The sequence below is a fragment of the Streptomyces sp. RK62 genome (genome assembly GCF_018070255.1).
Classification (GTDB): domain Bacteria; phylum Actinomycetota; class Actinomycetes; order Streptomycetales; family Streptomycetaceae; genus Streptomyces; species Streptomyces nigra.
On sequence record NZ_JAGPYD010000015.1, the window covers coordinates 57,672 to 238,142 of the forward strand.

The 180,471-nt window shown below is 71.8% G+C and carries 168 protein-coding genes, 7 tRNA genes, 5 pseudogenes and 1 riboswitch (1 of these 181 cut by a window edge); of the genes and pseudogenes, 47 read left to right on the top strand and 133 right to left on the bottom strand.

Annotated features, from left to right (window positions below):
• Nucleotides 1-845, bottom strand: partial view of a hypothetical protein gene (locus KBY32_RS27010; RefSeq protein WP_210981969.1) — the 5' portion only. The gene continues 109 nt to the left of window position 1, outside the view; the window shows 845 of its 954 coding nt (coding positions 1-845); its start codon is at nucleotides 843-845; its stop codon lies off the left edge, out of view.
• A 195-nt stretch (nucleotides 846-1,040) separates the two neighbouring features.
• Between KBY32_RS27010 and KBY32_RS27015 the strand changes: the two genes are divergently transcribed.
• A complete protein-coding gene (locus KBY32_RS27015) occupies nucleotides 1,041-1,697 on the top strand; it encodes a uridine kinase (RefSeq protein ID WP_079033783.1) in 657 nt (218 codons plus the stop codon).
• 478 nt (nucleotides 1,698-2,175) lie between these two features.
• Nucleotides 2,176-4,023, top strand: coding sequence for an AAA family ATPase (locus KBY32_RS27020; RefSeq protein WP_210981970.1), 1,848 nt, complete (start codon nucleotides 2,176-2,178; stop codon nucleotides 4,021-4,023).
• A 49-nt stretch (nucleotides 4,024-4,072) separates the two neighbouring features.
• On the opposite strand, the gene KBY32_RS27025 is transcribed toward KBY32_RS27020, so the two are convergent.
• From KBY32_RS27025 to KBY32_RS27065, 9 genes are all read right to left on the bottom strand, one after another.
• Nucleotides 4,073-5,167, bottom strand: a complete 1,095-nt coding sequence (locus KBY32_RS27025; RefSeq protein ID WP_210981971.1) for a hemolysin family protein — start codon at nucleotides 5,165-5,167, stop codon at nucleotides 4,073-4,075.
• Complete coding sequence (locus KBY32_RS27030; protein ID WP_210981972.1) at nucleotides 5,164-6,489, bottom strand: hemolysin family protein; 1,326 nt, start codon at nucleotides 6,487-6,489, stop codon at nucleotides 5,164-5,166. Before KBY32_RS27030 ends, KBY32_RS27025 begins: the two co-directional genes overlap by 4 nt.
• Nucleotides 6,490-6,713: 224 nt before the next feature.
• Nucleotides 6,714-7,160 carry a PH domain-containing protein gene (locus KBY32_RS27035; RefSeq protein WP_055623825.1) on the bottom strand — a complete coding sequence of 149 codons (447 nt, stop codon included), beginning with the start codon at nucleotides 7,158-7,160 and terminating at the stop codon, nucleotides 6,714-6,716.
• A gap of 29 nt (nucleotides 7,161-7,189) precedes the next feature.
• A complete protein-coding gene (gene hisG / locus KBY32_RS27040) occupies nucleotides 7,190-8,041 on the bottom strand; it encodes an ATP phosphoribosyltransferase (protein WP_055623740.1) in 852 nt (283 codons plus the stop codon).
• Nucleotides 8,042-8,092: 51 nt separating this feature from the next.
• Nucleotides 8,093-8,365: a phosphoribosyl-ATP diphosphatase gene (locus KBY32_RS27045; RefSeq protein WP_003988914.1), complete on the bottom strand. Its 273-nt coding sequence runs from the start codon at nucleotides 8,363-8,365 to the stop codon at nucleotides 8,093-8,095.
• Nucleotides 8,366-8,399: 34 nt separating this feature from the next.
• Complete coding sequence (ribH, locus tag KBY32_RS27050) at nucleotides 8,400-8,885, bottom strand: 6,7-dimethyl-8-ribityllumazine synthase (protein ID WP_004002733.1); 486 nt, start codon at nucleotides 8,883-8,885, stop codon at nucleotides 8,400-8,402.
• Between the two features lie 79 nt (nucleotides 8,886-8,964).
• Nucleotides 8,965-10,329 (bottom strand): bifunctional 3,4-dihydroxy-2-butanone-4-phosphate synthase/GTP cyclohydrolase II, encoded by a 1,365-nt coding sequence (locus KBY32_RS27055; protein WP_210981973.1) that lies wholly within the window; start codon nucleotides 10,327-10,329, stop codon nucleotides 8,965-8,967.
• Complete coding sequence (locus KBY32_RS27060; RefSeq protein ID WP_055623742.1) at nucleotides 10,326-10,967, bottom strand: nicotinamide mononucleotide transporter family protein; 642 nt, start codon at nucleotides 10,965-10,967, stop codon at nucleotides 10,326-10,328. The genes KBY32_RS27055 and KBY32_RS27060 overlap by 4 nt, the downstream gene beginning before the upstream one ends.
• Entirely contained in the window at nucleotides 10,964-11,581 is a 618-nt protein-coding gene (locus KBY32_RS27065) for a riboflavin synthase (RefSeq protein ID WP_210981974.1), read from the bottom strand. Before KBY32_RS27065 ends, KBY32_RS27060 begins: the two co-directional genes overlap by 4 nt.
• Before the next feature lie 145 nt (nucleotides 11,582-11,726).
• Nucleotides 11,727-11,857, bottom strand: a riboswitch (FMN riboswitch).
• 389 nt (nucleotides 11,858-12,246) lie between these two features.
• Here KBY32_RS27065 and KBY32_RS27070 point away from each other — a divergent pair.
• Nucleotides 12,247-12,996: an SDR family oxidoreductase gene (locus tag KBY32_RS27070; RefSeq protein ID WP_210981975.1), complete on the top strand. Its 750-nt coding sequence runs from the start codon at nucleotides 12,247-12,249 to the stop codon at nucleotides 12,994-12,996.
• Here the strand turns inward: KBY32_RS27070 and KBY32_RS27075 are convergent.
• Entirely contained in the window at nucleotides 12,993-14,195 is a 1,203-nt protein-coding gene (locus tag KBY32_RS27075) for an ROK family transcriptional regulator (protein ID WP_210981976.1), read from the bottom strand. The two genes, KBY32_RS27070 and KBY32_RS27075, sit on opposite strands and share 4 nt — an antisense overlap.
• Nucleotides 14,196-14,325: 130 nt before the next feature.
• On the opposite strand from KBY32_RS27075, the gene KBY32_RS27080 reads away from it, so the two are divergent.
• Nucleotides 14,326-15,546 (top strand): MFS transporter, encoded by a 1,221-nt coding sequence (locus KBY32_RS27080; protein ID WP_055623745.1) that lies wholly within the window; start codon nucleotides 14,326-14,328, stop codon nucleotides 15,544-15,546.
• Here KBY32_RS27080 and KBY32_RS27085 read toward each other — a convergent pair.
• On the bottom strand, nucleotides 15,506-15,964 hold the full coding sequence (locus KBY32_RS27085) for a thioesterase family protein (RefSeq protein WP_055623746.1): 459 nt from the start codon (nucleotides 15,962-15,964) through the stop codon (nucleotides 15,506-15,508). The two genes, KBY32_RS27080 and KBY32_RS27085, sit on opposite strands and share 41 nt — an antisense overlap.
• Before the next feature lie 145 nt (nucleotides 15,965-16,109).
• On the opposite strand from KBY32_RS27085, the gene KBY32_RS27090 reads away from it, so the two are divergent.
• Nucleotides 16,110-17,519: a uracil-xanthine permease family protein gene (locus tag KBY32_RS27090; protein WP_210981977.1), complete on the top strand. Its 1,410-nt coding sequence runs from the start codon at nucleotides 16,110-16,112 to the stop codon at nucleotides 17,517-17,519.
• Here the strand turns inward: KBY32_RS27090 and KBY32_RS27095 are convergent.
• Nucleotides 17,501-18,622, bottom strand: coding sequence for a glycoside hydrolase family 6 protein (locus KBY32_RS27095; RefSeq protein ID WP_055623747.1), 1,122 nt, complete (start codon nucleotides 18,620-18,622; stop codon nucleotides 17,501-17,503). The two genes, KBY32_RS27090 and KBY32_RS27095, sit on opposite strands and share 19 nt — an antisense overlap.
• 174 nt (nucleotides 18,623-18,796) lie before the next feature.
• On the opposite strand from KBY32_RS27095, the gene KBY32_RS27100 reads away from it, so the two are divergent.
• Together KBY32_RS27100 and KBY32_RS27105 are read left to right on the top strand one after the other, a co-directional pair.
• The gene (locus tag KBY32_RS27100; protein ID WP_055623748.1) at nucleotides 18,797-19,483 is read left to right on the top strand and encodes a DUF5995 family protein; all 687 of its coding nucleotides are present in this window, start codon (nucleotides 18,797-18,799) and stop codon (nucleotides 19,481-19,483) included.
• A gap of 82 nt (nucleotides 19,484-19,565) precedes the next feature.
• Nucleotides 19,566-20,495 carry an LLM class F420-dependent oxidoreductase gene (locus tag KBY32_RS27105; RefSeq protein WP_210981978.1) on the top strand — a complete coding sequence of 310 codons (930 nt, stop codon included), beginning with the start codon at nucleotides 19,566-19,568 and terminating at the stop codon, nucleotides 20,493-20,495.
• 7 nt (nucleotides 20,496-20,502) lie between these two features.
• Here the strand turns inward: KBY32_RS27105 and KBY32_RS27110 are convergent, their stop codons facing one another.
• The 9 genes from KBY32_RS27110 to rpe all read right to left on the bottom strand — a co-directional run bounded on the left by KBY32_RS27110 (nucleotide 20,503) and on the right by rpe (nucleotide 30,655).
• Nucleotides 20,503-22,203: an NAD(P)/FAD-dependent oxidoreductase gene (locus KBY32_RS27110; RefSeq protein ID WP_055623750.1), complete on the bottom strand. Its 1,701-nt coding sequence runs from the start codon at nucleotides 22,201-22,203 to the stop codon at nucleotides 20,503-20,505.
• A gap of 43 nt (nucleotides 22,204-22,246) precedes the next feature.
• A complete protein-coding gene (locus KBY32_RS27115) occupies nucleotides 22,247-23,035 on the bottom strand; it encodes a carbon-nitrogen hydrolase family protein (protein ID WP_210981979.1) in 789 nt (262 codons plus the stop codon).
• Nucleotides 23,036-23,215: 180 nt separating this feature from the next.
• Entirely contained in the window at nucleotides 23,216-24,406 is a 1,191-nt protein-coding gene (locus KBY32_RS27120; RefSeq protein WP_210981980.1) for an MFS transporter, read from the bottom strand.
• 124 nt (nucleotides 24,407-24,530) lie between these two features.
• Nucleotides 24,531-24,983, bottom strand: coding sequence for an Lrp/AsnC family transcriptional regulator (locus tag KBY32_RS27125; RefSeq protein ID WP_055623753.1), 453 nt, complete (start codon nucleotides 24,981-24,983; stop codon nucleotides 24,531-24,533).
• Nucleotides 24,984-24,993: 10 nt separating this feature from the next.
• Nucleotides 24,994-26,466 (bottom strand): amino acid permease, encoded by a 1,473-nt coding sequence (locus KBY32_RS27130; RefSeq protein ID WP_079033784.1) that lies wholly within the window; start codon nucleotides 26,464-26,466, stop codon nucleotides 24,994-24,996.
• Between the two features lie 405 nt (nucleotides 26,467-26,871).
• A complete protein-coding gene (locus KBY32_RS27135) occupies nucleotides 26,872-28,323 on the bottom strand; it encodes a GuaB1 family IMP dehydrogenase-related protein (RefSeq protein ID WP_079033785.1) in 1,452 nt (483 codons plus the stop codon).
• A gap of 119 nt (nucleotides 28,324-28,442) precedes the next feature.
• On the bottom strand, nucleotides 28,443-28,760 hold the full coding sequence (locus KBY32_RS27140; RefSeq protein ID WP_055623754.1) for a barstar family protein: 318 nt from the start codon (nucleotides 28,758-28,760) through the stop codon (nucleotides 28,443-28,445).
• Between the two features lie 85 nt (nucleotides 28,761-28,845).
• The gene (locus KBY32_RS27145) at nucleotides 28,846-29,889 is read right to left on the bottom strand and encodes a sugar-binding transcriptional regulator (RefSeq protein WP_055623755.1); all 1,044 of its coding nucleotides are present in this window, start codon (nucleotides 29,887-29,889) and stop codon (nucleotides 28,846-28,848) included.
• Nucleotides 29,890-29,968: 79 nt separating this feature from the next.
• Complete coding sequence (gene rpe / locus KBY32_RS27150; RefSeq protein WP_055623756.1) at nucleotides 29,969-30,655, bottom strand: ribulose-phosphate 3-epimerase; 687 nt, start codon at nucleotides 30,653-30,655, stop codon at nucleotides 29,969-29,971.
• 134 nt (nucleotides 30,656-30,789) lie between these two features.
• Here rpe and KBY32_RS27155 point away from each other — a divergent pair, with 134 nt between their 5' ends.
• Complete coding sequence (locus KBY32_RS27155; protein WP_115506434.1) at nucleotides 30,790-32,901, top strand: MMPL family transporter; 2,112 nt, start codon at nucleotides 30,790-30,792, stop codon at nucleotides 32,899-32,901.
• A gap of 67 nt (nucleotides 32,902-32,968) precedes the next feature.
• Here KBY32_RS27155 and KBY32_RS27160 read toward each other — a convergent pair whose 3' ends face one another.
• Both KBY32_RS27160 and fmt read right to left on the bottom strand, forming a co-directional pair.
• The gene (locus KBY32_RS27160; protein WP_210981981.1) at nucleotides 32,969-34,387 is read right to left on the bottom strand and encodes an RsmB/NOP family class I SAM-dependent RNA methyltransferase; all 1,419 of its coding nucleotides are present in this window, start codon (nucleotides 34,385-34,387) and stop codon (nucleotides 32,969-32,971) included.
• A gap of 75 nt (nucleotides 34,388-34,462) precedes the next feature.
• Complete coding sequence (gene fmt, locus KBY32_RS27165) at nucleotides 34,463-35,395, bottom strand: methionyl-tRNA formyltransferase (protein ID WP_210981982.1); 933 nt, start codon at nucleotides 35,393-35,395, stop codon at nucleotides 34,463-34,465.
• A 284-nt stretch (nucleotides 35,396-35,679) separates the two neighbouring features.
• Between fmt and KBY32_RS27170 the strand changes: the two genes are divergently transcribed.
• Entirely contained in the window at nucleotides 35,680-36,222 is a 543-nt protein-coding gene (locus KBY32_RS27170; protein ID WP_055623759.1) for a hypothetical protein, read from the top strand.
• Nucleotides 36,223-36,320: 98 nt separating this feature from the next.
• Here KBY32_RS27170 and KBY32_RS27175 read toward each other — a convergent pair whose 3' ends face one another.
• The 14 genes from KBY32_RS27175 to pyrR all read right to left on the bottom strand — a co-directional run bounded on the left by KBY32_RS27175 (nucleotide 36,321) and on the right by pyrR (nucleotide 52,904).
• Nucleotides 36,321-38,471 carry a primosomal protein N' gene (locus KBY32_RS27175; protein WP_210981983.1) on the bottom strand — a complete coding sequence of 717 codons (2,151 nt, stop codon included), beginning with the start codon at nucleotides 38,469-38,471 and terminating at the stop codon, nucleotides 36,321-36,323.
• Between the two features lie 132 nt (nucleotides 38,472-38,603).
• Nucleotides 38,604-39,812 (bottom strand): methionine adenosyltransferase, encoded by a 1,209-nt coding sequence (gene metK, locus KBY32_RS27180; RefSeq protein WP_055623761.1) that lies wholly within the window; start codon nucleotides 39,810-39,812, stop codon nucleotides 38,604-38,606.
• Between the two features lie 231 nt (nucleotides 39,813-40,043).
• Nucleotides 40,044-41,255, bottom strand: coding sequence for a bifunctional phosphopantothenoylcysteine decarboxylase/phosphopantothenate--cysteine ligase CoaBC (coaBC, locus tag KBY32_RS27185; protein ID WP_210981984.1), 1,212 nt, complete (start codon nucleotides 41,253-41,255; stop codon nucleotides 40,044-40,046).
• 105 nt (nucleotides 41,256-41,360) lie between these two features.
• Entirely contained in the window at nucleotides 41,361-41,633 is a 273-nt protein-coding gene (gene rpoZ / locus KBY32_RS27190; protein ID WP_003988945.1) for a DNA-directed RNA polymerase subunit omega, read from the bottom strand.
• Between the two features lie 50 nt (nucleotides 41,634-41,683).
• Nucleotides 41,684-42,277 carry a guanylate kinase gene (gene gmk / locus KBY32_RS27195; RefSeq protein WP_115506429.1) on the bottom strand — a complete coding sequence of 198 codons (594 nt, stop codon included), beginning with the start codon at nucleotides 42,275-42,277 and terminating at the stop codon, nucleotides 41,684-41,686.
• 60 nt (nucleotides 42,278-42,337) lie between these two features.
• Nucleotides 42,338-42,661 (bottom strand): integration host factor, encoded by a 324-nt coding sequence (locus KBY32_RS27200; protein WP_003977346.1) that lies wholly within the window; start codon nucleotides 42,659-42,661, stop codon nucleotides 42,338-42,340.
• A 287-nt stretch (nucleotides 42,662-42,948) separates the two neighbouring features.
• Complete coding sequence (gene pyrF, locus KBY32_RS27205; RefSeq protein WP_210981985.1) at nucleotides 42,949-43,788, bottom strand: orotidine-5'-phosphate decarboxylase; 840 nt, start codon at nucleotides 43,786-43,788, stop codon at nucleotides 42,949-42,951.
• Nucleotides 43,785-44,891 (bottom strand): quinone-dependent dihydroorotate dehydrogenase, encoded by a 1,107-nt coding sequence (locus KBY32_RS27210; RefSeq protein ID WP_210981986.1) that lies wholly within the window; start codon nucleotides 44,889-44,891, stop codon nucleotides 43,785-43,787. The genes pyrF and KBY32_RS27210 overlap by 4 nt, the downstream gene beginning before the upstream one ends.
• A 51-nt stretch (nucleotides 44,892-44,942) precedes the next feature.
• On the bottom strand, nucleotides 44,943-48,251 hold the full coding sequence (carB, locus tag KBY32_RS27215; protein ID WP_115506427.1) for a carbamoyl-phosphate synthase large subunit: 3,309 nt from the start codon (nucleotides 48,249-48,251) through the stop codon (nucleotides 44,943-44,945).
• Nucleotides 48,244-49,386, bottom strand: a complete 1,143-nt coding sequence (carA, locus tag KBY32_RS27220; RefSeq protein WP_115506426.1) for a glutamine-hydrolyzing carbamoyl-phosphate synthase small subunit — start codon at nucleotides 49,384-49,386, stop codon at nucleotides 48,244-48,246. Before carA ends, carB begins: the two co-directional genes overlap by 8 nt.
• Nucleotides 49,383-49,964, bottom strand: coding sequence for a hypothetical protein (locus KBY32_RS27225; protein WP_210981987.1), 582 nt, complete (start codon nucleotides 49,962-49,964; stop codon nucleotides 49,383-49,385). The genes carA and KBY32_RS27225 overlap by 4 nt, the downstream gene beginning before the upstream one ends.
• On the bottom strand, nucleotides 49,961-51,247 hold the full coding sequence (locus KBY32_RS27230; protein ID WP_210981988.1) for a dihydroorotase: 1,287 nt from the start codon (nucleotides 51,245-51,247) through the stop codon (nucleotides 49,961-49,963). The genes KBY32_RS27225 and KBY32_RS27230 overlap by 4 nt, the downstream gene beginning before the upstream one ends.
• A 5-nt stretch (nucleotides 51,248-51,252) precedes the next feature.
• Nucleotides 51,253-52,230 carry an aspartate carbamoyltransferase catalytic subunit gene (locus KBY32_RS27235; RefSeq protein WP_055623769.1) on the bottom strand — a complete coding sequence of 326 codons (978 nt, stop codon included), beginning with the start codon at nucleotides 52,228-52,230 and terminating at the stop codon, nucleotides 51,253-51,255.
• 101 nt (nucleotides 52,231-52,331) lie between these two features.
• The gene (gene pyrR / locus KBY32_RS27240; protein WP_055623770.1) at nucleotides 52,332-52,904 is read right to left on the bottom strand and encodes a bifunctional pyr operon transcriptional regulator/uracil phosphoribosyltransferase PyrR; all 573 of its coding nucleotides are present in this window, start codon (nucleotides 52,902-52,904) and stop codon (nucleotides 52,332-52,334) included.
• A 253-nt stretch (nucleotides 52,905-53,157) separates the two neighbouring features.
• Between pyrR and bldD the strand changes: the two genes are divergently transcribed.
• On the top strand, nucleotides 53,158-53,661 hold the full coding sequence (bldD, locus tag KBY32_RS27245) for a transcriptional regulator BldD (RefSeq protein WP_004002691.1): 504 nt from the start codon (nucleotides 53,158-53,160) through the stop codon (nucleotides 53,659-53,661).
• 268 nt (nucleotides 53,662-53,929) lie between these two features.
• Here the strand turns inward: bldD and nusB are convergent, their stop codons facing one another.
• From nusB to KBY32_RS27340, 19 genes are all read right to left on the bottom strand, one after another.
• Entirely contained in the window at nucleotides 53,930-54,364 is a 435-nt protein-coding gene (nusB, locus tag KBY32_RS27250) for a transcription antitermination factor NusB (protein ID WP_210981989.1), read from the bottom strand.
• Between the two features lie 2 nt (nucleotides 54,365-54,366).
• On the bottom strand, nucleotides 54,367-54,933 hold the full coding sequence (gene efp, locus KBY32_RS27255) for an elongation factor P (protein ID WP_015661807.1): 567 nt from the start codon (nucleotides 54,931-54,933) through the stop codon (nucleotides 54,367-54,369).
• 51 nt (nucleotides 54,934-54,984) lie between these two features.
• The gene (locus KBY32_RS27260) at nucleotides 54,985-56,091 is read right to left on the bottom strand and encodes an aminopeptidase P family protein (protein ID WP_210981990.1); all 1,107 of its coding nucleotides are present in this window, start codon (nucleotides 56,089-56,091) and stop codon (nucleotides 54,985-54,987) included.
• Between the two features lie 339 nt (nucleotides 56,092-56,430).
• Nucleotides 56,431-57,276 carry a Pro-rich N-terminal domain-containing protein gene (locus KBY32_RS27265; protein ID WP_115506505.1) on the bottom strand — a complete coding sequence of 282 codons (846 nt, stop codon included), beginning with the start codon at nucleotides 57,274-57,276 and terminating at the stop codon, nucleotides 56,431-56,433.
• A 168-nt stretch (nucleotides 57,277-57,444) separates the two neighbouring features.
• Nucleotides 57,445-58,536 (bottom strand): 3-dehydroquinate synthase, encoded by a 1,092-nt coding sequence (gene aroB / locus KBY32_RS27270; protein WP_055623773.1) that lies wholly within the window; start codon nucleotides 58,534-58,536, stop codon nucleotides 57,445-57,447.
• Nucleotides 58,533-59,051, bottom strand: a complete 519-nt coding sequence (locus KBY32_RS27275; protein ID WP_210981991.1) for a shikimate kinase — start codon at nucleotides 59,049-59,051, stop codon at nucleotides 58,533-58,535. Before KBY32_RS27275 ends, aroB begins: the two co-directional genes overlap by 4 nt.
• A complete protein-coding gene (aroC, locus tag KBY32_RS27280; protein WP_055623775.1) occupies nucleotides 59,048-60,232 on the bottom strand; it encodes a chorismate synthase in 1,185 nt (394 codons plus the stop codon). Before aroC ends, KBY32_RS27275 begins: the two co-directional genes overlap by 4 nt.
• A 182-nt stretch (nucleotides 60,233-60,414) precedes the next feature.
• Nucleotides 60,415-60,765, bottom strand: coding sequence for a hypothetical protein (locus KBY32_RS27285; protein WP_210981992.1), 351 nt, complete (start codon nucleotides 60,763-60,765; stop codon nucleotides 60,415-60,417).
• Nucleotides 60,766-60,820: 55 nt separating this feature from the next.
• Complete coding sequence (locus KBY32_RS27290) at nucleotides 60,821-61,672, bottom strand: shikimate dehydrogenase (protein ID WP_308293801.1); 852 nt, start codon at nucleotides 61,670-61,672, stop codon at nucleotides 60,821-60,823.
• Nucleotides 61,673-61,686: 14 nt separating this feature from the next.
• Entirely contained in the window at nucleotides 61,687-63,420 is a 1,734-nt protein-coding gene (mltG, locus tag KBY32_RS27295; RefSeq protein WP_210981993.1) for an endolytic transglycosylase MltG, read from the bottom strand.
• A 528-nt stretch (nucleotides 63,421-63,948) separates the two neighbouring features.
• Nucleotides 63,949-64,413, bottom strand: coding sequence for a Holliday junction resolvase RuvX (ruvX, locus tag KBY32_RS27300; RefSeq protein ID WP_055623832.1), 465 nt, complete (start codon nucleotides 64,411-64,413; stop codon nucleotides 63,949-63,951).
• A gap of 35 nt (nucleotides 64,414-64,448) precedes the next feature.
• Nucleotides 64,449-67,121 carry an alanine--tRNA ligase gene (gene alaS / locus KBY32_RS27305; protein WP_210981994.1) on the bottom strand — a complete coding sequence of 891 codons (2,673 nt, stop codon included), beginning with the start codon at nucleotides 67,119-67,121 and terminating at the stop codon, nucleotides 64,449-64,451.
• Complete coding sequence (locus KBY32_RS27310; protein ID WP_055623780.1) at nucleotides 67,121-67,471, bottom strand: hypothetical protein; 351 nt, start codon at nucleotides 67,469-67,471, stop codon at nucleotides 67,121-67,123. The genes alaS and KBY32_RS27310 overlap by 1 nt, the downstream gene beginning before the upstream one ends.
• 8 nt (nucleotides 67,472-67,479) lie before the next feature.
• Nucleotides 67,480-67,935, bottom strand: a complete 456-nt coding sequence (locus KBY32_RS27315; RefSeq protein WP_107096827.1) for a DUF948 domain-containing protein — start codon at nucleotides 67,933-67,935, stop codon at nucleotides 67,480-67,482.
• 203 nt (nucleotides 67,936-68,138) lie between these two features.
• Nucleotides 68,139-68,753: a 30S ribosomal protein S4 gene (gene rpsD, locus KBY32_RS27320; RefSeq protein ID WP_062674288.1), complete on the bottom strand. Its 615-nt coding sequence runs from the start codon at nucleotides 68,751-68,753 to the stop codon at nucleotides 68,139-68,141.
• A gap of 294 nt (nucleotides 68,754-69,047) precedes the next feature.
• Entirely contained in the window at nucleotides 69,048-70,403 is a 1,356-nt protein-coding gene (locus KBY32_RS27325) for a replication-associated recombination protein A (protein ID WP_115506418.1), read from the bottom strand.
• A 44-nt stretch (nucleotides 70,404-70,447) separates the two neighbouring features.
• Nucleotides 70,448-71,104 carry a vitamin K epoxide reductase family protein gene (locus KBY32_RS27330; RefSeq protein WP_210981995.1) on the bottom strand — a complete coding sequence of 219 codons (657 nt, stop codon included), beginning with the start codon at nucleotides 71,102-71,104 and terminating at the stop codon, nucleotides 70,448-70,450.
• Between the two features lie 198 nt (nucleotides 71,105-71,302).
• Complete coding sequence (hisS, locus tag KBY32_RS27335) at nucleotides 71,303-72,565, bottom strand: histidine--tRNA ligase (protein WP_210981996.1); 1,263 nt, start codon at nucleotides 72,563-72,565, stop codon at nucleotides 71,303-71,305.
• A gap of 10 nt (nucleotides 72,566-72,575) precedes the next feature.
• A complete protein-coding gene (locus tag KBY32_RS27340) occupies nucleotides 72,576-73,292 on the bottom strand; it encodes an MBL fold metallo-hydrolase (protein WP_210981997.1) in 717 nt (238 codons plus the stop codon).
• Nucleotides 73,293-73,472: 180 nt separating this feature from the next.
• On the opposite strand from KBY32_RS27340, the gene KBY32_RS27345 reads away from it, so the two are divergent.
• Nucleotides 73,473-74,297: a peptidylprolyl isomerase gene (locus KBY32_RS27345; protein ID WP_210981998.1), complete on the top strand. Its 825-nt coding sequence runs from the start codon at nucleotides 73,473-73,475 to the stop codon at nucleotides 74,295-74,297.
• A 135-nt stretch (nucleotides 74,298-74,432) separates the two neighbouring features.
• Nucleotides 74,433-75,662, top strand: a complete 1,230-nt coding sequence (locus KBY32_RS27350) for a DUF349 domain-containing protein (RefSeq protein ID WP_055623788.1) — start codon at nucleotides 74,433-74,435, stop codon at nucleotides 75,660-75,662.
• 76 nt (nucleotides 75,663-75,738) lie between these two features.
• Here KBY32_RS27350 and relA read toward each other — a convergent pair whose 3' ends face one another.
• The 15 genes from relA to pgsA all read right to left on the bottom strand — a co-directional run bounded on the left by relA (nucleotide 75,739) and on the right by pgsA (nucleotide 91,180).
• Complete coding sequence (gene relA, locus KBY32_RS27355; protein WP_055623789.1) at nucleotides 75,739-78,270, bottom strand: GTP pyrophosphokinase; 2,532 nt, start codon at nucleotides 78,268-78,270, stop codon at nucleotides 75,739-75,741.
• A gap of 235 nt (nucleotides 78,271-78,505) precedes the next feature.
• Nucleotides 78,506-79,045, bottom strand: a complete 540-nt coding sequence (locus tag KBY32_RS27360) for an adenine phosphoribosyltransferase (RefSeq protein ID WP_055623790.1) — start codon at nucleotides 79,043-79,045, stop codon at nucleotides 78,506-78,508.
• Nucleotides 79,042-80,166 (bottom strand): protein translocase subunit SecF, encoded by a 1,125-nt coding sequence (gene secF, locus KBY32_RS27365; protein ID WP_055623791.1) that lies wholly within the window; start codon nucleotides 80,164-80,166, stop codon nucleotides 79,042-79,044. The genes KBY32_RS27360 and secF overlap by 4 nt, the downstream gene beginning before the upstream one ends.
• Before the next feature lies 1 nt (nucleotide 80,167).
• Nucleotides 80,168-81,907 (bottom strand): protein translocase subunit SecD, encoded by a 1,740-nt coding sequence (secD, locus tag KBY32_RS27370; protein ID WP_210981999.1) that lies wholly within the window; start codon nucleotides 81,905-81,907, stop codon nucleotides 80,168-80,170.
• A gap of 132 nt (nucleotides 81,908-82,039) precedes the next feature.
• Nucleotides 82,040-82,534 (bottom strand): preprotein translocase subunit YajC, encoded by a 495-nt coding sequence (yajC, locus tag KBY32_RS27375; protein WP_055623793.1) that lies wholly within the window; start codon nucleotides 82,532-82,534, stop codon nucleotides 82,040-82,042.
• Between the two features lie 175 nt (nucleotides 82,535-82,709).
• Nucleotides 82,710-83,783: a Holliday junction branch migration DNA helicase RuvB gene (gene ruvB, locus KBY32_RS27380; protein ID WP_115506412.1), complete on the bottom strand. Its 1,074-nt coding sequence runs from the start codon at nucleotides 83,781-83,783 to the stop codon at nucleotides 82,710-82,712.
• A 73-nt stretch (nucleotides 83,784-83,856) separates the two neighbouring features.
• The gene (gene ruvA / locus KBY32_RS27385) at nucleotides 83,857-84,462 is read right to left on the bottom strand and encodes a Holliday junction branch migration protein RuvA (protein WP_055623795.1); all 606 of its coding nucleotides are present in this window, start codon (nucleotides 84,460-84,462) and stop codon (nucleotides 83,857-83,859) included.
• The gene (gene ruvC, locus KBY32_RS27390) at nucleotides 84,459-84,998 is read right to left on the bottom strand and encodes a crossover junction endodeoxyribonuclease RuvC (protein ID WP_210982000.1); all 540 of its coding nucleotides are present in this window, start codon (nucleotides 84,996-84,998) and stop codon (nucleotides 84,459-84,461) included. Before ruvC ends, ruvA begins: the two co-directional genes overlap by 4 nt.
• Before the next feature lie 114 nt (nucleotides 84,999-85,112).
• Complete coding sequence (locus tag KBY32_RS27395) at nucleotides 85,113-85,865, bottom strand: YebC/PmpR family DNA-binding transcriptional regulator (RefSeq protein ID WP_055623797.1); 753 nt, start codon at nucleotides 85,863-85,865, stop codon at nucleotides 85,113-85,115.
• Between the two features lie 48 nt (nucleotides 85,866-85,913).
• Nucleotides 85,914-86,519: a pyridoxal 5'-phosphate synthase glutaminase subunit PdxT gene (gene pdxT, locus KBY32_RS27400; RefSeq protein WP_210982001.1), complete on the bottom strand. Its 606-nt coding sequence runs from the start codon at nucleotides 86,517-86,519 to the stop codon at nucleotides 85,914-85,916.
• Entirely contained in the window at nucleotides 86,519-87,424 is a 906-nt protein-coding gene (pdxS, locus tag KBY32_RS27405; protein ID WP_210982002.1) for a pyridoxal 5'-phosphate synthase lyase subunit PdxS, read from the bottom strand. The genes pdxT and pdxS overlap by 1 nt, the downstream gene beginning before the upstream one ends.
• Before the next feature lie 139 nt (nucleotides 87,425-87,563).
• The gene (locus tag KBY32_RS27410) at nucleotides 87,564-88,106 is read right to left on the bottom strand and encodes a hypothetical protein (RefSeq protein WP_055623800.1); all 543 of its coding nucleotides are present in this window, start codon (nucleotides 88,104-88,106) and stop codon (nucleotides 87,564-87,566) included.
• Between the two features lie 307 nt (nucleotides 88,107-88,413).
• Entirely contained in the window at nucleotides 88,414-89,592 is a 1,179-nt protein-coding gene (locus tag KBY32_RS27415; protein WP_210982003.1) for a glycosyltransferase family 4 protein, read from the bottom strand.
• Entirely contained in the window at nucleotides 89,589-90,497 is a 909-nt protein-coding gene (locus tag KBY32_RS27420; protein ID WP_210982004.1) for a phosphatidylinositol mannoside acyltransferase, read from the bottom strand. The genes KBY32_RS27415 and KBY32_RS27420 overlap by 4 nt, the downstream gene beginning before the upstream one ends.
• Nucleotides 90,494-91,180 (bottom strand): phosphatidylinositol phosphate synthase, encoded by a 687-nt coding sequence (pgsA, locus tag KBY32_RS27425; RefSeq protein WP_210982005.1) that lies wholly within the window; start codon nucleotides 91,178-91,180, stop codon nucleotides 90,494-90,496. The genes KBY32_RS27420 and pgsA overlap by 4 nt, the downstream gene beginning before the upstream one ends.
• Before the next feature lie 304 nt (nucleotides 91,181-91,484).
• Between pgsA and KBY32_RS27430 the strand changes: the two genes are divergently transcribed.
• Complete coding sequence (locus KBY32_RS27430; protein WP_210982006.1) at nucleotides 91,485-93,683, top strand: elongation factor G-like protein EF-G2; 2,199 nt, start codon at nucleotides 91,485-91,487, stop codon at nucleotides 93,681-93,683.
• Nucleotides 93,684-93,935: 252 nt separating this feature from the next.
• A complete protein-coding gene (locus tag KBY32_RS27435; protein WP_055623805.1) occupies nucleotides 93,936-95,597 on the top strand; it encodes a hypothetical protein in 1,662 nt (553 codons plus the stop codon).
• Between the two features lie 45 nt (nucleotides 95,598-95,642).
• Here KBY32_RS27435 and KBY32_RS27440 read toward each other — a convergent pair whose 3' ends face one another.
• A complete protein-coding gene (locus KBY32_RS27440) occupies nucleotides 95,643-96,203 on the bottom strand; it encodes an HIT domain-containing protein (RefSeq protein ID WP_055623806.1) in 561 nt (186 codons plus the stop codon).
• 67 nt (nucleotides 96,204-96,270) lie between these two features.
• On the opposite strand from KBY32_RS27440, the gene KBY32_RS27445 reads away from it, so the two are divergent.
• A complete protein-coding gene (locus KBY32_RS27445; protein WP_055623807.1) occupies nucleotides 96,271-96,930 on the top strand; it encodes a potassium channel family protein in 660 nt (219 codons plus the stop codon).
• A 29-nt stretch (nucleotides 96,931-96,959) separates the two neighbouring features.
• Here the strand turns inward: KBY32_RS27445 and thrS are convergent, their stop codons facing one another.
• The 3 genes from thrS to KBY32_RS27460 all read right to left on the bottom strand — a co-directional run bounded on the left by thrS (nucleotide 96,960) and on the right by KBY32_RS27460 (nucleotide 100,855).
• Nucleotides 96,960-98,936 carry a threonine--tRNA ligase gene (gene thrS, locus KBY32_RS27450; protein WP_210982007.1) on the bottom strand — a complete coding sequence of 659 codons (1,977 nt, stop codon included), beginning with the start codon at nucleotides 98,934-98,936 and terminating at the stop codon, nucleotides 96,960-96,962.
• A 126-nt stretch (nucleotides 98,937-99,062) separates the two neighbouring features.
• On the bottom strand, nucleotides 99,063-100,292 hold the full coding sequence (locus KBY32_RS27455) for a hypothetical protein (protein ID WP_210982008.1): 1,230 nt from the start codon (nucleotides 100,290-100,292) through the stop codon (nucleotides 99,063-99,065).
• A complete protein-coding gene (locus KBY32_RS27460) occupies nucleotides 100,289-100,855 on the bottom strand; it encodes a DUF4365 domain-containing protein (RefSeq protein ID WP_055623809.1) in 567 nt (188 codons plus the stop codon). Before KBY32_RS27460 ends, KBY32_RS27455 begins: the two co-directional genes overlap by 4 nt.
• Nucleotides 100,856-101,021: 166 nt before the next feature.
• On the opposite strand from KBY32_RS27460, the gene KBY32_RS27465 reads away from it, so the two are divergent.
• Nucleotides 101,022-101,747, top strand: coding sequence for a 3'-5' exonuclease (locus KBY32_RS27465; protein ID WP_210982056.1), 726 nt, complete (start codon nucleotides 101,022-101,024; stop codon nucleotides 101,745-101,747).
• Nucleotides 101,748-101,823: 76 nt separating this feature from the next.
• Here KBY32_RS27465 and KBY32_RS27470 read toward each other — a convergent pair.
• A tRNA-Val gene (locus KBY32_RS27470) sits at nucleotides 101,824-101,895 on the bottom strand.
• Nucleotides 101,896-101,934: 39 nt separating this feature from the next.
• Nucleotides 101,935-102,393 (bottom strand): SRPBCC family protein, encoded by a 459-nt coding sequence (locus tag KBY32_RS27475; protein WP_055623811.1) that lies wholly within the window; start codon nucleotides 102,391-102,393, stop codon nucleotides 101,935-101,937.
• A gap of 104 nt (nucleotides 102,394-102,497) precedes the next feature.
• Between KBY32_RS27475 and KBY32_RS27480 the strand changes: the two genes are divergently transcribed.
• Nucleotides 102,498-104,882, top strand: coding sequence for an SCO7613 C-terminal domain-containing membrane protein (locus tag KBY32_RS27480; RefSeq protein ID WP_210982009.1), 2,385 nt, complete (start codon nucleotides 102,498-102,500; stop codon nucleotides 104,880-104,882).
• 364 nt (nucleotides 104,883-105,246) lie between these two features.
• Here KBY32_RS27480 and KBY32_RS27485 read toward each other — a convergent pair.
• Together KBY32_RS27485 and KBY32_RS27490 are read right to left on the bottom strand one after the other, a co-directional pair.
• Nucleotides 105,247-105,318, bottom strand: a tRNA-Val gene (locus KBY32_RS27485).
• Nucleotides 105,319-105,405: 87 nt separating this feature from the next.
• Nucleotides 105,406-105,864: a TIGR02611 family protein gene (locus KBY32_RS27490; RefSeq protein WP_210982010.1), complete on the bottom strand. Its 459-nt coding sequence runs from the start codon at nucleotides 105,862-105,864 to the stop codon at nucleotides 105,406-105,408.
• A gap of 191 nt (nucleotides 105,865-106,055) precedes the next feature.
• Between KBY32_RS27490 and KBY32_RS27495 the strand changes: the two genes are divergently transcribed.
• The gene (locus tag KBY32_RS27495) at nucleotides 106,056-106,469 is read left to right on the top strand and encodes an SsgA family sporulation/cell division regulator (protein WP_004002642.1); all 414 of its coding nucleotides are present in this window, start codon (nucleotides 106,056-106,058) and stop codon (nucleotides 106,467-106,469) included.
• Nucleotides 106,470-106,794: 325 nt separating this feature from the next.
• Nucleotides 106,795-107,355: a CGNR zinc finger domain-containing protein gene (locus KBY32_RS27500; protein WP_210982057.1), complete on the top strand. Its 561-nt coding sequence runs from the start codon at nucleotides 106,795-106,797 to the stop codon at nucleotides 107,353-107,355.
• 82 nt (nucleotides 107,356-107,437) lie between these two features.
• Here the strand turns inward: KBY32_RS27500 and KBY32_RS27505 are convergent, their stop codons facing one another.
• A complete protein-coding gene (locus KBY32_RS27505; RefSeq protein WP_004002639.1) occupies nucleotides 107,438-107,590 on the bottom strand; it encodes a hypothetical protein in 153 nt (50 codons plus the stop codon).
• A gap of 155 nt (nucleotides 107,591-107,745) precedes the next feature.
• Nucleotides 107,746-108,189 (bottom strand): hypothetical protein, encoded by a 444-nt coding sequence (locus KBY32_RS27510; RefSeq protein ID WP_055623815.1) that lies wholly within the window; start codon nucleotides 108,187-108,189, stop codon nucleotides 107,746-107,748.
• Nucleotides 108,190-108,371: 182 nt separating this feature from the next.
• Between KBY32_RS27510 and KBY32_RS27515 the strand changes: the two genes are divergently transcribed.
• Nucleotides 108,372-108,893 carry a DsbA family protein gene (locus tag KBY32_RS27515; RefSeq protein ID WP_210982011.1) on the top strand — a complete coding sequence of 174 codons (522 nt, stop codon included), beginning with the start codon at nucleotides 108,372-108,374 and terminating at the stop codon, nucleotides 108,891-108,893.
• A gap of 6 nt (nucleotides 108,894-108,899) precedes the next feature.
• On the opposite strand, the gene KBY32_RS27520 is transcribed toward KBY32_RS27515, so the two are convergent.
• The 3 genes from KBY32_RS27520 to KBY32_RS27530 form a co-directional block, all read right to left on the bottom strand.
• Entirely contained in the window at nucleotides 108,900-109,724 is an 825-nt protein-coding gene (locus KBY32_RS27520; protein ID WP_210982012.1) for a GNAT family N-acetyltransferase, read from the bottom strand.
• Between the two features lie 65 nt (nucleotides 109,725-109,789).
• Nucleotides 109,790-110,611, bottom strand: coding sequence for an aminotransferase class IV (locus KBY32_RS27525; RefSeq protein ID WP_210982013.1), 822 nt, complete (start codon nucleotides 110,609-110,611; stop codon nucleotides 109,790-109,792).
• Nucleotides 110,608-111,654, bottom strand: coding sequence for a chorismate-binding protein (locus KBY32_RS27530; RefSeq protein ID WP_210982014.1), 1,047 nt, complete (start codon nucleotides 111,652-111,654; stop codon nucleotides 110,608-110,610). Before KBY32_RS27530 ends, KBY32_RS27525 begins: the two co-directional genes overlap by 4 nt.
• A gap of 180 nt (nucleotides 111,655-111,834) precedes the next feature.
• Between KBY32_RS27530 and KBY32_RS27535 the strand changes: the two genes are divergently transcribed.
• The 5 genes from KBY32_RS27535 to KBY32_RS27555 all read left to right on the top strand — a co-directional run bounded on the left by KBY32_RS27535 (nucleotide 111,835) and on the right by KBY32_RS27555 (nucleotide 112,303).
• Nucleotides 111,835-111,907, top strand: a tRNA-Gly gene (locus KBY32_RS27535).
• Nucleotides 111,908-111,944: 37 nt separating this feature from the next.
• Nucleotides 111,945-112,018, top strand: a tRNA-Cys gene (locus KBY32_RS27540).
• Between the two features lies 1 nt (nucleotide 112,019).
• Nucleotides 112,020-112,091 (top strand) — tRNA-Val (locus tag KBY32_RS27545).
• A 34-nt stretch (nucleotides 112,092-112,125) separates the two neighbouring features.
• A tRNA-Val gene (locus KBY32_RS27550) sits at nucleotides 112,126-112,197 on the top strand.
• 34 nt (nucleotides 112,198-112,231) lie between these two features.
• A tRNA-Val gene (locus KBY32_RS27555) sits at nucleotides 112,232-112,303 on the top strand.
• Between the two features lie 51 nt (nucleotides 112,304-112,354).
• Here KBY32_RS27555 and KBY32_RS27560 read toward each other — a convergent pair.
• The 3 genes from KBY32_RS27560 to KBY32_RS27570 form a co-directional block, all read right to left on the bottom strand.
• The gene (locus KBY32_RS27560; RefSeq protein ID WP_079033786.1) at nucleotides 112,355-112,645 is read right to left on the bottom strand and encodes a zf-TFIIB domain-containing protein; all 291 of its coding nucleotides are present in this window, start codon (nucleotides 112,643-112,645) and stop codon (nucleotides 112,355-112,357) included.
• A gap of 81 nt (nucleotides 112,646-112,726) precedes the next feature.
• Nucleotides 112,727-113,671, bottom strand: coding sequence for a phosphotransferase family protein (locus KBY32_RS27565; protein ID WP_210982015.1), 945 nt, complete (start codon nucleotides 113,669-113,671; stop codon nucleotides 112,727-112,729).
• A gap of 189 nt (nucleotides 113,672-113,860) precedes the next feature.
• On the bottom strand, nucleotides 113,861-114,052 hold the full coding sequence (locus KBY32_RS27570; RefSeq protein WP_055623822.1) for a hypothetical protein: 192 nt from the start codon (nucleotides 114,050-114,052) through the stop codon (nucleotides 113,861-113,863).
• A 652-nt stretch (nucleotides 114,053-114,704) separates the two neighbouring features.
• Between KBY32_RS27570 and KBY32_RS27575 the strand changes: the two genes are divergently transcribed.
• Nucleotides 114,705-116,141: a serine/threonine-protein kinase gene (locus KBY32_RS27575; protein ID WP_210982058.1), complete on the top strand. Its 1,437-nt coding sequence runs from the start codon at nucleotides 114,705-114,707 to the stop codon at nucleotides 116,139-116,141.
• Between the two features lie 3 nt (nucleotides 116,142-116,144).
• On the opposite strand, the gene KBY32_RS27580 is transcribed toward KBY32_RS27575, so the two are convergent.
• The 9 genes from KBY32_RS27580 to KBY32_RS27620 form a co-directional block, all read right to left on the bottom strand.
• Nucleotides 116,145-116,963 carry an RNA methyltransferase gene (locus tag KBY32_RS27580; RefSeq protein ID WP_055625355.1) on the bottom strand — a complete coding sequence of 273 codons (819 nt, stop codon included), beginning with the start codon at nucleotides 116,961-116,963 and terminating at the stop codon, nucleotides 116,145-116,147.
• 88 nt (nucleotides 116,964-117,051) lie between these two features.
• Nucleotides 117,052-118,284, bottom strand: coding sequence for a uroporphyrinogen-III C-methyltransferase (gene cobA, locus KBY32_RS27585; protein ID WP_210982016.1), 1,233 nt, complete (start codon nucleotides 118,282-118,284; stop codon nucleotides 117,052-117,054).
• Nucleotides 118,285-118,445: 161 nt separating this feature from the next.
• Nucleotides 118,446-122,240: a nicotinate-nucleotide--dimethylbenzimidazole phosphoribosyltransferase gene (cobT, locus tag KBY32_RS27590; RefSeq protein WP_210982017.1), complete on the bottom strand. Its 3,795-nt coding sequence runs from the start codon at nucleotides 122,238-122,240 to the stop codon at nucleotides 118,446-118,448.
• Between the two features lie 366 nt (nucleotides 122,241-122,606).
• Complete coding sequence (gene cbiE / locus KBY32_RS27595; protein ID WP_055625358.1) at nucleotides 122,607-123,818, bottom strand: precorrin-6y C5,15-methyltransferase (decarboxylating) subunit CbiE; 1,212 nt, start codon at nucleotides 123,816-123,818, stop codon at nucleotides 122,607-122,609.
• A gap of 114 nt (nucleotides 123,819-123,932) precedes the next feature.
• The gene (locus KBY32_RS27600; protein ID WP_210982018.1) at nucleotides 123,933-124,571 is read right to left on the bottom strand and encodes a GNAT family N-acetyltransferase; all 639 of its coding nucleotides are present in this window, start codon (nucleotides 124,569-124,571) and stop codon (nucleotides 123,933-123,935) included.
• 162 nt (nucleotides 124,572-124,733) lie between these two features.
• A complete protein-coding gene (locus tag KBY32_RS27605) occupies nucleotides 124,734-125,567 on the bottom strand; it encodes a MetQ/NlpA family ABC transporter substrate-binding protein (protein ID WP_210982019.1) in 834 nt (277 codons plus the stop codon).
• Between the two features lie 74 nt (nucleotides 125,568-125,641).
• Nucleotides 125,642-126,367 (bottom strand): methionine ABC transporter permease, encoded by a 726-nt coding sequence (locus KBY32_RS27610; protein WP_055625361.1) that lies wholly within the window; start codon nucleotides 126,365-126,367, stop codon nucleotides 125,642-125,644.
• Nucleotides 126,364-127,401 (bottom strand): methionine ABC transporter ATP-binding protein, encoded by a 1,038-nt coding sequence (locus tag KBY32_RS27615; RefSeq protein ID WP_210982020.1) that lies wholly within the window; start codon nucleotides 127,399-127,401, stop codon nucleotides 126,364-126,366. Before KBY32_RS27615 ends, KBY32_RS27610 begins: the two co-directional genes overlap by 4 nt.
• A 369-nt stretch (nucleotides 127,402-127,770) precedes the next feature.
• Complete coding sequence (locus KBY32_RS27620) at nucleotides 127,771-128,418, bottom strand: HAD-IA family hydrolase (protein WP_210982021.1); 648 nt, start codon at nucleotides 128,416-128,418, stop codon at nucleotides 127,771-127,773.
• 71 nt (nucleotides 128,419-128,489) lie between these two features.
• Here KBY32_RS27620 and KBY32_RS27625 point away from each other — a divergent pair, with 71 nt between their 5' ends.
• Both KBY32_RS27625 and KBY32_RS27630 read left to right on the top strand, forming a co-directional pair.
• Nucleotides 128,490-128,849, top strand: a complete 360-nt coding sequence (locus KBY32_RS27625) for a hypothetical protein (RefSeq protein ID WP_210982022.1) — start codon at nucleotides 128,490-128,492, stop codon at nucleotides 128,847-128,849.
• Nucleotides 128,830-129,270: a hypothetical protein gene (locus KBY32_RS27630; protein WP_210982023.1), complete on the top strand. Its 441-nt coding sequence runs from the start codon at nucleotides 128,830-128,832 to the stop codon at nucleotides 129,268-129,270. The genes KBY32_RS27625 and KBY32_RS27630 overlap by 20 nt, the downstream gene beginning before the upstream one ends.
• On the opposite strand, the gene KBY32_RS27635 is transcribed toward KBY32_RS27630, so the two are convergent.
• The 3 genes from KBY32_RS27635 to KBY32_RS27645 all read right to left on the bottom strand — a co-directional run bounded on the left by KBY32_RS27635 (nucleotide 129,257) and on the right by KBY32_RS27645 (nucleotide 131,583).
• Complete coding sequence (locus KBY32_RS27635; RefSeq protein ID WP_055625366.1) at nucleotides 129,257-129,754, bottom strand: GNAT family N-acetyltransferase; 498 nt, start codon at nucleotides 129,752-129,754, stop codon at nucleotides 129,257-129,259. The two genes, KBY32_RS27630 and KBY32_RS27635, sit on opposite strands and share 14 nt — an antisense overlap.
• A gap of 45 nt (nucleotides 129,755-129,799) precedes the next feature.
• Nucleotides 129,800-130,309 carry a sigma-70 family RNA polymerase sigma factor gene (locus KBY32_RS27640; protein ID WP_210982024.1) on the bottom strand — a complete coding sequence of 170 codons (510 nt, stop codon included), beginning with the start codon at nucleotides 130,307-130,309 and terminating at the stop codon, nucleotides 129,800-129,802.
• Between the two features lie 74 nt (nucleotides 130,310-130,383).
• Nucleotides 130,384-131,583, bottom strand: coding sequence for a glycerophosphodiester phosphodiesterase (locus tag KBY32_RS27645; protein WP_210982025.1), 1,200 nt, complete (start codon nucleotides 131,581-131,583; stop codon nucleotides 130,384-130,386).
• Between the two features lie 398 nt (nucleotides 131,584-131,981).
• Here KBY32_RS27645 and KBY32_RS27650 point away from each other — a divergent pair, with 398 nt between their 5' ends.
• Nucleotides 131,982-132,656: a 1-acyl-sn-glycerol-3-phosphate acyltransferase gene (locus KBY32_RS27650; protein ID WP_055625369.1), complete on the top strand. Its 675-nt coding sequence runs from the start codon at nucleotides 131,982-131,984 to the stop codon at nucleotides 132,654-132,656.
• A 25-nt stretch (nucleotides 132,657-132,681) separates the two neighbouring features.
• Here the strand turns inward: KBY32_RS27650 and KBY32_RS27655 are convergent, their stop codons facing one another.
• The 4 genes from KBY32_RS27655 to argH form a co-directional block, all read right to left on the bottom strand.
• Nucleotides 132,682-134,214 (bottom strand): MFS transporter, encoded by a 1,533-nt coding sequence (locus KBY32_RS27655; protein ID WP_210982026.1) that lies wholly within the window; start codon nucleotides 134,212-134,214, stop codon nucleotides 132,682-132,684.
• Nucleotides 134,211-134,762 (bottom strand): TetR/AcrR family transcriptional regulator, encoded by a 552-nt coding sequence (locus KBY32_RS27660; protein WP_210982027.1) that lies wholly within the window; start codon nucleotides 134,760-134,762, stop codon nucleotides 134,211-134,213. The genes KBY32_RS27655 and KBY32_RS27660 overlap by 4 nt, the downstream gene beginning before the upstream one ends.
• 84 nt (nucleotides 134,763-134,846) lie before the next feature.
• Nucleotides 134,847-135,818 carry an aldo/keto reductase gene (locus KBY32_RS27665; protein ID WP_055625372.1) on the bottom strand — a complete coding sequence of 324 codons (972 nt, stop codon included), beginning with the start codon at nucleotides 135,816-135,818 and terminating at the stop codon, nucleotides 134,847-134,849.
• Nucleotides 135,819-135,896: 78 nt separating this feature from the next.
• Nucleotides 135,897-137,327, bottom strand: coding sequence for an argininosuccinate lyase (argH, locus tag KBY32_RS27670; RefSeq protein WP_115506380.1), 1,431 nt, complete (start codon nucleotides 137,325-137,327; stop codon nucleotides 135,897-135,899).
• Between the two features lie 289 nt (nucleotides 137,328-137,616).
• On the opposite strand from argH, the gene KBY32_RS27675 reads away from it, so the two are divergent.
• The 5 genes from KBY32_RS27675 to KBY32_RS27695 all read left to right on the top strand — a co-directional run bounded on the left by KBY32_RS27675 (nucleotide 137,617) and on the right by KBY32_RS27695 (nucleotide 142,294).
• Nucleotides 137,617-138,492, top strand: a complete 876-nt coding sequence (locus tag KBY32_RS27675) for a hypothetical protein (protein ID WP_210982028.1) — start codon at nucleotides 137,617-137,619, stop codon at nucleotides 138,490-138,492.
• A gap of 118 nt (nucleotides 138,493-138,610) precedes the next feature.
• Nucleotides 138,611-139,198 carry a pyridoxamine 5'-phosphate oxidase family protein gene (locus KBY32_RS27680; protein ID WP_115506378.1) on the top strand — a complete coding sequence of 196 codons (588 nt, stop codon included), beginning with the start codon at nucleotides 138,611-138,613 and terminating at the stop codon, nucleotides 139,196-139,198.
• 97 nt (nucleotides 139,199-139,295) lie between these two features.
• On the top strand, nucleotides 139,296-140,678 hold the full coding sequence (locus KBY32_RS27685) for a ferric reductase-like transmembrane domain-containing protein (RefSeq protein ID WP_055622942.1): 1,383 nt from the start codon (nucleotides 139,296-139,298) through the stop codon (nucleotides 140,676-140,678).
• Between the two features lie 46 nt (nucleotides 140,679-140,724).
• Nucleotides 140,725-141,498: an FMN-binding protein gene (locus KBY32_RS27690; RefSeq protein WP_210982029.1), complete on the top strand. Its 774-nt coding sequence runs from the start codon at nucleotides 140,725-140,727 to the stop codon at nucleotides 141,496-141,498.
• A gap of 55 nt (nucleotides 141,499-141,553) precedes the next feature.
• Nucleotides 141,554-142,294 carry an FAD:protein FMN transferase gene (locus KBY32_RS27695; RefSeq protein ID WP_210982030.1) on the top strand — a complete coding sequence of 247 codons (741 nt, stop codon included), beginning with the start codon at nucleotides 141,554-141,556 and terminating at the stop codon, nucleotides 142,292-142,294.
• 17 nt (nucleotides 142,295-142,311) lie between these two features.
• Here the strand turns inward: KBY32_RS27695 and KBY32_RS27700 are convergent, their stop codons facing one another.
• From KBY32_RS27700 to KBY32_RS27725, 6 genes and pseudogenes are all read right to left on the bottom strand, one after another.
• A complete protein-coding gene (locus KBY32_RS27700) occupies nucleotides 142,312-142,857 on the bottom strand; it encodes an arginine repressor (protein ID WP_055622940.1) in 546 nt (181 codons plus the stop codon).
• Nucleotides 142,858-142,864: 7 nt separating this feature from the next.
• The gene (locus KBY32_RS27705) at nucleotides 142,865-144,061 is read right to left on the bottom strand and encodes an acetylornithine transaminase (protein ID WP_115506375.1); all 1,197 of its coding nucleotides are present in this window, start codon (nucleotides 144,059-144,061) and stop codon (nucleotides 142,865-142,867) included.
• Entirely contained in the window at nucleotides 144,058-144,969 is a 912-nt protein-coding gene (gene argB, locus KBY32_RS27710; protein WP_055622938.1) for an acetylglutamate kinase, read from the bottom strand. The genes KBY32_RS27705 and argB overlap by 4 nt, the downstream gene beginning before the upstream one ends.
• Nucleotides 144,966-146,141: a bifunctional glutamate N-acetyltransferase/amino-acid acetyltransferase ArgJ gene (gene argJ, locus KBY32_RS27715; RefSeq protein ID WP_210982031.1), complete on the bottom strand. Its 1,176-nt coding sequence runs from the start codon at nucleotides 146,139-146,141 to the stop codon at nucleotides 144,966-144,968. Before argJ ends, argB begins: the two co-directional genes overlap by 4 nt.
• Complete coding sequence (argC, locus tag KBY32_RS27720; RefSeq protein WP_210982032.1) at nucleotides 146,138-147,166, bottom strand: N-acetyl-gamma-glutamyl-phosphate reductase; 1,029 nt, start codon at nucleotides 147,164-147,166, stop codon at nucleotides 146,138-146,140. The genes argJ and argC overlap by 4 nt, the downstream gene beginning before the upstream one ends.
• Nucleotides 147,167-147,472: 306 nt before the next feature.
• A pseudogene (locus KBY32_RS27725) lies at nucleotides 147,473-147,632 on the bottom strand (IS1380 family transposase); the annotation flags it as partial.
• A gap of 307 nt (nucleotides 147,633-147,939) precedes the next feature.
• Between KBY32_RS27725 and KBY32_RS27730 the strand changes: the two are divergent.
• Nucleotides 147,940-148,122 carry a hypothetical protein gene (locus KBY32_RS27730; protein ID WP_210982033.1) on the top strand — a complete coding sequence of 61 codons (183 nt, stop codon included), beginning with the start codon at nucleotides 147,940-147,942 and terminating at the stop codon, nucleotides 148,120-148,122.
• A 13-nt stretch (nucleotides 148,123-148,135) separates the two neighbouring features.
• Nucleotides 148,136-148,633, top strand: a complete 498-nt coding sequence (locus KBY32_RS27735; protein WP_061334398.1) for a toll/interleukin-1 receptor domain-containing protein — start codon at nucleotides 148,136-148,138, stop codon at nucleotides 148,631-148,633.
• Between the two features lie 79 nt (nucleotides 148,634-148,712).
• Here KBY32_RS27735 and KBY32_RS27740 read toward each other — a convergent pair whose 3' ends face one another.
• Entirely contained in the window at nucleotides 148,713-149,006 is a 294-nt protein-coding gene (locus KBY32_RS27740) for a transposase (RefSeq protein ID WP_210982034.1), read from the bottom strand.
• A gap of 44 nt (nucleotides 149,007-149,050) precedes the next feature.
• Here KBY32_RS27740 and KBY32_RS27745 point away from each other — a divergent pair.
• Nucleotides 149,051-149,850, top strand: a pseudogene (locus tag KBY32_RS27745) (DNA helicase); the annotation flags it as partial.
• A 232-nt stretch (nucleotides 149,851-150,082) separates the two neighbouring features.
• On the opposite strand, the gene KBY32_RS27750 reads toward KBY32_RS27745, so the two are convergent.
• A complete protein-coding gene (locus KBY32_RS27750; RefSeq protein WP_210982035.1) occupies nucleotides 150,083-152,464 on the bottom strand; it encodes an ATP-binding protein in 2,382 nt (793 codons plus the stop codon).
• 218 nt (nucleotides 152,465-152,682) lie between these two features.
• On the opposite strand from KBY32_RS27750, the gene KBY32_RS27755 reads away from it, so the two are divergent.
• Nucleotides 152,683-154,269, top strand: a complete 1,587-nt coding sequence (locus KBY32_RS27755; protein WP_210982036.1) for a hypothetical protein — start codon at nucleotides 152,683-152,685, stop codon at nucleotides 154,267-154,269.
• 86 nt (nucleotides 154,270-154,355) lie between these two features.
• Here KBY32_RS27755 and KBY32_RS27760 read toward each other — a convergent pair whose 3' ends face one another.
• The 3 genes and pseudogenes from KBY32_RS27760 to KBY32_RS35530 all read right to left on the bottom strand — a co-directional run.
• Nucleotides 154,356-155,018, bottom strand: coding sequence for a hypothetical protein (locus KBY32_RS27760; RefSeq protein ID WP_210982037.1), 663 nt, complete (start codon nucleotides 155,016-155,018; stop codon nucleotides 154,356-154,358).
• A gap of 272 nt (nucleotides 155,019-155,290) precedes the next feature.
• The gene (locus tag KBY32_RS35525; protein WP_374224998.1) at nucleotides 155,291-155,713 is read right to left on the bottom strand and encodes an antibiotic biosynthesis monooxygenase; all 423 of its coding nucleotides are present in this window, start codon (nucleotides 155,711-155,713) and stop codon (nucleotides 155,291-155,293) included.
• Nucleotides 155,699-156,076: pseudogene (locus tag KBY32_RS35530) on the bottom strand (RidA family protein); the annotation flags it as partial. The pseudogene KBY32_RS35530 and the gene KBY32_RS35525, both read right to left, overlap by 15 nt.
• A 72-nt stretch (nucleotides 156,077-156,148) precedes the next feature.
• On the opposite strand from KBY32_RS35530, the gene KBY32_RS27770 reads away from it, so the two are divergent.
• Entirely contained in the window at nucleotides 156,149-157,063 is a 915-nt protein-coding gene (locus KBY32_RS27770) for a LysR family transcriptional regulator (RefSeq protein ID WP_210982039.1), read from the top strand.
• On the opposite strand, the pseudogene KBY32_RS35535 reads toward KBY32_RS27770, so the two are convergent.
• Nucleotides 157,029-157,175: pseudogene (locus tag KBY32_RS35535) on the bottom strand (TetR/AcrR family transcriptional regulator); the annotation flags it as partial. The gene KBY32_RS27770 and the pseudogene KBY32_RS35535 overlap by 35 nt on opposite strands.
• A 62-nt stretch (nucleotides 157,176-157,237) precedes the next feature.
• On the opposite strand from KBY32_RS35535, the gene KBY32_RS27775 reads away from it, so the two are divergent.
• A complete protein-coding gene (locus KBY32_RS27775; protein WP_210982040.1) occupies nucleotides 157,238-157,666 on the top strand; it encodes a hypothetical protein in 429 nt (142 codons plus the stop codon).
• Nucleotides 157,667-157,804: 138 nt separating this feature from the next.
• Nucleotides 157,805-158,248, top strand: coding sequence for a DUF6314 family protein (locus tag KBY32_RS27780; protein ID WP_210982041.1), 444 nt, complete (start codon nucleotides 157,805-157,807; stop codon nucleotides 158,246-158,248).
• On the opposite strand, the gene KBY32_RS27785 is transcribed toward KBY32_RS27780, so the two are convergent.
• The 3 genes from KBY32_RS27785 to KBY32_RS27795 all read right to left on the bottom strand — a co-directional run bounded on the left by KBY32_RS27785 (nucleotide 158,230) and on the right by KBY32_RS27795 (nucleotide 160,897).
• Nucleotides 158,230-158,823, bottom strand: a complete 594-nt coding sequence (locus KBY32_RS27785; protein ID WP_210982042.1) for a histidine phosphatase family protein — start codon at nucleotides 158,821-158,823, stop codon at nucleotides 158,230-158,232. The two genes, KBY32_RS27780 and KBY32_RS27785, sit on opposite strands and share 19 nt — an antisense overlap.
• Before the next feature lie 121 nt (nucleotides 158,824-158,944).
• On the bottom strand, nucleotides 158,945-159,379 hold the full coding sequence (locus tag KBY32_RS27790; RefSeq protein ID WP_210982043.1) for a GNAT family N-acetyltransferase: 435 nt from the start codon (nucleotides 159,377-159,379) through the stop codon (nucleotides 158,945-158,947).
• A 75-nt stretch (nucleotides 159,380-159,454) separates the two neighbouring features.
• Entirely contained in the window at nucleotides 159,455-160,897 is a 1,443-nt protein-coding gene (locus KBY32_RS27795) for a PLP-dependent aminotransferase family protein (protein ID WP_210982044.1), read from the bottom strand.
• On the opposite strand from KBY32_RS27795, the gene KBY32_RS27800 reads away from it, so the two are divergent.
• Both KBY32_RS27800 and KBY32_RS27805 read left to right on the top strand, forming a co-directional pair.
• Complete coding sequence (locus KBY32_RS27800; protein ID WP_210982045.1) at nucleotides 160,896-161,822, top strand: DMT family transporter; 927 nt, start codon at nucleotides 160,896-160,898, stop codon at nucleotides 161,820-161,822. The genes KBY32_RS27795 and KBY32_RS27800 overlap by 2 nt on opposite strands.
• A 95-nt stretch (nucleotides 161,823-161,917) precedes the next feature.
• Nucleotides 161,918-162,121, top strand: a complete 204-nt coding sequence (locus KBY32_RS27805; RefSeq protein WP_055622927.1) for a DUF1918 domain-containing protein — start codon at nucleotides 161,918-161,920, stop codon at nucleotides 162,119-162,121.
• A 37-nt stretch (nucleotides 162,122-162,158) separates the two neighbouring features.
• On the opposite strand, the gene KBY32_RS27810 is transcribed toward KBY32_RS27805, so the two are convergent.
• On the bottom strand, nucleotides 162,159-163,421 hold the full coding sequence (locus KBY32_RS27810; RefSeq protein ID WP_210982046.1) for a glycoside hydrolase family 10 protein: 1,263 nt from the start codon (nucleotides 163,419-163,421) through the stop codon (nucleotides 162,159-162,161).
• Nucleotides 163,422-163,621: 200 nt separating this feature from the next.
• Here KBY32_RS27810 and KBY32_RS27815 point away from each other — a divergent pair, with 200 nt between their 5' ends.
• Together KBY32_RS27815 and KBY32_RS27820 are read left to right on the top strand one after the other, a co-directional pair.
• Nucleotides 163,622-164,494: a 3-hydroxybutyryl-CoA dehydrogenase gene (locus tag KBY32_RS27815; protein ID WP_079033712.1), complete on the top strand. Its 873-nt coding sequence runs from the start codon at nucleotides 163,622-163,624 to the stop codon at nucleotides 164,492-164,494.
• Between the two features lie 192 nt (nucleotides 164,495-164,686).
• Nucleotides 164,687-164,944, top strand: a complete 258-nt coding sequence (locus tag KBY32_RS27820) for a hypothetical protein (RefSeq protein ID WP_055622924.1) — start codon at nucleotides 164,687-164,689, stop codon at nucleotides 164,942-164,944.
• A 7-nt stretch (nucleotides 164,945-164,951) separates the two neighbouring features.
• On the opposite strand, the gene KBY32_RS27825 is transcribed toward KBY32_RS27820, so the two are convergent.
• The 10 genes and pseudogenes from KBY32_RS27825 to infC form a co-directional block, all read right to left on the bottom strand.
• Nucleotides 164,952-165,515 carry an NUDIX hydrolase gene (locus KBY32_RS27825; protein WP_055622923.1) on the bottom strand — a complete coding sequence of 188 codons (564 nt, stop codon included), beginning with the start codon at nucleotides 165,513-165,515 and terminating at the stop codon, nucleotides 164,952-164,954.
• A 75-nt stretch (nucleotides 165,516-165,590) separates the two neighbouring features.
• The gene (locus KBY32_RS27830) at nucleotides 165,591-166,931 is read right to left on the bottom strand and encodes a transcriptional regulator (protein ID WP_210982047.1); all 1,341 of its coding nucleotides are present in this window, start codon (nucleotides 166,929-166,931) and stop codon (nucleotides 165,591-165,593) included.
• A 259-nt stretch (nucleotides 166,932-167,190) separates the two neighbouring features.
• Complete coding sequence (locus KBY32_RS27835) at nucleotides 167,191-168,234, bottom strand: PP2C family protein-serine/threonine phosphatase (RefSeq protein WP_210982048.1); 1,044 nt, start codon at nucleotides 168,232-168,234, stop codon at nucleotides 167,191-167,193.
• A 165-nt stretch (nucleotides 168,235-168,399) separates the two neighbouring features.
• Entirely contained in the window at nucleotides 168,400-170,913 is a 2,514-nt protein-coding gene (gene pheT / locus KBY32_RS27840) for a phenylalanine--tRNA ligase subunit beta (RefSeq protein ID WP_210982049.1), read from the bottom strand.
• Nucleotides 170,913-172,034, bottom strand: coding sequence for a phenylalanine--tRNA ligase subunit alpha (gene pheS / locus KBY32_RS27845; RefSeq protein WP_055622919.1), 1,122 nt, complete (start codon nucleotides 172,032-172,034; stop codon nucleotides 170,913-170,915). The genes pheT and pheS overlap by 1 nt, the downstream gene beginning before the upstream one ends.
• Nucleotides 172,035-172,179: 145 nt before the next feature.
• Nucleotides 172,180-173,304: an ATP-binding protein gene (locus KBY32_RS27850; RefSeq protein WP_210982050.1), complete on the bottom strand. Its 1,125-nt coding sequence runs from the start codon at nucleotides 173,302-173,304 to the stop codon at nucleotides 172,180-172,182.
• Between the two features lie 53 nt (nucleotides 173,305-173,357).
• Complete coding sequence (locus tag KBY32_RS27855; RefSeq protein ID WP_055622917.1) at nucleotides 173,358-174,206, bottom strand: RNA methyltransferase; 849 nt, start codon at nucleotides 174,204-174,206, stop codon at nucleotides 173,358-173,360.
• 124 nt (nucleotides 174,207-174,330) lie between these two features.
• Nucleotides 174,331-174,714: a 50S ribosomal protein L20 gene (rplT, locus tag KBY32_RS27860; protein WP_006141703.1), complete on the bottom strand. Its 384-nt coding sequence runs from the start codon at nucleotides 174,712-174,714 to the stop codon at nucleotides 174,331-174,333.
• A 103-nt stretch (nucleotides 174,715-174,817) separates the two neighbouring features.
• The gene (rpmI, locus tag KBY32_RS27865; RefSeq protein WP_004933563.1) at nucleotides 174,818-175,012 is read right to left on the bottom strand and encodes a 50S ribosomal protein L35; all 195 of its coding nucleotides are present in this window, start codon (nucleotides 175,010-175,012) and stop codon (nucleotides 174,818-174,820) included.
• A gap of 109 nt (nucleotides 175,013-175,121) precedes the next feature.
• Nucleotides 175,122-175,803: pseudogene (gene infC, locus KBY32_RS27870) on the bottom strand (translation initiation factor IF-3).
• A gap of 351 nt (nucleotides 175,804-176,154) precedes the next feature.
• On the opposite strand from infC, the gene KBY32_RS27875 reads away from it, so the two are divergent.
• Nucleotides 176,155-176,532 carry a DUF1844 domain-containing protein gene (locus KBY32_RS27875; protein ID WP_055622915.1) on the top strand — a complete coding sequence of 126 codons (378 nt, stop codon included), beginning with the start codon at nucleotides 176,155-176,157 and terminating at the stop codon, nucleotides 176,530-176,532.
• 20 nt (nucleotides 176,533-176,552) lie between these two features.
• Here KBY32_RS27875 and KBY32_RS27880 read toward each other — a convergent pair whose 3' ends face one another.
• Nucleotides 176,553-177,281 (bottom strand): SseB family protein, encoded by a 729-nt coding sequence (locus KBY32_RS27880; RefSeq protein WP_108710582.1) that lies wholly within the window; start codon nucleotides 177,279-177,281, stop codon nucleotides 176,553-176,555.
• Nucleotides 177,282-177,430: 149 nt separating this feature from the next.
• Between KBY32_RS27880 and KBY32_RS27885 the strand changes: the two genes are divergently transcribed.
• Nucleotides 177,431-178,369, top strand: coding sequence for a serine hydrolase (locus KBY32_RS27885; protein WP_210982051.1), 939 nt, complete (start codon nucleotides 177,431-177,433; stop codon nucleotides 178,367-178,369).
• A 3-nt stretch (nucleotides 178,370-178,372) separates the two neighbouring features.
• Here KBY32_RS27885 and mycP read toward each other — a convergent pair whose 3' ends face one another.
• Nucleotides 178,373-179,602 (bottom strand): type VII secretion-associated serine protease mycosin, encoded by a 1,230-nt coding sequence (gene mycP / locus KBY32_RS27890; protein WP_210982052.1) that lies wholly within the window; start codon nucleotides 179,600-179,602, stop codon nucleotides 178,373-178,375.
• The coding region (locus KBY32_RS27895; RefSeq protein ID WP_247690065.1) for a hypothetical protein at nucleotides 179,599-180,471 on the bottom strand (873 nt) is incomplete at its 5' end. The genes mycP and KBY32_RS27895, both read right to left, overlap by 4 nt.

The following is a 180,471-nucleotide window of genomic DNA, read 5'->3' on the forward strand; positions in this document are numbered from 1 at the left end:
GTGAACGCCGTCCGCGCCTGCTCCTCACGCCGGGCCATGACCAGGGCGTGCGCTAAGTACGCGAGGTCGAGGACCGGGGTGAAGGTGTAGTCGGCCACGGTGGGCAGCCAGTCGCGGTGCAGGGCGACCGCGGTGGCACGCCACTGCGGCTGCTCCCAGACGCGGTCGGCGAGCAGCCGGGTGGGGTCGTAGCACTCGACGAGGGCGACCAGGGGCAGCAGCCCCAGGGACGAGCCGGCCGGGGCGCGCTGGCCGAGGAACGCGGCCACGTCCCAGGCGGCGGTCACCGAGCCGCCGTGGCGGGGGAAGAAGCAGGCGAGGAAGCGGTGATGGGCCTCGCGGTGCCAGGGGTCGAGCGACAGGACGTGCGCGAAGAGGTTCCACGGCCCGGGCGGCGCGGTGAGCAGACCCCGCGGTGCCGCGTCCCGCAGCCGGTGCAGCCGGGCCATCGCCAGCTTGGCCACCCAGGGGGTCGGATCGGTGGGGTCGGTGTGCGCGGCCCGGTCGCAGGCGGCCAGCGCGATCCGCTCCAGGGCCTCGGCCCGCGGGTCGCGCGCGTCGGCCGCGCGAAGCGCCCGTACGACCGCGACCCGCGCCCACAGCAGGGCCGCCTCGGGGCCGGGCTCCTCCGCCAGCCAGCGTTCCACCAGGTCGGAGTCGGCGGCCTCGGAGGCGAGGACCAGCGAGCGGTGGGCCCGCAGCGCGAAGTCGCCGCGGGTTTCCGCCAATGCCTCGCGGGCGCCCAGATATCGCCCGGCCCGGACCTCGACGCAAACGCGTGCGAGCACCCGGTCGTCGGCCGCCGGATGCCACACGTACTGCCCCTCGAATAACCCCGCGGTCATCGGTCCCAGCCCATCCCCCGTTGTGACACGTCACCGTTGTGCACCAGGCACCCTACTCAGCGTCGCCCGCCTCCGGAACATCGATTTCACCGTGGTTGGCCGGAGTTTTTCGACGGCAATGGAGAAATCGCGGAGTAGTTCAAAGCGACACGTTTTCTCATCACGGTCCGGACTCGGTTCCGGCCGCCCACTAGAATGTTGCGGCACCTCGGTCCAGCACTCCCTCCGACTTCGGGAAGAACGATTCACGACCTCGCCTCCCGGCTCCGCCGGCTGCCCCCCTCCTGCGGCCCGGTCCGGCTGATCGCCGTCGACGGGCACGCCGGTTCCGGGAAGTCCACGTTCGCCGGGGAGTTGGCGCGCTCCCTCGGCGGTGCCCCGGTCCTCCATCTCGACGATCTCGCCTGTCACGACGAGCTGTTCGGCTGGACCGACCGGCTCATCGCCCAGGTGATCGAGCCGCTCGCCCGTGGCCGGACCGCGCACTACGCCCCCTACGACTGGCGGGCCCGCCGCTTCGGGGCCCCGGTCGCGCTGCCGCCCGAGCCGGTGGTCGTCGTCGAGGGGGTGGGCGCGGGCCGCCGCGCGCTGCGGCCGTATCTGGCCCGGCTGCTGTGGATGGAGCTGCCGGCCGAGGAGTCCTGGGCCCGCGGCCGCGCCCGCGACGGTCAGGAGCAGCGGGAGTTCTGGGACGGCTGGGTCGCGGCGGAGCGCGCGCACTTCGCCGCCGACCCCTCCCGGCCCTTCGCCGATCTCCTGGTCCGGCAGGGAGACCTGGGGGAAATGTGTGAGCCGGGAGTGCCGGGAAAGAAGGGGTACGAGGTCACTCCCGGGCCTGCCGTGACGCCCTGACCCGACCGTCCGGTCACCCACCGTGACGACCCAGCGGCAATGTGCTGAACTTGTGAAGGCACGCTCCCCGGCGACTTCCCGGAGTGCCTCAACTCGGCTTGACCCAAGGGCCGTACAGGTCTTACGTTCTCAATGAGCGGACAAGAGAAACCGCTCTCCAGACGCGAAGCCCCCGGTTGTTCCCCCGTGATCGGGGGCTTCGTTCTGCCCGGACGGCGTTTTCCGGCGCCGAGAGGGGCGATCCGATCACCCTCGGTCACCGCCGCGCGCTCCCCCGATGTGCTCCCACCTCCCCCGACGGCCTGTGCCGCACCCTGGGGCGCACCACGCCCTCGCAGGTACGATGCCCACGGTGCGACCTACGGACGGCTGCTCTGCGCACTGTCACAACTCCGGTACGCGGTACGGCGGTTCGATACCGGCGGCCGGGGGCGAGCGGTCGGCCAACCGACGGGGGGCACGGTTTGTGGGGGACGTGATGGACTTCGGCACGCAGGGCCCGGAGGCCCCGGCCGACCTCGCCTGGCTGCGAGGTGTGGACGCCTACACGATGGGCGCGTATCCGCAGGCGGAGGAGGAGTTCCGCACAGCGGTGCGGATCGATCCCGGGATGGCCGACGGCTGGCTGGGCCTGCACGCGCTGCGGGTGGACACGACGACCGCGCTGCTGCGGATGTTCCGGCACCGGGACCGCTTCGGGGAGCAGCGCGCCCGGCACCGCCGTACGCTCAACTCCTGGTACTGGCTGGGCTGGTGGGTCCAGCCGGTGCTGGAGAGCCCCCGCGATCTGCTGCTGGCCCACGCCTCGCACTGGCTGGACGGACGGCACGTCCCCGAGCTGGACCGCGCGCTCGCCGGGCTGCCGCCCGTGGACACCGACCACCAGGTCCGCTTTCTGCACGCCTGCCGGGCCTATCTGGTCAAGGACTGGGAGCAGCTCGTCCGGCACACCGATCCGCTGCTCGACGACCCGATGCTCGGCATCGAGGCGGGCCTGTTCGGCGGCATGGCACGGGTGCGCCTGGAGATGTACGGGCAGGCCGAACCGCTGCTCTCGGCCGCGCTGATGCGGTGCCGCAGCGAGCAGCCGCAGCGCAAGGAGCTGCGCTACTGGCTGGCCCGGGCGCACGAGGGCACCGGCCGCTCGGCGGCGGCGCTTCCCCTCTACCGGGCGGTGCACCGTGTCGACCCGGCCTTCATGGACACCTCGGCCCGGCTCGCCGCCATCGCCGAGGGCGACGGGTACGACGACTCCGCCGACCTCGCCGCGATCACGCTGGCCGGGTTCGGGCAGGACGTCGACGGCACCGACGGGCTCGACCCGCTGTTCGGCGTCGAGGGACGCGATCTGCGGCTGTCCGAGCCCGGGCCGCTGCCGTCGGTGGCGGATCCGGCGGTGCGGGAGAAGGCGGCCGTGCCCGCGCAGTCGCTGCCCGCCGGTCCGACCGACCCCGCGTTACTCGAGGAGGCGCTGGCCGAACTCGAGCGCATGGTGGGGCTGGAGCCGGTCAAGCGCCAGGTGAAAGCACTGTCGGCGCAGCTGAACATGGCGCGGCTGCGGGCCGGGCAGGGCCTGCCGGTGCAGCCGCCCAAGCGGCACTTCGTCTTCTCCGGCCCCTCCGGCACCGGCAAGACCACGGTCGCCCGGATCCTGGGCCGGGTCTTCTACGCGCTCGGGCTGCTCGGCGGCGACCATCTCGTGGAGGCCCAGCGCGCCGACCTGGTCGGCGAGTATCTGGGCCAGACCGCCGTGAAGGCCAACGAGCTCATCGACTCGGCGCTCGGCGGCGTGCTCTTCGTGGACGAGGCGTACTCGCTGTCCAACACGGGGTACGGCAAGGGCGACGCCTACGGCGACGAGGCCCTGCAGGTGCTGCTGAAGCGGGCCGAGGACAACCGCGACCATCTGGTCGTGATCCTGGCCGGCTATCCCGAGGGCATGGACCGGCTGCTGGCCGCCAACCCCGGGCTGTCCTCCCGGTTCACCACCCGCGTCGACTTCCCCTCGTACCGGCCGCTGGAGCTGACCGCGATCGGCGAGGTGCTGGCCGCCGAGAACGGCGACCTGTGGGACGAGGAGGCGCTGGACGAATTGCGGTCCATCGCCGGGCATGTGGTCGACCAGGGGTGGATCGACGAACTGGGCAACGGGCGGTTCCTACGGACGCTGTACGAGAAGAGCTGCGCCTACCGGGATCTGCGCCTTTCGACGTACCCGGGTGCGCTGACCCGCGCGGAGCTGGCGACCCTGCGGCTGCCCGATCTGATGCAGGCGTACGGCGAGGTGCTGTCGGGGCGGGGGCCGCAGGATCCGTCCGCCCGCTGACGGATCCTGCGGCCCTGCGGTCATCCGGCTGTCGGGCCTTGCGGCCGGCTCAGCCGGCCATGGCCTCCTCCGGCTCTCCCGTGCTCAGCCGGGGACTGGTGACCCGGACCTCCGGCAGCTCCCGGTGGGCCGGGTCGCGGACCTCGCCCACCAGCAGCTCCAGTACGTCCTCCAGCGCGACCAGGCCGAGCACCCGGCCGGACGCGTCGGCCACCTGGGCCAGATGGGTGGCGGCCCGGCGCATGACGGTCAGGGCGTCGTCCAGGGGCAGTTCGGAGCGCAGGGTCGTCATCGGGCGCCACACGTGCTGCGGCACCGCCCGCTCGGACTCCTCCAGATCCAGGACGTCCTTCACATGCAGATAGCCCATGAAGGCACCGGCGCCGTTCTCGGCCGCGACCGGGAACCGGGAGTAGCCGGTGCGGGCGGTGAGGGCGACGATCTGGCCGGGGGTGACCGAGGGGCTGACGGTGACCAGCGACTCGCGCCGTAGCAGGACGTCCGTCACCGGGCGCGAGCCCAGCTCCAGGGCGTCCTCCAGGCGCTCCTGCTCCTCGGGGTCGAGCAGTCCCGCCTGGCCGGAGTCCTCGACGAGCCGGTTGAGCTGCTCGCTGGTGAACACCGCCTCGACCTCGTCCTTCGGCTCCACGCGGAACAGCCGCAGGATGGAGTTGGCGACCGCGCCGAGGGCGACGGTGATCGGCCGGCAGAAGCGGGCGAAGTACACCAGGCCGGGGCTCAGCCAGAGCGCGACCTTCTCCGGTGCCGCCATGGCCAGGTTCTTCGGCACCATCTCGCCGATCACGAGGTGGAAGAAGACGACCGCGGCGAGCGCGATGACATAGGTCAGCGGATGGATCATGCCCTCCGGCAGACGCACCCACTCGAACACCGGCTCCAGCAGATGCGCCACGGTCGGCTCGGCGACCGCGCCGAGCGTCAGCGAGCAGACGGTGATGCCGAACTGGGCGGCGGCCATCATCTGCGGCAGATGCTCCAGGCCGTACAGCACCTGGCGGGCGCGGGTCGTGCCGAGCGGTTCGATCTGGCTGCGGCGGACCGAGACCAGGGCGAACTCGGCGCCCACGAAGAAGCCGTTGGCGAGCACGAGCAGGGCCGCGAAGAGAAGTTGGAGGACGCTCATCGGGCGACCTCCACGACGGCTCCGGTGCGCACCAGCCGGACCCGCTCGGCCCGGTAGTGCCCGACCCGGCGCACGGACAGCCGCCAGCCCGGCAGCTCCGCCTTGTCGCCGACGGCCGGGATCCGCCCGAGCAGATCGGCGACCAGTCCGGCCACCGTCTCGTACGGGCCCTCGGGCACGTCGAGCCCTATGCGCTGCAGGATGTCGACACGGCAGCTGCCGTCGGCCTCCCAGGCGGGGCGGCCGTCCTCGGCCGGGGCCGCGGCGAGTTCGGGCAGGTCCTGCCCGTCGTGCTCGTCGCGGACCTCGCCGACGATCTCCTCGACGATGTCCTCCAGGGTCACCACGCCGGCCGTGCCGCCGTACTCGTCGACGACGACGGCGATGGGCTGCTCGCTGCGCAGCCGGCCGAGGAGCGGCTGGACCGGCAGGGTCTCGGGGACCAGCAGGGCGGGGCGGGAGATCCGGCCGACGGGGGTGCGCAGCCGGTCACCCGAACGGACCGCCAGCGCGTCCTTCAGATGGACCATGCCGACGATCTCGTCGATCCGCTCCCGGTACACCGGGAAGCGGGACAGGCCGGTGGCGCGGGTCAGGTTCACCACGTCCTCGGCGGTGGCCGACGACTGGAGCGCGCTGACCTTCACCCGCGGGGTCATGACGTGCTGCGCGGTCAGCTCGCCGAGGGACAGGGTCCGCACGAACAGGTCGGCGGTGTCCTGCTCCAGGGCGCCGGCCTGCGCGGAGTGACGGGCCAGGGAGACCAGCTCGCCGGGGGTGCGGGCGGACGCCAGCTCCTCGGCGGGCTCGATGCCCATGGCCCGGACCAGCCGGTTGGCGACGGAGTTCAGCGCGGCGATCACCGGGCGGAACAGCCGGGCGAAGACGTGCTGGGGGCCGGCGACGAAGCGCGCGACCTGCAGGGGCCGCGACACCGCCCAGTTCTTGGGCACGAGCTCGCCGATCACCATCTGCACGGCCGAGGCCAGCAGCATGCCGACGACCACGGCGACACCGGACACCGCCCCTTCGGGGACGCCGATCGCGGTGAACGGGCCGCCCAGCAGCTGGGCCAGGGCCGGTTCGGCGAGCATGCCGACGACCAGGGAGGTGATGGTGATGCCGAGCTGGGTGCCGGAGAGCTGGAAGGACAGTTCCCGGAGGGAGGCGACGACCCGGTGGGCCCGTCGGTCGCCCTCGGCGGCGGCCTGCTCGGCGTCCGTGACCTCCACGGTGACCAGGCCGAACTCGGCGGCCACGAAGAAGCCGTTGGCGAGGATCAGGAGGAACGCGGCTGCCAGGAGCAGCAGGGGGGGACTCATGATGCCGCCGCCCCGGTATGTCGGGGGCGGGCGGCGCAGGTACTACAGGACGATCCGTCCATCGCTGGAGGGAATCACTCCTCGGGTAGCAGGGGCCTTCGAAGGACCGGTCGGACCCACGAGAGGCGGAGGCGTCGTGAGAACGCCTCCGCCACCAGATTAATCAAGACAGGGGCACTTGCGGCAGGGCGAGCGCTGCCGAGTACGCCCCTATGGGTATCGGGTCAGCCCTGAGGGCCCTCCGCGGAGCGGGCCTCGGCGAGGGCGCGCAGAGCGCGGGCGTCGGCGATGGCCTTGGCCTTGGCGATACCGGGCTGGATGCCGAGCGCGGGCAGGCTGGTGCCGTCGCTCAGGTTGAGGAACACCCACGGGTCGCCGGGGCGCAGATTGACCTGGACGATCTCGGCCCAGGCCAGGCGGCGCCGCGATGCGATGTTCACCACGGTGACACCGGCCTCGTCGGCGACCACCCGGACGCGCGCCAGCAGGGCGAGCACGCCGAACATCAGCGCGCCGGTGAGGATGAAGCTGAGCCGCTCGCCCGGTCCGAGCTTCTCCAGCAGCAGCGCGACCGCCGTGATGACGACGAAGATCGCGGCGCCCGCGGTGAGCAGGATGCCGCGGGTGCGGCCGGGCCGGAAGGTGACGGGAAGCGGGGGCAGCTCGGACATGTCGGGGCTCTCGTAGGACATCTCGTGCGTCAGAGGCGGCAGGCGTGGATCGCCGTGGTCAGGATGGCGCGGGCGCCGATGTCGTACAGGTCGTCCATGATCCGCTGGGCCTCGCGGGCCGGGACCATGGCGCGGACGGCGACCCAGCCCTCGTTGTGCAGCGGCGAGACGGTCGGCGACTCCAGGCCCGGGGTGAGGGCGACGGCCTTCTCCAGCTGCTCGACGCGGCAGTCGTAGTCCATCATCACGTAGGTCCGGGCGACCAGGACGCCCTGGAGGCGGCGCAGGAACTGCTGCACCTTGGGGTCGTCGGGCTCCGCGCCGGTACGGCGGATGACGGCGGCCTCGGACTTCATGATCGGCTCGCCGACGACCTCCAGGCCGGCGTTGCGCAGCGAGGTGCCGGTCTCGACGACGTCCGCGATGACCTGGGCGACACCGAGCTGGATGGCGGTCTCGACGGCGCCGTCGAGGTGCACGACGGAGGCGTCGATGCCGTGGTCGGCGAGGTACTTGGCGACGATGCCCTCGTAGGAGGTGGCGATCGTCTTGCCCTTGAGGTCCGCGAGGTCGCCGCCGACGGTGCCCGGCTTGGTGGCGAAGCGGAACGTGGAGCGGGCGAAGCCGAGCGGGAGGATCTCCTCGGCGTCGGCGCCGGAGTCGATCAGCAGATCGCGGCCGGTGATGCCGATGTCGAGCTGGCCGGAGGCGACGTAGATCGCGATGTCGCGGGGGCGGAGGTAGAAGAACTCGACCTCGTTGACCGGGTCGACGATCCGCAGTTCCTTGGACTCGCGGCGCTGCTGGTAGCCGGCCTCATGCAGCATGTCCGCCGCAGGGCCGGAGAGTGAACCCTTGTTGGGGACGGCGATGCGCAGCATGAGGTCGGCTTCCTTCGTTTCGCGGGTGCGTGGGGTGTGGGGTGGTGGTGCTCAGAGGTGGGCGTAGACGTCGTCCAGGGAGATCCCGCGGGCGACCATCATCACCTGGACGTGGTAGAGCAGCTGCGAGATCTCCTCGGCGGCGGCTTCCTTGCCCTCGTACTCGGCGGCCATCCAGACCTCGGCGGCCTCCTCGACGACCTTCTTGCCGATGGCGTGGACGCCCTTCTCGACGAGTTCGGCGGTACGGGAGGTGGCGGGATCGCCCTGGGCTGCCTTGTGCTGGAGCTCGGTGAAGAGCTCCTCGAACGTCTTCTTGGACATGGTGACGCTCAGCCTATGCCACATGTGCCGTTCGTCAGCGCCAGGGTTCGGATACTGAGCGCAGGGTCGCCGCCGTGGCCACGGCCGCGGTCACCGCCTCGTGCCCCTTGTCCTCGGAGGAGCCCTCGATCCCGGCCCGGTCCAGGGCCTGCTCCTCGGTGTCGCAGGTCAGCACGCCGAACCCGACGGGGACGCCGGTGTCGACCGAGACCTGGGTGAGGCCCTGGGTGACGCCCTGGCACACGTACTCGAAGTGGGGGGTGCCGCCACGGATGACGACACCAAGCGCCACGATCGCGTCGTAGCCGCGGCCCGCGAGGACCTTGGCGACCACCGGGAGCTCCCAGCTGCCGGGGACCCTGAGCAGCGTCGGCTCGTCGATCCCCAGGTCGTGCAGGGCGCGCAGCGCGCCGTCGACCAGTCCGTCCATCACCTTCTCGTGCCACTGCGCCGCGATGACGGCGACCCGCAGGTCACCCACATTGCGTACGGACAGCTCCGGTGCGCCCTTGCCGCTCACGTTCTCGTGTCTCCTCGGTGTGGTCTTACAGGTCTTACTGGTCCTGCTGGTCCTGCTGGTCTTACTGATCCTGCTGGTCCTACTGCGTGGTGCAGGTGGACAGGGTGGTGGGGGCCGGGACCACGGCCTCGGGGTCCAGCCAGGGCAGGTCGTGCCCCATCCGGTCGCGCTTGGTGCGCAGGTACCGCAGATTGTGCTCGCCCGCCTGGACGGGCATCGGCTCCCGCTCGGCGACCTGGATGCCATGGGCGAGCAGGGCGTCGGACTTGTCGGGGTTGTTGGTCAGCAGACGGACGCTGCGCACCCCGAGGTCAGCGAGGATCCGCGCGCCGGCGCCGTAGTCGCGGGCGTCGGCGGGCAGGCCGAGCTCCAGGTTGGCGTCGAGGGTGTCGCGGCCGCGCTCTTGAAGCTCGTAGGCGCGCAGCTTGGACATCAGGCCGATGCCCCGGCCCTCGTGGCCGCGCAGGTAGACGACGACACCGCGGCCCTCCTCCTGGATGCGGTCCAGGGCCGCCTCCAACTGGGGGCCGCAGTCGCAGCGCAGCGAGCCGAAGACGTCCCCGGTGAGGCATTCGGAGTGGACGCGGACCACGACGTCCTCGCCGTCGCCGATCTCGCCGTGGACAAGGGCGACATGCTCGACGCCGTCGACGGTGGAGCGGTAGCCGTAGGCGGTGAACGTGCCGTGGGCGGTGGGGAGATGGACCTCGGCCTCGCGCCGGACGGTGGAGTCGGCGGCGAGCCGCTCGTCGTCCGGGGCGGTCGGCTCGACGGCCTTCGGGTGCTCGGCCTCGCGGCGGTAGGCGACCAGGTCGGCGATGGAGACGATGGTCAGGCCGTGCTTGCGGGCGAACGGGATCAGCTCGGGCAGCCGCAGCATCTCGCCGTCCTCGCCGGCGATCTCCACGATGGCGCCGGCCGGGCGCAGTCCGGCGAGCCGGGCGAGGTCGACGGCGGCCTCGGTGTGTCCGTTGCGGACGAGGACGCCGCCGGGCCGGGCGCGCAGCGGGAAGATGTGGCCGGGGCGGACGAGGTCCGACGGCTGGGCCGTGCCGCTCGCGAGGAGCTGCAGCGTGGTGGAGCGGTCGGAGGCGGAGATGCCGGTGGTGACGCCGTGCTCGCCGGAGGCGTCGACGGAGACGGTGAACGCGGTCTTCATCGACTCGGTGTTGTCCGCCACCATCTGCGGCAGTTCGAGCCGGTCGAGCTCGTCGGGCTCCATGGGCGCGCAGATCAGTCCGCGGCACTCGCTCATCATGAAGGCGACGATCTCGGGGGTCGCGTGTTCGGCGGCGATGACGAGGTCGCCCTCGTTCTCGCGGTCCTCGTCGTCGACGACCACGACGGGCCGGCCGGCCGCGATGTCGGCGATGGCGCGCTCGATCGGGTCGAGCCGCAGGTCCTCGGCGCTCTCGGCGCTGTACAGAATCGGTGCCGTGGTCATGCCGGCGCTCCTTCCAGGACGGGCCGCGCGCCGTTGCGGGAGCGCAGCCACCAGTCGCGCATGCCCCACAGGACGAGTGCGCCGTAGATGACGTAGACGAAGCCGGAGAAGGCGTAGCCGTTGGCGAAGTTGAGGGGGACGCCGACCAGGTCGACGAGGAGCCAGGCGAACCAGAACTCGACCATGCCGCGCGCCTGGGCGTACATGGCGACGACGGTGCCGACGAAGATGTAGGCGTCGGGCCAGGGGTCCCAGGACAGGGTCGGGTACGCCTTGAAGAGCAGCGCGACGCCGACGGTGCCGGCGGCGGCCGCGCCGAGCATGACGGCGCGCTCGGTCCAGGTGGCGAACCGGACGGCGATGTGACCGTCCTCGCCGCGGCCCTTGCCGCGCTGCCACTGCCACCAGCCGTACAGGGCGACGACCATGACGACGGCCTGCTTGCCGGCGCTGCCGGTGAGGTGCCCGAAGAAGGCGCCGAAGAGGATCAGTCCGGCGAGGAACTGCACGGGCCAGGTCCACAGGGAGCGCCGCCAGCCGAGGGCGAGGGCGGCCAGGCCGAAGAGATTGCCGATCATGTCCGACCAGAGGATGTGCTGGCCGAAGAGCGTGAAGGCCTCTGAGTTCAGGGAGTTCACCGGGTGGCCGTCCCTTCGGAGGAGAGGCGGTCGCCCAGCATCCGCTCGACGTACTTGGCGATGACGTCGACCTCGAGGTTGACCGGGTCGCCGGGCTGCTTGTGGCCGAGCGTGGTCAGGTCGAGGGTGGTCGGGATGAGGCTGACGGTGAAGTAGTCGGGTCCGGCGTCGACGACGGTGAGGCTGATGCCGTCGACGGTGATGGAGCCCTTCTCCACGACGTAGCGGGAGAGGTCCGCGGGGAGGGAGATCTTCACGATTTCCCAGTGCTCGGAGGGGGTGCGCTGAAGGACCTGGCCGGTGCCGTCGACGTGTCCCTGGACGATGTGGCCGCCGAGCCGGTCGCCGACGGCGGTGGGCCGCTCCAGGTTGACGCGGGAGCCCACGGTGAGGGCGCCGAGGCTGGAGCGCTTGAGGGTCTCGGCCATGACGTCGGCGGTGAACTCGTCGCCCTCGTGGTCGACGACCGTGAGGCAGACGCCGTTGACCGCGATGGAGTCGCCGTGCTTCGCGCCGTCGGTGACGACGGGACCGCGCAGTCGGAAGCGACAGGCGTCGCCGAGGGTCTCGACGGCCGTGACGTGGCCCAGCTCTTCGACGATTCCGGTGAACACTTCCCGGGTCCTCCTGCCGCATAGGGGCACGGACTCCGGGGCTGCCGATGACGGCGGAATGGACGAGCGAGAACACCGGGGCGACGCCGGACGAGGGTCCGCCCCTTGGACGAACCGGTACGGCGGCGCGCACAAGGCTCGCCCGCCGCGCACTGCCTCCCATCCGGACTTTAACCGTCGGTCCAGGAATTTCACCTGGTCAACCGGTCGCTGGAGGCGACCGGGTCGCGGACTGTAACCGCCGGTTCGGACTTTCACCGACCCCGGAGTGCGCTGCTTGTGGTACATGGCCAGTGTGCCACGACCGGTGGGCGTCCATACGGGCGAAGGGTGTGGGGTGGCTCACAGCGCCCTTCGCTGGACTTTCCCGGCGGACGGCGGTGCCCTCAACTCCCGTGTGTGCGAGCACGCTTGGGATTGGTCCATACCTATTGACGCTCTGGTCTAGTCCTCTCTACTGTCAGCGGTGCGCGGCAGGGGCTCGGCGCCCTGCCGCCCCCACGAGAGCGCCCGGCGGCGGTGACGACGGCCCTTGCCCGCCGCCGGGTCTCCCCAAGCGCCCCTTTTTCGTCCGCGGGATGTCACATCTCCCCGGGATGCTCCGTCGAGGACTGCGAGGGATGCTCCGAACCGGGAGTGTCCGCGTCGCGAAGGGGCTGAACACGATGACCACGATGCTGGTGACCGGCGGGACCGGAACGCTCGGCCGGCTCGTCACCGAGCGGCTGCGGGCGGACGGGCACGAGGTGCGGGTGCTCAGCCGGCACGCCCAGCCGTACGCCGTCGATCTGCGCAAGGGCGGGCCCGGTCTGGACGCCGCGATGGCGGGCGTGGACACGGTGGTGCACTGCGCCAGCTCGCCGAACGGCGGGGACGAGGAGGCGGCGCGGCATCTGATCGCGGCCGCGCGCGGGGCCGGGGTGCGGCACCTCGTCTACATCTCGATCGTCGGCGTGGACCGGGTGCCGTTCGGCTACTACCGGAGCAAGCACGCCGTGGAGCGGCTGGTCGAGGAGTCGGGGCTGGGCTGGACCGTGCTGCGCGCGACCCAGTTCCACGATCTGCTCGCGCGGGTGCTGGGAGCGCTCGCCAGGCTGCCGGTCGTACTGCTGCCGGCCCGGGTGAAGGACCAGCCGATCGAGGTGGCCGAGGTCGCGGACCGGCTGGCCGAACTGGCCGAGGGCGAGCCCGCCGGGCGGGTGGCGGACATCGGCGGTCCCGAGGTGCGCACCTTCGACTCGCTGGCCCGTTCCTTTCTCAAGGCCACGGGCCGCAGGCGGCTCGTCGTGAGCGTCCCGCTGTGGGGCGCGGCGTACCGCGCCTTCCGCGCCGGCGGGCATCTCGCTCCGGAGCACGCGGTGGGCAAGGGGACGTTCGAGGAGTACCTGGACCGGCGATTTGGCCATCGGAGCTAGGCACTCCGCCCTGGTGGCGCGAACAGTTCGTCCTGGGCCTGGTCCCGGGCCGTGAGGAGCGCTCCGCGCAGGACCGCGGTGCCGCCGAGGTCGCTCGGGCGCACCGCGGCCGGCAGCGGGGACATCCGCCGCACCCGCTCCTCGACCAGCGCGGCGAGCGGGGCGCCGCCGGCCTGCCCGACCTCGCCGCCGAGCACCACACAGCCGGGGTCGAGGACGGCGACGACGGAGGCCACGCCCAGCGCGATCCGGTCCGCGAGGACGTCGAGGAACCGCCGGGCGGCGTCGTCCTCGCCCCCGCCGGTCCGCGCCACCGCCTCCCCCACCAGGCGGGCGGCGTCCGGGGCCTGGGCGCCCTCGGCGGTCAACCCGTGCTCCGCCGCCAGCCGCGTGATCGCGGCCGAGCCCGCGAGCGAGTGGAAGCCGCCCGCGCAGTCGGTCGCCGACGGCAGTCCCGTCGTACCGGGCACCGGCAGGAAGCCGATCTCGCCGGTTCCGCCGGAGGCGCCGCGGCGCAGCTTCCCGTCGAGGACGACGGCGGCGCCGGTGCCGTGTCCGAGCCAGAGCAGGACGAAGGTGTCGCGGTCGCGGGCGGCGCCGTCGCGCTGTTCGGCGAGGGCGGCGAGGTTGGTCTCGTTCTCGACGCTGACGCGTGCGTCGGGGAAGCGCTCCTGGAGGGTGGCGACGAGGGCGCGGTGCCACTGCGGCAGGCCCGAGGAGTCGCGCAGTTCGCCGCTGGCCGGGTCGATCAGGCCCGGGGCGCCGATGCCCACGGTGTGCGGCCGGTCCGCCCCGGCCTCCTTCACGGCCCGCTCGACGAGGGCGACCGCCCGCTCCACGGCGGGCCCGGTTCCGGTGTCGCCGCCGATGGGCACGGACGCCTCCGCGAGCACGGTGCCGACCAGGTCGGACACGGCCACCGCGACCCCCTCGGTACGGACGTCCAGCGCGGCGAGATGGGCGCGGCCGGCGACGATGCCGTACAGCTTGGCGTTGGGGCCGCGCCGCTGCTCGCCGGCCTCGCCGACGACGGTGATCAGCCCGGCGTCGGTCAGGCGCTCGACGAGGTCGGCGACGGTCGGCCGGGACAGCCCGGTCAGCTGCTTCAACTGTCCGGCCGTCAGCGGGCCTTCGCGTTGCAGCAGGCGCAGGGCGAGCCGGTCGTTGATGGCCCGGGCGGTGCTCGGGGATGCGGGCATGCCGGGATCCTTCCAGATCGGCGGGGCCGCGCGGCGGCGGGCGGCGCTCGGGCACCCTATCTATCAGGCAGGGTTCCTGATAGTTTACGGCCGGACCGCGCGGACGCGGAGGCCAGGAGGGGGTCACTTCATGGGTGGGACCGGTGGAAAGGTCTACGACCTGCGGGAGGTCAGGCGTGCCCGGTACGCCGTGGCCGCCGTCTTCGCCGCGCACGGCGCCGTCACGGGGTCGTTCGCGACCCGGGTGCCGTGGATCCAGGACCACGCGGGGGTCAGCGCCGGCCAGCTCGGTCTCGCGCTCGCGTTCCCGGCGCTCGGCGCCTCCCTGGCGATGCCGCTCGCGGGCAGGATCAGCCACCGCTTCGGCGCCCGCAACGCGCTGCGCGGGCTGATGGCCCTGTGGACGCTGGCCCTGACGCTGCCCTCACTGGCACCCGACCTGCTCACGCTCTGCGTGGCTCTGTTCCTGTTCGGCGCCACGGCGGGCATGGCGGACGTGGCGATGAACGCCCTCGGGGTCGAGGTGGAGGGCCGCCTGGGCCGCTCGATCATGTCCGGGCTGCACGGCATGTGGAGCGCGGGCGCCCTGATCGGCTCCGCGGCCGGCACCCTCGCCGCGCACCTGGGCTCGGACGCCCGGCTCCACCACGCCCTCGCGGCGGCCGTGCTGACGGTGCTCGGGGTGGCCGCCTGCCAGTGGGTGCTCGACCTCCAGGCCGCCGAGGACGAGGAGGCGCCGCCGCGGTTCGCGCTGCCTCCCCGGTCCGCGCTGCTGATCGGCGCGGTCGGGTTCTGCGCGGTCTTCGCGGAGGGCGCGAGCCTGGACTGGTCGGCGGTGTATCTGCGGGACCAGCTGGACACCTCCGCCGGTCTGGCGGCCGCGTGCACGACCGGCTTCACGCTCACGATGGCGATCGCCCGGATCGCCGGCGACCGGGTGGTGGACCGCTTCGGCTCGGTACGCACGGTCCGCTTCAGCGGCGTCCTCGCCACGCTCGGCGGGCTGCTGGTCGTGGTCGCGGACGCGCCGGCCCTGGCGATGACCGGGTTCGCGCTGCTGGGCCTCGGGATCGCGGTGGTCGTGCCGCTGTGCTTCGCGGCGGCGGGCCGCAGCGGCTCGAACCCGTCCCTGGCCATCGCGGGCGTCGCGACCATCACCTACACCTCGGGGCTGGTCGCCCCCAGCGCGATCGGCGGGCTCGCCCAGCTGACCAGTCTGATGGTGTCGTTCTGCCTGGTCACGCTGCTCGCCTCGGGCCTGGCGCTGTTCGCGGGCGTCCTGCGCACCGCCGACCGCGACCGCCCGAAGGTCAGCCGCCCGGACGCAGCAGTTCGCGACCCGCGGCCCTGAACTCCTCGCTCCACGGCGCCGGCCGCAGCGTCGTGGCGTCGAGCCGGACCAGCACCCGGCTGCCGTGCGCGTAGGTCACCGCGCCGTCGGCCGAGCAGAAGCGGAAGCCGTACGTCAGCCCGGTGGTGCCCAGCCGCTCCAGCCACAGGTGCACGGCGTAGGTGCCGGGCCTGGTCACCGGGGCCTCGTAGGTGATGCGCAGTTCCTTGACGGCGTTGCAGGCGTCGCCCGCGGCCACCCAGTCGCCCTCGAAGCGGAAGCCGTGCTCCTGCCACAGCTCGGTCCAGGCCCGCTCGACCATCAGCGGGTAGCGGGCGTTGTGCAGCAGCCCGAGCGCGTCGAGGTCGTCGAAGTGCACGGTGACGGGCACGAGCCGGCCGTGGGACGGGGCGGACAGGGGCAGGGCTTCGGCGGTCACGGCGGGACTCCCGGGGAGGTACTAGAAGATTCACCCATCCTAAGCGGACGCTCAGAAGCCGAGGTGGCCCCGGGTCGGCGGCCCGGTCGGTGTACCCGACAATGGTCCGGACCCCTCGTTCGCACGACGAAAGCGAAACCGCACCATGGATCTCGGCGTCCGCTGGAAACTGCACGGCGACGGACGCACTCCGGCGCCCGGCGCCGTGGTCCGCCCCGACGAACGGCTGTCCTGGCCGCGCACGGTCGGGCTCGGCGCCCAGCACGTGGTCGCGATGTTCGGGGCCAGTTTCGTCGCCCCGGTGCTCATGGGTCTCGACCCCAATCTGGCGATCATGATGTCGGGTGTCGCGACCGTGATCTTCCTGCTGGCCACACGCGGCCGGGTGCCCAGCTACCTCGGCTGCTCGCTGTCCTTCGTGGGCGTCGCGGCCGTCATCCGGGCGGACGGCGGGTCGAGCGCGGTTGTGACCGGCGCGGTCCTCGTGGTCGGCGCGGCGCTGTTCCTGGTCGGCCTGGCCGTGCAGCGGTTCGGGGCGCGGATCATCCACATCGCGATGCCGCCGATCGTGACCGGCGCGGTGGTGATGCTGATCGGCTTCAACCTCGCCCCCGTGACGGCCTCCACCTACTGGCCGCAGGACCAGTGGACGGCCCTGCTGGTGATGCTCTTCACCGGTCTGGCCGTGGTCTGCCTGCGCGGTTTCTGGTCCCGGATCGCGATCTTCCTGGGCCTGGTCCTCGGCTACGGACTGTCCTGGGTGTTCGACCGGGTCTTCGGCCGTATCCACTCGGTCGACGCGAGCGGCAAGCTCACCGACCACTGGCGGCTCGACCTGTCCGGCGTCTCCAGCGCCGACTGGATCGGCCTGCCCGATCTGCACGGCCCGTCCTTCCAGTGGTCCGCGATCCTCGTCGCGCTGCCCGTGGTCATCGCCCTGGTCGCCGAGAACGCCGGGCACGTCAAGGCCGTCGGCGAGATGACCGGCGACAACCTCGACGGCAAGCTGGGCACCGCGATCTCCGCGGACGGCGCCGCCTCGGTGCTGTCCACCGCCGTGGGCGGCCCGCCCAACACGACGTACTCCGAGAACATCGGCGTGATGGCCGCGACCCGCGTCTACTCGACCGCCGCCTACTGGGCCGCCGCCGGCTTCGCCCTCCTCTTCGGGCTCTGCCCCAAGTTCGGCGCGGTCGTGGCCGCCGTCCCCGGCGGTGTCCTCGGCGGCATCACCGTCATCCTGTACGGCATGATCGGCCTGCTCGGCGCGCAGATCTGGATCAACGCCGAGGTGGACCTGCGCAATCCGCTCAACCTGGTGCCGGCCGCCGCGGGCATCATCATCGGCGTCGGCAATGTGACGCTGAAGATCACCGACACCTTCGAGCTGAGCGGTATCGCGCTGGGCACGCTCGTCGTCATCACCGGCTATCACGCGCTGCGGGCGTTCGCCCCGGCCCATCTGCGGACGCAGCACCCGCTGCTCGACGAGGGCACGTCGTCGTACGACGAGGGCAACGCGGCCGGCGAGGGCCCTCAGCGCGCCAGCTCGTAGGCGTAGGAGGCGGTGAAGGTGCCGGGCTCCCCCTTGCAGCCGTCCGACTCCCCCGGCAGCTTCACCCACAGATAGCCGTCGATCCGGGCCTCACCGGTCGCCAGCGTGGGCGCCCGGCCCAGCTTGCGGCCCGACGGGTCGCACCACTCGCCGTCCGGCGGGGCCCCGGCGCCGTTGCGGCTGGTGTCGATGACGGCGCCCAGCCCCGGGCCGCCTCCGAGGGCGTCGAGGACCCGCCGGTCGTAGGCGATCTCGGCGGCCGTGGTGTGGAAGTTGGAGACGTTGCTGAAGACGCCGTCGGAGGACGCGGCCGACGCGGCGCCCGCCTGCCGCAGCCACGCCGCCTGCTTGGCCGGCGAGTGCCAGCCGGAGTGCCCGGCGTCGTAGTACACCCGGGCCCGGGGGTTGGCGGACTTGATGACCCGTCCGGCCCGGGCCAGGGACGCGAAGCGCGCGGCGCGCTCCCGCTCCGAGAGGCACTCGGACTGGGCGACGGAGTCCGGCTCCAGCACGACGACGACATCACCGGAGCCCAGCCCGGCGGCGAACCGGTCGATCCACGCGTCGTACGCGGCCAGGTCGGGCGCACCGCCCTCGGAGTACCCGCCGCAGTCCCGGTCCGGGATCACATACGGCACGACCACCGGGGTGCGGCCCTGCGCGGCGCCGCCCGAGGTGACCGCGCGGACCCGGGCGGTGATGGTGCCCGGGGTGAAGTCGGCGAACCAGACGGCGGCCGGCTGGGCGGCGATCCGGGACTGTATGACGGCGTGCCGGGGGTCGCCGGTGTGGTCGCGAACCCACTCGAGCACCTGGGAGTCGGGGTGGCGGTAGAGCCGGGTGGAGACCGGCGCGGCGCGCTGGGTCCGCTCAGGAGTCCTCGAGGGCGTCGCGGACGGCGTCCGCCGCGGGCTCGGGGAGGCCGACGGGGACGGGGACGCGCTCGGCGAGGCCGACGGGGACGGCGCGACGGGCAGCGCGTCCAGGCGCACCGACCGCGTCCCGGACGGCCCGGCCTGCGCGGGGTCGGGGCCGCCGTCCACGGCGGAGAGCAGCCCGGTCGTCGCTCCGGCGGCCACCACGACCGAGGCCGCCGCGACCATGGCGCTGCGCCGTGCGGACCTTCTGCGCGCGTCCCTGCGTGACGCCAGTCGCCGGGCGCGTGAGCCTGCCACCGTCCTGCTCCCCCTCCCCCACGGCGGGGCGCGTTCCCCCGTTCTGGGGAAGCGCCGGGCCCGCCGTCACTCCGGCCACCCTAAAGCTGGGAATCTGCCCCCATGGCGCAATGCGAACAATTCACCACCCCCGTGGACGCCGTCCTCTCCCGTATGCGCGCCCTCGACGCGAGGCTGCCGGAGCGCGACGGGGTCGCGGTCTTCAACCGCGTCTACCTCACCGTCACCGAGGCGGTCGACCGGCACATCGACACCGGCCGGTTCGCCGACGCGCGGGCCGCGATCACCCTGGACGTGCGGTTCGCGGAACGGTATCTCACGGCGGTGGAGACCGCCGAGGAGGCCGGGCGTCCGCCCGCCTGCTGGCGGCCCCTGTTCCAGATGCGCCGCCATCCGGGCGTACGCCCGCTGCAGTTCGCGCTCGCGGGCATCAACGCGCACATCGGGCACGATCTGGCGCTCGCCGTGGTGGACGCCTGCCGTAGCCTCGGCTGCGAACCGACCGATCTGGAGGACGAGTTCGACCGGGTGGGTGATCTGCTCGTCTCGCTGGAGGAGCACATCCGCGAGGAGCTGATGCCGGGTCCCGACCTGTTCCAGATCGCGGACCCGCTCACCCATCTGCTGGGCTCGTGGAGTCTGGAGCGGGCGCGGGACGCCACGTGGTCGGCGGCGCGTGCCCTGTGGGCGCTGCGCCGACTCCCCGAGCTGGCCGGGGAGTTCACCGAGCGGCTGGACGCCGCCGTGGGGCTGGCCGGGCGGATGCTGCTGACCCCGCTGCGGGACTGAGGGCCGGCGCCGAGTGGCGGTTCCCCGGGCCCGCAGTACGTTGGCCGATGGGGGTCCGCCGATCGCGAAGGAGCTCAGCGCCATGGCCATCCGCCTCGGACTCGGTCTTCCCCAACTGCGGCAGTACGACCTGGCCAAGGATGTGACGGACGTGGCCCGCGCCGCCGAGCGGACCGGGTACGACAGCGTCTGGGTCTACGAGCGGCTGCTGGTCCCCGAGTCGCCCACCCAGGGTCTGTACGGCGTGCCGGGGCTGCCCTGGCCGGACTGGTACCGGGGCATGGCCCACCCCCTGGTCACGCTGACCCTGGCAGCGGCGGTCACCGAGCGGGTCCGGCTGGGCACCGGAGTCGTGGTCGCCCCGCTGCACGGCCCGGTCCAGCTCGCCAAGGCCCTCGCCACCCTGGACGCCGCGAGCGGCGGGCGGGTCGTGGCGGGACTGGGCACGGGCTGGTCGACCGACGAGTTCGCCGCCGCGGGCATCGGGCCGCACGACCGGCGCGGCGGCCTCCTGGAGGAGGTCATCAAGGTCTGCCGGGCCGTGTGGGGCCCGGACCCGGTGTCCTTCGAGGGCCGTACGACGAAGATCGACGCGGCGGTGGTCGGCCCCAAGCCGGCGCGCCCGATCCCGGTCCTGGTGGCCGCGGGCGGCGACCGGGCCCTCGGGCGGGTCGTCGACCTCGGCGACGGCTGGATCCCGGTCGCCATGGACGTGCAGGGATACGCCGCCGGGTGGCGCAAGCTCCAGGACATCGCCGCCGAGCGGGGCCGTACGCGGCCGATCGAGCGGGTGCCCCGGGTGAACGCCCTGTACTCCGCCACGCCCTACGACGGCGACGACCGTCAGCCCTTCCAGGGCAGCGCCGACCAGATCGTGGCGGACCTCGCCGCGTACGCCGAGGTCGGCGTCGACGAGGTCCTGCTCGACCTCCAGACGAACCCGCGCGACGCCCAGGAGCTCAAGGACGCCGCCGCGGAGGTGTACGAGAAGGTGCGGGCCGCCGGGCTCTGAGCCGAGGTCAGTCCTCGGGCAGCTCGACCGGCGCGATCTCGTCGTAGACGTCGCCCGGACCCGGGTTGGTGGAGTCCGTGCCGCCGCCCAGGTGGTGCATGACGCCCCACACCGCGTTCAGCGCGGTCTGGACGGCGCCCTCGGCCCAGCCGGCGGTCCAGGAGATGTCGTCGCCGGCGAGGAAGATGCCCCGCTTGTCCTCGGGCAGCCGGTCCTGCATGAAGTGCGTGAACAGGCGCCGCTGGTAGCGGTAGTGACCGGGCAGGTTGGCCTTGAACGCGCCCATGAAGTAGGGCTCGTTCTCCCAGGAGACGGTCACCGGGTTGCCGATGATGTGCTTCCTGATGTCGACCTTCGGGTAGATCTCGCCGAGCGACTTCAGCATGACCTCCATCCGCTCGTTCGCGGACAGCGGCAGCCACTTCAGGCTGTCGTCGCACCAGGTGTAGGAGAGGCAGATGACGGCGGGCTTGTCCGGGCCGTCGTCCAGCAGATAGGTGCCGCGGGTCATACGGTCGGTGAGCGTCATCGACATGACGTCCCGCCCGGTCTCCTCGTCCTTGTCCAGCCAGAACGGCCGGTCCACGGGCACGAAGAGCTTGCTGGACTCCATGTAGTGGGTGCGCTCGATCGCGGTCCAGTGGTCGATCGGGAAGAGCGAGTCGTCGCAGGCGATCTTGGAGAGCAGCATCCAGGACTGGGCGGTGAAGATCGCCGCCCGGTAGGTGCGGATGTCACCGGTCGCGTCGGTCACGGTGATCCGGTTGCCGGCGGCCCGGTGCAGGCGGGTGACGGCCGGGCGGGGCGCGCCCTCGGCGTGCAGGGACTTCAGGGACGTCCCGTACGGCCAGTGGACGATCTTCTCCGGCTCGCGCTCCCACAGGCGCAGCGGCAGCTGCTGGGAGCCGCCGACGATGCCGCGGTGGTGGTCGTCGGCCTCGGTGTAGACGACGCGCAGGATCTCCAGGATGGAGTTCGGGAAGTCGGTGTCCCAGCCGCCGGTGCCGAAGCCGACCTGGCCGAAGATCTCGCGGTGCCGGAACGACTTGAAGGCCTCGGAGTCGCAGAGGAAGCCGTAGAAGGTCTGGTTGTCGAGCTTCTCGACGAGCTTGGCCCAGATCTCGCGGATGCGCGGCACGTCGCGCTCCCGCATGGCCTGGTTCATGTCGGAGAAGTCGGCGCCCTCCTCCAGGCACTTGTTCCAGGCGGCGGCGACGTCGCGGTAGACCTGCGGCAGGTCGTCGATCGTCTCGGCGTAGTGCGACTCGCCCTTGAGGTCCACGACCGTCGACGGGGTGGACTCGGCGAGGGGGTTGGGGAACGGCCGGGTCTCCAGGCCCACCAGGTCGATGTAGTGCTGGAGGGCCGTGGAGGACGGCGGGAAGCGCATCGCGCCCATCTCGGCGGTCAGGCCCTCGGTGCTGGGGCCGTCGAAGCCGACGGTGCGCAGCCGGCCGCCGATCTGGTCGGCCTCGTAGACGACGGGCTTGAGGCCCATCTTCATCAGCTCGTAGGCGGCGACGATGCCGGACAGGCCGCCGCCGATGACGGCGACCTCGGTGCCGTGCTCGGTGGCGGGTATCTGGCCGAGGCCGGCCGGGTGGTTCAGGAAGTCGTCGTACGCGTAGGGGAAGTCCGGGCCGAACATGGTGATCGGCGGCTGCTGCTCGTCGGCGTGCTGGACGGCGGTGGGCACCGTGGACGTCATGGGGTACGGACTCCTTGCGACTGCGGGGGAAGAGCGGGGAGGGTCAGACGAGGGACCCGTAGAGGCCGGGGCGGCGGTCCTGCAGATACGGGTTGGCCTCGCGGGAGGCGGCGACGAGGGCGGGGTCGACGTCGGCGAGGACGAGGTCCTCGGCGCGGCCCGCGCGGGTGCGGGCGATCCCGTCGGGCCCGGCGAGCGTGGAGAGCCCGACGAACTCGAACTCCCCCTCCCGGCCGACCCGGTTGACGTACGCGACGTACATCTGGTTCTCGAAGGCCCGCACCGGGATCATCGACTCGGCGACGAACTGGAACGGGTGCATCTGCGCGGTCGGGACGATCAGCAGCTCGGTGCCGGCCAGCGCATGGGCGCGGACGTTCTCCGGGAACTCGACGTCGTAGCAGATCAGGATGCCGACGCGGACGCCGTCTACCTCGGTCTGGACGACCTGCCGGTCGCCGGGGGTGAAGTGGTCGCGCTCGAAGCAGCCGAAGAGGTGCGTCTTGCGGTAGTTGGCGAGCCGGGTGCCGTCGGCGGAGATCAGCTGCGCGGAGTTGTGGACGGTGTCGCCGGCGCGCTCGGGGTAGCCGTAGGCGATCGCGAGGCCGTGCCGGGCCGCGGTCTCCGCGACCGCGTCGGCGGCGTCGCCGTCGGCGGGCTCGGCGAGCCGGGCGATGTCGTCGCCGATCGCGTACCCGGTGAGGAACATCTCCGGCGCCACCAGCAGCCCGGCGCCCGCGGCGGCGGCACGGCCCGCGGCCTCGTCGAGGACCTTGAGGTTCTCGACGGTGGAGCCGGGCCGGCCGGAGCTCTGGAGCAGGGCGGTGCGCATGTGTCCTCACCGGGGCGAAAGGGTGGTTGTGTGGGCCATGTAGAAGGTACGGTCGGGCGCCCGACAGGGACAAGAAGGAGCCGTTGCGCGCCGGTGAGCGGTTCGTTGCGTCCGTGGACGTCTTCGCGGCGATTCGTTGCGCGGCCCGGGTGCGGGGGCCGCCCCCCGCACCCTTCACCGTCACGCCGGGGCGGCCCTGGCCCTGGTCAGCGCCACCGCCGTCACGACGTACGGAATCGCCAGCACCGCGAACACGGTGCCGTGGGAGAGGTCCGTGCCGAGCAGCGCGTACGCGCCGAACGCGGCGACCGTGGCCAGCTCGGTGCCCAGGCTCGCCACCGAGGTGAGCGTGGCCCGGCGGGCCTCCTCGATCCGGTGCTGGAGGCGGACGTCGGCGAGCACCTCGGCCAGCTGGAATCCGGCGAAGGCGAGCCCGACCAGGGCGATCCCGGCCAGGGTGCGCGACGCGGCGCCGACGGCGAGGGCGAGGGCCGCGCCCATGAGCAGCGCCGCCAGGCCCCGGGTGCCGAGCCGCTCGGCGGGCCCGGCGAGGAGACCGCCCGCGGTGACGGCGGCCCAGACCAGCATCACCAGGTACGGCACGGCCGCCTCGGTCACCCCGAGGTCGCGGACCAGCAGCGGGACGTACTCGTCGAGCGCGCCCCACACCGCGGCGACGGCCGGGACCAGCAGCAGGGCGCCGCGTACGGCCCGGTCGCCGCGCGCCTCGGCGAGCCCGGTCCGCAGCGTCTCGGCCCAGCCTCCGTGGGCGGTGGCGGGACGCTCCCGCCGTTCGGGGAACCGGGTGGCGAGTGCGGCGGTCAGCAGGCACGCCAGGACGCTCGCGCCGCCGACGGCCGGGTAGCCGCCCCAGGCGAGCACGGGACCGGCGAGGCCGAGGGAGGCCACGGTGCCCAGCAGACGCGCGGCACGGGCCCGGCCCATGACGCGCGCGTACCGGCCGACGGCGTCACACCGGTCCAGTTCGTCGTAGACGAGGGCCTCCAGCGCCCCGGAGCCGAGCGCTCCGCCGGCGCCCCACAGCACGAAGCCGACGGCGAAGGCGGCGTACGACGGGACGGCCACCCACAGTGCGAAGCCGGTGGCGGTGAGCAGGGGGCCGATCCACAGCAGCCGGCGCCGGGACACCTGGTCGGCCCAGACGCCCGAGGGCACCTCGAGCAGCACACAGGTGAGCGACCACAGGGCGAAGAGCGAGGAGACCTCGTGGAGCGACAGGCCGGTGCCGGCGAAGAGCAGCGCGTACACCGGGTAGAGCAGGACGAAGTCGTCGAGGAACGCGTAGCCGTACAGCGTGGCCGTCAGGCGCCGTACGCCGGTCGTGGGCACACGCGTGGGTGAGAGTGACATGGGGCCTTCCCGCAGGGACGTCTCGGACACCGGGGGTACGGCGTCCGGGGCGGGCCTCGGGAGGCGCGGCGGGTGGATCAATGTCGCCAGGTCATGACACCGATGATAGGCGCCGGGGCGGGTCTCAGGTGGGCGAGCCGGAGGAGAAGCGGCGCAGCAGCGGGGAGAGCACCAGCACCGACTTGGTCCGCTCGACGAACGGCTCCCCCGCGATCCGCTCCAGGACCCGTTCGAAGTGCCGCATGTCCGAGGCGAACACCTGCACGACGGCGTCCGCGTCGCCGGTGACGGTCGACGCGGCGACGACCTCCTGGTACGGCTCAAGACCTCGCCGGATGGTCTCCGGCGAGGTGTTGTGCCGGCAGTAGATCTCGACGAACCCCTCGGTCTCCCAGCCGAGGGCCGACGGGTCCACGCGGACGGTGAAGCCGGTGATGGCCCCGGTGGCCCGCAGCCGGTCCACGCGCCGCTTCACGGCGGGCGCGGACAGGCCGACCAGTTGCCCGATGTCGGCGTAGGAGCGGCGGGCGTCCTCGGCGAGGGCGTGCACGATGCGTTCGTCGAGATCGTTCAGCACTGCGGGCGGTTCACTTCACTTCAGGCACGGCGAGACGGGACCGGCGATACCCGTACAGGAAGTAGAACACGAGTCCGGCGGCCATCCAGCACCCGAAGACCACCCAGGTGACGGTGTCGAGGCTGAACATGTTGTACGCGCAGAACAGGAAGCCGAGCACCGGCAGCACCGGCCCGAACGGCACCCGGAAGGTGCGCTCCAGCTCCGGCCGCTTCACCCGCAGCACGATCACCGCGATGTTGACCAGCGCGAAGGCGAAGAGCGTGCCGATGCTGGTGGCGTCGACGAGCTTGCCCAGCGGGATGAGCGCGGCCAGGGCGCCGCAGAACAGCGAGACGATCACCGTGTTGAGGCGGGGGGCGCCGGTCTTCGCGTGGACCTTGCCGAGCGCCTTGGGGACCAGGCCGTCGCGGGACATGGCGAACAGGACGCGGGTCTGGCCGTAGAGGACGGTGAGGACCACGCTGGCGATGGAGATGACCGCGCCGAGGGCGAGCAGCGTGCCCCAGAAGGACTGGCCGCTGACGTCGGTCATGATCGCGGCGAGGGAGGCCTGGGAGCCCTCGAACTTCGTCCAGTTCCAGGCGCCGACGGCGACCGCGGCGACGAGGACGTACAGCGCGGTCACGATGATCAGCGAGAGCATGATCGCCCGCGGCAGGTCCTTCTTGGGGTTCTTGGCCTCCTCGCCGGCGGTGGAGGCGGCGTCGAAGCCGATGTAGGAGAAGAACAGCGTGGCGCCCGCGGCGCTCACCCCGGCCATGCCGAGCGGCATGAAGTCCTCGTAGTTGCCGGACTTGAAGCCGGTGAAGCCGACCGCGCAGAACAGCACCAGCGCGGCGATCTTCACGGCGACCATGATCGTGTTGGCGCGGGCGGACTCACGGACCCCGCCGAGCAGGAAGACCATCGCCAGCAGGACGACGACCAGCGCCGGCAGGTTGATGATCCCGCCCTCGCCGGGCGCCGAGGACAGCAGCGCCGGGATGGTGACGCCTATGGTCCCGTCGAGCAGTTCGTTCAGGTACTCGCCCCAGCCGACGGCGACGGCGGCCACCGAGACGCCGTACTCCAGGACCAGACACCAGCCGCAGACCCAGGCGACGAGCTCGCCCATCGTTGCGTACGCATACGAGTACGACGAGCCGGCGACGGGGATGCTGCCCGCCAGCTCGGCGTACGACAGGGCCGAGAAGAGGGCCGTCAGACCGGCGATCACGAAGGCCAGGGTGACCGCGGGGCCGGCCTCCGGGACCGCGTCGCCGAGGACGACGAAGATGCCGGTGCCGAGGGTGGCACCGATGCTGATCATGGTGAGCTGCCACAGCCCGAGGGAGCGTCGCAGGGACCCTCCCTCGCCCTGGCCACCCTCCGCGACCAGGTGTTCCACGGGCTTGCGGCGCATCAGGCGCGCGCCGAGGCCAACGGGGGCGGGGGCGGCTGTCTGGCCTCTGTCCTGCGGGGGTGCGCCTTGGTCGAGCACGTGCTGGCTCCTTGTCGCTGCCGGTCAGGGCGGCAGGGACCGGTGGCACCCCTGAGGGCGGGGACCCACCGAGCGGGGTCCCTGCCACGCCACGTTCGAGGCGACAGCCTATGAGCTTCGACGTTGCGGGTGAAATGCAGCAACCTTGCGCATACCCGCAAGATCATTGCGTGTCCGGCGACTCGGTGGGGTTTCATTGCACCGGGGCTTTCGACCGTTGCACAGGGCGACCGATCAGCGGCGTTCACCACAGGCGCCGGAAGGGGCGCGCCCGCGCGCGAACACCCCCCACGCACCCGCGGCCGCCCGAGCACAGCGGGACCCGAGCTGTCCGGCGCACACCGGCACACGAAACGGCCCCCGCCCTCCCGAACCACGGGACGGCAGGGGCCGTTTGAAGAGACATCAGCTCCAGCTGGCGTGCAAGGGCTTGCCCTCCGCGTAGCCGGCGGCGCTCTGGATGCCCACGACGGCCTTCTCCGCGAACTCCTCGAGGGAGCCGGCGCCCGCGTAGGTGCAGGACGACCGCACGCCCGCGATGATCGAGTCGATCAGGTCCTCCACACCGGGCCGGGCCGGGTCGAGGAACATCCGCGACGTCGAGATGCCCTCCTCGAACAGCGCCTTGCGGGCGCGGTCGTACGCCGACTCCTCGGACGTGCGGTTGGCCACGGCCCGCGCGGACGCCATGCCGAACGACTCCTTGTAGAGCCGCCCGCTCGAGTCCTGCTGCAGATCGCCCGGCGACTCGTAGGTGCCGGCGAACCAGGAGCCGATCATCACGTTGGACGCGCCGGCGGCGAGCGCCATGGCGACGTCGCGCGGGTGCCGGACGCCACCGTCGGCCCACACGTGCTTGCCGTACTTCTTCGCCTCGGCCGCGCACTCCAGAACCGCCGAGAACTGCGGGCGCCCGACGCCGGTCATCATGCGGGTGGTGCACATCGCGCCGGGGCCGACCCCGACCTTGATGATGTCCGCGCCGGCCTCGATCAGATCGCGCACGCCCTCGGCGGCGACGATGTTGCCCGCGACGATCGGCACCTGGGGGTCGAGCGCCCGCACGGTCCGGATCGCGGCGATCATCGACTCCTGGTGCCCGTGGGCGGTGTCGATGACCAGGGTGTCCACGCCCGCGTCGAGCAGCTGCTTGGCCTTGCCGGCCACATCGCCGTTGATGCCCACGGCGGCCGCAATGCGCAGCTTGCCGGCGGCGTCGACGGCCGGGCTGTACAGGGTGGCGCGCAGGGCGCCCTTGCGGGTCAGGATGCCCGCGAGCCGGCCGTCGGCGTCGACGGCGGGCGCGTAGCGGCGGTTGTGGGAGTCGAGCTTGTTGAAGGCCTCGCGCGGGTCGATGTCGGCGTCCAGCAGGAGCAGGTCGCGGGACATGACGACCTCGAGCTGCGTGAAGCGGTCCACGCCGGACAGGTCGGCGTCGGTGACCACGCCGACGGGACGGTGGTCGTCGTCGACGACGACCCCGGCGTTGTGGGCGCGCTTGGGCAGCAGCGACAGCGCGTCGGCGACGGTCTGGTGCGGGGCCAGCACGATCGGGGTGTCCAGGACGTGGTGGCGGCTCTTCACCCAGGTGACGACCTCGGTGACGACCTCGTTGGGGATGTCCTGCGGGATGACGACCAGCCCACCGCGCCGGGCGACCGTCTCGGCCATCCGGCGGCCGGCGATGGCGGTCATGTTGGCGACGACCAGCGGGATGGTGGTACCCGTGCCGTCCGGGGAGCTGAGGTCCACGCCCTGCCGCGAACCGACCGCGCTGCGGCTCGGGACCATGAAGACGTCGTCGTACGTCAGGTCGTACGGGGGCTGGATGTCGTTGAGGAAACGCACGTGCTGCACATCCCAGTCGATCAGAGGTGGCCCCCGGACAGGACAGCCAGGGGGAAGAGCACGTACTTCATTGTCCCATGCTGACCGGAACGCCCTGAACGGTCACATCGTCCAAGCAGGTCGGACCCCTACTTGGAGGAACCTCCGAGGTCGAGCAGCACGGTGAGGTCCCGGGTGCGGTCCGCCGCCTCCGTGAACACGTCCCGGGCCACCCGCCACTCCTCGGGCCGCTCCTCCGCGTAGGACCGCCAGTTCCGTACGACGACCCACAGGCCCCGCTCCCGGGCGTCCTGCGGCCAGACGGTCCGGTCGGACAGGGAGTCCGCCAGCGCGTCCCAGTTGCGCCCGAACCAGTCGGGCAGCCGCAGGGCCTCGGCGCAGCGGTCCATCAGGGCCGCCTTGTCCGTGACCCCGTCGAGGTCCAGCGTGACCACGAGCTCCGTCATCCGTGCACCGCTCCGATGATCGTCGATGATGGATCGTCGATACGCGAAGGGGGCGGCACCGGGCCGCCCCCTCTCCGGCATACCGTCAGTTCCCGTCCGGGTCCGACCTGCTGAGCGCCGGCTTGGGCGTCGGGCCCGCCGCCATCAGCACGTCCGCCGCGGACGTGTCCGTCACCAGGCTGGTGACGAGCCCCGAGCGCAGCACCGCGTCGATCGCGGCCGCCTTGCGCGCACCGCCCGCGATCGCGACGACCTCGGGGATACGGCGGAGCTGGTCGGCCTTGACGGTGATGCACCGCTCGCCGAGGTCCCGGCCGACCCGGCGGCCCTGGGCGTCGAAGAGGTGCGCGGACATCTCGGCGGCGACGCCGAGCGAAGCGTAGTGCGCCCGCTCCTCGTCGCTGAGCATGTCGTGCACCGTCGAGATGCCCGGCTCCCAGGAGCCGATGGAGACACAGGCGACCGTGACCTTGTCGAAGTACTCGAAGGCCCGGGCGATGCCCGTCTGGTGCCGCAGCGCCTCCGCGGTGGCCGCGTCCGGCAGCAGCATCGGCGCGTAGATGGGGTGCGCGTCGCCGCCGGAGACCTGCGCGGCCCGCCGGACGGCCTCCACCGAGCCGCGCTCGGCGGTCCCGGCGTCGTACACGCCGGTCAGCTGGACCACGGTGCACGGTGGCAGCCGGTTGAGGGCCGCGGCCATGTGGATGGTGGACCGGCCCCAGGCCAGGCCGAGGACGTCCCCCTCGTCGACCAGCTCGCCGAGCAGGTCGGCGGCCACCTCTCCCAGGTTCTCCGGGTCGGGTGTCTCCTCGGCGTCGGCCGGGGACTCCACGACCACGGCGTGCCGCAGGCCGTACCGGGCGCGGAGCGCGTCCGAGCGCTCGGCGTCCAGTTCGGCCGGCACGCGGATCTCGATGCGCACCAGATCCCGTTCGAGAGCGGTCTCCAGGACCCGGGCCACCTTGAAGCGGCTGACGCCGAACTCCTCCGCGATCTGGATCTTGGATTTCCCCTCGAGGTAGAAGCGGCGGGCCATGGCCGCCGCCTGCACCAGCTCAGCGGGTCCCATCCGCATGGCTGACCGGCCCGCCGACATACCCGACACGGCGATCTCCTCACTGCTGTTCACACTCTGGATTCGCCGTTCATCCTTGCAGATCCGGCGCTGCTGATCCGCCCTGATGGGCGGGCGTTCACGTTCCCTTGGTTCAGTGGCCGCACGCCCAGGCGGCCGTCCTGGTGGCCTCGTCGGCTCGGGCCCGCAGCGCGCGGACCGCTTCCGCCGGGTCGTCGGCCCCGTAGACCGCCGAGCCGGCGACGAACACGTCGGCGCCCGCCTCGGCGCATCGCTCGATCGTGGAGGCCGAGACCCCGCCGTCCACCTGGAGCCAGAGCTGCAGACCGTGCTTGCTGATCAACTCGCGGGTGCGGCGAATCTTCGGAAGCATGATGTCGAGGAACGCCTGGCCGCCGAATCCGGGCTCGACCGTCATGATCAGCAGCATGTCGAGCTCGGGGAGCAGGTCCTCGTACGGCTCGATGGGGGTCGCGGGCTTGAGCGCCATGGAGGCACGGGCGCCCTTGGCCCTGATCTCCCGGGCCAGCCGGACGGGAGCCGCGGCGGCCTCGACATGGAAGGTGACGGAGGAGGCGCCCGCCTCGACGTACTGGGGCGCCCAGCGGTCCGGCGCCTCGATCATCAGATGGCAGTCCAGCGGGGTGTCCGTGGCACGGGCCAGCGACTCCACGACCGGCACGCCGAGGGTGAGGTTCGGGACGAAATGGTTGTCCATGACGTCGACGTGGAGGAAGTCGGCTCCCTCGACCGCCCTGGCCTCGTCCGCGAGGCGGGCGAAATCGGCGGACAGGATGCTGGGGTTGATCTGCGCGGCCATGACCCAAGCCTGCCATGCCCGGGCGAGATTGTTACCCCCGGTCCAGACCTGAGGCGATCGGCGTATGCCGCGGCGGGGCCGCGCGCGTCATACCGGGCGGCCGACCGGGTCGTCGGACGGCTGCGGGGGTGGCGATGACCGGAACGCGGGGCGTGGCGCACCTGGTGTGCGGACGGCGCTCGAAATGGGTCGTCCTGGTGCTGTGGCTGGTCGTCCTGTTCGGGACGGCACCGCTGGCCCAGAAGCTGACGGACGCGCAGGACAACGACGCGGCCTCGTGGCTGCCGGGCTCCGCCGAATCCACGCAGGTCCTCCACCTCTCCGAGAACTTCCGGCCGGAGCAGATCCCGGCGGTGGTGGTCTACGCCCGTGACGGCGGGCTGACGGCCCGGGACCGGGCGGAGATCGCCGAGGACGTGTCCGAGCTCAAGCGGCTGACCGACCACGGCATCCGGGGCGCCGAGACCCGCGGTCCCGTCTTCGACCGGGAGACCGATCCGCGCGCGGCGCAGGTGCTGGTGCCGATCACCATGGACGAGAAGGGCTGGGAGCGCATCTCGCCCGCCGTCGAGTCGATCCGGGACGTCGTCGGCACGGGCGGGGCCGGGCTCGCCGTGCACATCACGGGCCCCGGCGGCACCTCGGCGGACTTCGCCGAGGCGTTCGAGGGCATCGACTCCACGCTGCTGTTCGCGGCGATGACGGTCGTCATCGTGATGCTGCTGATCACGTACCGGAGTCCGTCGCTGCTGCTGGTCCCGCTGGTCTCCGTGATCGTCGCCCTGTTCACCGCGCAGGCCCTCATCTACCTGCTGGCGCGGCACGGGGGCCTGACCGTCAACGGCCAGAGCGCGGGCATCCTCACGGTGCTGGTGTTCGGCGCCGGGACCGACTACGCCCTGCTGCTCGTCGCCCGCTACCGGGAGGAGCTGCGCCGCCACGACGACCGGCACGAGGCGATGGCACGCGCCCTGCACCGGGCCGGCCCCGCGGTGATCGCCTCCGGCGCGACCGTCGTGGTGAGCATGCTGGTGCTGCTGGCGGCGGAGATGAACTCCACCAGCGGCCTCGGTCCGGTCGCGGCGATCGGCGTCGCGGTCGCGCTGATCGCGATGATGAGCCTGTTCCCGGCGCTGCTGGTGATCTTCGGCCGCTGGATCTTCTGGCCGGTGATCCCGCGCCTCGGCACCGAGAACCCCGACGAGCGGGGCGTCTGGGCCCGTCTCGGCCGGCGTATCGCGCACCGGCCACGGGTGACCTGGGTGGCCACGGCCGTCGCGCTGGCGATCTGCTCGCTCGGCCTCATCCAGCTGCGCGCGGAGGGCCTGAGCAACGCCGACGCGTTCACGGACAAGCCGGACTCGATCACCGGGCAGGAGGTGTCGGAACGGTACTTCCCGGCGGGCAGCGGCGACCCGCTGGTCATCGTCAGCAACCGGGCCCAGGCCGTGCAGGTGGGACGGGCCGTGGCGGAGACCGAGGGTGTCGTGCCCACGTCGCTGGGGCTGCCGCCGGGCACCCGGCCCGCGTGGGACGGCAAGGTGCTCTTCGAGGCGACGATGACCGCCCCCGCCGACAGCCAGGCCGCCAAGGAGACCGTCGAGCGGGTCAGGGACGCCGTGCACGCCGTCCCGGACGCCGACGCGAAGGTCGGCGGCGGCACGGCGGCCCTGCTGGACATGGACCGGGCGACCACCCACGACAACATCCTCATCATCCCGCTGGTGCTGCTCGTGGTCCTGCTGATCCTGTGCGTCCTGCTGCGCGCGCTGATCGCCCCGCTGCTGCTCGTCGGGACGGTGATCCTGTCGTTCACGGCGGCCCTCGGCATCAGCGCGCTGGCGTTCCGCCATGTCTTCGACTACGCGGGCGAGGCGACGGACTTCCCGCTGTTCGTCTTCGTGTTCCTGGTGGCCCTCGGCATCGACTACAACATCTTCCTCACCACACGCATCCGCGAGGAGGCCACGCACCAGGGCACCCGCCCCGGCGTGGTCACGGGCCTCGCCGCGACGGGCGCGGTCATCACCTCGGCCGGTCTCGTCCTGGCGGGCACCTTCGCCGCGCTCGGCACGCTGCCGATGGTCGCCTTCGCCGAGATCGGCTTCACGGTGGCCCTGGGCGTGCTCCTGGACACGTTCATCGTGCGCTCGGTCCTGGTGACGTCGCTGTTCCTGGACGTGGGCCCGTCCGTGTGGTGGCCCAACCGGCTGGAACCGGCGGCGGCCCCGCCCGCACGCGAGTGAGGCGGGGGCGCGTCAGGCGGGGGCGGCGCGCGTGAGACGGGGTGAGCGTGTCAGGCGGGGGCGCGTGTCAGGCCACGCGCCGCATGAGCGCCAGGTACATGGCGTCCGTGCCGTGGACATGGGGCCAGAGCTGGACGTCCGGTCCGTCGCCCAGCTCTGGCACACCCGGCAGCAGCTCGCGCGCGTCGATCATCTCGACGCCGGTCCGCTGCTTGAGCACGTCGTCCACGACCGCCCGGGTCTCGGCGAGGTGCGGCGAGCAGGTGGCGTAGCCGACGACGCCGCCCACCCGCACGGCCTCCAGCGCGCTGCGCAGCAGTCCCCGCTGCAGCGGCCCGAACCCGTCCAGGTCCTCGGGCCGGCGGCGCCACCGCGCCTCGGGCCGGCGCCGCAGGGCGCCCAGCCCGGTGCAGGGCACGTCCACCAGCACGCGGTCGAAACTGCCCGGCCGCCACGCCGGCCGCGTCCCGTCCGCGGCGATCACCTGGTACGGCCCCGGGTTGCCGGCCAGGGCGCGGGCCACGAGCCCCGCCCGGTGCGGCTGCTTCTCGGAGGCGACGAGCAGGGCGCCCCGCTGGGCGGCCACCGCGCCGAGCAGCGCCGCCTTGCCGCCGGGTCCGGCGCAGCCGTCGAGCCAGCGCCGGTCCGGGCCCTCCAGCGGCGCGTTCGCCAGGGCGAGCGCGACGAGCTGGCTGCCCTCGTCCTGCACGCCCGCACGCCCGTCGCGCACGGCCTCGATCGCGCCGGGCTCCCCGCCCTCGGCGAGCCGCACGGCGTACGGGGACCAGCGCCCCGGCACCGCGGCATCCTCGGCCAGCAGCTCCTCGGTCGTGGCCCTGCCCGGGCGGGCGACCAGCGTCACCTCGGGCCGTTCGTTGTCGGCCTCCAGCAGACGCTCGATGCCGGCGCGGCCGCCGCCGAGCGAGTCCCACAGCGCCGAGACGACCCAGCGCGGGTGCGAGTGGACGACCGAGAGATGGTCCTCGGGGTCGTCGTCGTAGGGCGGCGCGACCCGCTGGATCCAGCCGTCGAGGTCGTCCTGGGCGACCTTGCGCAGCACGGCGTTGACGAACTTGGCCCGTCCGTCGCCCAGCACGACCCGGGCCAGCTCCACCGACGCGGACACGGCGGCGTGGGTCGGGATGCGCGTCCCGAGCAGCTGGTGGGTGCCGAGGCTGAGCACGTCGAGCACCGGCGGGTCGACCTCACGCAGCGGCCGGTCCACGCAGGCCGCGATGACGGCGTCGTACGTGCCCTGCCGGCGCAGGGTGCCGTAGACCAGCTCGGTCGCGAGCGCGGCGTCCCGTCCGTCGAAGTCGCCCTTCTCGCGGGCCTTGCGCAGCAGCGGCGGCAGCACGAGGTTGGCGTACGCGTCCCGCTCGTCCACGGCGCGCAGCGCCTCGAAGGCGAGGATGCGGACGGGGTCCTTCTGGGGCCGACGGTACGGCTTGCCGGGCCTGCGGGGCCGACGGGAGGTGTCGCTCACGAAAAAGGTGCTCCGGATAGCTGGACGAGAGATACGACCAGCCTACGTCCCACCCCGGACCCCGCGTGCGCGCGGTCACGCCCCGAGGCGCTCGCCCTCGGCGATGCGCACGCCGCGCGCCCAGTCGGCGGCGCGCATGGGCTTCTTGCCCTGCGCCTGCACCCACAGCAGCTCGACGGCGTACGAACCGGTCCCGACGTACACGTTGTTCTTCCCGGCGGCGAGCTCGCCCGGCGCGAGGTCGTCGCGGCCCGGCACCGGCTGCACCTGGATGAGCTTGAGGCGCTCGCCGCGGAACGTGGTCCAGGCGCCCGGCGCGGGCGTGCACCCGCGCACGACCCGGTCGACGCGCAGGGAGGGGGCGCTCCAGTCGATGTGGGCGTCCTCGACGTTGACCTTGGGGGCGAGGGTGACGCCGTCGGCGGGCTGCGGCACCGCCTTCAGGGTGCCGTCCTCGATGCCGTCCATGGTGGCCGCCAGCAGCCCGGCACCGGCGAAGGCGAGACGGGTCAGCAGGTCGCCGCTGGTGTCGGTGGGCCGGATCTCCTCGGTCACCGTGCCGTAGACCGGTCCGGAGTCCAGGCCCTCCTCGATGAGGAAGGTGGAGGCGCCCGTGATCTCGTCACCGGCCATGATGGCGTGCTGCACGGGGGCGGCGCCGCGCCAGGCGGGCAACAGCGAGAAGTGCAGGTTGACCCAGCCGTGGGTGGGGATGTCGAGGGCGACGCGCGGCAGCAGGGCGCCGTAGGCGACGACGGGGCAGCAGTCGGGCGCGATCTCCCGCAGCCGCTCCAGGAACTCGGGGTCCTTCGGCTTGGCGGGCTTGAGCACCTCGATCCCGGCCTCGGCGGCCCGCTCGGCCACGGGGCTCGCGACCATCCGGCGTCCCCGCCCGGCCTGCGCGTCGGGCCGGGTGACGACGGCGGCCACCTCGTGCCGCCCGGAGGCGATCAGAGCGTCCAGAGCGGGAACGGCGACCTCGGGGGTGCCGGCGAAGACGAGCTTCATGGGTGGTCGGGGCCTCTCGGGGCGGGGGCGGCTGGGCGACGCACCAGTCTATGGGTGCGGGGGCCTGTGACTCACGCCGGAGCACCGGCCGTTCGGGAAGCCGGTCCCACCTGCGGGCGGTCGAGGCGCACACCCCTCCGCCGGGCGTAGGCATATGCCCACACGCCCCCACAGCGTGACCAGCGGAGCGCTTCCGCGTTGGTCAAGAAAGAGTTGACCCCTTCGGGCCGCAGACGCCGACATCGCGGCCCGCTCCTTTTCACGCCGGTTCGAGAGGCTTGTTCATGGCCGACCACGCAACCCACGACGCCCAGGCTCGGGCCAGCCTGCACTTGCTGGTGCGGGACATCGAGCGGGTCCGCCGGCAGGTGGACGCACTGCGTACCCTCACCGCCCAGCTGGGCAACGTCTACCGCCCGCGCCGCTCCGGCCCGTCCACGGGCTTCGTCGTCTACGGGCGCGCCCCCGCTCCGACGGTCCGCCTCGCCCAGGAGCTGCGGGACAGTGTCGAGACCCTGGTCACGGCGGCCGTGGACTTCGACCGTTCGCTCGGCTTCTCCTGGGACGCGGTCGGTTCCGCCCTCGGTGTCACCAAGCAGGCCGTCCACCGCCGCTACGGCGCACGCCGCGCCGCCGCCCAGGCCGCGGCCGAGGCGGAGCGCACGAGCGAGCCGACCGGCAGCCGCGCGGTCAACGTCTCCACCGCCCTGCCGACGGTGCCGACGGTCCCCGCCGCCCGCTCGATGCCGACCCAGCCGACGGCGGGCAGCCCCGCCCTGCGCGACGAGGCCAGGCCGACGGCCTTCCCCGGCCCCCGCAACGGCTGACACCCCCTCGACTCTGCCCTCCCGGAGCGCACCCGGGAGGGCAGACCCTTGTCGCCGCGGCGCACCGGATGCCCAACGGGCCCGGCCCCCGTCGCCGCTCAGCCGATGTCCAGCGGATCGATCCGTACCAGTACCGGCTCGCCCCCGCCCCGGGCCATTCGCGCCGCCCGGGCGGACTTCAACGCCGCCGCCAGTGCCGCGCCGGTGCCAGGGGGTACCCGGACCAGGGCGCGGTCCCACTGTTCGCCGGGGGGCGGGCCGCCGGGGCGGCGGGGGCGGCCTGCCGGGGTGACCGGGAGCGGCACCGGTCCCAACACCTCGGCGTCGCCCGGCAGTTCGACCCCCGCCAGGAACTCCGCGAGGGCGTCCGGCGGACCGGACACCGACGCCATCCGGGACACCGGCGGGAACCCCAGCTCGGCACGCTCGGCAAGCTCCCGTACGGCGAACCCCACCGGGTCCCACCTCACCAGCGCCTGGACCGGACGCAGCGTCGCCTCGGCGACGATCACCACGGTGCCGCCCGCCTCCTGCGGCCGGACCAGCGCGGAGGCGGTGATCCAGCGTCGCAGGGCCTCCTCGCCGGACCGCAGGTCCGCCCGTCCGAGCATCGCCCAGCCGTCCAGCAGCAGCGCCGCCGCGTACCCGCCCTCGGCCACCGGCTCCGCGCCCGGTGTGCTCACCACCAGGGCGGGAGCGTCCGGCACGGTGTCGAGCACATGCTCACGCCCCGAGGTGCGCACCGGGACCGCCGGGAACGCCCGCCCCAGCTCCTCGGCCGTCCGGCGCGCGCCGACGACCTGGGCGCGCAGCCGGAACCCGCCGCACTCGGGGCAGTGCCAGTCGGGGCTGTCCTGCCCGCACCAGGCGCAGCACAGGGCACCGCCACCGCCGCTGGCCTCCAGGGGGCCCGCGCAGTGCCGGCACCGGGCGGGCTCCCGGCACCGGTCGCAGGCGAGCCGGGGGACATAGCCGCGCCGGGGCACCTGGACGAGGACGGGGCCGTGCCGCAGCCCCTCCCGGGCGGCCTGCCAGGCCAGGGACGGCAGCCGGGCGGCGCGGGCGGCCTCGTCGCGGGCGAGGTCCCCGTCGCCGACGGTCCGCACGAGCGGGGTGAGGCGCCGCGCCCGCTCGCGCTCCGCGGTGAGCGGGACGGCCCACTCGCTGCGGACCAACTGGGCCGCCTCCACGGTGCAGGTCCAACTCCCCAGCAGGAATCCGCACTTGCCGCCCGCCGCACGCAGCTCCAGTACCTCCCGCACATGCGGGAACGGCGCGTTGTCGTCGCTGTGGCTGGAGTCCCCGTCGTCCCAGATCACCACGAGCCCGAGGTCGCGCACCGGGGCGAACATCGCGGCACGGGTGCCGACCACCGCCCGGACGGACCCCCGCCGCACGGCCAGCCACTCCAGATAACGGCGCTCCTGGCCCGCGTCGGCGGTCAGCAGCGCGTGCTGCCCCTCCCCCAGCGCCTCCGTGAGCGCGGCGTCCACCCGGGCGGCCGAGCGCCCGGACGGCACGACGACCAGGGCGCCCCGCCCGGACGCGAGGGTGGCGCGGACCGCCAGGGCGATCTCCTGGGCCCACTGCGGCCCGGGCAGCGCGGTCCACACCGCACGCGGCGACCGCCCGGACGCCAGCGCCTCCAGGAACCGCGGCCCGTGCTCGTACCGCTGCCAGGGGCCCGGGTCGGGCGTGGAGGGTGGTGGTGGGGGCGGTGGCAGCGTGCGGGACTCGGCGCGGGCGTGCCGGGGCGGGATGGCCAGCTGCAGGACGTCGGCGAGGCTCCCCGCGTACCGGTCGGCGACGGCGCGGGCGAGGGCGAGCAGGTCGGGGTCGAGGACGGGCTCGGGTGAGACCACCTGGGCGAGGGCGGCCAGCGGCCCCTGGTAGTCGCTCTCGGCGAGCCGCTCGACGATGTAGCCGTCCCGCAGCCCGCCGCCCTCGCGGCGCCCGTCGCGGACGTTGTGCGCACCCGCGCCGAACCGTACCCGGACCCGGACCCCGGGCTGCGCCTGTTCGTCCAGCTCCTCGGGCACGGCGTAGTCGAAGTAGCGGTCGAGGTGCAGTACACCCTTGTCGACCAGCACCCGCGCCACGGGCAGTTCCTTGGCGAGCGGGGCGCCGCGCCAGGTGCGGGGCTTGGCGCGGGGCACCTTGGCCTTGCGCACGCTCTCCCGGATGAGGGCAAGCTGCTCGGGCGGCGCCCCGTCGGTGCCGCCTGCCGGCTGCTCGTCCTCGCTGCTCACGCCTGCATTCCTACCAAACGCCACTGACATCCGGCGCCGCCCCGGTCTCCCTCAGGGCCGCCTCCGCACACGCCGAGGCCCGGTCCCCCAGAGAAGGGCACCGGGCCTCGGCGTGAAGAACTGCGGGCCTGCCTACAGACCGGCGGCCTTGCGCAGCGCGTCCACGCGGTCCGTGCGCTCCCAGGTGAACTCGGGAAGCTCACGGCCGAAGTGACCGTACGCCGCCGTCTTGGCGTAGATCGGGCGGAGCAGGTCGAGGTCGCGGATGATCGCGGCCGGACGCAGGTCGAAGACGTCGTCGATGGCCTTCTCGATCTTCTCGGCGTCGACCTTGGCGGTGCCGAAGGTCTCGACGAACAGGCCGACGGGCTCGGCCTTGCCGATCGCGTACGCGACCTGGACCTCGCAGCGGGAGGCCAGACCGGCCGCCACGACGTTCTTGGCGACCCAGCGCATCGCGTAGGCGGCCGAGCGGTCCACCTTGGACGGGTCCTTGCCGGAGAAGGCGCCGCCGCCGTGGCGGGCCATGCCGCCGTAGGTGTCGATGATGATCTTGCGGCCGGTGAGGCCGGCGTCGCCCATCGGGCCGCCGATCTCGAAGCGGCCGGTCGGGTTGACCAGCAGCCGGTAGTTCTCGGTGTCGAGCTTGATGCCGTCGTCGAGGAGGGCCTTCAGCTCGGGCTCGACCACGAACTCCTGGATGTCGGGCGCGAGCAGCGAGTCGAGGTCGATGTCCGAGGCGTGCTGCGAGGAGACGACCACGGTGTCGAGGCGGACGGCCTTGTCGCCGTCGTACTCGATGGTGACCTGCGTCTTGCCGTCGGGGCGCAGGTAGGGGATGGTGCCGTTCTTGCGGACCTCGGAGAGGCGCTTGGACAGCCGGTGCGCCAGGAAGATCGGCAGCGGCATCAGCGTCGGCGTCTCGTCGGTGGCGTAGCCGAACATCAGGCCCTGGTCACCGGCGCCCTGGCGGTCCAGCTCGTCCTCGTCGCCCTCGACCCGGGCCTCGTAGGCCGCGTCGACGCCCTGCGCGATGTCGGGCGACTGCGAGCCGATGGAGACCGAGACACCGCAGGAGGCGCCGTCGAAGCCCTTCTTCGAGGAGTCGTAGCCGATCTCGAGGATCTTGCTCCGGACCAGCGTCGCGATGTCCGCGTACGTCTTGGTCGTGACCTCTCCGGCCACGTGCACCAGGCCGGTCGTGATCAGCGTCTCGACGGCGACGCGGGACGAGGGGTCCTCGCGCAGCAGCGCGTCGAGAATGGTGTCGCTGATCTGGTCAGCGATCTTGTCGGGGTGACCCTCGGTCACAGACTCCGAGGTGAACAGGCGACGGGACACAACGCTCCCTGGGGTTGCAGCGGCTGCTGGCTGATCATTGGTGGACGGGACGGGGGCTGCGCCCGGCGTCGTCCGTGGACAGCTTATCTGTCGCGCCCGGTCACGGACCCCCCTGTCTCGCCTCTCGGGAGGGCTGTGACCTGCGGCACGGGCATTCTGCCAATCGCACACGGCGGTGGCCAGAGGCGCCACGCCCGAATCGGCCGGGCGCCGGACGTCCTGCCGGGTGTGTCAGACGACACCGTCCAGACGCCGCGCGACGAGGTCCCACACGATGTCGGCGAGGGCTTCCTTCGGGCCGTGCGGCACGGGGGTCTCGCTGCCGTCGGCGCCCAGGACGACCGCCTCGTTCTCCTCGGAGCCGAAGGTCTTGCGCTCCCCCACCTCGTTGACGACGAGGAGGTCGCAGCCCTTGCGCTCCAGCTTGCGGCGGCCGTTGGCCAGGACGTCGTCGGTCTCGGCGGCGAAGCCGACGACCACCTGGCCGTCCCGGGGCCGGTCGCCCGCGATCTCGGCCAGGATGTCGGGGTTGCGCACCAGGACGATCGGCTCGGGCTCCTGGCCGTCCTTCTTCTTGATCTTCCCGGCGGCGTACGAGGCCGGGCGGAAGTCGGCGACGGCGGCGGCCATCACCACGGCGTCCGCGTCGGCGGCGGCCTTGAGGACGGCCTCCCGCATCTGCACGGCGGTGCCGACCGGCACCACGTCGACGCCGGCCGGGTCGGGCATACCGGTGTTGGCGGCGACCAGCGTGACGCGGGCGCCCCGGGCGGCGGCGGTGCGGGCGAGGGCGTACCCCTGCTTGCCGGAGGAGCGGTTGCCGAGGAAGCGGACGGGGTCGAGGGGCTCGCGGGTGCCGCCGGCGCTCACCACGACATGGCGGCCCGTGAGGTCGGGCTCGGTGACGCCCCGGGCCAGCACCCGGCGGCAGACGTCGAAGATCTCCCCGGGGTCGGGCAGCCGGCCCTTGCCGGTGTCGACGCCGGTGAGACGGCCGACGGCGGGCTCGACGACGACGGCGCCGCGCCGGCGCAGGGTCGCCACGTTCTCCTGGGTGGCCGGGTGCTCCCACATCTCCGTGTGCATGGCGGGGGCGAACACGACCGGACACCGGGCGGTGAGCAGGGTGTTGGTCAGCAGGTCGTCGGCGAGGCCGTGGGCGGCCTTGGCGAGCATGTCGGCCGTGGCGGGGGCGACGACGACCAGGTCGGCGTGCTGGCCGATCCGGACGTGGGGCACCTCGTGGACGTCGTCCCAGACCTCCGTGGAGACCGGGTTGCCGGAGAGGGCGGACCAGGTGGCGGCGCCGACGAAGTGCAGGGCGGAGGCGGTGGGCACGACACGCACGTCATGGCCGGACTCCGTGAACCGGCGCAGCAGCTCACAGGCCTTGTAGGCGGCGATGCCGCCGCTGACCCCCAGAACGACCTTCGGCTTGTCCACCGTCTCTCCCCGGACTCGGCTGTGTACGACTCCACTACACACCACAGGCCCGGCGGACGCGCCGCCGGGCCTGTGGAAAAGTCAGCGTCAAGCTGAAGATCGTACTTACTGCGCCGGGCCCTCGACGGCCTCGGACGTGAGCAGACCCGCGTTGATCTCGCGCAGGGCGATCGAGAGCGGCTTCTCGTGGACGTGCGTGTCGACGAGCGGACCGACGTACTCGAGGAGGCCCTCGCCGAGCTGCGAGTAGTACGCGTTGATCTGGCGGGCCCGCTTGGCCGCGTAGATCACGAGGCTGTACTTCGAGTCGGTGGCCTCGAGGAGCTCGTCGATCGGCGGGTTGATGATGCCCTCGGGCGCGGAGATGGAAGAGGACACGCTCTACCTTCCGATGGATGGGAAAGATTCAGTCATGCGATCGGACACGATCACACAACGTCCATCAAGGCTAGCAGCTCGCGCGCCACGTCCTCGACGGAGGTGTTGACCAACGTCACATCGAACTCGGGCTCGGCCGCCAGTTCGATCTTCGCCGCCTCCAGGCGGCGCTCGATCACCTCGGGCGGCTCGGTGCCCCGTCCGGTGAGCCTGCGCACCAGCTCGTCCCAGGAGGGAGGCGCCAGGAACACGAGCTGGGCCTCGGCCATCGACTCGCGGACCTGCCGGGCGCCCTGGAGGTCGATCTCCAGGAGCACCGGCTCGCCGGCGTCGAGCCGCTCCAGCACCGCCGCACGCGGCGTGCCGTAGCGGTTGCCGGCGAACTCGGCCCACTCCAGCAGCTCGCCGTTGGCGATCAGCTTGTCCATCTCCTCGTCGGTGACGAAGAAGTAGTGGACTCCGTGCTGCTCGCCGGGGCGGGGCTTGCGGGTCGTCGCCGACACCGAGAGCCAGACCTCGGGGTGTTCTTTGCGCATATGGGCGACGACCGTGCTCTTGCCGACCCCGGAGGGGCCGGAGAGCACGGTCAGCCGCGGACGTGCGTCCGGGGGCTCGGGGGTCGTCCCCCGGGGTGTTACAGCCATGCGGCGATTATTCCAGCAATCGCGGACCGCCCGGGACCCGAGGTCCCGGGGAGCCGGGACTCAGGAGCCGGTGCTGCCGAACTCACGCTCAAGGGAGGCGATCTGGTTGGAACCGAGACCCCGCACGCGGCGGCTCTCGGAGATGCCGAGTCGCTCCATGATCTGCTTGGCGCGGACCTTGCCCACGCCCGGCAGGGACTCGAGCAGCGCGGAGACCTTCATCTTGCCGATGACGTCGTTCTCCTGGCCCTGCTTGATGACCTCGTGAAGGGAGGCGCCGGAGTGCTTGAGTCGATTCTTGACCTCGGCCCGCTCCCGGCGAGCCGCGGCGGCCTTTTCGAGCGCGGCTGCGCGCTGTTCAGGGGTAAGGGGCGGAAGAGCCACGCCTACGTCACCTCGGATGTCGAACTGTCGGATACGGACCGGTGAGGAACCTAGTCGCCCCACACCTGGGGAGCCACGAGCAACACGCTTGCCCACTGACTCTCGTCGGAGACTAGCGGGCAAGTCCGCAAGAGTCAGCGAGAACAGCGGAAAAGTCCTGGTCAGCCTCCGTCAGGCCGGACATTTAAGACATACTGCCCCGGATTTGAGGATGTATCCAGACTCAAGTCGGCCGCGGAGCACTCATCGGAGGACTCCGCGGCCGGCTTCGACGTCACCTGCGGCGCTCAGACGCCCGCCACGGCCGCCCGCACCTCGTCGGCGAAGCGTGACGCGGCGTCACGCAGAGCGACCACGTCGGGGCCGTGCCGCAGCACACCCCGGCTGACGTTCGGGACGACGTTGCGCACGGCGGCGCCAAACACCCTGGGCAGATCCGCGGGCGTCGCCCCCTGGGCGCCGATGCCGGGCGCGAGCAGCGGGCCGTTGATGGCGAGGTCGTAGGACGACAGGTCACCGAGCGTGGCCCCGACGACCGCACCGAAGGAGCCCAGCGGCTCCTCCCCCGCGTTCTCCGCGGCGAGGTGCGCGAGCATCGTCGCGCCGACGTCCCGGCCGTCCGCGCGGACCGCGTGCTGGACCTCGCCGCCCTCCGGGTTGGAGGTGAGGGCGAGCACGAACAGACCGGTGCCGCTCTCGCGGGCCAGCGCGACCGCCGGGGACAGCGAGCCGTAGCCGAGGTACGGCGACACCGTCAGCGCGTCGGAGAACAGCGGCGAGTCCTTGCGCAGGAAGGACTCGGCGTACGCGGCCATCGTCGAGCCGATGTCGCCGCGCTTGGCGTCCATGACGACCAGCGCGCCGGCCGCCCGCGCCTCCTCCACCGTCCTCTCCAGGACGGCGACACCGCGGGAGCCGAAGCGCTCGAAGAACGCGCTCTGCGGCTTGAGGACGGCGATCCGGTCGGCGGTCGCCTCCACGACCGTACGGCTGAACCGCTCCAGGCCTGCGACGTCGTCGCCCAGACCCCACTCGGCGAGCAGGGAGGCGTGCGGGTCGATTCCCACGCACAGGGGGCCGCGCTCGTCCATGGCACGGCGCAGTCGACTGCCGAAGGGCTCGGTCATACCGTCTTCCTCACGTCGGCGCCGACCGCGTCGGCGAGGGTGGCGTACGGGCTGGTGCGCAGGCGGGCCGCGAGCCCCTTGTGCAGGGCGCGGCACCAGAAGGGGCCCTCGTAGATGAAGGCGCTGTAGCCCTGGATCAGGGTGGCGCCCGCCAGGATGCGCTGCCAGGCGTCCTCGGCGTTCTCGATGCCGCCGACCCCCACAAGGGTGATCCGGTCGCCCACGCGCGCGTACAGGCGCCTCAGGACCTCCAGCGAGCGTGCCTTGAGGGGCGCTCCGGAGAGTCCGCCGGTCTCCTCGACCAGGGCGGGGTCGGACTTCAGGCCGAGCCCCTGGCGCGCGATGGTGGTGTTGGTGGCGATGATGCCGTCCAGGCCCAGCTCGACGGCGAGGTCGGCGACGGCGTCCACGTCCTCGTCGGCGAGGTCCGGCGCGATCTTCACGAGCAGCGGCACCCGGCGGGTGGTCACCACACGGTCGGCGGCCTCGCGCACGGCCGTCAGCAGGGGTCGCAGCGACTCGGTGGCCTGCAGGTTGCGCAGTCCGGGGGTGTTGGGCGACGAGACGTTGACGACGAGGTAGTCCGCGTACGGCGCCAGCCGCTCGGCGGACTTCACGTAGTCGGCGGCGGCCTCGGCCTCGGGCACGACCTTGGTCTTGCCGATGTTGACGCCCACGACGGTCCTGAAGACCGGCGTACGGGACGCCAGGCGGGCCGCCACGGCCAGCGAGCCGTCGTTGTTGAACCCCATGCGGTTGATCAGCGCCCGGTCCGGCACGAGCCGGAACAGCCGCTTCTTGGGGTTGCCCGGCTGGGCCTCCCCCGTGACCGTGCCGATCTCGACGTGGTCGAAGCCCAGCATCGACATGCCGTCGATCGCGACGGCGTTCTTGTCGAAGCCGGCGGCGAGCCCGAACGGCCCGTGCATGCGCAGCCCGAACGCCTCGGTGCGCAGCTCCTTGTAGCGGGGCGCGAGGGCAGCGGCGACGAAGGTGCGCAGCACGGGGATGCGGGCGACGAGACGGATCCAGCGGAAGGCGAGGTGGTGGGCCTGCTCCGGGTCCATCCGCTGGAAGAAGCAGGTGAAGAAGATCTTGTACATGATTCCCTCATGAAGAGGGGGACACCGTTCCGGTGTCCCCCTCGTCGACTGCTAGTCGCGGGCCGCGGTCAGGTGTTCGGCGTGTTCCTGGAGCGATCGGACGCCCACGTCGCCGTGGTTGAGGGCGTCGATGCCCTGGACGGCGGCGGCGAGCGCCTGGACCGTCGTCAGGCACGGCACCGAGCGCGCCACGGCGGCCGTACGGATCTCGTAGCCGTCGAGGCGGCCGCCGGTGCCGTACGGGGTGTTGACGATGAGGTCGACCTCGCCGTCGTGGATGAGCTGGACGATGGTCTTCTCGCCGTTCGGGCCGGTGCCCTCGGACTGCTTGCGCACGACGGTGGCGTTGATGCCGTTGCGCTTGAGGACCTCGGCGGTGCCGGAGGTGGCCATCAGCTCGAAGCCGTGGGCGACCAGCTCGCGCGCCGGGAAGATCATCGAGCGCTTGTCGCGGTTGGCGACCGAGATGAACGCGCGGCCCTTGGTGGGCAGCGGGCCGTACGCACCGGCCTGCGACTTGGCGTACGCCGTGCCGAAGACGCTGTCGATGCCCATGACCTCGCCGGTGGAGCGCATCTCCGGGCCGAGGACCGTGTCGACGCCGCGGCCGTGGATGTCGCGGAAGCGCGACCACGGCATGACGGCCTCCTTGACGGAGATCGGCGCGTCCAGCGGCAGCTCGCCGCCGTCGCCGGTCGCCGGGAGCAGGCCCTCGGCGCGCAGCTCGGCGATGGTCGCGCCCAGCGAGATCCGGGCGGCGGCCTTGGCGAGCGGCACCGCGGTCGCCTTCGAGGTGAAGGGGACCGTACGGGACGCGCGCGGGTTGGCCTCCAGGACGTAGAGGATGTCGCCGGCCATCGCGAACTGGATGTTGATCAGTCCGCGTACCCCGACGCCCTTGGCGATGGCCTCCGTGGAGGCGCGCAGCCGCTTGATGTCGAAGCCGCCCAGGGTGATCGGGGGCAGCGCGCACGCCGAGTCGCCGGAGTGGATGCCGGCCTCCTCGATGTGCTCCATGACGCCGCCGAGGTAGAGCTCGGTGCCGTCGTAGAGGGCGTCGACGTCGATCTCGATGGCGTCGTCCAGGAACCGATCGACGAGGACCGGCCGCGACGGGCTGATCTCGGTGGACTCGGCGATGTAGGACTCCAGCCGGGTCTCGTCGTAGACGATCTCCATGCCGCGTCCGCCGAGGACGTACGACGGGCGCACCAGGACCGGGTAGCCGATCTCGTCGGCGATGGCCTTGGCCTCGGCGAAGGTGGTGGCGGTGCCGTGCTTGGGGGCGGGCAGGCCCGCCTCGGCGAGGACGCGGCCGAACGCGCCGCGGTCCTCGGCGGCGTGGATGGCCTCGGGGGACGTGCCGACGATCGGCACGCCGTTGTCCTTGAGCGCCTGCGACAGACCCAGCGGGGTCTGGCCGCCCAGCTGGACGACGACACCGGCGACCGGTCCGGCCTGGCGCTCGGCGTGGACGATCTCCAGCACGTCCTCCAGCGTCAGCGGCTCGAAGTACAGCCGGTCGGAGGTGTCGTAGTCGGTGGAGACGGTCTCCGGGTTGCAGTTGACCATCACGGTCTCGTACCCGGCGTCGCTCAGCGCGAAGGAGGCGTGGACGCAGGAGTAGTCGAACTCGATGCCCTGGCCGATGCGGTTGGGGCCGGAGCCCAGGATGATGACGGCCGGCTTCTCGCGCGGCGCGACCTCGGTCTCCTCGTCGTAGGAGGAGTAGAAGTACGGCGTCCGGGCGGCGAACTCGGCGGCGCAGGTGTCGACCGTCTTGTAGACCGGGCGGATGCCGAGCGCGTGCCGCACCTCGCGGACGACGTCCTCGCGCAGCCCGCGGATCTCGGCGATCTGCTGGTCGGAGAAGCCGTGCCGCTTGGCCTCGGCCAGCAGGTCGGGGGTCAGCTCGGGGGACTCGCCGAGCTCGTCGGCGATCTCCTTGATGAGGAAGAGCTGGTCGACGAACCATGGGTCGATCTTCGTGGCGTCGAAGACCTCCTCGGGGGTGGCGCCCGCGCGGATGGCCCCCATCACCGCGTTGATACGGCCGTCGGTGGGCCGGACCGCCTCGCGCAGCAGCTCGTCCTTGTCGCCGGGGTCGCCGACGAAGGTGAACTGGCTGCCCTTCTTCTCCAGGGAGCGCAGCGCCTTCTGGAAGGCCTCGGTGAAGTTGCGGCCGATGGCCATGGCCTCGCCGACCGACTTCATGGTGGTGGTGAGGGTGGAGTCGGCGCTCGGGAACTTCTCGAAGGCGAACCGGGGGGCCTTGACGACCACGTAGTCGAGCGTCGGCTCGAAGGAGGCCGGGGTCTCCTGGGTGATGTCGTTCGGGATCTCGTCCAGCGTGTAGCCGACGGCCAGCTTTGCGGCGATCTTGGCGATGGGGAAGCCGGTCGCCTTGGAGGCGAGCGCCGAGGAGCGCGACACGCGCGGGTTCATCTCGATGACGATGACCCGGCCGTCCTCAGGGTTCACCGCGAACTGGATGTTGCAGCCGCCGGTGTCGACGCCGACCTCGCGGATCACGGCGATGCCGATGTCGCGCAGGGTCTGGTACTCGCGGTCGGTGAGCGTCATCGCCGGGGCGACGGTGATGGAGTCGCCGGTGTGCACGCCCATCGGGTCGAAGTTCTCGATGGAGCAGACGACCACGACGTTGTCGTGCTTGTCGCGCATCAGCTCCAGCTCGTACTCCTTCCAGCCGAGGATGGACTCCTCCAGGAGCACCTCGGTGGTCGGCGAGAGCGTGAGGCCCTGGCCCGCGATACGGCGCAGCTCCTCCTCGTCGTGCGCGAAGCCGGAGCCGGCGCCGCCCATGGTGAAGGAGGGGCGGACGACGACCGGGTAGCCGCCGAGCGTCTCGACGCCCTGGATCACGTCGTCCATGGAGTGGCAGATCACCGAGCGGGCGGACTCGCCGTGCCCGATCTTCTTGCGGACCTCCTCGACGACCTCCTTGAAGAGGTCGCGGTCCTCGCCCTTGTTGATGGCCTCGACGTTGGCGCCGATCAGCTCGACGCCGTACTTCTCCAGGGTGCCGGCCTCGTGCAGCGAGATCGCCGTGTTGAGGGCCGTCTGGCCGCCCAGGGTCGGCAGCAGCGCGTCGGGGCGCTCCTTGGCGATGATCTTCTCGACGAACTCCGGGGTGATCGGCTCGACGTAGGTGGCGTCGGCGATCTCCGGGTCGGTCATGATCGTCGCCGGGTTGGAGTTGACCAGGATGACGCGCAGGCCCTCGGCCTTGAGCACGCGGCACGCCTGGGTGCCGGAGTAGTCGAACTCGGCGGCCTGGCCGATGACGATCGGGCCGGAGCCGATGACCAGGACGGACTGGATATCGGTGCGCTTAGGCACGCTGGCCCTCCATCAGGGATACGAAGCGGTCGAACAGGTAGGCGGCGTCGTGCGGGCCCGCTGCCGCTTCGGGGTGGTACTGGACGCTGAATGCCGGGCGGTCGAGGAGCCGCAGGCCCTCCACCACGTTGTCGTTCAGGCAGACGTGGGAGACCTCGGCGCGGCCGTAGGGGGTCTCGGACGCCTGGTCGAGCGGGGCGTCCACGGCGAAGCCGTGGTTGTGCGCGGTGACCTCGACCTTGCCGGTGGTGCGGTCCTGCACCGGCTGGTTGATGCCGCGGTGGCCGTACTTCAGCTTGTAGGTGCCGAAGCCGAGGGCACGGCCGAGGATCTGGTTGCCGAAGCAGATGCCGAACAGCGGGGTCTTGCGCTCCAGCACTCCCTGCATCACGGAGACGGCGTGGTCGGCGGTGGCGGGGTCGCCGGGGCCGTTGGAGAAGAACACTCCGTCGGGGTTCACCGCGTACACGTCGTCGACGGTCGCCGTGGCGGGCAGCACGTGCACCTCGATGCCGCGCTCGGCCATCCGGTGCGGGGTCATGCCCTTGATGCCGAGGTCGACGGCGGCGACGGTGAACTTCTTCTCGCCGATCGCGGGGACGACGTACGCCTCCTTGGTGGCGACCTCGGCGGAGAGGTCGGCGCCCTCCATCTCGGGGGCCTGGCGGACCTCGGTGAGCATGGTGCCCTCGTCGGGCAGGGCGTTGCCGGAGAAGATGCCGACGCGCATGGCGCCGCGCTCGCGCAGGTGCCGGGTGAGGGCACGGGTGTCGACGCCGGAGATGCCGACGACGCCCTGGGCGCGCAGCTCGTCGTCCAGGGAGCGCCGCGAGCGCCAGTTGGAGGGGGTGCGCGCGGGGTCGCGGACGACGTATCCGGCGACCCAGATCCGCTTGCTCTCGGGGTCCTCGTCGTTGACGCCGGTGTTGCCCACGTGCGGGGCGGTCATCACGACGACCTGGCGGTGGTACGACGGGTCGGTCAGGGTCTCCTGGTAGCCGGTCATGCCGGTGGAGAACACGGCCTCGCCGAAGGTCACCCCCACGGCCCCGTAGGCTCGGCCGCGGAAGATCCGGCCGTCCTCCAGGACGAGTACCGCGGGAACCTTGCCGGCTCCCCTTGTGGAGGTGGTCATCGTTCGGCGCCTTCCGTGGTGCTGTCGTTGGTCATGGAGTTGAGGGCGTCGACCCAGGCGGTGTGCTCGGCCGCGTGGTCCGAGCGGAACCCGGAGTCGATCAGCCGGTCGCCGTGCGCCCAGGTCACCACGAGCAGGCCGCCCTCGGTGAGGACCTTGCCGGCGATGCCCTTGTCGAGCCGGGCGCCGCGCAGCCGGTCCGCGGGGACGAAGAAGTCGGCCGCGCCGGGGCGTACGACGTCCAGTCCCGCGTCCGTCAGGGTGAGCTCGGCCCGGCTGCGGGTGCCCAGGCCGTGCGCCACGATGCGGTCCAGCCACTGACCGGCGGTGGTGGAGCCGTGGTAGCGGCCGCTCATGCTCAGTCTCGCCGGGCCCGGGTCGTCCGGCGCGCTGGGCAGCGCGGGCAGGTCGCCCTGGAGCGTGCCGCGCCATTTCCAGCCCTCGCGCATCAGCCAGTAGACGAGCGCGACGAACAGGCCCAGTCCGACGACCCAGCCCACGCGGGCGGCCCAGTCGGTGACCTCGGCGGACTTCTGGTCCGTGGCGAGTCCGGCTGCGAGGAGTGTTGCAGGTGTCACGTGAGCTTCCCGTCGACGAGCGTGGCCTTGCCCCGGAGCCAGGTGTGGGTGACACGACCCGGCAGCTCACGCCCCTCGTACGGGGTGTTCCGGCTGCGCGAGGCGAAGCCCGCGGGGTCCACGGACCCACGGTATGCCGTGTCGACGAGCGTGAGGTTGGCGGGCTCACCAGCCGAGACGGGGCGGCCGTGGCCCTTGGCCTGCCCGATCTCGGCGGGCTTGGCGGACATGCGCTCGGCGACCCCGGCCCAGGTGAGGAGCCCGGTGTCCACCATGGTCTCCTGCACCACTGACAACGCGGTCTCCAGGCCGACCATGCCCATGGCTGCGGCGGCCCACTCGCAGTCCTTGTCCTCGTGGGGGTGCGGGGCGTGGTCGGTGGCGACGATGTCGATCGTGCCGTCGGCGAGCGCCTCGCGCAGCGCGAGGACGTCCCGCTCGGTGCGCAGCGGCGGGTTCACCTTGTAGACCGGGTTGTAGGTGCGCACCAGCTCGTCGGTGAGGAGCAGGTGGTGCGGGGTGACCTCGGCGGTGACGTCGATGCCGCGGGACTTGGCCCAGCGGACGATCTCCACGGACCCGGCGGTCGACAGATGGCAGATGTGGACGCGGGAGCCGACGTGCTCGGCGAGCAGGACGTCGCGGGCGATGATCGACTCCTCGGCCACCGCCGGCCAGCCGCCGAGGCCCAGCTCGGCGGAGACGACGCCCTCGTTCATCTGGGCGCCCTCGGTGAGGCGGGGCTCCTGCGCGTGCTGGGCGACGACGCCGCCGAAGGCCTTCACGTACTCCAGCGCGCGGCGCATGATCACGGCGTCGTCGACGCACTTGCCGTCGTCGGAGAAGACGGTGACACCGGCGGCCGACTCGTGCATGGCGCCGAGCTCGGCGAGCTTGCGGCCCTCCAGGCCGACGGTGACGGCGCCGATGGGCTGCACGTCGCAGTAGCCGTGCTCCTGGCCGAGCCGGTAGACCTGCTCGACCACGCCGGCGGTGTCGGCGACGGGGAAGGTGTTGGCCATGGCGAAGACGGCCGTGTAGCCGCCGGAGGCCGCCGCGCGGGTGCCGGTCAGGACGGTCTCGGAGTCCTCGCGGCCGGGCTCGCGCAGATGGGTGTGCAGGTCGACCAGGCCGGGGAGCAGCACCTTGCCGGCCGCCTCGACGACCTCGGCGCCTTCGGCGCTCAGCCCGGTGCCGACCTCGGCGATGATCCCGCCGTCGATCAGCACGTCCTGCGGCTCGCCGCCGAGCACCTTGGCACCTCGGATCAGGGTCTTGCTCATCTTCTTCACTTCTCCTCGGTGCGGGTGTGGGTGACGGCCGGTTCGTTGCCGCCGAGCAGCAGGTAGAGGACGGCCATGCGGATGGAGACTCCGTTTGCGACCTGCTCGACGACGGTGCAGCGGTCGGAGTCGGCGACCTCGGCGGTGATCTCCATGCCGCGGACCATCGGGCCGGGGTGCATCACGATGGCGTGCTCCGGCATCCGGGCCATGCGGTCGCCGTCGAGGCCGTAGCGCCGCGAGTACTCGCGCTCGGTCGGGAAGAAGGCGGCGTTCATTCGCTCGCGCTGGACGCGCAGCATCATCACGGCGTCGGACTTGGGCAGGACGGCGTCGAGGTCGTACGACACCTCGCAGGGCCAGGTCTCGACGCCGACCGGCACCAGGGTGGGCGGGGCGACCAGGGTGACCTCGGCGCCGAGCGTGTGCAGCAGGTCGACGTTGGAGCGGGCGACCCGGCTGTGCAGGACGTCGCCGACGATGGTGATGCGCCGCCCGTCGAGGTCGCGGCCGATCCCGGCGTCCCGGCCGACGAGCCGGCGCCGCATCGTGAAGGCGTCCAGCAGGGCCTGGGTGGGGTGCTGGTGGGTGCCGTCGCCGGCGTTGATGACGTGGGCGTCGATCCACCCGGAGGTGGCCAGTCGGTACGGCGCCCCGGAGGCCCCGTGCCGGATGACGACGGCGTCCACGCCCATGGCCTCCAGGGTCTGGGCGGTGTCCTTCAGGGACTCGCCCTTGGACACGCTGGAGCCCTTGGCGGTGAAGTTGATGACGTCCGCGGACAGGCGCTTCTCCGCGGCCTCGAACGAGATACGCGTGCGCGTGGAGTCCTCGAAGAAGAGGTTGACGACGGTGCGGCCGCGCAGGGTCGGCAGCTTCTTGATCGGCCGGTCGGCGACCCGGGCCATCTCCTCGGCGGTGTCGAGGATCAGGACGGCGTCGTCGCGGGTGAGGTCGGCGGCCGAGATGAGATGACGCTGCATCTGTCAGGCTCCGTAAGGCAGTTCATGAAGGAGATTTCGGGCAGACGGGTACGCCGGGGCGCACTGAGCGGGCGTACGACGGCGGCGTACGCCGTGCGGCGCTACTGGGGGGTCTGCTTGGCACCGAGCAGCACGGTGTCGCGACCGTCCTCCTCGGCGAGCTGGACCTTGACCGTCTCCCGCAACGACGTGGGGAGGTTCTTGCCGACGTAGTCGGCCCTGATGGGGAGTTCGCGGTGACCGCGGTCGACGAGGACGGCGAGCTGCACCGCGCGCGGGCGGCCGATGTCGTTCAGGGCGTCGAGGGCGGCGCGGATGGTGCGGCCGGAGAAGAGCACGTCGTCGACGAGGACGACGAGGCGGCCGTCGATGCCGTCACCGGGGATCTCGGTGCGGGCCAGCGCACGCGGCGGATGCATGCGCAGATCGTCCCGGTACATGGTGATGTCGAGCGAGCCGACCGGGATCTTGCGCTCGGTGATCTCCTCCAGCTTGGCAGCGAGCCGCCGGGCGAGGAAGACCCCTCGCGTGGGAATGCCGAGGAGCACCACGTCGTCGGCGCCCTTGGCGCGTTCGACGATCTCGTGGGCGATGCGGGTCAGAACCCGCGCGATGTCAGGGCCTTCGAGCACGGGCCGGGCGTCGGACGCTTGGGTGTCCTGCTGCCTGTCCATACGAAAGGGACCTCCTTCTCCGCCTCACGGGACGGACCTTAAAGGACGTCTGGTTTGCGCCATCCACGGTAGCAGGCCCCCGGTACACCCCCTGTCACCCCCCTGGCCCAATCGGCCGGCGGCGAAGCGGAAGCGTCGGTGTGGACCATTCGGCTTGACGCACGAGAGTAACGCTGCGTAACCTCACAGTGAGTTACCAACCGCGCGGCATGGAAGCCAAGCCAGTCGCGTCGACCCAGTGCCGGGGAGCTATATGTCCAGCGAATACGCCAAACAGCTCGGGGCCAAGCTCCGGGCCATCCGCACCCAGCAGGGCCTTTCCCTCCACGGTGTCGAGGAGAAGTCCCAGGGCCGCTGGAAGGCCGTCGTGGTCGGTTCGTACGAGCGCGGCGACCGCGCCGTGACCGTGCAGCGGCTCGCAGAGCTGGCGGATTTCTACGGCGTGCCGGTGCAGGAGCTCCTGCCGGGGACCACGCCGGGCGGGGCCGCCGAGCCGCCGCCGAAGCTGGTCCTGGACCTGGAGCGGCTGGCCCATGTGCCGGCCGAGAAGGCGGGTCCGCTCCAGCGGTACGCGGCGACGATCCAGTCGCAGCGCGGTGACTACAACGGCAAGGTGCTGTCGATCCGCCAGGACGACCTGCGCACACTCGCCGTCATCTACGACCAGTCCCCCTCGGTCCTCACCGAGCAGCTGATCAGCTGGGGTGTCCTCGACGCGGACGCGCGTCGCGCGGTCTCCCACGCCGAGGAGAGCTGAGCCGACCCCAGGCTTGGGCCCACTCAGCTGAAAGGTCGCGCGGGGGTGCCCGGCGCCGATTGGCTCCGGCCACCCCGGCGGCTTTCTGCGGCCCTGGGAGCCGCGTCCGGGAGCCGGGTGCCGGGAGATGCCGAAGGGCCCGCAGCGCGGATGCTGCGGGCCCTTCGGCATGTCACCTGATCGATCTCATCGATCTGATCGGGCTGATCGGGCTGATCGGGCTGATCGGGCTGATCGGGCTGATCGGGCTGATCGGGCTGATCGGAAGCTACGCGTCCTCGCGGCGCAGCGACGGCTTCAGATCCTTGAAGCGGCCGAGCAGGCCGTTCACGAACGACGGCGACTCGTCCGTGGAGAACTCCTTCGCCAGCTGGACCATCTCATCCAGCACGACCGCGTCCGGAGTCTCGTCGACCCAGATCAGTTCGTACGCGCCGAGGCGCAGGATGTTGCGGTCCACCACCGGCATCCGGTCCAGCGTCCAGCCGACCGAGTACTGCGCGATCAGCTCGTCGATCCGCCGGGCGCGCTCGGCGTAACCCTCGACCAGCAGCATCGTGTACTCGCTGACCGGCGGCTGCCGGGTGTCCTCGCGGGACAGCCGGACCCAGTCCGCGAGGACGGTGAGGACGCCGACACCGCGCTGGTCGCCCTCGAAGAGGATCTGGAAGGCGCGCTTACGGGCCGTGTTGCGGGCAGCCACGGTTAGCTGTTCACCCGGCCGAGGTAGTCGCTCGTGCGGGTGTCGACCTTGATCTTCTCACCGGTGGTGATGAAGAGCGGGACCTGGATCTGGTGGCCGGTCTCCAGGGTGGCGGGCTTGGTGCCACCGGTGGAGCGGTCGCCCTGGACGCCCGGCTCGGTCTCCTGGATGACGAGCTCGACGGCGGCCGGCAGCTCGACGAAGAGCACCTCGCCCTCGTGCTGCGCGACGGTGGCGGTGAAGCCCTCGATCAGGAAGTTGGCGGCGTCGCCGACGGCCTTGCGGTCGACCATGAGCTGGTCGTAGGTCTCCATGTCCATGAAGACGAAGTACTCGCCGTCCATGTAGGAGAACTGCATGTCGCGCTTGTCGACGGTGGCCGTCTCGACCTTCACGCCGGCGTTGAAGGTCTTGTCGACGACCTTCCCGGACAGCACGTTCTTGAGCTTGGTGCGCACGAAGGCCGGGCCCTTGCCGGGCTTGACGTGCTGGAACTCGACGACGGACCAGAGCTGGCCGCCTTCGAGCTTGAGCACCATGCCGTTCTTGAGGTCGTTCGTGGAAGCCACGGTTGCGGAATCTCCTGGACTGACGTGGACGACCCCGGCGCACGCACCTGCCTACAGGGCGAGCAGCTCCTTGGTCGTGATGGTGAGTAGCTCGGGTCCGCCGTCCGCCTCGGGGCGGACGACGAGCGTGTCATCGATCCGGACGCCGCCCCGGCCCGGGAGGTGGACCCCCGGTTCGACGGTGACCGGCACGCAAGCGTCCAGTTTACCCATGGCCGCGGGGGCCAACTGCGGGTCCTCGTCGATTTCGAGTCCGACACCGTGGCCCATGAGCGACGGCAGGCCCTCATGGTGCCCGGCGGAGTCCAGGACCTGGCGGGCGGCACGGTCCACGTCGCGGTAGGCGACGCCCGGCGTCAGGCTCTCCCGTCCGGCGCGCTGAGCGGCGAAGACGAGGTCGTACAGCTCGATCTGCCAGTCCGCGGGGGACGTGCCGATCACGAAGGTACGGCCGATCTCGCAGCGGTAGCCGCGGTAGGTGGCGCCGAGGCAGACGGAGAGGAAGTCGCCCTCCTCGACCCTGCGGTCGGTGGGCCGGTGCGCACGGCGTCCGGAGTGGGGGCCGGTGGCGACGGCCGTCGGGAAGGCGGGGCCGTCGGCGCCGTGGTCGACGAGGCGGCGCTCCAGCTCCAGGGCGAGGTGGCGTTCGGTGCGGCCCACGAGGATGGACTCGAGGAGTTCGCCGAGGGCCTGGTCGGCGATCTCCGCGCCGATCCGGAGGCAGGAGATCTCCTCCTCGTCCTTGACGACCCTGAGCTGTTCCACGGCGGTACCGAGGCCGGCCAGGCGCAGTTGCGGCGCGGTCTCATGGACGGCCCGGTGCCGGGAGACGGTGAGGTGGTGCTCCTCCACGGCGAGCGAGTCCGCGCCCTGTGACGCGGCGAGGCCGGCTGCGGCGACGGCGGCGTCCCCGCCGGGGCGGGGCAGGGTGTGGATGAGCAGCGCTTCGTCGGGGCGGCCCTCGTAAGGGCGCTCGTCGGGCGGCTCGGCGCAGACGAGCAGGTCTTCGGTCTTGCCGAGGAGCAGCACGGCGCCCCGTGGGGCGGCGCCCGCGAGGTAGCGGACGTTTGCGGGGCGGGAGATCAGCGCGGTGGCGCTGCCGCTGGCTTGGCAGCGGTCCCTCAGGCGGGAGCGGCGGGTGGCGTACACCTCTGACATGACCCGAGCGTATGAGCTCCGCGGGGTTGGCGCCGGTTGGGAGCGGCTGAGTGGGCGGTGCGGGTGTTGTTGTCGGCCTCGGCCGGTGGGGGGTGCTTGCGCAGTTCCCCGCGCCCCTGGGGGGGTGGTCGTGGTTGCTTTTCGACCTTGGGCCGGTGGGGGTTGATCGCGCAGTTCCCCGCGCCCCTGAGGGGGTGGGTGGTCCCGCTTGTTCGTCGGGCTCCGGCCCGTGGGGGCTCCCCGCGCCCCCAGGGGGGTGGGTGGTGGGCCTCGTTCGTCGGCCTTCAGCCTGTGGGGGTTGATCGCGCGGTTCCGCGCGTCCCTGAGAGGTGCTGGTGCTTACCAGGCTGGGGGGCTGGCGAGGGAGCGGGTGAGGACCTCGTCGAGGATCTGGGCTGTCTGGGGGACGTCCAGTTGGGAGTTGTCGATGATGGGGAGGCCCGAGCCGTACCAGCCGGCCATGCGGCCGTGGATGCGGGCGACCTCCTCGTCGGTGAGGCGGCGGTTGCCCGAGCGTTCGGCGTTGCGCTCCAGGACGATCTCCAGGCCCGGGAGGAGGACGACCGGCAGCAGGCCGGGGCCGACATGGCGCTTCCAGCCGCCGAGGCCGACGACCGGCCGGTCGGGGAAGACGGCGTCGTCGAGGATGCACGAGATCCCGTTGGCCAGGAAGTTGCGCGCGGCGAAGCCGCAGGTGCGGCGGGCCAGGCGGTACTGGGCCTCGGAGTGGTCGTTCCAGCCGGACTGGGGGTCGGCGAAGCCGGAGCGGACCCACTCACGGACGTCGTCGAGGCTGATGTGGGCGGTGGGCACCCGGCGGTGGTCCGCCCAGTACTTGGCGACGCTCGTCTTGCCCGCGCCGGCCGGGCCGATCAGCAGCACCGCGAGGGTCGTGGACGCCGGGTCGGGGGCCGTGGTGGCGGGTGGGGCGCTGGGCATGCCGACGGGGCCGCCGGGCGGCAGCGGGACATGGCCCGTGGTCTCGGGCGCCGGCGGGCCGTAGCCGTGCTGCGGGGCGGGCGCCGGGGGCCCTGGGGGTGCGAAGCCCGGCGGCACGGGCGCGGCCCCCTGCTGCGGCGCGGGCCCCTGCTGGGCTCCCTGCGCTCCGGGGTGGTGCGCGGCCGGCGACCAACCGTGCCCCGGCTGGTGGGGCGGCGGCAGCGGAGAACCCACTGCGTGCTGCATCCGGTGCCACTCCGTCTCGTCGTCCATGGCCATTGGCGCTGGCAGCGGGGCCCGGCCCCGCTCCCTACCGAACGGTACCGCCCCCGGCCGTCCTTTGGTGAACGGCCGGGGGCGGTCCGAAGTGCCCATCGCCACAGGCGAATCGGACACAATCGTGCGTCCGTGGACTTACTGGCCGACTTCGCCGTACGCGCCGAGCAGCACGGCGGGGTCCGGTCCCTCCAGGACGGTCGGCTTGGCCAGGCCGTCCAGGACGATGAAGCGCAGCAGGTCACCGCGGGACTTCTTGTCGACCTTCATGGTCTCCAGCAGCTTGGGCCACTGGTCGTAGCGGTAGTGCAGCGGCAGCCCGACGGACTCGAGGATCGTGCGGTGCCGGTCGGCGGTGGCGTCGTCCAACCGCCCGGCCAGGCGCCCGAGTTCGGCGGCGAAGTGCATGCCGACGGCGACGGCGGCACCATGCCGCCACTGGTAGCGCTCGTTCTTCTCGATGGCGTGACCCAGCGTGTGGCCGTAGTTGAGGATCTCCCGCAGGCCGGACTCCTTGAGGTCCGAGGAGACGACCTCGGCCTTGACCCGGATCGAGCGCTCGATCAGCTCGGCGGTGTGCGGGCCCTCGGGGGTGCGCGCGGCCTGCGGGTCCGCCTCGATGAGCTCCAGGATCGCCGGGTCGGCGATGAAGCCCGCCTTGATGATCTCGGCGAGCCCGGAGACGTAGTCGTGGACGGGCAGGGAGTCCAGCGCGGCCAGGTCGCACAGGACCCCGGCGGGCGGGTGGAAGGCGCCGACGAGGTTCTTGCCCTCGGCGGTGTTGATGCCGGTCTTGCCGCCGACCGCCGCGTCCACCATGGCCAGCACGGTGGTGGGGATGGCGATCCAGCGCACCCCGCGCAGCCAGGTGGCGGCCACGAAGCCGGCGAGGTCCGTCGTGGAGCCGCCGCCGACGCCGACGACGACGTCGGTGCGGGTGAAGCCGGACTGGCCGAGCGCCTTCCAGCAGTAGGCGGCCACCTCGGCGGTCTTGGCCTCCTCCGCGTTCGGGACCTGGATGGCGACCGCCTCGAAGCCCTGTGCGGCCAGGTCGGCCCGCAGCGCCTCACCGGTCTCGGCCAGCGCCTCCGGGTGGATGACCGCGACCCGCTTGGCCCGGTCCCCGATCAACCCGCCCAGCTCGCCCAGGAGCTGACGGCCCACCAGGACCTCGTACGGGTCGCTGCCCGCGCTGCCGCCGACCTGGATCCGCGTCACTGCCTCGGTCATGCGTCCTTCAACTCCAGTGCGTCCAGCGCGGCTTCGGTGACTTCTTCGGGGGTACGGCCGTCGGTGGCCACGACGACCGTCGCGACCTCCTCGTACAGCGGGCGGCGGGCCTCCATGAGCTCGCGCCACTGCTTGCGCGGATTGACCGCGAGCAGCGGGCGGGCGGCGTTGAGGCCGGTGCGCTTCACGGCCTCCTCGACGTCCATGGAGAGGTAGACGACCCGCTGTCCGGCGAGCAGGGCCCGGGTGCCGGCGTCGAGGACCGCCCCGCCGCCGAGCGCCAGGACGCCGTCGTGCTCCTCGAGCGCCCGGCCTACGGCCTGCTTCTCCATCGCGCGGAAGGCGGCCTCGCCGTCGTCGACGAAGACCTCGGAGATGGTGCGGCCCTGCTCGGCCACGATGTCGTCGTCGGTGTCGCGGTAGCCGACGCCGAGCCGCTCGGCCATCAGCCCGCCGACGGTGGACTTGCCCACCCCCATCGGCCCGACCAGCACCACCACGGGCGCCCCGCTCATCGGATGGCCAGGTGGTCGAGGTACGACCGGACGTTGCGGCGGGTCTCGGCGACCGAGTCGCCGCCGAACTTCTCCGCGACCGCGTCCGCGAGGACGAGCGCCACCATGGCCTCGGCGACGATGCCTGCGGCCGGGACCGCGGAGACGTCGGAGCGCTGGTGGTGGGCCTGCGCGGCCTCGCCGGTGGTGACGTCGACGGTCTTCAGGGCGCGCGGCACCGTGGCGATCGGCTTCATCGCGGCGCGGACCCGCAGCAGCTCACCGGTGGTCAGGCCGCCCTCGGTGCCGCCGGAGCGGCCGGAGGTGCGCCGGATGCCGTCCTCGGTCTTCACGATCTCGTCGTGCGCCTTGGAGCCGGGGACGCGGGCCAGCTCGAAGCCGTCGCCGAGCTCGACGCCCTTGATGGCCTGGATGCCCATGAGGGCACCGGCGAGCCGGGCGTCCAGCTTGCGGTCCCAGTGCACATGCGAGCCGAGGCCCACCGGCACGTCGTAGGCGAGCACCTCGACGACACCGCCGAGGGTGTCACCGTCCTTGTGGGCCTGGTCGACCTCCGCGACCATCGCCTTGGAGGTGTCGGCGTCGAGGCAGCGCAGCGGGTCGGCGTCCAGCTTCTCGACGTCGGCCGGGGTCGGGTAGACGCCCCGCGGGGCCTTGACGGAGCACAGCTCGACGACATGGCTGACGATCTCGATGCCGGTCGTCTCCTTGAGGTACGACCGCGCCACAGCGCCCAGCGCCACACGGGCGGCCGTCTCCCGGGCGGACGCACGCTCCAGGATCGGCCGGGCCTCGTCGAAGCCGTACTTCTGCATGCCGGCGAGGTCGGCGTGGCCGGGGCGGGGCCGGGTCAGCGGGGCGTTGCGGGCGAGCCCGGCCAGGATCTCCGGGTCGACCGGGTCGGCCGCCATGACCTGCTCCCACTTGGGCCACTCGGTGTTGCCCACCATGATCGCGACCGGGGAACCGAGGGTGAGGCCGTGCCGGACGCCGCCGAGGAAGGTGACCTCGTCGCGCTCGAACTTCATGCGCGCACCGCGTCCATAGCCGAGGCGGCGCCGGGCCAGGTGGTCCGCCACCATCTCCGTGGTGATCGGCACGCCGGCGGGAAGGCCCTCCAGCGTCGCGACGAGTGCGGGGCCGTGGGACTCCCCCGCGGTCAGCCAGCGCAACCTGCTCAACGGTGCTCCTCGATGCTCGCGCCCTGGTACTGCACTGCGTACGCGCGTCTGCGCGTACCGCGACGGCGGCCAGGTGCGCGGCCCGGGCCCGCCACCTCCGATCCTCCCACGTCCGGGCCGGGCCACCGGCCGCCGGTCCATCTGGCGGACGGCCGGTGGACGGCCGGCGGACGGCGGCGGGGTCAGACGGAGGGCTCGCCCTGGCGCCGCGGCGGGGCGTAGGAGCCGAGGAAGTCGGCGCCGCTCGGCTGCCCGGCGGGTTGCTGGGGCGGCTGGGTCTGCTGCTGCGGGGCGTACGGACCGAGGAAGTCCGCTCCCCTGGCCTGCGCCGGCTGGGGCGCCATGACGGGCGCCTGTCCCTGGCGCCGCGCACGCCGCTGGTCGAGCTTGCGCTTGCCCTTGAAGACCCAGGACCCCACCACGAGGAGCACGACCAGGATCAGGACGGGAATCTGGATCCAGTCCGGCATGAACTGGAGGACGATCTCGAATATCTCGCTCTTGCCGGACGCGATCGGCACACCTGTGGACACGGTGTCGTGCTCCCCCTGTGAAAACTGCTCCGCCCCCTGCGGAACTCAGCGGATCCTAGCGGTCCGCCAGCGCGCGCTCCCCCGCTTTTCGCATCGCCTCCAGCGGTGCCGGGGTGCGCCCGGTCATCTGCTCCACCTGGAGCACGGCCTGGTGGACCAGCAGGTCGAGGCCGCTGACGACGGCCCCGCCGAACATGGACCAGCGAGCCGCGAGCTCGGTCGGCCAGGGGTCGTACAGCACGTCGAAGAGGGTGGCGGGGCGCTCGGGCACGGCGTGGGCGAGGGCGTCGGTGGTGCCCGCGGGAGTCGTGGCGATTACCAGCGGGGCGCTCAGCGCCTCGGCGGCGTCGGCCCAGTCCGCCGTACGGACCTCGATGCCGAGCCGCGCGCCCCACTGCCTCATCTCGGCGGCGCGCGCCTGGCTGCGGACGTACGCCACGACCTCGCCGGTGCACACCCGGGCCAGCGCGGCCAGCGCCGAGGACGCGGTGGCGCCGGCGCCGAGGACGGCGGCCGAGCCGACCTCCTCGATGCCGCGTTCCCGCAGGGCGGCGACCATGCCGGGGATGTCGGTGTTGTCGCCGACGCGGCGGCCGTCCTCGGTGACGACGATGGTGTTGACGGCCTCGACCGAGGCGGCCGTCTCGCTGATCTCGTCGAGCAGCGGGATGACGGCGCGCTTCAGCGGCATGGTCAGCGACAGCCCTGCCCACTCGGGACCGAGCTCGGCGAGGAAGCCGGGCAGGGCCGCCTCGTCGACCTCGAAGCGGTCGTACGACCAGCCGGTGAGCCCGAGTTCGGCGTAGGCGGCGCGGTGCAGCACCGGGGACAGGGAGTGCCGGATGGGGGAACCGAGCACCGCCGCCCGGCACCGCCCGCCGGTCGCGGCCTTGGCGGAATCGTTCACTGCGTCCGTCGTTCCTAGCTCTTCTTCCTCGACGCGTTGAACTGCTCGACCAGCTTCTCGTGGTCCTTCAGCGTCTTGGTGAACTTGCTGGTCTTGCCGTCCAGCGAGATGAAGTAGTACCAGCCGTCCTTCGTCGGGTTCAGCGCTCCCTTGAGCGCGTCCTCACCCGGGTTGTCGATGGGGCCGGGCGGCAGACCCTTGACGAAGTACGTGTTGTACGGATTGTCGTACCGCCGCAGCTCGGCGATGCTCAGGTCGATCTTGCTCTGGTTCTTGATGTAGTTGTACGTGGAGTCGAACTCCAGGGAGCCGTAGGTCTCCGGGTTCCCGGGCTTGAGGCGGTTGTAGACGACCTCGGCCATCTTGCGGAAGTCGTCGTGGCTGGTGCCCTCGGCCTGGACCAGGCTGGCCACGGTGAGCACCTCCCAGGGGTTGTCGAGGCCGAGGCCGGCGGCCTTCTTCTCCAGCCCCATCTCCTCGTACTTCTCCGTGGCCCGCTCGACCATCTCCTTGAGCACGGTCGCCGGCTTCTGGCCCTTGCTGGCCGCGTAGCTGGACGGGTAGAGGAACCCTTCCAGCGGGTCCTTCACATTGGGCCGGTCCAGCGCCCAGTCGGGCAGGCCGAGCTTCTTGTACTGCGTCTTCGCGACCTTGGCCGTGGTGCCGTCCGCGACCCCGAGGCGCTTGTCGATCAGCGCGTAGACGGCGACGTTCCGCGAGCCCTCGGCGATGATCAGGTTGGACCGGCTCTTGGGGCTGAGCATCAGCTCGACGGCGCTGGCCGCCGACATCTGCTTCTGCATCGTGTAGACGCCGTCCTGGATGGACTTGCCGTCCGCGTTGTCATTCTGCGCCGACACGAACGCGTCCACGCTCTGGATGACACCGGCCGCCTTGAGCTTCTGCCCGATGACGTACCCGCCCGCGCCCTTGGGGATGACGACGGTGACCTGCTGGCCGTTGCCGTCGCCCGCGTAGTCCGGCGCCGGGCCGAAACGGTCCTGGTAGAACTGGTAGCCGAAGTAGACGACCCCGCCGGCCACGCCCGCGAAGATCAGGGTCAGGACCAGGCAGGCCGGTCCGCCGCGACGTTTCTTCGGTTTCTTGCCGCCGCGCCCCGACCGGTCGCCACGGCCGTCCCCGTCGTCGTCATCGTCGTCGCCGCCTCCCGCGAAGAAGGCGTGTTCGCCCTGGTCGGGGCCAGGGTCCCAGCCGGTGTCCGGCTCGGGCTCGGGCTCGCGCCCGGGGGCGCGCCGGGTGGGCGGCTCCGGCGGCGGATAGGCGTCCTGCGTGCCGTAGTAGTCCTGCTGCCCGCCCCCGTAGGCGGCCTGCTGCTGCGCGTACGGGTCCTGCGGATGGCCGTACGGGACCTGCTGGTGGCCGCCCGTGGCCCAGCCGCCCTCGTACGACTGCTGCTGACCGTGCCCTTGCTGCTGTCCCTGGCCCTGCTGCTGGCCGTACCCCTGCTGCTGGTCCGCGTACTGCTGCGGGTACTGCTGCCGGCCGTACCTGGTCTGCTGCCCGTCGTTCCACTCGTTGTACTGCTGCTGCGCCTGCTGGGCGTAGTACTGCTGCTCGGCGTAGCGCTGCTGGTCGTACTGCTGCTGCGGGTCGGCGTACTGCTGCTGTCCGTCGCCGTAGCCCTGCTGGTCGCCGTGCTGAGCCTGCTGGGCGTTCCACCCGCCGTCACCGAGATACGGGTCGTCCTGCCAGCGATCGGAGCCGTCGCCCCGGCCGTATTCAGTCATCGGAGCGGTCGACACGCCGGAGTTCGCCGTGGGGTGCGAGGCCGTGCGTGTCTTCCTCCTCTCGGGTGAAGCGGCCGAAGCCGTCGGCCCGTCGCGGCAGGTGGGCCCCGTGGTGTCGCCCGACGACGTCAGGGCTAGCACTGTTCATGACAGGAGTGTCCGTATGTCCGGACACCGCTCGCCGCAGCATTGCCTGGTGGATGTGCGCCCCTAGAACTCGTGGTCCGACCGGCAGCGGGCCACGCACGGGCCGCGGGCCGGCCTGCCCGGCCAGGCCCGTGTGGGTCCGTCCACGCACCTGAAGCGTGGTCACCGATCGCACCTCCTCCACGCGGTGACCGGGGCCGGTCGCACCGCTTCCGCCGTCGGCGGCGGGTCCCGGCCTGCAGGCCGGGGGCGGGTGACCGGTTCCCTGGAACCGCGAGACGGTCGGTCCCTGAGCGATCGGGCTCAGTTGCCGTCCGGTCTCCGTAAGTACGGCGGCTGTTCGACCGCTGCCGTATCGCGCGGAACGTTACCGTATCGCGATCAGATAACCACTTCGACGCCCTCGCCGGGTGCTTTGCCTGACACCCGTTCGGATTCGAGGGCCTGCTGCAGGATGATCACCGCCGCCGCCTGGTCGATGACCGAACGGCCCTTCTTGGACTTCACGCCGGAGGCGCGCAGCCCCTGACTGGCCGTCACGGTCGTCATCCGCTCATCGACGAGTCTGACCGGAACGGGCGCGATCATGCGGGCGAGTTCCTGGGCGAAGCCCCGGACCTTGACCGCGGCCGGGCCCTCGCCGCCCTTGAGGGAGCGGGGCAGACCGACGACGACCTCGATCGGCTCGTACTCCTCGACGAGCTGCCGAAGGCGCCGCTGGGCCGCCGGGACGTCCCGGCCCGGGACCGTCTCCACCGGGGTGGCGAGGATCCCGTCCGGGTCGCAGGAGGCGACGCCGATCCGGGCGTCGCCCACGTCGACGGCGAGGCGCCGGCCGCGGCGCATGCCCCGGCCGTCGCCGCTCGCCTGTGTGTCGGAGCTCACTTGGCCGTGTCCGCCACGAGCCGCTCGACCGCGTCCACGGCCTCGCCGACCGCGGCCGGGTTCTGGCCGCCGCCCTGGGCGACGTCCGGCTTGCCGCCACCGCCGCCGCCGAGGGTCTTGGCGGCCGTACGGACCAGCTCACCGGCCTTGAGGCCGCGCTCGCGGGCGGCGTCGTTGGTGGCGATGACCGTCAGCGGCTTGCCGTTGGTCACGGTGAACAGGGCGACCACGGCGGCGCGTCCGCCCTGGATGCGGCCACGCACGTCGAGGACGAGCTTGCGCAGGTCGTCGGGCGTGGTGCCGTCCGGGACCTGGCCGGTGACCACCGCGACGCCGCGGATGTCCTTCGCGGACTCGGCGAGCCCGGCGGCGGCCTGGAGCACCTTCTCGGCGCGGAACTTCTCGATCTCCTTCTCGGCGTCCTTCAGCTTGCCGAGCATGGCGGAGACCTTCTCCGGAAGCTCCTCCGGGCGGCCCTTGATCAGCTCCTGGAGCTGAGCGACGACCGTGTGCTCGCGGGCGAGGAAGTTGTAGGCGTCGACGCCGACGAGGGCCTCGATCCGGCGGACGCCGGAGCCGATGGACGACTCGCCGAGCAGCTTGACCAGGCCGAGCTGGGCGGTGTTGTGGACGTGCGTGCCGCCGCACAGCTCCTTGGAGAAGTCGCCGATGGTCACGACGCGGACCCGCTCGCCGTACTTCTCGCCGAACTCGGCGATGGCGCCCTGCTTCTTGGCCTCGTCGATGCCCATGATGTCGGCGCGCACGTCGAGGTCGCGGGCGAGTACCTCGTTGATCTTCTGCTCGACGTCGGTCATCACGGCCGTCGGGACGGCGGACGGCGAGCCGAAGTCGAAGCGGAAGCGGCCCGGCTGGTTCTCGGAGCCGGCCTGGGCGGCCGTCGGGCCGAGGGCGTCGCGCAGGGCCTGGTGGGTCAGGTGCGTGGCCGAGTGGGCGCGGGCGATGGCCTTGCGGCGGCGGGAGTCGATCGAGGCGTGGGCCTTGGCGCCGACGGTCACCTCGCCGACCTGGACGACGCCCTTGTGCACATAGACACCCGGGACCGGCTTCTGGCAGTCGCGGACCTCGATCACGGCACCGGTGTCGACCTTGATCTTGCCGGTGTCACCGATCTGGCCGCCGCCCTCGGCGTAGAACGGGGTGCGGTCGAGGACGATCTCGACCTCGTCGCCCTCGGTGGCGGCCGGGGAGGAGGCGCCGTCGACGAGGATGCCGACGATCGTGGACTCGCTCTCGGTGTCGGTGTAGCCGATGAAGTCGGTGGCACCGGCCTGGTCGGCGATCTCACGGTAGGCACCGGCTCCGGCGTGCCCGGTCTTCTTGGCCTGGGCGTCGGCCTTGGCGCGCTCCCGCTGCTCCTTCATCAGGCGCCGGAAGCCCTCCTCGTCCACGGACAGCCCCTGCTCGGCGGCCATCTCCAGGGTGAGGTCGATCGGGAAGCCCCAGGTGTCGTGGAGCAGGAAGGCCTTGTCACCGGGCAGGACGCTGCCGCCCGCCGCCTTGGTGTCGCTCACGGCCGTGTCGAGGATGTTGGTGCCGGCCTTCAGCGTCTTGAGGAAGGCGTTCTCCTCGGCGAGGGCGACCTTCTCGATGCGCTCGCGGTCGGTGATGAGCTCGGGGTACTGCTGGCCCATCATCTCGATCACGGTGTCGACCAGGTCCTTCACGACCGGACCGGTGGCACCGAGCAGGCGCATGTTGCGGATGGCGCGGCGCATGATGCGGCGCAGCACATAGCCGCGGCCCTCGTTGCCGGGGGTGACACCGTCGCCGATCAGCATCACCGAGGTGCGCATGTGGTCGGTGACCACGCGCAGGGAGACGTCCGAGTCGTGGGCGTCGCCATAGCGGACGCCGGTCAGCTCGGTGGCCTTGTCGATGACGGCCATGGAGGTGTCGATCTCGTACATGTTCTGCACGCCCTGCAGAATCATGGCGAGACGCTCGAGGCCCAGGCCGGTGTCGATGTTCTTGCTGGGGAGCTCGCCGAGGATCTCGAAGTTGTCCTTGCCGATGCCCTCGCCGCGCACGTACTGCATGAAGACGAGGTTCCAGATCTCCACGTACCGCTCGTCGTTGACGGCGGGGCCGCCCTCGACGCCGAACTCGGGGCCGCGGTCGTAGTTGATCTCGGAACACGGGCCGCAGGGGCCGGGGACCCCCATGGACCAGAAGTTGTCCTTCATGCCGAGGCGCTGGATGCGCTCCTTCGGCACGCCGATGACCTCGTGCCAGATGCGCTCGGCCTCGTCGTCGTCCTTGTAGACGGTGATCCAGAGCTTCTCCGGCTCCAGGCCGTAACCACCCTTGTCCTGGGGGCTGGTGAGCAGCTCCCAGGCGTAGGCGATGGCGCCTTCCTTGAAGTAGTCGCCGAAGGAGAAGTTGCCGCACATCTGGAAGAACGTGCCGTGGCGGGTGGTCTTGCCGACCTCTTCGATGTCGGGCGTGCGCACGCACTTCTGCACGCTGGTGGCGCGCGAGAAGGGCGGCTTGACCTCACCCAGGAAGTAGGGCTTGAAGGGCACCATGCCGGCCGGGACGAGGAGCAGAGTCGGGTCGTCCGCGATGAGCGACGCCGAAGGGACGACGGTGTGCCCGCGCTCCTCGAAGAAGCTCAGCCAGCGGCGGCGAATCTCGGCCGACTCCATCAGTGGTCCTCATTCCGGTTGTTCGTGTACGTCGTGCTGTCGATGACGTACGACTTCGGCTGCTTGTGGTTCTCGATGGCGGAGTACCGCCGGGAAGCGGGAAGTTCGGGGCGCTCGTCGATGCCCAGGGCCTCATGGAGCTCGGCCTCCCGCCGGGCCATGTTGTCCCGGACGTCGAGGGCGAAGCCGACGGCGCGGTCCTTGATGCGGTGACCGGCGTCGAGGGCCTTGTTCGCCGCGGTCGCGGCGAGGCTCTCGGGGGTCAGCTGCTTCAGCTTCCGGTTGACCTTGGTGGTGGCCCAGACACCGGCGGCGACGCCCGTGCCGAACCAGAACGTACGGCGGAACATGCTGGGTCTCAGTCCCTCTTCCCGCGGTTTCGCTTCTCCCGCCGCGCGGCCGGCACGGTACGGCCGACGATCACGGTGCGCCTGGAGCCGGATGCCTTGGCCGGCTCGCCGTCCTTGCGGCCGAGGGCCCGGCGCACGCCGTAGCCGAAGGCCGCGACCTTGACCAGGGGGCCGCCGAAGGTGGAGGCGACGGTGGTCGACAGCGCGGAGGCGTTCGACGTGACCTCCTGGACGTCGGAGGCGATCGCGTCGACCCGGTCGATCTGGGTCTGCGCGGAGCGCACCGCCGAGGAGGCGTCTGCGAGAAGCGGCACGGCCTGGTCGGTCACGTCCGCAACCAGCTTGGTGGTCGCCTTCAGCGTCTGGGCCAGCCTCGCCAGCGCCACGGCGAGGAAGGAGACCAGGATCGCCCAGAAGACCGCCACCAGAATCCCGGCAACCTCTCCACCGGACACTGTGTGCACCCGCTCCCTGATATGTGCGTTCGCATCGGTCTGCATCGAAAAAGTCGTGCACCGAGCCTATCGCGCCGTCGATGCGCCGCCGTACCGGATTACCCTCCGCGCACGGCCGCGTCGCCGCGGACGCGAAAGCCCGCCGCCGCCCCACCGGGAAGGTGGGGAGACGACGGGCTCCGGTGCGCTGGGGTGCTACGGCTGCCGAAGGATCAGCGGGCGTAGTACTCGACGACGAGCTGCTCGTCGCAGATCACCGGGATCTCCTTGCGGTTCGGCTCGCGGTCCAGGCGGAACGCCAGGGCCTTGAGGTTCACCTGGAGGTAGCGCGGGGTCTCACCCTCGGGGGCGAAGCCACCCTCGCGGGCGATCGAGAAGAGCGTCTTCTCGCGGCTGCGCTCGCGGACCATCACGACGTCGTCGGGCTTGACGCGGAAGGACGGCTTGTCGACCTTCTGACCGTTGACCTCGATGTGGCCGTGCACGACCATCTGACGGGCCTGGTAGATGGTGCGGGCGATGCCCGAACGCAGGACCAGGGCGTCGAGGCGGCGCTCGAGCTCGATGATCAGGGCCTCACCGGTCTTGCCCTGAACCTTGGAGGCACGCTCGTAGGCGCGGACGAGCTGGCGCTCGGACACGTCGTACTGCGCGCGCAGACGCTGCTTCTCCAGCAGACGGACCTTGTAGTCCGAGTTCTGCTTGCGGCCGCGGCCGTGCTCACCCGGCGGGTAGGGACGGGCCTCGAAGTACTTGACGGCCTTCGGGGTCAGCGCGATGCCGAGGGCACGCGACTTCTTGACCTTGGGGCGGGACTGGTTCGCCACGATCTCTCATTTCTGGATGTTCGGCTCGTCAGGGTTGAGGGAGGTCGCAATCCGCAGCCGGGGAAACCCTCCTCGTCCTCGCGGACGGGGTGGGCAGCCGCTCCCTGGTCTGGGCACATACGTGCAGCACGCGAGTGGCCCACCGACCGGTTCCGTCCGGGGACGGAGGGTGGTGGGCTGCCCGCGACACCATTCGAACGGTGCGCGACGCTCCTGGAACCCACTGGGGGTTCCGGCTGACCGTCCCGTTCTGACTGCACGGGACACAGCACTTCGGAGCAGTTTACAGGGTGCTCAGGACCGCTTGCGACCGAGGTGCTTCCTGGTCCACTCCACGGCGTCGGCGTAGCGGGCCTCGCTGCCGTGCCGGGTCGGGGTGTAGTACTCGCGGTCCTTGAGGGCGTCGGGCGCGTACTGCTGCTCGGCGATGCCCTCGGCCAGGTCGTGCGGGTACACGTACCCCTGCGCGTGCCCGAGCTTGGCGGCGCCCTTGTAGTGGCCGTCGCGCAGATGGGGCGGCACGGGTCCGGCCATGCCCTTGCGTACGTCGTCCAGGGCGGCGCCGATCGCGGTCGTCGCGGCGTTGGACTTCGGGGCGAGCGCGAGGGCGATCGTGGCGTGGCTGAGGGTGAGGGCGGCCTCCGGGAAGCCGATCATGGCGACGGCCTGGGCGGCGGCGACCGCGGTCGGCAGGGCGTGCGGGTCGGCGAGCCCGATGTCCTCGCTGGCGGAGATCATCAGGCGCCGGGCGATGAAGCGGGGGTCCTCGCCGGCCTCGATCATCCGGGCCAGGTAGTGCAGGGCGGCGTCCACGTCGGAGCCGCGGATCGACTTGATCAGGGCGCTGGCCACGTCGTAGTGCTGGTCGCCGTCGCGGTCGTACTTCACGGCAGCCCGGTCGACGGTCTGCTCCAGCGTCGCCAGGCTGATCTCGCTCTCGTCCTGGTCGAGGGCGGCCCCGGCGGCGGCCTCCAGCGCGGTCAGGGCGCGGCGGGCGTCGCCCCCGGCGATGCGCAGCAGGTGGTCCTCGGTGTCCTCGGGGAGGGCGACGGCGTCCCTGAGGCCGCGCTCGTCGCTCAGCGCGCGGCGCAGGAGGTCCCGGATGTCGTCGTCGGTGAGCGGTTCGAGGGTGAGCAGCAGGGAGCGGGAGAGCAGCGGGGAGATGACCGAGAAGTAGGGGTTCTCGGTGGTGGCGGCGATCAGGGTGACCCAGCGGTTCTCCACGGCGGGCAGGAGGGAGTCCTGCTGGGCCTTGCTGAAGCGGTGGATCTCGTCGAGGAAGAGGACGGTCTCCTGGCCGTAGCCGCCGGTGGCGCGGCGGGCGCCGTCGATGACCGCGCGGACCTCCTTCACCCCGGCGGTGATGGCGGAGAGCTCCACGAAGCGTTTGTTGGTGGCCTTGGAGACGACGTAGGCCAGGGTGGTCTTGCCGGTGCCGGGCGGGCCCCAGAGGATCACCGAGGAGGGGCCGGCGGGGCCCTTGGCGCCCTCGCCGACCAGGCGGCGCAGGGGTGAGCCCGGCTTCAGCAGATGCCGCTGGCCCACCACCTCGTCGAGGGTGCGCGGGCGCATCCGTACCGCCAGGGGACTCCCCGCGGGGTCTTTCTCCTGGCGTTCCTCTGCGGCTGCGGTGAACAGGTCGGGCTCCACTCTGGAAACCCTAAATCACCGCACTGACAACGCGGCCCGCGAGGTCAGCTGGTCCAGAAGTCCCACCAGCGGGTCAGGACCAGCATGCCGATGACGCCGATGTGCAGTACGGGCAGGACCCAGGTGAACTCGCCGAAGAAGCCCTTCAGCCAGTTCGGGGCGGGCAGCAGGCCGTTGCGGACGTTGAACGAGGTCACGTACCAGAACATGACGATCGTCGCGACCCAGGCCAGCGAGCACCAAAGGCACAGCGCGTTGATGTTGTACAGCGACTGGTACATCAGCCAGGCGCAGAAGACGACGCCGAAGAGGGTGCCGGCGTTGAGGGTGAGCCAGTACCAGCGCGGGAAGCGGGCGCGGCCGAGCAGGCTCATGCCGACGCAGATCACGATGCCGTAGGCGACGAGGCCGAGCATCGGGTTGGGGAAGCCGAAGACGGCGGCCTGCTTGGACTCCATGACGCTGCCGCAGGAGACGACGGGGTTCAGGCTGCACCCGGGGGTGAAGGTCTTCCCCTCGACCTTGGCCTCGAGCAGCTTGAACTTGTCGATCGTGATGACCCAGGCGGCCAGCAGGCCCGCGGCGCCGGTGATCACCAGCAGCAGGGCGAGCGCCCGGCTGCCGCCGACCGACCGCGTGGCGGACGGTGCGGGCTCCGACTCGGGCTCGGTGGAGACGTCTTTGACTGTCGTCTTGCTCATCACGCCGATTCCGTCACTTGAGACTTTGAGTTTCCCCGGACAGGGCACATTCTGCCGCACCGGCGCACGTCCCCACCGTTCGCTGCGCATAAGGAAGTACGCCCGCGCGAAGGCGCGCGTAGGGTTTCGGACACCCCGCGAACAGCGAAAAGAGGGGGACCCGACGGGGTCCCCCTCTGTCCCGCATTCCTCGCGGAATCAGCCCAGACGGGATTCCAGCTCCGCGACGATCTCGTTGACGCCGACCGCCGTCTGCTCGCCGGACTCCATGTCCTTGAGCTGGACGACGCCCTCGGCGAGGTCGCGCTCGCCGGCGACGATCGTGTAGCGGGCGCCGCTGCGGTTGGCGTTCTTCATGGCGCCCTTGAGGCCCTTGGCGCCGTAGGAGAAGTCCGTCGCGATGCCGAGCTTGCGCAGCTCGGTGACCTTGTTGAACAGCACCCGGCGGGCCTCCTCGCCGAGCGGCACCGCGAACACGCTGGTGGTGGAGGGCAGTTCGAGCTCCACGCCCTCGGCCTCCAGCGCGAGGACCGTGCGGTCGACGCCGAGGGCCCAGCCGACGGACGGCAGCGCGGGGCCGCCGATCATCTCGGACAGGCCGTCGTAGCGGCCGCCGCCGCCCACCGCGGACTGCGAGCCCAGACCGTCGTGGACGAACTCGAAGGTCGTCCGCGTGTAGTAGTCCAGGCCGCGCACCAGCTTGGGGTCGTCCTCGAAGACGACGCCCGCGGCCGTGATCAGCTCGCGGACCTCCTCGTGGTACGCCTTGCACGCGTCGCACAGGTAGTCGCGCAGCAGCGGGGCGCCGCCGAGCTGCTTCTGGACGGACTCGCGCTTGTCGTCGAGGACGCGCAGCGGGTTGATCTCGGCGCGGCGCAGGGTGTCCTCGTCGAGGTCCAGGCCGCGCAGGAAGTCCTGGAGGGCGGCGCGGTAGACCGGGCGGCACTCCTTGTCGCCCAGGGAGTTCAGCAGGATGCGGAAGTCCCTCAGGCCCAGCGAGCGGTACGCCTGATCGGCCAGGATGATCAGCTCGGCGTCGAGCGCCGGGTCCTCGGCGCCGATCGCCTCGGCGCCGACCTGGGAGAAGTGCCTGTAACGGCCCTTCTGGGGGCGCTCGTAGCGGTAGTACGAGCCCGAGTACCAGAGCTTGACCGGGAGGTTGCCCGCCTTGTGCAGGTTGGCCTCCAGGGCTGCGCGCAGCACCGAGGCCGTGCCCTCCGGACGCAGGGCGAGCTTGTCGCCGCCCTTGGTCTCGAAGGCGTACATCTCCTTGGTCACGATGTCGGTGGACTCGCCGACGCCGCGTGCGAACAACTCGACGTTCTCGAAGCCGGGCGTCTCGACGTAGCCGTAGCCGGAGTTCCGCAGGGGCGCGGCGATCGCCTCGCGCACCGCGAGGTACTTGGCGGAGTCGGGCGGCAGCAGGTCGTACGTGCCCTTGGGGGCCTTGAAGGTGCTCACGGAAGTCTTGTCACATTCCTCGTCGGGGAGCGGCTGAGGCGCTGTTTCCCTGGCGGCCTGCGGCCACTTGCCGCAGATACGGGTTGGTGGCGCGCTCCTGGCCGATGGTCGTCTGGGGGCCGTGGCCGGACAGCACCACGGTCGAGTCGTCGAGCGGCAGGCACACACGGGCCAGCGAGTCGAGGATCTCGGCCATGTCACCGCCGGGCAGGTCGGTGCGTCCGATGGAGCCGGCGAACAGCAGGTCGCCCGAGAACAGGATCGGCGGGATGCCCGCCGTCTCGGGCAGGCCGAAGGTCACCGACCCCTTGGTATGGCCCGGCGCGTGGGCGACGGTGAGCTCCATCCCCGCCAGCCCGAGCGTCGCACCGTCGGTCAGCTCCTTGACGTCGTCCGGTTCCCCGACGGTCAGCTCGCCCATCAACTGCGCGCCGATGGACCGGCCGAGCGCCTTCTCGGGGTCGCTCATCATGTACCGGTCCTCGGGGTGGATCCAGGCCGGTACGCCGTGTGCGCCGCACACCGGGACGACCGAGGCCACATGATCGAGGTGGCCGTGGGTGAGGACGACGGCGACGGGCTTGAGCCGATGCTTCTTCAGCGCTTCCTCGACTCCGGGGGCCGCTTCGTGGCCCGGGTCGATGATCACGCACTCCTCACCGGCGGCGGGGGCGACGAGATAACAGTTCGTCCCCCAGGCCCCGGCGGGGAACCCGGCAATGAGCACGATCGTCCTTCGTTTGTGTCGACACGGGTGGTTTGTCGGCGGGCGTCGCCTGTCGTCAGAGCCTACCGGCGCTGCCGAACACTCAGCGAACCCATATACGGTACGGGTCACACGCAGACGGTCGACTCACTGAGCACTTGTGTACCGGTCGACACACACGACGCATGAGGAGAGAACCCGGTGGTCAGCCAGGAACAGCGGCGGCGTCAGCTCGCCCGGGAGAAGTTCTTGCGGCAGCAGCAGCGGCGTACGGACGCCCGGCGCAAGGCACGCGTGCGCAACTCGGTGATCGCGTCGGTGCTCGCGGTGGTCGTGATCGGCAGCGTCGCGCTGTACACGACGGATGTCCTCAAGGGCGACGACGACACCAAGCAGAACGCGGGCGCGGAGGTCACGCCGAGCGCGAGCGCGCCGAGCAAGGCCCCGGACCCGTGCGAGAAGCCCGCCGAGGGCAAGGTGAAGACGGCGACCTGGAAGAAGGAGCCGGAGCTCACCGTCGACAAGTCGGCGAAGTACACGATGAAGCTCGCGACGACGTGCGGTGACATCGACATCGCGCTGAAGGCGTCGGCCGCGCCGCACACCGTCAACTCGTTCGACTTCCTCGCCGGCAAGGGCTACTTCGACCACTCCAAGTGCCACCGGCTCACCACCAACGGCATCTACGTGCTGCAGTGCGGCGACCCGACGGGCACCGGCACCGGCGGCCCCGGCTACACGATTCCGGACGAGAATCTGAAGGACAAGAGCCTCAAGGCCAACACGTATCCCGCGGGCACCGTGGCGATGGCCAACACGGGTCAGAAGCACACCGGCGGCAGCCAGTTCTTCCTCGTCTACCAGGACAGTCAGCTGCCGCCCAGCTACACACCGTTCGGTACCGTCTCCGAGTCGGGGATGGAGGTGCTGAAGAAGATCGCCGACGCCGGTGAGAGCACCGGGGCGGGTGACGGGGCGCCGAACGCGACGGTCGTGATCGACAAGGCGACGGTCACCAAATCCTGACCCCCAACTGCGTAATTTCGGTCGCGCGGGATGCGGACAGGCAACCCGCCGGTCGCCTATGTTGGCCGTGACGAAACTGTGGACGATGCCCGGGGGGACACCAGCCCCTCGCAGGCATCATGTGGAGGAGGCGCTGTGAGCAGCGACCCGTGGGGCCGCGTCGACGAGACGGGGACCGTGTACGTGCGTACGGCCGACGGCGAGCAGGTCGTCGGTTCCTGGCAGGCCGGCTCCCCCGAAGAGGCGCTGGCCTATTTCGAGCGCAAGTACGAGGGCCTGGTTGTCGAGATCGGCCTCCTCGAGAAGCGAGTGAAGACCACCGACCTGTCCGCCAAGGACGCGATGGCGGCGATCGACCACATCCGCGAGCAGGTCGACGCGCACCACGCGGTCGGTGATCTGGACGCTCTGCGGGTGCGGCTGGACAAGCTCGTCGAGCTGGTCGAGAAGCGCCGCGAGGAGCGCAAGCAGCAGCGGGCCAAGCAGTCCGACGAGGCACGTCACCGCAAGGAGGCGCTGGTCGCCGAGGCGGAGGAGCTGGCGCAGTCCGACCAGTGGCGGGCCGCCGGTGAGCGGCTGCGGGCGCTGGTGGACACGTGGAAGAGCCTGCCGCGGCTGGACCGCAAGTCGGACGACGAGCTGTGGCACCGCTTCTCGCACGCCCGGTCGGCCTTCTCCAAGCGGCGCAAGGCGCACTTCGCGCAGCTGGACGCGCAGCGCGAGGAGGCCCGCCGGACCAAGGAGCGGCTGGTCGCCGAGGCCGAGGCGCTGTCGGGTTCGACGGACTGGGGTCCGACGGCCGCCCGCTACCGCGAGCTGATGACCGAGTGGAAGGCCGCCGGCCGTGCCCAGCGTGAGCACGAGGACGATCTGTGGAACCGCTTCCGCGGCGCCCAGGACGTCTTCTTCGCCGCCCGCAGCTCGGTGTTCGCCGAGCGGGACGCCGAGCAGGCGGAGAACCTCAAGCTGAAGGAGGAGCTGGCCGGGGAGGCCGAGAAGCTGCTGCCCATCGGCGATCTGAAGGGGGCGCGCGCCGCCTTCCGCTCGATCAACGAGCGCTGGGAGGCCATCGGCCATGTGCCGCGCGACGCCCGGCCGAAGGTCGAGGGCCGGATGCACGCCGTGGAGCGGGCCATCCAGGAGGCCGAGGAGGCGGAGTGGCGCCGGACCAACCCGGAGGCGCGCGTGCGGGCCGAGGGGCTGACCGGTCAGCTGCAGGCCGCCGTGGACAAGCTGAAGGGCCAGATCGAGCAGGCCCGCGCCCAGGGCAACAACGCGAAGGCCGACAAGCTGGAGCGTGAGCTGGAGGGGCGCCAGGCGCTGCTGGACACGGCCCTGAAGGGTCTCCAGGAGTTCGGCGGCTGATCCCCGCCCGAGCCGGAACGAGAGGGGCTCCCGTACATCGCGTACGGGAGCCCCTCTCGTCGTTCCTGGACGGCCGCTACGACCGGTTGCGCGCCGAGGTCACGCGGTAGACGTCGTAGACGCCCTCCACTCCCCTGACGGCCTTCAGGACGTGGCCCAGGTGCTTGGGGTCGCCCATCTCGAAGGTGAAGCGGGAGGTGGCGACCCGGTCGCGGGAGGTCTGGACGGCCGCCGACAGGATGTTGACGTGCTGGTCCGACAGGACGCGGGTGACGTCCGACAGCAGTCGGGAGCGGTCCAGGGCCTCGACCTGGATGGCGACCAGGAAGACCGAGGACTGGGTGGGTGCCCACTCGACCTCGAGGATCCGCTCGGGCTCACGGGACAGCGAGTCGACGTTGACGCAGTCGCTGCGGTGCACCGACACCCCGCTGCCGCGGGTGACGAACCCGATGATCGGGTCGCCCGGCACCGGCGTACAGCAGCGGGCCAGCTTGACCCACACGTCCTCGACGCCCTTGACGATGACGCCCGGGTCGGCGCTGGAGCGGCGCTTGCGGCGGCTGCGGGCCGGCGGGACCGACTCGTCGATCTCCTCGGTGGCCGCCTCCTCGCCGCCGAGCGCCTGGACCAGCTTCTGCACGATGTTCTGCGCGGAGACATGGCCCTCGCCGATCGCCGCGTACAGCGCGGAGATGTCGGCGTAGCGCATCTCGTGGGCGAGCGTGACGAGCGAGTCGCCGGTGAGGATCCGCTGGATCGGCAGGTTCTGCTTGCGCATGGCCCGGACGATGGCGTCCTTGCCCTGCTCGATGGCCTCGTCGCGGCGCTCCTTGGAGAACCAGGCCCGGATCTTGTTCCGGGCGCGCGGCGATTTGACGAAGCCCAGCCAGTCGCGGGACGGGCCCGCGCCGGCCGCCTTGGAGGTGAAGACCTCGACGAGGTCGCCGTTGTCCAGGGTGGACTCGAGCGGGACGAGACGGCCGTTGACCCGCGCTCCTATGGTGCGGTGGCCGACCTCGGTGTGGACGGCGTACGCGAAGTCGACGGGGGTGGCACCGGCCGGCAGCGCTATGACGTCGCCCTTGGGGGTGAAGACGAAGACCTCGTTGCGGGACAGGTCGAAGCGCAGGGACTCCAGGAACTCGCCCGGGTCCTCGGTCTCCTTCTGCCAGTCCAGCAGCTGGCGCAGCCACGCCATGTCGTTGAGGTGGTCGTCCTTGCCCTTGCCGGACGTCTTCGGGGCGTCGGTACGGATCTTGGAGGCACCGGCGACGGCCTCCTGCTTGTACTTCCAGTGCGCGGCGATGCCGTACTCGGCGCGGCGGTGCATGTCGAACGTGCGGATCTGGAGTTCGACCGGCTTGCCGTTGGGGCCGATGACCGTCGTGTGCAGCGACTGGTACATGTTGAACTTCGGCATCGCGATGTAGTCCTTGAACCGGCCGGGGACCGGGTTCCATCGCGCGTGCACGGTGCCGAGGGCGGCGTAGCAGTCGCGGACCGTGTCGACGAGGACACGGATGCCCACCAGGTCGTAGATCTCCGCGAAGTCACGGCCGCGGACGATCATCTTCTGGTAGACGCTGTAGTAGTGCTTCGGGCGGCCGGTGACGGTCGCCTTGATACGGGCCGCGCGCAGGTCCTGCTGGACCTCGTCGGTCACTATGGCCAGGTACTCGTCGCGCTTCGGGGCACGCTCCGCCACCAGCCGCACGATCTCGTCGTACATCTTGGGGTAGAGGATCGCGAAGGCGAGGTCCTCCAGCTCCCACTTGATGGTGTTCATGCCCAGGCGGTGGGCGAGCGGCGCGTAGATCTCGAGGGTCTCGCGCGCCTTCTTCTCCTGCTTCTCGCGCTTGAGGTAGCGCATGGTGCGCATGTTGTGGAGGCGGTCGGCGAGCTTGATGACCAGGACGCGGGGGTCCTTGGCCATGGCGACGACCATCTTGCGCACGGTCTCGGCCTGGGCGGCCTCGCCGAACTTGACCTTGTCCAGCTTGGTGACGCCGTCGACGAGCAGGGCGACGGAGTCGCCGAAGTCGCGGCGCAGCTGGTCGAGGCCGTACTCGGTGTCCTCGACGGTGTCGTGCAGCAGCCCCGCCATGAGGGTGGCCGGGTCCATGCCCAGCTCGGCGAGGATGGTGGTGACCGCCAGCGGGTGCGTGATGTACGGGTCGCCGCTCTTGCGCTTCTGGCCGCGGTGCCAGCGCTCGGCGACCTGGTAGGCCTTCTCGATCTGGCGGAGGGTGGCCGTCTCGATCTTGGGGTCGTTGCCGCGGACTATGCGCAGCAGGGGCTCCAGGACCGGGTTGTACGGGTTGGAGCGCTGGACGCCGAGGCGGGCGAGGCGGGCCCGGACGCGGTTGGAGGAGCCGGAGCGGGCGGGCTGGCCGGTGTTCGGGCGGACCGCGGGGGTGGAGCGCTCGGGCGGGGCCGGCTTGGGACGCGCCTGCTCGGCCGGCTTGTCGACCGGGGCCGACTGGGCGTGCTCGACCGTGCCGCGCGAGTCGTTCTTGGCGTGCGGTGCGTTCGGCGCGGGCTTCGCCGCGGCGGCCGAGGCGGACTCGGGCTTTGCGGCGGTCAGGTGCTGGGCCTCGTCTGGCAAGAGGACTCCTCGTGCGCGATCCGGGTCCCCCGGTCAGGCTCCGGAGACCCCATGGTAGCGATCCTGGGGCGCAGGATCGCCTTCAGGCCGTGTGAGGGCCGTCTACCCCAGAAACACGTGAGGCGTCCCGTGGATTCCGGGACGCCGGCCGACGCCCTGGTCATGTGCCCTGATCGCACGACGATGCCGCGTGCCCGCAGGGCGGACACGCGGCATCGGGTGCTGCGGGACGGGGTCAGACCGTGAGGAGCGATGTCAGCGGGGCGCCCGCCAGCGCCGGCTCCACACGGGCCCGGCCGGACAGGAAGCCCAGCTCCATCAGGACGGCGAGGCCGGAGACCTGTGCACCGGCCCGGCGGATCAGCTGGATCGAGGCCTCGGCGGTGCCGCCCGTCGCCAGGACGTCGTCGACGACCAGGACACGGTCGCTGCCGCTGAGGTCCTCGGCGTGGATCTCGATCTCCGCCGAGCCGTACTCCAGGTCGTACGCCTGGCTGAGCGTCGCCCCGGGGAGCTTGCCCGCCTTGCGCACGGGGACGAAGCCGACGCCGGCCCGGACCGCGACCGGCGCTCCGAGGATGAAGCCGCGGGCTTCCAGGCCGACGACCTTGGTGGCGCCGGTCCGGTCCGCCACCTCGGCGAGCGCGTCGGTGAGTGCCGTGAAGGCCGCCGGGTCCGCCAGGAGCGGGGTGATGTCCTTGAACATCACGCCCGGCTCCGGGTAGTCCGCCACGTCCCGGATCTTGCTGAGGAGCAGCTCGCTGATGTCGGTCATCGGCGCTTCCCCGAGGGGCGGTTGCGGCCGCGGTTGCGGGACGCGGGCTGGTTGCGCGGGCCGACGACCGCCGCCGCGGTGTCCTCCGGCTCGTCGTCGTACACCTCGTCGTCGGCCGGGACGTCCGTGGCCGGACCCTCGGTGGCGGTCTGCGCCCGCTTGGCGAGCACCCGCTTCTTGAGGGCCTTCATCTGCGGCTCGCGCTCCTTGAGGTCGGCGACGAGCGGCGTGGCGATGAAGATCGACGAGTACGCGCCGGCCGCGAGGCCGACGAACAGCGACAGCGAGATGTCGTTGAGCATGCCGGCGCCGAGGAAGCCGCCGCCGATGAACAGCAGGCCCGCCACCGGCAGCAGCGCGACCACCGTGGTGTTGATCGAGCGGACCAGGGTGCCGTTGATCGAGCGGTTGGCGATCTCGCTGTACGTCCAGCGGGTCTGCTTGGTGATGTCCTTCGTCTGCTCCTTGAGGCTGTCGAAGACGACGACCGTGTCGTAGAGCGAGTAACCGAGGATCGTGAGCAGACCGATCACCGTGCCGGGCGTGACCTCGAAGCCGACGAGGGCGTAGATGCCGACGGTGATGGTGATGTCGTGGATCAGGGCGACGAACGCGGCGAGGGCCATGCGCCACTCGAACGCGATCGCCAGATAGATCACGACCAGGATCAGGAAGATGCCGAGGCCCTGCCAGGCCTTGTTGGCGATCTGCTCGCCCCAGCTCGGGCCGACCAGCTCACCGGTGACGTCGTTCTCCGAGACGCCGAGCTTGTCCGCGATCTCCGCGGAGACCTTGTCGGCCTGCTTGGTGTCGATGCCCGCGACCTGGATGCGCAGCGTGGCCTTGTCGCCGCCGCCGAGCTTCTGGACGATCGCGTCGTGGCCGGAGGCCTCTTCCGCGATCTCCTGGGCCTGGGCCACCGAGACGGTGGTCTTCGGGGTGTTGAAGACCGCGCCGCCCTGGAACTCGATGCCCATGTTCAGGCCGCGCACCGCCAGGCCGACGATGGCCGTGATGGTGATCAGGATCGAGATGCCGTACCAGAGCTTGCGGTTGCGGATGAAGTCGTAGCCGACCTCTCCGCGGTGCAGTCGGGCGCCGAGGTTGCCGAGCTTGGACATCTCACGCCTCCTTCGTCTCGATGGGGGCGGAGGGGCGGCGGGTGCGGCGCAGCGGAGGCCGGGCGCCCAGTCGCTTGGGATCGAGGCCGGACCACGGGTGTCCGCCTCCGTAGAACTTCGTGCGGGCCAGGAGCGTCAGCAGCGGCTTGGTGAAGAGGAACACCACGACCACGTCGAGCAGGGTGGTCAGGCCCAGCGTGAACGCGAAGCCCTGGACCTTGCCGACGGTGACGATGAAGAGCACCGCGGCGGCGAGGAACGACACGAAGTCGGAGACCAGGATGGTGCGCCGGGCGCGCGGCCAGGCCCGCTCGACGGCGGGGCGCAGGCTGCGGCCTTCCCGGATCTCGTCGCGGACGCGTTCGAAGTACACGATGAACGAGTCCGCGGTGATGCCGATGGCGACGATGGCGCCGCAGACGGCCGGGAGGTTCAGCGCGAAGCCGATGGTGGGGCCGAGCAGCGACATGATCGTGTAGGTCAGGGCCGCGGAGACCAGCAGCGACAGGATCGCGATGATCGACAGGCCGCGGTAGTAGACCAGCAGGTAGATCACGACGAGGGCGAGGCCGATGGCGCCGGCGATGAGGCCGGCCTCGAGCTGCTCGCCGCCGAGCGCGGCGGTCACCGTGGTGACGCTGTCCTCGCTGAAGGTCAGCGGGAGGGCGCCGTACGACAGCATGTTGGCGAGGCTCTTGGCCTCCTCCTGCGTGAAGCTGCCGGAGATCTGCGCGTTGCCGCCGGTGATGGCCTGCTGGACGTACGGGTGGGAGACCACCTCGTCGTCGAGGACGATCGCGAACTCGTTCTGCGGGGACTGCTGCTTGGACAGCTCGCCGGTGATGTCCGCGAACTTCTTGGAGCCGGTGCCGGTGAACTTCATGTCGACCTGCCAGCCGGCGGCGCGCGTGGTGTCGAAGGAGGCCTGGGCGTCCTTGACCTCGGTGCCGTCGACCCCGACCGGGCCGAGCAGGAACTTCGTCCAGACGTCGCCGTCCTTGCCGCAGGCGACCGTGGCCTCGCCGGGCTTGGCGTCCTTGCCGGCCTCGGCGCGCTGGGCGGGCTTGGAGCAGTCGAGCGCGGTGTACGCGGCCTGGAGCTTGGCGACGTCGCCGTCCGCGCTCGCGGACGGGGAGGGCGAGGTGTCCGCCTTCAGACCGCCGGTGACGGCGCGGCCCTGGGTGGTGGCCGTCGCGGAGGGAGTCGCGGAGCCGGTGGACTTCGCCGGGTCCTTGGCCGAGGAGCCGCTGGGCGACGCGCTCGGGGAGCCGCTGGGCGACGCGCTCGGGGAGCCGCTGGGCGACGCGCTGGGCGTCGGCTGCGCCGCGCCGCCGGACGCCTCACGCTGCAGGACGGGGCGGAAGTAGAGCTTGGCGGTGGTACCGACCTGATCCCGGGCCTGCTTGGAGTCCGTGCCCTTGGGGATGTTGACGATGATGTTCTTGTCGCCCTGGGTCTGTACCTCGGCCTCCGAGACACCAAGACCGTTGACGCGGCGCTCCATGATCTGGACCGCGGTGTCCATGTTGGTCTTGTTGATCGCGGATTCCTGGCCCGGTTCGGCTTCCGCACGCAGCGTGATGCTGGTGCCGCCGGCCAGGTCGATGCCGAGTCGCGGAGTGGTGTGCCCCGAGGCGAACATCCCTCCGGTGAGCGCCGCGATGGCGATCAGGATGAGGGCCAGCGAGCGCCCTGGCTTGCTCTGGGCGCTCGCCTTACGGCCCTTCTTAGGTGCTGCCACCTTCTCGTACTCCCTCTCGGGCCGCCTCGCGCCGGATCTACGGGCGGGCAGCCATGACATGGTGTCGGGATACCGTGCGAGCTCCGCACGCCCGGGGGCGCGCAGGCGTCGCCCGCGCGCCCCGGAACGTGGCTACTTCGCGTCGGAGTCGCCCTCGGTCTTCTTCGGCGCGTCCTCCGTCTTGGCCTCGGCGGCCACGGCTTCGGACGGCTCCTCGGTCTTGTCCGTCTCGTCCTTCTTGCCGAGGTCGACGGACTTCTCGTCGGAGGCGGCGGCAGCGGGCTCGTCGGCCTCGGTGAGGGAGGAGGCGTCGTCCGGGACGACGTCGGCCTTCAGGTCGTGCTCGACGCCGTGGACGATGCGGTTGTACTCGTCGTCGGAGAGGACGGCACCGATGGCGTTCTTGGCGAAGAGAAGGTCCACGCCCGGGCCGGCGTCGAGGAGGACGGTGTCGTCGTTGACCTCCTTGACGGTGGCGTACATGCCACCGATGGTGCGGACGCCGGATCCGGGCTGCATCTGGTTCCGCATGTCGGCGGCCTGCTGCTGCTTCTTCTTGGCCGACCGGGTCATCAGGAACATGGCCCCGATGAGCACGATGAACGGGAGGAGGGTCACGAGACTCACGGGTCGGAACTTCCTTCACACGACCGCGATGGTGAGCGGCCTGATGGTTGGGGGATTGTCTGCCGCCGACAAGGGCGGCATCGGCGGAGTCTAAGCGAGTCTCCGCGCAGGGAACAACGCTCAGCATGGCACCGGGGTTCCTGCTCCGGCCACAGAGCTCGCCGTCACCGGGGCATCACGCCCCGAACAGGTCCCCTTGTCCGTTTCCAGCAGGCGATGTGCGGGGCGGGGTGAGGCCGAGATGCGTCCATGCCGCGGGTGTGGCCACCCGGCCGCGCGGAGTGCGGGCGAGCAGCCCCTCCCGGACGAGGAAGGGTTCGGCCACCTCCTCCACGGTCTCACGTTCCTCCCCCACGGCGACGGCGAGCGTGGACAGACCGACCGGTCCGCCGCCGAACAGCTTCAGCAGCGCCTCCAGGACGCCGCGGTCCAGCCGGTCCAGGCCGCGGGCGTCGACCTCGTAGACCGCGAGGGCGGCGGCCGCGATGTCCTGCGTGATGATCCCGTCGGCCTTGACCTGCGCGTAGTCGCGGACGCGGCGCAGCAGGCGGTTGGCGATACGGGGCGTGCCGCGGGAGCGGCCGGCGATCTCGGCGGCGCCGTCGGCGGTGATCTCGACGTCGAGCAGGCTCGCGGAGCGGTGGATGACGCGCTCCAGCTCGACGGGCTCGTAGAACTCCATGTGCGCGGTGAAGCCGAAGCGGTCGCGCAGCGGGGGCGGCAGCAGGCCCGCGCGTGTGGTGGCGCCGACCAGGGTGAACGGGGGCAGCTCCAGCGGGATGGCGGTGGCGCCGGGGCCCTTGCCGACGATCACGTCGACGCGGAAGTCCTCCATGGCCATGTACAGCATCTCCTCGGCGGGCCGGGACATGCGGTGGATCTCGTCGAGGAAGAGGACCTCGCCCTCCTGGAGGGAGGACAGGATCGCGGCGAGGTCGCCGGCGTGCTGGATGGCGGGGCCGGAGGTGATCCGGATGGGGGCGCCCATCTCGGCCGCGATGATCATGGAGAGGGTGGTCTTGCCGAGGCCGGGGGCGCCGGAGAGCAGCACGTGGTCGGCGGTGGCGCCGCGCGCGCGGGCGGCCCGCAGCACCAGGTCGAGCTGTTCGCGGACCTTCTCCTGGCCGATGAACTCGTCCAGGTCCTTCGGGCGCAGCGCGGCCTCGACGGCCTGGTCCTCGCGATCGGCGACGGAGCCCACCAGCCGCTCGGGGGCGGGGGTGCCGGTGGTGTCGTCGTCCCAGTTCATTGCGTGTGCCTCGCGGGTCGCGGTGGAGGGCGTACGCGGGGGTGCCGTACGCCGGTGTCGTCGGGTGGGGCGGTCAGCGCGCTCTGTTCAGGGTCTGCAGCGCCGCCTTCAGCAGGCGGCCGACCTCCGGGGTGCCCTCGGTGGCCTCGGCCTGCGGGGCGACGGCGCTGACGGCCTCGTCTGCCTCGCGGGTGGCGTAGCCGAGGCCGATCAGGGCGGCGTGCAGCTGGTCGCGCCAGCCCTGGGTGACGGGGGCGCCGACGGCGGGCGCGCCGATCGGCTCGCCGAGGCGGTCCTTGAGCTCCAGGAGGAGCTTCTGGGCGCCCTTCTTGCCGATGCCGGGGACGGCGGTGAGGGCCTTCTCGTCGGCGGTGGCCACGGCCCGGCGCAGCGCGTCGGGCGTGTGCACGGCGAGCATGGCCTGGGCGAGGCGGGGCCCGACGCCGCTCGCGGTCTGCAGCAGCTCGAAGGTCCCCTTCTCGTCGTCGTCGGCGAAGCCGTACAGCGTCAGGGAGTCTTCGCGCACCACGAGGGACGTGTGCAGCTTGGCGGGCTGCCCGACGCGCAGGGTGGACAGCGTGTTCGGCGTGCACTGGACGGCCATGCCGACGCCGCCGACCTCGACGACCGCGGCGTCCGGGGCGAGGGCGGCGACGGTGCCGTTGACGAAGGCGATCATGCCGGGCGGCCTTTCGATGCGGTGGCGGTGTGCAGGGCGACGGCCTGCTGGAGGCGGTTCTGCGCGGGGGCGCGCCAGATGTGGCAGATGGCGAGCGCGAGGGCGTCGGCGGCGTCGGCCGGCTTGGGCGGCGCGCTGAGCCGCAGCAGCCGGGTGACCATGGCGCCGACCTGTGCCTTGTCGGCGCGGCCCGAGCCGGTCACGGCGGCCTTGACCTCGCTGGGCGTGTGCAGGGCGACGGGGATGCCGCGGCGGGCGGCGCAGAGCATGGCGACGGCGCTGGCCTGGGCGGTGCCCATGACGGTCCGGACGTTGTGCTGGCTGAACACCCGCTCCACGGCGACGAATTCGGGCCGGTACTCGTCCAGCCACTGCTCGATGCCCTGCTCGACGGCGACCAGGCGGTGGCCCAATTCGGCGTCCGCCGGGGTGCGGACGACTCCGACGCCCAGCATGGTCAGCGGCCGGCCCGCGACCCCCTCGACGACGCCCACGCCGCAGCGGGTCAGTCCGGGGTCCACCCCGAGTACGCGCACCGCGCCCCTCCCTTCGCTCACCTGTTTGTGCAGGCTATCGGGTGCCGCTGACAATGCGACGGGCCGACGGGTGTGTCCCGTCGGCCCGTTGAGCGCGTGCGGCGCGTGCCCGCGTCAGGCGTCGACCTTCTCCATGATCTCGTCGCTGACGTCGAAGTTGGCGAAGACGTTCTGCACGTCGTCGCTGTCCTCGAGCGCGTCGATCAGCTTGAAGATCTTCTTGGCGCCCTCCTCGTCCAGCTCGACCTGCATGGTCGGGACGAAGTTGGCGTCGGCCGACTCGTAGTCGATGCCGGCGTCCTGCAGTGCGGTGCGGACCGCGACCAGGTCGGTGGCCTCGCTGATCACCTCGAAGGACTCGCCGAGGTCGTTGACCTCCTCGGCGCCCGCGTCGAGGACGGCGGCGAGGACGTCGTCCTCGGTCAGCTCGCCCTTGGGGACGATCACCACGCCCTTGCGGTTGAACAGGTACGACACCGAGCCCGGGTCGGCCATGGAGCCGCCGTTGCGGGTCATCGCGACCCGGACGTCGGAGGCGGCGCGGTTGCGGTTGTCGGTGAGGCACTCGATGAGCACCGCGACGCCGTTCGGGCCGTAGCCCTCGTACATGATCGTCTCGTAGTCGGCGCCGCCGGCCTCGAGGCCGCCGCCGCGCTTGACCGCGGAGTCGATGTTCTTGTTCGGGACCGACTGCTTCTTGGCCTTCTGGATGGCGTCGTAGAGCGTCGGGTTGCCCTCGATGTCGACGCCGCCCATCCGGGCCGCGACCTCGATGTTCTTGATCAGCTTCGCGAAGAGCTTGCCGCGCTTGGCGTCGATCACGGCCTTCTTGTGCTTCGTCGTAGCCCATTTAGAGTGGCCGGACATCTGCCTGTCTCCTTCGCGTAACCCATCTCTGCAACGAACGCAGGAATCCTACAAGGACTCGGGCGTCCGGTACGCGCGCACCATCTCGACGAACAGCCCGTGCACACGGTGGTCGCCGGTCAGTTCCGGGTGGAACGACGTGGCCAGCGCGTTGCCCTGGCGGACCGCCACGATGTGGCCGTCGTGCTCGGCGAGGACCTCGGCGCGGGCGCCCACGGACTCCACCCAGGGCGCCCGGATGAAGACGCCTTCCACCGGTTCGCCCGGGATCTCCTTGACGTCGACGGCCGCCTCGAACGACTCGTTCTGGCGCCCGAAGGCGTTGCGGCGGACGATCATGTCGATCCCGCCGACGGTCTCCTGGCCCGAGCGCGGGTCGAGGATCTTGTCGGCGAGCATGATCATGCCGGCGCAGGTGCCGTAGACGGGCATGCCGTCGCGCACGCGCGCGCGGAGGGGTTCCATCAGCCCGAAGAGGACGGCCAGCTTGGAGATCGTGGTGGACTCCCCGCCGGGGATGACCAGGCCGTCGACCTCGGCCAGTTCCTCGGGGCGGCGCACCGGCCTGGCCACGGCGTCGGCCGCGGCCAGGGCGACGAGGTGCTCGCGCACGTCGCCCTGGAGCGCGAGGACTCCGATGACGGGTGAGGTCATCACCAGCCCCGGTTCGCGTAGCGCTCGGCCTCGGGCAGGGTGTCGCAGTTGATGCCGACCATGGCCTCGCCGAGGTTGCGGGACGCGTCCGCGATGATCTTGGGGTCGTCGTAGAAGGTGGTGGCCTTCACGATGGCGGCGGCGCGCTTGGCCGGGTCGCCGGACTTGAAGATGCCGGAGCCGACGAAGACGCCCTCGGCGCCGAGCTGGCGCATCAGCGCGGCGTCGGCCGGGGTGGCGACACCGCCGGCGGAGAACAGCACGACCGGGAGCTTGCCGAGCTCGGCGACCTCCTTGACGAGCTCGTAGGGGGCGCGCAGCTCCTTGGCGGCGGCGTACAGCTCGTTGTGGTCGTAGCCGCGCAGGCGGGCGATCTCGTTCTTGATCTGGCGCAGGTGGCGGACGGCCTCGACGACGTTGCCGGTGCCGGCCTCGCCCTTGGAGCGGATCATGGCCGCGCCCTCGGCGATCCGGCGCAGGGCCTCACCGAGGTTGGTGGCGCCGCAGACGAAGGGGGTCGTGAACGCCCACTTGTCGGAGTGGTTGACCTCGTCGGCCGGGGTGAGGACCTCGGACTCGTCGATGTAGTCGACGCCGAGGGACTGCAGGACCTGGGCCTCGACGAAGTGGCCGATGCGGGACTTGGCCATGACGGGGATCGAGACGGCCTCGATGATGCCCTCGATCATGTCCGGGTCGGACATCCGGGCCACGCCGCCGTCCTTGCGGATGTCGGCGGGCACCCGCTCCAGGGCCATGACGGCGACCGCGCCCGCGTCCTCGGCGATCTTCGCCTGCTCCGGGGTGACGACGTCCATGATCACGCCGCCCTTGAGCTGCTCGGCCATGCCGCGCTTCACACGGGCGGTGCCGGTCTCGGGAGCCTGGTTTTCGGAGATGGACACGGGTGACCTCACTACAGGTGGAGAAGGGTTGCTGCGAGCATCGAGGAAACGGCAGCGGACCAGTCCACAGCAAGGGCCAATGAGAAGCCGGTGGATCGTTTTCCCGTTCCAGGGGCGTCCCCGCGTGCGTACCGGCCGGTCAGGAGGCGCGTTCGACCAGCGCGGCGGGCGGCTCGTCGTCCATCTCGAAGGCCAGCGGGAAGGGGGCGTGTCCGGCCAGCCGGAACCAGCGGACCTTGCGGTGCCGGCGCAGCGCGCGGGCCGCGCGGACGGCGTCGTTGTGGAACCGGCGGGCCATAGGCACCCGGCGGACCGCCTCGGTCAGCTCACGGGCGGCCGCCTCGCCGCCGGGGGCCTCCCGGACGGCCTCGACCTGCTGGGTCTCGGCGAAGACGGCGCGCAGGGCCTGGCTCAGCTCGCTCTCGGCGACCTCCCGCTGCTCCTCCTCGGCCTGCCGGGCCGCGTGCGCGGCCTCGTAGAGCACGATCGAGGCGGCCGGGTCCAACACCCCGGAGGTGGCCAGCTCCTGGGCGACGGAGGCGCGGCGCAGCAGCTGGGCGTCGAGCGCGGCGCGCGCCGCGTCGATCCGGGCGTGCAGCCGGTCCAGCCGGCCGGCGGTCCAGCTGAGGTAGAGGCCGATCGCCACGAGGACGACGAGGATCCAGATGAGTGTCGCGGTCACGGGCGCAGACTAGCGGGGCGCCTCCGGCGGCTTGGGGGCGGCCGGTCCCGCGCCGGGGCGCCGTGAGCACCCCGGCCGGTCCTGCTGCGACCCCGCAGGGCGCGCCGTGGGTCTGCCCCACGCGTGAGACGTGGCCTGCGACTCCCGGAAGGCCCCCTCCGGAGCCGCCCCGAGCCGGGCGGCGTGCGCGGCCTCCCTGGGCCCACAGGCAGCCCAGTCGATCCCGCGAGAGCACCCGCCGACGTGGGGACGCCGCCCACACGCGGGCCCCCCTGACCACCGGCGGGCCCCGGCTTCCCGGAGACCCTCAGTCCCGCGCCAGCCCCAGCCGGGCCCTCAGGCCCCCCGCCGCCCCCGTGCCGGAGTCGTCGTCGGCGGCCACGGCCGCCGCGCCCGCCGTCACCGTCTCGTAGACCGACATGATGTCCGCGCCGACGGTCGACCAGTCGAAGCGGCGCACATGGGCGCTCCCCCGCTTCCGCAGCGCGGCCCGCCGGGCGGGGTCCTCCAGCAGGCGTACGGCGGCCTCGGCGAGGGCGTCCGCGTCCTCGCTGGCGAACAGCTCACCGGCCGCGCCCTGGTCCAGGACCTGCGCGAAGGCGTCCAGGTCGGAGGCGAGGACGGGGGCGCCCGCCGAGAGCGCCTCGACCAGGATGATGCCGAAGCTCTCCCCGCCGGTGTTGGGCGCCACGTACAGGTCGACGCTGCGCAGCAGCCTCGCCTTGTCCTCGTCGCTCACCATGCCGAGGAACTCGACGCGGGAGCGCAGCTCGGCGGGCAGGTCCTCGACGGCCTCCTCCTCGTCGCCCCGGCCGGCCACCAGCAGCCGGGTCTGCGGGCGGGCGGCGAGGATCTTCGGCAGGGCCCGCATCAGCACCGGCAGGCCCTTGCGGGGCTCGTCGATACGGCCGATGAAGCCGATGGTGTCGCCCTGCCAGTCGGGGTTCGGCTCGGCCCGGGCGAAGAAGTCGACGTCGACGCCGTTGGGGATGACGACCGCGTCGCCGCCCAGGTGCTCCACCAGCGTCCGGCGGGCGTACTCGCTCACCGCGATCCGGGCGCTGATCTTCTCCAGGGCGGCCTGGAGGATCGCGTACGCGGCGATCATCGCGCGCGAGCGCGGGTTGGACGTGTGGAAGGTGGCGACGATCGGCCCCGAGGCCGCCCAGCAGGCCAGCAGGCCGAGGGACGGCGACGTCGGCTCGTGGATGTGGATGACGTCGAACCGACCGTCGTGCAGCCAGCGGCGCACGCGCGCGGCGGACAGGAAGCCGAAGTTCAGCCGGGCGACCGAGCCGTTGTACGGCACGGGGACGGCCCGGCCCGCCGAGACGACGTACGGCGGGAGCGGGGTGTCGTCGTCGGCCGGGGCCAGCACCGACACCTCGTGGCCCTGCCGGACGAAGTACTCGGCGAGGTCCCGGATGTGGAACTGGACGCCTCCCGGGACGTCCCAGGAGTACGGGCAGACGATGCCGATTCTCACGAGGTCCCCTTCGTGGGATCCAGGTCGGCGAGCCACAAGCGCTGGAGCATGTGCCAGTCCTCCGGATGTTCCGCGATACCCGTGGCGAAGGCGTCGGCCAGCGCCTGTGTCATGACAGACGTCTTCTCGGCCCGGCTTCCTGACTCGGGTACCTCGACCGGTGGGTGGACACGGCCCTTCATGACGGGAGAGTCGTCGTACCAGAGCGTCACGGGCAGCAGGAGCGCGCCGGTCTGCTGGGCGAGCAGGGCCGGGCCCGCGGGCATCCGGGCGGTCGCGCCGAAGAAGTCGACCTCGACGCCGGACGCGGACAGGTCGCGGTCGGCGACCAGGCAGACCAGGCCGCCGTCGCGCAGCCGGCGCGCCAGTGTGCCGAAGGCGCTGCCGCCGCTGTGCGGCAGGACCTCCATGCCGAGGCCCTCGCGGTAGGCGACGAACCGGTCGTAGAGCGTCTCGGGCTTGAGGCGCTCGGCGACCGTCGTGAACGGTGTCTTCAGTTCGGTGGTGACCCAGGCCCCGGCCAGGTCCCAGTTGGCCAGGTGGGGCAGGGCCAGTATCACGCCCTTGCCCGCGGCCAGCCCGTCGGTGAGGTGGTGGACGTCCTTGGGTGCGAAGCCCTCGCGCACCCGCTGCTCGCTCCAGGCGGGCAGCCGGAAGGACTCCATCCAGTAGCGCAGGTACGAGCGCATGCCCGCGCGCGAGAGCTCGGCCAGGCGCTGCGGGCTCGCGTCGGGCACCACGCGCGCGTAGTTGCTCTCCAGCCGCTGGACGCCCTTGCCCCGCTTCTTCCACGCCAGGTCGGCGATGGTGCGGCCGAGGCGCACGGCGGCCGGCTCGGGGAGCTTCTTCACGGTGCCCCAGCCGAGTCCGTACAGCGCGTCGGTCAGCCGGTCCTGGGCGCTCACGTGGCGGCCTCGCTCCCGTGGGAGGCGCTCTCCGGGTCGTCCCGCGCCTCGGCGGCCTCGACCTCGGCGGACTCCCGGCGGACGGTGACGACCCGCTGGATCAGCGTGACGAGGCTGCCCACGGCGACGATCCACAGCGCGACCGGCAGCAGGTACTGGATGCCGGGCACGCCGAACTTGTGCAGGCCCGCGAAACCGGCCGCGACCAGCGAGATCACCAGGCGTTCGGCGCGCTCGACCAGGCCGTTGACCGCGACCGGCAGGCCGATCGACTCGCCCCGGGCCTTGGTGTACGACACGACCTGGCCGCTGGCCAGGCAGAAGATCGACACCGCGCACAGCACGAGGTCGTCGCCGCCCCCGGCGTACCAGAGGGCGAAGCCGCCGAAGATGGCGCCGTCGGCGACCCGGTCGAGCGTGGAGTCGAGGAAGGCCCCCCAGCGGCTGGAGCGGCCCAGCTGGCGCGCCATGTTGCCGTCGACGAGGTCGGAGAAGACGAACAGCGTGATCACGACCGTGCCCCAGAAGAACTCGCCCATGGGGTAGAAGACCAGCGCGCCCGCGACCACGCCGGCGGTCCCGATCAGGGTGACGGTGTCGGGGCTGACGCCCCTTCTGATCAGAAATGAGGCGAACGGCGTGAGAACACGCGTGAAGAAAGCACGCGCGTACTTGTTCAGCATGGCCTTCCCGAGGGTCGGTGTGGCGCCGGACGGCCCCTGCTGGCCACCGGCTGGCCCATCGTAGCCACGCGCGCGTGCGGGCGGCCGCCGGGCACTCGTCCCGGGGCCCGGCGGCCGGTCCGGACTGGGCCCATGGCGCGGTCGCGTCCGTCGTATGGACGCGCCGTGCGGTGAGTGGAAAGCTCGAAGGACCGCGGGCGTCGTCGCAGCCGCCATCGCTGGGGGCGCCTTCCGGGCCCGGGCCCGGGAGAGGGACCGTACGTCCGCGCCCACAGTGACCTCACCGTGCACGGGAGGCAGGATCATGGGCGACAAGGCGAACGCACACCCCGGAGCCGCCGGCAGGGCTACAGCGGCCGACCACCCCACGTCCGTACGGAACGTGGTGCTGGTCGGCCACAGCGGCTCGGGCAAGACGACTCTGGTCGAGGCCCTCGCGCTGACGGCGGGGGCGGTGAACCGGGCGGGCCGCGTCGAGGACGGCGGCACCGTCTCCGACTACGACGAGATCGAGCACCGGCAGCACCGCTCGGTGCAGCTCTCCCTGGTGCCCGTCGAATGGGACGGCATCAAGATCAACCTGCTGGACACCCCCGGCTACGCCGACTTCGTCGGGGAGCTCAGGGCCGGTCTGCGCGCGGCGGACGCGGCCCTCTTCGTCGTCTCGGCCTCGGACGGCGTCGACGGCTCGACCCGCATGGTGTGGGACGAGTGCGCGGCCGTCGGCATGCCCCGCGCGATCGTCGTGACGCATCTGGAGGCCGCGCGGGCCGACTACGAGGAGATGACGCGGATCTGCGCGGAGGCGTTCGGCGGCGACGACCCCGACGCCGTGCTCCCGCTGTACCTGCCGCTGCACGGCGAGCCGGCCCCGGACGGGCACGCGCCCGTGACCGGCCTGATCGGCCTGCTGTCGCAGAAGCTCTTCGACTACTCGACCGGGGAGCGCAAGGAGTCCGAACCCGGCACCGACGAGGTGCCCGTGATCGACGAGGCGCGCAACCGGCTGATCGAGGGGATTATCGCGGAGAGCGAGGACGAGACCCTCATGGACCGCTATCTCGGCGGCGAGCAGGTCGACGTCAAGACGCTCATCGAGGACCTGGAGCGGGCCGTCGCACGCGGCACGTTCTTCCCCGTGCTGGCGGCCGCCCCCGCCGCCGACGGCGCTCGGCAGGGCCTCGGCACCGTCGAGGTGCTGGAGCTGATCACCCGCGGCTTCCCGACCCCGCTGGAGCGCCCGGCGCCGGCGGTGACCACGGTCGACGGCCGCCCGCGCGAACTGAAGCCGTGCGACCCGGACGGTCCGCTGGTCGCCGAGGTCGTGAAGACCGCGTCCGACCCGTACGTCGGCCGGATCTCGCTGGTCCGCGTCTTCTCCGGCACGCTGCGGCCCGACGAGACGGTGCATGTGTCCGGGCACGGGCTGGAGGACCGCGGCCACGAGGACCACGACGTCGACGAACGGGTCGGCGCGCTGTCGGCGCCCTTCGGCAAACAGCAGCGCGTCCTCAGCCACTGCATCGCGGGCGACCTCGCGTGCGTGGCGAAGCTGAGCCGCGCGGAGACCGGGGACACCCTGTCGTCGAAGGACGACCCGCTGCTGATGGAGCCCTGGCAGATGCCGGACCCGCTGCTGCCGCTCGCCATCCAGGCGCACAGCAAGGCCGACGAGGACAAGCTGTCGCAGGGGCTGGCCCGGCTGGTCGCGGAGGACCCGACCATGCGCCTGGAGCAGAACCAGGCGACCCACCAGGTGGTGCTGTGGGCCCTGGGCGAGGCGCACGCCGACGTCGCGCTGGAGCGGCTGCGCAGCCGCTACGGGGTGCAGGTCGACGTGGTGCCGCATCAGGTGTCGCTGCGGGAGACGTTCGCGGGCAAGGCGTCGGGCCGCGGCCGGCATGTGAAGCAGTCCGGCGGGCACGGGCAGTACGCGATCTGCGAGATCGAGGTCGAGCCGCTGCCCGGCGGTTCGGGCATCGAGTTCGTGGACAAGGTCGTCGGCGGCGCGGTGCCGCGCCAGTTCATCCCGTCCGTGGAGAAGGGTGTGCGGGCGCAGGCGGCCAAGGGCGTCGCGGCCGGACATCCGCTCGTCGACGTCCGGGTCACCCTGCTCGACGGCAAGGCGCACTCGGTGGACTCCTCGGACGCCGCGTTCCAGACGGCCGGCGCGCTGGCGCTGCGCGAGGCCGCGAACGACACGAAGATCCATCTGCTCGAACCGGTGGCGGAGGTGTCCGTCCTGGTCGGCGACGACTACGTCGGGGCCGTGATGAGCGACCTGTCCGGTCGGCGGGGCCGCGTCCTCGGCACCGAGCAGACCAGCGGCGGCCGCACCCTGATCAAGGCCGAGGTGCCGGAGATCGAGATCGGCCGGTACGCCGTGGACCTGCGGTCGCTGTCGCACGGCACGGCCCGCTTCAGCCGGCGCTACGCGCGGCACGAGCCGATGCCGCAGCAGATCGCGGAGAAGATCCGGGAGGAGACGCGGGTGGCCTCGTAGGGCGCGCCCGGCGCCGCCCGGTCGCTCCCCGGGCGCGCGTGCCGCCACGGCGACGCGCCGGAGCCTTCCGGACGCCGGCCTGAGCGCTCCCCTCCCCGTCGGCGGGCGGCTTCGGCCGTCCGCCGACGGATGTCGGTGGCTGGGGATACGCTGATCATCGATCGGCAGGCGATCGACAGGCGATCAACAGGTGTGCGCAGTACGGAAGTCGGGAAGGCCGCAGGAGCGACACTGCGGCGATCGGGGGCGGGAATGACCGTTGACGGCGGTTACGCGGACATCTTCGGTCCGCAGGTGCCGCGCACGGCGGGCGAGGGGCAGACGGCGACGTTCGCGCTGGCCTCGGCGGCCTATCGGGACAATCCCTACGAGGACATCAAGAAGGCCGACAACGAGTGGCACAAGACGGACGTCAAGCCCGGCCGTGCCTGGGCGCGGATCTTCCGGCCGAACCTCGGTGAGGCGTTCTCGCGGGCCGTGGTCGACCGCATGCTCGGCGACGGCCGCAAGCCGCTGATCCAGTCCTTCGGCACCGAGCCGCAGGTCGTGGTCGAGCACTGCCTGGCCGCCAACAACATCCGCAAGGCCAGGGACCGGACGCTCAGCGGGATCATGGTGGTCTGCGGTCTGCTGTTCCTGCCGGGACTCCTGGTCTGGCTGCTGGTCTTCACGCTGCGCACCACCATCGTCAAGCGGGACGCCAAGCGAGGCGGGGCGCTCGGGTCCGTGCTCCTGGTCGCGATGGGCGCGCTGGCCGTGCTCTTCCTGCTCAAGATGCCGTTCACCGGCATCTGGGCCTGGTACGCGCGCGCCTCGGTGGTGATGCCGGTCCTCGGCTGGTTCTGGGCGAAACAGGTCTGCGAGCGCACCGCGCGGGATCTTCGGGAGCGCTGGGACAGCCTGCTCGCGGGCAGCAGCGTCGGCGCCAAGGTGCCGGAGGCGGTGCCGGCCAGCCCCAACGAGACGCAGGCCGAGCATCTGCGCCAGGCACTGGCCAAGCTCAGCGCCGAGCAGCAGTCCAACTCCGTCTTCTACGCCGGGCCCAAGGGCATACTCGGCATGGGCACGCGCTGGGGCAGCTGGCAGCTCGCCGAGGAGTTGGTGCCGGCCGACCCGTCCCGCGAGATCCACCCCTTCCGCAGCTGGGACGTGATCCGCTCGATCCACGACCAGCTGAGCATGCTGGAGCGCGGCCCGCTGAACACCGGCGGCTTCCCGAAGCCCTCGATACGCCACTGGATCGTCACGCCGATCGCGGAGGGCGCCTCGGCGGTGTCCCGGCCGGAGGGCACGGACGTCGAGGCGTACCAGGTCAAGCCGCACGCGATACAGGACATCTGCAACAAGCAGCAGTTCGGCAGCGGCGACCGGCACTACCTGGGCGTCCAGTGGACGCTGTGGGACGGCCAGCTGATCATCACCATGCTGATCACCGTGACGGTGCTGCACGAGACGCTGCGCATCGAGGTGACGGGTCACGCCCTCGGTCCGGTCAACGGGCTCTTCCAGGAGAAGCCCGAGGCGCCCACCAGGGAGGTCGCCAAGTCGCTGAAGCCGTGGGAGAACCGCACGATCAAGCTCCCGCTGGTCAGCACCGACGAGGTGGTGCGTCTCGCGGTGCGGGCCCCGATCACCTGGTATCCGCCGGCGCTGAACTGGCTGGGCGGGACGATCGCCCTGCCCGAGCCGTTCGGGCTGCGGCACGCCTGGGCCGACCAGCCGTGGCGGCACCGCTTCATGGCCGACGACGCGCTGCGCGCCGCCACCCCGGTGCTGCGGGCCGTGCACGCCTCGGCGATCAGGGTGCTCGCGGAGAACGGCGTGGACACCGAGAAGTTCGGTGCGCGCTCGGCCTTCCTGAGCACGGCAGTCCAGGACCCCTCGCCCCGCAAGGCGGACGTCTACGACGCGTAGGAGCCGGGGCCGAGTGCCGGCCCCGGCATGTCCACAAAGGCCGGCTCAGACCGTCGGCCAGGCCTCCGCCAGCATTTTCCGGGTGTCCGCCAGCAGCTGCGGCAGCACCCGGGTGTGCCCGACGACCGGCATGAAGTTCGTGTCCCCGCCCCAGCGCGGCACGATGTGCTGGTGGAGGTGGGCGGCGATCCCGGCACCGGCGACCGTGCCCTGGTTCATGCCGATGTTGAAGCCGTGGGCGCCCGACGCGGTCCGCAGCGCCGTCATCGCCTGCTTGGTCAGCGCCCCCAGCTCGGCGGTCTCCGGCTCCGTGAGGTCGGTGTAGTCGGCGACATGACGGTAGGGCACGACCATCAGGTGCCCGCCGTTGTACGGGTACAGGTTGAGGACCGCGTAGACCTGCTCCCCGCGCCGGACCACCAGCCCGTCCTCGTCCGATTTGGCCGGGATCGAGCAGAAGGGGCAGCCGTCGTCCGCGCCGGGACCGGTCGGCTTGTTCTCACCCTGGATGTACGCCATCCGATGGGGCGTCCACAGACGCTGGAACGCGTCCTGGATGCCCACTCCCCACTGCTGCTCCGGCTCACTCGTCATACCGTGCAGCATATGGCTTCGCCCGTTCCCGGCGTGTCGCCGGGGCGGACCGGCGGCGGGCACCGGCCAAGCTGGGCCCGTGGACGACGACAGCCCTTACGCCCGCTGGGAGCAGCGCACCGAGATCCCGCTGTTCCTGGCATCGCTGCTCTTCCTGGCCGCCTACGCCGCCCGCGTCCTCGCGGTGAGCATGCCGCCGTTCTGGAAGGACCTGTGCGTGTACACGATGGCGGCGCTCTGGCTGCTGTTCGCCGCCGACTACGTGGTGCGCCAGCGGCTCAGCGGGGAGCGCTTCCCGCGCTTCGCGCGGACGCACTTCCTGCACACGGTCGTGGTTCTGCTGCCGCTGCTGCGCCCGCTGCGGATCGTGCCGCTCTACGACGCCATCCAGCACCGGCAGGGAGAGCCCCGGCTGTCCCTGCACGCCCGGGTGATCGCCTACGCGAGCCTGTCCACGCTGCTCCTCGGCTTCGCCGGGGCCCTGGCCGTCTTCCAGCAGGAGCGCGGGGCGGCCGGCGCCACCATGCGGACCTTCGGCGACGCGGTCTGGTGGACGGCGGCGACCCTCAGCACGGTCGGGTACGGCGACATCGTCCCGGTGACCACGGGCGGCCGGGCGATCGCGACGGCCATGATGGCCGGCGGGCTGGCCCTGCTGGGCGCGGTGACCGGGTCGTTCTCCTCCTGGCTGCTGCAGGTCTTCGCGCGCGAGGGCGACAGAAGGCCCCCGGAGAGCTGAGCTCCCGGGGGCCTCCCATTGCCGGTGGATCAGACCTGCGCCCGCTCCTCGACGATCTTCGCGATCTTCGCGATGGCCTCGTCGAACGGGATGCCGTTCTCCTGGGAGCCGTCGCGGTAGCGGAAGGAGACGGCGTTGTTGGCCATGTCCTCGTCGCCCGCGATGACCATGAAGGGCACCTTCTGCTTCTGGGCGTTGCGGATCTTCTTCTGCATGCGGTCCGAGGACGAGTCGACCTCGACGCGCAGCCCCTGCTTCTTCGCGGCGGCGGCGAACTTCTCCAGGTACTCGACGTGCGCGTCGCCGATCGGGATGCCGATCGCCTGGACGGGCGCGAGCCACGCCGGGAAGGCGCCCGCGTAGTGCTCGAGGAGCACGGCGAAGAACCGCTCGATCGAGCCGAACAGCGCACGGTGGATCATGACCGGACGCTGCTTGGAGCCGTCGGCGGAGGTGTACTCCAGGTCGAAGCGCTCCGGCAGGTTGAAGTCGAGCTGGATCGTCGACATCTGCCAGGTGCGGCCGATGGCGTCCTTGGTCTGCACGGAGATCTTCGGGCCGTAGAAGGCGGCGCCGCCCGGGTCGGGCACCAGGGGCAGGCCCTGCTTCTCGGCGACCTGGCGCAAGGTCTCGGTCGCCTCCTCCCAGACCTCGTCGGAGCCGACGAACTTCTCCGGGTCCTTGGTGGACAGCTCGAGGTAGAAGTCGGTCAGGCCGTAGTCGCGCAGCAGCCCGAGGACGAAGGTGAGCGTCTTGTCGAGCTCGTCCGACATCTGCTCGCGGGTGCAGTAGATGTGCGCGTCGTCCTGGGTGAAGCCGCGGGCGCGGGTGAGGCCGTGCACGACGCCGGACTTCTCGTACCGGTACACGGTCCCGAACTCGAAGAGGCGCAGCGGCAGTTCACGGTAGGAACGGCCGCGCGCGTCGAAGATCAGGTTGTGCATCGGGCAGTTCATGGGCTTGAGGTAGTAGTCCACGCCCTCGTCGAGCTGCATGGGCGGGTACATGCCGTCGGCGTACCAGTCCAGGTGCCCGGACTGCTCGAAGAGCTTCCCCTTCGTCGCGTGCGGGGTGTAGACGAACTCGTAGCCCTCCTCCTCGTGCCGGCGGCGCGAGTAGTCCTCCATGACCCGGCGGATGATGCCGCCCTTGGGGTGGAAGACGGCGAGGCCGGAGCCGATCTGCTCGGGGATCGAGAACAGGTCGAGTTCGCTGCCGAGCTTGCGGTGGTCGCGCTTCTCGGCCTCGGCGAGGAACTCCAGGTACTGCTTCAGCTCGTCCTTCGACGGCCAGGCGGTGCCGTAGATGCGCTGGAGCATCGGGTTCTTCTCGCTGCCGCGCCAGTAGGCGGCCGCGTTGCGCATGAGCTTGAACGCGGGGATCGCGCGGGTCGACGGCAGGTGGGGACCGCGGCAGAGGTCCTTCCAGCACAGGTCGCCGGTCTTGGCGTCGAGGTTGTCGTAGATCGTCAGCTCGCCCGCGCCGACCTCGACGTCCGCGCCGTCGTCGTGCGACGCGGAGCCCTTGAGGCCGATCAGCTCCAGCTTGTACGGCTCGTCGGCCAGCTCCTCGCGGGCCTCGTCGTCGGTGACGACACGGCGGGAGAAGCGCTGGCCGCGCTTCTGGATCTCCTGCATCTTCTTCTCGATGGCCTTGAGGTCATCGGGGTGGAAGGGCTTCTCGACGTCGAAGTCGTAGTAGAAGCCGTCCTTGACGGGCGGGCCGATGCCGAGCTTGGCCTCGGGGAAGAGCTCCTGCACCGCCTGCGCCATGACGTGCGCGGTGGAGTGCCGCAGGATGTTCAGACCGTCCTCGGAGGAGATCTCGACGCCCTCGACCTCCTCGCCGTCGGAGAGCACGTACGACAGGTCCTTGAGCTCGCCGCCCACGCGCGCGGCGATGATGGAGCGCTCGCCGGCGAAGAGGTCGGCGGCCGTAGTGCCCGTCGTCACCACGCGCTCTTCCCGCTCGGAATCGCGTTGGATGATCACACGGACGTCTGACACCGGTCTCTCCTGACTGAAGGGTGGGTGCGGCGCCATACCAGGAGCGCGCGCATGACTGCGATCGTACCGACCCGCGACCACCGATCGCGAAACGGTTGCCGCGGCCCCCTCCGGCTCCGGCCGGTGTCAGTCGCCGGTGTCCTCGCCCGCGCACACCTCTTCGAAGAAGTCCAGGTCCTCCTGGAGCGCCTTCATCAGCCGGTCCCGCTCCGCGTCGTCGACCTGCACCGGGACCACGTCGCGGGCCCCGGCCAGCCTGCGGAAACCGCCCCGGCTCTCCAGCCGGCCGCGCACCCGCACCGGCAGCCCGACGAGGTGCGCGTGCCCGGCGATGCGGTACGCCTCCTCGTCCAGGGTCAGCCGGACGTGCGAGACCTCGGCGCCGGCGATGACGCGCAGCCGGACGGTGCCCTCCCCGCGGGTGCCGGTCCGGCGCATCCGTACGACGGCACCGGTGATCCGCACCGGCACCGACGGCTCCTCGCGCAGATAGCGGGCGCCGGCCGCGCGCAGGACGGGCAGGTCGCCGGGTGAGAACTCGACGGGCTCGCCGTCGGCCTGGCAGTCCTCGGGGACACCGGCGGCCGGCGCCCACTCCACGGCGACCCGCGCGCCCTCCGTGCCGCGCACCAGCGCGATGAGGCCCTCGATCAGCTCCCGGCTGACGCCCGCCTCGACGGCTCCGTCGAAGGCGTCCATGCCGCCGGTGGCCCGCTGGTAGTCGACGGCCTCGCGGGCCGCGTACAGCGCCTGGTGAAGGCGGACGGCGAGCGGGCGCCCGGTGGCGACGGGCACGAAGGCGGTGAGGCCGCGGCCGTCCGGCGCGGAGCCGACGAGGACGTCCTCCAGCATGCCGACGGCGGCGCGGCGGTGCCGGGCGCCGTGGTAGCCGGCCCGCGCGCGGGTGGCCAGCGCGGCGGCGAGCAGGGTGCGGCGGGCGGCGGTGCGCAGCTCCTGCTCGGCGGCCCAGGGCGCGGCCCCGGCCGGGCCGCGCGGGGCGTCCCGCCACCAGCGGATCTCGTCGCTGGGCACGGCGAGGCAGACCAGCACCTCGCGGGCGGCGGCGGTGCCGCTGCGGGACAGCGCGGTGAGGGCCTCGGTGAGCAGGTCGTCGCTGTCGGGGAAGGCGCGGGACTCCGGGACGAGCAGGCTGGTGCCGCCGCCTCCCGGTCCGGGCGGGGTCCAGCGGCCGTAGCGGCCCGCCGCTCCCCCGCGCCGCTGCCAGCCGTGCCGGTGCAGCAGGGCGGCGAGGACGGCGGGGTCGACGTCACCGGGCTCGGGCGGCCGGTCCCAGGCGGCGTCGACGGGGTGCGGCCGGACCGGCCGGGCGCTCTCGTGCAGCGGGCGGTGGGTCATGGTCTGCCTCCGGTCCCGACCCGCGTCATGATCTCGCAGAGCGCCCGGTCGTCGAAGATGCGGGAGGTCGGGATCCGCACGGTGGTGCGGCGCCGGCCGGTGATCGCGTGACCGGCGAGGTTGACCCAGTAGCAGCAGTGCCTGAGGTCGAGCCGGTCGTGTCCGGCGCGCAGCCACTGCTCCTGGGACCGGGGCACGATCATCACGACGAGGATCTTGTGCACCGAGACCGGGGTGCGGGCGAGCTTCGCCAGATGGGCGTTGTCGAGCGTGAAGGAGAAGAAGCGGCCGGGTGGGTCCGGCGCCACCTGGTACGTCGCCTTCAGCTGCACCTTGATGGTGACCTCGTCGTCGACGGTGTGGCCGGGTGCGCTGTGGCTGACGTGCCAGTCGATGCCGTTGTCCGGGAACGGCTGGGACAGCGAGCATCCCGCCGCCGCGGCCACCGCGTGCAGATAGCCCACCTGGAGCGTCTCCATGCACGCGGTGGTGGCGAGTGAACCGCGAGAAGGGCCCGTCCGTCCGGGCAGCAGCCCGTCCCGCTCGGGCTGCGCGATCGCCATGACGAACAGCCTTCCCAGCAAGTGAATCCCCGTGGCGGGCCGCTGAACTGCAAAGACCCGTACTCCTGTTGTCTCCTTCCGGCGTACGCCGCAAACAGCCCGGGTATCACCAAACGGGCAGAAGACGGTACGTCAGCTGCCGTGGATGGACGAGGGGTTGAGCGGTATGGCGTGCTGGTACGAAGGCCCGCTGGCGGCATTCGACACGGAGACGACAGGCGTGGACGTCGAGACCGACCGGATCGTTTCGGCGGCCGTCGTCGTCCAGGACGCCCCGGGGACCCGGCCCCGGGTGACGCGCTGGCTGGTGAACCCGGGTGTGCCGGTGCCGGAGGCGGCGACGGCGGTGCACGGACTGACGGAGGATCACCTCCAGCGCAACGGCCGCTGGCCGGCGCCGGTGATGCAGGAGATAGCCGAGGAGCTGGCGGCGCAGGCGACGGCGGGCCGCCCGCTCGTGGTGATGAACGCGCCGTTCGATCTGACGTTGCTGGACCGCGAGTTGAGGCGGCACCGCGCCTCGTCGCTGTCCCGCTGGTTCGAGACGAGGTCGCTGACGGTGCTCGACCCACGGGTCCTCGACAAGCATCTGGACCGCTACCGCAAGGGGCGCCGCACCCTGACCGACCTGTGCGCGCAATACGAGGTCGACCTGGAGGACGCGCACGACGCGGCGGCCGACGCGCTGGCGTCGCTGGAGGTCGTGCGCGCGGTGGGCCGGCGCTTCGCTGCCCGGCTGGAGCGGCTGTCCCCGGCGGAGCTGCACACGCTCCAGGCGGTGTGGCACGCGGCACAGGCCCGTGGCCTGCAGGCGTGGTTCGCGCGCAGCGGCACGGAGGAGTCGGTGGACCCGGCATGGCCGCTGCGGCCGGATCTCCCGGCGGCGGCCTGAACGGCTGCGGTCTCGAAGGCCGCGACCTGAACAGCGGAAAAGCCGGCCCGCGTCAGGCGGACCGGCTTTCTCCCGGTGGGCGATACTGGGTTCGAACCAGTGACCTCTTCGGTGTGAACGAAGCGCTCTCCCACTGAGCTAATCGCCCGGGAACGCACTGAACAATACAGGTCCCCGCGCGGTTCCTTCAAACCGCTTGCCGCCCCTCGGCGAGGAGCGCCAGCAGGCCCCGGTGTCCCGCGCGCATCATCAGCCGGTGGTTGGCCCGGAAGACCGGCCGGCCCGGCACCGCGAGCCGGCGCAGCAACGGCTTGTTGACGTCGACGACCTGGTCGTAGCGGGCCCGGCACCCGTCGCCGTGCGGAGTGACCGTCCAGCGCGCCCAGCCGTCGAGGTCACCGGAGATGGCGATCTCCAGGACCCCTGCCGCCCGGTCGCGCCGCACCTCGCGGGCCGTGAAGGTGAGGTCGTAGGGGAGGAAGGACCGGACGGTGATCACGCCGGTGGTGTCATCGGTCCTGCGCACCGAGCGGACCTGCGGCCACCAGCGCGGATAGTCCTCGGCGCGCTCCAGCACTTCCAGGACGACGGCCGGGGGCGCCGGGAGGACCCAGAGACTGCGGAAACGGTAGTGACTCCAGTCCATGCGCGAAGTGTGCCCCGCTCAGGCCGGTCCGCACGCCGACTGAGTACGTCCTCTGAGTACCCGCACTCATGCCGGGCGGGCGTGACCCGGACCACACTCCGTTTATGACGCACATTCCGCCACCGGCCGAGGAGTTGCGGCTCCTGGATCTGGAGCTGCGCCGACTGGACGCCCGCCGGGCCCAGTTGCTGCACCGTCGCGCCTGGCTGGTCACGGCCCTCCACACGGCCGCGCCCCAGGCCCCCGCGCCCGTCGCCCCGCCGCGCCCCGAGGCCTCGGCGCCCCGGGTGCAGAACGTCCTTCTGCTGCTCGGCGGTGTGCTGCTCACCATCGCGGCGATCGCGTTCACCCTGGTCAGCTGGGGTGACCTGGGGATCGCGGGGCGTGCGCTGGTGCTGGGCGCCGTCACGGCGGCGGTGCTCGCGGCGCCGGTGCCGCTGCTGAAGCGGGGGCTGCGCTCGACGGCCGAGTCGGTGGCGGGCCTCGGGCTCGCGCTGACGGTGCTCGACGCGTACGCGCTGCACGCGGCGGCGCTGCCCGGCACGGACGGCACGGGGTACACGGCCGTCGCCTCGGCGACGCTGGCCGCCCTGTGGACGGCGTACGGCTTGCTGCCGCGCGCCTCGGCTCTGCGCCTGCCCCTGCCGGCCGCCCTGGTGGCCGCCCAACTGCCGCTGACGCTGGGGGCGATGGCCGCCGACGCCGGAGTGCATGTGGTCACCCTCGCCGTGCTGGTGACGGCGGCGTGCGACACGGCCGTGGCGCTGCGGATGTCCGCCCGGCCCGTCCGGCTGACCGCCGTCGTCGGCGCCTACGGCCTGGGCGTCTCGGGGGTGTGGGCGGCCGGCTGGCTGTCGTGGACGGCCACCGGCCCGAGCGCCGCCGCCCGTGCGGCGGCGCTCCTCCTCCTCGCTGCGGCCGTCGTGCTGACGGCCGCGTGGCAGCCGGCGGCCGGACGCCAGGCGGGCGGCCTGGCCCTGGCGGCCGGGCTCCTCACGGTCGCCGCGGTGGGCGGCACGGTCCGCCCCGTGCTGCCCTCCGTATGGACGGTCCCGGCGTATCTGGCCTGCGGCATGGCCCTGCTGGCCGTGGCGCGGCCGGCCCGGCTGCCGCAGTCGGTGCGGGAGGGCCTGGTCCACGCCTCCGCCGTCGTACAGGGGCTGGCCCTGCTGTGGACGCTGCCGCCGGTGGCACTCGCGCTGACGGGTCCGGTCTCCTGGATCGAGCGGGTGTGGTCAGGGGCGCCCGCAACCGTGCGGTCGGCGGTCACCGCCGACGCGCCATGGCCCCCGCACACCGGGACGGCACCCCTCGTCCTGGCGGCCGTCACCGTCGTCCTGTTCCTGACGCGCGACGCGGTGGGACGTACCCGGGCGCTGACCGGGGTCCTGGTCCTCGGTTGGGCGACGGCGCTGGTGCTCCCGGCCGTGCTCGACGTCCCGTACGCCGTTGGTCTGGTGGCCCTCGGCTGCACCACCACCGGGGCGCTCGCGGCGGCCATCTGGATCCGGACGCCCGAGCGGCCCGAACCCCTCCGCCTTACCGCCACGATCCTCGCCCTGCTGACCACGCTGCCCCTCGTCCTGCTGTCCCTGGCCGACGAGAGCGCGACGCTCGCCGTGACGGCCGCCCTCACCGCGCTCTTCGCGGCAGCCTCCTGGACGCCGCGCCTCGCACCGGTCACGGCCCCGGCCGCCCTCGGGTACGCGACCGCGCTCGCCTGCGCCTCCGGTGCCGCGGCCGGCTGGCGGGCGCAGGACACCGCCGTACTGGTCCTGGTGGTCCCGGTGGTGGCGGCGCTGCTGGCGGCCCGGCTCGGGGACGGCGCCCGCGCGACCGTCCCGGTCGAGGTCACGGGCGCCGTGTCCGCGCTGCTCGCCTTCGCCCTGGCGGCCGCGTCCGGTGATCTGCCGATGCTGGCCCTGGTCCTCGCTCTGTGCGCGGTGATCGTCTCCGCGACCGCGCTGCGCCCCGGCCGCCGTCCCCTCGCCTTCGCGGGCACCGCGCTGTTCGTGCTGGCCGCGTGGGTGCGCCTCGCGGCGTGGGACGTCGGCACCCCGGAGGCGTACACCCTGCCGGTCACCGTCCCGGCGCTGGCCGTCGGCTTCCTGAGCAGGCGCCGCGACACGGGTGTCTCGTCCTGGACGGCGTACGGCCCCGGGCTCGCCGCGACGCTCGTGCCGAGTCTGCTGGCCGCGTGGGGCGACCCGCACTGGGCGCGCCCCCTGCTGCTGGGCCTGGCCGCCCTGGCGGTCACGCTGCTCGGTGCCCGGCACCATCTGCAGGCGCCGCTCCTGCTCGGCGGCACGGTGCTCGCCCTGGACGCCCTGCACGAACTCGCCCCGTATATCGTCCAGGTGACCGACGCGCTCCCCCGCTGGGTGCCGCCCGCCCTCGCCGGCCTTCTGCTGCTGGCCGTCGGGGCGACGTACGAACAGCGTCTGCGGGACGCCCGCCGGGTGCGGGACTTCCTGGGCACCATGCGCTGACGGCAGGACGAGGGGACCGCACGGACACGCGGTCCCCTCGTCGGGCGACCCGCACATGATCGCGCAGCGCATTCCCAGGCCGTATTCCCGCGGGAATTCCGGAAGACGTCCGGCGGATTCCCCCCGGGCGCCCGTGTGTTGAACTTCTTCCGGAAGTCCGGGTACGGCCGAAAGTCCGTCTTGACCTTGATCTTCGGATAGTTCTCTTGATGCGCGCTGATCATTTCGGCGCGGCGCCCGGGACTCCACTCCATGTAACGGATCGTCACCGTCCGGTGTCCGGGGGCCGTGACGGGATCAAGGCCGGCAAGCGGAAACGCCGACGGCCCGCCTGTGGTCTCACAGACGGGCCGTCGGATCCGGGTGGGCGATACTGGGTTCGAACCAGTGACCTCTTCGGTGTGAACGAAGCGCTCTCCCACTGAGCTAATCGCCCCGGCGCAGACAGAACATTACCCCATGTCAGGGGGTGCGGGTGACCGCCCCGGGCGGAGCCGGGAGGACGCCCGCGCCCCCCGCGGGCTCACTGGTCCTTGATCTTCCAGGGCATGACGACGCCGAACTTCCACACGTAGATCCCCACCAGCACGGCGATGATCACCAGGCCGACCGAGGTCAGGACGATGTTCCGCCGGCGGACCCTCGGGTCGAGCGCCTTCTGGGCCGCCTCCGTGACCTTGCGCTTGGTCCAGCGCAGCACCAGCTGGGCCCAGACGAACTCGGTCGCCCAGATCGCCATGCCGCCGAAGATCACGACCCAGCCGGGGCCGGGCAGCGGCAGCATGACGATCCCCGCGCCGACGACCGCCAGGCCGATGATGAAGACGCCCACCTGCCAGCTCAGGTGCAGCAGACGCCGTGCCTTGACGAACTCGGGCGCCCGGGATCCCAGGGCCCGCTCACCGTCGTCCCGCGCCTCGCTCACGTGCGTCCCTTCGGACGCCACGGCGGCGCCTCCGGACTCGTCACTCCCCGTATTCATACGGCCAAACCCTACCGGACCGAATCCGGTCACCGAAATGGTCGTACCGCGCGAACGGGTTCTCGGCCGGAAGAGTTACGTAATCCCACGCAAAACACTCAGAGGGGTTTACAACGGCACCGTAGGTGGCATGTCGATTTCGCCGACGTGCGAATCCCCGAGCGCACACTGAGCGAAAGGCCCTGGCGCTTATGAACACCACGGTCAGCTGCGAGCTGCACCTGCGCCTCGTTGTGTCGAGCGAGTCCTCCCTGCCTGTCCCCGCAGGCCTGCGGTACGACACGGCCGACCCCTACGCCGTGCACGCCACCTTCCACACCGGAGCCGAGGAGACCGTCGAGTGGGTGTTCGCCCGCGACCTCCTCGCCGAGGGCCTCCACCGGCCCACCGGTACCGGCGACGTCCGTGTCTGGCCGTCGCGCAGTCATGGTCAGGGGGTCGTCTGCATCGCCCTGAGCTCTCCCGAGGGCGAGGCACTGCTCGAGGCCCCCGCGCGAGCCCTGGAGTCCTTCCTGAAGCGGACGGACGCCGCCGTGCCCCCCGGTACGGAACACCGTCACTTCGACCTCGACCAGGAGCTCTCGCACATCCTGGCGGAAAGCTAGGGCGAGATCCCCGCAAGCCGCCCGGCGCCGTCGACTCGGGGTGACGGCTCGGGCCAGGACAACCGCATAGGCAGGCCACCGGCGCCGTCCTCGCACCGCGAGGGCGGCGCCGGTGTGTGCCGGGGCCTGTGGGGCCCCTGAGGGCTCTGGTGCGTCGCCAGGGGACCGGACGGCCGTTCCGCCCCCCCGTGGGAACCGTGGGCGAGCCCCGGGCGTTCTATTCGAAGCCATGTGCGGACGACGGCGGTGTGCCCGCGGCGTGAGCCACTACCATCGGCCAGCATCGGCGGGCGCCCACGCCCACCTCCAGGCCAGGGAGCAGAACGTGCTGATCACCCATGACGCCCGGTGCGCACTCGATGTCGTGGTGGATCTGGTGAACACCGCGCCGGACGAGGACGGCGGCGAGGACGGGCTGTCGGACATCACGGCCCTCGCCGACTTCGTACGAAAGCACGACATCAGCGATGTCGGGGTGCTGTCCGAGTTCGACCTGTCGGCGGTGCGGAAGGTGCGTGGCCGGTTCGGGTCGATCTTCGCGGCGCCGGACCCGAGGGCCGCGGCCGGGCTGATCAACGAACTCGTGGCGGCGGCGGGCACCACCCCGCGCCTCACCGACCACGACGGCCATGGCTGGCATGTGCACTACTTCGCCCCGGGCGCGTCCGTGGCGGACCATCTCGCGGCCGACTGCGGCATGGCGCTGGCCTTCTTCGTGGTGGCCGGCGAGCAGGAGCGGCTGCGGCGCTGCGAGGCACCGGACTGCCGGCACGCCTTCGTGGACCTCTCGCGCAACCGTTCGCGCCGGTACTGCGACAGCCGGACCTGCGGCAACCGTCTGCATGTGGCCGCCTACCGGGCGCGCCGCAAGGAGGCCACCGGCTGAGAGGGCGGAGACGCCGGGCGGACGCGCGGGCGGGGCCTGGACGCGGGCCCCGGCGGGTGGCGCCGGGGACCGCGGGTACGGCTCAGAGCAGCAGCAGATCGTGCAGCGCAGCCATGAGCAGCAGACACCCGATCACCGCAAGGAAGATCATCAGCGGTGGCTGGGAAAGGGCGAAGAGGCACCCACGAGGCTCGTCCTGAGGTGGCGCGGCCTCGCTCTGTGTCGTGTCCAGCATCTCGCGGGCGATGATGGCGCAGACGGACCCCGCTCCGCGATCAACACGCCCGTCATGAGCGGGTGTTCGCTGTATTCCGTGATGTCCGGTCCGAGTCGTGATCATTCAGGGCCGGACGGCGACCCACTGTGTCGCTTCCCTCCGGAACGCCCCGGTCAGATGCCGTGCTTCTTGAGAATCGCCTCGATGTCGCTGAAGTCGTCGGCGGGCTCGGCACGCGGGGCGCTCGCCGGCCGCTTCGACGGCTTGGACCCCTCCCCCAGCGAGGGCGCGGACGCCGCAGGCGCCACCGCCTCGCGGCGCTCGGCCGCCCGGGCCTCCTTGCGCTCCTTGCGCGTGCCGCCACGGCGGCGCTCCACCGCGCGGCTGGTCGCGAACAGCACCCAGGACAGCCCCAGCACACCGAAGCCCACCCAGGCCGTCGGGCTGAAGGCGGTGTCGGCCAGCCACTCCACGACCCCGGTCATCACCAGTCCCAGGGGCACCAGCGCATACGCCGCGATACGCGTGGCCGCGAGGAAACGCTTGCGGTACGCCGTGACCGCCGCGATGCCCAGGCCGGCCGCGGCGACGGCGGAACAGACGGTCTCGGCGATCATTCCGGGCCTCCAGGCGGGCTGCGTCCGACAGGGCACTTCGTCCCTTCCATCCTGCACCGCCGCCACCCCGCGCGGCCACGGCTCGGGGCCGACATCAGGGACATCTCCGGGGTCGTCTCCTCCCGAGGTGCCGGTCGCGGGCCGGATTGGGTGGGCCCGGCCGGGACTGGGAGACTGGGACCATGAACGACTCCTCCCCCGACCGCAGCGCCGTCGTCCTCGACTTCTGGTGCGAGCTCCAGTGCCCCGACTGCCGCAGCGCCCTCGACGATCTGCGTGCCCTGCGCGCCCGCTACGGCGACCGGCTGGAGCTGCGGCTGCGGCACTTCCCGCTGGAGAAGCACAAGCACGCGTTCGCCGCCGCGCAGGCCGCCGAGGAGGCCCTGGAGCAGGGGCAGGGGTGGCCGTACATCGAGGCCGTGCTCGGCCGGGTCGAGGAACTGGACCGCCAGGGCGAGCCCTTCCTGGTCGAGGCGGCCCGGGAACTCGGCCTGGACGCGGAGGAGTTCGACACCGCACTGATCGACGGCCGGCACATCCTGATCGTCGACGCCGACCAGGCCGAGGGCAAGGCGATCGGCGTGACCGGCACCCCCACCTATGTGATCGACGGTGAGCGCCTCGACGGCGGCAAGAGCCAGGACGGGCTGCGCGAGCGCGTCGAGGAGATCGTGGACCGGCTGCTGGCGGAGCAGGGGGCCTGACCTCCGTCAGAGCAGGTTCTTGTAGAGGGCGTACGCCGTCGTCTCGTAGCCGAGCGAGTCGTAGAGCCGCTCGGCGGCGGCGTTGCCCGCGAACACGTTGAGGCCGATCATCCGGTGCCCGGCGGCGATCGCCCGGCCCTCGGCCAGCAGCATCAGCGAACGGCCGTGACCCCGGCCCCGGTGCTCCGGGACGGTCTCGACGTCGTACACATAGGCACGGCCCTGGTGGGTGCCGACCCAGACGGTGCCCACCGGTGTGCCCTCGTGCTCCAGGACGTCGAGGGTGGTCCCCGGCGTCCGCAGCCCGTGGGGCAGGAGTGCCTCGTGGTCCCGGCGCGACTTCGCCCGGGCCTCGTCCTCGGGGACGCCGCGCTCGACCCAGGAGCGCACGTAGTCCTCGTCGCTCTTGACGATCCACTCCGCGTACTCGGACTCGGTCATGGGCCGCGCCCGGCTGCCCGCCGGCAGCGCGGGCGGGGTGTCGCCGAGGGCCTTGGCCATGCCCCGGTTGCGCACGAGGTAGCCGAGCGCGGTGACCAGGCGCAGCGCCGGGACCGCGTCACCGGGGACCGTCACCTCGATCCGGGTGCAGCCCCAGCCGCGCGCCACCTCCTCCGCGGCGAGCGCGGCGACGGTGGCCCGGCCCCGCCGCCGGTCGGCCTCCTCGATGCGCAGCTCCGTCACCCGGGCCACGCCCTCGCCGAAGACGGGGTGCGTGCCCAGCAGGAGGACGCCGACGGGGCGCCCGTTCACACACACCTGGTAGCGGCGCGAACGGGTCCCGTCGGGATGGCGCTGAAGCGGCTCGGTCGGCCGCAGGGTCGTGGTCATCAGGTGTGTTCTACCCAGCGGACAGCCCCTGCGGCAGGCGAATTTCCCTACCGGCCGGGTCGTCCCTACGGGTCGAGGTCGTCGCCGGAGCGCTCCTCGAAGATCCGCATGGCCTTGGCGGTCACCGGGCCGGGCGCGCCCGGCAGTTCGCGGTCGTCGACGCGGTGCACGGCCTGGACGTCGCGCAGGGTGGAGGTGAGGAAGACCTCGTCGGCCCGCTCCAGCACGTCCAACGGCAGATTGGTCTCCTTGGCGCCGGTCCACTCGACGGTGAGGGCGCGGGTGATGCCGGCGAGGCAGCCCGAGGCGACCGGCGGGGTGTGGATCTCGCCGTCCAGGACGACGAAGACGTTGGAGCCGGTGCCCTCGCAGAGCTGTCCGACGGTGTTCGCGAACAGGGCCTCGGAGGCGCCGTGTTCATGGGCGCGGGCGAGCGCGACGACGTTCTCGGCGTACGAGGTGGTCTTCAGGCCGGTGAGCGCGCCCCGCTCGTTACGGGTCCAGGGGACCGTGACCACGGCCGTGCTGTCGGGGCGGCGGCTGGTCTCGCCGAGGGCGACGACGAGCGTGGGGCCGTGCTCGCCGCGGTCGGAGCCGAGCGGGCCCTGGCCACCGGTGTAGGTGATGCGCAGCCGGCCGAGCGGCATCGGGTTGGCCTCCAGGACGGCGGCGCAGGCCCGGCGGACCTCGTCGTGGTCGGGGGCGGGCAGGCCGAGCCCGAGTGCCGAGCGCGTCAGCCGGTCGAGGTGCCGGGTCAGTGCGAACAGCCGGCCGTCCACCGCCTTCACGGTCTCGAAGATGCCGTCGCCCACGGTCAGACCGTGGTCGAAGACGGAGACGCGGGCGGTCTCGATGTCCTTCAGCCCGCCGTCGAGCCAGATCTTCACGGTTGTAGTCCCTCTCCACTCACCTCGTACGTGCCTGACGCTACCGCGAGCAGCCGGGACGCCTTCAGTTCGGTCTCCCGCCACTCACCCTCGGGGTCCGACCCCCAGGTGATCCCCGCGCCGGTGCCGAAACGCAGCACGCCCTCGTCCCGGTCGATCCAGAAGGTCCGTATGCCGACGGCCAGCTCGCCGGTGCCGCGGTCGGCGTCGACCCAGCCGACCCCACCGCAGTAGGGCCCGCGCGGTGCCGTCTCCAGCGCGTCGATGATCCGCAGCGCGCTGGACTTGGGCGCGCCGGTGACCGAGCCGGGCGGGAAGGCGGCGTCGAGGAGCTCCGGCCAGCCGGCACCGGGGCGCAGCTCACCACGGACCGTCGACACGAGGTGCACGAGCCCGGGGTGCTTCTCCACGGCGCACAGGTCGGGGACGGTCACCGTGCCGGTGGCGCAGACACGGCCGATGTCGTTGCGCACGAGGTCGACGATCATGACGTTCTCGGCGTAGTCCTTCTCCAGGAGGTCCGCCTCGGTGCGGCCGGTGCCCTTGATCGGCCCGGACTCGACGACACGCCCGTCGCGGCGCAGGAAGAGCTCGGGCGAGGCGGTGGCGATCTCGACGCCGTGCCCCGGCAGCCGAATCGTTCCGGCATACGGCGCCGGGTTGCCGCGGGCCAGCAGGGCGGTGAGCGCGTCGACGTCGGCGTCCGCCGCGACCGGCGCGGTGAGCACCCGGCAGAGGTTGGCCTGGTAGACCTCGCCGGCCGCGATGTGCTCGCGGATGCGCCGCACCCCGGCCGTGTACGCGGCGCGGTCGAGGGACGACGTCCAGTCATCGGCCGCCGGTCCGGCCCACGCGCCCGGCACCGGGGCGGGCACCTCCTCCCGCCGTACGTCCTGGAAGCGGGCGCAGGTCAGCGCGCCCTCGAAGTCGGCGCAGACGGCCCAGAAGCCGCTGGAGTCGAGGGCCGCGGGATCGCTGGTGACGTCGAGGAGACCGGTGGCGACGCGGTCGCCGAAACGGGCGAGAGGCGGGAGGTCGTGCACGCCGTCGAGTCTATGGCCGGTGTCCGCGGCGTGACCTGGACCTGTCCTTCCGGGGCGGCTCCCCGGCTCGCCGAGCAGGTGAGGCGCAGCACGCTGCGCAAACGCGTTTTTGTACTGGCCCGGGAATCCGCTAGAGTTCAACTCGTCGCCGGGCCGCGGGAGCGGATCGGGAAACGACAAGCGGACGTAGCTCAGTTGGTAGAGCGCAACCTTGCCAAGGTTGAGGTCGCGAGTTCGAGCCTCGTCGTCCGCTCGAAGGAACAAGGGGATCTTCCCGACCCCTCACTCCTGGTGGAGTGGCCGAGAGGCGAGGCAACGGCCTGCAAAGCCGTCTACACGGGTTCAAATCCCGTCTCCACCTCCAAGGACGATTAGCTCAGCGGGAGAGCGCTTCCCTGACACGGAAGAGGTCACTGGTTCAATCCCAGTATCGTCCACTGGATCTTCGACCGATCATCGAAGGTCTGACCCGCGCGATTAGCTCAGCGGGAGAGCGCTTCCCTGACACGGAAGAGGTCACTGGTTCAATCCCAGTATCGCGCACGCAGTGCCCACGGCCCCCGGGTCGTGGTCCCGAGGACGATTAGCTCAGCGGGAGAGCGCTTCCCTGACACGGAAGAGGTCACTGGTTCAATCCCAGTATCGTCCACACACCGAAGCCCCCGGTCGATGACCGGGGGCTTCTTCGTGGCCTGGCGGCTCAGCTGGAGAACAGCATGTGGCCGAAGCTCTTGTGGCGGCGGTTGCCGTAGTGGGCGCCGTGGCCGCCGTGCGGAGCGCCCCACGCCGGGGCCTGCGGGGCGGCGGCCGGGTAGGCCTGCGGAGCGGCCGGGGGCGGCGGGGCCGGCTGGGTCCACTGGGACTCCAGGCGGGTCAGCGCCTCCAGCTCGCCGTAGTCGAGGAAGATCCCCCGGCAGCCGCTGCACTGCTCTATCTGCACGCCGTTGCGGTTGTAGGTGTGCATCGGCGCATGGCACTTCGGACACTGCATCGTTCGGCTCAACTCCTCGCCGGTCGGTCCTGCTTCGCGTCTCGCCTGGACAGACTCTGCCCGGCTGCGGTCGGTTGCACCCTACTTCGGGGTGCCCTGGGTCAACTCGGGCGGGACGGGCACCATTCGGTCACAGGCGTCCACCAGGCACTGCTCGACCTCGTCCAGCGCCCGCCCCTCGTGGGCCGCCTTGGCGATCGCGCGGGCGGCGGTCTGCACGGTGAGGGCGCGGGCCGGGACATCCAGCGCGGGCCAGGGGTCGCCCTCCGCGGGGACGGCGGTGCCGCCGGCGGCCCGGTAGGCGGTCAGGAAGCGGCTCCACTCGTCGGGCGGGAGCAGGCCGCAGGCGTACCAGGCGGCCGGGCGGGCCAGGTCCCAGGCGGGGACTCCGGTGCCGAGGTCGTCGACGTCGATCAGCAGCCACGGCCCGTCCGGCGCCGGGTGGCGGACCAGCTGGCCGAGGTGGAAGTCGCCGTGGCACAGGGCGCCCGGGGCCGGTTGCGGAGCCTCGGCGCGGGCCCAGGCCGGGAGGGCGTCCCAGGCGCGCAGGACGGCGGACGCCGCCGGGCGTGGGGCGCCGGTGGTGGAGCGGAGCCGGGCCACGGCGAGTGCGGCCTTCGCCGGTCCCCGCATCACGGGCAGCCCGGCCGGGACGGGTGCGCGGTGCAGACCGGCGAGCAGCGCCGCGGCCTCCTCCCAGGGCGCCGCGTCCGGGTCGGCGGGGTCCACGGGACGACCGTACGGCCAGCAGGTGACGAGCCGGCCGTGCAGATCGGCGGGCGCGGGGGTGAGCGGGGGCAGGAGGAGGCCGGGGAGGCGCGCGGCGGTGGTGAGGCGCGGGACCAGGTCGGCCGGGGTGCTGTCCGGCGGGTGGGCCTTGGCGACGGTGCCGGCGTGCCGGACGACGAGGGCGTCGGGGCGGTCGGCGAGGGTGACGGCCGTACAGGAGCCGCAGTCGGGGGCGAGGGAGTGGGCGGCGGCCTCGGCGCGCGCGGCGAGGCCGGACAACAGGGGATGGGCGGTCACTTCGGTCCCTCGCAGGCGGGTCGGCTGGGGCGAGCGTACGTGGCCGCCCGCGGTGCCGGGCAAGAGCAATGCCGGCGCAGCTCCCCAGCTGCGCCGGCATCTGTGCCGTCCGCCGCACCCCCGTCCCCACGGGGTTTCATGGATGGGATGTCCCCGCCCGGACCGCTCTTCCGGGCCTGGGGTCGCCGCTCAGCGCCCCAGCATCACACCCACGGACGACGCCTGTGTGGCCACCGTCTCCCACCCGTCGAAGACGAGGAGGAGCAGGGCCGCCAGGGGGAGGGCCATCAGCGTCGCCACCAGCGGGTGGCGGCGGCCCTGGCGGCGCGGCGCGGTGCGCGCCTGGGTGCGGATCAGTGCCCGCGGTGCCGTCTGGGCCATGGTCCCTCTCCTGACCTGTGTCGGATGTTCGTCTGCAGCGGCGGGCGTCTGACCTCGGGGGACGAGTGCTGCACCCGCCGCTTGACCTCAAATCTAGGGGCGCGGCCCGTATCCCACGTCATGCCCTCGTACCGATTGGCGGGCCTCCCGGAGGATGAGCCCTCGCGGGCGGTGTACTCCCCTGGGTGGAGACGGGTGCGCCGGTCTCGGGGTCTTCCCGGAGGGGACGCCCGGTCCGCCCGGTTTCTCCGGGTGCCCGAGGGGCTCTCAGGCAGGACACAGGTCGTGCGGTGGCACGGACCGGGCGTTGTCTCACCTTCCGGGTGACATCGCTCACTCGGTGACGGTGGATGGGACCGCGATCTTTCCGGGGGTTCCTCCTTCGCCCGCCGTCGACTCCGCCGTACCGCTCGTGTCACCCTCCCCCGTCACTCCCGGCACACCGGTCTCCCAGCCGACCCCAACCGCCGTCGCGTTACCGGAGATTGACGGACCGTCCGAGGTGAAGTCGCTTGACCGGTCGGCGCTCTGACCACCTTTCACCTTCTCGGTCCGCGCCCGACAATCCACCGGGCCGAGAGGGCGCGGCCTCTGCGCACGGCGGGCCGTGGAAACGTAAGCTGTGGCACGTCACACGGACCGGGCAGCGGGGATGAACATGGCGATGATGCGCCTGAGGCGCGAGGACCCGCGCGTCGTCGGATCGTTCAGGCTTCACAGACGGCTGGGCGCGGGCGGAATGGGCGTCGTGTACCTGGGCTCCGACAAGAAGGGGCAGCGGGTCGCGCTCAAGGTGATCCGGCCCGATCTGGCGGAGGACCAGGAGTTCCGCTCCCGGTTCGCGCGGGAGGTCTCGGCGGCACGGCGGATCCGGGGCGGGTGTACGGCCCGGCTGGTGGCCGCCGATCTGGAGGCGGACCGTCCGTGGTTCGCCACGCAGTACGTGCCCGGCCCCTCCCTGCACGACAAGGTCGCCGACGAGGGCCCGCTCGGCGCGGCGGAGGTCGCGGCCGTGGGGGCCGCGCTGTCCGAGGGGCTGGTCGCGGTCCACGAGGCCGGGGTCGTGCACCGGGATCTGAAGCCGTCCAACATCCTGCTGTCCCCCAAGGGGCCGCGGATCATCGACTTCGGCATCGCCTGGGCCACCGGCGCCTCGACCCTCACCCATGTCGGGACGGCGGTCGGCTCGCCCGGCTTCCTCGCCCCGGAGCAGGTGCGCGGCGCCGCCGTCACCCCGGCCACGGACGTCTTCTCGCTCGGTGCGACGCTCGCGTACGCGTCGATGGGTGACTCGCCGTTCGGGCACGGCAGTTCCGAGGTGATGCTGTACCGCGTCGTGCACGAGGAGGCGCAGCTGCACGGGGTGCCGGACGCCCTCGCGCCACTCGTGCGCGCCTGTCTGGCGAAGGACCCCGAGGAGCGGCCCAGCACGCTCCAGCTGTCGCTGCGGCTGAAGGAGATCGCCGCGCGGGAGGCGCAGGACCTCGGGGACGTACGCCCTCCGGCGCAGCGTGCCGCCGAGGCGGACCGGGTGACCGGGCGGCTCGCCGAGACCTATCCCGAACCGCAGCGGGCGCAGCGGCGTACGCCGGGCACTCCCCCGCCCCGGGGCGGCGCGGCCGGACCGCGCGGCGGCGGTGCGGGACGGGTGCCCGGGCCCGCCCGGGACGGTTCCGCGCCGCGGACCGGTGGTGGCTCCGCGTCGCGGGCCGGTGGTGGCGGCTCCGCGTCGCGGGCCGGTGGCGGCTCCGCGTCGCGCGCGGGGTCCCGGCCGACGCCCGCGCCGCGCGGGAATCCGCGCGGGGCCAACGGCGGCCGGCCCACGACCCGCGGCGGCGCCGGGCGGCAGGCGCCGCGTCCCACCGGGACCGGGCGCCGGCCCGCCAATCCGCAGTTGCTGCGGCAGCGGCTGTTCGTGTTCGTGGTGGTGACGCTGCTCGTGGCGCTCGGGATCGCGGCCGCCCAGGGCTGCCAGGGCCCGGACCGCGGCCTCGGCGGCACCGGTGGGCCGCCCGCGCAGGAGCGGGTGGCGCCGGACCACGGGACGATGGACGAGCGGTACTCCTCGGAGTTCGAGATCCCGGAGTAGGGGTTACGCCTCGGGGCGGCCTGTGGCGACCGCGTAGAAGGCGACCGCGGCCGCCGCGCCGACGTTGAGCGAGTCGACGCCGTGCGACATCGGGATGCGGACCCATTCGTCGGCGGCGACCAGGGCCTGGGTGGACAGGCCGTCGCCCTCGGCGCCGAGCATCAGGGCGACCCGGTCCATCCGGTGCGGGGCGGCCTCGTCCAGGGTCTTCGCCTTTTCGTCCGGGGTCAGGGCGAGGAGGGAGAAGCCGGCCTCGCGGACCGTCTCCAGCGCCTTGGGCCAGGTGTCCAGACGGGCGTACGGCACGGAGAAGACCGCGCCCATGGAGACCTTGACGCTCCGGCGGTACAGCGGGTCCGCGCAGTCCGGGGAGAGCAGGACGGCGTCCATGCCGAGGGCCGCGGCGGAGCGGAAGATCGCGCCGATGTTGGTGTGGTCGTTGACCCCCTCCATGACGACGACCCGGCGGGCGCTGCGCAGCAGTTCGGTGGCGTCGGGCAGCGGTTTGCGCTGCATGGACGCCAGCGCGCCCCGGTGCACGTGATAGCCGGTGACCTGTTCGGCGAGGTCGGGGCTGACCGCGTAGACGGGGGCCGGGAGTTCGTCGATGACGTCGCGCATCACGTCGATCCACTTGGCGGAGAGCAGCATCGAGCGCATCTCGTAGCCGGCCTCCTTGGCCCGTCTGATGACCTTCTCGCCCTCGGCGATGAACAGGCCTTCTGCGGGTTCGCGCCGTCGGCGCAGGTCGACGTCGGTCAGGCCCGTGTAGTCGCGCAGACGCGGGTCGTCGGGGTCGTCGACGGTGATGAGATCGGCCACAGAGTGATACTGCCTTGTCCTGGGTGCGGTGCCAACGGTGCGGAGAGGGTCTGTTACCCGGGGTTACGCGGGGGCCCTCAAGGGGGGTTCAGACGGTGGGGGCCGGGCCCGCCTTCACGACCTCGCCGATGACGATGACCGCGGGCGGCCTCACCTCGTGCCCGACCACCGCGGCGCCCGCCGTCGCCAGCGTCGCGTCGACCCTGCGCTGCCCGGCCGTGGTGCCCTCCTGGACCAGCGCCACCGGGGTGTCCGGGGACTTGCCGTGCGCCATGAGCGTCTCGGCGACCTTGCCGAGGGTGCCGACGCCCATGAGGATCACCAGCGTGCCGGTCAGCTTGGCGAGGGACGGCCAGTCCACCAGGGACCGCTCGTCGTCGGGGGCGACATGGCCGCTGACCACGGTGAACTCATGGGCCACGCCCCGGTGGGTGACCGGGATGCCGGCGGCGCCGGGCACAGAGATCGAGCTGGAGATGCCGGGCACGACCGTGCACGGGATGCCGGCCTCGGCGAGCGCCTGGACCTCCTCCATGCCACGGCCGTAGACGAACGGGTCGCCGCCCTTGAGGCGGACGACCGACTTGCCCTGCCGGGCGTGCTCGATGAGGGCCTCGTTGATGGCCTCCTGCGCCATGAACCTGCCGTACGGCAGCTTCGCCGCGTCGATCACCTCGACGCCGGGCGGCAGTTCGGCGAGGAGGTCGCGTGGGCCGAGGTGGTCGGCGATGACGACGTCGGCCTCGGCGAGCAGCCGGCGTCCGCGCACGGTGATCAGGTCCGGGTCGCCGGGGCCGCCGCCGACCAGGGCGACGCCTGCCTTGCGGGTGCGGTGGTGCGGGGCGACGAGCGTGCCGTCGCGCAGGCCCTCGACGACCGCGTCACGGATGGCGGCGGTGTGCCGGGGGTCGCGGCCGCGTGCCTCGGTGGTGAGGACGGCGACGGTGACACCCTCGCTGTGGCCGGTGGCCGGGGTCCAGGCCGTCGCGGCGTCGGCGTCGTCGGAGCGGACGCACCACACGCGGTGCCGCTCGGCCTCGGCGGAGGCGGCGGTGTTCGCCTCGGGGTCGCTGGTGGCGATCAGGGCGTACCAGGCGTCCGCGAGGTCGCCCTCCTCGTAGCGGCGCCGGTCCCAGGTGAGCTCCCCCGCGTCCGCCATCGCCTCGACCGACGGGGTCACCTCGGGGGACACCAGCCGGATGTCGGCGCCGGCCGCCACGAGCGCCGGGAGGCGGCGCTGGGCGACCTGGCCACCGCCGAGGACGACGACCCGGCGACCGGTCAGGCGCAGGCCTACGGGATAGGCGGGGTGTTCGGCCATGAGGGTGCGGCTCCCTTGGGGGTGGCGGCGGGGCGATGCCCTGACGTGCGGATTTTATGCTGCGGGCGCGGGCGGCGGTACGGGTGTCCGAAGGCTGGGCGCGCTCGCGGGCACATGGCGGGGACCCGGGGCGCGTGGCTCCGGGTCCCCCAGACATGCGGTTACTTCTCGGTGACTCCCGCCGAGTCGAACGTCGCCACCTCGTGCATCGCCCGGGCCGTGCTCTGGACGAGCGGGAGGGCCAGGAGGGCGCCCGTGCCCTCGCCGAGCCGCAGATCGAGGTCGACCAGCGGGCGCAGACCGAGCTTGTTCAGGGCGGCCACATGGCCGGGTTCGGCGCTGCGGTGACCCGCGATGCAGGCGGCCAGCACCTCGGGGGCGATCGCGCGGGCCACCAGGGCGGCGGCGCCGGCGCTCACGCCGTCCAGGATGACGGGCGTCCGCAGGGAGGCGCCGCCGAGCAGCAGGCCGACGAGCGCGGCGTGCTCCAGGCCGCCGATCGCGGCGAGGACCCCGATGGGGTCGGCCGGGTCGGGCTGGTGGAAGTCCAGCGCGCGCCGGACGACTTCGGTCTTGCGGGCCAGCGTCTCGTCGTTGATGCCGGTGCCGCGGCCGGTGACCTCGGCCGGGTCGGTCCCGGTGTACAGCGAGATCAGCGCGGCGGACGCCGTGGTGTTGGCGATGCCCATCTCACCGGTCAGCAGGGCCTTGTTGCCGGCCGCCACCAGGTCGCGGGCGGTCTCGATGCCGACCTCGATGGCCTGCTTGGCCTCCTCGCGGGACATCGCGGGACCGGTCGTCATGTCGGCGGTGCCGGCGCGGACCTTGCGGGGCAGCAGGCCCGGGGTGGCCGGGAGGTCGGCGGCCACGCCGACGTCGACCACGCAGACCTCGGCGCCGACCTGGGCGGCGAAAGCGTTGCAGACCGCGCCGCCGCCGAGGAAGTTGGCCACCATTTGGGCCGTGACCTCCTGCGGCCAGGGGGTGACGCCCTGGGCGTGCACACCGTGGTCCCCGGCGAAGATCGCGACGGCCGCGGGCTCCGGGATCGGGGGCGGGCACTGCCGGGACAGGCCGGACAGCTGCGCGGAGATGATCTCCAGCATGCCGAGCGCGCCGGCCGGCTTGGTCATCCGCTTCTGCCGCTCCCACGCCTCGCCGAGCGCCTTGGCGTCCAGCGGGCGGATCTGCGCGACGGTCTCGGCGAGCAGGTCGTGCGGCTCCTCGCCGGGCAGGGCGCGGCGGCCGTACGTCTCCTCGTGGACGACCCAGGACAGCGGGCGGCGCTTGGACCAGCCCGCCTGGAGCAGCTCGGGCTCGTCCGGGAACTCGTCGACGTAACCGACGCACAGGTAGGCGATGACCTCCAGGTGCTCGGGCAGGCCGAGGGCGCGGACCATCTCGCGCTCGTCGAAGAAGCTGACCCAGCCGACGCCGAGGCCTTCGGCGCGGGCGGCGAGCCAGAGGTTCTCCACCGCGAGGGCGGCGGAGTAGGGCGCCATCTGCGGCTGGGTGTGCCGGCCGAGGGTGTGGCGGCCGCCGCGGGTGGGGTCGGCGGTGACGACGATGTTCACCGGGGTGTCGAGGATGGCCTCGATCTTCAGTTCCTTGAACTGCTTGGCCCGTCCCTTGGGCAGCGACTTGGCGTACGCCTCGCGCTGGCGCATGGCCAGCTCGTGCATGGTGCGCCGGGTCTCCGAGGAGCGGATGACGACGAAGTCCCAGGGCTGGGAGTGGCCGACGGAGGGCGCGGTGTGGGCGGCCTCCAGGACCCGGAGCAGCACCTCGTGCGGGATGGGGTCGCTGCGGAAGCCGTTGCGGATGTCGCGGCGCTCGCGCATCACCTTGAGGACGGCCTCGCGCTCGGCGTCGTCGTAGCCGGGCGCGGCGGGACCGCCGGTGCCGCGCGGCTCCTCCTCGGCCGGGACCTCCTCGGCCTGCGCGTCCTGGTCCGCCCGGTCCTCGTCGGCGGCCCGGGTGTCCAGGTCGTCGGCGTGCTGGACGAGCCCGGCGTCGGCCTCGCGGGGTGCGGGCACCTCGGCGACGGCGGGGGCCTGCGGCTCCTCGGTGGGGAGGATCAGCGGCTGCGGCGGGGTGGGCGCGAGGTGCGGGGTGGTCGGCACGGTGCCCTCGACCGGGACGAACTGGCCGAGGGGCTGACCGGGCGCCGGCTCCTGCGGGACGGCACCGGGCATCACGGCCCCGGCCTCGTCCGGGTGGACGGCGGGCCTGAGCTGGGGGCCGGCGGGTTCGGCGACGTACTGCTGCTGCTCGGCCGAGGGCTGGTCCGGGATGGGGGCTGCTGCCGTTGCCGGTGCCGCCGCGGCGAGCGGCTGGACGGCTTCCGCGGGTTCGGGGGTCTCGGCGGGGAGGGCGGTGTCGGCGGTGTCGGCCTGGGGGGCGGTCTCCGGCGACGCCTGTCCGGCGTGTGCCGCCATGGGCTCGGGCGTCCGGGCCGGCTGCACCGCCGGGGCGGGCTCGCTCGGCTGCGCGGCGGCCTCCTCGGCGGCGGGGGCCTGGTCGGGCTGTTCGGGGGCCTGCGCCTGCGGCGCGGGGGCCTCGGCCTGCGGCTCGGGAGCCGGTGCCTGGTCCGCGGGCGGCTCGGCCTGCTCCGGGGCGCCGGGCTGAACGGCTGCTTCCGGCTCGGCGGGGAGGGGCTCGGGGGCCGGGGCCTCGGTCTGGGCGTGGGGCGGGAGCGCCTGGGCGGGGGCGTGCGCCTCCGCGATGGGCTCCGGCGCGTATGCCTCTGCTGCAAGCTCCGGGGCGTGCGCCTCTGCCATGGCCTCTGCGGTGTGCGCCGGGGCGGGCTCGGGGCTCTCAACGGGCTCGGCCTCAGGGACAGCCTGGACCGGCTCGGTGTCGCCCGGGGCCTCGACGGCCTGCGGAGCGGGCAGTTCACCGTCGGCCGGGGCATCCGCGTCCTGCGGGGCGGCCTCAGGCACCTCTGCGACAACGGCCTCCTCCACCGGGGCTTCGGGCGCCGCCTCGACGACAGCCTCGGCCACCGGCTGCGCGTCCTCCGGTACGACGGCCTGGGCCATCGGCACCTCGCCGCGCTCCGCGCCCTCGGGGCCCTCGGGGCCCACCTGGACCTGCGCGGCGTCGACCGGAACGTCCTGCGGGGCGGGCTCGACCGGCTGGGCCTGTCCCCCATCCCCGGGCTCCTGCCCAACAGGACTGGCGGCGACAGCGTCACCCTGCGCCTCATGCGCGACCGGCGCCGGCGCCCCCGCCTGCCCCGGACCGGCGGCAGCATGCTCGGGCGACGGCTCCGGCGCACCGTACGTCTCGTCCTGCGCCACCGGCGCCTGCGCCTCGGCGACCTGCGCGGCAGCGGCCCCCGCCTCGGTGGCGACGCGCGCGACAACCGCCTGCGCGGCCCCGACCGGCTCTGCGACCGGAACCGGAACAACCGTTTCGGCAGCCTGGGCCTCGGCGGCCACCGGCCCGGGGACGGGTGCCCCCCAGGCCCCCGCGGGCGCCGGGGCCTGCGTCGTCTCGGCGTACTCGGGGACGGCCGGGCCCGGCTGGCGGGCGGGCATGCCGACGGCGCCCCGATCGGCCAGCGAGCGGACCGGGCTGGCGGAGGTGTCCGGGATGGGCGGGCCCAGGTGCAGCGGGCGCCGGGGGGTGATCGGCGGGATCGGCGTCGTCGGGGCCGTGGGCGTGGCGGGCCCGGGCAGCCGGACGCCGGTCAGGTCGACGGAGCCGCTGTCACGGCCGGAGAGCTCGTGCGCGTCCGGTTCGTGCACGGCCTCGACGACCGGCTCCGGCGCGGGTGGAGCGACCTCGTTGCCCCAGGCGCCCTGGGAGCCGGGCAGCAGCAGGTCTTCTTCTTCGGCGGGAGTCTCGGAGAGGTAGCTGTACGCATCCGGCGCCGCGGGGACGCCCGGCTGCTCCACCATGCCTGCGCTCTCCGGCAGTCCCTCGCCCGGGACCTGGCCGGTGTCGGTCATGCGTACCCCTCGCCCATCGGTTAGTGCTTCTACGACCAGCCACCGGGGACGGCGCACCGACCGCCCCCGCTATGAAGAACGAGCGTCCGAGCCCAGCGGCACGAACGACCCGCCCAAAAAGGCGACAAAGCCATTGAGTGGCATTGTCGTGGCCGTTCGGCCGTCGCGACAGGCTGATCCGCGACGGGCCGCTGTGGACTGCGCCACGTTGCGCGTCCTCCGGTTCCGCCGTACCACACACGCCCCGAACAGGGAGCGTTTTTCCGGACATCGACCGACGAACTGCCGGGCGCCCGCGTGCGGTACAACGATCGGCCAGCCTACCGCGAGCGGTACGACAACAGGATCACGGGGATGGTCGGACGGTCACACCGTGCGATCGGGCAGTACCCCGCTGAGCAGGAACGCAACGCTCCGTTCGCGTTCCGTCCAGGCCCGCGTGTCGAGTTCGACGGACTGCAGCAGGGCGCACTCGACGTCGTAGCCGTGCTCGGTGAGATCGCGGCCGATGAGCTCGGCGGCGTCCCGGGTGGCGGCGTGGGTGACGATGCGCTGCGGGCGCCGGTCGGCGACGGCGGAGACGACGGCCGCTCCCCCGCCGCCGACGCGGACGACGTCCGGTTCGGGGAGGTCCTCCAGGACGTGCGGGGCGGTGCCGTGGACGATCTGGGTCTGTACGCCGAAGGCGCGCGCGTTCGCTTCCGTGCGCTCACAGGCGCGGGGGTCGCTGTCGACGGCGATGACGGCCGCGCCGGCCCGTGCGGCCTCGGTGGCGAAGGCACCGCTGCCGCAGCCGATGTCCCAGACGAGGTCGCCGACGCGGGGGCCGAGCCGGGCGAGTTGGGCGGCGCGCAGGGGTTCGAGCTCGCCCTCGCCCATGAGGCCGCCGTACGCCTGTGCGGGCAGCGTCCAGCCGCGCGGGCCGGTGGACGGGTCGCGGCCGGCGATCCAGCCGATGCCGTCGGGCGCGGGGGCGATGCCGCCGGCGACGATGACGACGTTGGGGTCGCGCCAGGTGTGGTCCGCGGCCTTGTCGGAGGTGACGACGGTGACCTGCTCACGGCCGGTGCCGAGTTCCTCGCAGATCACGAAGGTGCGGTGGACACCCTCCAGGAGCAGGCCGAGTTCGGCGGGGCCCGCGCCGGGCGAGGTGAGCACGGCGACCTTGGTGTGGGCCCGGCACACATTCACCGCGCGTCGCAGGGTGCGCGGGTGTGCCACAACCACCTGTGCGTCGTCCCAGGGCATCCCGGCACGGGCGAAGGCGGTGGCCACCGAGGAGACGGCGGGGACGACCTCGACCTCCAGGCCGAACTCGGGTGCCCGCAGGGTGCGTACGACGCCGAAGAAGCCGGGGTCGCCGTCGGCCAGGACGACCGCGGTGCCGCGGTGCCCGGCGATACGGCGGGCGGCGAGGGCGACGCTGCCGAGGCGGATGCGCTCGGCGTTCGGGGGCACCTCGGGGAGCGCCAGATGGTGGCCGGCACCGGCCACGAGGGTGGCCGCGCCGAGGGCGGAGCGTGCCGCGGCGGTCAGCGGCGAGCCGTCCCAGCCGATCACCGTGACGCGGTCGGCCATCGTCGTCAGTCTCCTGGGTTCGCGCAGGTCGTCATGGGGAGCCCGAGGACCGGGCCTCGTGAGGGTACCTGGTCGGGGCAGGGCCGCCGCCGGGGCCCGGGAATCGGCTCCGGGTCAGTTCCACTCGCCGTAGGAGGTGAAACCGCCGGATCCGGCCAGGTGGTCCCCGGCGCCGTCGAGGTCCTCGGGGAGGAGGCTCCAGACGATGAAGTCGGTGCGCACATCGGTCCAGGTGCCATCCTCGGCGCGCACGTGGGCTATGCAGGCGTTGCGCAGGACGCCCTCGCTGATGCAGCCGATCTTCTGGGCGACCTGCTGGGAGGCGGTGTTGTCGGCGGCGGTGCGCAGCTCGATGCGCTCGAACTTCTGGTCGGCGAACAGCCATTGGGCGGTGGCGAGGGCGGCCTCGGAGGCGTAGCCCTCGCCGCGGGCCCAGGGGGCGACGATGTAGGAGAGCTCGGTGGCGCGTACGTGCCAGTTGGTCTTGGCCAGTTGGACGATGCCGACCAGACGCTGGGTGAGGAACTCGGTGACGGCGAGGTCGAGTCCGCGGCCGGCCTCCCGCTCGGCGGGCGCGTGTTCGGTGATCCAGGAGCGCGCGCTGTCCTCGGTGAAGGGCTGCGGGACGTCGGTCCAGGCGCCGACCTGTTCGTCGTTCATCATCTCGGCCAGTGCGGGCACGTCGTCCTCGTCGAGGGGACGCAGCACCAACCGCTCCGTGCTGATGGAGATGGTGGGGAAGGTGCCAGTCATGCGCCGCTCCGTAACCGTCGGAAATACCTTCAGGGCCTGCGAACTGCCCAGCATGCAGCATGAAAGCACTGAACCGCACCACGGGGTCCGCACCCGGTGAAGGTGTGGACCCCGTGGTGGGCGATACGCGTCGAACGCCCCGTCAGATGGCGGTCCGACGGCTCAGAAGGAGGCGACGACGGCGCCGTTGTACTTGTCCTCGATGAACTTCTTCACCTCGGGCGAGGTGAGCAGCTTGGCGAGCTTCTGGACGCGCGGGTCGTCCTCGTTGCCCTTCTTCACGGCGAGGAAGTTGCCGTACGGGTTGTCCTTGGGGGACTCGGCCGCGATGGCGTCCTTCGCCGGGCTCAGGTCGGCCTCGAGCGCGTAGTTGCCGTTGATTACGGCGGCGTCGACGTCGGCGAGGGAGCGGGGCAGCTGGGCCGCCTCCAGCTCCTTGAAGCTCAGGTTCTTCGGGTTGGAGGCGATGTCCTTGGGGGTCGCCTCGTAGCCCACGCCCGCCTTCAGCTCGATCACGCCGTTGGCCTCGAGCAGCTTGAGCGCGCGGGCCTCGTTGGTGGTGTCGTTCGGCAGGGCGACGGTGGCGCCCTTCTCGAGGTCCGCGAGCTTCTTGACGCCCTTGGAGTAGACGCCGAGGGGCTCCAGGTGCACCGTGGCGTTCGGCACGGCGACGATGTCGGTGCCGTTCTTCTTGTTGAAGTCGTCCAGGTACGGCTGGTGCTGGAAGTAGTTGGCGTCGACCTCGCCCTGCTGGACGGCCGTGTTCGGCGTCACGTAGTCGGTGAACTCCTTGACCTCGAGGTCGAGGCCGGCCTTCTTCGCGAGGTTGTCCTTGATGTAGGTGAGGATCTCGCCCTGCGGGGTCGGCGTGGCGGCGACCTTGAGCGGGGCGTTCGCGTCGGAGGCGGAGTCGTTGTCCGAGCCGCAGGCGGTGAGCCCGAGGGTGAGGGCTCCGACGGCGAGGGCGGAGGTGGTGATCTTGGCGGTGTTACGCACGAAAAGTGCCTTTCCTAGGGTGGTGCGACCCCGGCATGGGTGCCCGGGGAGTTCAGGGAGGTGTACGAGCGCGACTAGACGGTCTTGCTCGTGGCGGTGGCGGCCTTGAGCAGGCGCAGCCTGGGCGCGGGCCCGGAGCGGCCGCCGCGGTGGTGGAGCGAGCGGGCCGCGAAGTCGCCGGCGGCCTGGATGAGGGAGATGACGACGGCGAGGATCGCCACCGTGATCCACATCAGCTCGGTCTCGAAGCGCTGGAAGCCGTAGCGGATGGCGATGTCGCCGAGGCCGCCGGCGCCGACCGTGCCGGCCATGGCCGAGTAGCCGATGAGGGCGACGATCGTGGTCGTGGTGCTGGCGATGAGGGACGGCAGCGACTCGGGGACGAGGACCTTGCGGACCACGGTCCAGGTGTTGCCGCCCATGGCCTGCACGGCCTCGACGAGTCCGCCGTCGACCTCGCGGACGGCCGTCTCGACCAGCCGTGCGAAGAACGGGATCGCGCCGATGGCGAGCGGCACGATGGCGGCCTCGCGGCCGATGGTCGTGCCGGTGACCCAGCGGGTGAAGGTCATCAGCGCGACCATCAGGATGATGAACGGCATGGACCGGGCGATGTTCACGATCTGCCCGATGACCTTGTTGGCGACGACGTTCTGCAGGAGTCCGTCGCGGTCGGTGAGGACGAGCAGGATGCCCAGCGGGAGGCCGCCGACCACGGCGATCAGCGTGGACCAGCCGACCATGTAGAGGGTGTCCCAACACGCCTGTTCCAGCAGGGGCTGCATCTCGGACCAGGTCACAGCCGGGCACCTTCCTTCAGCAGTACGGGCTCCTGGCCCAGGACGTCGATCTGGAGGCCCTGTTCGCGCAGGAAGCCGATGGGCACGACGTTGTCCTCGTAGCGGCCGGGCAGTTCGATGCGCATCCGGCCGACCTGGAGGCCGCCGACGGTGTCGATGGCGGCGCCGAGGATCGATATGTCGATGTTGTAGGTGCGCGAGAGCTGGGAGATGACCGGCTGGGTGGCGGCCTCGCCGTGGAAGGTGACGTCGACGACGGTGCGGTCGTCGGCGGAGGCCTCGCCGCCCACCGGGAAAAGGGCGGAGGCCAGTTCGGAGCCGGGGGTGGCGAGCAGTTCGCCGACGGTGCCGGACTCGACGATCCGGCCCCGCTCCATCAGCGCGGCGGAGTCGCAGATCGACTTCACGACGTCCATCTCGTGGGTGATGAGCAGGACGGTCAGGCCCAGCTGCCGGTTCAGGTCGCGCAGCAGCTGGAGGATCGAGCGGGTGGTCTCCGGGTCCAGGGCGCTGGTGGCCTCGTCGGAGAGCAGCACCTTGGGGTCGCCGGCCAGGGCGCGGGCGATGCCGACGCGCTGCTTCTGGCCGCCGGAGAGCTGGGCGGGGTAGGCCTTCGCCTTGTCGGCGAGGCCGACGAGGTCGAGCAGTTCCAGCGCCTTGCGGGAACGTTCCTTCCCGGACTTGCCGAGGATTTCGAGCGGCAGCTCGACGTTGTCCTGGACGGTCCGCGAGGACAGCAGGTTGAAGTGCTGGAAGACCATGCCGATCCTGCTGCGCGCCCGCCGCAGCTCCCGGCCGGCCCGGGGGCCACGTCCGGCGAGGGCGGTGAGGTCCTGGCCGGCGACGGTCACGGTGCCGGAGGTGGGGCGTTCGAGCAGGTTGACGCAGCGGATGAGCGAGGACTTGCCGGCGCCGGACTGGCCGATGACGCCGTACACCTCGCCTTCGCGGACGTGGAGATCGACGCCGTCGAGGGCGGTGACCTCTCGGCCGCGCGAGCGGTAGACCTTGGTCAGGCCCGAAGTGGTGATCACTGGAGTTCCGTCACTGTCGAGTGCGCGGCGCGTCGTGGTCGCCGGGCACGGGGCATACGTGGTCGAAGGCAGCCGGGCGCGGCACGGTCCCGTGAAAGGGGTGAACGCGGAGAACGTGTGCGCGGGGGCGTGGCTCAGTCCTGGAACCCGGGGCGGGCGGACCTGAGCGGGCTCGCTTCGGGGCGCGAGGCTCGGATGGTGCGGGGGCCCTCTAGAAGGCGCACATTCGACACATACAACGAGCACCGGGCGTCAGGGGCGCCTCGGTCGCGGAAATGCGGCTGCTCGTGGTGGTCATGCGATCAGTAAAGCAGACGTACGGTCCTTACCGGCCGCCGCTGTCCGCATGGTGGACAGCGGCGGACAGGATCAGATCCGCGCGGAGATCTCCACGGCGCCGTCGCCGACCAGCACGGACAAGGCCGAGAGGTCCTTCACCACGAGGTCGGCGTCGAGCTCGTGGGCCTGGTGGGTTGTGGTCAACGCCACGGTCGTCATCCCGGCGGCGCGGCCGGCCGCGAGACCCGCGGGGGCGTCCTCGAAGACGACGCAGCCGGCCGGGTCGACGCCCAGCTCGCGGGCGGCCAGCAGATAGGGCTCGGGGTCGGGCTTGCCGCGTGTGATGTCGTCGGCGGTCACCATCGTCTTGGGCAGGATGCCGACGGCGTCGAGCCGGGCCTCGGCGAGCCGGCGGGTGGCGGAGGTGACGACGGCCCAGCGGTCGGCGGGCAGCGCGTCGAGGAACGCCCGGGTGCCGGGCAGCAGATGGACGCCGTCGTTGGGCACGTCCTCGACCTCCAGCGCCTCGATCCGGGCGAGCGCCTCGGGGACGCGTGCGGCGGGCAGCAGGTCGGCGACTATCTCGACGGCCGGGCGGCCGTGCAGCTCGATCCTGCCGAACGCCTCCGTGACGCCGTACTCCGCGGCCCAGCGCGTCCAGCAGCGGTCCACGGAGGCGAGGGAGGAGACGAGGGTGCCGTCGTTGTCGAACAGGAGGGCCTGTGCACGGATCTTCATGCCCCCGACCCTACGACCGCTGTCCGGGGGCGGCCGCATCAGGCCTTTTGGCCCGTAATAGGCTCACCGGCATGTTCGCTGCCCTGATGCTGGTGACCGGTGTCGCCGCACTGCTGCTCGCCGCGTGGTGCGGCTGGGCCGCCTCCCGTGACCAGCCGACGAAGGACTGGCACTTCATCGGCATGGCCGTCGTGACGGTGCTGGCGCTGGTGCAGCTGATCGCCGGGATCGTGCTGCTGGCGCGGGGCGAGAAGCCGGAGCAGGGCACGACGATCTTCGTGGCGTATCTGCTGGGCGCGTTCGCGTGTGTGCCGGCGGCGGGCTTCATGTCGCTGGCGGAGCGGTCCAAGTGGGGCTCGGTGACGGTCGCCGCGGGCGGTGTGGTGCTGGCCGTGCTGGAGGTGCGGCTCTATGACATCTGGGGAGGCTGAGGTGGCCACGACCGAGGACAGGCCGGCGCGGCTGATCAGCGGGCCCGGTGTGCTGCTGGTCTGGCTGTACGGCGTGATGGTCGTCGGGGCCGTGTCGCGCTCGGCGTACCAGATCGCGACGGACTTCGGCCGGGCCCCGCTCGCCTACACGCTGTCCGCGGTGGCCGGTGTGGTGTACGGCTTCATCACGTACACGCTGGTGCGCGGCGGGGAACGGGCCCGCAGGGCGGCGCTGGTGTGCTGCGCCGCCGAGCTCGTGGGCGTCCTCGTCGTCGGCACCTGGACCCTGGTGGAGCCCTCGGCGTTCCCCGACGCGACCGTGTGGTCCGACTACGGCATGGGCTATCTCTTCATCCCGGTCCTGCTGCCGCTGTCGGCCCTGTACTGGCTGCGCCGGGCCCGCGCCGTCACGCCGTCGTGACGTAGGCGCCCGCCTCCTTCTCCAGGACGATCATCGGGACGCCGTCGGCGCCCTGCGAGGTGCCGACCCGCTCGTAGCCGACCTTGCGGTAGAGGCGGAGGTTGCCCTCGCTGCGGTGGCCGGCCTCCAGGCGGAAGCGCTTGGCGCCGCGCTGCTCGGTCAGGGCGGCCTCGGCCGCGCGCAGCAGCCGGGCGCCGATGCCGTGGCCCTGGAGACGGGGGTGGACGCAGAGCTTGCCGATGGCGGCGGCGCCGTCCTCGGTGACATGACCGCGGACCGAGCCGACGACCTCCTCGCCGAGGCGGGCCACGAAGACGCAGTCCGCGGCGACCTCGGCCCGGACCGAGTCCAGGCTCTGGACCAGCGGGGCGATGCGGTAGTTGCCGTACAGCGCCGCTTCGCTCTGGAAGCACAGGTACTGCAGCCTGAAGATCTGCTCCGCGTCCTGCTCGGTCGCCGCAGAGATGGTCACGCTCATGCCCATGTGCGCACGCCTCCCGCTCACCTGATCACCGGTAGTCCCTCACTCCTATCCCCGCGCACTGCGGGCCGCAACCTCCGGCGTCAGCAATCGGCGCAGACATCCCAGGCATCTGGAACGTTCCGGGCCGAGACTGCCCTGTGAGATACCCAACTCCCCCGCGATCTCGCGGTAGGTCGGGTCGTCCGGGGACAGCAGCGCCTCCAGCAGCCGGGGGCAGCGGCCGGGCAGCCGGCGGACCGCGTCGCGCAGGGCACGGCGGCGCGCGGCGGCCAGTGCGAGACCCTCCGGGTCGTGCCGCTCGGTGTCGGCGGCGGGCTCGCGCTCGTAGGGCCGTTCGTGCCGGGCCGTACGGCGACTGCGGCGGGACTCGGAGCGCACGGCGCGGCGCAGCCAGGTGTGCGGGTCGGCGGGCGGGCCGTCCGTGTCGAGGTGTTCCAGGAGGCGCAGCCAGACCGCCTGTTCCAGGTCGGCCGGCTCGGCTCCGGAGGCCGCCGCCTCCGCCCGGGCCTCGGCGGCGAGCAGCGGATTCAGGGTGGTCACCAGGTCGTCCCTCATGTGCGGCAGGACGGGGCCGTCCGGGCGCGGGGTTGCCCGGACGGCCGGAGGTCACCCCAACCGGGGCTCGCGCCTCAGTGGTTGACGACGCGGGTCGCGAAGTCCTCGCGGGCCAGCAGGCCGGTGTCGGGGTTGTCGGTGAAGACGCCGTCGATGCCGGTGGCGAAGTAGGTGCGGTAGGCGCCGAAGACGTCGCCGTAGGCGTCCGGGTCGGTGCCCTTGCGGAAGTCCGCGGGCAGGAACGGGTTCTCGTTGCGCATCGTGTAGGGGTGTAGGAGCAGGCCGACCTTGTGCGCGTCCCGCACCAGGGTGGTGGGCTCGGTGAGCCTGCCGGCCGCGTCCTTGGGGATGACCAGGTCCAGGGTGGGGCCGATGCCCTGCGCGTAGGAGGCGATCTCCCGCAGTCCGGCCGGGGTGATCAGGTCGGCGGTGGTGCGCGGGTCCCCCGTCGTCTCGAAGTCCCAGGGGCGGGTGTTCGCGCCGGACAGCAGGACGACGAGCGGGTTGTCGACGAGCCGGTTCATGCGCTGGACGCTGGTGGGCTCGAACGACTGGAGGATGACGGGCGAGTCGCGCCGGTCCTTGCGGTGCTTGCGCAGCACCTTGGCGACCCGCTCCTCCAGGCCGAGGCCCTGCTCACGGAAGTAGGTGGGGTGCTTGAGCTCGGGGTAGATCCAGACCTGCTTGCCGCGCTTGCGGGTCTGCTCGTCCTGCCATCGCAGCACCTCTTCGAAGGTGGGGATCTCCCAGCGGCCGTCGTAGAGGGTGTTGTGCGGGCGGTTGGCCGGGATGCGCTCGGTCGCGCGCAGCGTCTTCAGCTCGGCCAGGGTGAAGTCCTCGGTGAACCAGCCGGTCGTGGCGACGCCGTCCAGCGACTTGGTCCTTCTCCGGCCGGCGAACTCGGGACGGCTCGCGACGTCGGTCGTACCGCCGATCTCCGGTTCGTGCCGGCAGACGAGATGCCCGTCCCGGGTGGGGACGAGGTCGCCGGCCTCGACGATGTCGGCCGCCATGTCGAGGGCCAGCTGGTAGGAGCCGAGGGTGTGCTCGGGCCGGTAGCCGCTGGCGCCGCGGTGCCCGATGATCGTCGGCTTGGGCAGGCTCTTCAGCCCGCCGCCGTGCCCGCCGCTCCCCTGTCCGGCGCCCCCGTGCCCGCCGCCGGCGGCGGCCGCCCGGCCGGAGAGCCCGAGGACGCCTCCCGCCCCGAGTACGGCCGCGCCGAGAAGAGTCCGCCGTCCGGTGGTGGCGGTCTGCTCGTTGTCCTGGGTTCCCATGAGCGCCCTTCCTGCCTCGTTGCGTCGGTGCGCGCCGATCGTAGGTGCGCGTGCATGACAGATGGGAGACCCCGGGCGGAACACGCGGGTGACGCGGGATGGCGTGTGGGGGTGGGGTGGTGACGGGCCGTCGGATACGTCACTGCCATCTCTCGACTTCTCCACGGGTTCGCCACGCCCGGGCGGGGGAACCCGTGGCGCGTCGGCCGAGCGACGTCCGTCACAGCATTGCGGGCGCGTTTCGGCCGGACGACAAGGCTTCACCGCAGGTGAACGCACGTCAACGGCGAGTAAGACCTCGGTGAAGTCGGCGTACCCGATGTGCGGGATCGCGGGGACCGCGAGTATCGTCCTCACCTGCACAGACAGAGATGAATCCCTTGACACCGGAGGGCCCGTTGTCCCGCTTCGCGCTCATCAAGGCAGTGCTCGGACCGATCATGCGCCTGATGTTCCGCCCACAGGTGGAGGGCGCGGAGCACATCCCGGGCGACGGTCCGGTCATCCTGGCCGGCAACCACCTGACGTTCATCGACTCGATGATCCTTCCGCTGGTCTGCGACCGGCAGGTCCTCTTCATCGGCAAGGACGAGTACGTGACCGGCAAGGGCCTCAAGGGCCGCCTCATGGCCTGGTTCTTCACCGGCGTCGGCATGATCCCGGTGGACCGGGACGGGGGCCGGGGCGGTGTCGCCGCGCTGATGACCGGACGCCGGATCCTGGAGGAGGGCAAGGTCTTCGGCATCTACCCGGAGGGCACCCGCTCCCCCGACGGCCGGCTGTACCGCGGCCGTACCGGCATCGCCCGGCTGACGCTGATGACGGGCGCGCCGGTCGTGCCGTTCGCCATGGTCGGCACGGACAAGCTCCAGCCGGGCGGCGCGGGGATGCCCCGCCCGGGCAAGGTGACCGTGCGCTTCGGCGAGGCGATGGAGTTCTCCCGCTACGAGGGCATGGACCGCGACCGCTATGTGCTGCGGGCGGTGACCGACTCCGTGATGGCCGAGGTCATGCGGCTCTCCGGGCAGGAGTACGTGGACATGTACGCCAGCAAGGCCAAGGAAGCCGCGTAACCCCGGACCACCGCCGGGGCCGTCCTCACCGGGACGGCGAGTCGTCCAGTCGCTGACCGCGCAGCAGGAACCACGCCGCCACCGCCGCCGCCAGGAGCACCGCCGCTCCGGCGCCCGCCGCGAGCGCGAGGCCGTCGACGAAGGCCGTACGGGCCGCGTCCAGCATCGCCTCGGACGTGGGGGCGGGCAGACCCGCCGCCGCCTCGACCGCTCCGCCCAGGGACTCGTGCGCCTCGGCCGGGGTGCCGGCCGGGCCGGTGAAGTCCCGGTAGACGCCGGTGACGATCGAGCCGAGCACCGCGATGCCGAGGGCCGCGCCGAGTTCGTACGCCGTCTCCGACACCGCGGACGCGGCGCCCGCCTGCTCCTTCGGTACGGAGGACAGGATGACGTCGGACGTCACGGTGAAGGAGAAGCCCGCGCCGACGCCGACCACGAGGAGGGCCGCGCCCAGCAGGGGGTAGCCCGTGGTCCGGTCGACCACCGTGAGTACGGCGAGGGCGACGCCGATCGCGGCGAGGCCCGCCGAGACGACCGCCCGCACCGAGAACCGCCGGGCCACACGGCCCGCGATCAGACCGGCCACCACCGCGCCGATCGCGGCGGGCAGTTCGGCCAGACCCGCTTCCAGCGGTCCCCTGCCCTGCACCAGTTGCAGGAACTGCGACAGGAAGAACACCAGCCCGGACAGGCCGAGGATGGTGAGCAGGTCGGCCAGGACCGCGCCGCTGAAGCCCCGGTGCCGGAACAGCCGCATGTCGAGCAGCGGCGCCGGCAGGGTGAGCTGGCGCCGGACGAAGCCGTAGAGCGCGGCCGCTCCCGCGATGCCCGCGGCGGGCGTGACCCAGGTGAAGCCGTGCGAGGCGGCCTCCTTGACGGCGTAGACGACTCCGATCATGCCGAGCAGCGACAGCAGGACGCTGGGCAGGTCCCAGGGACCCGGCGCCGGGTTGCGCGACTCCGGCAGCATCCGGGCGCCGACGACGACCAGGACCACCATCACGGGCAGGTTGATCAGGAAGACCGAGCCCCACCAGAAGTGCTCGAGCAGGAATCCGCCGGCGATCGGGCCGACGGCGGTGCCCGCGGACGCCGTGGCGCCCCAGATGCCGATGGCGAGGCTGCGCTCGCGCGGGTCGTGGAAGAGGTTGCGGATCAGGGCGAGGGTCGCCGGCATCAGCGTGGCGCCCGCGACGCCGAGCAGCGCCCGGGCGGCGATCAGCATCTCCGGGGTCGTGGCGTAGGCGTTCAGGACGGACAGCACGCCGAACGCCGAGGCGCCGACGAGCAGGATCCGCTTGCGGCCGATGCGGTCGCCGAGGCTGCCCATGGACACGAGCAGGCCCGCGATCACGAACGAGTAGACGTCGCCTATCCACAGGAGCTGGGTGCCGGAGGGCTGGAGGTCCTCGCTGATGTAGGGGGTCGCGAGACCGAGGACGGTCGCGTCGACGGCCACCAGCAGCACGGCGAGGACGAGGACGGACAGCGCGAGCCACCGGCCCGGGCGCCTGGTCACCGCCTCGGTCGTCTCCGCCGGCCGCAGGGTGCTGGTCATGATTCCTCTCTCCGGAGTGCGCCGCCGAGCAGCAGCCCGACGATCATGTGGTGGAAGTCCCGGGGTGCGCCCTTGCCGCTCTGCACCATCCAGGCGCCGGAGGCCATCAGGCCGAACAGCGCCTCGGTGAGCCAGGCCGGGGTCAGGTCGATGCGGAACTCCCCGGCGAGCTGTCCGCGCCGGAACAGGTCGGCGATTCGGTCGTCGATCGCCGTCCAGCCGGGGTTGATCCGCTCGCCCTCGTAGAGCTGGTTCTCCGTGTAGAGGAAGGCGAGGAGTCCCGCGGCGGGCTCGACGGCACGCACGAGCCGGCGTACGGCGTCGGCGGCGGAGCCGCTGTCGAGGTCGGCCGCGTCCAGCGCGGCCTCGCACTCGGCGATGCCCAGGGACTCGAGGGCACGCACGAGCGCGTCGCGGCCCGCGAACTGCCGGTGCAGGGTGGCGCGGCTGATCCCGGCGGCCTTGGCGACCTCGTCCATGGTCGCGGTGGCCTTGCGGGTCAGCAGGGCCGCGGCACTGCGCAGCACGTGTTCACGATCGACAGCCATGATACGAGAGTAACCCATGTGAGACACTGATGTCTCATCCAGGGCATGCGGCACTCATCACGGGCCGGTCGGCGAAAAGAAGAATCAGTGCCAGGGCAGGCGGCCGCGTGTCTCCCAGTACGCGCGCGGCTCCTCCGCGAGGGCCGCGAGCCGGGCGAGCCGGTCCTCGTCCAGGTCCACCACGGCGGCGTGCAGGTTGGACGCCAGCTGTGCGGTGGTCGCCGCGCCGGAGAGGACGACCCCGGCCCAGGGCCGGCGCAGGACGAACGCGAGGGCCACCGCGTCGCACCCCTGGTCGGTCTCGGCGGCCACGGCCCGCAGCGCCTCGGGGGCGTCCGGGCCGGCGAGCCGCCCGTTGGCCATGCCCTCCTTGACGATCACCGTCAGTCCGGCGTCGTACGCCTCGGCGAGGGCGGGGCCCGCCGAGGTCTCCAGGACGTTGTACGTCGACTGGACGGTACGGAAGAGGGGTTCGCCGTCGACCGTCACGGCGAGGGCGGCGCGCACGGCGTCCGCCTGGGCCGGGCCGCTGGTGGAGAACCCGATGGTCACGCCCTGGGCGGCGGCCTCCGCGAGCCGCGCGTGCAGCTCCTTGTCGGTGAGCGCGGGGCTGTCCGGGGTGACCGAGTGGATCTGGTAGAGGTCGAGGCGGTCGCCGAGCAGCGCGGCGGTCTCGGCGCGCTGGCGCTCGTACGTGGCCAGGCTGTGGTCCTTGACCTCGTGCTTCTCGGCGTCGGTCGTCCAGTCGGCGGTGTAGGTGTAGCCCCACTTGCTGCCGACGACGACGTCGTCGACGTCCGGACGCGCGGTGAGCCAGCCGGCGAGGAACTCCTCCGAACGGCCGTACGAGCGGGCGGCGTCGAAGTAGCGCACGCCCTGCGCGTACGCGGCGTCGAGGAGTTCATGAGTGCGGGTGCGCAGCGCCTCGACGCTGCGGTCGGCCCCGAGGTCCTCGTCCCGGCCGAGGTTGATGTAGCCGGGGCGGCCGACGGCGGCGAGGCCGAGTCCGATGTGGCAGGTCGGGGTCGTCGCTGTTGCCAGTCGGGCGAAGGGCATCGCGGGCTCCGTTCGGTCGGCTTCGGTACCGCTGTCCGACCAACGTAACCCGCGACGCCCCCGTGCACGGGGCGGGCCTCAGCCCTTCTTGGCCGTGGCCCAGGTGTGCTGGGCCGCCACGTCGGCCTTGACCTCGGCGAGCTGGACGGCGACCGCGCTCGGGGCCGTGCCGCCCCGGCCGTTGCGGGAGGCCAGGGCGCCGGGCACGTTGAGCACGGTCCGCACCTGCGGCGTCAGATGGGCGGAGATCTTCGCGAACTGCTCGTCCGTCAGCTCGTCCAGCTCCTTGCCCTCGGCCTCGGCTGCCTTGACGCACTCGCCGGCGACCTCGTGGGCGACACGGAACGGGACGCCCTGCTTGACCAGCCACTCGGCGATGTCGGTGGCGAGGGAGAAGCCGGCCGGGGCCAGCTCCTCCATGCGCTCACGGTTGACGGTGAGGGTGGCCATCATGCCGGTGAAGGCGGGGAGCAGGACCTCCAGCTGGTCGCAGGAGTCGAACACCGGCTCCTTGTCCTCCTGGAGGTCGCGGTTGTACGCGAGCGGCAGCGCCTTGAGGGTGGCCATCAGGCCGGTGAGGTTGCCGATCAGCCGGCCGGACTTGCCGCGCGCCAGCTCCGCGATGTCCGGGTTCTTCTTCTGCGGCATGATCGACGAGCCCGTGGAGAACGCGTCGTGCAGCGTCACGAAGGAGAACTCCTTCGTGTTCCAGAGGATGACCTCCTCGGCGATCCGGGAGAGATTCACGCCGATCATCGCGGTGATGAAGGCGAACTCGGCGACGAAGTCACGGGAGGCCGTGCCGTCGATGGAGTTGCCGACCGAGCCGTGCTCGAAGCCGAGGTCCTTCGCGACCGCCTCCGGGTCCAGGCCCAGCGAGGAACCGGCCAGCGCGCCCGAGCCGTACGGCGACACGGCCGTCCGCTCGTCCCACTGGCGCAGCCGCTCGGCGTCCCGGGACAGCGACTGGACGTGCGCGAGGACATGGTGGGCGAAGAGCACCGGCTGGGCGTGCTGGAGGTGGGTACGGCCGGGCATGGCCACGTCCGGGTGGGCCTCGGCGAGCCCGATCAGCGCGTCCTGGAGGTCGGCGATCAGACCGCCGATGATGCGGGCGTGGTCGCGCAGGTACATCCGGAAGAGGGTGGCGACCTGGTCGTTGCGTGAGCGGCCGGCGCGCAGCTTGCCGCCGAGGTCGGGGCCGAGGCGCTCCAGCAGGCCCCGCTCCAGGGCGGTGTGGACGTCCTCGTCGGCGACGGTGCCCACGAAGGAGCCGTCGGCGACGTCCGCCTCCAGCTGGTCGAGGCCGGCGATCATCCGGGTCAGCTCGTCCTCGGTGAGCAGTCCAGCCTTGTGGAGCACGCGCGCGTGCGCACGGGACCCGGCGATGTCGTACGGGGCCAGCCGCCAGTCGAAGTGGACGGAGGCGGACAGCTTGGCCAGGGCCTCGGCGGGACCGTCGGCGAAACGGCCGCCCCAGAGCCGGACGTCACCGCTGTTGCTGCTCACTCGCTGTGCTCCTCGGAGGTCTGGATGTGGCGTCGTCTCCCGCGGCGGGCACGGGAGGCGGTCGCCACGCTAGTGGGCGCCGGCCGGCACACCACGTATTGCCATGCATGAGTATGCAGAGCTCTGCATGATTCGTCAATTGGGGCAGCGGGCTCCGCGCCGCGTCGGAGCGAAACCCGGGCCCCTGGTTGAAACTTTGAACGCCAGTAACCGCTTACCCGTATATCCCGCCGAGCGCAGGCGCCGCGTTCGTCCTCGACGACACCCCGAACCCGAGTGAGGCATCCGTATGTCCAGGGCTCTTCCGAAGTACAACAAGCGTCGTGTCGCGTTCGTCGGCGGCGCCGCGGCGGTGGCACTGTCCGGCACGGTGATCGCCGGTTTCGCCCTGGCCGGGGAGTCCGGGCAGCGCGCCGAGCCCGCCCGCACCCTGGCCGGTCCCGGCACCATCAGCTGCCCCGACGTCACCGGGCAGCTCCCCGCGATCCCGGCCTCCGCCCAGGCCGAGGTCGACCGCAACCTCGCCCAGCTCCAGACCCAGATCACCGAAGCCAACCAGCGCCTCGCAGACACCGTCGGACAGGGCGGCCCCAACTTCGTCCAGAACGCCATCCTCGGCCCGCTGGAAGACAAGCGCGTGGCCGCGCTCAACCGCATCGAGACCGCCATCGGCCGCGCGGCAGCCAAGCCCGACGGGCTGGAGGCGTTCGCCGCCTGCACGCTGAACGCAGACGGAGCCGGAGCGGGAGCCGACGACGGGGCAGAGGCGACGCCGAGCGAGCCGGCCGGGGCGGACGGCAACGCGGGCGCGGGCCAGGACACCGGGAACGGCAACGCGGGGAACGGCGAGGGGGCCGGGGCCGACACGGATCCCGGCACCATCAGCTGCCCCGACGTCACCGGCCAGCTCCCCGCGATCCCGGCCTCCGCCCAGGCCGAGGTCGACCGCAACCTCGCCCAGCTCCAGACCCAGATCACCGAAGCCAACCAGCGCCTCGTAGACACCGTCGGACAGGGCGGCCCCAACTTCGTCCAGAACGCCATCCTCGGCCCGCTGGAAGACAAGCGCGTGGCCGCGCTCAACCGCATCGAGACCGCCATCGGCCGCGCGGCAGCCAAGCCCGACGGGCTGGAGGCGTTCGCCGCCTGCACGCTCACCCGGTGACGTGACAGGCAGCCGTGGCCGCCCCGTTGGCACGCCGGCCGGGGCGGCCGCGGTGATACCCGGGTGCCGCGTCAGATTTCCTTAGACACCCGAACGATCAGCGCCCATAATCGACGACGTGGGCAAAACATATGAACGCATCGACGGCAGGCTCCGCACGTTCATCGAGGAGCAGCCGCTCTTCTTCACCGCCAGCGCGCCCCTCGCGGCCGACGGCACGGTCAACCTCTCCCCCAAGGGCCTCAAGGGCTCCTTCGCCATCCTCGACGAACTGACGCTGGCCTACCTGGACTTCGCCGGCTCCAACGCCGAGACGATCGCGCATCTGCGGGAGAACGGCCGGATCACCCTCATGTGGTGCGCCTTCCAGGGGCCGCCGAACATCGTGCGCGTGCACGGCCGCGGTGAGGCCGTCTTCCGCGACGACCCGCGCTTCGCGGAACTCCTCGGCCATTTCCCCGGCATCGATCCGTCCCAGCACGGCCTGCGCGCCGTCATCGTCGTCCACGCCGAGCGCATCCGTGACTCCTGCGGGTACGCCGTCCCCCTGATGACGTACGACGAGGACCGCGACCTGCACGGACGGCGCTTCTCCCGGGAGGACGACGACTCGCTGAGCGCGTACTTCGCCAAGAAGGACCACATCGCGACGAGCATGGACGGCCTGCCCGGACTCCCGTTGCCACTGCCGCCGGCCGGCGTCTGAGGCACCCTCGCCCCCGGGCTGAACACACGGGCCTCCCCGCACGTATCTCTGGGCCAAGGGACCACGTCAACCCCTTGCTCCCGTCCCCGGAGGAACCGTGACCACCACGCTCGCAGGCGGCCGTGCCGCCCGCCGCCAGACGATGCGCCGCATCCGTCCGCGCCGCTCCCCGGCCGTCCCGCTGGTCGTCGCCCTATGGGCGGGCGCGGCGGCGGTGCTGTGGCTGTGGTGGGACAACACGCCGTCCCTGGCGGACGACACCGCGAAGATCCTCGCCGCGGGCCGGATCACGGGCCTGCTCGCCGGGTATCTGATGGCGCTGGTCGTCCTGCAGATGGCGCGGGTGCCGGCACTGGAACGGCGGGTCGGGTCGGACCGGGTGGCGCGCTGGCACGCCATGAGCGGCCGGTACACGGTCTGCCTGGTCATCGCGCACGTCTTCCTGACGATGTGGGGCTACGCGCTCCAGGGCGGCCGGACGCTCGGTGACGTCGTCCAGCAGACGATCGACTCCGTCAACACGCTGCCCGACATGGGCAAGGCGGCCATCGGCACCGGGCTGCTGTTCGTCATCGCCTTCATCTCGATCGGCGGCATCCGGCGGCGTATCCCCTACGACGGCTGGTACCACGTGCACCTGCTGACGTACGCGGCGGTGTTCCTGACGTTCTGGCACCAGATCACCACCGGCAACGAGTTCGCCGTCGAGCCCACCGCGAAGACCTTCTGGTACGGCCTGTACGGCGCGGTCACCGCGCTGGTGCTCTGGTACCGGGTCATCACCCCGATCCGCCTGAACCTGCGGCACCGGATGTACGTGGAGGCCGTCATCGAGGAGACGCCCGGCATCGTGTCGGTGCTGATCGGCGGGCGCAAGCTGCACCGGATGGGCGCCGAGGCGGGTCATTTCTTCCGCTGGCGGTTCAAGGCGCCGGGCATGCGCTTCAGTTCCCACCCGTACTCGCTGTCGGCGGCGCCCCGCCCCGACATGCTGCGGATCACCGTCAAGGCGATCGGCGACCACACGTCCCGGCTGCGCGACCTCAAGCCCGGCACCAAGGTGTGGGCGGAGGGCCCGTACGGCGCCCTGACGGCCCAGCGCCGCAGCCGGGGCAAGGTACTGCTGGTGGCCGGCGGTGTCGGCATCACGCCGATGCGGGCCCTGTTCGAGACGCTGCCGGGCGCCTCCGGCGACATCACCCTGCTCTACCGGGCCAACAGCACCCAGGACCTGGCGCTGTGGGACGAGCTGTCGGCCATCGCCGACGAGCGCGGTGCCCGGCTGATGTACGCGGTCAACAGCCCGGACGGCGAGCGTCCGGACATCTCGGCGGAACGGCTGCGGCAGAAGCTGCCGGACATCGACCAGCACGACGTCTTCCTCTGCGGCCCGCCCGGGTTCGCCCAGTCCGTGTACGAGGCACTGCGCGGCGCCGGAGTGCCCGCCCGCCGCATCCACCACGAGTCGTTCGAGATGTGAGCGACCGGACTTCGAGTCATCACCACTCCAGGAGCTGTGGAAAGCCATGAGGAAGAGCCATCCCATCCGGCGTTTCGTGCTGGCCGGTGCGGCCACCGTGTCGGGGATCGTGCTGCTGCTGTCGCTGAAGCCGGCGACCGACCCGGCGTCCGCCCAGGCGGCCGGCGGCGCGGCGCCCCCGGCCGCGGCCTCGCCGCAGGGCGGCGCGCAGGCCGCCGGGTCGGGCACGGTCACCGGTGACGCGGCGCGCACCCAGTACGGCGCGGTCCAGGTCCGGCTGACCGTGGCCAACGGGAAGATCACGAAGGCGGAGGCCGTCCAGGCTCCCAGGGGCGGCCAGAGCGACCAGGTCACCGCGAACGCGGTGCCGAAGCTCAACCAGGCGGCGGTCGCGGCGCAGAGCGCCGACATCGATGCCGTGTCCGGGGCGACCTACACCAGCACCGGGTACAAGCAGTCCCTGCAGTCGGCGATCGACAAGGCGAACGCGGCCGCGGGCGCCTCGCAGGGGTCGGGCGGGCAGAATGCGGGCGGGGGCACGGCGCAGGCCCGTACCGTCACCGGCGCCGTCGCGCAGACCCAGTACGGGCCGGTCCAGGTCCGGGTCACCGTCAGCGGCGGGAAGATCACCAAGGCGGAGGCCGTGAAGGCGCCGAGCGGCGGGCAGAGCACCAACATCACCGCCAACGCGGTGCCGAAGCTCAACCAGGCCGCCGTGGCCGCCGGCAGCGCCGAGATCGACGCCGTGTCCGGGGCCACGTACACCAGCGCCGGGTACAAGGAGTCCCTCCAGTCGGCGCTGGACCAGGCCGGTGGCTGACACGGTGGTGGAACCGACACCAGCTCCCGCCGCGGTACGTCGTGCGGAGGAGGTCATGGGGACGGTCGTCTCCTTCGACGTCCGCGGCGGGGAACCCGACGCCGTCCGGTCGGCCCTGGACGAGGCGGTCGCCGGGCTGCACCGGGTCGACGAGGTGTTCAGCACGTACCGCGACGACAGCCAGGTGTCCCGGCTGGCGCGCGGGGAGCTGACACTGGACGCGTGCGACCCGGAGGTGGCCGAGGTGCTCGAACTCGGCGCCGAGGCACAGCGGTTGAGCGACGGCTGGTTCAGCACGTCGTACGCGGGCCGCGTCGACCCGACCGGCATCGTCAAGGGCTGGTCGGTCGAGCGGGCCGCACGGGCTCTCGCCGGGGTCCCCGGAGTGACCGGTGTGAGCGTGAACGGCGGCGGCGACGTGCAGTTGCTCGGCGTGCCGGACGGCCGGCGTCCGTGGCGGGTCGGTGTGGCGGACCCGCTGCGTCCCGGGGGTCTCGCCGCGGTCATCTCCGCGGCCGGCCTGGACGAGCTGGCGGTGGCCACCTCCGGTACGGCGGAGCGCGGCGCCCATATCGTCGACCCGGGCACGGGCCGCTCGGCGGTGACGGACCTGGTGGCCGTGACGGTGGTCGCCCCCCGCCTGACCTGGGCGGACTGCTGGGCGACGGCGGCCTTCGCGATGGGATCGCGGGCGGGCCTGGCCTGGCTGGAGTCGCTGCCGGACGTAGAAGCTCTGCTGATCACCGCGGGCGACGAGGTCCGCTGCACAGGTGGCCTGGCGGCCCGCCTGGGCTGAGGCGGGCCCGCCCCCGCTCAGTGGGCGTTCTGCGCCAGCCTCAGCAGATGGTCCGCGAGCGCCTGACCCCCCGTGGGGTTCCTGCTGATCAGCATCAGCGTGTCGTCGCCCGCGATCGTGCCCAGGATGTCGTGGAGTTCGGCCTGGTCGATGGCCGAGGCGAGGAACTGGGCGGCCCCCGGAGGGGTGCGCAGGACCACGAGGTTGGCGGAGGCCTCCGCGGAGATCAGCAGCTCCTGGGAGAGCCGCCGCATCCGCTCCTCCTTGGCGGACTCCCCGAGCGGGGCGCGCGGCGTGCGGAAGCCGCCCTCGCTGGGCACCGCGTAGATGAGGTCGCCGTCGTTGTTGCGGATCTTGACCGCGTTCAGCTCGTCGAGGTCGCGGGAGAGCGTCGCCTGGGTGACGCTCAGTCCGTCGTCGGCGAGCAGCTTCGCCAGCTGACTCTGCGACCGCACGGGCTGCCGGTTGAGGATGTCCACGATCCGGCGGTGACGTGCGGTGCGGGTCTGCGGCACGGCGGGCCCGTTCGCCCCGTTGTGCCCGTGGTCCTGCGACTGGCTCATCGTCGTCTCATTCTCCGGATCCGTCCCCTGCGGCCACGTCCAGGATGCCGGGCAGGCCCTGAAGAAGCGCCTCCACTTCGTCGTCCCCCAGGTTCAGCGGCGGCATCAGCCGTACGACATCGGGGGCGGGCGCGTTCACCAGGAAACCGGCGTCCTGGGCCGCCTGCTGCACACCGGCGGCGTGCGGCCCGGTGAGCACGATACCCAGGAGCAGTCCCGCGCCCCGGACATGGTCGATCAGCGGGTGCCCGAGTGCCTCGACGCCGTCGCGCAGTTTCTCGCTCTGCCGCTTGACGTTCTCCAGCAGCCCGTCGTCCGCGATGGTGTCCAGGACGGCGAGGCCAGCCGCACAGGCGACCGGGTTCCCGCCGAACGTCGTGCCGTGGTGACCGGGCTGCAGCAGGTCGGCGGCCCGGCCGAAGGCGACGGTGGCGCCGAGCGGCAGTCCGCCGCCGAGCTGCTTGGCGAGGGTGACGACGTCCGGGAGCACCCCCTCGTGGGCCTGGTAGGCGAACCAGTGGCCGGTCCGGCCGATGCCGGTCTGCACCTCGTCGAGGACGAGCAGCGCGCCCGTGGCGGCGGTGATGGCCCGTGCCGCCTTCAGATAGCCGGCCGGCGGGACCACGACGCCGTTCTCGCCCTGGATCGGTTCGATGATCACCAGGGCCGTCTCCTCGGTGACGGCGGCGGCCAGCGCCTGCGCGTCGCCGAACGGGACGTGGGTGACGTCGCCGGGCAGCGGCAGGAAGGGGTCGCGCTTGCCGGGCTGGCCGGTCAGCGCGAGGGCGCCCATGGTGCGGCCGTGGAAGCCGCCGTCGGTGGCGACGACATGGGTGCGGCCGGTGAGCCGGCCCAGCTTGAAGGCGGCCTCGTTGGCCTCGGCGCCGGAGTTGCAGAAGAAGACCTTGCCGTCCCGGCCGAAGAGCTGGAGGAGCCGTTCGGCGAGGGCGACGGTCGGCTCGGCCATGAAGAAGTTGGAGATGTGGCCGAGGGAGGCGATCTGCCGGCTGACGGCCTCGACGATCGCCGGGTGGGCGTGGCCGAGGGCGTTGGTGGCGATGCCGCCGACGAAGTCGAGGTACTGGGTGCCGTCGGCGTCCCAGACCTTGAGGCCCTCGCCGCGGACCAGGGGGAGCCGCGGGGTGCCGTAGTTGTTCATGAGCGAGCCCTGCCACCGCTGGGCGTACTCCTGGTTGGCGGTCACTGCGCGTCCCCCTCCGGCGCGTCCGGCACGACCATCGTGCCGATTCCCTCATCGGTGAAGATCTCCAGCAGGATCGAGTGCTGGACCCGGCCGTCGATGACGCGGGCGGTGGTGACGCCGTTGCGTACGGCGTGCAGGCAGCCCTCCATCTTCGGCACCATGCCCGAGCTGAGTTCGGGCAGCAGTTTCTCCAGCTGGGAGGCGGTGAGGCGGCTGATCACCTCGTCGCTGCGGGGCCAGTCCTCGTAGAGGCCCTCGACGTCCGTGAGGACCATGAGAGTCTCCGCTCCCAGCGCAGCCGCGAGTGCCGCAGCCGCCGTATCAGCATTGACGTTGTAGACATGCCCGTCGTCCTGACTGCGGGCGATGGAGGAGACGACCGGGATGCGGCCGTCGGCGAGCAGGGCCTCGATCGCGCCCGTGTCGATCTCGGTGATCTCGCCCACCCGCCCGATGTCGACCGGTTCGCCGTCGATCTCGGGCTGGTGCTTGGTGGCGGTGATGGTGTGCGCGTCCTCGCCGGTCAGACCGACGGCGAGCGGACCGTGCTGATTGAGCAGGTTGACCAGCTCGCGCTGGACCTGCCCGGCGAGCACCATCCGTACGACGTCCATGGCGTCCTCGGTGGTGACCCTGAGCCCGGCCTTGAACTCGCTGACGATGCCGTGCTTGTCGAGGGCGGCACTGATCTGCGGCCCGCCGCCGTGCACGACGACCGGCTTGAGCCCGGCGTGGTGCAGGAACACCACGTCCTGGGCGAACGCGGCCTTCAGGTCCTCGTCGACCATGGCGTTGCCGCCGAACTTGATGACGACGGTCTTGCCGTTGTGACGGACCAGCCAGGGCAGCGCCTCGATGAGGATCTGGGCCTTGGGGAGCGCGGTGTGCTTCCGCGTCGGGTTCGTCATGACGAGTACGCGCTGTTCTCGTGGACGTAGTCGGCGGTGAGATCGTTGGTCCAGATCGTCGCGGTCTCGGAGCCGGCCGCGAGGTCGGCGACGATGTGCACCTCGCGGTAGCGCATGTCGACCTTCTCCCGGTCCTCGCCGACGCCGCCGTTCTTGCAGACCCAGACGCCGTTGATGGCGACGTTGAGCCGGTCCGGCTCGAAGGCGGCCTTCGTGGTGCCGATCGCGGAGAGCACCCGGCCCCAGTTGGGGTCCTCGCCGTGGACGGCGCACTTGAGGAGGTTGTTGCGGGCGATGGTGCGGCCCACCTCGACGGCGTCGTCCTCCGTCGCGGCGTTGATCACCTCGATCTTGATGTCCTTGCTGGCGCCCTCGGCGTCCCGGATGAGCTGCTGCCCGAGGTCGTCGCAGACCTGCCGTACGGCCTCGGCGAACTCCTCGTAGGCCGGGGTGACGCCGGACGCGCCGGAGGAGAGCAGCAGGACGGTGTCGTTGGTGGACATGCAGCCGTCGGAGTCGACCCGGTCGAAGGTGACCCGGGTGGCGGCCCGCAGCGCCTTGTCCAGCGTCGCGTCGTCGAGGTCGGCGTCCGTGGTGAGGACGACCAGCATGGTGGCGAGGCCGGGGGCGAGCATGCCGGCGCCCTTGGCCATGCCGCCGACGGTCCACCCTCCCCCAGACTCCGTCCGGGGGGACCCCCAGGTGACGACGGACGTCTTGTGGACGGTGTCGGTGGTCTTGATGGCGATGGCGGCCTTCTCGCCGCCGTGCTCGGAGAGCTGCCCGGCGGCGGTCTCGATGCCCGGGAGCAGCTTGTCCATGGGCAGCAGGACGCCGATCAGACCGGTCGAGCAGACGGCGATCTCGATGGGTCCGCGTCCCAGCACCTCGGCGACCTTCTCGGCGGTGGCGTGGGTGTCCTGGAAGCCCTTCGGTCCCGTACAGGCGTTGGCGCCGCCGGAGTTGAGGACGACGGCCGACACCTGGCCGCCCTTGAGGACCTGCTCGGACCACAGCACGGGCGCGGCCTTGACGCGGTTGGAGGTGAACACGCCCGCGGCGGCGCGGCGGGGCCCGGTGTTGACCACGAGGGCCAGGTCCGGGTTGCCGTTCTCCTTGATCCCGGCGGCGATGCCCGCCGCCGTGAATCCCTTGGCTGCCGTCACACTCACGGCGCGACTCCGATCGTGGAAAGCCCGGTGCTCTCGTCGAGCCCCAGGGCGATGTTCATGCTCTGGACGGCACCGCCCGCGGTGCCCTTGGTGAGGTTGTCGATGGCGCTGATCGCGACGATGCGGCCCGCGGCGGCGTCGTACGCGACCTGCACCTGGACGGCGTTCGAGCCGTAGACGGACGCCGTGGCGGGCCACTGGCCCTCGGGGAGGAGGTGGACGAACGGCTCGTCGGCGAACGCCTTCTCGTACGCGGCGCGCACCGCCCCGGCGCCGACGCCGCCCTTGGCACGGGCGCTGCAGGTGGCGAGGATGCCGCGGGGCATCGGCGCGAGGGTCGGCGTGAAGGAGACGGAGACCCGCTCCCCCGCGGCCGCGCTGAGGTTCTGGATCATCTCGGGGGTGTGCCGGTGGCCGCCCCCGACGCCGTAGGGCGTCATGGAGCCCATGACCTCGCTGCCCAGCAGATGCGGCTTGGGCGCCTTGCCGGCGCCGGACGTGCCGGATGCGGCGACGATCACGGCCTCCGGTTCGGCGAGACCCGCCTCGTAGGCCGGGAAGAGGGCCAGGGAGACGGCGGTCGGGTAACAGCCGGGGACCGCGATACGCCGGGAACCCTCCAGCGCGGTGCGGCCGCCCGGCAGCTCCGGCAGTCCGTACGGCCAGGTGCCGGCGTGCGGGGAGCCGTAGAACCGCTCCCAGTCACCGGCGTCCTTGAGCCGGAAGTCGGCGCCCATGTCGACGACCAGCGCGTCCGGCCCGAGCTGCTCGGCGACGGCGGCGGACTGTCCGTGCGGCAGGGCGAGGAAGACGACGTCGTGCCCGGCCAGCGTCTCGGGCGTGGTCTCGGCCAGCACCCGGTCGGCGAGCGGCAGCAGATGCGGCTGGAGCGCCCCGAGGAGCTGTCCCGCGTTGCTGTTGCCGGTCAGGGCGCCGATCTCGACCTCGGGGTGCGCCAGGAGCAGACGCAGCAGTTCCCCGCCCGCGTACCCGCTCGCTCCGGCCACTGCCGCACGTACCGCCATGGATGCCTCCTCCTCGATGGCATGACTATACGTTTCGCCGCAGTTTTATGCAATCCATTCATGAGTGGGCGGCGGCGCGGTTTGTGACCGAGACTTTTTGTTGGCACATGGAGAGTGCTAGTTGGCACACCTTGGTCACGTAGCGCTGTGTAGCCAGAGCAGCTGTGTAGCCGGAGAGCCTTGCGCGAGGAAGTCGTACGCGCGGTGGTGCGCGATGGAGTCGTACGTAACTGGGGACGATCGGGGCCCTGGCAAGATTTTCGTAGACGGAGATCTTGCCAGGGCCACGTAACTGTGTACGCCAACACGCGGCCTGCGCCACGGTGTCAGGGCCGCCGATATCGCCTGATCCAGCCCGGTCTTGCGGACCGTCTCCGCCAGCAGGATGCCTCCCGCCTGCGAGACCACTGGTCCGGCCACCGCCCCCAACGCGGACACGAGGGTAGGAACCGATACGCTTCTTCACCTGGGAAGTGCCTCCGACGGTGGCAGGAACAAGGACCTCGACAATCCTCATTCTTGCTGGTCAGAGGCCCTTTTCGTTTACCCGACCACCTGTCGGACACCGGGCTTCATGAAAGCGCGAGGTTAGGAGACGCCTGCTCTGTTCTCAATCGCGGCAGCCGGGGCACGCTTACTTGACGCAGTTGGAGGACTCGATACCTGTCCGACGACGTGGTGGAGTTCCGTCACGTATAGGCGTCAGGCGGGAAGGCTGTGCAGTAACTACGACACTGTGTCGGTGGCTCCCCCTACCATGGGGCCATGGCGCAATGCACAGCACCCTCCCGAGGCCACCGCACCGCGAGTGGAGCCGCGAACTGCCCAGCGTGCAGCAACTGGGGAAGGTCGTACTCCCGGTCGTCATACCCGTCGGGCTCCTCGTACAGCAGCGGCGGCGGAGGCCGGTCTTCGTCGTACGGCTCGTCCGGAGGTGGGACCTCGCGTCGCACTAGGTCCGGCAGGACGGTGTCGTACACCCCGACCGAGTGGCAGGCGGTCGAGCCCTACGCCGAGAAGGCTGCGGTACAGGCCCAGACGTACCCGGACAAGCGAGACCTCTTCCTGTGCCACGCCTGGAACGACCGTGAGGGCAGCGCGAAGGAGCTCTACGGCCACCTGAAGACCAGTGGCGCGACGGTGTGGTTCAGCGAGGAAGACATCCCGCTCGGTTCGCTGCAGATGCGCGAGATCGACAAGGGGCTTCGTAACTCCCGCATCGGCATCGTGCTGGTCACGCCATCCCTACTCGAGAGCATCAAGAACGAGGGCATCGCCGAAAAGGAACTCGCCGTCCTGCTCAACACCAATCGCGTCGTGCCCGTGACGCACGGGGTGACCTTCGACGAGCTCTACGACGTCAGCCCCATGCTCGCGTCCCATTCCGGGCTGAGCACAAAGGAATCGTCGCTCGACGCCGTCGCCGCCAAGATCGCTGCTGCTGCCGCCGCGCTTCCCGCTGCCTGACGCTCGGCTCAACCCGCACGAGCAGTCGATGCCGTTGCCGCGAGAGAAGAAAAAGTCGCAGTCGGGGTGGTGCTCACGGTCAGTGCGCTGCACCGGCACCCGGTCCACTACGAACGCGCGCCCTGGCCTGGGCGGCCCGGAACATCCGCTCGAAGGTGCCGTCCTTGGCCCACCGGCGGAAGCGGGTGTGCAGCATGGCCCAGGAGCCGTACCGCTCGGGCACGTCCCGCCAGGCCGTCCCGGTCCTGAACTTCCACACGATCCCGTTGAGGACCGTCCGGTCGTCCAACCGCCTGCGGCCCCGCTCGGACCGGGGCAGCAGCGGCCGGACGAACTCCCACTCGGCATCGGACAGTTCATGACGACGTATCACCCGACCATGATCCCCGACCGAAGATCATTTGACGACAGACCCTAGCCCAGCAGGAGCGCACTCAGATCGTCATGGTCGGTGACTCGGCACAGGCCATCTACGGATGGCGCGGCGCCCAGGATGTGATGGCGCGGTTCACCGGCCAGCACCTCACGCTCACCCGCTCCTTCCGCTTCGGCCCCGCGCTCGCCTCGGAGGCCAACCGGTGGCTCACCCTCAGCAACGCTCCCATCCGACTGACCGGGACACCCGACATTCCGACCACAATCGGATCCCGAGCCGGGCGCCCGGATGCGGTCCTGTGCCGGACCAATATCGGCGCGATGACCGAGGTCCTCGCACTCATCTCCGCCGGCATCGCCACGGCGCTGGTCGGCGGGGGTGACTCCCTGCGCGCCCTGGCATGGGCCGCCCGCGACCTCATCCAGGGACGCCGCGCCCACCACCCTGAACTTGTACTGTTCACCACCTGGACGGCACTGCGCGACTACGCCGGGCACGACCCCGCCAGCAGTGACCTGCAGCCCTTCGCCAACCTCGTCGACGAACACGGCCCCTACGCCATCCAGCAGGCCTCGACCGGCTCGTTCCTGAAGACGCGGCCGAGGTCACCGTCTCCACCGCCCACAAGGCCAAGGGTCGGGAATGGGCCCGGGTCCGCATCGGAGCCGATTTCACGCCGCCCGCCGACACCGACGAGGTCGACGCCCAGGGCCAGCCCGTTCCCCGGCCCGTCGATGAGGCAGAAGCCCGCCTGGCGTACATCGCCGTCACCCGGGCCCGCCACCACCTGGACCCCATCGGCCTGGCCTGGATCAGCCAGCACCCCGACAACCCGGCCTGAAGAACTCCCCGGCACACGCCGCGGCCTCACCCGGCAGATCGCCCACAGTGACGCAGCACCGGCGCGCGCCGTGCCTACTGATCACGCATTCCCCGACGTCGTCGCGATTGACGGATGGGCCGCGAATGTCACCACGGAAACGACTCGTTCGCCCCATGCCCCAAGGCCCGCACTTGCCTTGGAGCCTTCGGGACCAGCCGGGTAACAGTGGTGAGGCACCGGGCGGCAGATGTCAAGAACGGTTGCGTACGACGGCTCGCCTTGGCTCCGCGTCCGGTCCGGGCTGCGGCACGATCCGCGGCAGGGCGGCGGGACGCAGGGCCCAGTGCACGCGGAACTGTTCCAGGATCTTTCGGGCGCTGTGCGGGGACACTGTCATCTCCAGGCGCGCCTCGGCCAGTCGTTGCAGGTCGCCGGGTGTCTTGTCGGGGCCGGTGTAGGCCGCTTTGCGGGCCGCGAAGTTAGGTCGCGCAAACACTTCGAGCAGGGTGCCGATGAAGTAGAGGTAGCAGGAGAACTCCTCCCACCGCTGGGCAGACTCGCCGACGGGGTCGGTGCCTTCGGCGTGGGGAGGGTGTACGGCGTGTGCTAGGTGCAGGACGCGCTGCTCGAGTTCGGGGTTGGCCCGACTGGAGTCGGCCTCGCGGATCAGGGTCATCAGGGTGTGCAGGTCGTGCACGGTCTGCGCGGTGGCGGCGGAATCGTTGTGGCGGGCCAGTAGCGCGCGAAATCCGGCCAGGGCTTGTGCGGCCTCCTCCCACAGCACTTCACGGGCCAGGGCCGCCAGTCCGGGCCGCCGGGTACGCCGATGGGTCTCTGTCACCTTGCGGGTGTAGCGGATGAGGTCGCGTGGAAGCCCGCCGGACAGCGCGTGGACAAGTGCAACGAAGGGGTCGGTGAATCCTGGAACTCGTATCTGCAGCAGCTCTCTGGACTCATCCAGGGTGCGCGCCTCGATGACCAGGACGTCTTCCAGGGAACTATCGGTGACGTCGCGGGTGGGCAGCCCGCGGCGAATGAAGGCTGACCCGATGTCCTCCGACACCGACAGCACGAAGTACACGCGCGGTACGTCGAAGATGGCCTTGATCTCGGCGAGGAACGCGCGTGCCTGCTCGCTCGAGCCCAGCCGGTCGAGCTCGTCGATGCCGACGAAGACCTTCCAGTCGTCCTGGCGCTCGATGGCGCTGACGCGGGACAGCAGGCTCCGGAACTCCCACACCAGCTCCGGGTAGGTGAAGGTGCGGGAACTGCTGCCGCTGGTACGGCCGAATCCCAGGGTGAGCGCGCGGGCCGACGCGCCGAGCGAGGTTGACGTGCCGACAGATTGGATGTGCTGCAGCATGCTCAGGTAGTTGTGGCAGTCGTGCACCAAGCGCCGCACCGGCCGCCCGGTGAGCCAGCTCCTCGGATCGGCCCACCACAGCAACAGCGCGCCCACCACGAGCAGCACCAGACGGGAGATCACGGGATGCCCCTGCCACGCGGTCAGCGTCCACTCCCACAGACTCACCGCCCCTCCCGCGGCGGCGGGGCGAGCGGACTGGTAGACGGCATCGACGAGATCGCGGACTTCCCTCTGGATCGCCAGGACGACCAGGCCGAGCCCGGCCAGGAGCTGGGCCCACCGGCGCGCCGAGTAGTACAGACGCCGGGGGCGGTGTGCTGCGCGGGCCCGCGAGCGGAACAGAAACGGGGTACGCGGACGGCGGCCGTATAGTGCGAGGTAGTCCCGGCACACCGACTGGAACAGGGAGAGCAGGAACTCCTCGGGGCGGTAGTTGGCCGGCGTCTGGACGATGGTGTGGAAATGCAGTTCGGGAAAAAGACCGAGCCGGCCCTGGCAGGCCTTCTTCAGCAGGGTGCTCTTGCCGACACCCCGCGGCCCACAGATCGCGATCGCCCCACCGCTCATCTGATCGAGCTTGCGCTGCAGCGTGGCCTCGACCTGCGTCGATATCCAGTACCGGGAGTTGCCGGCGTCGATGAGACCGTCATGGCTGCGGGCCACCAGCAGTGACTCGTGATCAGGTCCGAGCAGCGCCGTCATCTCACGCCGCATGATCGGGTCCATTGTCTTCTTCAGCCTGACGAGCGCCCACCAGCCCAGGCGCACCTCGGCGTCGGCCGCGCATGCGGCCCACAGCACGCCGTATAGGGCTGTCTGTATTTGGTTGACAAAGTTGTTCCGGTTATCCGCGTTTCTGAACTCTTTGACGCCGTAGTAGCCCAGAGGCCAGATAAGGACCGTGATATCCACCCACCAGGACATCCCGACCATTGCATCCGCCAGCCAGTAGACGAGCGCCACCAAGAACACGAGCGACAGGAAGGGCGTGGTGCGGCACCGCTCCCGGGACTCGATGAGGCTTTGACGCAAGGAGTCGACACGAGCCGCTCTGCGGCGCAGATCGAAGTAGGAGGGATCCGCCCGCAGCACTTCGGAGATGATCCGGGGCTGGTCGAAGGCCTGCCGCAAGTGCTCGTCCGTGACCTGAGGCCGGTCCAGGTCCAGATACGCCCGGATCTCTGGGTGCTCGGTTGACGCCGTCACGGCACGCTCGTACCAGGGCCGGATCCGCCGGGGCTCCAGGTGCCAGATTCCGCTCGGCATCCATGCCTTCCTCTGAGCAGCGAACGCATCCCGCGGCCCGACAGCGACGGGAATCCGCAAGCGGCCGACACCTCACGCCCCGTGCGGAACCACTGGACCAGGGCAGCATCGTAGGAGCCAACACGCTCAACAGGTCCCGACAAGAGAAAAGTTGACGCAATGTCGCTGGTAGCGGCTGACGGTCGCGGCATTCCATGGATGCGGCCCATCGAGGTCCGGTGGCGGACACGACCGGCGTACGCATGCCAGCGAAGAGCAACTGCACCAAGGGAGAGGGCGACTTGGCCGGGCGGAACATGGCGTACCTGCGCAGGCACGAGGTGGAGAAGCTCCTCCACCTGGACAAACGTGAGCTGGACCAACTGCTCGAGGAAGACGAAGACTTCCCTGAAGGGTCCCGGGACCATCACAACCTGTTCGACCAGGCACTCGGCAAGGAGCCCCCCGTGACGTGGGACGGCGGCTCGGTCTACACCTGGGCCGCCCGCTCCAGCCGGTTTCGTGAGCGAGGAGCCGTGCTGCTTGATCCGTCCCTGGACACACGGTCCGTCGCTCCCGGCAAGTGGCTCGGATTCCAGCCCACCTCACAGGGCCCGGCCATGGACTGGGAAACAGACCTCGGCATCGTGCGCATCGTCCACACCACTCGCCATGGCGCAGCCCACGCCATGGCCGAAGAACTGGCCGAGGTCCCCGGAGCCCAGAGCGTGATCACCGTATGCACCCTATTCGGTGATATCGGACTCTCAGGCCCGGCCCTGATCGCGGCCGACACCGCGCAGCCGTCCCTGGAGTACGAGACCCAGTGGGGCCTTCTCACCCGGCTCGTCGGCCAGCCGCTGCCCTGGTGGCCCCGTGCGCTGCGACGCTCCGACGTGATCAGCCAATGGTCGCCGGGCGCACCCGTCACCCTCGCCGAAGTCCTGCCCGACGAGAACGAGACCACCCTGCGGCAGGCAGCCACCGTCCGATGGCCTGATGACGCCGCCAAGACGGCACTTGTAGACCTGGCCAACTCCCTGCGCAATCACGACATCGACAGCCTCGACAGCGAGATTCGCATCTTCGCCGAACACGGTGGGAACCCCCACGGCGACCCGCTGCTCATTGGGGCCCGACACCGCACCGAGGGCTACCCCCTGCCCCGCACACACGACCGTGATCTGCTCGCTGCAGGCTGGCGCGCCATCGCTTCCAGCCAGCTCTTCGAAGCCTACGAACCCATGGAGATCGGCATGCACTACGCCGCCGACCTCCTGCCGTACGGCCCGCGCACCGAAGTGCGCCTCCGAGGCCCCGCCGCCCGCCGATGGGGGCAGCAACTCACGGCGTGCACACCTACAGCCGTACACGCCGTCCTCGCCGGTGACGCCCATGACGCGACCTTCTACACAGACCGCACAACCGGCATTCCCATCGTCCGCAAGGGATCCTCCTCCCGCGACGGCACCTGGGTCTTCCTGGCCCCACTGCAGCTAGAGGACCAAGACGCCCAGCTCGAGTCCGTGATCCTGGAAGACACCGTGTGGGTACAGACCACGGACGGCCGGATCCATCCCGGACCGTGTGCCCCAGGCGACCACCTGTGGTGGGGCCCCGGCGGAGGGGACCGGCCCACGGAAGCCGCCTGGGTCATCTCCCAGCTCATGGACGACATCAATACGCGAGTGAGCCTGGCCGACCACTGGCACCACGCCCCCGTCGGCCTGACGAAGCTCCTCAACGAAACCCGCCAGTGCGGCACCGAACTCCCAAGGGCCGTGCTCGAGCATGCCCGGACGCAGCAGGTCGACGGCACTTCTTAGCCGACGGTCTATGCCGCCTCACCTTGATTCTCGCCACTCATGCTGGGGCGCGAGCAGGCGTGAGAGAAGTGCGGTGTCCGCGGGTCTTACCCGCCGTCTGGGTGTGTGCCCGGGCCGTCTAGCTCGACCAGGCCGTCATTCAGGCGAAGTACCCCCCGGTCGCCCCGGGCAGCCGGTGGGGTGTAGGTGGAGCCGGTGATGGCGATGGGTGAGTCCGTGACAAGCTCGCCGATCTCGTCGGTGGTGCGGCCTTTCGCCCAGCGCACGCAGTACCGGCCATCAGGCCGGTGATCTGGGGTGGTGGCGCCTTCATGCCCCCAGCAGCTCCACCACAGATACGCCCGCGTCAGCAGGGCACTGCGTAGCAGGGTGCAGGCGGTGGGGGTCCAGTAGTGGGCGAGGTTCGTCTCGGTGGGCGTGAGCAGTGGGGCGTTCTTGAGGAGCTGCCGGTCGAAGGGCTCATCCAGTAGCACAAGGTCCCATCGTCCCAACTGGTGGCTGGTATCGAGGAGTTCGAAGTACGCGCCGGTCGGCAGGTGGCGTAGGACGAGGCTGCGCTTGCCGACCGACTCCAGCCTCAGTCCGGGCAGGCCGGTGAGCTCGATCGTGCCGTCGTTGTCGGTGCGCTGGGTGGGCAGTAGGAAGCGGGCAATGCGGGCGGCGCAGCTCAGCTGAAGGACGAGGCGATCCGGCCGGGGGCTGAGGCCGCCGAAGTAGAGCAGAAGGTCGGGAAAGCTCCGGCCCTCCATACGGTAAAAGGGCATCACAACCCAGATACCCAAGGAACTTGATCAAGCCCTGTTGCAGGGGAAGCGTCGGCAGAGTGGCGGGTCTGACAGATCATCAGCATCAGCACTCCAACACTCACGCACAGTGAGCATCCATACCCTTGAGGTGCCAACTATCTCGCTCAAGATGTGCCAACAAGAATTCTCCAAGCCAGCCTGACCTGCACAGCTCAGACGGAAATGTGCCAACCAAAAATCTCGGTCACAGCGGTCGCCGAGGAGGGCTCCGTCGGTCAGTCCACTGCCGGGCTCTCCGGAACATCCGCCTTCGCGAACTCCCGCGTGAACCCGCTGCTCCGTTCCACCTTCGCCACATGCAGCGTGTAGCTCCGGTACCACTCGTCCCGCCCGCGCCGTTGCGCCGCGCGGTGCTCCGCATCGGTCCGCCACCGAGTGAGGGCGTCGGCGTCGCGGAAGTAGCCAACAGTGATTCCCAGCCCGCCGGGAGTCTGCGCGTGGTCCATGCCCAGGTACCCGGGCACGTCCTTCACCAGGTCCTCCATACGTGCGTTGGTCTCGCTGTAACCGCTCTGATCCTCCGTTCGCACCGTGGTGAAGACAGCCACGTAGTACGGAGGTTCGTACGCCTCGACGGGCGCCACCGAGTGATCGCTCGTCGCACCACCGTGAGGCGGGACGCGTCGCCGCGCGGACACCTCTATCTCGATCTTCATCCGCGGGTCGGCGAGACCGCACACGAGCATCGTGGCGGCCGGCCGGACGTCGCCGAAACAGCGGCGCAGGACCGGCCAGCAGGGCTCGAAGTCCTCGCGGACGGGCAGGAGGTAGCGCACACGCACCACGTCGGCGAAGGTGCACTCCGCCTCGGCCAGTGCGGCCTCGATGTTGCGCAGGCACTGCTCGGCCTGCTCCACCACGTCGTCGGAGATCGTCATGGTGGTGTAGTCGAACCCGGTCGTCCCCGACACATGCACCCATTCGCCGTCGACCACGGCACGGGCGTAGCCGATCTGCTCCTCGAAGGTCGAGCCGCTGAGGATCGCACGTCGCTCTGTCATGCGCCGCACGCTAAGTGACCAGCAGGGATACGTCTAATACGGCGGCATGCATGGTCTGATATCTCTGGGGATATGGAGCGCCCCGAACTCCCCCTCCCCCAACTGCACGCCTTCGTCGTGCTCGCCGAGGAACTCCACTTCGGTCACGCGGCCGCCCGACTGGGTATCGCCCAGCCTCCGCTGAGCCAGCAGATCCGCCGTCTCGAGGACAAGGTCGGCCACGCGCTGTTCACCCGCGCCCCAGGGCGTGTCGCCCTCACGCCCGCCGGCAGCGAACTGCTCCCCGCCGCCCGGCGGGCACTCACCGACCTCGCGGACGGCCTGGCCGCGGCGCGAGCCGTCGGCGGTGGTCAGGCCGGCCGCCTGCGGATCGGCTTCGCCGCCTCGCTCGCCCTGACGGTCCTGCCCGGACTGCTGCGCACCTTCCGTCACCGGTTTCCCGGCGTGCACCTGGACATCCACGAGATGACGTCCGCCCCGCAGGTCGCCGCTCTGCATGACAGGACCATCGACATCGGTCTCCTGCGCGAACCCCCCACCGACGAGACGGCGCTCGGCTTCAGGACGGTACTCAGCGAGCCCTTCGTGGCGGTGCTGCCGTCCGCCCACCCTCTCGCCACCCAACGGACCGTACGGCTCGCACAGTTGGCGGACTCGCCCTTCGTGCTGTTGCCCCGCGCGGTCGGCCCCACGCTGTACGACCAGATGATCGGCCTGTGCGCCGCGGCGGGCTTCTCACCTCAGGTGGTCCAGCACGCGGTGGAGTGGCAGACCGTGTGCGCCCTCGTGGAAACCGGACTGGGCGTCTCCCTGGCCCCGGCGAGCATCCGCCGCATCCGCCTCAAAGGCGTCGCCTTCCGCGGGATCGAACCCGGCACAGCCCGCACACGAGTGGCCGTCGCCTGGCGCGAGGACGACGATAATCCCCTGGTCGCACGACTGCTGGAGACGATCAGCCACAATCCGCCGGACGGACCGCAGGACTGAGCCCTTCCACTGCGAGGCGGAACAGGCGTTCGGCCTGGGCCTCGGGGTCCTTGTGATGCTCGGTGGCCAGGGCGATGCCGACGGCGAGGGTCAGCAGGTCGTGGAAAGTGACCTACGCTCGTGATCAATACACCTAGGGCGGACCCGGCGCTACGACGCTCGGCAGAGGTTCTGATGACAGATTTCGCGCAGTACGACGGTTTCAAGAGGGACTTCGACTTCTATGTCGGGCCCGCGCGGCCGGACGGCTTCCGGACAAGAGAGTTCGGCGACCGCCTGTGGGCGGACGTCTCACGCCTGCTGGGAGTACCGTTCGACGGCGCGTCGATCACACCCGGAGTCGACAGCGGATACAAGTACTGGTTCGAGAACGAGGATCTGAGCGCCTCTGTCTACTCAGGTCCACTGGAAGGCTCCGGAGTGCTGGACCAGGTGCCCGCGTCGCTCAACGTGATCTCGCGGTCCATGGACGTCGCGAATTCGGAGTTGGCGGAACGGCTCTACGCCGGGCTGACCGCGTCCGACGACGCCTACCTCGTGGTGGTGTTCGAGGACACCGGGATGCCGATCGCCGCCAACTACGACATCGGCAACGACTGGTGAACCCGGCCGACCACGACGCCGCCCGTCACCGTGGCCCTTTCGACCGCCCTTGGCGCCACGATTCCGGTCCAAGATAGGGGGGGAACGAAGAGCGTCAACGGGTCCCGTGGGACCCGAGTGCCGGGAGAGAGGGAAGGGATGGCCGAGTTCTGGCCGGTGCCGGAGGTGCTGAGCTATCTGGCCGGCCGCTGGCGGGTGGACCGTTCCGTGCGCGACCTCGCGAGCGGTGACGAGGGCGCGTTCAGCGGTACGACGGTTTTCGGCCCGCTGGAGGGCGGTGGACTGCTCCACCACGAGTCCGGCGAGTTCGTCTGGCGCGGGGTGCCCCGGCCCGCGGAACGCACCCTGCGCTTCCTGCCCGGCGGCGCGCCCGGCACGGCCGATGTGCGGTTCGCCGACGGGCGCCCGTTCCATGACCTGGACCTGCGCACCGGCCGCCACATCGCCGACCACCCCTGCTCGGCGGACCTCTACCGCGGTGACTTCACGGTCCGGGACGAGGACCACTGGCGGACCGTGTGGCGGGTGCGCGGCCCCGCCAAGGACCTGGTCCTCACCACGGACTACGCACGCGTGGTCTGAGCCGAGGTCCCCTCCAGGCGCAGATTCCAGCGGCCGGCGTGCCCCATGACCGTCGTCGCCGACAGCGGTCTGACATCGATGTTCCAGTACGTCGACGGCGGCGCCTTCAGCGCGTACACCAGCGCGGCCCGGATCACGGACGGCTCGGCCACGGCGACGATCCGGTCGCCGTCCTCCACGGGCCGGGTGTCGAGCCAGCCGCCGACCCGGGAGATGAACGCGATCAGCGATTCGCCGCCGTGCGGTGTGCCGCGCGGGTCGGCGAGCCAGGCGTCCACCGCGTCGGGCTCCCGGGCCATCGCCTCGCCCAGCGTGAGCCCGCCCCAGCGGCCCATGTCGCAGTCCCGCAGGGCCAGCTGCACCAGCGGGGCGTAGCCGAGGGCGTCGCCGGTGGCGCGGCTGCGCGGGGTGGGCGAGCAGTAGCGCAGGTCGGCGGCCGCCAGGGGCAGCAGGTCGCGCGCGACGTGCTGCACCTCGTCCCAGCCGGCCTGGTCCAGCGGCCGGTCGTCCTGGAAGCGCTCGGCGAGCAGGGACGAACTGCGCGCGGCGGCGACGAACGTGACCCGAAGCGACATGCGGTGATGGTGTGACGGGAAGGTGACCAGGTCAAGAGGGACCGTTCCCAAGTCACCGTGGGTGGACGGGCTCTCACCGCCTGGTCGGGACCATTCGGGCGGACCCTCACGAAAGGGGCCGCTAGAGGTACAGCGCCATCCAGTGCTCCGGGGTCTCCAGCGCGGCGAAGCCGAGCTTCGCGTACACCCCGTGGGCGTCGTGCGTGGCGAGCAGGATGCGCCGGACCCCGTACGGGCGCAGGTGTTCGCGCACCGCCCCCACGAGGGCCGTCCCGAGGCCCTTGCCGCGCACCGCCGGGTCGACGTACACGTCGCACAGCCAGGCGAAGGTGGCCCGGTCGGTGACGACCCGGGCGTAGGCGACCTGCTCCCCGGACGCGGTGTCGTACACACCGAAGTTCAGCGATCCCGCGATCGCCTCCTCCTGCTTCTCACGGGCCCGTCCGATCGCCCAGTAGGCGTCGGTGGACAGCCAGCGGTGCACCCGCTCGCGGTCGAGGCGGGCGGCGTCGGTGGAGATCTCATAGCCCTCGGCGAGGGGCGGGATGTCGGTCATGGGCTGACCCTCGCAGGGTCCGGGAGGCTCCGTCGAGCGTTTTTCATCACGTGGGATCCGGCCCGCACGCCGCCGTCACAGCACCTCGTCGCAGGCCGCCCGCAGCCGCCGTACGCCCTCGGTGATCTCCGCCGCGCCCGCCACCGCCGCGAAGCTCAACCGGACGTGCGCGGCCGGGGGTTCGGCACTGAAGTACGGGCGGCCCGGGGTGAGCGCGACACCGGCGCGCAGGGCGGCCGTGGACAGGGCGGCCTCGTCGGTGCCGTCGGGCAGGCGCAGCCACAGGTGGTAGCCGCCGGACGGGATGTGCGGGAGGGCGAGTTCGGGCAGGGTCAGACGCAGGGCTGCGGTCATGGTGTCCCGGCGGGCCCTCAGCTCGGCGGAGACGGCCCGCAGATGCCGGGGCCAGGCGGGCGAGCCGACCAGTTCCACCGCCGCCTCCTGCAGCGGGCGCGGTACGAAGAAGCTGTCGACGACCTGGATCGCGCGCAGCCGTTCCAGCACCGGGCCGCGGGCGGCGAGCGCGCCCACCCGGAAGCTCGGCGAGGTCGCCTTGGTCAGCGAGGACACATGGACGACGACCCCGTCGGGATCGTCGGCGGCCAGCGGGCGCGGCAGCGGCCCGGCGTCCTCGTGCACCAGCCGCCGTACGAAGTCGTCCTCGACGACGAAGGCGCCGGCCTCGCGCGCGATGCGCAGCACCTCACCGCGCCGCTCGGGGGCGAGCAGGGCGCCGGTCGGGTTCTGGAACAGGGGCTGGCAGACGAACACGCGGGCGCCGGTGGCCTTGAAGGCGTCCGCGAGCAGGGCGGGCCGTACGCCGTCGGCGTCGACCGGCACCGGGACCGGACGCAGACCGGCGGCGCGGGCGATGGCCAGCATGCCGGGGTAGGTGGGCGACTCGACCAGCACGGGGGCGCCCGGGGGCGCGAGCGCCTTCAGCGCGGTCGTCAGGGCGGACTGGCCGCCGGCGGTGATCAGCACCTCGGCGGCGGTGACCGGGCCGCCGGGCCCGCCGATGCCGCGCGCGAACCAGTCGCGCAGCTCGGGCAGCCCCTCCATGGGCGGCCGTCCCCAGGCGCCGGGCCGCCGGCCGGCCCGGGACAGGGCGGCGGCCATCGCGCGCTCGGGCTGGAGCGAGGGGTGCAGATAGCCGCCGTTGAACTCGATGACGCCGTGCGAGGGGGCGGCCAGCGACACCAGCACACCGGAGGCGTCCACCGAGCGCGGTACGAGTTCGCTCGCGCTGTCGGCGCTGAGCGTCACCTCCTGCCAGGAGGTGTCCCCGGTGGCGGCGGCCCGGGCGGGGCGGTCGGCGCGGAAGGCGCCGGCGCCGGGCCGGGTGACCACGAGCCCCTCGGCGGCGAGCTGGGCGAGGGCCCGGGACACGGTCACCGGGCTCACCCGGAACCGCTCCACGAGCGCCCTGCTCGACGGGAGCTTTCCACCGGGAGAGTAGCGGTCCAGCTCTCGTCGCAACTGATTCGCCAGGTCTGCCACACTGCTACGCTCTTGCATGAGGACCGAGAATAGCGCTACCGCGCCGAACCCGATAGCAGTCAGCGGTTCCGCCGCCCCGGCCCGCCCGGCCGTGCGCGGCACGCTCCAGGCCGGCCTCGGGGTCGCGGCCTTCTCCCTGACCTTCCCGGCCACCGCGTGGGGTCTCGAGGGGTTCGGACCGTGGTCGCTGGTGGCCGTGCGCAGTGTGCTGGCCGCGCTGATCGCGGGCGGCTTTCTGCTGGCACTGCGCGTGCCGCTGCCGGACCGCCGGCACTGGGCGGGGCTCGCGGTGGTCGCCGCGGGCGTGGTCCTCGGTTTCCCGCTGCTGACGACGCTGGCGCTGCAGACGTCGACCACCGCGCACGCCGCCGTGATCGTCGGTCTGCTGCCCCTGACGACGGCGCTGTTCTCCGCGCTGCGGGTCGGCACCCGGCCGTCGCGCACCTTCTGGCTGGCGGCGCTCGCGGGCGCCGCGGCCGTGGTCGCCTTCACCGTCCAGCAGAGCGGCGGCGCCCTCACCACCGCCGACCTGTATCTGTTCGCGGCGCTGCTGGTGTGCGCGGCCGGCTACACCGAGGGCGGGCGCCCCGCCCGGACCATGCCGGGCTGGCAGGTGACCGGCTGGGCGCTGGTGCTGTGCCTGCCGCTGGGCCTGCCCGCCGCCGCGATCGCGCTGGCGTACGAGCCCGTGCAGTGGAACGGGCACGGCGTGACCGGACTGCTGTGGGTGGCCGCCGGTTCGCAGCTGCTCGGGCTGGTCGTCTGGTACCGGGGCATGGCCGCCATCGGCATCCCGAAGGCCAGCCAGTTGCAGCTGGCCCAGCCCCTGCTCACACTGGTGTGGTCGGTGCTCCTGCTGGGCGAGCACCTGACGGTGGCCGCCCCCCTCACGGCCGCGGCGGTGCTCGTCTGCATCGCCGTGACCCAGCGGGCACGTGGCTGAACGGGTCGATACCGACCCGCCTCCCGGGCCCGCCTGGCGCCGTAGACTCAAGGCCACGGACCGCTGCTCCCGCATCTGCTGAGGAGGCCCAACCTATGCGCGCAACCGTGGGCGACCAGCTTGTCCAGCACGGCAGGGTGGTCGGGCAACACGACAAGGTCGGCGAGATCGTCGAGATCCTGGGCCAGGAGGGCACTCCTCCGTACCGCGTCCGCTTCGAGGACGGGCACGAGGGTGTGTGCTCCCCAGGCCCCGACACCGAGATCCGTCACCGCCGTCATGAGGAGATGTCCCGCTGATCGCGTCCACCGGCCCGGCGTGAGCCCGCCGGGCCGGTCAGACCGGGGGCGGCACGAACTGCCGGTAGTGGTCCGCGACCACCCGGTCGACGGCCCCGATCCGGTCCACCGCCACGTCCTTGGCGGCGAAGAAGACGTGCCCGCGCACCTCCGGGTGCTTCTTGGCGAGCGTCAGATGCCGTGACAGCTCCGCGGGGTCCTGCCAGGCAGCGGGCTGCGCCGGGTCCCCCGCCTTGTACAGCGCCTCCCCCAGGTACAGCCGCGTCCTGCTGCCCTTCGCCACCGCGGCCCACCACGGCACGAGCTCGGCGTAGTCGGCGGCGGCCAGCCCGATGTTCCAGTACAGCTGCGGGCAGATGTAGTCGATCCACCCTTCGCGCACCCAGGTGCGGGTGTCCGCGTGCAGATCGTCGTACGTCTGCACGCCCGCCCGGGTGTCGGAGCCCCGGGAGTCGCTGGCCGCGTTGCGCCACACCCCGAACGGGCTGACGCCGAACTGCGCGGTGGGCCTGATCCGCTTGATGCCCGCGGCCATCTCCCGGATCAGCCGGTCGATGTTGTCGCGCCGCCACGCGGCCCGGACGGGGAACGCGCTGCCGTACGTGTCGTAGGCGTCGTCGTCGTCGAAGGACTGGCCGGCGACCGGGTACGGGTAGAAGTAGTCGTCGAAGTGGACGCCGTCGACCGCGTACCGCTCGACGGCGTCGAGCATCGCCTTCTGCACGAAGGCCCGCACCTCCGGCAGCCCGGGGTTGTAGTACAGCCGGCCGCCGTACGGCACCACCCAGTCGGGGTTCTGCCGGGCGGGGTGGGCGGCGACGAGCCGGCCGAGGTCGCCGTGGTTGGCGATGCGGTACGGGTTGAACCAGGCGTGCAGGTGCAGTCCCCGCTTGTGGGCCTCCGTGACGGCCGTGTCCAGCGGGTCCCAGCCGGGGTCCCTGCCCTGGGTTCCGGTGAGGACCTGCGACCAGGGCTCGTGCGGGGACGGCCACAGGGCGTCCGCGGTGGGGCGCACCTGGAAGACCACCGTGTTGAGGCGGCGCTCGACCGCCGTGTCCAGGTGGGTGAGGAGTTCGGCGCGCTGCTGCCGTGCGCTCAGCCCCGTCTTCGAGGGCCAGTCGCGGTTCGCCACGGTCGCCAGCCACATACCGCGCATCTCTCTTGCCGCGTGGCGTCGGTCACGGTCGGTCCCGCCCGCCGCGGCGGTCCCCGCCGTCAGGGCGCTCCCCGACGCCATGAGTGCCGACAGGGCGGTGACCGTGAACGCCCGTCGTGACAGCGGTGACTTCCGGTGCAGCATCGTCTTCGTACCTCCCGTGTGACGCGGTCAAGAACCCTCGTTTACAGGACAGATCCGGACGAACAGGACCGGTCCGGCGTCAGCCTTTCATGAGGCACCCGAACGATCGATCAAGCTGCGCCGAAGGTAACGTGCCCTTTTGGAGCAGGCGCCGAACAACGGCGGGCCTGCCGCAGTCGTGGATCAGCGAAGGGGACGATGTGACCGGCATCTCCGGAGATATTGCACGTGTCGGTGTCGTGGGCTGCGGCCAGATGGGGGCGGGCATCGCCGAGGTCTGCGCCCGCTCCGGGCTGGACGTGAAGGTCGCCGAGACCACCGGCGAGGCCCTGGAGATCGGCCGGACCCGGCTGCTCAACTCCCTGGCCAAGGCCGCCGAGCGCGGCAAGATCAGCGAGGAGGAGCGGGACGCCACCGTGGCGCGGCTCTCCTTCACCACGGACCTCGGCGAGTTCGCCGACCGGGATCTGGTGATCGAGGCCGTCGTCGAGAACGAGCAGGTGAAGACGGAGATCTTCCAGGTGCTCGACCAGGTCGTGACCCGGCCCGACGCGATCCTCGCCTCCAACACCTCCTCGATCCCGCTGGTGAAGCTGGCCGTCGCGACCTCGCGCCCGGACCAGGTGATCGGCGTCCACTTCTTCAACCCGGCGCCGGTGCAGAAGCTGGTCGAGCTGATCCCCGCGCTCACCACCTCCGAGGGCACGATCGCCCGCGCCCAGAACTTCGCCGAGAAACTGCTGGGCAAGCACGCCATCCGCGCCCAGGACCGCTCGGGCTTCGTGGTGAACGCCCTTCTGATCCCCTATCTGCTCTCCGCGATCCGGATGTTCGAGACGGGCATCGCCAGCCGTGAGGACATCGACAACGGCATGGAGATGGGCTGCGCCCACCCGATGGGCCCGCTGAAGCTGTCCGACCTGATCGGCCTGGACACGGTCGCGTCCGTGGCGCAGAGCATGTACGACGAGTACAAGGAGCCGCTGTACGCCGCTCCCCCGCTGCTCCAGCGGATGGTCGACGCGGGTCGCCTGGGCCGCAAGACCGGCTCGGGCTTCTACGCCTACGGCTGATTACCGACGGTCAGATTCCGGCCGCACGCGCGAGCCCGGCACCGAAAAGGTGCCGGGCTCGCGGCGTTCGCACCCGGTGTGCGCGCCGGGCCCGCATATGCCGTTCGCACACGCTCCCCACGCGTCCACCAGGCGAGTTCACTTTGCTGCGCATGCCAGGGATTGAAGACGACTGCGGAAAGGAGCGGACACGTGACCGCCGATCCCGAGCATCCCGCCGTTCAGGGGGAACTCGCAGAGTTACGACGCCGGCTCGACGTCGCCTACGCCCGTGTGGAGGGCGGGCTGACTCTGCTGACGCACCGGACCGAGGAGAGCGCCAAGGAACTCGACGAGCTCGACTCCCGGATCACGACGCTGGAACACGCGCGCTGGCCGCTGCCCGCGGTCGCCGCCCTCGTCGCCGTGGGCGCGCTGATCGTGGCGATCTGGCAGGCCGTCGGACGCTGAGGGCGTTCTAGGGCAGGCCCGCGCGCCGGCCGAGGACGTCCTGTCCCAGCCGGAGATGGTGCAGCAGCAGTAACGCGGCCGCCATGTTGGCGGCCGGGACCTCCCCTCGGGCGACCATGTCGGGGACGAGCTTGAGGGGGACCCACTCCCGGCGGTCCGACTCGAAGTCGTCCACCGGATGCCCGACGTACTCGCCCTCCTCGGCCCAGTAGATGTGGTGCCGGGCGTCGGTGAGCCCGTTGGACGGCTCCACGCTCATCAGGTGGTGCAGGGGTCCCGGCCGCCAGCCGGTCTCCTCCTCCAGTTCGCGGGCGGCGGCGCCGGCGATGTCCTCGCCGTCCTCCACGACGCCCGCCGCGAGTTCCCACCCCCAGCTGTCGGTGATGAAGCGATGGCGCCAGAGCAGGAGGACCTCGTTGGCCTCGTTGACCACGGTGGCCACGGCGACCGGCCGCAGCCGTATCAGGAAGTGGTCCAGGTGCCGGCCGTCGGGCAGTTCCACATCTGCCAGATTGACGGTGAACCAGCGGTTTTCATACACAGTTTGTTCGTTCTGTTTCGTCCACTGCACGGTTCTGCCACCTTCCGTCGAGTAAGTGGCAATATCGCAGCAGCGAGCCGGAGTTGTCGGAGAGCGGAGAAGCGTCTAGAGCGGTACGCGCAGTGCCCCGTCGATCAGCGCGGCCGCCTCGGCGGTCCCCGCGCAGCCGCTGCGCACCAGGTTCTCGCGCACCGCCCGGAGTCTGTCGCGCAGCCGCTGGGACTCCATCCCCCGCGCCTGTTCGGCCATCTGCACGGCGATGGCCACCGCGTTGTCCGCGTTGCCCTGACGCAGTTCGATCGTGCTGAGCATGGCGAGCCGGTGCACCCGGCCCCGGTCGTGCGCCGGGTTGTCCACGGCCGCCGCGGCGTGCTCGCGCGCGGCCGCGACCTCCCCGAGGCTCAGCAGGGCCTCCGCCACCTGGACGTTGACGAGGCCGGGCTGGACATAGCCGGTCTCGTCGGGTTCGTAGCCGCGCCGGATGCGTTCGGCGGCCTCCTCGGCACGCCGGATGCAGGACAACGCGCTGGTGCCGTCGCCGAGATGGGCGTACGCCTTCGCCTGCATCGCGTACAGATCCGAGGCGAGCGCCGGGGTGATGTGCTTGTCGGCGGCCCGCAGCGCGGCCTCGGCGAAGGCGACCGCCTGCCGGAACTCCCGCATGAACAGCGCCTGGTTGACGAGCAGCGCGATCACATAGGCGCCGAGTCCCCGGTCGCCGCTGGCCTTCGCCAGCCGCAGCGCCTGGTGGAAGTAGCGCTGCGCCAGCCCGTGCGCGTCCGAGTCGTACGCGCAGATCCCCGCGATGGCCACCAACCCGCCGGTGGCGCGGTGCAGCTGACGCCCCGTCGCGTCGGTGTAGCTGCCCCGCAGCAGCGGGGCGGCCTCCGCGTTGAGGAAGCCGACGATCCGGGTGCGGGTCGCCATGCCGCCCGCCTTGCGGTACATCTGCTCGTAGTGGGCGCGCGCGGACCGCAGCATCTCGATGTCGGCGGCGGTGACCCGGTGCCGGCCGCCGCGTGAGACGTCGACGTCCTCGGGCGGATTCTCCCACTCCCACACGGGCATGACGGCGGGCGTGCCGGTGACCGCGGGGGCGCCCAGGATGTGCGGGCGCTGCTGCTCGTCGGAGCGCCACAGGGCGGTGGCCCGCTCCACGAATCCCGACAGCGTGGTGGTGTGCGGGGACGACTGGTCGCCCGGCACTCCGAGCCCGATGTCGTCGAGGGTGACGGTGCGGTGCAGCCGGGCGGCGAGCACCTCGCAGATCAGGTCGGGGACCTGGCCGCGTGGCCGCTGCCCCTTCAACCACCGGGCGACGGCGGTGTGTTCATATCTCAGTGCGAGCCCGCGCGCCCGTCCCGCCTGGTTCACATGTGCGGCCAGCCCCGCGTGCGAGATCCCCGCCTCGTCGAGGATCGCGTCGAGCAGAGTGTTGGGCTGCATGGATGCCCCCCGGGTACCTCGGTGCCGACAGAGTAGTGCGAACCGGTTCACACGGGGTGTGAACGGAGTGCGCGAATCCGTAGGGTGCGCGCACTGTCGCGGAGAGTTTCCAACCGGTTGACTGAAATGCCTCGCAAGAGGCCGGCCGGGCCGCCGGCTCCCCCTCATACAGTGCGGCGGCCCGCTTCCGCGCCGTCCGCCCGGCTGCCTGCCCGACACTCCGTGGCGGGGCGGACGGCGCCGCCGACGACCGGGCGGGTCAGCCGGCGGCCGGCCGGGTGCCGGGCGCGGCGCCGCCCTGGTCGGAGGCCTGTGCCGCCAGGGGGCCGCAGGTCACCCGTGCCCGGTCGTTGCGCAGGACGACGAGGGCGACGTCGTCCGCGGGGCGGCCCCGGGTGTGCCGCAGCAGGGCGGAGAAGAGGAGGCGCAGGGTGGTCTCGGGTGCGGCCGGGGGTCGGTCCGCCAGTGCGGCCAGGGTCACCCGGAGCGGAAAGAACCGGCCGGCGGGGTCCCGGGCGTCCTCGACGCCGTCGGTGTGCAGGACGAGCACATCGCCCGGCAGGAACACACCGCATCGCTCGGGGGTCAGATCGCCCGGCAGCGGGAACGGCCCGACCGGCGGCAGCGGATCGGCCCGCGCCAGGGGCTCGACGCCGCCGTCGCACAGCAGAAAGGGCCAGGGATGCCCGCAGTTGAGGGCGGTGATCTCGCCGTCCGGGGTGATCTCCAGGAGGAGCGCGGTGACGAAGTCCTCCGCGGAGTCGTCGTGGGCGCCCCGCTCGCCCAGGTGCCGGGCCAGGGCCCGGTCGAGCCGGCGCAGCACCCCGCCGAGTTCGGGCTCGTCGTGCGCCGCCTCGCGGAAGCTGCCGAGGACCGCCGCGACGGTGCCGAGGGCGCCGATGCCATGGCCGCGGACGTCCCCGATGAGCACCCGGAGCCCGTGCTCGGTGGCCACGACCTCGTACAGGTCGCCGCCGACCCGGGCGCCCCGGTCGGCGGACAGCTGGGCGGCGGCGATCCGCACGCCGTCGACACGGGCGGGCGGCGGCCGCAGCAGCACGCTCTGCGCGGCACCGGCGACCGTCCGGGCCTGCCGCAGCTCGCGCAGCAGGGTGCGCCGGGTGTGGAGGAGGAGGCCGGCGCCCACGGCGAGGAGCAGGGCACCGGAGACGACACGGGCGCAGACGCCTTCGCGTTGCGCGAGCGGACAGGTCAGTTGGTAGGCGAGCACCGTGGCGCCCCAGGCCGTGGGCGTCCCGATCGCCAGCGCCTTGCGGGGAACCCGAGCCGTGATGCGGAACATGCCGATGGCCCCCCAGGAAAGGCCCTGACGACGCAGAATCGGACCGGCCTCGAAAGGCCGGTCCGATTCTGTCGGCAGATGCCCCGGTAGGTCGAGATCGCCCGGGGAAGTCACCCTATCGAGTGAGGTGACTTCCGGGCGCCTCTCCGGGGGCGCGCGGAGCCGTCAGCCGCGCAGCACGGCTCCGGTCCGCTCACCCGCGAGGGCCACCGCGGCGTCCCTCGCGGCCGACGCCTCGTCCACCGTCAGCGTCCGGTCCGCGGCGCGGAACCGCAGGGCGTACGCCAGCGACTTCTTGCCGTCGCCGAGCTGCTCCTCGTTCTCGTACACGTCGAACAGCCGGATGGCCTCCAGCAGTTCGCCCGCGCCCTCGCGCAGCGCGGCCTCGACCTCGGCGGCCGGGACCGGCTTGTCGACGACGAGGGCGACGTCCTGCGTGGCGACGGGGAAGGTGGAGATCCTCGGCGCCTGGGGCGTGTCGTCGCCGACCTGCTCCAGCGCGTCCAGGTCCAGCTCCATCGCGCAGGTGCGCGCGGGCAGGTGCAGGGCCTTCAGGACCCGCGGGTGCAGCTCGCCGGCGTGACCGACGACCCGCTCCGACCCGTCCACGGTGATGACCAGTTCGGCGCAGCGGCCGGGGTGCCACGGCCCGTACTGCCCGGCGCGGACCGTCAGCGCGGCCCCCGCCTCACGGGCGACGAGCCGGGCCGCCTCGACGGCGTCGGCCCATCCGGCGGGACGCCCGGGGCCCCACCAGCCGGCCTGCTCGCGCGCGCCGGCGAGGACGACGGCCACGTGCCGGGGCTGCTCGGGCAGCACGGCGTCGAGCGCGGCCAGTTCCTCGTCGGTCGGGCGCCGGTCCACGGGGAGGTGCCTGGCGGCGGCCCGCTCCTCGCGCGGCTGGAAGACCAGGCCGGTCTCGAAGAGCGCGAGGTCGTGCGTGCCGCGTCCGTCGTTGCGCCGCAGCGCGGCGAGCAGACCCGGCAGCAGCGACGTGCGCAGCGCGGGCTCCTCGTCGTTGAGCGGGTTGACGAGCTTGACGACCCGGCGGGCCGGGTCGTCGGCGTCCAGGCCGAGCTGGTCGAGGACCTGCTCGCTGACGAACGGGTAGTTCGGCGCCTCGACGAAGCCGGCGCCGGCCAGTGCGCGGCCGACGCGGCGGTGCAGTCGCTGGCGGGCCGTGAGACCGCGCCCGGACGGCGGCTTCGGCAGCGTGGAGGGCAGGTTCTCGTAGCCCTCCAGCCGGATGACCTCCTCGGCGAGGTCGTTGGGCTCCAGCAGGTCGGGCCGCCAGGACGGCACGGTGACGATCAGCTCGTCCTGCCCGTACACGTCACAGCCGATCTGCTGCAGCCGGCGTACGACCGTCTCGCGGCCGTACTCGACGCCCGCGACCTTGTCGGGGTGGTCGGCCGGCGTCGTGATGGTGTGCGGCGCGGACGGCGTGACGACCTCGGTGACACCGGCCTCGGCGGTACCGCCGGCGAGCAGCACCAGCAGGTCGACGGTGCGCTGCGCGGCGGCCGCGGCGGCTGCCGGGTCGACACCGCGCTCGAAGCGCCGGGACGCCTCGGAGGACAGCTTGTGCCTGCGGGCCGTACGGGCGATCGACACCTGGTCGAAGTGGGCGGCCTCGATGACGATGTCGGAGGTCGCGTTCTCCAGGTCCTCGTGATCCGCGATCTCCGTGTTGGCGCCGCCCATGACGCCGGCGAGGCCGATGGGGCCGCGCTCGTCGGTGATGACCAGGTCCTCGGCGTGCAGCTTGCGCTCGACGCCGTCGAGGGTGACGAGCTTCTCGCCCTCCTCGGCCCGGCGCACGCCGATGGTGCCCTGGACGCGGGTGCGGTCGTAGGCGTGCAGCGGCTGACCGAGCTCCATCATCACGTAGTTGGTGATGTCGACGGCGAGCGAGATCGGGCGCATGCCGACCTTCTGCAGCCGGCGCTGGAGCCAGATCGGCGAGCGCGCCTCGGGGCTGAGGCCGGTCACCGTGCGGGCGGTGAAGCGGTCGCAGCCGAGCGGGTCCGAGACCTGCACCGGGTAGCCGAAGGCGTTCGGGCCGGGCACGTCGATCAGCGCCGGGTCGCGCAGCGGCAGCCCGTAGGCGATGGCGGTCTCGCGGGCGACGCCGCGGATGGACAGGCAGTCGCCGCGGTTGGCGGTGACGGCGATGTCCAGGACCTCGTCGACCAGTTCGAGCAGCTCGATGGCGTCCTTGCCGACCTCGGTCTCCGGCGGGAGCACGATGATGCCGTGGGTGCCGTCGTCGCCCATGCCCAGCTCGTCGCTGGAGCAGATCATGCCGTGCGACGTCTTGCCGTAGGTCTTGCGGGCGCTGATGGAGAAGCCCCCGGGCAGGGTGGCGCCGGGCAGGACCACGACGACCTTGTCGCCGACGGAGAAGTTCCGGGCGCCGCAGACGATCTCCTGGGGCTCACCGGTGCCGTTGGCCTGGCCGACGTCGACGGTGCAGAAGCGGATCGGCTTCTTGAAGCCCTCCAGCTCCTCGATGGTCAGCACCTGGCCGACGACCAGGGGGCCCTTGAGGTCGGCGCCGAGCTGTTCGACGGTCTCGACCTCGAGGCCGGCCGAAATGAGCTTGGCCTGCACGTCGCGGCCGGTCTCGGTGGCCGGCAGGTCGACGTACTCCCGCAGCCAAGAAAGCGGGACCCGCATCAGATCTCCATCCCGAACGGCCGGGTGAACCGGACGTCACCCTCGACCATGTCTCGCATGTCCTCGACGTTGTGGCGGAACATCAGCATCCGCTCGATGCCGAACCCGAAGGCGAAGCCGCTGTACTTCTCCGGGTCGACGCCGCAGGCGGTGAGCACCCGCGGGTTGACCATGCCGCAGCCGCCCAGCTCGATCCAGCCCTCGCTGGAGCAGGTGCGGCAGGGCCGGTCGGGGTTGCCCACGGACTCGCCCTTGCAGACGTAGCAGAGCATGTCCATCTCGGCGCTGGGCTCGGTGAAGGGGAAGAAGTTCGGCCGCAGCCGGGTCTTCATGCCCTCACCGAACAGCGACTGGACCATGTGGTCCAGGGTGCCCTTGAGGTCCGACATGGTCAGGCCCTCGTCCACGGCGAGCAGTTCGACCTGGTGGAAGACCGGGGTGTGCGTGGCGTCCAGCTCGTCCGTGCGGTACACGCGGCCGGGGCAGATCACGTACACCGGCAGCTCGCGGTCGAGCAGCGAGCGGATCTGCACGGGCGAGGTGTGGGTGCGCAGCACGACACCGGAGTCCGCGCCGCCGTCGGGGCCCTGCACGAAGAACGTGTCGGCCTCGCCGCGGGCCGGGTGGTCCGGGCCGATGTTCAGCGCGTCGAAGTTGAACCACTCGGCCTCGACCTGCGGACCCTCGGCGACCTCGTAGCCCATGGCCACGAAGATGTCCTCGATGCGCTCGGACAGGGTGGTGAGCGGGTGGCGGGCGCCGGGCGGCACGCGGTCGTGGGGCAGCGTGACGTCCACGGCCTCCTCGACCAGCACGCGCTGGTCGCGCTCGGCCTCCAGCTCGGCCTGGCGGGCGGCGAGCGCCTTGTTCACGGCGCCGCGGGCCTGGCCCACACGCTTGCCGGCGTCGGCCTTGGCGTGCGGCGGCAGGGCGCCGATCTCGCGGTTGGCGAGGGCCAGCGGGGAGGTGCCGCCGGTGTGGGCGGTCTTGGCCTCCTGGAGCGCGTCGAGGGAGTCCGCGGCGGCGAAGGCGGCGAGCGCCTCGTCCCGCATGCGCTCGATGGCTTCTGGTTTCAGTGCCTCGACCTCGACAGGGTCGTACGACTTGTTCGGTGCCGACATCTCTTCCCGTGCTTCCGGTTGGCTGGCGGATGGCCCCGTACCGACTCGCGGACATCTCGTCTCGGTGTGGGGACACAAAGGTGCCAAAGGCCGAGTCTAACGGGGTTGAGGTGAGCGAATGCGCCCGTGGGGCCCGGTCCGGCTCTCAGGTGAGGTACGCCGGTGCCGCCACGGGCAACGTAAATCGGAACAGCGCGCCGCCCCCGGGGGCGCGCCCGACCGTGATGGTGCCGCCGTGGGCTTCGACGATGCCCTTGACGATGTAGAGCCCGAGGCCGGTGCCGCCGCGCTTGCTGCCCCGCCAGAAGCGGGTGAAGACGCGGTTCATGGACTCCTCCGGGATGCCGGGGCCTTCGTCGCTCACGGTGACCGACGTGCCGGTGTCCTCTCCCTCGCGGGGGGACGGCGAGGACGTGATGTCAATGGTGACCGTTCCGTCGCCGTGCCGCACCGCATTTTCGATGAGGTTGCTCAGCACCTGGTCGATCTTGTCGGGGTCGGCCCACAGGGCGGGCAGCGGCTGCTCGACACGCAGCAGGAACCGGTCGGCGGGCTGCCCGGCGGCGACGTACGCCTGGATGTGCCGCCCGACGGCCGCGCCGATGTCGACGGGCTGGCGGCGCACCTCCAGCCGGCCGCTGTCGATCCGCGAGATGTCGAGGAGCTCGGCGATGAGCCGGGTGACCCGGTCGGCGTCGGCGTCGACGGTCTCCAGCATCAGCCGCTTCTGGTCGTCGGTGAAGCGTTCCCACTTGGCGAGCAGGGTCGCGGTGAAGCCCTTGACGGAGGTGAGGGGCGAGCGCAGCTCGTGCGCGACGGTGGCGATCAGCTCGGCGTGACTGCGCTCGGTGCGGCGGCGGGCCTCGGTGTCGCGCAGCGAGACGACGACCCGGCGCACCGGCCCGGTCGGTTCGGCGCGGACGTAGCGCACGGCGACCAGCACCTCGCGGCCGCCCGGCAGCAGGAGGTTGCGCTCGGGCTGGCCGCGGCGGATGGCGAGGCCGCCGTAGGGGTCGGTCAGCTGCCACCAGCGCCGGCCCTCGAGGTCCTCCAGCGGCAGCGCCGACTCGAGGCGCCGGCCGAGGGCGCCGGCGGCGGGGACGGCGGTGATGCGCTCGGCGGCGGCGTTGAAGCAGATCACGTGCCCGTGCTCGTCGGCCACGACGAGGCCGTCGGGCAGATCGTCGGGGTCGATGCCGTGCCAGGCGGTGTCCTCGGACGGCCGTCGCACCTGATGTGCCCCCGGTGCGCTGCTCGTGCCGACACTCATCCCCGTACCCCACCTCTCACGACGGCTGAGGGGCCCCCGAGCTGGTCACCTTACTAGCTCTCGGTGACGGAGCGGCACCCTCCGGAGGCGCGCTGTGCACGGGCCGACGCGTAGAGACATACGGCGGCGGCGGTGGCGAGGTTCAGGCTCTCGGCCTTTCCGTGGATGGGGACGCGCACGACGGCGTCCGCCAGCGCGCGGGTCTCCTCCGGGAGCCCCCAGGCCTCGTTGCCGAACACCCAGGCGGTGGGCCCGCCCATGGTGTCCCCGTCCAGCTCGGCGTCGAGGTCGTGGTCGCCCGCGCCGTCGGCGGCGAGGATGCGCACCCCGGCGTCCTTGAGACCGGCCACGGCCCGTTCCACGGGCACGCCGACGGCGACCGGCAGATGGAACAGGGAGCCCACGGAGGCCCGTACGGCCTTGGGGTTGTAGAGGTCGACGGAGGCGTCGGTGAGGACGACGGCCTCGGCGCCCGCGGCGTCCGCGCAGCGCAGCACGGTCCCGGCGTTCCCGGGGTCGCGGACATGGGCGAGGACGGCGACCAGCTTGGGGCGGGCGGCGAGGATGTCCTCGAAGGGGGTGTCGACGAACCGGCAGACCCCGACGAGCCCCTGGGGCGTCACGGTGGTGGAGATGTCGGCGATCACCTGCTCGTCGGCGAGGTGCACGCGGGCGCCGGCGGTCCGGGCCTCACCGATGATGTCGGCGTACCGCTCGGCCGCCTCGACGGTGGCGAACAGCTCGACGAGCGTCTCCCCGTAGGCGGCGGCCTCCCGCACGGCCTGCGGCCCCTCGGCCAGGAACAGCCGCTCCTTGCCCCGGAAGTTCCGCTTCGCCAGGCGCCGGGCGGCGAGCACACGCTGCGAACGGGGGGAGATCAGCTCGGGGGCGGCGGGGCGCATGCGTTTCTTCACCTTCACAAGTAGTCGACGCCGGGTGCGGGGAACCGCGCCACCGGCCAAAGAAAGGACCCGCAGGCGTCACAGCCTGCGGGTCCAGTCACGTCGGCTCAGAGCCAGCGCGGCGTCACGCGGCCTTCGGCGCGTTGACGTCGCTCGGGAGCGCCTTCTGGGCGACCTCGACGAGCGCGGCGAAAGCGTTGGCGTCGTTGACGGCCAGCTCGGCCAGGATCTTGCGGTCCACCTCGACGTTGGCGGCCTTCAGACCCTGGATGAAGCGGTTGTACGTGATGCCGTTCGCGCGGGCAGCGGCGTTGATGCGCTGGATCCACAGCTGGCGGAAGTCACCCTTGCGCTTCTTGCGGTCGTTGTAGTTGTAGACCAGCGAGTGGGTGACCTGCTCCTTGGCCTTGCGGTACAGACGCGAACGCTGACCGCGGTAGCCGGAGGCCTGCTCGAGGATCGCCCGGCGCTTCTTGTGGGCGTTGACTGCCCGCTTGACGCGTGCCACTTTGTTTAACTCCTTGTAGCGGGGCCGCGGTTGGACTCACACGGCCCGGAATCGATGGGGTCCCGGTCCAGACGCACGGCGCTCGTGGGGAGCGCCGCGGACGTCACTTGCCGAGAAGCTTCTTGATCTTCGCGGCGTCGCCCGGGGCCATCTCGGCGTTGCCGGTGAGGCGACGCGTCACACGGGACGACTTGTGCTCGAGCAGGTGGCGCTTGCCGGCGCGCTCACGGAGCACCTTGCCGGAGCCGGTGACCTTGAAGCGCTTGCTGGCACCGCTGTGCGACTTGTTCTTCGGCATAGCGCCGTTCTCTCCTCGTGGGTGGCGCTCCGATGCCCGGTCGTGAAACCGGGCACGGTGGAGCGTCGCTCGTTTGTCGGTTATGTCCTGGGGACGGTGTCCCCCGGGATCACGCCTCGGCGGAAGCCTCGGCAGGAGCCTCGGACTCCACGCCGTTCTCGGTGTCCGCGGCGTTCTGCGACTTGCCGGGGTTGGCCTTCGCGTCTGCCTTGCGGGCTTCCTGCGCCTGGCGGGCCTCGGCCATCGCCTCGGTCTTCTTCTTGTGCGGACCGAGAACCATGATCATGTTTCGGCCGTCCTGCTTCGGGTTCGACTCGACGAAACCGAGGTCCTGGACGTCCTCCGCGAGACGCTGCAGCAGTCGGTAGCCCAGCTCGGGCCGGGACTGCTCGCGACCACGGAACATGATCGTGATCTTGACCTTGTCGCCCTGCTTGAGGAACCGGACGACGTGACCCTTCTTGGTGTCATAGTCGTGCGGGTCGATCTTCGGCCGGAGCTTCATCTCCTTGATGACCGTGTGCGCCTGGTTCTTGCGCGCCTCACGGGCCTTCATGGCCGACTCGTACTTGAACTTCCCGTAGTCCATGAGCTTGCACACGGGCGGACGGGCGTTCGCCGCGACCTCGACCAGGTCCAGGTCGTACTCCTGCGCAAGCTCCAGTGCCTTGGCCAGCGGGACGATGCCCACCTGCTCGCCACTGGGACCGACAAGTCGCACCTCGGGAACGCGAATCCGGTCGTTGATGCGGGGCTCGGCGCTGATGGATCCTCCTCGGTTAGCACCACACGGCGGTCTGGCGGACAGCCGCGTATGTCTCTTCTAGACAGACCTAACCGCGCCGAAGCACAAAAAATGCCCCGGACGATCACAGGCGGGGCTCCAAGCACTTCCGGAGCACCGCCGCGATGCCGCGGGGCGCGATTCGGGCGGCTCCATCGTCCGTACGGAACGATGGTGGCCGCCTGACCGGGGTGACCCGCCGTCCCGGGGGACGGTCAGGTGGGAGATCGGAGCCTCCACTTGTGGGCTGGCGACAGAGGTCCCCAGCCGGTCGTTACACAAGGTTAGCAGGATCCCCGGGGCGGCGCTAACCGGCCCGCACCGGGGCCTCGCGCGCGCGGGGCCTATCGTGTGGGGCATGAGTGACACCTCCCCCTCGGACAGCCCCGAGACCTCCGGCTCCACCGACTTCGACGCCATGACCCGCGACATCGCCGAGGTGCCGGCGGTCGAGGTCATCGTGACCGTCGCGGTCAACCTGATGAGCGCGGCCGCCGTGAAGCTCGGTCTGACCGAGGAGGGCGACAAGTACAAGGACCTCGACGAGGCCCGCAAGCTGATCCACGCCCTCGCCGGTCTGCTGGACGCGAGCACGACCGAGATCAGCTCCTTCCACGCCGCCCCGCTGCGCGACGGCCTGAAGTCGCTGCAGCTCGCCTTCCGCGAGGCGTCCGTGGTGCCGGACGAGCCGGGCCAGGGACCGGGCGAGAAGTACACCGGCCCCGTCTACGGCTAGGGCTTTTCGGAAAGTCCCGCTCAATCGCGTACGTACAGGGGCTCGCCCGGAGGCGTGGTCCCGGCCGGCAGCAGTGCCAGGTCGAGGCCGCGCACCAGGCGGGCCCTCAGTGTCTCGTCGGCCGCGAGCCGCTGGGCGACCGACCGCGCCGCCTCCGCGGGCTCGGCGGCGTCGATGACGAGGGCCAGGGTGCCGTCGGCCCGGCCCGGCCCGAGGTGGGCGCGCAGGACGGCGGGCTCGGCGGCCACGACGGCCCGTACGGCCTCCCGTACGGCCGGGTCGGCCAGCGGGTCCGTGGTCGTACGGCCCTCCGCCACCGCCAGCAGGGAGCGTCCCGTCAGCTCGTAGGGCACGGGTCCGGCCAGGTCCAGGACGATCGTGTCGGCCTTCTCGTGCGCGGCCGCCTCCAGGGCCGAGCGCAGCGGTACCGCGACGGGGCGGGCGGCCGGGTCCCAGCGGGCGAGGGACTCGGTGGAGGTGAACGCGGGCAACGCGGTGCGGTTCCCGGCCTTCAGGGTCGGGACGGCCATGTCGCTGGTCTTCTCCCGGCGCAGCCCCTTCTCGTCCTCCTCCACCTCGCCGAGCACGGCCACGACGGGCACCAGCAGCCGGGCGTCCCTGAGCGCCTCGAGGACCGGGCCCTCGGCGGTGCGGTCCTCGGCCCAGGCGGCGAGCGCGGCGCTCAGCCGGGGGTCGGCGGTGCCGTCGTCGTCGGAGAAGGGGGAGTCGGGAATGTTCTTGTTCGCCACGGTCACCGACCCTATCGGGGGGATGCTGCTGCGCTTGTGCGGCCCCGGAAACCCGGCGGTGACGCACGGCCCGCCTCGTCCCCGTTTTCTGACACGGCTTTCACCTCCGGCTAACGGACCGCTCAGGTGGGGCGCCCACGATCGCGGCCATGGAGTCTCCCCCACGCCCCCGTGCCCGTCCGCTGCTGTGCGGCACCCTCGCCGCCGTCCTCGTCCTGGGCGGCACGGCCTACGGGTCGTCCCGGGCGCACCGCGCGGCAGGGCCCGTATCGTCGTCGTCCGCGCCGGCGTCCGGGTCCGCCTCGCCGCCGGCGGGTGAGGAGGCTTCGGTGGAACGTGTGGCACGGCCGACGGTGGACCGCGACGCGGTACTGGCGCGGGCGATGCGTGCGGTGGACGTCCCGGACGGGGCCCGGGTGTCGGTGGGCGTGCTGGACCTGGCGTCCGGGGAGAGCGCCACGTTCGGGGAGGGCGCCTTCGACACGGCGAGTGTCGTCAAGGTCGACATCCTGGCGGCGCTCCTGCTGCGCGCCCAGGACGAGGGGCGGAGGCTGACGCCCACGGAACGGGCGGACGCCGCCGCGATGATCGAGCACAGCGACAACGCCTCCGCGTCCCGGCTGTGGCGGGCGATCGGCGCGGCGGCCGGGCTGGACGCGGCGAACGAGCGGTTCGGCCTCACGGACACGGAGGGCGGCGACGGGATGCTGTGGGGCCTGACCCGCACCACGGCCGCCGACCGGCTGCGGCTGCTGAGGCAGGTGTTCGGGGAGGAGTCGGAGCTGGAGGCGGCGTCGCGGGCGTATGTGCGCACGCTGATGGGCCGGATCGCGCAGGGGCAGCACTGGGGGGTGTCGGCGGCGGCCGCCGGCTCCGGGTGGGCGCTGAAGAACGGCTGGCTGCCGCGTACGGCCACGGGGCTGTGGGACGTCAACAGCGTCGGGCGGGTGACGTCCCAGGGACGCGAGTTGCTGGTGGCCGTGCTGTCGGACGGCCATACGACCCAGGCGCGCGGGATCTCGGTGGTGGAGGCGGCGGCGGTGGCCGCGGTGTCGGTGTTTGCCGGGGACGACGCGTCCTCGGGGTGAGGGTCAGGCGCCGAGTCCGAAGCGGCCGCGGCGGCCGCGCCAGACGGCGACGGACGCGACGAGGAGGAGGGCTCCGGCGCCGCCCGCGAGCCAGGCCGTCCAGCCCGCCGGGCCGTCGTCGGTGGCGGCGGCGTCCGGGCCCGGGCCGAAGTACTCCTCGCTGTGCGCGACCGGCTTCAGCTGCCGCGGCTTCAGCCGGTCCGCCTTCGCGAGGGCCGCGGCCGGGTCGACGAAACCGTAGCCGCGGGAGTCGTCACGGCCGGAGGCGGGCGCGTTGCGGGCCGTGTCCTCCAGGAGCTTCTTGACCTGGGCGGGGGGCAGGTCCGGGTGGGCGGCCTTGATCAGGGCGGCCGCGCCGGAGACGAAGGCCGCCGCCGCGCTGGTGCCCCAGCCCTCGTAGTACTTGCGGTCGGGGTCGGCGATGACGACCTTGTCGCCGGGCGCGCTGACAGTGGCGTACCAGCGGCGGGTGGAGAAGGAGGCGCGGGTGCCGTAGCGGTCGACGGCGGTCGCGGCGATGACGCCCGGGTAGGCGGCCGGGTAGGAGATGTGGTCGCCCTTCTCGCCGCCGTTGCCCGCCGAGGCGACGACGACGGCGCCCTTGCTCAGCGCGTACTGGACGGCCTCGTCCTCGCCGGCCTCGGGGTGAGCGGACTTGGAGTCGTCGCCGAGCGAGAGGTTGATGACGTCGGCGCCGTGGTCGGCGGCCCAGCGGATGCCCTCGGCGAGGGCGTTGCCGCGGGTGTTGCGGGCCTTGGCGCGGGCGGAGTCGCCGTCCTCCAGGATGACCCGCACGGGGAGGATCTTGGCCTGCGGGGCGATGCCCAGGACGCCGTCGCCGTTGCCCTCGCCGTGGCCGTGACCGGCGATGATGCCGGCCATCGCGGTGCCGTGCCGGGCCCAGGCGCGGTCGCCGCGCTCGGCGCCGAAGCCGACCATGTCCTTGCCGGTGAGGACGTTGCCCGCCAGGTCCGGGTGGTCGTCGTCCACGCCGGTGTCGAGGACGGCGACGGTGACGCCGGCGCCCTTGGTGGTGCGCCAGGCCTCCTGGGTGTGCATGGCCTCCAGGGCCCACTGCTGCGCGCGTATGGAGTCGGCGTGCGCGGGGGTGGCGGGCAGGACGGCCAGGAAGGCGCCGAGCAGGGCCGCGAGGGGGCCGGTGCGCCGGGTCGGGGAGGTCTTCACAGCTCTGGTCACGGCGGCGGGCGCCGGTTTGTTCAGGGGAGCGATCATGACGACGGCTCCGCGGACGGGCCGACGTTTCTGCGCAGGGAGCGTTCGACGCGGTCGGCGAGGCCCCGCGCCTCGTGGCCGAGTCCGGCCTGGGCGACGGCGGAGGTGGCGCCGGAGCGCATGGCCTCCTCGGCGGGCTCGGGCCGGGCGACCACGCGGTCGTCGGCCCAGCCGGAGACGGCGTAGACGACGACGGGCGCGTCGGTGAGCACGGAAACCGTCCAGGCGGCCCGCTGTGCGTCGCCGAACCCGGCGGCCAGGGTGCCCTTGGGGGCGTAGGGGCGGGGCACGAGGTCGGCGCGCCGGTCGAGGCCGTCCCGGGCGAAGCGGGCGTCGAGCGCACGCATCGTCGCGGCGTCGGCCTTGGTGAACAGCAGGCCGACGGTGGTGACGTGACTCTGGGTGGCGTCGATGTAGGTGGCGCGCAGCAGACGCCGGCAGCCGGCCGGGGCGAGGGCCTTGCGCAGCAGCGGGTCGAGGGCGTCCGCGCATCCGGTGTCGGGGGCCACGGCGATCCGCGTCCAGGTCCGGTCGGCGCCGCCGGGTCCGGCGCCCTTGCCGTCCACGGTGGGCGGGAAGAGGCGGTCGACGGGGATGCTGTGCCACAGGGTGCCGGCCGCGGCGAAGGTGCCCTGGTCGCCGCCGCCGGGTTCACCGACCAGCCAGCTCCCGGTGAGGGCACCGCCGATCAGCCCGAGTCCGAGGACGCCACAGGCGGCGGCCACGGCGATCCGCGGCCGCAGCCGCAGGCCGCCGAGGGGGCGCGGGCGGGTCCCGGCGTCGTACCCCTCGGGCTCCCCGAACGACACGACGGGCCGCCCGGGGGTCGGAGGCGTGGGGGCGCTCCAGGAGAGGGAGGGGTCGGGCGG

Bases quoted from the DNA above. Each gene is read 5' to 3' on its own strand.
- KBY32_RS27015 (WP_079033783.1), top strand. From the start codon at position 1,041: ATGTTGCGGCACCTCGGTCCAGCACTCCCTCCGACTTCGGGAAGAACG.
- KBY32_RS27020 (WP_210981970.1), top strand. From the start codon at position 2,176: ATGGACTTCGGCACGCAGGGCCCGGAGGCCCCGGCCGACCTCGCCTGG.
- KBY32_RS27025 (WP_210981971.1), bottom strand. From the start codon at position 5,167: ATGAGCGTCCTCCAACTTCTCTTCGCGGCCCTGCTCGTGCTCGCCAAC.
- KBY32_RS27030 (WP_210981972.1), bottom strand. From the start codon at position 6,489: ATGAGTCCCCCCCTGCTGCTCCTGGCAGCCGCGTTCCTCCTGATCCTC.
- KBY32_RS27035 (WP_055623825.1), bottom strand. From the start codon at position 7,160: ATGTCCGAGCTGCCCCCGCTTCCCGTCACCTTCCGGCCCGGCCGCACC.
- hisG (WP_055623740.1), bottom strand. From the start codon at position 8,041: ATGCTGCGCATCGCCGTCCCCAACAAGGGTTCACTCTCCGGCCCTGCG.
- KBY32_RS27045 (WP_003988914.1), bottom strand. From the start codon at position 8,365: ATGTCCAAGAAGACGTTCGAGGAGCTCTTCACCGAGCTCCAGCACAAG.
- KBY32_RS27055 (WP_210981973.1), bottom strand. From the start codon at position 10,329: ATGACCACGGCACCGATTCTGTACAGCGCCGAGAGCGCCGAGGACCTG.
- KBY32_RS27070 (WP_210981975.1), top strand. From the start codon at position 12,247: ATGACCACGATGCTGGTGACCGGCGGGACCGGAACGCTCGGCCGGCTC.
- KBY32_RS27075 (WP_210981976.1), bottom strand. From the start codon at position 14,195: ATGCCCGCATCCCCGAGCACCGCCCGGGCCATCAACGACCGGCTCGCC.
- KBY32_RS27080 (WP_055623745.1), top strand. From the start codon at position 14,326: ATGGGTGGGACCGGTGGAAAGGTCTACGACCTGCGGGAGGTCAGGCGT.
- KBY32_RS27090 (WP_210981977.1), top strand. From the start codon at position 16,110: ATGGATCTCGGCGTCCGCTGGAAACTGCACGGCGACGGACGCACTCCG.
- KBY32_RS27095 (WP_055623747.1), bottom strand. From the start codon at position 18,622: ATGGTCGCGGCGGCCTCGGTCGTGGTGGCCGCCGGAGCGACGACCGGG.
- KBY32_RS27100 (WP_055623748.1), top strand. From the start codon at position 18,797: ATGGCGCAATGCGAACAATTCACCACCCCCGTGGACGCCGTCCTCTCC.
- KBY32_RS27105 (WP_210981978.1), top strand. From the start codon at position 19,566: ATGGCCATCCGCCTCGGACTCGGTCTTCCCCAACTGCGGCAGTACGAC.
- KBY32_RS27110 (WP_055623750.1), bottom strand. From the start codon at position 22,203: ATGACGTCCACGGTGCCCACCGCCGTCCAGCACGCCGACGAGCAGCAG.
- KBY32_RS27115 (WP_210981979.1), bottom strand. From the start codon at position 23,035: ATGCGCACCGCCCTGCTCCAGAGCTCCGGCCGGCCCGGCTCCACCGTC.
- KBY32_RS27120 (WP_210981980.1), bottom strand. From the start codon at position 24,406: ATGTCACTCTCACCCACGCGTGTGCCCACGACCGGCGTACGGCGCCTG.
- KBY32_RS27140 (WP_055623754.1), bottom strand. From the start codon at position 28,760: ATGACGGAGCTCGTGGTCACGCTGGACCTCGACGGGGTCACGGACAAG.
- rpe (WP_055623756.1), bottom strand. From the start codon at position 30,655: ATGGCCGCGCAGATCAACCCCAGCATCCTGTCCGCCGATTTCGCCCGC.
- KBY32_RS27155 (WP_115506434.1), top strand. From the start codon at position 30,790: ATGACCGGAACGCGGGGCGTGGCGCACCTGGTGTGCGGACGGCGCTCG.
- fmt (WP_210981982.1), bottom strand. From the start codon at position 35,395: ATGAAGCTCGTCTTCGCCGGCACCCCCGAGGTCGCCGTTCCCGCTCTG.
- KBY32_RS27170 (WP_055623759.1), top strand. From the start codon at position 35,680: ATGGCCGACCACGCAACCCACGACGCCCAGGCTCGGGCCAGCCTGCAC.
- gmk (WP_115506429.1), bottom strand. From the start codon at position 42,277: ATGGCTGTAACACCCCGGGGGACGACCCCCGAGCCCCCGGACGCACGT.
- pyrF (WP_210981985.1), bottom strand. From the start codon at position 43,788: ATGACCGAGCCCTTCGGCAGTCGACTGCGCCGTGCCATGGACGAGCGC.
- KBY32_RS27210 (WP_210981986.1), bottom strand. From the start codon at position 44,891: ATGTACAAGATCTTCTTCACCTGCTTCTTCCAGCGGATGGACCCGGAG.
- carA (WP_115506426.1), bottom strand. From the start codon at position 49,386: ATGACCACCTCCACAAGGGGAGCCGGCAAGGTTCCCGCGGTACTCGTC.
- KBY32_RS27230 (WP_210981988.1), bottom strand. From the start codon at position 51,247: ATGAGCAAGACCCTGATCCGAGGTGCCAAGGTGCTCGGCGGCGAGCCG.
- KBY32_RS27235 (WP_055623769.1), bottom strand. From the start codon at position 52,230: ATGCAGCGTCATCTCATCTCGGCCGCCGACCTCACCCGCGACGACGCC.
- pyrR (WP_055623770.1), bottom strand. From the start codon at position 52,904: ATGGACAGGCAGCAGGACACCCAAGCGTCCGACGCCCGGCCCGTGCTC.
- bldD (WP_004002691.1), top strand. From the start codon at position 53,158: ATGTCCAGCGAATACGCCAAACAGCTCGGGGCCAAGCTCCGGGCCATC.
- KBY32_RS27260 (WP_210981990.1), bottom strand. From the start codon at position 56,091: ATGTCAGAGGTGTACGCCACCCGCCGCTCCCGCCTGAGGGACCGCTGC.
- KBY32_RS27265 (WP_115506505.1), bottom strand. From the start codon at position 57,276: ATGCAGCACGCAGTGGGTTCTCCGCTGCCGCCGCCCCACCAGCCGGGG.
- aroB (WP_055623773.1), bottom strand. From the start codon at position 58,536: ATGACCGAGGCAGTGACGCGGATCCAGGTCGGCGGCAGCGCGGGCAGC.
- KBY32_RS27275 (WP_210981991.1), bottom strand. From the start codon at position 59,051: ATGAGCGGGGCGCCCGTGGTGGTGCTGGTCGGGCCGATGGGGGTGGGC.
- mltG (WP_210981993.1), bottom strand. From the start codon at position 63,420: ATGACTGAATACGGCCGGGGCGACGGCTCCGATCGCTGGCAGGACGAC.
- ruvX (WP_055623832.1), bottom strand. From the start codon at position 64,413: ATGCGCCGCGGCCGGCGCCTCGCCGTCGACGTGGGCGACGCCCGGATC.
- alaS (WP_210981994.1), bottom strand. From the start codon at position 67,121: ATGGAGTCGGCCGAGATTCGCCGCCGCTGGCTGAGCTTCTTCGAGGAG.
- KBY32_RS27310 (WP_055623780.1), bottom strand. From the start codon at position 67,471: ATGTTCCGCCGTACGTTCTGGTTCGGCACGGGCGTCGCCGCCGGTGTC.
- KBY32_RS27330 (WP_210981995.1), bottom strand. From the start codon at position 71,104: ATGAGCAAGACGACAGTCAAAGACGTCTCCACCGAGCCCGAGTCGGAG.
- KBY32_RS27360 (WP_055623790.1), bottom strand. From the start codon at position 79,045: ATGACCGACATCAGCGAGCTGCTCCTCAGCAAGATCCGGGACGTGGCG.
- secF (WP_055623791.1), bottom strand. From the start codon at position 80,166: ATGTCCAAGCTCGGCAACCTCGGCGCCCGACTGCACCGCGGAGAGGTC.
- ruvB (WP_115506412.1), bottom strand. From the start codon at position 83,783: ATGAACTGGGACGACGACACCACCGGCACCCCCGCCCCCGAGCGGCTG.
- ruvA (WP_055623795.1), bottom strand. From the start codon at position 84,462: ATGATCGCCTTCGTCAACGGCACCGTCGCCGCCCTCGCCCCGGACGCC.
- KBY32_RS27395 (WP_055623797.1), bottom strand. From the start codon at position 85,865: ATGTCCGGCCACTCTAAATGGGCTACGACGAAGCACAAGAAGGCCGTG.
- pdxT (WP_210982001.1), bottom strand. From the start codon at position 86,519: ATGACCTCACCCGTCATCGGAGTCCTCGCGCTCCAGGGCGACGTGCGC.
- pgsA (WP_210982005.1), bottom strand. From the start codon at position 91,180: ATGCTGAACAAGTACGCGCGTGCTTTCTTCACGCGTGTTCTCACGCCG.
- KBY32_RS27430 (WP_210982006.1), top strand. From the start codon at position 91,485: ATGGGCGACAAGGCGAACGCACACCCCGGAGCCGCCGGCAGGGCTACA.
- KBY32_RS27435 (WP_055623805.1), top strand. From the start codon at position 93,936: ATGACCGTTGACGGCGGTTACGCGGACATCTTCGGTCCGCAGGTGCCG.
- KBY32_RS27440 (WP_055623806.1), bottom strand. From the start codon at position 96,203: ATGCTGCACGGTATGACGAGTGAGCCGGAGCAGCAGTGGGGAGTGGGC.
- KBY32_RS27455 (WP_210982008.1), bottom strand. From the start codon at position 100,292: ATGACCCACCGCCCGCTGCACGAGAGCGCCCGGCCGGTCCGGCCGCAC.
- KBY32_RS27460 (WP_055623809.1), bottom strand. From the start codon at position 100,855: ATGGCGATCGCGCAGCCCGAGCGGGACGGGCTGCTGCCCGGACGGACG.
- KBY32_RS27465 (WP_210982056.1), top strand. From the start codon at position 101,022: ATGGCGTGCTGGTACGAAGGCCCGCTGGCGGCATTCGACACGGAGACG.
- KBY32_RS27475 (WP_055623811.1), bottom strand. From the start codon at position 102,393: ATGGACTGGAGTCACTACCGTTTCCGCAGTCTCTGGGTCCTCCCGGCG.
- KBY32_RS27480 (WP_210982009.1), top strand. From the start codon at position 102,498: ATGACGCACATTCCGCCACCGGCCGAGGAGTTGCGGCTCCTGGATCTG.
- KBY32_RS27490 (WP_210982010.1), bottom strand. From the start codon at position 105,864: ATGAATACGGGGAGTGACGAGTCCGGAGGCGCCGCCGTGGCGTCCGAA.
- KBY32_RS27495 (WP_004002642.1), top strand. From the start codon at position 106,056: ATGAACACCACGGTCAGCTGCGAGCTGCACCTGCGCCTCGTTGTGTCG.
- KBY32_RS27505 (WP_004002639.1), bottom strand. From the start codon at position 107,590: ATGCTGGACACGACACAGAGCGAGGCCGCGCCACCTCAGGACGAGCCT.
- KBY32_RS27510 (WP_055623815.1), bottom strand. From the start codon at position 108,189: ATGATCGCCGAGACCGTCTGTTCCGCCGTCGCCGCGGCCGGCCTGGGC.
- KBY32_RS27515 (WP_210982011.1), top strand. From the start codon at position 108,372: ATGAACGACTCCTCCCCCGACCGCAGCGCCGTCGTCCTCGACTTCTGG.
- KBY32_RS27520 (WP_210982012.1), bottom strand. From the start codon at position 109,724: ATGACCACGACCCTGCGGCCGACCGAGCCGCTTCAGCGCCATCCCGAC.
- KBY32_RS27560 (WP_079033786.1), bottom strand. From the start codon at position 112,645: ATGCAGTGTCCGAAGTGCCATGCGCCGATGCACACCTACAACCGCAAC.
- KBY32_RS27570 (WP_055623822.1), bottom strand. From the start codon at position 114,052: ATGGCCCAGACGGCACCGCGGGCACTGATCCGCACCCAGGCGCGCACC.
- KBY32_RS27575 (WP_210982058.1), top strand. From the start codon at position 114,705: ATGAACATGGCGATGATGCGCCTGAGGCGCGAGGACCCGCGCGTCGTC.
- cobA (WP_210982016.1), bottom strand. From the start codon at position 118,284: ATGGCCGAACACCCCGCCTATCCCGTAGGCCTGCGCCTGACCGGTCGC.
- cobT (WP_210982017.1), bottom strand. From the start codon at position 122,240: ATGACCGACACCGGCCAGGTCCCGGGCGAGGGACTGCCGGAGAGCGCA.
- cbiE (WP_055625358.1), bottom strand. From the start codon at position 123,818: ATGGCCGACCGCGTCACGGTGATCGGCTGGGACGGCTCGCCGCTGACC.
- KBY32_RS27600 (WP_210982018.1), bottom strand. From the start codon at position 124,571: ATGACTGGCACCTTCCCCACCATCTCCATCAGCACGGAGCGGTTGGTG.
- KBY32_RS27620 (WP_210982021.1), bottom strand. From the start codon at position 128,418: ATGAAGATCCGTGCACAGGCCCTCCTGTTCGACAACGACGGCACCCTC.
- KBY32_RS27625 (WP_210982022.1), top strand. From the start codon at position 128,490: ATGTTCGCTGCCCTGATGCTGGTGACCGGTGTCGCCGCACTGCTGCTC.
- KBY32_RS27630 (WP_210982023.1), top strand. From the start codon at position 128,830: ATGACATCTGGGGAGGCTGAGGTGGCCACGACCGAGGACAGGCCGGCG.
- KBY32_RS27635 (WP_055625366.1), bottom strand. From the start codon at position 129,754: ATGGGCATGAGCGTGACCATCTCTGCGGCGACCGAGCAGGACGCGGAG.
- KBY32_RS27640 (WP_210982024.1), bottom strand. From the start codon at position 130,309: ATGAGGGACGACCTGGTGACCACCCTGAATCCGCTGCTCGCCGCCGAG.
- KBY32_RS27645 (WP_210982025.1), bottom strand. From the start codon at position 131,583: ATGGGAACCCAGGACAACGAGCAGACCGCCACCACCGGACGGCGGACT.
- KBY32_RS27655 (WP_210982026.1), bottom strand. From the start codon at position 134,214: ATGACCAGCACCCTGCGGCCGGCGGAGACGACCGAGGCGGTGACCAGG.
- KBY32_RS27660 (WP_210982027.1), bottom strand. From the start codon at position 134,762: ATGGCTGTCGATCGTGAACACGTGCTGCGCAGTGCCGCGGCCCTGCTG.
- KBY32_RS27665 (WP_055625372.1), bottom strand. From the start codon at position 135,818: ATGCCCTTCGCCCGACTGGCAACAGCGACGACCCCGACCTGCCACATC.
- KBY32_RS27675 (WP_210982028.1), top strand. From the start codon at position 137,617: ATGTCCAGGGCTCTTCCGAAGTACAACAAGCGTCGTGTCGCGTTCGTC.
- KBY32_RS27690 (WP_210982029.1), top strand. From the start codon at position 140,725: ATGAGGAAGAGCCATCCCATCCGGCGTTTCGTGCTGGCCGGTGCGGCC.
- KBY32_RS27695 (WP_210982030.1), top strand. From the start codon at position 141,554: ATGGGGACGGTCGTCTCCTTCGACGTCCGCGGCGGGGAACCCGACGCC.
- KBY32_RS27700 (WP_055622940.1), bottom strand. From the start codon at position 142,857: ATGAGCCAGTCGCAGGACCACGGGCACAACGGGGCGAACGGGCCCGCC.
- argB (WP_055622938.1), bottom strand. From the start codon at position 144,969: ATGACGAACCCGACGCGGAAGCACACCGCGCTCCCCAAGGCCCAGATC.
- argC (WP_210982032.1), bottom strand. From the start codon at position 147,166: ATGGCGGTACGTGCGGCAGTGGCCGGAGCGAGCGGGTACGCGGGCGGG.
- KBY32_RS27730 (WP_210982033.1), top strand. From the start codon at position 147,940: ATGCACAGCACCCTCCCGAGGCCACCGCACCGCGAGTGGAGCCGCGAA.
- KBY32_RS27750 (WP_210982035.1), bottom strand. From the start codon at position 152,464: ATGCCGAGCGGAATCTGGCACCTGGAGCCCCGGCGGATCCGGCCCTGG.
- KBY32_RS27760 (WP_210982037.1), bottom strand. From the start codon at position 155,018: ATGGAGGGCCGGAGCTTTCCCGACCTTCTGCTCTACTTCGGCGGCCTC.
- KBY32_RS27770 (WP_210982039.1), top strand. From the start codon at position 156,149: ATGGAGCGCCCCGAACTCCCCCTCCCCCAACTGCACGCCTTCGTCGTG.
- KBY32_RS27775 (WP_210982040.1), top strand. From the start codon at position 157,238: ATGACAGATTTCGCGCAGTACGACGGTTTCAAGAGGGACTTCGACTTC.
- KBY32_RS27780 (WP_210982041.1), top strand. From the start codon at position 157,805: ATGGCCGAGTTCTGGCCGGTGCCGGAGGTGCTGAGCTATCTGGCCGGC.
- KBY32_RS27785 (WP_210982042.1), bottom strand. From the start codon at position 158,823: ATGTCGCTTCGGGTCACGTTCGTCGCCGCCGCGCGCAGTTCGTCCCTG.
- KBY32_RS27790 (WP_210982043.1), bottom strand. From the start codon at position 159,379: ATGACCGACATCCCGCCCCTCGCCGAGGGCTATGAGATCTCCACCGAC.
- KBY32_RS27800 (WP_210982045.1), top strand. From the start codon at position 160,896: ATGAGGACCGAGAATAGCGCTACCGCGCCGAACCCGATAGCAGTCAGC.
- KBY32_RS27795 (WP_210982044.1), bottom strand. From the start codon at position 160,897: ATGCAAGAGCGTAGCAGTGTGGCAGACCTGGCGAATCAGTTGCGACGA.
- KBY32_RS27805 (WP_055622927.1), top strand. From the start codon at position 161,918: ATGCGCGCAACCGTGGGCGACCAGCTTGTCCAGCACGGCAGGGTGGTC.
- KBY32_RS27810 (WP_210982046.1), bottom strand. From the start codon at position 163,421: ATGCTGCACCGGAAGTCACCGCTGTCACGACGGGCGTTCACGGTCACC.
- KBY32_RS27830 (WP_210982047.1), bottom strand. From the start codon at position 166,931: ATGCAGCCCAACACTCTGCTCGACGCGATCCTCGACGAGGCGGGGATC.
- KBY32_RS27835 (WP_210982048.1), bottom strand. From the start codon at position 168,234: ATGTTCCGCATCACGGCTCGGGTTCCCCGCAAGGCGCTGGCGATCGGG.
- pheT (WP_210982049.1), bottom strand. From the start codon at position 170,913: ATGCGGGTCCCGCTTTCTTGGCTGCGGGAGTACGTCGACCTGCCGGCC.
- pheS (WP_055622919.1), bottom strand. From the start codon at position 172,034: ATGTCGGCACCGAACAAGTCGTACGACCCTGTCGAGGTCGAGGCACTG.
- KBY32_RS27850 (WP_210982050.1), bottom strand. From the start codon at position 173,304: ATGAGTGTCGGCACGAGCAGCGCACCGGGGGCACATCAGGTGCGACGG.
- KBY32_RS27855 (WP_055622917.1), bottom strand. From the start codon at position 174,206: ATGCGCCCCGCCGCCCCCGAGCTGATCTCCCCCCGTTCGCAGCGTGTG.
- rpmI (WP_004933563.1), bottom strand. From the start codon at position 175,012: ATGCCGAAGAACAAGTCGCACAGCGGTGCCAGCAAGCGCTTCAAGGTC.
- KBY32_RS27875 (WP_055622915.1), top strand. From the start codon at position 176,155: ATGAGTGACACCTCCCCCTCGGACAGCCCCGAGACCTCCGGCTCCACC.
- KBY32_RS27885 (WP_210982051.1), top strand. From the start codon at position 177,431: ATGGAGTCTCCCCCACGCCCCCGTGCCCGTCCGCTGCTGTGCGGCACC.
- mycP (WP_210982052.1), bottom strand. From the start codon at position 179,602: ATGATCGCTCCCCTGAACAAACCGGCGCCCGCCGCCGTGACCAGAGCT.